The following is a 224,171-nucleotide window of genomic DNA, read 5'->3' as shown; positions in this document are numbered from 1 at the left end:
GAGCGGGTGCACGACGCCCGCCGGAACGGCGCCACGGTGCTCGCCCTGGACGGCGGCGACCGCGATCTGCACGCCCTGGCCCATGACGCGCTCGCCGCGCCCCCGGCCCCGCCCGACGAGCCGGCCGCGGCGGCGCCGGACCTCGACCTGGACACGGTCCAGCATCTGGTGAGCGCGGCCGCCGGCGAGAACAGCCTGCCCGCGCCCCGCGGCCGCCGCCGCTTCCGCGACCGGCTGGCCCGCCTCGCCGACGGACTGACGGCACCCCCGCCACCGCGCTGGTAGCCATGGCCGCCCGGACGCGGCCCCATGCCCGGCGACGGCCACGAGACCCACGGGCCACAGCCCACACGGCCCAGACGGCCCACAGCCCACAGCCCACAGCCCACAGCCCACAGCCCACAGCCCACGATCAGGGCCGCGCGGGAGGCGGCAGAACGCCGCGGCGCCCGCCCGGCCCCCGCTCCACCCCGGCTACTCGTCCTCCGCGGCGCTCTTCCCCTTGCCCGCGTCCGTGTCATGCCACTTCGGGTCGGTCTCCCACTCCACGTTCCGCTCGCGGGCGGTCTCCATGGCGTGTGCCGCCTCCTCGCGGGTGGCGTACGGGCCGAAGCGGTCGGCGGCGCGGCACTCGGGTCCCTCTTCGACCGTCCGGTGCTTGAGGCAGTAGTACCACTCGCCCGGCTTGCCGACCGTAGGCCTCTTGAACAGCGCCATTGCCGCCTCCTGTGGATGTTCTGTGCCACCATCCTGCCCGACGGCCCGCGGATACACTCGCTGACATGTCTGGCCAGTCGCTTCTTGTCCCGGGGAAGATCTCCCCCACCCGCCCCGTCCCCGCCTCGATCGCGCGCCCCGAGTACGTCGGGAAGGATGCGCCCACCCCTTACACGGGGCCCGAGGTGCAGGACGCCGACACGATCGAGCGGATGCGGATCGCCGGCCGGATCGCCGCGCAGGCGATGGCGGAGGCCGCCAAGCTGATCGCGCCGGGCGTGACGACCGACGAACTCGACCGGGTCGCCCATGAGTTCATGTGTGATCACGGCGCCTACCCGTCCACGCTCGGCTACCGCGGCTTCCCCAAGTCGCTGTGCTCCTCGCTCAACGAGGTCATCTGCCACGGCATCCCGGACTCGACCGTCCTCAAGGACGGCGACATCGTGAACCTCGACGTCACCGCGTACATCAACGGGGTGCACGGCGACAACAACGCCACGTACCTGTGCGGCGACGTGGACGAGGAGTCCACGCTGCTGGTCGAGCGGACCCGTGAGGCGCTCAACCGCGCGATCAAGGCCGTCAAGCCGGGCCGGCAGATCAACATCATCGGCCGGGTCATCGAGTCGTACGCCAAGCGCTTCGGCTACGGAGTGGTCCGTGACTTCACCGGTCACGGCATCAATTCCTCCTTCCACTCCGGCCTGATCGTTCCGCACTACGACAGCCCGCACCACACCACCGACATCAAGCCCGGTATGACCTTCACGATCGAGCCGATGCTGACGCTGGGGTCCTACGACTACGACATGTGGGACGACGGCTGGACGGTGGTGACCAAGGACCGCAAGCGGACCGCGCAGTTCGAGCACACGCTGGTGGTCACGGACACCGGGGCGGAGATCCTCACGCTGCCCTGACGGGGGCGGGAGACTCTTTACCGACAGCGCGTCGGGAACAGGGGTAGGCTCGTTACCGACAGGACGTCGGGAACGGGTTGACTTGGACTGCTGGTTAGGCAAGCCTAAGTTATGGCGGCTCGGCGGAGCCGGCCTGTTCCCGTCCGCTGCCCTCGGTCCCCGGAGGTCCGCCTTGGAAACGTCCAGCCCGACCCCGCCCACTCCGTCCGCTCCGTTCTCGACGGTCATCCGCACCGCGTCCCACGAGCAGCACACGGAGGCCGAGAACTCCTCCTTCATGAGCGACCTGCTCGGCGGCCGGCTCGGCGTCCGGGCCTACCGGCGCTACACCGAGCAGCTGTGGTTCGTCTACCGCGCGCTGGAGGGCGCCTCCGGGCCGCTCGCCGGGGATCCGGTCGCAGGCCCCTTCCTCCGTCCCGAGCTGGCCCGTACCGCCGCGCTGGAGCGCGACCTCGCCCATCTCAGCGGACCGTCCTGGCGCGACGGCCTTGCGCCCCTGCCGGCGACCGCCACCTACGCGGACCGGGTAACGGCGTGCGCCCGTGACTGGCCGGCCGGCTTTGTCGCCCACCACTACACCCGCTATCTCGGCGATCTCTCCGGCGGCCAGATCATCCGCGGCACCGCGGAGAAGACCTGGGGCTTCGCCCGCAAGGGCGACGGGGTGCGCTTCTATGTCTTCGAGGACATCGCCAACCCCGCCGCCTTCAAGCGGGAGTACCGGGCGCTGCTGGATGCACTGCCCGTGGACGAGCTGGAAAAGCAGCGGATGGTCGACGAGTGCAAGCGTGCCTTCCGGCTGAACAGCGCGGTCTTCCGGGAGCTGGGCGAGCAGTTCCCCCTGAGCGCGTAGGGGGCGGAACCCGCCGCCCGTCCCGCATCGGCCACCACTGGACGCATGCCCGTGCGGGCGGCGGCCACGGTCGCCTCACCTTCAGCGGCAGGCCGGAATTCCGGCGGTCATGGACCGTCGCGAGCGAGGACCCTTACCTTGACCTGCGCATGGCGGTTCCGTGACCGGGCGCCGGTCAATCCGTAATCGGGCCGTTGTACATGAGAGCGGGATCACTCGACAGGCCGGGCAGAAACAGGTAAGCCTCGGTTAAGTTAGGGCCGCCTTAGTGGCGACCTTGTCCGCTGTCCGTCGTTCCGTACGCCCTTTTCGTACTTCCGAGCCCGCTTGGAGCCCCGTATGCGAGCCCTTCGCCCCTCCGCCGTTGCCGCCATCGCCGCGGCCACGGCCGTCACCGCCGTCGCCGGCTGCGCCGCGAAGAACGACGGCAAAGGGGGCGGCGGCAAGGGCACCATCGAGGTGACCGCGACCGACAGCAGCTGTGAGCTCTCCGCCAAGGAGTTCCCCGCCGGACATGTCCGGTTCGCGGTGCAGAACAAGGGCTCCAAGGTCACCGAGGTGTACGTCTACGCCCCCGGCGACCGGATCGTGACCGAGCGGGAGAACATCGGCCCCGGCACCCGTACGGAGATCACCGCCGAGATCAAGGCCGGTTCGTACGAAATCGCCTGCAAGCCGGGCATGAAGGGCGACGGCATCCGCCAGAAGGTGACCGCCAGCGGCAAGGGCGCGAGCACCAAGCGCGACCCCAAGCTGGATGCCGCGGTCGCCGCGTACCGCAAGTACGTCCAGGAGCAGGCCGACCAGACCCTCCCGGCGGCGCAGAAGTTCGCCGACGCGGTCAAGGACGGCGATGTCGGGGCCGCCAAGAAGACCTATGCCCTCTCCCGGGTCGGCTGGGAGCGCACCGAGCCGGTCGCCGAGTCCTTCGGTGACATCGACCCCAAGGTCGATGTGCGCGCCGACGGCCTGGAGAAGGGCCAGAAGTGGACCGGCTGGCACAAGCTGGAGAAGTCCCTGTGGGAGGAGAAGAAGATCTCCGGGGACGACAAGAAGCTCGCCGACCAGCTGATCACCGACCTGAAGGACTGGCAGAAGCGGGTCGGCAAGGCCGAGATCACCCCGACCAGCATGGCCAACGGCGCCAAGGAGCTGCTCGACGAGGTCGCCACCGGCAAGGTCACCGGTGAGGAAGAGCGCTACAGCCACACCGACCTGCTCGACTTCCACGCCAATGTCGAGGGCGCCGAGAAGGCCTACGAGCTGCTGAAGCCGGTCGTCGGCAAGAACGACCCGGCGCTCGCCAAGGAGCTGGACAAGCAGTTCAAGGTGATCGGCGAACTGCTCGACGAGCACCGCGACAGCAAGTCCGCCGACGGCTTCGCCTCGTACGACACGGTCGGCAAGAGCGAGCGCAAGAAGCTCTCCGACGGGGTCAACGCGCTCGCCGAGCCGCTGTCCAAGCTGGCCGCCGCCGTGGCCAGCGCCAAGTAGTCCGCCGCCAGGCAAGGGGACGCGATGACGCACGACGACGGCACGCCCACCGAGAACACCGCCACCGGGGACGGCCAGGCCGCGCAGACCGCCAACGGGCGTGCGCCGTCCCGGCGTTCGCTGCTCGGCTGGGGCGGCGCCGGCCTGGCGCTCGGCGCCGTCTCGGCCGGCGGAACGGCGGCGGCGCTGCGTACCGGCGACGACGCCCGGCCGGCCGGCGCGGACGCGACCGCGGGCTCCGCGATCGCCTTCCACGGCAGACACCAGGCCGGAATCGCCTCCGCCGTCCAGGACCGGCTGCACTTCGCCTCGTTCGATGTCACCACCGACGACCGCGACGAGCTGATCGCGCTGCTCAAGGAGTGGACGAAGGCGGCGGCGCGGATGACGGCAGGGGACGCGGTCGGCGGCGGCGCGGTCGGCGGGCTGGCGGAGGCGCCACCGGACGACACCGGAGAGGCGCTCGGGCTGCCGCCGTCGCGGCTCACCCTGACCTTCGGCATCGGCCCCACGCTGTTCGAGAAGGACGGCAAGGACCGGTTCGGCATCAAGGCGCGGCGCCCCGAGGCGCTGATCGACCTGCCGCAGTTCCCCGGCGACAACCTCGACAAGGCGCGCAGCGGCGGCGATCTGTGTGTGCAGGCCTGTGCGGACGATCCGCAGGTCGCGGTGCACGCGATCCGCAACCTGGCCCGTATCGGCTTCGGCAAGGTCGCGATCCGCTGGTCGCAGCTGGGCTTCGGCAAGACGTCCTCGACGACACCGGACGCGCAGACCCCGCGCAACATGTTCGGCTTCAAGGACGGCACCCGCAATCTCGCGGGCACCGACACCGCCGCGCTCGACAAGCATGTGTGGGTCACGGACGGCGACGCGAAGGGCGCGTCCGGCTGGATGGCCGGCGGCTCCTACCTCGTCGCCCGCCGGATACGGATGCACATCGAGACCTGGGACCGCACCTCGCTCCAGGAGCAGGAGGAGATCTTCGGCCGGAACAAGGGCGAGGGCGCGCCGGTCGGCAAGAAGCACGAGCGGGACACCCCGCATCTGAAGTCGATGCTGCCGACCGCGCATGTCCGGCTGGCGCATCCGGACTCCAACGACGGGGTACGGATCCTGCGCCGCGGCTACTCCTTCACCGACGGTACGGACGGTCTGGGACGGCTGGACGCGGGGCTGTTCTTCCTGGCCTACCAGCGGGACGTGCGCCAGGGCTTCGTTCCGCTGCAGAAGCGGCTGGCGGCGACCGACGCACTCAACGAATACATCCAGCACGTGGGTTCAGCGGTCTTCGCGGTTCCGCCGGGCGTCCGGAACACGGACGACTGGTGGGGCCGGGCGCTGTTCGCCTGACACCGTCGTGCCACCGCCGGCGTGGGGAAGACCGTCGCCGGCTCCATGAAGGAAGGGAAGGAACCGACGTGTTCGGCAACTACCTGATCGGTCTGCGCGAGGGCCTGGAAGCCTGCCTCGTCGTCTGCATTCTCATCGCCTACCTGGTCAAAACCGGCAGGCGGGAGGCGCTGCGCCCGGTCTGGCTCGGCATCGCGTTCGCCGTGGTGCTGTCGTTCGCGTTCGGTGCGGCGCTGCAGTTCGGTTCGCAGACACTGACGTTCAAGGCGCAGGAGGCGCTCGGCGGTTCGCTGTCGATCATTGCGGTGGGCCTGGTGACGTGGATGGTCTTCTGGATGCGGCGCACCGCGCGGCATCTGAAGAAGGAGCTGCACGGCAAGCTGGACGCGGCGCTGCAGATGGGCACCGTGGCGCTGGTGGTCACCGCGTTCCTGTCGGTGGGCCGGGAGGGCCTGGAGACCGCGCTGTTCGTCTGGACCGCCGCCCAGTCCGCCGACGACGGGGTAAGGCCGCTGGTCGGGGCGCTGCTGGGGCTGCTGACGGCGGTGCTGCTGGGCTTTCTGTTCTACCGCGGTGCGGTGCGGATCAACCTGGCGAAGTTCTTCACCTGGACCGGCGGCATGCTGGTGGTGGTCGCGGCGGGCGTGCTGGCGTACGGCTTCCACGATCTGCAGGAGGCCGAGTTCCTGCCGGGGCTGGGCAGCAGGGCGTTCGACGTCAGCGAGCAGATCCCGGCCGACAGCTGGTACGGCACGCTGCTGAAGGGCGTCTTCAACTTCCAGCCGGACCCGACCGTTCTTCAGGTCACGGTGTGGGCTCTGTATCTGATCCCCACGCTTCTGTTCTTCCTCGCCCCGGGTAGGGTGTCGCCGAATCGTGCCACCCCGGCGGCCGCCCCGTCCGCCCCGGTCGCCCCGAAGGAGCCCGAGCCCCATGACACGCAGGTCGCCGTTCCGGGTGCCCGCAACACTGACGTCGGCAACGGCGGCGCTGGTGATACTGAGCGGGTGCATGACGGTGCACGGCGAGAGGGAGATGCTGCCGGCGGTGTCGAAGGCTGAGGGCACCAAGGCCCTCACCCGCTTCACCGACGGCTTCAACCAGGCCTACCGGCAGCTGGACCCGAAGCTGAACCCCTCCTTCGAGGCGGGTGCACTGCTCGCGATCGACCAGGCCGGGATAAAGGCGGCACACGCTCTCCGGCCGCAGGGCAATCCGGGCTTCCGTGCGCTGGCGTTCCAGGACCCGCACTTCACCGTCCCCAAGCAGGCGGGCTGGCCGAAGTACTTCATCGCGGACGCGGTCAGCAACCGCAAGGACGCCAGTGGCCGGAACACCCGCTGGTTCCTGGTGTTCAGCCGCGACGACATCGCCGAGAAGTGGCGCGCGGTGTACTTCGCGCAGTTCCCGGGCAACAAGGCGCCGGAGCTCAGGACGAAGGACGGCTACGCCGAGGCGGTGCCGCTCGGCTCCGGGTCCGGGCTGACGGTGGCCCCCGGCAAGCTGAGCCGGGCCTACGCGGACTATCTCAACACCGGCAAGGGCAGTGTGTTCGCGCCCGGTCCGCAGACCGACGGCTGGCGGGACCGGCGGGCCAAGGACGCCCGCAAGGTCGGTTCGCGTATCCAGTGGAAGGACACCGCCTCGGACCATGAGCCCGTGGCGCTGCGGACCACGGACGGCGGCGCGCTGGTGTTCTTCTCGACCGTCTACCACCAGCAGCAGACGATGTTCGCCGGAGCGACGATCAGTGTGCCGCCCGCGCTTCGGGGTCTCGTGGTGGGGCCGGAGAAGAAGACCAACCGGATGGCCTTCACCACCGTCTCCTCGCAGGCGGTCACGGTGCCGGCCAAGGGCTCCGGCGACAAGGTCACCGTCCTGAACCGGCGCGAGGGCAAGACGTCGGTGGAACCGCTGTAGTGGCGCCACGGCGCACTCGGCCGGACCGTGAAAACGGCGAAAGGGCCGTCGGGGTGATCCCGGCGGCCCTCCGGCGTGGGTACGGGGTGACCGGACGGTGCGCGGGCCCGGTCAGCGGCCGATCGGCCAGGCGTGTGCCTCGTGGTGGTGCGGCTCGCGGTCGTTGAACTCCGCGCAGGCGTCGGTGAGCGACTCCAGCAGGGTCAGCGGGTCAGGCAGCGGCAGTTCGGGGCCGCGCAGCCAGGTCACCGCGGGCTGGTCGCCGGGCAGGGTCGAGGGCGGCAGCAGCACATAGCTGCCGCGGCAGTGCCAGCGCAGTCCCGGATGCTCGTCCATGGTCTCGGGGTGGCAGTCCAGCTCGCAGGGCCACCACTCGTCCTCGTCGTCCGGGGTGCCGCGGGTGGCGGTGAAGAAGAGCATCCGGCCGTCGCCGAAGCCGGCGCCGCTGAGGGTGATCGGCCCGACGTCGATGCCCGCCCCGTCCAGCCGCCCCAGGGCGCTGCGGCCCGCCTCGACGGGGACGTCCAGCACGTCATGGGTGATGCCGGTGGCGGTGATGAAGTTGGCCTGCGGGAGGGTGCGGACCCAGGCGGCGACCTTGTCGCGGTCGGTGGTGGCGACGGTCTGCCAGCCGAAGGAGACGGGGTGCCGGCCGGGGGTGGGACAGCCGATGCGTTCACAGGAACAGCCGTAGCCGGAGGGGTGCGCCGCCGGGGCCACCGGGAATCCCGCGTCGGCCGCCGCCAGCAGCAGGTCCTCGCGGCCGCGCGCAGCCGCTGATCCCGTGTCCGTATCGCCGCCGTCCGATCCGCTCTTCGGCCGGCGCAGCCACTGGGAGAACCTGCTCTTGCGTTCCATCTATCCCCTCACTTCGAGCGGTGGTCTGGGATCAATGCTGCCACCATCCTGCTCCTCGGGTGACCGGTGTGCGGATCCGGGGTGAACGAAGGACGGATGAATACCGGCAATTCGGTTCATTGACGGCGCTTCGATGTCGCCGGCGGCCCGTCACCCGGTCCGCTCAGCCGCGCGGCCGCAGCCCCCGCAGCACCTGGTCGACCAGGGTGTCGACGAAGTCGTAGGTCAATTCGCCGGTGCGCATCAGCCAGCGCTGTGAGAAGGGACTCAGCAGCATCTCGACGGCGATCCGCGCATCGATGTCGGCGGCGACCTCTCCGGCCTCCTGGGCCGCCCGCACCCGGGCGACATAGAGGCGGGTGCCGGGCTCCATCAGCCGGGCGACGAAGGTACGGGAGAGCTCCTCGTCGTTCGCGCCGGCCGCCGCGAGGGCGCGGTAGGGGGCCTGGAACGCCGGGTCGTTGAATTCGTCGGCGGTGGCCCGCAGCACGGACTTGAGGTCCGCGGCCAGATCACCGGTGTCGGGGAGGCCCTTTTCGTCGTACTCGTCGACGCCGGCGGTGAACGCGTCGAGCAGGACGGCGGCCTTGGAGGGCCACCAGCGGTAGATCGTCTGCTTGCCGACCCCGGCCCGGGAGGCGATGCCTTCGATCGTGAGCTTGTCGTAGCCGACCTCACCGACGAGCGTCAGGGCGGCATCGAAGATCGCGCGACGGGAGCGTTCGCTGCGACGGGAGGAGTCGGGGGCTGCTTTGTTCGCCATGCCGCGGAGTCTAACGGGGAAGAGGCGAGACGTATCGTCTTGACGAGACGCCTCGTCTCGCGCATAGTGAAGGTCGAGCGAGACGATACGTCTCGCTGAAGTCGGGAGGAAGGGGATTCCCATGAGCAAGGGCAATGCGGGCGGAATGCTGGGGGTCGGCGGGACCCGGAACAAGCTCTCGCGGGGCGCGCTGCGCGGCGGTGGCGGCACCGGCCGCGGCGGCCGGGGGCGGTCCGAAGCGGACCGCCGCGACGAACTCCTGCGCAAATTCCAGGAGCGGGCCCGGAAGCAGTGACCGGGCACGGCGGGCGGGCGCCGCGCACCACTCGAACGGTGCACGGCCCGCGGCACGGGGGCTCCGCGCGGTGGACGATTTGGGGGCGCGTACGGGATTCCGTACCCGCCCCCGTGCCACCACCGTGAGGAGCCCTCCTTGCGTACCCTCCGGCGCAGCGCCACCCCCCGCCGCTATCTGATGTGCCCGCCCACGTACTTCCGGGTCAGCTACTCCATCAACCCCTGGATGGACCCCGACAAGCCCGTGGATCTCGCGCTCGCGCACGCCCAGTGGGAGGACCTGCGCGACCGCTACCGCGCACTCGGCCACACCGTCGAGGTGCTGCCGGCGCACCCCGCCTTCCCCGACATGGTCTTCGCCGCCAACGGCGCCACCGTCGTGGACGGCCGGGTGCTCGGCGCGCGGTTCGCCTTCGCCGAGCGGTACGGCGAGGCCGCGGTGCATGCCGAGTGGTACCGCGGCCACGGGTTCGACGCGGTGCGGGAGCCGCGGCACGTCAACGAGGGCGAGGGCGACTTCGCGGTCACCGCGTCCTGGCTGCTGGCCGGGCGCGGATTCCGCAGCAGTCCGCTCTCCCACTCGGAGGCGCAGGAGTACTTCGCCCGCCCGGTGATCGGCCTCGATCTCGTCGACCCGCGCTACTACCACCTCGATACGGCGCTGTGCGTGCTCGACCCCGGGGGCGGGGAGCCGGGCGGGGGCGGGGCGGAGGTCATGTACTTCCCCGGCGCGTTCTCCGCCGGGAGCCGGGCGGTGCTGGCGCGGCTGTTCCCCGACGCGCTGATCGCCGGCCCGGCCGATGCGGCCGCGTTCGGGCTGAACGCGGTGTCCGACGGGCGGCATGTGCTGTTGCCCCAGGCGGCGGTGGGGCTCTTCGCACCGCTGCGGGAGCGGGGGTACGAGCCGATCGGGATGGATCTGACGGAGTTGTTGAAGGGTGGGGGGAGTGTGAAGTGTGTGACGGGGGAGTTGCGCTTGGCTTGACTTCCCACGTTTTTGGCTTTCCCGCCGTGGTGTCTTCGCCTTCGGCGGGGTGGGTTTCCCAGGCTTTCGGCCTTCCCGCCGTGGTGGTTTTCCGCCTTCGGCGGGAGGGGGTGGTGGGCTGTGGCCCCGCGTGAGTGGGGGGTGCGGTGCCGGGGGCGGAGGGGTGTGGTGTCGGACTGCTTCGCTTTACGTCCGACACCACACCCCTCCGCCCCCGGCACCTCGTGTCCGTGTGGGGCCGCAGCCCGGTGAGAGGGAGGTCAGGGACCAGTGGGGGCAGGTCGGGGACTGGTGCGGCCGGTCAGGACCAGTCGTCGCCCCAGGAGGCGTCTCGGGCCTCGCGGTAGTGGGTGCCGTGGCGCTTGGTCACCGTGGTGCGTTGCAGGCCGTCGTCGGTGGTGCAGAGGTCCAGGAGGACCTGGCCTTTGCGGAGTTGGGGTTTGCGGACGATGCGGGCGGGAGCGGGGGTGGCGTCGAGGGTGGTGGCGGCGACGTAGCTGAACTTTTCGTCCTCGTACGGGAGGGAGCCGCCCTTGACCTGACGGTGGAGGGAGGAGCGGCTGACCCGGGCGGAGAAGTGGCACCAGTCTCCCCCAGCTACCGCTGGGGGTGCCCCCACCCGCCGGACAAGCGGGACGATCGGGCAGGTGTCGCTGTGCGGGCAGGGGGCGACGATGCGCAGACCGGCTTCGGTGAGCTGGGTGCGGGCCTCGCGGATACGGAGGTAGCCGTCGGGGGTGCCGGGTTCGATCAGGACGACGGCCTTGGCCGCGGCGGCCGCGGCGGCGACGACGGCGTGGCGGTCCTCGGGGCGGAGTTCGCCCAGGACGTAGGAGACGGTGACCAGGTCCGTGCCGGCGGGGACGGTCAGGCCCTCGCCGATGGTCTGCCGCTGCCAGGTGGTGTCGGGGAGGGTCTTGGCGGCGAGTTCCCGGCCGAGCTCCAGGGCGGGCTGTGCCCAGTCCAGGACGGTGCTGTGGTGGCCTTCCCAGGTGGCGGCGGTGGCCCAGGTGGCGGCGCCGGTGCCGCCGCCGATGTCCACATGGGTGGCCGGGGACCAGTCCGGGACCCGGGCGGCGAACGCGGTCAGCGCGGCCCGGACGGCTTCGAAGGTGGCCGGCATGCGGTAGGCGGCGTACGCGGCCACATCCGCGCGGTCGCGCAGGACCGGGGCGTCGGTGGGGGTGCGGCCCCGGTAGTTGGTGATCAGACGGTCGACTGCCTGCGCGGCCTGTTTGGGCGGCAGGCCGTCGAGCAGGCCCGCCAGCGCGGCGCGCAGTTCCTCGTGCATGGGGGAAATTCTACGGGGCTCCGCGGCGTGCCCTGCCTGGTCAGGTGGCACGGGAGACCGCGCGGGCCAGCCGGGTGGCCGCCGCGGCACGGGGGGCGCTGCCGCCGGCGCGGCGGCGGGGGTGGACGGTGTTGGCGAGCAGGACGAGGAAGGTGTCGGTGGCGCGGTCCAGGACCAGACTGGTGCCGGTGAAACCGGTGTGCCCGGCCGCGCCGCGGCCCGCCAACTCGCCCATGAAATACGGCTGGTCGACGCCGAAGCCGAGACCGGGCGGGTCGAGGAGGGCGGCGACCGCGCCGGGGCCGAGGATCCGGACGGTGCCGTACGCGCCGCCGTTGAGCAGGGCGCGGCACAGGACCGCCAGGTCCTGGGCGGTGGAGAAGAGCCCGGCGTGACCGGCGACACCACCCAGTGCCCAGGCGTTCTCATCGTGCACCTCGCCGCGGATCATGCCGCGGTCCGCCTTGGCCCAGGGCCGCCGCTGGTCCTCGGTGGCCGCGACGCCCTGCGGCGCCAGCGGCCCGTACGAGGTGCTGGACATCCTCAGCGGGCCGGTGATGCCGTCGCGGATCAGGGCGTCGAGCCGGTGCCCGGTGCGCTGCTCCAGGATCAGCTGGAGGGCGATGAGGTTGAGGTCGGAGTAGCGGTGGACGGGCGCCCGGCCGCCGGATGGGGCCGCCGCTTCCTGCCACAGCAGCGCCAGTTGGGCGGTGCGGTCCCGGTGGTCGTAGAAGGGGAGCTCGGGGGCGAGTCCCGAGGTGTGGGTGAGCAGCTGCCGGACGGTGATGCCGGGGGCGAAGGCGGGCAGATCGGCCCGGACCTCGTCGTCGAGGGCCAGCCGGCCGCGTTCGACCTGCTGGACCGCGGCGATGGCGGTGAAGAGCTTGCTGAGCGAGGCGAGGTCGAAGACGGTGCCGACCCGCATCGGCTCCCACAGGTCGCGGGGCAGATCGAGGCCGCGGTCCCGCTCGGGGTCGTAGGCCCGGTAGCGCAGCGCCCAGCCCGCGGCGGCCTCGACGGCGACGACCGGGCCCCGGCCGGCCAGCACGACGACGCCCGGGGACCAGGGCGGCCGGCCCTCGGGCAGCGCCCGGACACCGCGGACCAGCCGTTCCACCCAGCCGGGGTCCAGCCCTGCGCGGGCCGGTGTGCCGTAGGTGAGTGCCGTTGCGTTCAGAGCCTGGTCCTCTCGCCTGCCGTGCTCCCGTTGCTCTCCCCCCTACGCTGCCACGGGCGGCACATTCCCAGGAAGCACACGAGCGCCAATACGGCACAAGAGAGCTGTACGAGGGCCATCGGTACGGCCGTCCGCTCGCCCGCCATCCCCACCAGCGGGGAGGCCACCGAGCCGAGGAGGAAGGTGGAGGTGCCCAGCAGCGCGGAGGCGGAGCCGGCCGCGTGCGGGGTGCGCAGCAGGGCCAGGGTGTTGGTGCTCGGCATGACCAGGCCCATCGCGGCCATCAGGACGAACAGGCCGGCGGCCGTCGGGACCAGTCCGACGTGGCCGAAGACGCCGGCGGACATCAGGAGCAGGGCGGCCGCGGCGAGCGCGATCACCGCCAGGCCGGTGCCCAGCACCTTGTCCAGGCCGACCCGGCCGACCAGCAGCTTGCCGTTGATCTGGCCGACGGCCACCAGGCCGACGGAGTTGATGCCGAAGAGCAGGCTGAAGGTCTGCGGGGAGGCGCCGTAGATCTCCTGGACCACGAACGGCGAGGCGGAGATATAGGCGAAGAGGGCGGCGAAGGCGAAGGCGCCGACGAGGGCGTAGCCGGAGAAGACCCGGTCGGCGAGCAGATCACGCATGGTGCGCAGGGTCTGGCCGAGGCCGCCGGAGTGCCGGCGTTCGGGCGGCAGGGTCTCGTGGAGCTTGCGCCACACCAGGAGGGTGAGCGCCACGCCGACGGCGGTGAGGACGACGAAGACCCCGCGCCAGTCGGTGAGCTGGAGGATCTGGCCGCCGATGAGCGGGGCGACGACCGGCGCCACCCCGGAGATCAGCATCAGGGTGGAGAAGAACCGCGCCATCGCCACACCGTCGTACAGATCGCGGACCACCGCCCGCGCGATGACGATACCGGCCGCGCCCGCCAGGCCCTGCAACAGGCGGAAGGCGATGAGGAGTTCGGCGTTGGTGGCGACCGCGCACAGGGCGGTGGCCAGGACGTAGATCACCATGCCGGCCAGCAGCGGGCGGCGGCGCCCCCACTTGTCGCTCATCGGGCCGACGATCATCTGCCCCAGCGCCATGCCCGCCAGGCAGGTGGTGAGGGTGAGCTGGACGGTGGCGGCCGGGCTGTGCAGGGCGGCGGTGACCTGCGGCAGGGCCGGGAGGTACATGTCCATGGAGAGCGGCGGGACCGCCGTGAGGCCGCCGAGGACGAGGGTGACGAGGAGGCTGGTGCGGCGGGACGCGGCCGGTGCTGCTGCCGCGCCCCGCTCGGCTATGGAGGGAAGGTCCTGGGTCTCGGCCGCGCCGGGCTCCGTCATGCGGGTCTCCATGGTGATAGATGGCCGCACCATGGTGTCATGCATGTGACGGCTTCCGACCGGTTTCCGACCGGTCCCTTGGGCCTAGGGCGGACGTCCCCCGGACCTAGGGCGGACGTCCCGGATCAGGCGGGCTTCAGGCCCGGATCGCCCGCTTCGGAGACGAACGAGGCGGCGGTGCGCACCGGCGCCCCGGGGGTGGTGACGGCGGACACCGTACGGAAGTCGGCGCGGGCGGCGTCCTGTTCCAGGGTGACGGTGAGGTAGCCGCGCCGGCCGTTGTAGAACTTCAGGTGCGGGTTGGCGGCCAGGTAGGTGTCCCAGTTGGCGGGTTTGTCCGCGCCGTCCTTGCCGCTGGCGATCGAGGTGGTGACGAGCTCCACCCCCGCGGTGCGCGAGCCGGGGTCCTTGAAGTCCTTCTTGATGTCGAAGGCGTAGTGGACGTGCACATCGCCGGTGAGGACGACGAGGTTGTCCACGCCCGCCGACTCGGCGCCCGCCAGGACCCGGTCGCGGGAGGCCGCGTAGCCGTCCCAGGCATCCATGCTCAGCTGGTAGCCGGGGCCGGTGGCGTTGCGCCGCTCGGAGAACGTGACCTGCTGCGGCAGTACGTTCCAGCGCGCGGAGGACTGCCGCCAGCCGTCGATCAGCCAGCGCTCCTGGGCGGCGCCGGTCAGGGTGCGCGCGGGGTCCTGGGACTCGGGGCCCGGGGCGTGCCAGCCGTCGCCGTAGGCCTGGTCGGAGCGGTACTGACGGGTGTCGAGGATGTCGAACTGGGCGAGCTGCCCGTACTGGAGGCGGCGGTGGAGCCGGGCGTCGGCGCCCTGGGGCCGCTGCGGGCGGCGCAGCGGCTGGTTCTCCCAGTACGCGCGGTAGGCGGCGGCCCGGCGGACGAGGAACTCGGCGGGCGGGAGGTTGTCCTCGCTGATGTCGGAGGCGTAGTTGTTCTCCACCTCGTGGTCGTCCCAGGTGACGATGAAGGGGTGCGCGGCGTGCGCGGCCTGCAGGTCCGGGTCGGACTTGTAGAGGGCGTAGCGCAGCCGGTAGTCCTCCAGGGTGACCGTCTCGCGGTTGAAGACCGCGGGCAGCTTGCGGTCGGTGTAGTTGCGGGCGCCGCCGGCCGCGCTCACCGGGTACTCGTAGAGGTAGTCGCCGAGATGGAAGACCACGTCGAGGTCCTCCTCGGCCAGGTGCCGATGGGCCGTGAAGTAGCCGTCGTGGTAGGCCTGGCAGGAGACCGCGGCGAGCTTCAGGTCGGAGAGCCGGGCGCCCTTGGTGGGTGCGGTGCGGGTGCGGCCGACCGGGCTGATCCAGCTGCCGGCGCGGAAGCGGTAGTAGTAGACGCGGTCGGGCGCGAGACCGGTGGGCTCGATGTGCACGGAGTGGTTGAACTCCGCGTGGGCGTCGGCGCGGCCCTGGCCGGCCAGCCGCTTGAAGTGCTCGTCGTAGGCGACTTCCCAGCGGACCGTGACTCTGGCGTCCGGCATGCCGTTGCCGGGCTCGTACGGACGCGGGGCGAGGCGGGTCCACAGCACGACGGAGCCGGGCTGCGGGTCACCGGAGGCGACGCCGAGCGTGAAGGGGTTCTCGGTGATCTTCCGCGCATCGGCCTCGGCGGCGTATGCGGCGCCCGTGCCCGGGAGGTTGGTCGCGAAGGCGAGCGCGGCGGCGGCCCCGGTGGCGGTGAGGAAGCGACGGCGGCCGAAGTGTGCGGCCGCGGCCCGGATCTCCTGCTCGTGCGGTGCGTGATGAGTCATCTGGCCCTCCCCTGAAGGCGGTTGTCGCAGAGCCCGTAGGGGAGCAATTCGAGAGCCACGGGACGGCGCGGCGCTGTCCCGTGCACGACACATACATGACAGCTGGATGAGGAGTGGGCCTGCACCGGACGCGGTCGGACAATCACGGCACCGGCCGTGGCTCCGTAGGATTCATGGCATGGCTGAACTGATGGTGCGCGACGGCACCTGGAGCTTCGACGGCGACGTCGTGCGCATCGTGCCGGGGCGCGAGCGCGGGGTGCACAAACTGCGCCAGGATCTCGGTGAGTTCACGGTGCCACTGACCGCGATGGCCGGGATCGCCCACGAACCGGGCCGCAAGGGCGGCCGGCTGCGACTGCGGCTGCGGGACGGCGCGGATCCGCTGCTGCAGGTCACCGGCGGCGGTCTGCCGGACGAGGCGAACCCGTACCGGCTGACGGTGGACGCCGGAAGGGTCGACGTCGCCGAGTACTTCGTGGACGCGGTACGCCAGGCCCTGATGCTGGAACAGATACCGGACGGGCCGGCCGACCACTATCTGCTGCCCGGTCCGGCCGTCCCGCTCTCGGCCGCCGGGGTGGACGGTGTCGCCACGTTCGACGGCGAGCGGGTGCACATCGAATGGCGCTGGAACACCAGCGAGACCAAGCGGGACTGGGGCCCCCGTAACTTCGCGCTCAGCGAGCTGGAAGCGGTGGAGTGGCGGGCCGCCGCCGGTCTGGAGTCCGGACATCTCCGCTTCCGGACGCGCGGGGCGACGGAGCGGCTCAAGCCGGAGAACGACCCCAACTCCATCGAGCTGTGGGGCTTCAAGAAGGAGAGCGGCACCACGGCGCTGCTGGCGGCCGCGGTCGCGGCGCGGCTCCCGCATCCGTCGGCCGGCGCGGGGAAGCCCCTGCCGGCGGCCGCACCGCTCGCCCCGGCTGCGCCCCTCACCCCCGCCGCGCCGCCGGCCCCCGCCGCTCCCCGGGCGTCCGCCCCCGCCCCCGCCCCCGCCGAGGACCATGACGCCCTGCTGCGCCGGCTGCGCGAACTGGGCGAGCTGCGCCGCGACGGCATCCTCACCGAGGAGGAGTTCACCGCCACGAAGGCAGCGGTGCTGCGGCGGTTCCATACCTAGGGGGTGTCTTCCCGATCAGGCCGGGCTCGCGGGGCCTGGCACGCACACTCGCGGCGTTGTCGTCACTCTCCCCCACGCCTCAACGGCGCGGGGGGACCCCCATCGCTCCGCGTCGACTCCCTCCTCCGCCTTGCGATCGCACGCACCAGACCCCGCTCCCTGATCCGCCCTGATCGGGAAGACACCCCCTAGGACTGAGACGCGGCGGCGGCGCCCCGTTCGCTGCCCGTACTCCGTTTACGCTGCCGCCATGGCAGAGAACACAGAGCCGGCACGGGCAGCGCGGACGACGCCGATGGCACGGGCCGGGCAGGTGGGCGGCACGGCGACCGCGCCCCGGCCCACACTGCCGGCACCGTCCTCGCGGGGCGGGCAGAGCACACAGACGGCACCGGCGGCACAGGAGACACAGCACGACGGGGCGGCTCCCCGGCAGGTGGCCGTGGTCACCGGCGCCGGCTCCGGCATCGGGCGGGCGGTCGCCCATGCGCTGACCGCCGCCGGCTGGACGGTGGTACTGGCCGGGCGGCGCGCTGAGGCGCTGGCGGAGACCTCCCGTCTGGCCGGCCCGGTGGCCCCCGACAGCCCCGCGATCATGACGGTACCGACCGACGTCACCCACCCCGACCAGGTCGACGCCCTGTTCGCCGCCGTCCACGAACGGTTCGGACAGCTCGATCTGCTCTTCAACAACGCAGGCACGTTCGGCCGGTCCGCACCGCTGGAGGAACTGAGTTACGACGATTGGCGCGCGGTCGTCGACGTCAACCTCACCGGCTCCTTCCTCTGCGCCCAGGCCGCGTTCCGCGCCATGAAGGCCCAGGAGCCCCAGGGCGGACGGATCATCAACAACGGCTCGATCTCCGCACACACCCCGCGCCCGCACTCCGTCGCCTACACCGCCACCAAGCACGCGATGACCGGCCTGACCAAGTCGCTCTCCCTGGACGGCCGTCCGTACGGCATCGCCTGCGGCCAGATCGACATCGGCAACGCGGCGACCGAGATGACCGGCCGGATGCAGACCGGCATCCTGCAGGCGAACGGCCGGACGGCGGTCGAGCCGGTGATGGACGCGGCGGATGTCGCCCGCACGGTGGTCCACATGGCGGCGCTGCCACTGACGGCCAACGTGCAGTTCGCGACCGTGATGGCCACCAACATGCCGTATATCGGGCGTGGTTGAGGGGTAGCGGGTCGGAGAGCAACGTCCGGGCCGGTCAGAGCAACGTCCGGGCCGGTCGAAGTCGGGCCGCTCCCGGGCCGGATGGCGGCACCCGCCCTCCGAAACCGGACCGTCCACAGCCCCGGACGACGGACCGTCCACCGCCCCGGACGTCGAATCCCCGTACGACCCCTGCCCACTTTCCCCTTCCGGTGGCACCCTAAGAGCCTGCCTTCGGGCCCCGGCCGGGCTGACCGTGCCGGGGCGCAAAGACAGGCGCTTCGCTCGCATCCGCACCTCTCGTCTGCCGGGCCGCCCCGTGCGGCCCGTCCCCCCGCGGCCGCGCACGCCCGCCGTACGCGGCCCCCGCAGAAGGAGTCACGCGTGAGACGAACCGTTCGCGGCATACCGGCAGTTCACGGCATACCGGCGCCGCACCCCGCGCGCAGATCCCGGGCCGCTCTCGGCACCCTGACGGCCGCCGGTACGCTGCTCGCCCTGCTGCTCCCCACCGGCCAGGCCGGTGCCGCCCCGCAGCCCGGCCACCACTCCTCCGCCACCCCGCGGACCACCCTCGGCGCCTTCTGGACCGCGGACCGGATGCGCGCCGCCGCTCCCCTGGACCTCGCCACACCCACGAAGCGGTCCGCCGCCGCGGTCCCGCGCAGCGCCCCGCTCAAGGTGGCCCCCACCCTCCCCCGACTCCCCAAGGCCGGGCCGCTGTTGCCCGGGTCCCTCCCCCAGGCAGGCGGACCATGGACCGGCGGCGGCGCGGTCGTCAAGACCACCGGCCGGGTGTTCTTCACCTACCAGGGCCGCAACGCCTCCTGCTCCGGCGACGCGGTCACCAGCGGCAACAAGAGCACCGTGATCACGGCGGGGCACTGTGTGAAGCTGCAGGGCGCCTGGCACACCAACTGGGTCTTCGTCCCCGGCTACCAGGACGGCCAGGCCCCGTACGGCAAATGGCCGGCGTCCAAGACGCTCGCCACCCCCCAGTGGACAGCGAGCGAGGACATCAACTTCGACGTGGGTGCCGCGGTGGTCGCCCCGCTCGACGGCAAGAAGCTCACCGATGTCGTCGGCGGCCAGGGCCTGTCCTTCAACTCCGGCTACAACAAGGCGACGTACGCCTTCGGCTTCCCCGCGGCCGCCCCGTACGACGGCAGCAAGCTCATCTACTGCAGCGGCAACACCATCAAGGACCCGCTGTTCTCCAACGACCACGGCCTGTCCTGCAACATGACCGGTGGCTCCAGCGGCGGCCCCTGGTTCACCTCGTTCGACGAGAAGACCGGCACCGGTCTGCAGACCTCGGTGAACAGCTTCGGCTACCAGTTCCTGCCCAACACCATGTTCGGCCCGTACTTCGGCGACGACGCCAAGAACCTCTACAACAAGGCCCAGACCTCCTGACGCACACGGCCTGATCCAGACATGGGGGCCGTACGGGCAACGTCCGTGCGGCCCCGACTGCGCCCGGAGTGTGACGTAGAGCCCGGTCAGTCCTTTCGGCAGGCGCGGAGCGGCAGTTCGGTGGTGATACGGAAGCCTCCGGCGGGGCGCGGTCCGGCGATGAGGGTGCTGCCTGCGGCTCTGGCCCGTTCGCGCATCCCGATCATTCCGTGTCCGGTGCCGTGGACTTCGCCGGTGGGCGCAGTGGCGGGTGCGGCGCCGGTGCGGGTTTCACAGCGGCGGGGCAGCCACCTCGACCAGGGATCACACCTGGTCGAGGTCGGACCGCACGGCACGCACCCGCCTGCGTCAGCGCTTCAACCACAGGGCACAGGCGGTCCGGTGACGGTCGTCAGTTCGCTGCCACTGCCACGGTCCGGTCTTCGTGCGCCAGCAGTTGCTGCAGCTTTGTCTTCTCGGCGTGCAGGCTCTCGAAGAGCGCGGTCCGCTGTTCGTCGGTGAGCGAGCCGGTCGAATGTTTGGTGAGACGCGATGCGTTGCACCATTCGAGGAGGCCCGGGTCCGCGGAGCACCGCAGGAGCAGGTCATCGATGTGCAGGATGGTGCGCAGACAGTCCAGGACGGTGTTGGGATGAGGTGCGGCGACGCCTATTTGGTTCTTCTGGGTGTCGTCCTCGTATGTCGCCTCGACGTGGGCGGCGAAGGCGGCGCTGAACACTTGCTGGCACGGGACGATCGCCTGCAACGTGATGCGGGAACCACTGAACATCGGCACCGTCGGCCGTGCCTCGAGGCCGTCCGCGGTGCAGTCGATGTAGAGGGTTCCGGGGCGGGCGGGGACGGTCGCCCCGTCGAGTTCCACCGCGCCGGTGCCGATGCGCCGGACCCTGCCGTGGCGGACGATGTCGGGGATCCGCCGGAGCTGTTCGAGTTCGGACCGGCTGACGGTCGCGCAGCGAAAGGCCGTCGGCGTGACGTCCGACGACAGCCTCAGCAGGTGGCCACTGGCTTCCAACCGCGGCAAAAGGTCCTCGGCCGTGTCGGATTCGAGCACCGCTCGTAGGCGAGCCTTCATCGACTCGGCGTTGGCCGCGGCGAACTCCGGTCCGGGCTGGATCTGAGCACGGTCGAGCAGCCACGCGTCGCGGGGCATGATCCAGGTGATGCCGGACGGGTCGACACCGTGCTGCAGAAGCCACAGGCACGCGTCGATGCCCGTCTTTCCCGCTCCCACCACGGTGTAGTGCGACGCCGGATGGTCCAGGGCCGGCAGCTCGTTGGGAGTGATCAGCCGGACCCCGGAATCCACCTCGTACTTCGGCGGGCACATCGCGGGAACCGTGACGTTCATGTAGGTGGCGTCCACGGTCCGTCGACGCACACGTATCTCGAACTGCCCACCGGTGACGACGGAGTGACACCGCTGGACCTCCGGTCGCACCGGATCCGCGCCATCGTGATGGGACATGGGGAAGTACGAGACGCGGCCGGTGGGCAAGAAGGTTTTGCGCATCACCTGGTCGAAATAGGTGAGGATCTCATCGGCCGATGCCAGTTCGTGAAGCCCCGCGTTCCAGCCGTCCTGGTCCACCTCGCCTGTTCCCAGTTCACGGGAGTTGACGCCGTAGAACGCCGAAGGCTGATGCAGGCGCACGAACGGGTAAGCGACCGTCCAGTGACCACCGGGCCGACCGTAGCGATCGACGATGGCCACGGTGGCGTCCGTCTCGGCCAACAGCGTGTCGGCGAAGGCCATGCCCATGGCGCCGGCCCCGACGATCAGGTAGTCAACCTCTATTGTTTCCCGCTCTGACAACGTACTGCCTCACTCTGTTGTTGATGCGTAACTCACACTCGCGCCGGCGCAACGGCGCCTTCGTCACCACTCACCAGCGCGTATTCCTCCGCTGAATTCCCGTGCCCGCACGGCAGGACAGCGGCCCGTCTCGTCAGGACTCGTGCCCGAAGGCGGCCCGCAGTTCGGAGACGAAAAGGTGCGGAACTTCAAGAGAAGGGAAGTGCCCGCCACGGTCCGCGACATTCCAGTACCGCAGATCCTCGAAGCGCGCCTCGACCCAGGAACGGGGCGAACGGAACGGCTCTTTCGGGAAGACCGAAACCGCTGACGGGACAGTCACCGGACTCCAGTCCCGGGGTGGGAGGCTCTCCCAGTACAACCGCGCCGATGACGCGCCACACGCGCCGAACCAATAGATCGCGGCATTGTCCAGCAGCCGCTCACGCGACACCGCGTTCTCGGGATGCCCGTCACAGTCGGTCCAGCCCTGGAACTTCTCCACGATCCAGGCGAGTTGCCCGGCCGGGGAATCCGCCAGGCCGTACCCGAGGGTTTGGGGGCGCGTCGACTGCAGAACCAAGTACCCGCGCTCAGCCACCCGCACTTCTCTGACCGCAGCCAGTTCCGCACGCTCGAATTCGCTGAGATCGTCCTCGGTGAAACCGGATGGCGGCTGGACGGGCGGCATTGTCGTGTGCAATGCCTCCACACGGTCGGCGTGCCGGACGCCCAGCGCCGCCGTGATGAACGCACCCCAGTCGCCGCCCTGGGCGAGGAAACGCTCATAGCCGAGCCGGGCCATCAGCTCGGCCCAGGCATCGGCAATACGCTCGACCCCCCAGCCCGTCCCGGCCGGCTTGTCGGAGAAACCGAATCCCGGCAACGAAGGCGCAACCACGTGAAACGCGGGCTCACCGGCCGGCGGATCGGTCAGCTCGTCGAGGATATCGAGGAACTCCACCACCGAACCGGGCCACCCATGAGTGATCAGCAAGGGCCGCGCATCCGAACGTGGGGAACGGACATGAAGGAAATGGATTCCCAGCCCGTCGATCACCGTACGCCACTGACCGCGATCATTGAGTTCGGCTTCGAGTCGGCGCCAGTCATGCTCTTCGAGCCAGTATCGGCACAACTCCCCTACGTAGGAACGCGGAATCCCCTGTGCCCAGCCCTCGACCGTCTCGGCCTCGGGCAGCCGCACACGACGCAGCCGGTCACGCAGATCCTCCAGCGCTTCGTCGGGCACGGCGAGCACGAAGGGCACGACGGTGTCGGAATCAACCACGATGCTCTCTCCCCCACATCACAGACACAGCAGCGATGCGGTCGTTGCGTTCTTGAATTGCCAAAGGCAGCTGTTCGCTTCGCGCTTGCGGCACTGTCCACCGTGCCGTCTCGCCGCGAGGATGTCGTTGTGCGCCCGCAGACACTTGACCTGCCACATCCGCAGTACGAAGCCGGCGACACCTACTGCACACGCAGACGTCGACCGGGCGTCTCAGGGGGACTCTCCGCGGACTTTCCGCCGCCGCTGGACAGGCAGGCGGCCCGAACGACCGAAAAGGGCCTCCGACGCAGGTCAGAGGCCCTTTTCCAGGTAAAGCACGTGGCGGCGGACGAGTCGGCCTGTACGCCGGGTTCTGTCGCCCCCGGTCCTTGCGGGCCGGGGGGAGACGGCCATCCATCTAGGGCTGTCGTTGCCGGCAGCCTCGTGCGGTCTACCCGCGGACTCGGGCGGGCAGCCCTCGGTCGTCCGCGCAGGGGCATCAGCCGATGCCCCCTCTTGACCTTGCTCCGGGTGGGGTTTACCTAGCCCTCCGAGTCACCTCGGAGGCTGGTGGTCTCTTACACCACCGTTTCACCCTTACCGGAGACCGAAGCCTCCGGCGGTTTGTTTTCTGTGGCACTGTCCCGCGGGTCACCCCGGGTGGGCGTTACCCACCACCCTGCCCTGTGGAGCCCGGACGTTCCTCGGGAGGATCGTGAGATCCCCACGCGGCCGTCCGGCCGGCTCGTCCGCCGTGCCGACCATGCTACCCGCCGGGGGCTCCTGCCCCGGCCAGGCCCGTTCCCGTTCCGGTTCCCGAGCCGCGACCGCGACCGCTCCGGGCGGAACGTCCTTGACCTTGTCGCAGCGGCAACGTTTCTACTGAGCGCATGAGAATCGGTGAGCTTGCAGGTCTGATCGGTGTCAGCACCCGTGCCGTGCGCCACTACCACCATCTGGGGCTGCTGCCCGAGCCGGAACGGCGTGCCAATGGCTACCGGGACTACGGGCTGCGGGACGCGGTGGCGCTCGCGCGGGTGCGGCGGCTGACGGAGCTGGGGCTCGGGCTGGACGAGGTGCGGGACGTCCTGGCCGATGACGTGGGGCGCGAGCTGTACGAGGTGCTGGACGAGCTGGATGCGGATCTGGCACGTCAGGAGGAGGAGCTCCGGGTGCGGCGGGCCCGGCTGGCCGCGGTGCGGCGGCAGGCCGAGGAGCACGGCGGGCTGCCCGCCGAGGGTCCCGTGTCGGACGAACTGGCGGCGCTGTTCGCGGAGATGGCGCGTACCTCGGCCGCACGGCCGGGCCCGGAGCCTGCCATGGCATCCAAGGAGCGGGAGGTGCTGATGCTGCTGGAGTCGATGGGAGGGGAGGAGGGGAACAAGCGGATGGTGGAGCTGATCGGGGAGATGGCCACGGCGCCGGGGGCGATCGAGCGCACGTACGAGGTGTACGGATTGCTCGATGCGCTGGTGGAGGCCGGGACGGACGATCCTCGGGTGGAAGAGGCCGCACAGGCGCTCGCCGACTGCATCCCCGACGCGGTGATCGCGGAGGTGGACAGGGAGCACTGGGAGCGGGCGGCCGGGCCGGGCGCCGAGGTGGACGGCGGTTTCCTGGCGGCGTACTACGGGCACTTCGCGCCCGCCCAGGCCCGGGCCGTGCGCCGGGCGCTCCAGCTGGTCGCGGAGCGTACGCGATGAGCCGGGGTACCGCGCTGCGCCGGCTGGCCGCCCATGAGGGGCGATGGTGGCTGAGCCTGGGCTGGTGGGTGGCCCGGCGGCGGATCGGGGTGGCGCCGGGTGAGCGGGCCCTGGGGTATGCGGGGGCGCAGGCGGCGCTCGTCTACGGGCTGACGTTCGCGTGTGTGGTGGAGACGGTCGGGCTCGGTGTGCTGCTGGCCGGTAAGGCGGTGGTGCACGAGGTGATGCTGTTCGTCGATGTGTACACGGTGCTGACGATCCTGGGGCTCCAGGCGGCGGCGGTCACTCGCCCGCATGTGCTGGGTGCGGAGGTGCTGCGGCTGCGGGACGGCGCGCGCCGGGAGATACGGATCCCGCTGGAGCGGATCGCCTCCGTGCGCTACGACCTCCGGTTCACCAAGGAGCGGGACAAGAACGGCGATGTGACCGAGCTGGCGGTCGGGGGGCAGACCTCGGTCACCGTCGAGCTGACCGAACCGGTGGTGGCCGTCCGGCTGTTGGGGCAGCGGGAGACGGTCCGTACGGTGCGCTTCCATGCCGATGAGGCGCGGGTGGCGGTGGCGGCGGTACGGGCAGCGATGGCGGCGCGGGGCGGGACGCCGGAAGGGGATGCGGCGCCGGAAGCGGGCGGGGCCCCGGTCAGGCAGGGGTGAAGCGGACCGGGTGGTGGCCCGGTTCGGCCTCGGCGAGGCGGACCGGGATGCGGTGGCCGAGAGGCAGCGCGGGGCCTTCCGGGGCGGTTTCGACGGTGCCGATGACGGCCGGGTCGTAGAGGTGGACGGTGCCGTGGGTGGGGTCCTTCTCTTGGACGTCGACGACCAGGGCCTCGAAGATCTCGCCGACCCGGTCGCGCAGCAGCGCCGCCTCGACGAGGTCGACGCAGGCCCGCTCCACCTGGTTGGCGCGCTGGGTGCCCAGCTCCATCTCCCGGGGCAGCGCGGGCAGCGCGGTACGGACCCAGTCGGGCGGTGCGGCGCCGGCCGAGGCCGCCAGGCACAGCTCGGAGGTGTAGCGGTCGACCAGGCGCCGCAGCGGCGCGGTGACGTGCGTGTAAGGGGCGGCGACGGCCGCGTGCAGGGCCTCGGCGGCAGGGGGCGCGGTGCCGTCGAAGACGGTGTAGCCGGCGCCGCGCAGCAGGGCGGTGCACTCCTGGAGGAAGGCGGCGTGGGGGGCGCGACGCGGGTCAAGGGTGCGGATCAGCGCCGCGTACGAGGTGTGATGGGGCCAGTCGACACCGAGCGCACGGGCGGTCAGCCGGAGCCGGGCGACCGAGCCGTCCGGGGCGGTCGGCAGCGTACGGAGGAGGCCGGTGCCGGAGGCCAGCATCAGCTCGGCCGCGGCCATGCCGGTGAGCAGGGAGATCTGCGCGTTCCAGGCATAGGCCGGGAGGGGGGCGCGGTATTCGAGGGTGTAGCAGCCGTCCTGCTCGACGATCTCCTGCTCGGGGACGTTCAGGGATATCGCGCCCCGGGCGGCCTCCCGCTCCTCCCGCAGCTGTCCGATCTCGCACAGCAGGGCGAGGGGTTCCTCGGCCGTGTGGTCGTCGAGGATCCGCTGGACGCCCGCGTAGTCCAGCTTGGCGCGTGAGCGGACCAGGGCGCGGCGTACGGAGGTGCCGGTCAGGGCGCCGTCCGCGTCGAGGTCGAGCTGCCACAGGACGGCCGGGCGGTCCCGGTCGGGCAGCAGGCTGGCGGCGCCCTCGCTGAGCACGTACGGGTGCAGCGGGACCCGCTCGTCGGGGAAGTAGAGGGTCGTCACACGGTGGTGCGCCTCGGCGTCCAGGGCCCCGCCGGGGGTCACGAAGGAGGCGGCATCGGCGATGGCGTAGTGGACGCGGTAGCCGCCCTTGGCCTTCGACCCGCGCGGCGCCGGGCGGCGGGACAGGAACATCGCCTGGTCGAGGTCGAGGGAGCCGGGCGGATCGATGGTGAAGAGGGGGAGGTCGGTGGCGTCCTCCAGGGTGTGCTCGGTCGCCACGGCACCGTCGGCGGCGGGGATCCGCGGGGCGCGGGCCGCGCTCTCCGCCTCGGCCTGTGCCGTGGGCGGGAAGTGGTCCGGGATCTCCAGCCTGCCGCGCAGTTCATGCAGCGCGACACGCAGCGGGGCCTCGGCTGCGTCGGTCACATGCATATGGAGACGGGGCATGACACCGAGCGTATGGCGGGCGGCCGCTCCCGGCGCGCCGTACGGTGCCGCCCCTGGCCAGGGCCCGGCCGGGTCTCGCCCGGCCGCCGCAGGCTCTACGCTTTTCCGGGGCCGCACCCCCGCCCGTACCGCCGTGAAGGAGAAACACCGTGCTCGTGCTGTTGCCGCCGTCCGAAGGGAAGGCCTCCGCGGAGGCCGGGGCGCCGCTGGACACCGGTGCGCTGTCGCTGCCGGGGCTGACCGCGGCGCGCGAGACGGTGCTGGAGGAGCTCGTCGAGCTGTGCGCGGCGGACGAGACCAAGGCCCAGGAGGTGCTCGGGCTCAGCGAGGGCCTCAAGGGCGAGATCGCCAAGAACGCGGGGCTGCGGACGGCGGGGACCCGGCCGGCCGGGGAGATCTACACCGGGGTGCTCTACGACGCGCTCGGCCTGGCGTCCCTGGACGCGGCGGCGCGGCAGCGGGCCGAGCGGTCCCTGCTGGTGTTCTCGGGGCTGTGGGGCGCGGTACGGATCGGCGACCGGATTCCGTCGTACCGCTGCTCGATGGGGGTGAAGCTGCCGGGGCTCGGTGCGCTGGGCGCGTACTGGCGGGCGCCGATGGCCGAGGTGCTGCCGGCGGCCGCCGGGGAGGGCCTGGTGCTGGATCTGCGGTCGGCGGCGTATGCGACGGCGTGGAAGCCCAAGGGCGAGGTGGCGGGGCGGACCGCGACGGTGCGGGTGCTGCAGTCGAAGATCGTGGCCGGGGTGGAGAAGCGGTCGGTGGTCAGCCACTTCAACAAGGCGACGAAGGGGCGGCTGGTGCGGGATCTGCTGTCGGCGGGGCTCGATCCGGACGGTCCGGCGGAGCTGGTGGCGGCGCTGCGGGAGCTGGGATACGCGGTGGAGGCGCAGGCCCCCGCGAAGGGCGGCAAGGCGTGGGCGGTCGATGTGATCGTGACGGAGCTGTAGGCGGGGCCTGGGCCGCGTTCATGGAGCCATAACCACTCCATTGCAGCATGTGCAACGATCGTTGCGGAGAGTGGGCGGCCGGGCGCACTATGGGCGGCGTGACCAGCGCCGCCGACTCCCCCGCGCCCTCCCCCCTCTCGGTTCTCGGGCTCGCCCCCGTCATCCCGGTCGTCGTGCTGCACGACGCCGCCGACGCCGTACCGCTCGCCCGTGCGCTCGTCGGGGGCGGACTGCCCGCGATCGAGGTGACCCTGCGGACGCCCGCGGCACTGGACGCGATCCGGGCCGTCTCCCAGGAGGTCCCCGAAGCGGTGATCGGCGCGGGCACCCTGCTCACCCCCGGCCAGGTCGAGGCCGCCCTCGTGGCCGGCTCCCGCTTCCTGGTGAGCCCCGGCTGGTCGCCGCGGCTGCTGGGCGCGATGAAGGACTCCGGAGTGCCGTTCCTGCCGGGCGTCTCGACGGCTTCGGAGGTGGTGACCCTGCTGGACGAGGGCGTCACCGAGATGAAGTTCTTCCCGGCGGAGGCGGCGGGCGGCACCCCCTATCTCCACTCGCTGGCCTCCCCCCTCCCCCAGGCCCGCTTCTGCCCGACCGGCGGGATCGGCCTGGCGTCGGCGCCGTCCTATCTGGCGCTGCCCAACGTCGGCTGCGTCGGCGGCACCTGGATGCTGCCGGCCGACGCGCTGGCCGCGAAGGACTGGGACCGGGTGCGTCAACTCGCCCAGGAAGCGGCGGCATTGGCGGCCTGAGGCGGTACGTACGCGTAAGGGCCCGGCGCCTCGGAAGACCGAGGTGCCGGGCCCTTACGCGTACGGCGGAGACACGGCGGGCGTACGGGACGCGCCGCTACCGCAGATGTGAGGTGTCGTTCAGCAGCCGCACCGAGGCGTTGCCGTCGGAGAAGTACGCGACCGCGGAGAGCGATGCCGCGGAGAGCTCCATCCGGAACAGCGACTCCGGCGGGGCGCCCAGCGCCAGCCGGACCAGCGTCTTGACCGGTGTCACATGCGTGACCAGCAGCACCGTCCTGCCCGCGTACCGGGCGAGGAGCTTGTCGCGGGCGACGGCGACCCGGCGGGCGACCGCCGCGAAGGACTCACCGCCGCCCGTGGGCGCCACCCTGGCGGAGCCGAGCCAGGCGTCGAGGTCCTCGGGGAAGCGCTCGCGCACCTCGGCGAAGGTCAGCCCCTCCCACGCCCCGAAGTCGGTCTCGCGCAGACCCTCCTCGATACGGACCTCCAGGCCGAGCCGGGCCGCGACCGCCTCGGCCGTCTCCCGGCAGCGCCGCAGCGGGGAGCTGACGACGGCCTGGATCGTGCCCCGGGCGGCGAGCGCGGCGGCGGTCGCCTCGGCCTGGCGGCGCCCGGCGGCGGACAGCTCGGGGTCGGTGCCGCCGCTGCCGGAGAACCGCTTCTCGGGCGTCAGCGCGGTCTCGCCGTGCCGCAGCAGGACGAAGGTCGCGGGCGGACCGAGATCGGGGGCGCCCCAGCCGGCCGGCGGGGCACTCGGGGCCGCGTCCGCCGCCTCCGCCGACTCCGCGGCCTCATCGGCGGCCCGGGCGGCGGCGCTGCGGGCGGGGGCCGCGGCGGTGGCGAGCGCCGCCCTGGAGTCGCGCGGCTCCCACTGCTTGCCGATCTTCCCGGCGTCCATCGCCTCGTTGGCGAGCCGGTCGGCGTGCTTGTTCTGCGCGCGGGGGATCCACTCGTACGTCACCCGGTCGGGCGGAATGACCGACCGGGCCTCGGCGGCCAGCGGCTTCATGTCCGGGTGCTTGATCTTCCAGCGCCCGGACATCTGCTCGACGACGAGCTTGGAGTCCATCCGCACCCGGACGCACGCCTGCGGATCGAGGGCGTGCGCCGCCCGCAGACCGGCCACCAGCCCCTTGTACTCGGCGACGTTGTTGGTCGCGGTGCCGATGAACTCGGCGGCCTCGGCCAGCGCCTCGCCGGTCTCCGGGTCCAGGACGACCGCGCCGTAGCCGGCTGGCCCCGGGTTGCCCCGGGAGCCGCCGTCCGCCTCGACGATCAGCGTGCGTGCCACGGCCTACAGACCCGAGTCGGGCGTGCGGACCAGGATGCGGCTGCAGTTCTCGCAGCGCAGGACGGCGTCGGCGGCGGCCGCGCGCACGTCGTTGACCTCGGTGATGTTCAGCTCCAGCCGGCAGCCCTCGCAGCGGCGCTGGTAGAGGCGGGCCGCGCCGACGCCGCCCTCCTTGGCGCGGATCTTGTCGTAGAGCTTGAGCAGATCGGCCGGGATGTCGGCGACGGTCAGCTCACGCTCCTTGGCGACCGTCGCGCGCTCGGCCTCGATCTCGGCGTAGACGGCGTCCCGGCGCGTGATGGCGTCGTCGACCTTGGCCTGGATGGCCTCGACCCGGGCGGTGAGCTCGGTGACCCGCTCCTGGGCGGTCTCCCGGCGCTCCATGACCTCCAGGACGACATCCTCCAGGTCGGCCTGGCGCTTGGCCAGCGAGGTCAGTTCGCGCTGGAGGTTCTCCAGGTCCTTGGGGGAGGTGACGGCACCGGAGTCCAGGCGCTTCTGGTCGCGGGCGGCGCGCTGGCGCACCTGGTCCACGTCCTGTTCGGCCTTGGTCTGCTCGCGGCTGGTGTCGCTCTCCTCGGTCTGCGCGGCGACGAGCAGGTCGCGCTGCTGGATGAGGTCGGCCTCCAGGGTCTGCAGCTCGGCCAGCTCGGGGAGGTTGTTGCCCCGGTGGGCGAGCTGGGTGAGCCTCACGTCCAGGGCCTGGACGTCGAGGAGGCGGATCTGGTCGGCGGGCGCGGCGTTCAGCGTGGGGCTCCTGTGGTGTGCGTCGGGGTGACGAGTCGGGTGGACGCCGCGTGGGCGGTCCAGGGATCGGTGACCGTACGGGAGACATGCGTACGCAGTCCCCAGTCGTGCCGGTCGGAGACCGCGTCGAGCTGGGCCGCGGCCTGCTCGCACCACGGCCATTCGGTGGCCCAGTGGGCGGCGTCGAGCAGCACCAGCGGGCTCTTCTGGGTGGCCTCGGAGGCCGGGTGGTGGCGCAGGTCGGCGGTGAGGAACGCATCCACATCCGCCGCCCGTACGTCGTCGAAGAGGCTGTCGCCGGAGCCGCCGGAGACGGCGAGGGTCCGGATCTCGCGGTCCGGGTCGCCGGCCGCCCGGATGCCCTGCGCGGTGGCGGGCAGCCGCTCGGCGGCGTGGGCGGCGAGCTCGGCCGGTGTCATCGGATGCGGCAGCTCGCAGATCCGGCCCAGGCCGCGGCGGCCCGCCGGATCGCTCGGGTCCGGGACCAGGGGGCCGATGATGCGCAGGTCCAGGGCGCCGGCCAAAGCGTCGGAGACACCGGGGTCGGCGGTGTCGGCGTTGGTGTGCGCGACATGCAGGGCGATGTCGTGCTTGATGAGGGTGTGCACGACCTTGCCCTTGAAGGTCGAGGCCGCGACCGTCGTCGTACCGCGCAGATAGAGCGGATGGTGGGTGACCAGGAGGTCGGCGCCGAGCTTCACCGCTTCGTCGACGATTTCCTGGACCGGGTCGACGGCGAACAGCACACGACGGACCTCGGCGTCGGGATCTCCGCAGACCGTGCCGACGGCGTCCCACCCTTCGGCCCGCTCGGGGGGCCAGAGGGCGTCGAGCGCGGTGAGGACTTCAGACAGTACGGGCACGGATGGAAGGTTACCTCCCGGCTGTGACATGGCGTCGGGTCGAGCCTCCTTCCGGCTGCCCCTTCGGCGGAGCGCGGAAACGGACGGCGCGAGCCCGCCCGCGCCCGCCGCACCGGCCCGCCGCGGGCCTCGGAGCACAACCCCCCGGCTCGGCACCGGCGAACCGGACAACTGCCACTCTTATGCGTGAAGTGCGACAACTTGCAGCGTTCGGCCGGAAGTACGAAAACTAGCTTCGGTTGCCGACTGGAGGTGACCACTCGATGACGATCTGTGCCACTGAGGACACCATGGCGCCGGCCGGCCCGCTCGCCGGGCGCCTGACGATCGCCGCCGACGGCTCGTACGCCGCCCGGCTCGCCCGGCACGACGACGCCGCCGGAAGCTGGTTTCCGGAGCGCTGGACGCTGAGCGGCCCCGAGCCGTACGCCGTGCCGCTGCAGGGCACCCAGCCCGAGGAGCCGGACAGCGCACTGCTGCCGCTCACGGACGGACGGGTGCTGATCCTGCGCCGGGTCGCCGACCGCTTCGCCGTCTCCCTGCTCTACCCGGCGGGCCCCGGAACCGGCGAACTCCTGCTGGGCGCCGTGGCCGCCCCCCGGCTGACCCTGCTGCCGCCCGCCCCCGGCGGGACGCTCGCCTACGCCCTCGCGCCCGGGGCGGACCACACCACGCTGTGGCGGGTGCACGGCGGGGCGAGCGGGCCGGAGCGGGTCACCCGGATCCCGGGACGCTGCACGGGCGGCGTGTGGCTGGACCGCGCCGGCCGACTGCTGGCGCTGGACCGGGAGTTGGACGGCCGGACCAAGACCGTGGTGGTCGACCTGGAGCGGGGCGGCGAGACCGGCCTGCTGCTGCAGATCACCGAGGAGAGCAACGACCGGCTGCTGCTGGCCGATCCGGACAGCGGACTGCTGCTCCTGCGCTCGGACGCCCCGGGCTACGACCGGCTGGGCTGGGGCGTCCTGGGCAGCAGCCTGCCGGTGCGCTTCCCGGAGTGCCTGCGGCCCACGGGCGGGACGCTCACACCGTTCGCCGTGCAACCGGGGCAGATGCTGGCGCCGGAGAGCTGCGCGGTGGCGTTCCGGATGACCGCGGCGAGCGGCACCTGGCTGGGAGTCTGGCGGCCCTCGGAGCGGCAGTTGCGGCAGTACCCGGCGCCGGAAGGCTGGCTGCCGGGTACCGGGCTGTGGACGGCGGACGGCGAACTGCTGCTGCCGTACACGACGGAGGCGGAGCCGTGCGGGGTGGCGCGGATGGGGGTGCCGGGGGCGGTGGCGGAGCGGGTGGACCAGGTGAGGGCGGTGCTGCCTGTGCAGCCGGTGGGGGCGGTGGTGCCGGTGCGGCCCGTGGCACCGGTACAGCCTGTGGAGCTGGTGCGGCCCATGGGGCCCATGGGGCCTATGGGGCCGGTGAGGCAGGTGGAGCCGACATGGGCAGGGAGGTCGACGGGGCTGACGGGGTTGACGGGGCTGACGGGGCCGCATCGGCCGGCTGGGCCGGGGCAACCGCCCCTGGAGCCCCTGGAGGCAGTGGAGGCAGTGGAGGGGCCACCCTCCGGGGAGGCTGCCGAAAGCGGCGGGGGGATTGTCCCGGATGCGGGGGATGCCGACAACCGCTCCACAGCATCTGCACAACCTTCAGCCACGGACGCGGAACCGCAGCACATCCCCGGACATCCCCAAATGTGCAGGCCAGTTCCCTTGCAAGAGGCACCTCTGGCGGCCCGGCAGACCCGGTGGAGCGTGATTTCCGGCCCCGTTAGAATTTCGGGCGGGGGCTGCGCAGCCGGTTGACCGGCCACCGGCAGTGCCGCTCGGGAGCAGCCGTAGCGGTCGTCGGGCGAGGTCCCGACGCGTACAGCTGTAAGCGAACTGACGGAGTGACTCTTTTCATGTCCGAAGCCCGAACCGACACGACCCAGGCGCGCCCTCAGGAGGCGTCCGCCCAGGCCGCCGCGGCCGCAAGCTCCGGCAGGCACCGTGGCCCGGCCGCCTCGGAGGAGTCCGGCTCCACCCCTCATGGCCGGCACCGCCGGGACAAGCAGACGCAGGACGCGTGACGCCGGTCCGGCGCGCCCCGACCGCCGGACCGCGCGAGAGGCCGTGGCCGCCGCACCGCTGGACAGCGGGCGGCGGCCACAGCCGTTTGTGTGGGGACCTCAGCCGTTTGTGCGGGGACCTCCGGCATGCGGGGCCCGCGCCGGTTCAGCCGTGTTTGAGGCCCAGCACCTCGGCCGCCGCGAAGGTCTCCTCCGCCGGGCGCTGTGCGTAATACGGCGTCAGCAGATCATCGAGCTCGTCGAAGCTGAAGACCTCCTTCGCGGTGTCGAACTTGGCGGCGATCCGCGGGCGTTCGGCGATGGCGACCATGCCGCCGTGGACGACCAGCAGCTGTCCGTTGACCCGGGCCGCGGCCGGTGAGGCGAGGTAGCCGACGAGCGGTGCGACATGTTCGGGGGCGAGCGCGTCGAGCCGGCCGTCCGTGGGCTCCTGGAAGCCCGCGAAGACGTCCTCGGTCATACGGGTGCGGGCGCGCGGGCAGATCGCGTTGGCGGTCACCCCGTATTTGCCCAGTGCCAGCGCCGTGGAGGTCGTCAGGCCGACGATGCCGCCCTTGGCCGCGGCGTAGTTGGGCTGGCCCGCCGAGCCCGCGAGGAACGCCTCGGAGGAGGTGTTGACGATCCGCCCGTGGACCGGGGCGCCGGCCGCCTTGGAACGCTCGCGCCAGTGCGCCGCGGCGAAGTGGGTCGTGTTGAAGTGCCCCTTGAGGTGCACGCGGATGACCGAGTCCCACTCGTCCTCGGTCATCGAGAACACCATCCGGTCGCGCAGAATGCCCGCGTTGTTGACCAGGATGTCGAGCTTTCCGTAGGTCTCGACCGCCAGGTGCACCAGTGCGCGGGCCTGTGCGTGGTCGGCGACATCACCGAGGTGGGCGGCGGCGGTGCCGCCCGCGGCGCGGATCTCGGCGACGACGTCCTCGGCGGGCGCCGCGGAGGCCTCGCCCGAACCGTCGCGGCCCGGCTGCCCGTAGTCGTTGACCACGACCTGGGCGCCGAGGCGGGCGAGTTCAAGGGCCTCGGCGCGGCCCAGACCGCGCCCGGCACCGGTGACGATCGCGGTCAGGCCCTCCAGTGGCTGTGCCATTCCTGTCCTCTCCAGTGGTCGCGGCACGCGGTGCGGTGCGGTGCGCTGCGAGGGGTGAACGGTGGGCGTCAGATCTCTATGCAGGTGCGCAGCGAGGTGCCGGACCGCATCTGGTCGAGCGCGTCATTGATCTCGGCGAGCTGGACGCGATGGGTGATCAGGCCTTCGAGGTCGATCCGTCCGGCCCGCCACAGGGCGATGGCCCGCTCGTAGGAGCGCAGCGCGTCTCCGCCGCCGTACAGGGACGGCAGGATCCGCTTCTCGTCGAAGAAGAGCTCGAACATATTGACCTGGAAGCTGTCGTCCATGGCGCCCGCGCCGACCACACACAGGGTGCCGCCGCGCCGGGTCATCTCGTAGGCGGTACGGGCGGTGGCGGACTTGCCGACCACCTCGAAGACATAGTCGAAGCCCTCCCCCGCGGTGATCCGGGCCTTGACATCGGCGAACTCTTCCGGGGCGACGGCCTCGGTCGCACCGAAGCGCAGCGCGGCCTCCCGGCGGGCGGGCACCGGGTCGACGGCGATGATCTGGGCCGCGCCACAGGCCCTCGCGCCCTGGATGACGGAGATGCCGACGCCGCCGCAGCCGATGACCGCGACCGAGGAAGCGGCCGTCACCTCGGCGGTGTTGATCGCCGCGCCGAGCCCCGTGGTGACACCGCAGCCGATCAGCGCGGCGATCTCGTACGGGACGTCGTCGGGAATCGGAACCGCGCAGTGGGCGGAGACCACGACCTCCTCGGCGAAGGTGCCGGTGCCGGCGAAGCCGAAGACATCCCCGTTGGGGCGCCGGAAGTTGGGCGTGCCGGCGTTCATGAATCCGGCCAGGCACAGATGGGTCTGGCCGCGCCGGCAGGACGGACAGCTGCCGCAGGCGGGAAGCCAGCACATCAGGACGCGGTCCCCCCGGTCGAGTCCGGTGACGCCGTCACCGACGTCGAGGATCTCACCGGCCCCCTCGTGACCGGGGACGAAGGGCGCGGGCTGGGGCAGCACCCCGTTCATCGCCGAGAGGTCGGAGTGGCACAGCCCGGTCGCCCGGATCCGCATTCTGACCTTGCCGGGGCCGAACCCCACGGCCTCGACGTCGTCGAGGACTTCGAGCTTGTCCTGCCCTGTCTCGTGCTGTACGGCTGCGCGCATGTCACGGCTCCTCTCGTACGGACGACACGCCGGCCCCGCCCGAACCGGCAAGGCTGTCTATGGGATCGGCCCTAGCTGTGCTCCACCACGGTGTCCGCCAGCACCGGCGCCTCGTCGCGGTCGGCCGCGGTGACCGACACCTGGACCCTGCCGGGCTCCTGCCACTGCCGGATCCGCAGCGTCTCGCCGGGGAAGACCACACCGGCGAAACGGGTCGTGTACGACCGCACCCGTGCGACATCGCCGCCGAGCACCGTGTCGACGACGGCCTTGAGCGTGACCCCATAGGTGCACAGTCCGTGCAGGATCGGCCGGTCGAACCCGGCGAGCTTGGCGAACTCGGGGTCGGCGTGCAGCGGATTCCAGTCGCCGGAGAGGCGGTAGAGCAGCGCCTGGTCCGCGCGGATATGGCGTTCGGTGGTCAGATCGGGTGCGCGGTCGGGGAGTTCGAGGCGGGCGGAGGGGCCGCGCTCGCCGCCGAAGCCGCCCTCGCCGCGGACGAAGATCTGGGTGTCGCAGGTCCACAGGGGGCCGTCGTCGTCGGCGACCTCGGAGCGCAGCACGATGACGGCGGCCTTGCCCTTGTCGTAGACGGCGGGCACGGACGAGGTCTGGGTGGCGCGGCCGCGTACCGGGAGGGGGCGGTGCACGGTGACGGTCTGGCCGCCGTGCAGGACCGCGGCGAGGTCGACATCGATGCCGGGCGCTGAGAGCCCGCCGGCCAGCGCCATCCCCCCGCCCGCGACGGTGGCGAAGCTGGGCAGGACGTGCAGGGCGCTCTCCAGGGTGTAGCGCAGTTCGTCCGGGTCGGTGGCGGGGCGGGTCTTCTCCGGAGTGGCCGCACCGGCGCCGATGCCGAGGTGGTAGAGCTGGACGTCCTTGTGTTCCCAGGCGAGTTCGGTGGTCCGCGGCTCGGCGGAGGTGGCCTTGGCGGCGTCGATGGGCATGGGGCTGCTTGCTCCTTCACCACGAGGGGAAGACCCCGGCCCGGCCGTCCGCACCGTCGACCGTGCCGGGGTCGTATCTGGTCGGCGCGGCCGCGCTCCGACAGCGCACAGGGCACACTTCTAGAACGCGTTCTAGCCGATGGCTCTCATGTATAGCCGATCCGTCCAGCACCCGGAAGTCCTCTGACGCATTGTCAGATTCGGGTCCCGCGGGCGGCGGAGGCCCACCCCGGCCGCGCCCCCTGCCCCTGCCCCTGCCCCTGACGTGCGCCGCGCGGACCCACCGCCTTCGGCGCCCGGACCCATCACCTTCGTTGCACCCACCCACCACCTTCGTTGCGCGGACCCATGACATTTGTCAGAGGGGATCGTCGACATTCGCATCTGCCGTGGACCGGACACGCTCCGTAACGTCAATGGCATGCAGACGAGAGGCGGGGTGAGCATGGCAGGGACGACAAGGCCCGGCAGCACAGCGGAAAGGGCGAGTGGCGCCGCGGCGGTGGGATTCTCCGGGGTGACACGGAGTTACGGAGCGGTGCGGGCCGTGGAAGGGGTGGACCTGGAGATCGCGGCGGGCGAGACGGTGGCACTGCTCGGGCGCAACGGCGCGGGCAAATCCACCACCCTCAACATGCTGCTGGGGCTGCTGCCGCCCAGCTCGGGGACGGTCCAGCTGTTCGGCGGCACACCGGAGTCGGCGGTGCGGGCGGGCCGGGTGGGTGCCATGCTGCAGGACGGCAAGGCCATCCCGCGGGTCACCGTCCGCGAACTGATCACCTTCGTCGCCGCCACCTACCCCCACCCCATGGACGTCACCGAGGCACTCGAACTGGCGGGCCTCGACGGGTTCGGCGGGCGGCGGGTGGACCGGCTGTCCGGCGGGCAGGCCCAGCGGGTCCGCTTCGCGGTGGCGCTGGCCGGCAACCCCGATCTGCTGGTGCTGGACGAGCCGACCGCGGCGCTGGACGTCGAGGCGCGCCGCGCCTTCTGGCGCTCGATGCGGGCCTATGCCCGCCGCGGCCACACCATCCTGTTCTCCACCCACTATCTGGAGGAGGCGGACGAGCACGCCGACCGGATCGTGGTGATCGACCGAGGCCGGGTGGTCGCCGACGGCAGCGGCGAGGCGATCAAGCGGCGGGCCGGCGGCTCGCGGGTCTCCTTCGACCTCGCGGGCGCGGCCACCGGTCCGCTGTCCGGGCTTCCCGGCGTGAGCGCCGTGGAGATACGCGGCGACCGCGCACTGCTGCGGACGGCGGACTCCGACGCGACGGTCCTGGCCCTGGCCGAACTCGGCCTCGTCCGCGGACTGCAGGTCACCCCCGCCAGCCTGGAGGACGCGTTCCTCGCGCTCACCTCCGCCGAAGCCGCCCCCGCCGCCCCGGCACTCACCGCCGGCGCCCGGTCCGCGAAGGAGAGCGTGTGATGCTCGACTACGTCCGTCTCGAAGTCCGCCGCACCCTCCGCGACCGGGGCTTTGTCATCTTCGGTATCGGGATGCCGGTGCTGATGTATCTGCTGATGACCAACATCGGCGTCGGGCCGGGTGGCGCCGCCCCGGAGTGGAAGATCGCCTCGATGGTCGGCATGGCCGCGTACGGCGCGCTGGGCGCGGCGGTCGGCACGGGCACCGGTGTCGCCGAGGACAAGCAGCTGGGCTGGCTGCGCCAGCTGCGCATCACCCCGCTCAGCCCCCTGCGGGTGGTGGTGGGCCGCGGGCTGACCGGCTCGGTGACGGTGCTGCCGGCCCTGGCCTCCGTACTACTGGTGGGTGCCCTGGTCAACGGCGTCCGGATGCCGGCCTGGCAGTGGGGCGCGCTGGCCGGGCTGCTGTGGATCGGCTCCGCCCCGTTCACCCTGCTCGGCCTCGGCAACGGCTACCGCCTGTCCGCGCAGTCCACCAGCGTGGTCAACACGGGCTGTGTGCTGCTGCTGTCGATCATCGGCGGTCTGTGGTTCCCGACCGAGCTGTTCCCCGGCTGGCTGCGCTCTCTGTCCCTGTGGACACCCGGCAACCGCTTCGCCGAGCTCGGCCGGAGCATCACCCACGACAGCGCACCGGGCCTGGGCTCAGTAGCGGTGCTGGCCGTCTGGCTGGCACTCTTCGGCGGACACGCGGTGTACGCGTACCGTCGGGCCGCACGAACGGTGTGACCGGCGATGGCGCAGACCTGGGAAGCAACAGTGCAGCACACGGAACGACGGAGCGCGGGCGAGAAGGACCCCGGCGGCGCGGACGGCACCGAGGACTCCTGCCGGCCCGCGCGGCCGGCCGGGAAGACGGACGACGGGAAGACGGACAACAGGAAGCCGGACAACGCGCCGGGCAAGTACGCCTTCCTGCCCTGGCTGCTGATGGGCATGGGCGCCTTCTCCAACATCATCCAGGGCAAGACGGGCAACCCCTGGCTGGCCGGTCTCGGTCTGCTCGCCTTCAACTCCGTCTACATCAGCGTGGTCTGGGCCTCCTTCAACCCGCGGCTGCGTGACTCCCATCGCCCCCTGTACGCCCTGGGGATACTGACCGCCATCACCTTCGCCATCGCGATCGGGTTCGGCGGCAACTGGTTCCTGTTCTTCCCGCTGCTGTCGCTCGCCTCCGGCACGGTCCGTGCGCTGCGCGGCAAGAAGCTCGCCCTCTGGCTGATCGCGCTCAGCGGGGCGGCCGGATTTCTGGCCGGCTGGCACGACGACGACCCGTGGGGCTCGTTCGGCATCGGGTACGGCACCTTCCTCTCCGGCATCGTGACGGCCACGGTCCTGAGCCTGTTCGACACCATCCAGAAGCTCAACGCCACCCGCCAGGAACTGGCCCGCAGCGCCGTCGAGAAGGAGCGGCTGCGCTTCTCCCGCGATCTGCACGACCTGCTGGGGCACACCCTGTCCGTGGTGGTCGTCAAGGCCGAGGCGGTCCGCAGACTCGCACCCCGCGATCTGGACGCGGCGCTCGCCCAGGCCGCCGATATCGAGGCGGTCGGCCGACAGGCACTGACCGAGATCCGCGAGGCGGTCACCGGCTATCGCGCGGGCGGTCTGACCACCGAGCTGGACCGGGCCCGTTCCGCCCTGGAGGCGGCCGGTATCGAGCCCGTCGTACGGCAGGCCGGGCCGCCGCTGCCCCCGCAGGCAGGCGCCCTGCTGGGCTGGGTGGTCCGCGAGGGCGTCACCAACACCGTCCGGCACAGCGGCGCCACCCGCTGCGAGATCGCGGTGCACGCCGACGAGGAACGGGTACGGCTGACGATCACGGACGACGGCCGCGGCCCCCTGAGCTCCGGCACAGCCACGGGCCCCGGCCTGGCCTGGCTCCGCGACCGCGGCGGCTACGGGGACGGGGACGGCGGCCGGGAGGCGGGCGGCATACCCGCCCCGGACGGCACCGGCAGCCCGTCCGCCACGGACGACACCGGCGAGACGGGCGACGCGGGCGGTCCGGCGCCGCCCGGCCGGTCGGGGCCGGGCGGCGGCACCGGCCTGACAGGACTGGCCGAGCGCCTGGCCGCGGCGGGCGGGACACTGCACAGCGGCCCGGACGGCCGGCAAGGCTTCCGGGTCACGGCCGAACTCCCGGTCGGCACGGACGACAGGACGGACGCGGAGGAGAGCACCAGGTGATCAAGGTCCTGCTGGCGGAGGACCAGGGAATGATGCGGGGCGCGCTGGCGCTGCTGCTCGACCTGGAAGCGGATATGCAGGTCGTGGCCCAGGTCGCGGCGGGCGACCGGATCGTCGCCGCTGCCCTCGACGCCCGTCCCGATATCGCCCTCCTGGACATCGAACTCCCCGGCCGCAGCGGTCTGGACGCCGCGGCCGATCTGCGCGACCAGCTGCCGTCGTGCAAGGTGCTGATCGTGACGACCTTCGGCCGCCCCGGCTACCTGCGCCGCGCCATGGAGGCCGGAGCCTCCGGTTTCCTGGTGAAGGACGGCCCGGTGGAGGAACTGGCGGCGGCGATCCGCCGGGTGCTGGCCGGCGAGCGGGTCATCGACCCCGGCCTCGCCGCGGCGGCACTGAGCGCCGGCCCCAATCCGCTGACCCAGCGGGAGCGCGATGCCCTGACCGCCGCCGTGGACGGCGCCACGGTCGCCGATATCGCCGGCCGGCTCCACCTCTCCCAGGCCACCGTCCGCAACTACCTCTCCGCGGCCATCGGCAAGACCGGCACCCGCAACCGCATGGAAGCGGTGCGTACGGCACGGCAGAACGGCTGGCTGTAGCGGCAGTGTTCATCCGGACCGCCCGGTGAACCGCGCGTCAGGGCCCTACTCGTCCACGCCGGGCTGCTGCGGTTGTCGTCCGCGGCGTGCCGCCCCGGGCCGGAGGCGCTCCCGGCGTAAACGTGGCGTGCGCACCCGCCCGGAACGCAGGGGGGTGCCGCTCGGTCGCCGTACGGCCTGATCGGCGATTGGGCCGCCGAGACGGGCGGCGCCCTCCTCGGCGGCACCCTCCGTGCCCGTCGTGCGCCGGCGCCGCACAGTGACGATCAAGGCCAGGATCGCGGTCAGAGCACTCGCCAAGCCACCCGCGGTGGTGATCCGGTCCGTCAGCCACGTCACCCCGCCCCCCACCCAGGAATACCAGTCGGCCTCTTCGGGAGGCGCGGTCACCACGGTGCGCGCGTTGAGGGGCGTCCTCTCGAACAGCACGGTGCCGGTGTCGCGAAGGTAGGCGGTCACGGTCAGGGAGAGAGTGACGGTCCCGGTACGTTTCGCGCTCACGTCCCACATCCAGGTCGCCGCATCGCTCTTGGTCAGCACGGGCTGGCGTTCCGAGGACAGCGGGGTGCAGGTCACCCCGGAGCCGGAGCAGTGCAGCTTCACCCCGATCTGGGCACCGGCCCGTACCTGCGCACCAGGCACGGCGGTCCGGGCCCGGTTCCGCCATTCGCCCAGGACATCGGCGCGGAACCGTTGCGGCGGAGTGTCCCGGACCAGGCGGAGCTCGGTGGCGTCGGTGTACACCACGCGTCCGTCGAAGAGCTGCCGGCGGGCCGCGTCCAACTCCCTGATGTAGTCGCGCTGTGCGGGCGGCCGGCTGTTCGGCGGGCGTGAGTCGTACGCGCCGTGGAAGACGCCGGCCAGTGTCACGACGGCCAGGGCAGCGATGACCACCAGGACCGCGGCCAAGGGCAGAGAACCCCTGTCAGAGCCGGGTCGGCCGAACTCCTTGATCCCCATGGGCCCCCGATCGATGTGCGCGCTTTCGCACCCGCTCCCCATACCTGCCTTGCGCGCGCCCCGGATACCGCCCGCTCCACGGCACACCGCCCTGCCCATGGTGGCGCAACCCTCTCGCCGGGCACCGCCGATCGGCCACATTGCGTGGTGGCGTGGCGTGGCGTCCCGGAGGGTCCGGCAGGAACCGTCTACCCGTGCGCGGCGCCCGCCCGTCGCTGCGGCAGTGCGACGACCATCAGCAGGATGCTGCCGAGCAGGACCACCGAGCCGACCTGGAAGGCCAGTCCGTAGCCGTCCGCCAGGGCCTTCAGGCCGTCGCCCGCCTCGATCCGGGCCGCGGCAACGGTGGACAGGACCGACAGGCCCAGCGCGCCGCCCATTTGGCGGGAGGTGTTCATCAGGCCGGAGACAAGGCCCTGGTCGGCGGGGTCGGCCCCGGAGGTCGCGATGGAGGCGATCGGCGTCGCGGTCAGGCCCGCGCCCAGCGCCATCAGGATGCCGGGGCCGAGGATCGTGCCGAGGTAGCTGCCGTCGACGTCCATCGTGCCCTGCCAGACCATGCCGCACGCGGACATCACCGCACCGGCGATGGCCAGCGGCTTGGCGCCCAGACGGTTCATCAGCCGGGGCGCGATCTTGGAGCCCAGGACGATGGAGAGCGAGTGCGGGATGAAGGAGAGCCCGGCCTCGAGCGGCCGGTAGCCCAGCACGTTCTGCACATACAGGGACAGGAAGTACCACATGGAGAACATCGCGGCGCCGGCCAGCACCATCGCCCCGTTCGCCGAGGAGACCGACCGCAGCCGGAAGAGCCCCAGCGGCATCAGCGGGGCCTTGGCGCGCGCCTCGACGGCGAGGAAGGCCGCCACCACGACCAGCCCGGCGGCCAGCGGCAGCAGCGCGGACAGCGACGCCCAGCCGTCCGTCTCGGTCTGCACGATCCCGTAGGCCACCAGCCCGAGCCCGGCCGTCACCAGCAGCGCGCCCGGCACATCGAGCCGCCGCCCGGCGCCCTGCCGGCTCTCGGTGAGCCACAGCACCGCGCCGCCCAGCACCAGCGCCCCGACCGGCACATTGATCAGCAACACCCAGCGCCACGACAGGAATTCGGTGAGCGTCCCGCCCACCAGACCGCCCACCGCGCCACCGCCGGCGCCGACCGCCGTCCAGGTGGCGATGGCGCGGGTACGTGCCGGGCCGGCCGGGAACGACGTGGTCAGGATGGTGAGGGTGGCGGGCGAGAGCACCGCCGCGCCGATGCCCTGGACCGTACGGGCCGCGATCAGCTGCCAGGGCTCCTGCGCCAGACCGCCCCCCAGGCTCGCGACCGTGAACAGCGCCAGCCCCAGGACGAAGATCCGCTTACGGCCGAAGAGGTCGGCGGCCCGGCCACCGAGCAGCATGAAGCCCGCGAAGGTGATGACGTAGGCGTTGACGATCCACTGCAGGCCCAGCTCGCTCAGGCCCAGACCGGTCCGCATGGCGGGCAGCGCCACATTCACGACGGAGACGTCCAGGATGACCAGGAACTGCCCGGAGCAGACCAACAGCATCACCAGCCAGGCCGGCGGGGCCGCCCTCCGGCGCGCGCTCTCGGTCAGGGTGGCGGGGGTGGCTATCGGCGGCATGCCGACCATGCTCGCATTCGTCGCTTGAGTCCTGCATCGGTATATCGCTGCATGAGCCACCTGACGGGAGACCTAGGCCGAAAGTCGCAGGGGGGGCGGGGCGGCGGGGCGGGGACTTAGGGGGTGGGCGGGGCGTTCCCCTAGGGGTCGGCATGGCCCCCGATGGGCCAACTACCCATTGACGGGGGCTAGTTAACGTCGCTCGGCTCGCCCGGCGAAGGACGGCGAAGGAACGGCGGCGCCCGGCGAAGGACGGCGGCGCGAAGGACGACGGAACCGACGAAACCCGGCGGAACCCGGCTGACGCCCAGTTACCGAGCCCATCAAAGTCCCCCCGCCGGACCCCGTCACCCCACCCCCCAAACCTCACCTGCGCAGCAGCGTCACCACCGCGGCGCCGCCCAGGCCGATGTTGTGTGCCAGGCCCACCCGGGCGCCGGGGACCTGCCGCTCGCCCGCGGTGCCGCGCAGCTGCCAGACCAGCTCGGCGGTCTGCGCCAGCCCCGTCGCGCCCAGCGGATGCCCCTTGGAGATCAGGCCGCCGGACGGGTTGACCACCCAGCGGCCGCCGTAGGTCGTGGCGCCGTCGGCGACCAGCTTCCCCGACTCCCCGTCCGCGCACATACCCAACGCCTCATAGGTCAGCAGCTCATTGACCGAGAAGCAGTCGTGCAGCTCGATGACGTCCACGTCCTCGATGCCGAGACCGGCAGCCGCGTACACCTGCCGGGCGGCGGCACGGGACATCGGTTTGCCGACGACGTCGATGCACGACCCGGACGCGAAGCTCTCCTCGGTGTCCGTCGTCATGGCCTGTGCGACGATCTCCACCGCCCGGTCGGCCAGGCCGTGTTCCCGCACGAAGCGCTCGGAGGCGATCACCGCCGCGGCCGCGCCGTCGGAGGTCGGCGAGCACTGCAGCTTGGTCAGCGGCCGGTGGATGGTCTTGGCGGCGAGGACCTCCTCGACCGTGTAGACGTCCTGGAACTGGGCGTTCGGGTTGTGCGCTGAGTGGCGGTGGTTCTTGGCGCCGACGGCGGCGAGCTGTTCGGCAGTGGTGCCGTAGCGCTCCATGTGCTCGCGGGCCGCGTTGCCGAAGATCTGGGCGGTGGGCGGGGTCATCTCGAAGCCGTGGGCGGCAGCCATCACCCCGTAGTGGCGCGCCACCGGCGAGGTGCTGAAGTCCCCGGCGTCCGCGCCGCCGCCCAGCGCGCCCCGCTTCATCTTCTCGAAGCCCAGCGCCAGGACACAGTCGTTGAGGCCGGACCCGACGAACTGGCGGGCCATCATCAGCGCGGTCGAGGCGGTCGCGCAGTTGTTGTTGACGTTGTAGACGGGGATGCCGGTCAGGCCCAGTTCGTAGGCGGCGCGCTGACCGGCCGTCGAGGCCTGGTAGCAGTAGCCGACCGGCAGCTGCTCGACCGCCTCGTAGCCGATCCCGGCGTCCGCGAGCGCGGCGCCGCCCGCCTCCTTCGCCATGTCCCAGTACTGCCGGTCGCGGGTCTCGGGCTTCTCGAACCGGGTCATCCCGACACCGACGATGTACGCCTTGCCAGCCATACGTGTCCTCCTGGAGGTGGCTGAGTCCGGGGATCAGATCAGGGGGCGCGGCTCCGGGTCGCGGGGCAGGCCGAGCAGCCGCTCCGCGACGACATTGAGCTGCACCTGGGTGGTGCCGCCGGCGATGGTCAGACAGCGCGACATCAGGAAGCCGTGCAGTGCCCGTTCACCGGCCCCCTCGCGCACCGCGCCGTCCGGGCCGAGCAGCTCCAGCGCCAGCTCGGCGACCTTCTGCTGGTGCGGGGTCTGCACCAGCTTGCGGATGCTGGCACCGGCCCCCGGCTCCAGCCCCGACACCTGCTGGAGCGTGGTGCGCAGCCCGATGCAGCCCAGCGCGTGCGCCTCGGCGGCCAGCGCGCCCACCCGCGCCCGCACCGATCCGTCCAGCTCGGCGGCGCGGTCCAGCAGCGCCGTCAGACCGGTGTCGAAGGTCAACTGGTCGGCCATGTGGACGCGTTCGTTGTCCAGGGTGGTGCGGGCCACCTTCCAGCCGTTGTCGACCTCGCCGACCACCGCGTCGGCCGGCAGCAGCACATCGTCGAAGTAGACCTCGTTGAAGAGCGACTCGCCGGTGAGCTCCTTCAGCGGGCGGATGTCGATGCCCGGGGTCTTCATGTCGACGAGGAAGAAGGTCAGCCCCTTGTGTTTGGGCGCGTCCGGGTCGGTGCGGGCCAGCAGGATGCCGTGGCTCGCCCACTGGGCGGCCGAGGTCCACACCTTCTGGCCATTGATCCGCCAGCCGCCGTCCGCCGTCCGCTCGGCGCGGGTCCGCAGGGAGGCCAGGTCCGAGCCGGCCTCGGGTTCGGAGAACAGCTGGCACCACAGCAGATCGCCGCGCAGCGACGGCTGCATATAGCGCTCCTGCTGCTCCGGGGTGCCGTGGGCGATCAGTGAGGGGACGACCCAGGTGGCGATGCCCAGATCGCTGATCCGGACGTCGGCGGCCGCCAGCTCCTGCTGGATCGCGAGCTGTTGGACGGGGCCGGCGCCCAGTCCGTAGGGCGGGGGGAGGTGCGGTGCGGCGTAGCCGGTGGGGGCCAGTGTGCGGCGTACGGCCGCGGGGTCGAGGCCGCGGACGCCGTCGATGACCGTACGGGCCCTGTCCCGGAACTCCGCCGCCTCGGCGGGGAGTTCGAGGTGCAGCGGGCGCCGGGCCCCGCCGGCGGCGTACCGGGCGGCCCGCAGCCGGTGGGTGTCGCCGCTGCCGAGCAGCTGGCGGGCGACCGTCGCCCGCCGCAGATGGAGGTGGGCGTCGTGTTCCCAGGTGAAGCCGATGCCGCCGAGGATCTGGATGCAGTCCTTGGCGCAGCTGACGGCGGCGTCCAGGGCGGTCGCGGTGGCCAGCGCCGCGACCAGTCCGCGGACCGCGGGCGGCTCGTGCAGCGCGCGGGCCGCGTCCCAGACCAGGGCGGCGGCCTGTTCGTAGCGTACGAGCATGTCGGCGCAGAGGTGTTTGACCGCCTGGAACTGGCCGATGGGGCGGCCGAACTGTTCGCGGACCGCGGCGTGTTCGGCGGCGGTGTGCAGCGCCCAGGAGGCCGTGCCGCAGCTCTCGGCGGCCCACAGCACCCCGGCCAGGTCGCGGACCAGGTCACTGTCGACGCCGATCCGCCGCTCGGCGGGCACCGGAACTCCGTGCGCGCGCACTTCGGCGGTCGGTCGGGTGGGGTCGGCGCTCTCCTGGACGCGTACGGTCAGCGCCCCGGCGTCGACCGCGAGCCAGACCGTCTCCCCCGCCCGTCGCCCGTCTCCGCCGTCGGGCACCGCCCCGTCCACGGCGCCCTCCGCTCCCCCGGCGCCCTCCGCTTCCCCGGTGAGCCCTGCTTCCCCGGTGACCTCCGCGGCCAGCACGATCAGATCCGCGTCGGCGCCGGACAGGACCGGGGGCGCGGTGCCGTCCAGGACATAGCCGTCGGGGCTTTCGACGGCGGTGAGCGAGCCCGTGCCGAGTGCGACGGCGCCGATGCGTGCGCCGGTGGCGAGGGCCCGTACGAGGGCCGGGGCGGCGGCGCCGCGGTGGAGAAGTGCGGCGGCGAGGGTGGTGGGCAGACAGGGCCCGGGGAACGCGGCGCGGCCCAGTTCCTCCAGCACGACGGCGAGATCGAGCAGTTCACCGCCCCCGCCGCCGTCGGCCTCGGGGAGATGGAGCCCGAGCAGCCCCTGGGCGGCGAGCTGGTCCCAGTACGCGGGCCGCCCGGAGCGCGCGGGCGCGGTGTCGAGCAGCTTGCGCACCGCTTCGGGCGGCACCGCCCGCGCGGCCCAGCCGCCCGCCGCCTCGGCAAGGTCCCGTTGCTCTTGCGTGATTCCGATGCCCATGCGGGGCAGACTAGAACACGTTTCATTCTGGCGGAAGGTCAGTTGGGGGTCTGTTCGGGCATGCCCGCGGCACCCATGGCACCCCGGACCCGCCGCCGTACGGCGGCCGCCCCGCCGGTCCCGTAACGGGCAGGAACCGGCGGGGATTCCCGGGGAACGGTTCGGATGCGAACAGGAAACGGTCCGGTGAATTCCGTCGCGGGCGCCAATTCCTTCCCCTCCTCCCCCACCAACTCCCTACGCCCCCGAATTCACTGCTTTCGGGCATCACGGAAACCTCTGACGATAAAGCGACGGGAACAGTCGGGGAACGGTCCGGAACCCGGCAGGAACCGACAGGAACTTCCGGGTCGCCCGACACGCGGGAAATGCGCACCGCCGTTCCGATATCCGAATGCCCCGACCGGGACACCCGCACTCCACCCGCGCCGCCCCGTACGGCACGATGAGCCCCTGACCGCACCACAGGAGGAAGCCCATGCCCGCTCCCACGGCTCCGACCGCTCCGCAGCCGGAGATACTCGCCGCTTTCGAGGCGGCGAAGGGCTTCATGCCCGTGGACGAGGGCCTCGCCCTGTACGCGGCGGCGGCCGAGGCGGGAACGCTCGGGCTGCCGCTGGTGGAGGTCGGCACCTACTGCGGCCGGTCCACGATCCTGCTCGCCGACGCCGCACGCACCGCCGGGGTCCCCGCCGTCACCGTCGACCACCACCGGGGCAGCGAGGAGCAGCAGCCCGGCTGGGAGTACCACGACCCGACCGTCGTCGACCCCGAGGTCGGCCGGATGGACACCCTGCCCACCTTCCGCCGCACACTGCACGCCGCGGGCCTGGAGGAGCATGTGATCGCCCTGGTCGGCCGGTCGCCGCAGGCCGCGGCCGTCTGGCAGGCCCCGGTGGGACTGGTCTTCATCGACGGCGGGCACACCGACGAGCACGCCACCGCCGACTACGAGGGCTGGGCGCCCCACCTCGCGCCCGACGGGCTGCTGGTCATCCACGATGTCTTCGCGGACCCGGCGGACGGCGGCCAGGCCCCCTACCGCATCTACCGCAGGGCCCTGGAGTCCGGCGCCTTCACCGAGATCTCGGCCCACCGGTCGCTGCACGTACTGCGGCGCACCGGGCCGGGCATCTGAGCGGGCTACGATCGCGGACGTGTCGAACGGCAGTTCTCTCCCCCCGCACCGCCGCCTGCGCGGCACCCTCCTCGTCGTGCTGGCCGCCGTAGTGGTCGCCGGCCTGGGCGGCTGGCTGGTCTGGCACACGTCGGGCGGCGACGGCGGACCAAGAACCGGGCAGCCCGCACCGAGCGACCCGGCGGAAAGCGCCACCGGACCCGGCGGCGGCCACACCCCGGGCGGCAAGGGCTCCAAGGACCACGGCCCGCGCGCCGGTCTGAAGGGCAAGGTCGTGGTGCTCGACCCCGGCCACAACCCGCACAACCGCGAGCACGGCCGGGAGATCGCCCGGCAGGTGGACATCGGCAACGCCCGCAAGGAGTGCGACACCACCGGCACCGCCACCAACGACGGTTACGCCGAGGCGTCCTTCACCCTGGACGTCGCCCGCCGGGCCCGCACGCTCCTCCAGGAGCAGGGCGCCAAGGTCGTCCTCACCCAGGACGGCGACCGCCCCTACGGGCCGTGTGTGGACGAACGGGCCGAGATCGGCAACAAGGCGCACGCCGATGCCGCCCTGTCCCTCCACGCCGATGGTTCGGGCGCCGGCAACCGAGGCTTCCATGTCATCCTGCCCGCGCGTGTCATGGACGGCCCGGCCGACACCGGCGCGATCGTCGGACCCTCGCGCCAGTTGGGTGAGCGGCTGGCCGGCCGGTTCCGCGCGGTCACCGGAAGTGCGGCGTCCAATTACATCGGCGGCGGCACCGGACTCGACAAGCGCTCCGATCTCGGCGGCCTCAACCTCTCGACGGTGCCGAAGGTGTTCCTGGAGTGCGGCAATATGCGCGACCCGAAGGACGCCGCGCAATTGACCGACGCCGACTGGCGGCAAAAGGCGGCCCGCGGGATCACCGAGGGCATTACGGACTTCTTGACACGCTGACCCGGCCACCTGACCGGATCCGGAAGCCATCTGATACCGGATCCGTGACGACGTACCGATAGCGCGCGGAAACGAACAGGACGGGCCGCCGGATTCGGCGATAGGTTCCCCTTTACGATGGGTGGCCACCGCCGTGCCTCGCACTGCGCGCACCGCGACAGCGACGACCGGACCCACGAAACCGACAAAGGACCCTTACGTGAACATCCGCTCCCTCACTCGAGGCGACGGCGTGGTGATCGGAGCAGCGGTGTTGCTGTTCATCGCCTCGTTCCTCTCTGCCACCGGCGGCCCGGAGTGCTCCGGGCAGCTCGCCAAGTACTGCGAGGCCCAGGACTACAGCAGCATCAACGCCTGGGACTCGGTGTCCGTCCTGATGAGCGTGTACCTGGCCGGGGTGATCGGCGCGGCGATCATTGTCGTCAGCCGTGCGCTGCCGCAGCAGCAGGCGCGCAAGGTCGCCGGTCTCGACCTCGGCCAGTTCGGTGTCGCCCTCACCGTGTTCGCGGCATGGACGGCGTTCTGGACCCTCATCGGCGCCCCGAGCGCCGGCGCGGGCCTGATCATCGGCCTGATCGCCACCCTGATCCTGGCCGGTGGCGCCATCGCCACGCCGCTCCTCCCGCCCCTCAAGGTCGCCCTGATCGGCGCCCCGAAGCCGCAGGCCGCCGCCCCGTACGGGGCCGGCCCCAACCCGGGTTACGGCTACCCCGGCGCGCAGCAGCAGGCGAGCCAGGGCTACGGCTACCCGGGCGGCCAGCAGCAGCCGCAGGCCGGTCAGCCCCACGGCCAGCAGATGCCGGCGGACGGCACGGCCGGCGGTCCGGCCGGAGCCACCGCGGCGGCCGGCGCCCCGGCGGACTTCGCGCCGTTCTGGTTCGCGGTGCCCGTAGCGCGCCCGCTGTACGGCGAGGACGGCGCTCCGGCGCCGATCGCCGAACTGGCGCCCGGCACCTGGTACCTGGCGGTGGAGCAGCGCGGCCAGGCCCTGATCGCGCAGACCCAGGACGGCCGGCGCGGCGTCCTGCAGGACACCACCGGTATCCAGCGCGGCTGACACCGGACGCACAGCGGTCCTTTCGCGGCCCCTCGCCCCTGCGGGCGGGGGGCCGTTGCGCTGCCGACGGCCCGGCCGTACAGTTCGCCGGACACCCAAGCTGACGCAGCGTCAGATTTGAGAGATCTCGTCGCGGAACTCGTCAGGGAACTCGTCAGAGATCTCGTCACCGTCCGCCGGAGAGGGGCGATCGGTATGCGACTCGGTCTGGCACTGGGCTACTGGGGCCGCGGCCCGGACCCCCGGCACCTCGAACTCGCCCGCGCGGCCGAGCGGCTGGGCTATGACTCGGTGTGGACGGCGGAGGCCTGGGGGTCGGACGCCTTCACCGCGCTCACCTGGATCGCCGCCCACACCTCCCGTATCAAACTGGGCACCGGTATCGCACAGATGGCGGCCCGCACCCCCACCGCCACCGCGATGCACGCACTCACCCTCGACCATCTCTCCGGCGGCCGCGTGCTGCTGGGCCTGGGGCTGTCCGGACCTCAGGTCGTCGAGGGGTGGTACGGACGGCCGTTCCCCGAGAGCCCGCTGACCGCCACCCGCGAATATGTGGACGTGATCCGCCAAGTGCTGCGCCGGGAAGGGCCGGTGGAGGTGGACGGCGTCTTCCACCCGCACCCCTACCGCGGCGCGGACGGCACCGGCCTCGGCAAGCCCCTCAAGCCCATCACCCATCCGCTGCGCGCCGGGCTCCCCCTCCTGCTGGGTGCGGAAGGGCCCAAGAACATCGCCCAGACGACCCGGATCGCCGACGGCTGGCTGCCGCTGTACTGGTCGCCGCAGCGCACCGACGTCTACCGGGCGTCCCTGTCCCAGGCCCCGGAGGGATTTCTCATCGCCCCCATGGCACGCGCCGTGGTCTGTGACGATGTCGCCGAGGGGCTGCTTCCGGTCAAGGCGATGCTCGGCTTCTACATCGGCGGGATGGGGCACGCGGCCAGGAACTTCCATGCCGATCTGATGGCCCGGATGGGCTTCGAGGAGGAGGCCCGCCGGGTGCAGCAGCTCTTCCTCGAAGGCCGCAGACAGGAGGCGGTGCTCGCCGTGCCGGACGCGTTCGCCGATGAGATCTCGCTGGTCGGCCCGCGCGAACGGATCGCGGAGCGCCTGGAGTTGTGGCGCACCGGCCCGGTCACCGACCTCCTGGTCACCGCCCCCGACCCGGACACGCTGCGGGTACTGGCCGAGCTCAACTCCTGACGGCCGCGGGCCGCTCACTGGAACGAGGCCCACTCCAGCCACCGGTCGAGCAGTGCGCGCTCGCCCAGGACCTCGACCCGGTCGCTGTCGGCGGGCAGCCTGCGGTACATCACGCCGAGGAGGTCGGTGAGCGGGCCGCGCAGGGCGACCGCCGCCTTCTCGTGGGCGCGGCGGTGGACGGGCCGGTCGCCGGTGAGGTCGAGGAGCCACTCGGCGTTCAGCTCGGGAGGGGTGTCGGTGGCGTGGAGGTGGAGGGTGCGGCCGGGGCCGAAGAGCTGCCCGCCGCGCTCCGCATGGTGCGCCGTGACCGTCGGCAGGGCGCACAACTGCAGCCACTCCTCCAGGCAGTCGGCGGCGACCTCGGGCGGGACATCGAAGGCGGCGCCCGCGGTGAGCGCGGCGTCGGCGCGGTGGATCACCGTCTCGTGGGTCATCCGGCGGGCCCAGAAGCCCGTCCGCTGCACCGGCGACCAGGTCCACACCTCGGTGTCGGGCCCGGCCTCGCGCAGCGCCGCCACGGCCTGGTCGGCGCCGGCCGCGAGCCAGGCGTCCAGCGCCGCCGCGTCGTCCTTCTCGGGCCCGTCGATCCCGGGGATGTCGGCTTCGTCGATGTCCGTGGCGGACCGGGTGGCCACGATGGCACCGACCCAGCGGTGCGCACCGCCCACGTGCCGCGCGAGGTCGGCCAGCGTCCAGTCCGGGCAGGTGGGCACGGTCGCGGACAGATCGGCGCCGCGCACCGTCTCCCGGAACTTCGTGGTCTCTTCCAGGAGATGGGTGCAGTAGGCGTCATGGCTGAGTGAGCCGTGGAGAGTCATGCGGCGCACAGTAATGGGCGGTTCCACGGCCCGGCCTCCCCTTTTTCTGCGCGGAGCCGGGCATCGCCGGCGGCCGCTGCCCGGTGGCCCGTACGGGATGATCCGTACGGGCCGGCCCTACGGGCCACCGGGCCCGGCGCCACCCCGTACGGGCCCCGGGTCCAGGGGAAATCCCCCTACCGGCAGCAGTCCGGATCGAGGCCCGTCGGCAGGTGCTCGCCCCCGAAGACCGTGGTGGTGGCCTCGTCGCCGCCCAGGGCGGCCACCGCGAGCAGCAGCGAACCGGCCGTCCAGGAGGTCAGTTCACGTGGCCAGATCGCATCGTCGTCGAAGACATAGCCGGTCCAGTACATGCCGTCCTCGGCGCGGAGGTGCTGCATCCACTTGAGGATCTGTACGGCCCGCTCGGACTCCCCCATCACCCACAGGGCGAGCGCCAGTTCCGCGCTCTCGCCGCCGGTGACCCAGGGGTTGGGCAGCACACAGCGCACGCCCAGGCCGGGCACGACGAACTGCTCCCAGTCCGCGTCGATGCGCTCGCGGGCCTGGGAACCGCGGACCGCGCCGCCGAGGACCGGGTAGTACCAGTCCATGGAGTAGCGGGACTTGTCCAGGAACCGCTCGGGGTGGCTGCGTATCGCATGGCCGAGGCGGCCGACGGCCAGCTCCCAGTCGGGCTGCGGCTCCTCGCGCTGTTCGGCGAGCGCCAGCGCGCAGCGCAGCGCCTGGTAGATGGAGGACGAGCCGGTCAGCAGCGCGTCGTTGACGGGTGTGCCGTCGTCCTCGCGCTTCCAGCCGATCTCGCCACCGGGCTGCTGGAGCTCCAGGACGTACTCGATGGCGGCATGGACCGCGGGCCACATGCGGTCGAGGAAGGCCTCGTCGCCGGTGGACAGGAAGTGGTGCCAGGCGCCGACCGCGAGGTACGCGCAGAAGTTGGTCTCCCGGCCGCGGTCGGTGGGTGCCTCGGCGTCGCCGTCGGCGTAGGCCGCGTACCAGGACCCGTCGGGGTTCTGGTGCCGCACCAGCCAGTCGTAAGCCGCCTCGGCGCGCTCGTGTTCGCCGGCCGCGTCCAGGGCCATGGCGGCCTCGGTGTGGTCCCACGGATCGAGGTGGTGGCCCCGGAACCAGGGGATCGCGCCGTCCGGCCGCTGGGTCGCCAGGATGCCGGCCACCGTGCGGGCGGCCTGCTCGGCGGTGAGCACCCCCGGCAGGACGAGCCGTTCGGTACGCCCGGGACTTGTCACTTGGCGGCCCCGGCGGAGGGCTTGGCGGAGGCCTTGGACGCGCGCTGGGCAGGGGCCTTGGACGCGGTCTTGGCGGGGGCCTTGGCACCGGACTTGGCGCCCGGCGCGGACTTCTGGGCCTTCGCGGCGGACCCGGTCGCCGGCTCGGCGGCCGGGGTGGCGGATGCCGCGGCGGGCTCGCCCGCCTCCGTGGTGGCCGGCTCGGGGGCGGCCGCCTGGGGCAGATGCGGCTTGGTGGCGTAGACGACGAAGCTCTTGCCGATGACGGGGTTCAGCGCCCGCTCCGCGAGCCGTGTGGCCAGCGGCTTCTTCATGATGTCCCAGACCAGCAGCTTGTGGTACGCCTGCACCGGCAGCGCCTTGTCGTTGTCCACCCCGAAGGCGCACTTCAGCCACCAGTAGGGGCTGTGCAGCCCGTGCGCATGGTGCGTGCCGTACGGCTCCAGGCCGGCCTCCCGCATCTTGCCCAGTAGTTCGTCGCCGCGGTAGATACGGATATGGCCGCCCTCGACCTCGTGATAGGCGTCGCTGAGCGTCCAGCAGACCTTCTCGGGGCCGTACCGGGGGACGGTGACGGCGATCCGGCCGCCGGGGCGCAGCACCCGGACCATCTCGGCGAGCACCCCCTTGTCGTCCGGGATGTGCTCCATCACCTCGGAGATGATGACGACATCGAAGCTGTCGTCGGGGAACGGCAGGTTCAGCGCATCGCCTTCCATGGCGGTGGCGGAGGCGCCCGCCGGGGCCTCACCCGCCTCCTCCATCGCGGCGAACCACTTGGCGACCTCGCGGATCTCCTCGCCGTTCTGGTCGAGGGCGACGACCTGCGCGCCGCGCCGGTAGCACTCGAAGGCATGCCGGCCGGCGCCGCACCCCAGGTCGAGCACACGGTCGCCCGGAGCGAGCGGGAAACGGGAAAAGTCGACGGTCAGCACGGCGTTCTGCTTTCGTCCGGCGGTTGGTGGCGTTGGTGGCTGCGGGAAGGAAGGACGGGCCGGTCGGGCCACTAGACGTGTCCGGCGGCGCTCGGCGCGGGCGCGGTGCCGGCGGCCCCTGCGGACGCTGCCCGGGGCAGGGTCCGGGCGCCGGTCCGGCCTCTCTGGAGGGCGATGGCCTCGCGGTAGCGTTCGGCGGTGCCCAGGGCGGCCTGACGCCAGGTGAAGCGGGCCAGTACCCGCTCCCGGCCGGCCGCGCCGAGCCGCCGGCGCAGCGTCTCGTCGCCCAGGAGGCGGAGCAGTCCGCCCGCCAGCGCGCCGGCGTCACCCGGGGGCACGGCGAGACAGGTCTCGCCGTCCGGGCCGGCGACCTCGGGAATGGCGCCGCCGGTGGTGGCCAGCAGCGGCGTGCCGGTGGCCATCGCCTCGGCGGCGGGCAGCGAGAAGCCCTCGTATAGGGAGGGGACACAGGCGATCTGGGCGCTGCGCACCAGGTCGACGAGTTCGGGATCGCTGATGCCCTTGACGAACTCGATGGCGCCGGACAGTCCGAGCCGCTCGACGGCGGCGGCGACCGGCCCGTCGTCGGCGCGCTTGCCGACGACCACCAGATGCGCGTCGGGATTCTCGGTGCGCACCTTGGCGAGCGCCTCGACGAGGTGGATCAGTCCCTTGAGGGGGACATCCGCGCTGGAGGTGGTGACGATCCGGCCCGGCACCTCGGGCACCGAGGCATCCGGCGAGAACAGGTCGGTGTCGGCGCCGATATGCACCACATGGATGCGGCCGGCGGACACCCCCAGGTCCTCGACGATCTCCAGGCGGGAGGAGCCCGAGACGGTCAGCACGGACGGCAGCCGCCGGGCCACCCGCTTCTGCATCCGTGTGAAGCCGTACCAGCGGCGGACGGAGGCCCGGCGCTTCCAGCCGTCGGCGGCCGCCAGGTCGAGCCGCCGGTCGACGGTGATGGGGTGGTGGATGGTGGTGACCAGCGGCGCACCGAGCGCGCCGGGGCCGCCGAGCAGACCGTAGCCGAGGGTCTGGTTGTCGTGGACGACATCGAACTGGCCGCGGCGGGCGGCGAGATGGCGCCGGGCGCGCAGGGAGAAGGTCAGCGGCTCGGGGAAGCCGCCGGTCCACATCGTGCCGACCTCGAGGGCGTCGATCCAGTCGCGGTACTCGCCGCGCTTCGGCGTACGGAACGGGTCCGGCTGGCGGTAGAGGTCCAGGCTGGGCAGCTCGGTCAGGGTCACCCCGTCGTCGACGACGGGGTAGGGCTGGGCGCCGATGACCTCGACGGTGTGGCCGAGGCGGGCCAGTTCGCGCGAGAGGTGGCGTACGTAGACGCCCTGTCCGCCGCAGAACGGGTTCCCCTTATACGTGAGCATCGCGATCCGCAGGGGACGCTCGCCATTCGACGGAGCGGAGGCCGGGGAGGCCTCTGCGGGGCGAGGCGCTGCTGCCTGGACGGCCTCTGCGGTCACGCTCGGCCCCCTTCTCACTGGACTTTCGCCGGAGCGTAACCGCTGGCGGTAATCTAGAACAAGTTTCAGAACTGATTGGCTACTGATCAGTTCACCGAGCTTCGAATCTACCGGCCGAGAACGAGGCGAAAAGAGCCGCACCAGGTGATTCGCGCCACCACCCGCCCCCCTGCCATGCTGTGCCGAGCACACCACCGGCACTCGCCGCATCGCGGACGGAATGCCACGGAATGGGAAATATGACTACGGAATCCAAGGCGGCCAGACCGACCCTTCCCGCGAGTCCTCCCCTGACCGAGCGTCAGGAGGCCCGGCGCCGCCGCATCCTGCACACCAGCGCCAAGCTGGCGTCCCGTGGTGGCTTCGACGCCGTGCAGATGCGCGAGGTCGCCGAGTCCTCGGGCGTCGCGCTCGGCACCCTCTACCGCTACTTCCCCTCCAAGGTGCATCTGCTGGTCGCCACCATGCAGGACCAGCTCCAGCACATGCACGAGACGCTGCGCAAACGCCCGCCGTCGGAGCAGGACCCGGGCGCGCGGGTGGCCCAGACCCTGATGCGGGCGTTCCGTGCGCTGCAGCGCGAGCCGCATCTGGCCGATGCGATGGTGCGCGCGCTGACCTTCGCGGACCGCTCCGTCAGCCCCGAGGTGGACACCGTCTCCCGGCTGACCACCGCGATCATCCTCGACGCGATGGGGCTGGACGGCCCCGCCACCCCCGAACAGCTCTCCGCGGTCCGGGTCATCGAGCACACCTGGCACTCGGCCCTGATCACCTGGCTGTCGGGCCGGGCATCGATCGCCCAGGTGAAGATAGACATCGAAACGGTCTGCCGGCTGATCGACCTCACCTCACCGGACCGCGAGAGCGCTCAGCGTTAGGCGTTGGGCGTTGGGCGTTGGGCGTTAACCCCGGGTCTGCCATGGGTAGTTGGCCCGCAAGGGGTCCACCGACCCCCTACGGGACACCTCCCCACGCCCCGTACGGGCTCCCGCTCCCGGGGCTGCCGCCACAGAACTCCCGCTACGGGGCTCGCGCCACAGGGCTCCCGCTACGGGACTCCCGCCCCGCACCCCGGGCCGCCCACCTCCTCCGGCGCGGCCGCCACTCACTCCTCCGGCGGGAAGACCACCTCGCCGCTCCCGGACACGGTGAGGGTGATCGCCTCCACGGGGCACCCCTCGGCCGCTGCCAGGACACTCTCGGCGGCGTCCGCCTCCGGGGCCACCGGGTGCGACTGCCGGGCCGTATCCAGCCGGAAGCCGTCCGGGGCCGTGGCGACGCACATCCCCGACCCGATGCAGACGCTCCGGTCCACGACCACCTCCCAGCGGTCCCCCATCAGGCACCCGCCGGCAGATGGATCATCTTGTGCTCCAGGTATTCGCCGAAGCCCTCGGGCCCGAACTCCCGCCCGATGCCGGAGTTCTTGTAGCCGCCGAACGGGCCGAGCATGTCGATACTGAAGGTGTTCACCGAGTACGTACCGGTGCGCACCTGCCGGGCGATCTCGATGCCGTGGTCGACATCGGCCGTCCACACCGAGCCGGAGAGCCCGTAGTCGGAGTCGTTGGCGATCCGTACCGCCTCTGCCTCGTCGTCGTACGGCAGCAGACAGATGACCGGGCCGAAGATCTCCTCACGGGCGATCCGCATGGAGTTGGCGACCTCGCCGAAGAGGGTCGGCTCGACGTACCAGCCCGTGGCCTGCTCCTTGGGACGGCCGCCGCCGGTCAGCACCTTGGCGCCCTCCTTCTGCCCGAGCGCGATGTAGTCCAGCGAACGCTGCTGCTGACGGCGGGCAACCAACGGGCCGACTTCGGTGGCCGGATCCAGCGGGTCGCCGACGGTGAGCGCCGAGGCCGCCGCGGTGAACCGCTCGGCGATCTCGTCATAGCGGCTGCGCGGGGCGAGGATCCGCGTCTGGGCCACACAGGCCTGGCCGTTGATCATCCAGGCGAACGGCACGATGCCGGCCACCGCCGCGTCCAGATCCGCGTCCGGCAGGATCACCGCCGCGGACTTGCCGCCGAGCTCCAGCGTCACCCGGCTGAGGTTGCGGGCCGCGACCTCCATGACCCGCTTGCCCGCCGCCACCGAGCCGGTGAACGACACCTTGTCCACGCCCGGGTGCCCGACCAGGTACTCGCTCACCTCGCGGTCCGCCGGCAGGATCGACAACACCCCCGGCGGCAGTCCGGCCTCCGTCACGATCTCCGCGAGCAGGTACGCGTCGAGCGGGGTCTCCGGTGACACCTTCAGCACCACGGAGCAGCCGGCCAGCAGCGCCGGCGCGAGCTTGGCGGCTGCGGTGAACTGCGGGACGTTCCACGGCACCACGGCCGCGACCACTCCGGCCGGTTCCCGCCGCACCAGCAGCGGTCCCAGCACCCCGCTCCGCCGCTCCTCGAACGGGAAGTCGCGGGCCACCGTGAGCGCCGCGTCCCACACCAGCATCGCGGCCAGCGACTGCACCATGACACCGGAGGTGAAGGGAGTGCCGTTCTCCGCGCTGATGACCTTGGCGATCTCCTCGCTGCGGGCCGCGAAGGCGTCCTTGATACGGGTCACCACCGCGATCCGGTCCGCCAGCGGGGCGTTCGCCCACACCCCGGACGCGAAGGACGTACGGGCCGCGGCCACCGCACGGTCGACATCGTCCCGGGAGGCGTGCGGCACCCGGCCGATGACCTGTTCGGTGTGGGGCGAGACGACCTCGATCGTGTCGCGGCCGGCCGGATCGGCCCACTCACCACCTATGTAGAGCTTGCCGTGCTCGACGAGGTCGCTCATCGCTGCCGCCTCCTGCGGGTTGGCCGCCTGTCCGGCGGTCCCTGCCGGTTCCCTGTCGTTGCCGAGGTGCATCGCCGTTGCCAAGGCGCATCGTCGTTGCCGAGGTAATTCGTCGCTGTTGAGGCACTTCGTCGTTGCCGAGGTACTTCGTCGTTGCCGAGGTACATCGTGGTTGCCAAGGGACATCGGATGCGCTTGCCGGCGGTGTATTCAGACCCACTCACCGCATCAGGAACTGATACCAGTTCTAGTTCGAGGAGTCCACGGCACCGACCGAATCCCAACTCGCCGCAGCAGAAGGGGCACTTCAGGCCGCATTGAAACCAGTTCTAGTTATAGTGAGGGCCGGGTACCGGGTGTAGGCCACACCGAGAGGGGACCGGGATGACCACGCAGGTGACCGACCACAAGGGCGGGGTGTGGAGCATCGCCGTCCCCATCCCGGACAACCCGCTCGGCCACACCCTCGTCCACCTCCTGGAGACCGACCGCGGGCCGGTGCTCATCGACACCGGCTGGGACGATCCGGACTCCTGGGACACCCTCGTCGCCGGCGTCACCGCCTGCGGGTTCGACCTCACCGACCTGCACGGCGTCCTGATCACCCACCATCACCCCGACCACCACGGCCTGTCCGCCAAGGTCCGGGAGGCCTCCGGTGCCTGGATCGCGATGCATGCCGCCGACACCGCGGTGGTCCGCCGCACGCGCGCTGCCGAACCGGGTCAGTGGCTCGATTACCTGCTCACCAAGCTCGCGGCGGCGGGCGCACCGGACGACCATCTGGCGCCTCTGCGGAAGGCGCGTGCCACAGGGGGCGGCCGGAAGCTGCCCGGCCGGCGGGCCGCGCTGCCGGACCGCGGTATCGACCCCGGCGCACTGCTCGACCTGCCGGGGCGCCGGGTGCGCGCCATCTGGACGCCCGGTCACACCCCCGGGCATGTGTGCCTCCACCTGGAGGAGGAACACCCCTCGGCGCGGACCCCCGGCTTCGGCCGGCTGTTCTCCGGCGACCACCTCCTGCCCGGCATCACCCCGCACATCGGCCTGTACGAGGCCCCGGACGACGGTCTTGGCGCGCACGACGGGGAGGGCTTGCGGGAGGGCACCGACCCCCTGGGCGACTACCTCGACTCCCTCGAACGCGTCGGCCGGCTCGCCCCCGCCGAGGTGCTGCCCGCCCATCAGCACGCCTTCGCCGACGCCGGCAGCCGGGTGCGCGCGCTGATCGCCCACCACGAGGAACGGCTTGCCCGGCTGAGAGCGCTGCTCCAGGAACCGCGCACCGTCTGGCAGCTCGCCGAGACCATGGAGTGGAACCGCCCCTGGGAGCAGATCCCGTACGGCTCCCGCAACATCGCCGTGTCGGAGGCCGAGGCCCATCTGCGCCGTCTGGTGAAGCTGGGGCATGCGGAGGGGGTGCCGGGCTCCGATCCGGTGACCTACCGGGCGGTGGGATAGCCCGGTCGTCCCGCCGTCGCCTTCTGTGGCGAGGCGGGGGCGGGCCGCTTGACGTGTGCCCGGCGCCTGGCCTCTTCGGCGCTCCGTCCGGTTCGGCGCCCAGCAGGTTCGGCGCCCGGCAGGTTCGGCGCCCGGCAGGTTCGGCGCTCAACTCGTGCCGGGCTCCGTCCGTCCGGCTCATTCGGCCCCCATCCGCCCGGCCCGCGTCCGACTCCCGTCCGCCCGGCCCGCGTCCGGCTCCCGTCCGCCCGGCTCGTGCGCGGCTCCCTCCGGCTCGCGCCCGGTTCGGTCGGCTCGTACGTGCGAGCGAGCGCCCGGCGGGTGCCGGTTAAGGTGTGCGGGACAACTTCATCCGTACCCGATCGGGGGAAGCCGGTGGAAATCCGGCGCTGACCCGCAACCGTGAGGACGGCCCGTCCGTACCGCGCCGGCTGGCCCGGCAGGGACGGCCGTACGAGCCGGAGCACCCGAGGGGGCACGACCAAGGCTCCCGCCACCGGAAACGTCCGCCACACGGACGGCCGGTGCGCGGCACCGTCGAGGTATACGGAGCTGAGCCCGGTGCCACCGCGTCGCGATCCGAGGGGATCGGCGCGCGGGTGGCCGGCCGAGCGTGGCTGCGTACATCGCCGCGACCCGACCCGAGAGGCACCGACCCGATGGCCCCCATGGCTTCCATGGCTCACCAGGCCCCCCTGACGCACCCCGTCGCCTTCCTGGCGCGCCGCGCCGCCACGGCGCTGGCGGCCGCGGTGGTGCTGGGCGCGGCCGCTGCCCCCGCCGCGTACGCCGACTCCCCGTCCGCGTCCCCCAAGAAGCTGCCGGACGGCCTGTACGGCACCAAGGACCCGCAGTACGACGGGGTCTGGCGGCAGTCGCTGGCACTGCTGGCGCAGGACACGGTGGGGCTGCGGCCCGCGGCGTCCGCCGTGCGCTGGCTGGTCGGGCAGCAGTGCGCCGACGGCGCGTTCACCGCCTTCCGCGCCGAACCCGGCAAGCCCTGCGACGGCAAGACCATGCGGGACACCAACCAGACGGCCGCCGCCGTGCAGGCACTGGCCGCGCTCGGCGGGCACGGTGACACCGTGCAGAAGGCCGTGGACTGGCTGAAATCCGTGCAGAACGAGGACGGCGGCTGGAGCTCGATGCCCGGTTCGGCCAGCGACGCCAACTCCACGTCCGTGGTCATCGGCGCACTCGCGGCGGCGGGCGAGAAGCCGCGGTCCGTGACGTCGAAGAAGGGCGGCAAGACCCCCTACGACGGGCTGCTCACCTTCCAGCTGGGCTGCGATGCGAAGGAGGGCGAGCGCGGCGCGTTCACCTTCCAGCTCAAAGGCGCCGCCCCGAACGCCGACGCCACCGCGGCCGCCGCGACCGGAGCGCTCGGCAAGGGCTTTGTCGTCGCGCCCGCAGACCACCGCGCAAACACCCCGGTCAAGCCGCTGAACTGCAAGGGCACCGGGGGTGAGAAGGCGGGCAAGGGCGATCCGGCGCAGGCCGCGGAGGGCGGCGACGCCTACCTCGTCGCCCAGCTCGACAAGAACGGGCAGCATCTGCTCTCCGCGATGCCGGGCGCCGAGAAGCAGCCCGACGTCGGCAACACCGCCGACGCCGTGGTGGCGCTGGCCGCCGGCGGGCACGGTGCCGCCGCCGCGAAGCCGCTGAAGTGGCTGGAGAAGAACGCGGCGGACTGGGCCGAGCAGAGCGGCCCCGCCGCATACGCCCAGCTGGTGCTGGCCGCGCACGCCACCGGCACCGACCCGCGCTCCTTCGGCGGCACCGACCTGGTGGCCGCGCTCAACGCCACCGGCCCCAAGCCGGCCGCCGCTCCGCAGAAGGACGCCGGGGACTCCGACGACTCCGCGGACGGCGGCGGCATCAGCGTGTGGTGGGTCATCGGCGTCGGCCTCGCCATCGGCGCCGGCATCGGGTTCCTGCTGAGCAGCCGGAAGAAGAACCAGCTCTGATGCGGCGTACCAGGATCGCCGGCGCCGTACTGCTGGCCGGTACGGTCACCGGCCTGGCCGCCGGGCCCGCGCAGGCGCAGGAGTACCGCTACTGGTCGTTCTGGGACGGCAAGGGCGGCTCCTGGGCGTACGCCACCCAAGGGCCGGCCACCCTGCGGCCGGCCGACGGCGCGGTCGAGGGCTTCCGCTTCACCGTCGGCGCCGACTCCGCCGCGGCCGGCAAGCCGCGCGGGGCCGCCGACTTCGACGCGATCTGCCGCGACACCCCCGCCGAGGACGGCCGTAAACGGATCGGCATCGTCCTGGACTTCGGCACCGCGGCGGACGCGCCCGGCGGCGAGCGGCCGCCGAAGGCCAGGACGGCGTGTGCCCAGGTGCCCGAGGACGCCTCGGCGGGCGAGGCGCTGGCGGCGGTCGCCCGGCCGCTGCGCTATGACGCCAATGCCCTGCTGTGTGCCATCGCCGGCTATCCGAAGGCGGGGTGCGCGGAGGCGGTGAGCGGGTCGAAGGGACAGGCGCCGTCCGCCGCACCGTCCGCGGGAGCGGGGGACCGTGACGGCGCAGACGGCGAGGGCGGCGGGAGCGGGGACGGCGGGCCGTCCGCAGGGCTGCTCGGCGGGATCGCGGCCGTCGCCGTCCTGGGTGCGGCAGCGGTGTGGCAGGCACGCCGCCGACGCGGATGAGCGCCCCGCAGGCGACCCGCACCACCGCGCTGCACGCCGGCGCCTGGTGGCTGTGGGCGCTGGGACTGGCCACCGCGGCCTCCCGCACCACCGATCCTCTGCTGCTGGGGCTGCTGGTGGGCGTGGCCGGCTATGTCGTCGCGGCACGTCGTACGGACGCGCCGTGGGCCCGCTCGTACGGCGCGTTCGTCAAGCTCGGACTGGTCGTGATCGCCATCCGGCTGGTCTTCGCCTTCTTCCTGGGCTCGCCGATTCCCGGTACGCACACCCTGGTCACCCTGCCCGAAGTGCCGCTGCCGGACTGGGCGAAGGGCGTCCGGATCGGCGGCCGGGTCACCGCGGAGGGCATGGTCTTCGCCCTGTACGACGGGCTGAAACTGGCCACTCTCCTCATCTGTGTGGGCGCCGCCAATGCGCTCGCCAACCCCGCCCGGCTCCTGAAGTCCCTGCCCGGTGCGCTCTACGAGGCGGGCGTCGCGGTGGTCGTCGCGATGACCTTCGCCCCGAACCTGGTCGCCGATGTCCAGCGGCTGCGCGCCGCCCGCCGGCTGCGCGGGCGTCCCGACCGGGGGATCAAGGCGCTGCTCCAGGTCGGGCTGCCGGTGCTGGAGGGCGCGCTGGAGCGCTCGGTGGCGCTGGCCGCGGCCATGGACGCGCGCGGCTACGGCCGCAGCGCCCAAGTGCCGCCCGCCGTACGCCACACCACGTCCGTGCTCACCCTCGGCGGGCTGCTCGGCGTCTGCGCGGGAACCTATGGGCTGTTGGGCGACACCGGGGGCGGCTACGGGCTGCCGCTGCTGCTGGCCGGGCTGGCGGCGGCGCTCGCCGGGCTGTGGCTCGGTGGCCGCCGGTCGGTGCGCAGCCGCTACCGGCCCGAGCGGTGGGGCGCCCGCGCCTGGCTGGTCGCGGGCTCCGGCATTGCCGTCGCCGCCCTGATGATCTGGGCGAACGACTATGCGCCGACCGCCCTGCACCCGCCCGCCGTCCCGCTGACCGCCCCCGTCCTCCCTCTCTGGCCGGCCGTTTCCGTTCTCGTGGGGCTGCTGCCCGCGTTCGTCGCCCCGCTCCCGTCGGGCGCGGACCGTGCCGGTTCCGGTGGTGCGTCCCGCGGCGGACGCCGTGCCCCTGATGTCGTTCCCTGTACGAAGGAGCCCACCCAGTGATCCGGTTCGAGCAGGTCTCGGTCACCTACGGCGACGCCGCGGCGCCCGCCGTCCAGGGCATCGACCTGACCGTCCCCGAGGGCGAACTGTGTCTCCTGGTCGGCCCCTCGGGCGTCGGCAAATCCACCGTCCTGAACGCCGTCTGCGGCCTCGTCCCGCACTTCACCGGCGGCACTCTGCGCGGCCGGGTCACCGTCGACGGCCGGGACACCCGCACCCACAAACCGCGTGAACTGGCCGATGTCGTCGGCACCGTGGGCCAGGACCCGCCGGCCCACTTCGTCACCGACACCGTCGAGGACGAACTCGCCTACGGTATGGAGTCGCTCGGCCTCACCCCCGAGGTGATGCGCCGCCGGGTCGAGGAGACCCTCGACCTGCTGGGCCTGGCCGAGCTGCGCGACCGCGCGATCGCCACGCTCTCGGGCGGGCAGATGCAGCGGGTGGCCATCGGGTCGGTCCTCACCACCCATCCCAAGGTCCTGGTCCTCGACGAGCCGACCTCCGCGCTCGACCCCGCCGCGGCCGAGGAGGTGCTCGCCGTCCTCCAGCGGCTGGTCCATGACCTCGGTACCACGGTCCTGCTGGCCGAACACCGCCTGGAGCGTGTGGTCCAGTACGCCGACCAGGTCATCCTGCTGCCCTCTCCCGGCGCTCCCCCGGTCATGGGTACCCCCGCCGACATCATGGCCGTCTCCCCCGTCCACCCCCCGGTCGTGGCCCTCGGCCGCCTCGCCCACTGGTCTCCTCTCCCCCTCTCCGTGCGCGACGCCCGCCGCAAGGCCGCTCCGCTGCGCGAGCAGCTGACGGGGGTCCCGCCACAGGCGCCGGGAAGGAGCGCGGAGGGCACGCCGGCAGCGTCGGACGCTGCCGCGGAGATCTCCGGGCTCGGTGTGCGCCGGGGTCGGACCGAGGCACTGCACGGGGTGGATCTGAACGTGCGGGGCGGCGAGACGATCGCTCTGATGGGGCGGAACGGTGCGGGGAAGTCCACCCTGCTCACCACCCTCGTCGGTATGCATGAGCCGTCGTCCGGCACGGTGCGGGTCGGTGGCGCCGTCCCGCACCGCACCAGCCCCCGTGCCCTTCTGCGGCACGTCGGCCTGGTCCCCCAGGAACCTCGTGACCTCCTCTACGCGGACACCGTCGCCGCCGAGTGCACCGCGGCCGACCAGGACGCGGGCGCCCCCGCAGGCAGTTGCCGGGCCCTGGTCGCCCGGCTGCTGCCGGATGTCCCGGAATCCGTTCACCCCCGTGATCTGTCCGAGGGCCAACGGCTCGCCCTCGCCCTCGCGGTCGTACTGACCGCCCGTCCGCCGCTGCTCCTTCTCGACGAGCCCACCCGCGGGCTGGACTACGCCGCCAAGGCCCGTCTGATCGAGGTGCTGCGCACCCTGGCCACCGAGGGCCATGCCATCGTCCTGGCCACCCATGACGTGGAACTCGCCGCCGAACTGGCGCACCGTGTCGTCATCCTCGCCGACGGCGAGATCGTCGCCGACGGTCCCACCGACGAGGTCGTCGTCTCCTCTCCTTCCTTCGCACCGCAGGTCGCCAAGGTCCTCGCCCCGCTGCCCTGGCTGACCGTTCCTCAGGTGGCCCGCGCCCTGGAGGCCCTCGCATGACCGTGCCCCCACCCCGTCCGGAGGGCCTCGGACCCGTCTCCGGCTCCGGCCGCCCCGACGCCGGTCACCAGGCCCGTGCCGTGCGGCTCGGGCCCCGCTCCATCACCGCGCTGGCACTGATCTCGGCCATCGGCGTGATGGCTTTCGGCTGGCCGCTGCTCGCCGACTCCGCCTCCGGGCTCGCCCATTCCAAGGACGCGCCCTGGCTGTTCGCCGCGCTGTTGCCGATGCTGCTCGCCGTTGTCGTGGCGACCATCGCCGACACCGGCCTGGACGCCAAGGCCATCGCGATGCTCGGCGTACTGGCCGCGGCCGGGGCCGCGATGCGCCCCCTGGGCGCGGGGACGGCCGGCATCGAGCCGATGTTCTTCCTGATGGTGCTGTCGGGCCGGGTCCTGGGGCCCGGGTTCGGGTTCGTGCTGGGTTCCGTGGCGATGTTCGCGTCGGCGCTGCTGACCGGTGGTGTCGGCCCCTGGATGCCGTTCCAGATGCTGACGATGGGGTGGGTGTCGATGGGCGCCGGTCTGCTGCCGGGGCCCGACCGGCTGCGCGGCCGCGGTGAACTCTTGGTGCTCGCGGCGTACGGAGCTGTCTCCGCCGTGCTTTACGGCCTGGTCATGAACCTCCAGGGCTGGCCCTATATCGCCGGCCTGACCTCAGGGGTCTCCTTCGTTCCCGGCGACCCGCTCGGTCAGAATCTCGCCCGCTATCTCACCTACTGCCTTGCCACCTCCCTCGGTTGGGACCTCCCCCGGGCCCTGGTCACCGTGATCCTCACCTTCACCCTCGGGGGCACCGTGCTCAAGGCTCTGCGTCGCGCCACCCGCCGCGCGGCCTTCGATGTCCCCGCCTCCTTCGCTCCCGATCCGCCCCGGGGGGCTGCCGCCTCCCGGTGACGTGACCCGTGTCCTGGCCCTTGCCCGGCGGGTGGTCGTCTGCCGCAGCCCGGACGGCCCTGGCACCCTCCGGAGCCTTTCAGCGGGCGACGGGCAGTGTGCGGGCTATGGACGGCTGCGAGCGCAGGAAGGACGCGTAGTGGTCAGCGTCGGCCCCTTGGTCGACGACCTCGGCCCTGGCCCCGTGTCCCGCCAACTGCCGTGCGCAGCTGCGGGTGTTGGCTATGGGTACGTCCCGGTCGCCGGTGGCGGAGTAGAGGGTTATCCGCACGCCTCGGCCCGGCTTCCAGTCGCAGGTGCGGTCATTGGCGCGGAGCGCTTCCAGCAGGGCGCCGGAAGGGTGCCGGAGTTTGTGGTACCAGGTGTCCGTCAGCAGGTCTTCGAGGCGTTCGGGCAGCTTGCCGGCGATGTCTTCCGCCGGGTGCTCACTGTCGAAGAGGTCCTCGACCCGGTCGGCGTAGGGGGCTCGGAACACCTCGGCGGGGTCGTTGTAGAGCGGATGCAGGCGGTTCTGGGCGGTGAGGAAGAAGGAGAGGTAGAAGACGGCGGACCGCGGGTCGATACGGCCGTCGAACATCCCGGGGAGTTCCGCGCCGACGAGGTCGAACGGCCCGCCGACCGGAGCGAGCATCCCGAGGCGGAAGCGGGGATCGGCGCCGCGGTGCAGCTCGCGGCCCAGTGCCATGGCCACCTGTCCGCCCTGGGAGAAGCCGGTGACGGACACCGTGCGGTCAAGGGTGGCGCCGAGCTTCGGGGCGGCCGAGTGTGCTGCCCGGAGCATGTCGAGGGAGGCCGAGACGGAGGACCGGGCGTCCATGTACGGATGGCGTCCGGGGCTGGTGCCGAGGCCGAGGTAGTCGGGAGCGAGGGCGGCGCGGCCGGCCGAGGCGTACAGCACCGACACCGCCCGGTCGGGGCCGTCCGCCATCGAGGGGGCGTAGCCGCGGTAGGCGAGGGTGCCGTGGGTGTGGACGACGGGCGGGAGAGGGCGGGAGCCGCCGCCCGTCGGGAGGGCGAGCAGGCCGGAGGCGGTGGCGGGACGGCCGTCGGGGGTGATCGTGCGGTAGGTCAGGCGGTATGCGGCGACGCCGTGCCGGGCGGTGCCGGTCTCCAGTCCTTGTTTCTGTGCCTGGCCGATGACCTCGGCCCGGCTCTGCCGGCCGAGGGGCGTGAGGGAGAGGAGTGTCCCGCGCCCCTGGCCGGTTCTCGGTGCGGCGGCGGCGTGAACCGTCTCTCCGGACTCTGCCCGCTGCGTCGTGAAGGCCGACGGCGCCGCGAGGGCCGGGGCCGTGGTGAGTGCCGCCAGCACGAGGGCGGCGCCGGCCACCAGGGCGCGCGGGACGCGTCGTTGCCCGCGCGGTGTTCCCGTCTCGGCCGGCATGCCGGATGCGGCCGGACCGTCGGAGGCGGGCCTCACGCCGGCCGCTGCCGGAGGGGAAGAGGAGGAAGCGGGCGAGGAGGAAGAAGAGAAAGAAGAGGAAGAGGGGTGCTGCCGCGGTGTTCTGTTCGTCATGCCGTTGACGGTACGGAGATCGCGCGCCTCGCAGAATGCGGCTTTCCACCCAACTCAGCTGTGGTTTTCCTCAGGTTGGGGAGGTGGCCGCGCCCCCCACCCCCTCGCACGGCGTCCTCGGCGGCCGGCGGCTCTCCGCTACAGCCTCTGAATGATCGTCCCCGTCGCCAGTGCCCCGCCCGCGCACATGGTGATCAGGGCGAATTCCTTGTCCCTGCGTTCGAGTTCGTGCAGTGCGGTGGTGATCAGCCGTGCGCCGGTGGCGCCGACCGGGTGGCCGAGGGCGATGGCGCCGCCGTTCACATTCACCTTCTCCAGGTCCTGTTCGAAGACCTGCGCCCAGGAGAGCACGACGGAGGCGAAGGCCTCGTTGATCTCGACCAGGTCGATGTCCTTGAGGGACATCCCGGCCTTGCCGAGCACCGCGCGGGTGGCGTCGATGGGGCCGTCCAGATGGAAGTGCGGATCGGCGCCGACCAGCGCCTGGGCCACGATGCGGGCCCGCGGCTTGAGTCTGAGGGCGCGCGCCATGCGCTTGGAGGCCCACATCAGCGCGGCGGCGCCGTCGGATATCTGGGAGGAGTTGCCCGCCGTGTGGACTGCGGTCGGCATCACGGGCTTGAGGCCGCCCAGCGCCTCCATACTGGTGTCCCGCAGCCCCTCGTCGCGGTCGACCAGCCGCCACATGCCCTGGCCCGCGGCCTGCTCTTCCTCGGTAGTGGGGACCTGGACGGCGAAGGTCTCCCGTTTGTAGCGCTCCTCGGCCCAGGCGGCGGCCGCCCGCTCCTGTGAGATCAGGCCGAGCGAGTCGACGTTCTCCCGGGTCAGCCCCCGGTTGCGGGCGATGCGTTCGGCCGCTTCGAACTGGTTGGGCAGGTCGACGTTCCACTCGTCGGGCCAGGGCTTGCCGGGACCGTGCTTGGAGCCGCTGCCGAGCGGCACCCGGGACATCGCCTCGACGCCACAGCCGATGCCGACGTCGATGACACCGCCCGCGATCATGTTGGCGACCATATGGTTGGCCTGTTGGGAGGATCCGCATTGACAGTCCACGGTGGTCGCGGCGGTCTCGTACGGGAGGCCCATGGCCAGCCAGGCGTTACGTGCCGGGTTCATGGACTGTTCGCCGGCGTGGGTGACGGTGCCGCCGACGATCTGTTCGACGCAGTCGGGCTGGATGCCCGTACGGGCGAGGAGTTCGCGGTAGGTCTCACCCAGGAGGTAGGCGGGGTGGAGGTTGGCGAGCGCGCCTCCGCGCTTGCCGATGGGGGTGCGTACTGCTTCGACGATGACGGGTTCCGCGGCCATGACTGACTCGTCCTCTCCTCGCGTCCGCGGATGTCCCGGCACCCACGGAAGAAGAACTAGTACGCGTTCTAGTTCTACAAACAGTCTTATGAGACGCCCTCCGGGGCGCAAGGGGCGTGCAACACCCTTGTCCACAACCGGAGTCGCCAGACCCCTTGCCACTTGTAGAACTCGTTATTACCTTCACCGCACCCATACCTGATGAACCGTCAGACGTCTCGGATGGACCAGGAGTCGCCGATGCCATGTCCCGCGCTGCCCGACGGGTTCGACTTCACCGACCCCGACGTCTACCAGTCCCGCGTTCCGCTCCCCGAGTTCGCGCAGCTGCGGCGGACCGCGCCCGTGTGGTGGAACGCCCAGCCGCACGGTGTTGCCGGCTTCGGTGACGACGGGTACTGGGTCGTCACCCGTCATCAGGACGTCAAGGAGGTGTCCACCAAGCCCGAGGTCTTCTCCGCGAACCTCAACACCTCGATCATCCGCTTCAACGCGGCCATGACCCGCGACCAGATCGACGTACAGAAACTCATCATGCTGAACATGGACCCTCCCGAGCACACCAGGGTCCGCCAGATTGTGCAGCGCGGCTTCACCCCGCGCTCGATCCGGGCCCTGGAGGACGCGCTGCGCCACCGGGCGGAGCAGATCGTCGCCGGGGCGCGCCGGAAGGGCTCGGGGGACTTCGTCACCGATGTCGCCTGCGAACTCCCCCTCCAGGCCATCGCGGAGCTCATCGGCATCCCCCAGGACGACCGGGCGCGCATCTTCGACTGGTCGAACAAGATGGTCGCGTACGACGATCCCGAACTGGCCATCACCGAAGAGGTCGGCCTCAACGCGGCCACGGAGCTGATCTCGTACGCGATGAACCTCGCCGCGGAGCGCAAGGAATGCCCGGCCAAGGACATCGTCAGCCAGCTGGTGGCGGCGGAGCACGAAGGGAATCTCGGCTCCGACGAGTTCGGCTTCTTCGTGCTGCTGCTGGCGGTGGCCGGCAACGAGACCACACGTAACGCGATCACCCACGGGATGCATGCCTTCCTCACCCACCCCGACCAGTGGGAGCTCTACAAGCGCGAGCGCCCCGGGACGGCGGCCGAGGAGATCGTCCGGTGGGCGACCCCGGTGGTCTCCTTCCAGCGCACCGCCACCCAGGACACCGAGCTGGGCGGCGCGGAGATCAAGAAGGGGCAGCGGGTGGGGATCTTCTACTCCTCCGCCAACAACGACCCGGAGGTGTTCGACCACCCCGAGGTCTTCGACATCACCCGGGACCCCAACCCCCATCTGGGCTTCGGGGGCGGCGGCCCGCACTTCTGCCTCGGCAAGTCCCTGGCGGTCCTGGAGATCAACCTGATCTTCGGCGCCATCGCGGACGCCATGCCCGGTATCTCCCTGGCGGGCGACCCGCGCCGGCTCCGCTCGGCCTGGCTCAACGGCGTCAAGGAGCTGCAGGTTCACTACGGTTGACGGAGGCGCCACGGCGCAGGAGAGCGGCGGCGGAAGCGAACGGTAAACGGGCGGGACGCTCACTCCGATCAAGGAGGGTGGGCGTCCCGCCGGCGCGTGGAGCATGGCAGGCCGCGGCGCGGCGCAACCGCCAACGGCCCGCCGCCCGGCCCGCGCGAAACCGTGCCGAGGAAAAGCCGGACCAGGGGTATGTCCGAAACCGGTTCCTCCCTCAACCTTGCCAGCTGTCATTGGCAGACTTACATTCAACTCGCCAGAAACACTCGGCAGTTAGTTCATTGCGCGCACCGCTCAGCACCGTCTGCGCCCCGAGCCGCATCTTCTCCCCCATGCGCTCACCTCCGGCTCCTCCGCGCGTTTCAGCACCACACGCAACCCTGCACTCACGCATCCCCCCACACGTTTCGACAGTGCGCTCCACCGCTCTTCGAAGGGGACATACCGCCATGAAAGACGCACACGGCAGACCTGTCACGGGACGCATCAGCTGGCGGAAGTTCGCCGTGCTGTCCGTCCCGGCGCTCGCCGGCACCGCCGCCCTGGGCATCGCCCTGGCCAACGGGGCGCTGGCGGCGTCGTTCGCCGTCTCGGGACAGCAGTTCAAGGTCTCCGCGGACAGCCTCAAGGGCGACGGATTCGCCCAGTACGGCAGTGTCGACACCAACGCCAGGGGAGATCTCCTGCCGGTCGCCGTCACCGCCATCAAGACCGCCCAGCTGCATCATCTGTGCCAGTCGGTCGTCACCCATCTGCCCGTCGTCGGCGATATCTCGCTCAACCTCAGCGCCGGTACGGGCAGCACACCCGTCGAGGCGACCAATCTCTTCGTGGACGCCACCCAGCTCTCCGGCAACGCGTCCTTCCACCAGATCGAGATCGGCCGGGACGCCTCCACCCTCGACAAGGGACCGGACAGCGCCCAGGGCATGCAGGATCTCTTCGCCCAGCAGGCCGATGACGTCAGCATCAGCAAGCTCCGGCAGACCGCCTGGGCCACCAATGCGGGCACCTTCAAGCTGTCCGGTCTGAGCATGAAGATCTCCAAGGGCAAGAAGGAATGCTTCTGACCTGGCGGCGCTGGCGGACGGGACGGCCCTTCTGGGGCGGTCTGGCGGCCGTCATCGCCGGCGCCGAGATCTGCGCCATCCCTCTGGCACCGCTGAAGATCATGCTGCAACAGGGGATCGCCGGTATCCCGTCGGTCCTGATGGGGCTGGTGATGATCGTGATGGGGCTCTCGGCGTGGTTCGCGCCGCATTACCGGGGTATCGCGGGTGTCCTCACCGTGCTGTGTGCGGCGGCCGCGCTGGTGATGTCCAACCTCGGCGGCTTTCTGATCGGCACCGTCATCGGGATCCTCGGCGGCTCGATGATCTTTGCCTGGCAGCCGGTCACACCGCCGGAACCCGAAGCCCCAGAGGCACCCGGGTCCGCTGCCGCGCCGGGCGGCGGCGCGCCCGCGCCCTGCGAGCCCTAGCCGCCTCCCGCCCGCCGTCCGCCGCGCCCGCCCGTACGCGTACCCCCACACCTTCGTCCACGTACGGGGCGGACCGCTGCCCGCACCACCCGCCGCACCGCTCCTCCGGCACCCCACCCCTCAGAAGGAGAACCACGATGACGATGACGCACCCCACCCGCCGTACGCCCCGTCAGCGCGCCTTACGCACCGCCGGAACCGGGATCGTCGCGGCCCTCGGTCTGGCCCTCGCCGTGACGAGTCCCGCGACAGCACAGCCGGCCGGGACGCCGTCCGCCGCCGCGCCGTCCACGACCGTGAGTCCCGCGGGTCACAGCTTCACCGCCACGCTCAGCGGCAAGGCCACCTTCAAGGCGGGTTCGGTGACCGTCACCTGCTCGACCTCGGTCTCCAGTGGGCAGGTGCCGGCCGCGCCCGGCAACCAGAACCCGGAAGGCCCGGTGAGCAGTTCCACCACTCCGGCGACCTACGGCTCCTGCACGACGAGCATGCCGGGTGTCAGCGCGACCGTCACCACGACCGGCACCTGGGGCGTGGCCATGCAATACGGGACGCCGGTGACCGCCGGACTGACCATCCCGGCCGGCGGGTTCGTGCTCAAGACCAGCGGGCTGGCGTCCTGCACGGTGACCGCGGCCCCCACCTCGGCGGCAACGGTGAACGGCAGCTGGACCAACGGCGCGCCGTCCACCCTCACCTTCACCAATGCGTCGGTGCCGGTGAAGGTGGTGGGCGGCTTCGGCTGTCCGACCAGCGCGACCAGCTCGGCGTTCAACGCCGCCTACACGGTCGGCGACACCACCGATCCCGCATCCCAGATCACCGTCACCGGCTGAGCACCGGATGAGCCACGGGTGGCGTCCGTTCCCCGAACGGGCGTCACCCTCTCAGCGTGCGTTCAGGCCGACGGCCGCCACGGTCACCAGCACCGTCACGGCCACCGTGCCGCTCAGGAACGCGGTGATCAGCCGTCGTCGCAGGGCCCGGTAGACGCCTTCGTACTCGGTCCGCAAAGCGGCGCTGCGGGTCGCGATGCGCTCCAGGTAGGTCCGCGACGCGTCGCGCTGGTCCTGGCAGTAGCGCAGCTCCACTTCCCGCCGCTGGGTGTCGGTGAGCCAGGGCAGACCGGCGCAGAAGGCCTGCGCGCGGGTACGGGCCCGGTCCTTCTCCGCCTCCCAGAGGAGAAATCCCTCGATCTCGTTGACGGCCTGGTCCAGCGGCATTTCCGCAGCCCTCCGCATTCCTCCGTCCCACCCCGTTCCCTCGGCTTTCTGCATTTGTCCGCCCCTCCGCCTTCCCTCGCTCATGTGCGTGCCCCGATTTCGGTGGGGGCGGCGTCCTCGGCAGCCGCCATGGCTTCGATCTCGCGTGCGATCTCCGGGTGGTGCAGGTCGAACGCCGGGGATTCGGAGCGAATACGCGGCAGCGTACGGAAGTTGTGCCGCGGCGGCGGGCAGGACGTCGCCCATTCCAGCGAACGGCCGTATCCCCAGGGGTCGTCCACCTCGATCTTCTCGCCGTACTTCGCCGTCTTCCAGACGTTGTAGAGGAACGGCAGGAGGGAGAGTCCGAGGAGGAAGGAGAAGATGCTGGAGAGGGTGTTCAGCGTGGTAAATCCATCGGCGGCGAGATAGTCGGGGATACGGCGCATCATGCCTTCCGCGCCGAGCCAGTGCTGGACGAGGAAGGTGCCGTGGAAGCCCACGAACAGCGTCCAGAAGGTGATCTTGCCGAGCCGCTCGTCCAGCATCCTGCCGGTGAACTTCGGCCACCAGAAATGGAACCCGGAGAACATCGCGAAGACGACGGTACCGAAGACCACGTAGTGGAAGTGCGCCACGACGAAGTACGAGTCGGAGATGTGGAAGTCCATCGGCGGCGAGGCCAGGATCACACCGGTCAGACCACCGAACGTGAAGGTGATCAGGAAGCCGATCGCCCACAGCATCGGCGTCTCGAAGGACAGCGAGCCCTTCCACATCGTGCCGATCCAGTTGAAGAACTTCACACCGGTGGGCACCGCGATCAGGAACGTCATGAACGAGAAGAACGGCAACAGCACGCCGCCCGTCACATACATGTGGTGCGCCCACACTGTGACCGAAAGACCGGCAATCGAAATCGTCGCCGCAATCAGACCGATGTAACCGAACATCGGCTTCCGGGAGAACACCGGAATGACCTCGGAAATGATGCCGAAGAACGGCAGCGCGATGATGTACACCTCGGGGTGGCCGAAGAACCAGAAGAGGTGCTGCCAGAGCAGTGCGCCACCATTGGCCGCGTCGAAGACATGCGCACCGAATTTACGGTCCGCCTCCAGCGCGAACAGCGCCGCCGCCAGCACCGGGAAGGCCAGCAGCACCAGCACACCGGTCAGCAGCACGTTCCAGGTGAAGATCGGCATCCGGAACATCGTCATGCCGGGCGCCCGCATGCAGATGATCGTCGTGATGAAGTTGACCGAACCGAGGATCGTGCCGAAGCCGGAGAGCGCCAGACCCATGATCCACATATCGCCGCCGATTCCGGGGGAATGCACCGAGTCGGAGAGCGGGGCATAGGCGAACCAGCCGAAATCTGCGGCTCCTTGAGGCGTCAGAAAACCACCGACCGCGATCAGTGAACCGAAGAGGTAGAGCCAGTAGGCGAACATGTTCAGCCGGGGAAAGGCGACATCGGGCGCACCGATCTGCAGCGGCATGAGCCAGTTCGCGAATCCGGCGAACAGCGGCGTCGCGAACATCAGCAGCATGATCGTGCCGTGCATCGTGAACGCCTGGTTGAACTGCTCGTTCGACATGAGCTGGTGGCCGGGACGAGCCAGCTCGGCGCGCATCACCAAGGCCATCAGACCGCCGAGGCAGAAGAACGCGAACGCGGTGACCAGGTAGAGCGTGCCGATGGTCTTGTGGTCGGTGGTCGTCAGCCACTTCACGGGAAACTTCATGCCCGGTAGGTGTCCGGAGCCCTCGCGATCCTCACTGCCCGCGGGGACAGGGCGGGGTGGGAAGTTTCACCCCGGAGGGTGTGAAGATCGGGGCCATGCCGGACACCAAGGGTTCATGAGCACGGACGACGCCTTCGCCGAGGCCTATCGCGCGCACTACTGGGCGGTCAGCCGCTTTGTGGCGCGGCGGCTGGACGGGCAGGCACTTGAGGTCGAGGAAGTGGTGGCGGAGGTCTTCTCCATAGCCTGGAGACGCCGCGCCGAGCTTCCCGACGCGCCGCTGCCCTGGCTGTACGGGGTGGCCCGGAACTGTCTGGCCAATACGGTGCGGGGGCTGGGCCGTTACCGGCGGCTGCTGCACCGGCTCGGCAATCACGAGGCGGCGCACCGCCGGCAGACCGTGGACAGCCCGGACGCCGAGCGGCCCGGTTCCTGGGTGCACGAGGCGCTGGCCCGCCTCTCCCCCGCCGACCAGGAGGTGCTGCGGCTGACGGCCTGGGAGGAACTGACCATCGAGGAGCTGGCGGTGACCCTGGGGTGCGGCCGGAGCGCGGCGGCCATGCGGCTGCACCGGGCGCGCGGCCGGCTCCGTACCCAGATCGAGCGAATGCGCCGGCGCGACACCGCCCGGCCCGAGGCGCCCCCACCACGGCCCGACGCGCCTCCCGCGCCGGCACCGGCGCCGCGCCCGGCCACTCCCCGCCCCCTCTCCCCCCACCCCGTACCGACCCGAGCGGGAGGCCGCCGCCATGACTGACGAACTGGAGCTGCTGCGGCAGGCCGACCCCGTCTCCGCCGACGAGGGACCCTGGCGCGACCGCCCCCTGACCGCGCGGGCGGAGGCCCGTCTGGCGGCGCTCACCACCGGTGCCGTGCCGCCCGTCCGCCCGCGTCCCGTGCGCCGGCGCCGTCTGCTGATGGGCCTGACCGCCGTGTCGGCGGCCGCTGTCGCCGCCCTGGTGCTCACCTTCTCCGGCGCCGGCAGCAGCCCCGCCGTCGCCGCGCCCGCCGCCCTCCCCCTGCACGCCGACGCACCGTCCGTGTCACTGGACGTGCTCGCCCGCAGGGCGGAGGCCAGGGCGCGGACGGCGGCCGCCGAGGACGGGCCGCGGCGGGGCAGCCATCTGCAGAGCTGGTACATGAGCATGGAGACAGGCCCGGACGCCGCGCCCCCCGTGACCGTGCCCGAGGAGCGCATCACCAGCTGGAACGACGACGGCAGCGGCTCGGAGCTGGTCGTGGCCACCGACCCGCGGCACCCGGGCCGTCCGGTGATCCACGACAACGACGGCGAGTGGCAGACCGTGAGCGACGGCAAGGTCCTGCACCGCAAGACCTATCCGGCGGGCTCCGAGGCCCGGCACAGCGGGCTGGCCGGCCGTACGAAGCCCCCGACGGACGCCGAGGCGCTGCGTGAACAGCTGTCGTGGCTGTACGGCGGGGCGGGCGGCACCAGCACGACGCCGCAACTGCTGTCGGCGCTCTCCTCGTTCCGCCAGGAGTGGACGCCGGGGCCGCGGGAGACGGCCGCCCTCGTCCGGATGCTGGCCGGTGCGGACGGTCTGCGGCAGGCGGGGGTGGTCACCGACCGGCTGGGCCGGCGCGGGCAGGCGTATGTGTACGACGGCCCGGACGGCGCAACGAATTCCACCCGCCAGATGGTGATCCTCGATCCGCGTACCGGCGAACTCCTGGGCCTGGAGATCACCTTCACCAAGGACGAACCGGAGTTCAGGATCAAGTCGGGAGAGGTCATGTCGTACGAGGCATGGATGCCGTGAGACGTCGGCGGCCCGGGGACGGAGCGGCGCACCGGGCCGCGCCCCCGACTGGCGGGGCGGGCGGTCATGACTGATCCTTGAGGGAACGCGACGATCCACCTCGGCGCGGCGGTGCAGTGCGTCCGCCGCGCCGTTTCCCTGCCCGGCGCACTCCGCTCCGGCGCGTGGCACACGTCACAACCAGCCGATGGTTGCAGCAGAACTTCGCGATATGGATCACAGGACGAGGGGTCGCAAACTGCTCCCCGAATGGGAGTTTCCCCTGCAAGGAGCGGGTATACGGCCGACTGCGCGGTCGTCCGCGCACTGTCCGTGATGATCCGGTCTGCCCCTATGGTCGACCTTTGCCCGTCGCGTCATGACGGGCCGCGCCCGCCTCCCCACGGCGGGCAGTGTCATGTTGTCGTCCAAGAGAGCGCAGGCGAGCGAACACGTGCCGACGCAGTCCCCCGTCGCACCCGGCCCCCGTCACCCCGCCGGCAGTCGAGCCGACGCCGCATCCGGTCTCCGGAAGGACCGCGGGGCGGATCCCGCGCAGCACTCATCGGGCGAGGTGACCGTCGTCGATCCCGCGATGGTCAAGCGTGCGGTCTCGGCCGCCGCGCTCGGCAATGCGATGGAGTGGTTCGACTTCGGCGTGTACAGCTACATCGCGGTCACCCTCGGACATGTCTTCTTCCCGTCCGGGAATCCGACCGCGCAGTTGCTGTCGACGTTCGGAGCGTTCGCGGCGGCGTTCCTGGTGCGCCCCATCGGCGGCATGGTCTTCGGGCCGCTCGGTGACCGGATCGGCCGGCAGAAGATTCTCGCCATCACCATGATCATGATGGCGGCGGGCACCTTCGCCATCGGCCTGATCCCGTCCTATGCCTCCATCGGCGTCGGCGCACCGATCCTGCTGCTCGTCGCCCGCCTGATACAGGGCTTCTCCACCGGTGGTGAATACGGTGGCGCCTCCACCTTCATCGCCGAGTACGCGCCGGACAAGACGCGCGGATTCCTCGGCAGCTGGCTGGAGTTCGGCACCCTGGCCGGCTACGTCGGCGGCGCCGGCCTGGTCACGCTGATGACCGCGCTGCTGTCCACCGAGGACCTGCACTCCTGGGGCTGGCGCATCCCGTTCCTGATCGCCGGACCGATGGGCATCATCGGCCTCTACCTGCGGATGCGGCTCGAAGAGACCCCGGCCTTCGCACAGCTGGAGAAGGAGGCGCGGACGAAGGAGAAGGCGCGCCGCGAGGTCGAGAAGCGGATCGGCATCCGCGAGATGATCTTCGGTCAGTGGCGGTCGCTGCTGCTGTGCGTCGGGCTGGTCCTGGTCTTCAACGTCACGGACTACATGCTGCTGTCGTACATGCCGAGCTATCTGACCTCGGAGCTGAAGTACGACGAGACGCACGGGCTGCTGGTCGTGCTGGCGGTGATGGTCCTGATGATGGCGGCCCAGCCGTTCGCGGGCCGGCTCACCGACCGCTTCGGCCGCCGTCCGGTCATCGCCGCGGGCTGCCTCGGCTTCCTGGTGCTGTCCGTGCCCGCCCTGCTGCTGATCCGGCAGGGGTCGCTGGCCGCCATCGCGGTGGGTATGGCCGCGCTCGGACTGCTGCTGGTCACCTTCACCGCGTCGATGCCGGCCACGCTGCCCGCGCTGTTCCCGACCAAGGTCCGCTACGGCTCCCTGTCGATCGGCTTCAACGTCTCCGTGTCGCTCTTCGGCGGTACGACGCCGCTGGTGGTCACCGCCCTGATCGGCGCGACCGGCAACAAGATGATGCCCGCCTACTACATGATGGCGGCGGCCGTGATCGGCGGCATCGCCGTCCTGCTGATGTCGGAGAGCGCCCGTAAGCCGCTGCCCGGCTCCCCGCCGGCCGTCGAGACCGAGGCGGAGGCGGAGGAGATCCGCCGCGCGGCCAAGGCCGACGCGACCGTCTGACACCCGCCAACTGCCCGCACCCATGCGCCACAGGGCCCGGCCGGACACTTCGACGCTCGTCGACACTTCCGGCCGGGCCCTCGGCGTTCCCCGGATTCCCCGGCCCTGACCTGCGCCCCTGCGGCACCGTGCGGCACGATGGTCGGCATGAGCATCGTGAAGATCAATGTACTGACCGTGCCCGCCGAGCAGCGCGAGGTCCTGGAGAAGCGCTTCGCGGCGCGCGCCGGCACCGTGGACTCCTCGGACGGCTTCGAATGGTTCGAGCTGCTGCGCCCCGTGGAGGGCACCGACCAGTACCTCGTCTACACCCGGTGGCGGGACGAGGAGTCGTTCCAGGCGTGGATGGAGGGCCCGATGAAGGCCGCGCACCAGCAGGGCGGCGGCGCCGAGGGCGGGGAGCGGCCCAAGCCCGCCGCGTCCGGTTCCACGCTGTGGTCCTTCGAGGTGGTGCAGCAGGCCGGGCCGAAGCAGGGCTGACCGCCGCCTGGCGGCGTCACCCGGAAATGCGTTGCGCGGCGCACCGGACCGGCCGCGACAATGGCGCCATGAGTGACGCCGCCACCCTCCGTCTCCCCTGGGCCGTCTCCGCCGAAGCGGCCGGTTCGCCGGACGCCGAAGCGTTGTTGCGCGAGTACTACACCGAGGTGGCCGACCGCTACTTCGCGCTGCACGAGGACCGGCATTCGACGCCGGAGGAGATCGAGGAGGGGCTGGCGGAGTACCCGACCGCCGATCTGGCACCGCCGGGCGGTGTGCTGCTGGTGGCGCGCCACGGCGAGGAGGTGGCGGGCTGTGCCGGGGTGCGGCTGCTGGACGCGCGCACCGCGGAGCTCAAGCAGATGTTCGTACGGCCCGCCCGGCGCGGGATGGGCGGTGCGGGGGCGCTGCTGCGGGCCGCCGAGACGGCCGCGGTGCGGCTGGGCGCCGAGCGGCTCCGGCTCGATACCCGGCTGGATCTGGTGGAGGCCGTCGCGCTCTACCGGCGGCACGGCTTCCTGGAGATCGATCCGTACCACGACGACCCTTATGCGGAGATCTTCTTCGAGAAGCGGCTGGACGGGGACTCGTTGACGGCCTAGTTCCAGCTACCCGCCGTCCGTGCTCACTTGGCCAGGTCCGGCGGCTGGGGCGTGGGCGGGTGGGTGCGGGGCAGCGGCGGCCGGGCGTCGCCGTTGTGCGGCTCCTCCGCGTCCGAGCCGCACAGCTCCGCCGTCAGCTCGTGGACGAGTTCGGTGAGATCGGTGGGCCGGTCCCTGGTCCACCAGTCGCCCAGCATCTCCGCGAGCGACTGCTGACGGGCCGCCGAGAGCCGCTCCGCGGTGTCCCGTCCGGGCCCGGTGAGCAGCAGCAACAGCCCCTCGCGGGTGGCGAGTCCGCGTTCCTCGATCTGGCGGACGCTCTCGGAGATCACTCCCAGCGGCACGGTGCTGCGTTCGGCGAGCAGTCCCGGTTCCACCGAGCCGTAGCGGTGGATGCGCAGGATCAGCCAGGCGGCGGCCGGTTTGAGGTCCAGTCCGGCCCGTGCGGCGATCTTCTCGTAGATGTGCTTACGGCCTTCCCGGCTGCCGAGGATGGACAGGGCGCGGGCGACCTCGTCGCGCGAGGACCGTTCGACGGGGTTGGAGGACAGCACCTCGCTGGTGTCGGGCGCCGTGACACTGCTGCGCAACGGCTCCTCCTTGAGGAACCAGGCCAGCACGAAGGCGACCAGGACGACGGGGACGGCGTAGAGGAAGACATCGGTGATGGAGACGGCGTAGGCGTCGAGGACGGCGGTGCGCCGGCCGGGCGGCAGCTGCGCGACGGTCCGCGGGTCCTCGGCGATCCTGGAGGGGTCGATGCCCGGCGGCAGTTGCTGTCCGGCGAGGGCCTCCGCGATCCGCGTGCCGAGGTTGCCGGCGAAGACCGTGCCGAAGAGGGAGACGCCGAACGCGCCGCCGATGGAGCGGAAGAACGTGGCGCCGGAGGTGGCCACGCCCAGGTCCTTGTAGGGCACGGCGTTCTGCGCGATGAGCACCAGCACCTGCATGACCAGGCCGAGCCCGAAGCCGAAGACGAAGAAGCAGGCGCTCATCTCGGCGACACCGCTGCCCGGGTCGAGCCGGTGCAACAGCAGCAGACCGAGCGCCACGACACCGGTGCCGGCGATCGGGAAGACCTTGTAGTGGCCGGTGCGGCTGACGATCTGCCCGGAGCCGGTGGAGGCCAGCAGCATGCCGAACACCATCGGCAGCATGTGCACCCCGGACAGAGTCGGGCTGACGCCCTGTACGACCTGCAGGAACGTCGGCAGATAGGTCATCGATCCGAACATCGCGAAGCCGATGACGAAGCCGATGACGGCGGTGAGCGAGAAGGTGCGCAGCCGGAACAGGCGCAGCGGCAGCACGGGTTCGGCGGCCCGGCGCTCGATGACGAGGAAGGCGCCCAGCAGGACGACGCCGAGCACGCCGCACCCCACGACCTGCCAGGAGGCCCAGGGGTAGGTGACGCCGCCGAACGAGGTCATCAGCACGAAGCAGGCGGCGACCGCGGCGATCGTCGCGGTGCCCGAATAGTCGATCCGGTGCGGGGTGCGGCGGCGCGGGATGTGCAGCACGGCGGCGATGACGGCGAGCGCGACGATGCCGACGGGGACGTTGATGTAGAACACCCAGCGCCAGCTGAGGTGGTCCACGAACAGCCCGCCGAGCAGCGGGCCGAGGACGCTCGAACTGCCGAAGACGGCACCGAACAGGCCCTGGTACTTCCCCCGTTCGCGGGGCGGCACGATATCGCCGACGATCGCCATGGACAGCACGATCAGCCCGCCACCGCCCAGCCCCTGGAGGGCCCGGAAGGCGATCAGCTCACCCATGTTCTGCGCGATACCGCACAGCACCGAACCGATCAGGAAGATCACGATGGCGGTCTGGAAGAGCTTCTTGCGGCCGTACAGGTCACCGAGCTTGCCCCAGAGGGGTGTCGCGGCCGTCGAGGCCAGGAGGTAGGCGGTGACGACCCAGGAGAGGTGGTTGAGGCCGCCGAGGTCGCTGACGATGGTGGGCAGCGCGGTGGCGACGATGGTCTGGTCGAGCGCCGCGATGAGCAGGCCGAGCAACAGCGCGCCGATCGCGGCGAGGACCGTCCGCCGGGACCGGTCCTCGACGGGGACGGCCGGAGCGCCGGTGTCCTGCGCCATGAGCGTCTCCCTCCGTTCCGGAGCGTCCCGTGCGGTGCCGGGGCCCGGAGCGTCCCGTGCGGTGCCGGCCGTCCGTCCCGTCCCGGGTCACCGCCGGCCGCCCTTCCCGTTGTTGCGTCCCTGCTTCGGACTTCTTCCATCCTGGGTGGTTCCGCCGGATATGGCCCGCCGAGTGACGGCCGGTAACGGGGGTCGCCCGGGGGGCACCTGGGTATGCCGGGCGGATGTCTTCGAGCGCCTGCGCGGACCGGTGCGGCGTCTGGATAATCGCTGCCGGTTCGATGCCTCCAGGGAGGGGAACACCCGTGACGGCACAGACCTGTCCGCACTGCTGCGCCCCCGTACGCGGCGGCGGCCGGCCGAGCTGCCTGTGTGCGGCGGTCGGGGCGGACGACTTCGATCCGCTGCGCATTCGGCCGTACGTGTCACTGCCCGACGGGGACAGGGACGGGGAGGCCGATGACGACGGCGGGGACGATCACGGCGGGGCGGGCGGCACCGGCCGGGACGACCTGCTGGACTTACCCGGGGTGGACGCGGCGGTGCACCTCGCCGACGGCCCGTCGGCCGCCACCGGGCCGCCGCCCCTCGCTCCCGCTCCCCTGGCCGCCGGACCCGCCGAACCGCTGGCGCCCCGGATGCGGCGCCGCCCCGGCCCGGCCTCCCGGACGTTCCGCGCATCGGAAAAACCGGAGAAGGAGCCGGCGGAGGAGCCCACCGGCCGCTCCCCCGCCTCCCTTCGCCGCAAGCGCGCCCTGACCGCCGTACTGCTGACCGCCGGGGCCGCGGTGGCCGCCACGGCTGTGCTGATCGGCCCCGACGCCCTCTCCGGCGACACCCGGACCCGGGCCGTGGCGCCCGGCCGCGGCACCGCCTCCCCCAGCGCCGCCCTCCCCGCCGGCGGCACATCCGCCCCCGCACCGAGCGGCCTCGCTTCCCCCACCGCGACCCGCTCCCCGTCGCCCGACGCGACCGCCCCCGAAGCCACCGCGCGGCCCTACCGGACACCGGCCCCGCGTCCCCCCTCCCCCACCCGGGCCACCGGCAGCGTCTCGGGCTCCCCCGCCACCCACGTCCCCAGCGCACCGCCCACCGGGCCGCTCGTGCTGCGTGAGGGGGCCGGCGGCCCGGAAGTGCGGGAGCTGCAGGGGCGGCTGCGGCAGCTGGCGGTGTATCCCGGCCCGGACGACGGCCGCTACGACGCGGACGTACGGGACGCCGTATCGCGCTACCAGCGGGCCTACGGGGCGGCGGGTGATCCGGACGGCGTTTACGGCGCGGGGACCCGGGCGTCACTGGAGTCCCGGACGCATGAGCCGTAACCGTCGCGGGCAGCGCGCTGACCTGCCTGGTTGTCGCCGGCCGCTCCGTTTTGTATCGTGAAGAAACAAAGTGGTTCCGCCCGCACTCCCTGACCGGCGGGCGGGACCGCTCTGTTCTTCCGCACGGGTGCGATCCGCACCGTCCGTACGCCCGTAGCGCCCAGGAGCCCGCCGATGACGGCCATCACCACGCTCACCGCCCGCGCCCTGCTGCTGGACATGGACAGCACGATCGTGAACTCCGAAGCCGTCGTCGAGCGCTGCTGGCGCCGCTGGGCGGCCGAGCAGGGGCTGGACGCGGACGAGGTACTCCAGGTCGTCCACGGCCGGCAGGGCTGGGCCACCATGGCCGCGCTGCTCCCGGACCGCCCGATGGAGCTCAACCTGGCGGACAACCGCCGGATGCTGGCGCAGGAGACCGCCGATATGGACGGTGTGGTGCCGGTTCCCGGCGCACCCGCCTTCATGGCTTCCCTCGCCGCCCTCCCGCACGCCCTGGTGACCTCCGCCGACATCCCGCTCTCCGACGCCCGGATGGGCGCGGCCGGACTGACCGTGCCGGCCGTGCGGATCACGGCGGAGAACGTGAGCGCCAGCAAGCCCGACCCGGAGGGCTTCCTCAAGGGCGCCGCCGAGCTGGGTTTCGCCCCCGAGGACTGCCTGGTGTTCGAGGACTCCGAGGCGGGCATCGAGGCGGGCCGGGCGGCCGGGATGCGGGTGGTCGGCGTCGGCGACCGTGCCGCCGCGTTCGCCCCCACCGTGCAGGTGCCCGACCTCACCCGGGTCCGCGTCGAGGCGTCGGCGGACGGCCTGATCGCGGTGCACGTCACGACCTGAGCGCGACTTCGGGGCTCCTCCGAAGGGGCGGGCCCCGACGGCGGCCCGTCCCTTCGGCCCGTCCTCAGCCCGCGATCGCCTCGTACAGGCTGAAGCCCGCCAGCAGCAGCATCACACCCGCCGCGATCTTGGTGATGAGCTTGAGCGGCACATACTTCATCAGCGTGCGGCCGCCGAGGATGCCCAGGCCCGCCACGGCCCACAGCGCCAGCACGGCGCCGACGCCGACGGAGAGCGGGTCGTCGTAACGGGCCGCGAGGTTGGCGGTCATGATCTGGGTCAGATCACCGAACTCGGCGACCAGGATCATCATGAAGCCCGCCCCGGAGACCTTCCAGAAGCTCTGGTCGGCGGGCTTCTTCACCTCTTCCTCGTCCTCGCCCTTCCTGAACAGCAGCACGGCGGCGCCCGCAAGGAAGAGGACACCGACCACGCCCTGTACCAGGCGGTGCGGGAGCAGGGTCAGCACGCTGCCCGCGGCGATCGCGAGGGCGACATGCACCAGGAAGGCGGCGGCCACACCGGCGAAGACATACGAGGCGCGGTAGCGGGTGCCGAGCATCAGACCGGCGAGGGCGGTCTTGTCGGGCAGTTCGGCAAGGAAGACCACGCCGAAGACGACGGCGGCGACGGTGAAACTGAACACGGGGTGGGATACCTCGATCGGTCGGGCCGCACCAAAGGGCCCGGGAAAGGGGTCGCTTCGGCACGGCAGCGTCAAACACTGCGGCCGAAGGTCTCGCTGGCGCGGCACTGCTGCGTACCACGCTCCGGGCGCCGGCTCGCCACTACGGGCGGGCAGTATGTCGACGGTCCGGCAGAGAGCTACTCCCCTTCTGCTGCCGTCAAGGGTACGCGGTGCAGTCTTCCGCGCGCGACCAGCTCCAGCACCACCGCACAGGCCGTCGCCTGCACCGCCAGCAGGGCCACCAGAACGAACAGCTGCACCGCACCGGCCTGTACGGGCGAGGCCCCGCCCAGCAGCATGCCGACGAATGCGCCGGGCAGTGTGACCAACCCCACGGTCCGGGTCTGATCGAGCCCCGGCAGCAGGGCGTCCGACGCGGCCGGCCGGGCGACCTCCATCCGTGCGTCGCGGTCGGGCAGCCCCAGCGCGAGACCCGCCTCGAACTCGCCGTACCGCATCTCCAGCTCGTCCAGCGCCCGGCGTCCGCCCAGGACGGTGGCGGTCAGCGCACCGCCGATCAGGATGCCGGTGACGGGGATGAGCACGAGCCCGCGCGGCGGCACCAGGCCGGTGAGCAGCAGCAGAGCGACGACCGGGACGACGCCGACGGCGATCGGTGCGGCGGCCCACCACCAGCTGCGGTTCCGGGTGATCCGGCGCCCGGCGGTCCGTACCGCCACCGCGAACATCAGCACGAGAAAACCCAGCAGCCAGGAAAGGGCGTGCACCACCCAGCCGATGAGGTAGGAGACGGCGGCCAGTTGGGCGGCGGCACGCAGTCCGGCGACGGCGATCGCCCGGCCGTGGCCGAGGCGGGCCAGTGCGGCGACGGCCACGGCGGCGATCAGCAGGACGACGAGGACGATCCCGAGAGTGATGTTGACCGGCAGCAGCACGCGCTCACTGTAGGGGTGTCATGGGGGGCGCGTACGCCGGAGCACGACAACCGGAGCGCCGTTGTGCATTTATGGCGCCCTGTCAGCCCTTGAAGTGACGTGGGCATGTCGTCACCCTGTTACCTGGTGCCCACCCCATGGAAACCCCACGCCGACACCATGGGCGACGCACCGCACGTCAACTTCCCCCCACATTTCGGGAGTTTCGATGAAAAAGGTCTACGCGCGTCGAGTTTCCCTCGCCGCGGGTTCGGCCGCGGCCCTGGTCTGCACGCTGGCGCTCAGCTGCCAGTCCGCCCAGGCGGCACCTCCCAGCCCGCCGGACGCCGGTACCGCCCGGACGTACCTCGCCGACATCAAGGAACAGGCCGAGGGCCCCCAGGACGGCTACAGCCGCGACAAGTTCCCGCACTGGATCGACCAGGACAAGAACTGCAACACCCGCGAGGTGGTGCTCAAGCGCGACGGCACGGACGTGCAGCAGGACGACAGCTGTGCGGCGAAGAGCGGCAAGTGGGTCTCGGCCTACGACGACGCGACCTGGACCGACGCGGCCGACCTCGACATCGACCATGTCATCCCGCTGTCCGAGGCCTGGAAGTCCGGCGCCGCCCAGTGGACCACCGAGCGGCGCAAGGAACTGGCCAACGATCTCACCCACTCCCAGCTGATCGCCGTCACCGACAACCTCAACCAGGAGAAGGGCGACAAGGACCCGGCGAAGTGGCTGCCGCCGAAGACCTCGTACCACTGCGAGTACGCCCGGATGTGGGTGTGGGTGAAGCATGAGTACGGCATGACCGCGGACTCCGCCGAGAAGGCCACGCTGAAGAAGATCCTGGACGGCTGCTGAGCCCCGCTCCTCAGAGGTGCCGAACCCACGCGCCCGTCGGCCGGAAAATCACCGGCCGGCGGGCGCGCCGCCGTCCCGGTCACCCGCCGCGCCCGCTGTGCTCCTATCCTCTGACCACGACGAGGGGAGGCACCCGATGGCCGGACTGCGCTTGGGACCGCTGCTGCGGTATGTCGACGCGGACAGCGCGACGGTGTGGGTGGAGACCGACGGGCCGTGCGTGGTGCACGTCCGCTGCGACGACGGGGCCGGCGGCGCGCAGCACACCTGGCAGGTCGCCGGGCACCACTACGCGCTGGTCCCGGTGACCGGTCTGACGCCCGGCAGCGAGACGCCCTACCGGGTCCTGCTGGACGACACGCAAGAAGTCTGGCCGCTGCCCGACAGCCGCTTCCCCGCGAGCACGATCCGTACGCTCCCCGCCTCCGCCCAGGAGCCCCTGCACTTCGCCTTCGGCTCCTGCCGCTGGTCCGCGACGCCCTCGAACGCGGCGCACGACCCGGTCGGCCCGGACGCCCTGGACACCCTCGCCGCCACCCTGGCCGCCGGTTCCGGGCGGCAGCGCCCCGATGTGCTGCTCCTGCTGGGCGACCAGGTCTACGCCGACCAGACCTCCGAGGCGACCGCGCAGATACTGGCCGGGCGCCGCGACCTCACCGAGCCGCCGTGGAAGCAGGTCGCCGACTACGAGGAATACACCTACCTCTACTACGAGTCCTGGCTCGACCCGGAGGTCCGCTGGCTGCTGTCCACGGTCCCCAGCTGCATGATCTTCGACGACCACGATGTGATCGACGACTGGAACACCTCGGCGTCCTGGCTGACCCGGATGCGCGCGACCCCGTGGTGGCGCGAGCGGATACTCGGCGGGCTGATGTCGTACTGGGTGCATCAGCATCTGGGCAATCTCTCGCCCGCTGAACTGGCCGCCGACGAGCTGTACGCGCAGGTGCAGTCGGTGCCGGACGCCACGGAGCTGGTGCGGGAGTTCGCGGCCGGTGCGGACGCCGATGCGGCGCACGCCCGCTGGAGCTACCGCCGCGACTTCGGCCGGGTGCGCCTGGTCATGATCGACACCCGGGCCACCCGCGTCCTGGACGAGAGCAACCGCGCGATGCTCGACAAGACCGAGGGCGAATGGCTGCGGCAGGCGGTGCTGGACGGGCGCGGCAGCTACGACCATCTGCTGCTCGGCAGTTCGCTGCCCTGGCTGCTGCCGCATCTCATCCATGCCGGGGAGGGCTGGAACGCCGCGCTGTGCGCCGGTGAACGCGGCCCCCGCTGGGCCCGCAGGAGCGAGCGGCTGCGCCAGCGCGCCGACTTGGAGCACTGGTCGGCCTTCCCCGGCTCGTTCACCGCGCTCACCGAGCTGATCGCCGAGGCCGGCTCCGGCGCCCACGCCCCGGCGACGGTCTGTGTGCTGTCCGGGGACGTCCACCATGCCTATGTGGCGGAGCCGCACTGGCGCGGTGCCGGTCCGCACCCCGCGAGCCGGGTGCTCCAGCTGACCTGCTCCCCCGTCCACAACAGCATTCCCGGCTCGCTGCAGGCCGGTTTCCGCTTCGGCTGGAGCCGGTCCGGCCGCTGGCTGGGCAAGCTGCTGGCCCGGCACGGGCGGCTGCCCCGGCCGGCGGTGAAGTGGCGGCGCACGGGCGGTCCCTGGTTCGGCAACCAGCTGATGACGCTGACGCTGGCGGGCCGTGCGGCGCGGCTCGCCCTGGACCAGACCCGCCGGGAGAAGCAGGGCGGCGTCCGGCTCGTCACGGTCTGGCGTGCTGCGTTGACCGATGCGCGAGTTGGCGGGGAATCCGGCGGTGCGGGCGGTCCGGCAGCGGGCACCGAACGGCCGAAGTCCGGATGATGCGGGCGATCCGGCGTCCGTGACCCTCCGGCCGGGCACCGGAGGCCGGGCGTCCGGCCTGCAAATCCACCACATGTTTTTGCCCACCCCGGTGCTCCGCCACCGGTTCGGGCGGTGATGATGGGGCGCACGTTTGCTCGTCGCCCGACTTCCCGGGCGTCCGTGCCCGTACGGGCCGGCCGTCCGCCGCCGCAGGGAGAGCTCCTCTTGGCCGCCGACCACCTCGCCGACCACCGCCCCCGGCCCGCCCTCGCGCTCGTCGGCGCCGGGCCGCGCGGGACGAGCGTGCTGGAGCGGATCTGCGCCTCGGCCGCCGAACTGGCCCCGGGCTCCCGGCTGACCGTCCATGTCATCGATCCCGCCCCGCCCGGCGCCGGCCAGGTGTGGCGCACCGCCCAGCCGCCCGAGCTGCTGATGAACACCGTGGCCTCGCAGGTCACCCTGTTCACCGACGACAGCGTCGAGTGCGCCGGCCCGATACGGACCGGGCCGAGCCTGTACACCTGGGAGGGGTGCGAGGTCGGCCCGGACGACTATCCGGGGCGCGCGCTGTACGGCCGCTATCTGGAGTGGGTCTTCCGCCACACGGTGCGCACCGCGCCCGAGGAGGTGACGGTCGTGACGCACCCGGCCTGCGCGGTGCGGCTGGCCGAGGCCCCCGACGGCTCGCAGTCCCTCACCCTCGACGACGGCCGGACGCTGCACGGCCTGGGGGCGGTGGTCCTCGCCCAGGGCCATCTGCCGGTCGTTGCGGACGCCGAGCAGCGGCGGCTGGCCGACTACGCCGCCGGGCACGGGCTGCGCTATCTGCCGCCCGCCAACCCCGCCGATCTCTCCGCCACCCTGGAGGCACTGCCGCCGGGCCGTCCGGTACTGCTGCGCGGTCTCGGCCTCAACTTCTTCGATCACATGGCGCTGCTGACGACGGCCCGGGGCGGCCGGTTCGTCCGCGACGCCGACGGGACGCTGACGTATCTGCCGTCCGGCCGTGAGCCCCGGCTGTACGCGGGTTCCCGGCGCGGCGTCCCGTACCACGCGCGCGGCGACAACGCGAAGGGCGCGCACGGCCGTCATCTGCCGCTGCTGCTCACCCCGGACGTGATAGCGGCCTTCCGCAAGCGCGCGGACTCCGGTGAACTGCCCGACTTCCTGGCGGAGGTCTGGCCCCTGGTGGCCAAGGAAGTGGAGGCGGTCTACTACGAGGCGCTGCTGGCGCGGCGGGCCGCGGACGATGCGGCGGGCCACCTCTTCCGGGAGCGCTTCCGGCAGCGCTTCCTGGGCAGCGCGCACCGCAGCCCCGAAGAGGCCGCCGCCCTGGAGGCGTTCGGGATCGCGCCGGGCGAGCGCTGGGACTGGGACCGGGTCTCCCGGCCGCACGCGGAGCGGTCGTTCACCGGCCGCGCCGCCTTCCGGGAGTGGCTGCTGGACCATCTGCGGGAGGACGTCGCACACGCCCGCCAGGACAATGTGTCCGGTCCTGTCAAGGCCGCCCTGGACGTACTGCGGGATCTGCGCAACGAGCTGCGGCAGATCGTCGACCACGGCGGGCTGGCCGGCGCGTCCCGCCGCGACCACCTGGACCGCTGGTACACCCCGCTCAACGCCTTTCTGTCCATCGGGCCGCCGCGGCGCCGGATCGAGGAGATGACCGCACTGATCGAGGCCGGGGTGCTGGAGGTCATCGGCCCCCGGATGACCCTCCGGCTCGGCTCCGCCGACGGCCACGAGCCCGGTTTCACGGCCCATTCGCCGGACGTGCCGGGCTCCGCGGTGACGGCGACGGCGCTGATCGAGGCGCGGCTGCCGGAACCGGATGTCCGGCGTACCGCGGATCCGCTGCTGGCCCGGCTGCTGGCCGAGGGCGGCGGCCGGCCGCACACCGTGGACGGCTACGAGACGGGCGGGCTCGATGTGACACCGAGCCCGTACCGCCTCATCGAGGCCGACGGGCGGCATCATCCGCGGCGGTTCGCGGTCGGGGTGCCGACGGAGGGGGTGCACTGGGTGACGGCGGCCGGGGCGCGTCCCGGAGTGGGGTCGGTCACCTTGGCCGATACGGATGCGGTGGCGCGGGCGGCACTGCGGGCGGCGGTTGAGGGCCCGGGCCGGGGCCGGGCCATGGGCGCGGGCATGACCTCGGCGAGCGGCACAGGGGCGGGCAGGGCCTCGGCGAGCGGCGTGGTTCCGGCGGCAGGTGTGGTTTCGGCGACTGGTGGGGCTGCTTCCGGCCAAAGATCCCATTTGGCCAGAGGTTGAACTTGCAAGTACAGATTAGGTGTCCCTAACCTGTGCCCTTCACGGTTACGTCGTCCCCAGAAACCGTAGGAGTCCCCACATGTCACCGCTCACCTCGTTCCTCCAGAGATCCACTCCGCACGCGCTCGCGCTCTTCCGCATCGTCATCGGCCTGCTCTTCGCCTGCCACGGCGCATCCTCGCTCTTCGGCGTCCTCGGCGGTGCCATGGGCCAGGGCGGCACCGTCCCCACCGGCAGCTGGCCGGGCTGGTACGCCGCGGTGATCCAGCTGGCCGGCGGCCTCCTGGTGATGCTCGGCCTGGGCACCCGCGCCGCCGCGTTCATCAGCTCCGGCTCGATGGCGTACGCCTACTTCTCCGCGCACCAGGGCTCGGCGCTGTGGCCGATACAGAACGGCGGCGAGGCCTCCGCGATGTACTGCTGGGCGTTCCTGCTGCTTCTCTTCACCGGCCCCGGCTCGTGGGCGCTCGACCGGGTCTTCTTCGGCGACCGCGACCAGGAGGCGGCCCCGTCCGCTCAGCGGGAGCCCTCCGCCGCCTGACGCACCACTTCCCGGCGCGGGGCCCGGGACATCCCGGCCCCGCCCCGCACGGCCCGTACGGCATCTCCGCCGTACGGGCCGTGCCACTTCCACGGACGACGGAGAGGCCGGACGGCGGAGAGGCCAGACGGCGGAGGCCCAACGAGGCCGGACGGCGGACGCGCCGAACGAAGACCGGCGTCGGCCATTCCCGGCTCACCCGGCATAGCGCGCATGGCGGGCGACTCGTACGCAATGCCGCTTCCCACGCATCCCACCCCCGCCCTTTCGGCCACCGCGGCCAGGCGTACGCTGTATGGCTGTAGAGCCGCCCCTGCCGCACCGAGCGACGTCGCGGCGGGGTTCGGACCGGGAGAAGGACGTTGCTGGAGAGCCTGGGGTCCCTCGGCGGCACCCCTTGGGTGTATGTGATCGTCAGCCTCTCGATCGTTCTCGATGTGTTCGTCCCGATTCTGCCCAGCGGGGTCCTGGTGATCGCCGCGGCCACGACGGCGGCCGGCACCGGCACGGCGGCGGACGCGGTCGGCGGTGTCCATGTCACCGCCCCCGTCCACACGGGTGCCCACCTGGCCGAAATCTTCTCCCTGGTGCTGTGCGCGGCCACCGCCTCCGTGCTCGGCGACATGGTCGCCTACCGGCTCGCCCGGCGCGGCGGCGAGCGCTTCGACCGCGCCATCGGCCGCTCCCGCCGGCTGAGCACGGCACAGGAACGACTCGGTACGGCGCTGACGCGAGGCGGCGGCGGCATCGTCGTCCTGGCCCGCTTCGCCCCTGCCGGACGCTCCGTGGTCAGCCTGGGCGCCGGTGTCGCGCACCGTACGGTCCGCGAGTTCCTCCCCTGGTCCGCACTGGCCGGTTTCGCCTGGGCGTCCTACAGCGTGAGCCTCGGTTACTTCGGCGGACACTGGCTCGGCACCTCCTGGATGAGTACCGCCCTCTCTGTCGTCGCCCTCTTCGCCGCCGGATCGGCCGCCGCCTTCCTGATGCGCCGCCCGGACCGCCGCACCGCGCACTGACCGGCCGCTGACGGGCGCCTGCCGACGGCCGCCCGCCGACGGTCTGTTGTCGACGGCTGTTGTTGACGGCCCGTTGTCGACGGCGGAGCGCAAAACCCTTGGCCGTTTGTCAGAGGCCGGTGCGACGATGACGGATATGAGCGGCACTCACGCATCCCACGGCTCGCACGAGACCGGCGACAGCGGATCCGGAGACCCGGCCGTGGCCTCCGGCCCCTGGCGCCCCCGCCCCGAGACCACCGCGGACACCGCGGCCGTCCGCCGGATCCACCTCGCCGCCTTCGAGACGGCCGGGGAGGCCGATCTCGTCGACGCGCTGCGCCGCGACCCGTCGTCCTGGCTGCCGGGGCTGTCCTATGTGGCCGACGCGCCGGACGGCACCCCGGCCGCCCATGCGCTACTGACCCGCTGTCATGTCGACGAGGCCCCCGCCGTGGCGCTGGCACCGTGCGCGGTGCTGCCCGGGTACCAGAAGTCCGGTGCGGGCGGTGCGGTGATCCGGGCGCTCTTGGAGGCCACGCGGGCGGCCGGTGAGCGGACCGCGATCGTGCTTGGCCATCCGCCGTATTACCCGCGCTTCGGATTCGTCCCGGCCGTCCGGTTCGGCATTCTGCCCCCGCAGCCCTGGCCGGACGAGGCCTTCATGGCGCTGTCCCTGGACGACTCCACACCCCCGCGCGGCACGGTGCGCTACGCCGAAGCCTTCGGCATCGACTGACCTCGGCCGGTCGCTGGGCGCCACGGCACGGCTGCGCCTCCTGGCTGGGCGCGCCACCGCGGGGGCCGCCCGCTCCCTCCCTCCCGCCTCGGTGCGGGCCGAGGGCGATCCCAATACGGAGTAAAGTCAACCGACACACCACTCCGCCCACCGTCTCCTGCGAGCGCTTCGTGCTCCCCCGGCGCCGGACCGGCGCCGCCCCGAGGGCGGCACCCCTGGGAGGGGCTCCCACCACACACACGAGGCACACTTCGGTGAATCACCCGCCGGTCGTCGAATGGACCGAGGGCGACCAGCCCCGCTCCGCCCGTTGGCGCTCCGAGAACGGCGCCCCGCCGCCACGCCGTATCGTCATCGCGGACGACCGGACCAAGGCCGACGACGCCTACAAGCTCGCCTGCGAGGGCACCGCGCTGTTGTGGCGCGGCGACTTCCACAACGCCCGTCAGCTGCTGACGGCGATGGCCCGCCGTATCGACCGCCGCCCCCGCAAGACGCCGCCCGCCGATGTCACCCAGGCGTTCCATGTGCACCGGGCCGCGCAGAATCACCGTGCCCGCATCCTGGGCATGCTGCTGGTCCCGCTCGACGCGACCCTCGCCGTCCCGCTGCACCGCGCCCCCGACGTCCGCGAGGCCTGCACCCGGGCATACGGCCCCGGCGAGGCCGTCGGGGAAGCGTCCGCCGCCGCGGACGGCCCGGACCCGACCACCGCCCTCGTCTCGCTGCGCGAGCTCCTCGCCCTGATCGGCGCCAACGAATGGCGCAAGAAGGGCGTCGAGATCCCGGCGCTCGGCGGCGACCGGATCCATCCGCACTACGGCGTCTTCTCCCCGGCCCGCGGCGAATACGTCGACCTGGTGGCCGAGGCGCCGCTGCCCTCCGAGGAGCTCGCGTTCGACATCGGCACCGGCACCGGCGTCCTGGCCTCGGTGCTCGCCCGGCGCGGTGTGCGCAGGGTCGTGGCCACCGACCAGGATCCGCGGGCGCTGGCCTGTGCCCGCGAGAACACCGAACGACTGGGCGTCGCCGGGCAGGTGGAGGTCATCGAGGCCGATCTGTTCCCGGCCGGCCGCGCCCCGCTGGTCGTCTGCAACCCTCCATGGGTGCCGGCGAAACCGACCTCCCCCGTGGAGCACGCGGTGTACGACCCGGGCAACCGCATGCTGTACGGCTTCCTGAACGGCCTCGCCGGCCATCTGACCCCGGACGGCGAGGGCTGGCTGATCCTCTCCGACCTGGCGGAACACCTCGGGCTGCGTCCGCACGCCGCACTCCTCGACGCCTTCGCCGGGGCCGGCCTCACGGTCCTGGGCCGGCTCGACATCACCCCGCGCCATCCGCGCGCCCGCGACACCTCGGACCCGCTCCACGTGGCCCGCGCCGCCGAGGTCACGTCCCTGTGGCGCCTGGGCCTCACCAACCGGACTGCACCCGACGCTCGTTGAGCGCCGCCCGAGCGGTCATCTGACCTGCGGTCGCGCCTTCAGGGGTGTCTTACGACCGGAACGCGGCTCCGAGCGCCGCCGCCGAGGCGACCGTCGAGGCTCGGCCCCGGCCGGGGGGGGCACATCCGGCCGGGGGGCACATCCGGCCGCCGGCGCCGCCGATCGGGCACGATGGACGCACCATGGATCCCCGGCATCTGTTCTCCCGCGCCCGCCGGCTCGCCGATTCCGCGACTCCCGCCCGGCGCCGGCTGCTCGGCATCACCGGCCCGCCCGGCGCCGGCAAGTCCACTCTCGCCGCCCACCTCGTGGCGGAACTGGCCGGGCGGGCGGCGCTCGTCCCGATGGACGGCTTCCATCTCGCCGAGGCGGAGTTGCGCCGCCTGGGCCGTACGGACCGCAAGGGCGCGCCGGACACCTTCGATCCGGCCGGATACGCGGCACTGCTGGCGCGCCTGCGCGACCCGGAGCCGGACAGCGCCGTCTACGCCCCGGCGTTCGACCGCCGTATCGAGGAACCGGTGGCCGGCAGCATCCCCGTGGCACCCCACATCCCGCTCATCGTGACCGAGGGCAATTACCTCCTCCTGGACTCCGCGCCCTGGTCGCGGGTCCGCGCACTGCTCGACGAGGTCTGGTACGTGGACCTGGACACCCCGGAGCGGATCCGGCGACTGGTCGACCGCCATGAGCACTTCGGGCGCCCGCGCGCCGACGCCGAGCGGTTCGTCCACGCCTCGGACGAGGCCAACGCCCGTGTCGTGGCGGCCACTCGCGACCGCGCCGACCTCGTCGTCACCTTCACCCCCGAAGAGGCTCTGCCGCCCGGGGGCGCCTGACCTCCTGCCGCCCGCCCGCCAGCAGCCCGGCCACCGACAGTGCGCCCCACCCGACGGACACCGCCACCGCCGCCAGCTTCCGGTCGCGGCCGGGCAGCGTCACACCGAGCAGGACCGCATCCCCGAAGTCGGCCGCGATCCGCACATACGCGGCGGTGCGCAGCGCCGGGCCGTCCGGAGCCATCGCCATGGCCAGCCCGCTCACCGCGTCCCGCCAGGCCAGCGGGCGCAGCGAGGTGCGCGTGGCCCGGCCGGTCCGCCCCTCCTCATCGACCAGCCCCGAGGGCCGTGCCAGCAGATCGGGCACCGCGGCCACCGCCGCCCCGTAGACCGCCGTGGCGACCCCGACCGCACGCAACAGAACGACCTTCATTCGCCGTCCACCTCTCCTCGCCCATTCGCCACTCGCCCACCGGTCACACGAGCCTCAGCACACTCATCCGTCTCCTCAACTCCATTCCGCGGAAGACCCCTTCCCAAACGACATCACCGATGTCATCATGACATCATGAGTGTCATTGAGGGGGATATCGAGAGGGATGCCGACGGACCCGCCGGTGGGCACGCCGGCGGTGACGGCGCCGGGGAACCGACGGCCAGCGAAGATCTGCTGTACGACGTCATCCGACGCCTGTGGCCACTGCACCGCACGGTCGTGCGCGCGGTGGAACGCGAGCTGGCCGACACGGGCATGACCGCCGGCGAACACGCACTGCTGGACGCCCTGCACACCGAAGGCCCCCGCACCGTCCCGCAGTTGGCGCGCACGTTGGGGCTCGACCGCCAGCCGGTGCAGCGCTGGGTGAATCACGCCGCGGAGCTCGGCCTGGTCGTGACGGCCCCGAATCCCGCACACCGCCGCTCCTCCCTGATCCGGCTCACCGCCGAAGGCACGGCGGCGATACGCGGGATCCAGCAGTTCGAGGCGACGGAGCTGCGGCAGCGGCTGGCCGACCTGCCCGCCGAGGACGTCCGCACCGCACTGCACGTCCTCGACCGACTCGGCGAGGAATTCCGGCACCTGGCGAACGGCTCGCGCGTTCAACCGGAGGAAACCGACAGTCGGGGCAGTCGGGACAGTCGTGGCAGTGAAGGCAGTAACGGGAGCAACGGCAAGCCTGAAGGTCACGACAGCAGACCTGCCACCACCCCTCTCATGCACAAAGGACGGTCAGGAGCATGACGCAGAGAATCACCGCCTGGTCCGAGATCGACAACGGCCTCGTGCCGGTCGACGAGGGCGAGCTGTTCTACGAGACGGCCGGCTCGGGCCCTGCGGTGGTACTCCTGCACGGCGGCATGCTCGACCAGCACATGTGGGACGAGCAGTTCACCTGGCTGGTCAACTCCGGCCTGCGCGCGATCCGTTACGACTCCCGCGGCCACGGCCTGTCCTCCACCGTGACCGGGGACTACGCCAACCACGACGATCTGTGTGCCCTGCTCGACGCGCTCGATGTCCCCAGCGCGGTCCTCGTCGGCCTTTCCCACGGCGCGCGGGTCGCGCTCGACACCGCCCTCGCCCACCCGGACCGGGTGACGGCCCTCGCGCTCGCCGCCCCCGGGATCAGTGGCCGTGCCTTCACCGACCCCTTCGTCCTGGAGCACATCAAGGAGCAGGTCGCGGCGATCGGCGCACCGGACGGCGCGGAGCGGTATGTCGAGCACTTCCTGCGGATGTGGGTGGACGGGCCCCATCGCGAGCCGTCCGCGGTGCACCCGGGATTCCGCGAACGGATGCGCGCCTCGGCCGCGGCCAATGTGGAGGTCCATGCCGACGGTATGGGTGCCGGTATGCCGCTGGAGGTCGGCGCCGCCGGCCGCCTCGGCGAGATCCGGGTGCCGACGGTCGTGTTCGACGGCGATCTCGACAGCGGTGACATCTCCGCCAACGCCCATGCGATAGCCCTGACCGTCCCGGGCGCCCGAAGAGTCCGAATACCGGGTGCGGCCCATATGGTCAACCTGGAGAACACCCCGCTCTTCGACCACGAACTGCACGCCTTCCTCTGCTCCCTGGACTACTGACCCGCTCCTGGACCACTGACCCACCGCGGGCCGCTCTCCCTCCGCACGGCGGAAACCCCCGCACATCGAGCGCCGTCCGGGCGGCGGCTAGAGTGGCCGGGCCGTGGTGTTCGGGAAGCCGGTGACGGACCCTTGTGGTCCCAGTCCGGAGCGGCCCTCGCCACTGTGATCGGGGAGTTTCCACCCCTTCCGCAGGTGCCTGGCGCGCCTGCGGCGCCACTGACCGCAGCCCGCGGCCGGGAAGGCGGGGGCGGAAGCGGGCACCTTCCCCCAAGCTCTGAAGGAGCAGGGTGGTACCCCCAAGCCAGGAGACCGGCCACGGCATCTCACGAACTGATCCACGAGGTGCTGGAGCGTGACCGCCGGATGGCCCTGTCCACCGATACCCCGAACACCCCTGCCCCGGCCGCGTTCCGCTGGCGCCGGCAGGACACCCTCCGCACCGCGGGCCTGATGGCCGTCATAGCCGGGCTGCATGTCGTCGCCTTCGGCGTGCTCTTCCTGCTCGTGGTCCCGCACCACTACTCCGTCGGCAGCCAGGTCTTCGGCGTCGGGCTCGGCGTCACCGCGTACACCCTCGGTATGCGGCATGCCTTCGACGCCGATCACATCGCCGCGATCGACAACACCACCCGCAAGCTGATGGCCGACGGCAAGCGTCCGGTCTCGGTCGGCTTCTGGTTCGCCCTCGGACACTCCAGCGTGGTCGTGGCGATGGCGGCCCTCGTGGCCGGCGGCGCCCAGCTGGCCGGCACGCTGCTCGACGACGAGTCCCGTACGCACCAGATCCTGGGCACCGTCGGCACCACGGTCTCGGGAACGTTCCTCTACCTCATCGCCGCCCTCAACCTCGTCGCGCTGGCCGGGATCTGGCGGGTCTTCCGCGGGATGCGCGAGGGCCGCTACGACGAGGCCGAACTGGAGCAGCGCCTCGATGCGCGCGGCTTCATGAACCGCTTCCTGGGGCGGTTCACCCGCTCCATCTCCCGCCCCGGCCAGATGTTCCCGCTCGGCTTCCTCTTCGGCCTCGGCTTCGACACCGCGACCGAGGTGACCCTGATGGTGATGGCGGGCAGCGGCGCCGCGGCGGGCCTGCCCTGGTACGCGCTCCTGTGCCTGCCGCTGCTGTTCGCCGCGGGCATGAGCCTGTTCGACACCCTCGACGGCACCTTCATGAACTTCGCCTACCAGTGGGCGTTCTCCAACCCGGTGCGCAAGGTCTACTACAACCTCACCATCACCGGTCTGTCGATCGCCGTCGCCTTCTTCATCGGCACCATCGAGCTGGTGACCGTGCTGCACGACAAGCTCGGCCTCAACGACGCGCTGACCGGCTGGATTTCCGGCCTCGACCTCGACAATGCCGGCTTCATCATCGTCGGCCTGTTCGTGGTGGTGTGGGCCGCGGCGCTGGCGTACTGGCGGCTGGCCGGCGTCGAGAAGCGCTGGGCGGCGCGGGCCGGGCGAGCGGAGCCGGCGGAGCAGGCCACGCCCGGTACCTGAGGAAGCTCGGGCCGCCCGGGGCCCCTCAGGTGGCCGAGCCGGCGGCGGCGCCCGTCTCCCGGTCCGGGCCCCAGCGCTCCAGCGCCGCCCCCAGATCGAGGGGCAGCAGCCGGTCCGGCAGGTCCGGGCCCGGCCAGTCCTCCCGCGGGACCCGCCACATCACCTCGAACTCGTTGCCGTCCGGGTCCTTGGCGTACAGCGACTTGGCGACGAGGTGATCGCTGGAGCCCACCAGGGCGCCTCGCTCGGTGAGCCGCGTCCGGGCCGCGACGAGTTCGCCGAGGGTGCCGACCTCCCAGGCCAGGTGGTACAGCCCGACCCGCCCGGCCTCGGGCCCCGGCGCGTCCGGTGCCACCGCGAACAGCCCCAGATCATGATCGTTGTGTGAGCCGGGAGCGCTGAGAAACGCGGCCCGCCCCGGTATCTCGACATCCACCGCCAGCCCGAGGGCCTCGGTGTAGAACGCCACCGACCGCGGCACATCGCGGACGTTGAGCACCGCGTGGTTCAGACGTCGTACGGACATGGAGCCTGTTCTCCGATCTCCCGGCCGCGACACCACCGTGGCGCCGCCCCCTGCTTCTGCTCTACCTCGCACACCCGGCCGCTGCCCAGGGCCGGCCGGTATCCGACCGGCCGGCGTCCGGACCATGGCGCACTCCCGGTACCCCCGCGGCAAGGCAGCCGCCCCCGGGACTCATCCCAAGCGTCACTTCCGGACCAGCAGCACCCCGGCGGCCATCACCACACCCAGCAGCAGCGCGAGCAGGCCATGGACCGGCCGAGCTGCACGCAGGCCGGGCAGGAGACGGTCGATGGCGTAGCGGCCGGGCCCGGTCAGCGTGAGTGCCGCCGCACCGACGGTCAGCAGCAGCTCGTACTCCACCCCCTTGGGTGCGAAGAAGCCGCCGCCCCACTTCACGGCAAGGGCATTGATCATCGTGCCGACGACCGCCGCACCGGCCAGCGGCGTGAGCAGCCCGGCCGCCAGCCCGAGCCCGCCGAGCGTCTCGGTGAGGCCGGCGACGACAGCCATCGTCCTGCCCGCCGGATATCCGCTCATCGTGAAGAACTGCCCGGTCCCGTCCAGTCCCGGTCCGCCGAACCAGCCGAAGAGCTTCTGGGCGCCGTGGGCCGCCATGGTCAGTCCGAGCGCGAGGCGCAGCAGGAGGAGCCCGGCGTCGTAGCCGCGCGGAGAGGGGGCAGATCGTGTGGGGATGGCGAGGCGCGAGGACGCGAGGGTGCCGAGGGGGGACGTCATCAGGGGCGCTCTTTCGCATGTCGGGGGCGGCCCCGCGAGGCCGCGACAGTTACTTGAAACTTCAAGTCACGCCTCCGACGATACACAGCGCCCCCACGGCGAACAACAGGGCGTGCGGCGGGGGCATGCGGCGGGTCCGAGGCCATCACCTCGCACCCGCCGCACGTCATCCCTGCTCAGGGCCCGAAGGGCGGCTCCGGTGGGACTGCCGCCGGCTGCTGCCCGAGAAACGCGGCGATCGCCTGGCCGAAGTGCGACCGCGCCACCGCCGGCCGGGGATTGACGGCGGTGGCCTGCCGCTGCGGTCCCAGCACGGCACCGACCGCCAGCTTGGCGGCGTGGATCGCCGCCGGCGGCTGCGCGGCGACCGCAGCGGTGAGCCGGCCCGTGCGGTCGGTGAGTTGCGCCTCGGGAACCTGGTGGTCGGCCAGTCCGAGCTCCACCGCCGTGCGGGCGTCGACCAACCGGCCGGTGTAGAGCAACTCCCGTGCCACGGACGGGCCGGTCAGGGCGACCATGCGGGCGGCGAACGCGGGGCTGGCGAGGATGCCGAGCCGGGCGATCGGCATCCCGATCCGGGCGGAATCCGCCATCAGCCGCAGGTCGCAGGCGAGGGCGAGCTGGCATCCCGCACCGGCGGCGACCCCGCGGATCTCGGCGACCACCGGGACGGGGCACTCCTCGATCGCGGAGAACGCCTCTTCCATGTGCGCAAAGGACTCCTCGACGTAGGCGGGGTCCGCATCCACCCAGTCGGTCATGTCGGAGCCGGCGCAGAACGTGTCGCCGTGCCCGCGGATCACCAGCACCCGCAGCGACCGGCACGCCCCCAGTTCCCTGACCTGGCGGGCCAGCCGCACCCAGGCCTCGCCGGGGAGGGCATTGCGCCGGCTGCCGTCACCGATCCGGATCTGGGCGACCGCCCCGGTCCGGAAGGTCGCGATGGTGACGTCGGGGGCGGGTACGGCGGTCACTTCGCGGCCTTTCGCGCGCGCAACTCGGCCAACTGCCCCGGGTCGACCCCCATGGCGGTCAGCACGGGCGCAGTGTGCTCCCCGTGCCGGGGCGGCGGGGTACGCACGGTCGCCGGGTGGTCGGACAGCTTGATCGGCGAGGCGATGGTGCGCAGGGTGCCGGCACCGGTGTGCTCGAGTTCGGCGACCATGCCGCGCGCGACGACCTGGGGGTGCCGCAGCGCCTCGTCGACGGTGTTGATCGGCCCGACCGGTATCTCCGCCTCGGTCAGGAGCCCGGCCCACTCCTTGGCGCCGCGGGCGCTCAGCGCGCGCTCGATCAGCGGGAGCAGCTCCGCACGGTGGCGGACCCGGTCGGGGTTGGTCGCGAACCGTGGGTCGTCGACGAGCCCGGCGAGCCCGATCGCGGTGGCGAAGCGGCGCCACAGCCCGTCGTTTCCCGCGGCGACCATGAGGTGACCGTCGGCGGTGGGGAACGCCTGGTAGGGCACGATCGTCGGATGGGCCGACCCGTAGCGCTGCGGGACGCTCCCGGAGGCGAAGTACCCGCCGGCGACATAACTCAGCCAGGCCACCTGGCCGTCCAGCAGCGAGACATCGACCCACTCGCCGGTGCCGGTGTGCTCGCGGTTGCGGAGGGCGGCGAGGACGCCGATGGCGGCCCACATTCCGGCGGCCAGATCGGCCGGGGAGACCCCGAAGCGCACCGGGGGCCCGGTGGGTTCGCCGGTCACGCTCATGACGCCGCTGACCGCCTGCGCGATCGCGTCGTAGCCCGGCTCGTTCCGGTACGGCCCGGTCTGCCCGTACCCGCTGATCGAGGCGTACACCACGGCGGGGTTGCGGTCGCGGACGTCCTGGTAGCCCAGCCCGAGGCGGGCCGCGGTACCGGGCCGGAAGTTCTCCACGATCACATCGGCGGTGGTGGCCAGCTCCTGTATCAGGCGCAGGCAGTCGGGGTCCTTGAGGTCGACCGCGATTCCGCGCTTGTTGCGGTTGACGCTGTGGAAGTACGCCGCGTCCTCGCCCTGGAAGGGGGGACCCCAGGCGCGGGTGTCATCGCCGGAGACGGTGTCCTCGACCTTGATCACATCAGCGCCCAGGTCGGCCAGCACCATGGTGCAGAACGGCCCGGACAGGATGCGGGACAGATCGAGGACCTTCAGGCCGGTGAGGGCACCGTCGTGAACGAGCCAGGGCTGGGGGTGTGGTGTGGTGCGCATTGCGGTGTCACGCCTCTGTTCCAGTGGGTTTCGCCGGGTGGCCGGACGTCAGGCGCCCAGTTCGAGCAGGAGCTCCATGCAGATGGCGGTGGCGTCGAGGAAGTAGTCGACGCGGAGGTTCTCGTTGGGCGCGTGGTTGGCCTGGTCGGCGTTGGCCAGCGGCAGGCCGATGCTGGGCACACCGAGGATCCCGGTGAAGACCCAGTCGGGAAGCGTGCCGCCATAGGCGGGGATCAGCAGCGGATCACGCCCGGTCACCCGGGAGATGGCCCGCGCCACCCTGGGCGTATGGGGGTTGTCGATCGAGGTCCGGGACGCCGGTACCCCACCGACCATGGTGACCGTCACCTCGGGGGCATGGGCCCGCAGATGTGCGGCCACCCGCTCGAAGACGGTCTGCGGGTCCTGACCCGCCGTCAGCCGGATGTCGACGCCCGCCTCCGCGCTGTCGGGAATGATGGTCCGGTCCACATCTCCCGTGGTGATCCCATTGATCGTGAGCGTGGGACGGTCGGCCAGCCGCTCATAGAAGGACAGCCCGTTGAACGCGGGGTCCATCTCGGTGAGTCCGATGTCCCCGAGGACTTCCTGCAGGTCGAGCGGGAGCGCGGCGAACGCGGCACGGTCGGCGTCGGACAGCGGTTCCCGGCCGTCCTCGAAGCCCTCGACGAGGACCCGGCCGCTGGAGTCCTTGAGACTGGCCAGCGCCTGGACCAGCTGCCATGCCGGGTTGGGCGCGACATTGCCGAAGTTGCCGGAGTGCAGCGGACGGCTCGCACCGGTCGCGCCGAGCCGGAGCTGGAGCATGCCGCGGACCCCGTGCGAGACGCACCATTCACCGGACTCATGCACCGAACGGTCGCTCCAGACCACGAGATCGCAGTCGAACAGGTCCCGGTGCGCGCGCAGGGTGTCCGCCAGTGTGGGGCTGCCGATCTCCTCCTCACCGTCGAGCAGCACCGTGACCGTGCAGGGGAGCGCGCCGACGTGCTCGTCGAAGAGGCGCAGCGCCTGCAGGTGCGCATAGTGCTGCCCCTTGTTGTCACCGGTGCCGCGCCCCCAGATCCGCCCGTCCCGCAGGACGGGGGTGAAGGGTTCGGAGTCCCACTTCTCGCGTGGCCCGGCCGGCTGGACGTCGTAGTGACCGTAGAGCAGGACGTGGGGCGCTCCCGCCGGGCCCGCGCGATGGCCGACCACCAGCGGCCGGCCCTTGCCGACGAGCACCGACGGGGTCAGGCCGGCCCGCTTGACCTCTTCGACGGCGACATCGGTCGCGGCGGGAAACCCCTCGCCGGTCGCGCTCACACTGGGATGGCTGACGTACTCCATCAGTCCGGCGATGAGTTCGTCCTGACACCCCTGCACGAGTTCGCGCGGCGTGGCGGGGAGTTGGGCGCGGATCGTGGAAGCGTCCGTCATCGTTGACCTCGTTCTTTCCTGGGCGCTGTCGGGCGTGGTGCCCGTCAGGCGGGGGGCGTCGGGCGGTGCGGAGTGCGGCCTGGGCGTCAGCGCAGGGCGAGGAAGCGGCGGCTGGCCAGCAGGGAGGCGATGCTCAGAGCGCCGGCCACCATGATGTAGAAGCTGGGCGAGAGGTGGCTGCCGGTGGCGGCGATCATCCAGGTGATGACCACGGGCGCGAAGCCGCCGAAGGACATCACGCCGATGTTGTAGCTGAGGGACAGACCGGTGCCGCGGGTCGCGGTCGGGAAGGCCTCGGACATCAAGGCGGGCAGCGCACCGAAGTAGCAGGCCTTCAAGAGGCCGAGAACGAGCATCACCACGCCCATGACCAGCAGCGACGGGCTGCCCGAGAGCAGCAGGAACAGCGGGTAGATGCTGAGGATCATGGCCGTCCCGGCAATGAGCATGATCTTGATGCGGCCTACCCGGTCCGAGAGATGACCGATCAGGGGCGTGACGGTCGTCAGTGCCACGCCGGACACCGCCGCCCCGATGAAGCCGGCGGAGGACGGCAGACCGAGGACCTCGTGTGCGTAGGTCGGCATGTAGACGATCACGTACGTCACCGCGGTGGACATCACCAGCGCACCGACCATGAGGAGCACCGGCAGCTTCTGGGTCCGGAGTACCTGGCGGACCGGGGTCGTCGCGACCTCTCCCGCTTCGGCGGTGCCGACGAATGCGGTGGTCTCCGGGACATGGCGGCGGATCAGGTACCCCACCGGGCCGATCAGCAGGCCGACGATGAACGGAATGCGCCAGCCCCAGGAATCCAGCTGCGCTCCGGAGAGGCTCAGGCTGAGTACGGTGCCGAATGTCGCGGCCAGCAGTGTCGCCAGGCCCTGCGAGGCGAACTGCCAACTCGCCATGAATCCCCGCCGGTCGTCGGACTGTTCGGCCAGAAAGGCCGTCGCGCTGCCGAACTCACCACCCGCCGAGAATCCTTGGAGCAGACGGGCCACCAGAATCAGCAGCGGTGCGGCAATGCCGATGGATTCATAGGTGGGCATCACGGCGATCAGCAAAGTGCCGATCATCATGAGCCGAATGGTGAGCAGCAGCGCGGCCTTCCGACCGGTGCGGTCCGCGTACGTTCCCAGGACCAGCGCGCCCAATGGCCTGACCAGATACGAGACCCCGAACGTGCCGAAGGCGAGCATCAGGGACACCGTCGGATCACTGGAGGGGAAGAATGCCTTGGAGATCGAAGCCGCGAAGAATCCGTACGAGGTCAGGTCGTACCATTCGAGCGTGTTCCCAGCGGTGGCCGCGAGCACGGCATTCCGTGCGCGGCGCTTGCTGACGGGCTTCTCGGCATTCATCTGACCTGTCTCTCTAGCGGTCGTCATGAGTGTTACTCCCTCGGGTCGAGCAGGCGAACTGTCGCGCAGGGTGGTACCGCCGATGGACGAGTCAGAAGCGGAAGAGACGGGCTCCGTGAACTCGTTGAGCGATGACGCTAGAGGCACCGGATCGTTCGCACAATCGCAACTTCTAGAACACCTGATTGCCCAAAAAGCAACGACCGGGTGAACAGCCTCACGCCGCGGGAAGGTCCGCCCACCGCGTGATCCCGCCGGGGTCGACACGGGTACCGTGCCGGGCAGCCAGGGCCATGACGATGGCGTTTCCACGGCCGTGTTCGGCCGGGTGCCAGCCGTCGGCAGGCCGGGGTACGGGCACGGCGGGACCCGCATCGGTGACCTCGATACGCAGCGCACGAGGCTCTTCGGCCGCCGTCCGCGACATCTGCAGCACGGCCGGAGGAAGGGCATGAGTGACCGCGTTGGTGACCAGTTCCGAGATCACCAGGACCGCGTCCTCAATGGTGGTGGCAGGCAGGTTCCAGCCGGTCAGTACGGTGTGCGCACGTCGGCGCACCAGGCCTACGGCCTCCGGGATGTGCGGCAGCGGAAAGAGGAATTCCGCGTCCCGCCGCGGCATCGCATGCGAGCCGGAGTATTCACTGCTGGGGGCTGTCGCATTCATCGTTTTTCCCCTGCCTCGGCTGCCTGCGGGGAGGATGCACACCTGAGCGGCTAAGGGGACTCTGGGCCGACCGTTGATCAACGAGTTCGCCGTGCGAGAGGCGCTATTCCGTCTTACGGTCCGCCCGGCCGGGTGAGCCCGCAGGGCATATGACGAAGGTAGGCACGGGCCGACCATTCACGCAATCGCAATTTATAGAACAAATCGTTGCCCAGAAGACAATGCCGCCATATGCTGACGGCATGCTGAACAGTCCGGCTCTTGAGTACTTCCTCGAAGTTGTCCGCACCGGCTCGGTCAACGAGGCGTCCAGGCGACTGCTGGTCGCAGGCTCGGCCATCAGCCGGCAGATCGCAAAACTCGAGCAGGAAATCGGTGTGGCGCTGTTCGAGCGCCGCCCGCGCGGAATGGTGCCGAGTGAGGCCGGCACCCTCCTGGCCGCTTATGCGCGCCGCGCCGCACTGGAAACCGATCAGGTGCTCGCGGAAATCCGCGGCCGCGGCCGGCTGGGGACCATTGTCCGGGTGGCGAGTTCACAGGGCGCCTCACAGGAATTCCTCCCGGCCGCCATGGCCTCCTTCCGCAAGGACCATCCGGGCACCACCTTCCAACTCCCCGTGGTCACCCCCTCATTGGCCACCCAAATGGTCCAGGACGGCTCGGTCGACCTGGCCGTCACCTTCAGCCTCGCGCCCGCTCCCGACGTCCGCGTCATACACGCCCAGCGGGCCCCGATCCAGGCCCTGGTCCGATCCGACCACCCCCTCGCCGAGCGCGACGAGATCCACCTGCACGAACTCCTCCCCTATCCGGTCGCGCTCAGCGAGGAAGGCACGACGAACCGGCGCCTCTTCGACCTCTGCTGCTCGATCGAGGGCATCGCCTTCGAACCCCTGCTGGTCAGCTCCAGCTCCGGCGCCCTGTCGGCCTTCGTCAAAGAGGCCAACGCCGTCTCACTGATCGGCCACATCAGCGTCCATGAACGCCTACACGTCGATGGCCTGAAGGCCATCACGATCCTCAACCCGGAAATGCACCTCCGCACCCTCCAGATCCAGGCCATGGTCGGCCGCCAGCTCCCCGCAGTGGTGAACGAGTTCGCCGACCACCTCATCCATCAACTCGGCGAAACGGAGGTGTAACGACAGCGACCAAACCGGGTCCGCCTTTCCCCCGTCACCAGACCCCTCACCCCTCCCCAAGGGCTGCCCGACCGGGGCGTAGCCGATAAGGCGCTCTTGACGGCTCACATCCCGCTGACCCGCTCACACCGGAAGCGCGAGATCAACGAGCTGATACACATGGTCAGCAGCTTCCGACCACTTGACGAGGATGTCGCGGTCGATCAAAAGGATGCCGTGCCGGGCCCCCACTCGGCGGCGTCCCGCGTAAATCTCCCGTTGGTGACGACCATGGATTCGCCGGCTTCATAGACCGCGCCGGCAGTTCCGTTGATCTTTCGCGGAGTACCTGCAGATCCATCTTCCGGTTCTCGCCCCCAAGCCTTTGGGCCTCTTCCCCGTGACGCCTTATTTGACGCCGTACGAGGCATGAGTGACGAGCTCATCCGCTTCCCGGTTCTCCGGACCCCCACGAGAGCCGCCAGAGCGGCGCCTGGTACTGCTCCGGCCGGCTGCTGAGAAGCAGTGCCCTGAGGTCTTGGCGCTGGTTGACGCCGAGGCCGCATGCCTCGGTGAGGCGGCGGAATGTGGTGTGGGTGATTCCGCGGGCCCGGGCGTCGGCCTCGAACTCGTCGAGTTGCCGGAGTACGGCTTCCGGGTCGATCTTCCGGGCGGGCCGGCCGCCGAACGCACCGGCCTTGTTGCGTTCGGCGTCGATTTCGGAGAAGCCGCAGATCTCGCGGCTGTGCTGCTCGACCTGATGCAGGTTCTCCGTGGCGAGAATGGCGCGGGCGAGCTGGTTGCGGTCGAGGGCTTCGTCGAGGTCGGCCTCGTACACGACGGGGCCTTCGTCGGTGAGCGGGACCGGCAGGCCGGTATCCCGCACTTCGCACAGGCCACGGGCGCCCCGCGCGGTGGCGGCGAGCATGGCCGTCGCCTCGGAGGGGTGCCACTCCAGTACCGAGCTGACGGGCGTGACGTGCTCGGCCGTGAGGGTCAGGGCAACGGGGCCCAGGCGGCCGTGCAGGGCGTCGGCGGGGAGTTCGCCGTCGAGGCCGGGGCCGGCGACCAGGAGCCGTACGGGGAAGTTGAGTTCGCAGCACGCCGCGAGGGTGAGGGCATCGGCGAGGGGGCTGCGGAGAGTCGGCTCGTCGCCCTGGGCGAGGATGTCGCCGCCCACATCCAGGAGGTCGACGGAGTCAGGCTCCAAGTACTGGACGAGCTCTTCGAGTTGGCGCACCATGCCCTCGGCGCCGTGGTGCGGATCGATGAGCGCGAAGGTCTGCCGGAGCTCTGCGGCCAGCCTGGGCAGTGTCGAGCCCGCGGGAGCAATCGGCGCCGCGTCGGCGGGGACCGTCGGGACGCTTCGGGTCAGGGGGCGGAGGCCGGTGAAGTTGGCCGGCCCCCGGGGGCCCGGAACGGGATCGATCAGGAGACGGTCCCACGCGTAGGTGAGAACCGTCGCCGGGGTCTCGCCGCCGTAGAGGGCGGCATCCAGCATCGCGGCGGCGACAGCATCGCCGCCGCCCCCTGCTGCCACGATCACGCGCGTCACATCTGTCAGCGTACGGGCTGCCGCACCAGCCCGCCGGGACCAGCGACGCGACGACCCGCGAAGGAGCGACGCCAAGCGCGTCGGTGCGGCCGGGCATTCCCCGACTGCGGCAGGCCGGCGGGCGGCGGCGGCGACCGCACCCTCCCCCGGCAAATACTCCGGCGAGATACCCCGCGCTTACCTCAGCGCCTTTTCGACCAGCGTCTTTTCGACCAGCGTCTATGCACCATCAACCAGCGAGGTAAGGGGATTTGGCCGACTACACCTCATCCGGGACACCGGATGCGGCTGAAGTCCATGGGCATCCACGGGGGCACCGACGGGCCACTCACACGACATTACCCTTCGTGTGCAGTTGATAACCGGCAGAAAAAGAAACGCCGCGTGATCAACATCCAGCAACATATGACGGGTCGTCCGAAACGACAGACCAAGCCGACAATTCACCCAGACACCGAACTCTCCGCATAATGCGAAGCATTCGATTCCGCGAACGCTTCCAGCCTTGCGACGCCTGGGCCTTGCCCCTACCCTTACTCCAGTTATAGGTCAGAAAACTGACCAACCGGGGATTTCACCAACGAAGCGCGAGGCTAGCGTGTCCGACGAGGTATTTGTCGACTCCGCCGCACTACGGAAGCTGGCAAAAAGTTTCGAAACGCATGCCTATGACCTGCAGAGCCATCTGAAAAGCTTCTCCCAGAAAACAGGAGAGGAAGCAATCGGCGACGGATTCGGCGTACTCACCGAATCCGAGGAGGTCACCTCTTCCTACATTGACTATTCGAAAGACGTGAGCGCGGCGATGGAGAAGGTCCATCGTCATTTGGATGAAATCGGTGCCGCACTCCAGCAGGTCACACGCAACACCGAGACCAACGATGACAACGTCTCAGCGCTCTTCGGCCACAAGGGGGGCCACTGATGAGTGACGACGAGTCGGTGGCCGAAAAGGTCTTCGAGGTCGGCATCGAGGCGATCAACCCCGGTGGCAGGCCCGATGTCCTGAGAGCGGCGGCCGCGGGCTGGCGGTCGCTGGCGAGCGAAGCGGAGGAGATGTTCTCCAAGCTCGACCGGGAGGTGAAGGGGACCGTCGGGGAGACCTGGCGCGGCCCGGCAGCCGAGGCGTTCCAGAACCACTGGAAGCAGCTCAAATCGGCGATCGACGATACGACCGGCGAGTTCGAGGAGTGCGCAAAGGGGCTGGATGAAGCCGCGAAGAGCATCGAAGAGATCAACGATGAGATCCATGGCATCTACGCGGAAATCGGCATTTCGGTAGCCGTGTCCGCCGCGACGTCCCTCTTCAGCTTCGGCCTCTCCACGGCCGCCGGCGCCGCCCGTGTCGCGCAGCTGGCATCGAGGGCGGTTGCGGCCGCCGGCCGTTTGGGCGTACTGCTCCAGCGGGTGGCCTCGATCTTCCGCACTCTCTACGCGGGCCGAAAAGGGAAGATTGTCCTCGACGCTCTCGCCAACTGGGCCGGAGGCACGGCAGGCGGTGTGGCGACCAGCGTTCTGAGCGGCAAGGGCCCCGAGTGGAGGACGAATGCCCTGGGTGGACTCGGGGGCGCCACCTTGGGAACCGGCGCCGGTAAGGTCGCGGAAAACCTGATGGGAAACCGCGTGGGCAAGACGTTCGTGACCGGCGCCGCGGGGGGCGCCGTGGGCGGCGTTACCGGTGATGCCCTGGATGCCGCCTTCGATAAAGAGAAAGAATTCGATCCCGCGTCCTCTGCAATCACTGCCGTAACCGGCGCAGCCGCCGGCGGTGGAGCCGCCGAAGGAGTCAGCTTCCAGCGCGCCTTCGATATCCGGCCGACCCATGCGGGACGCGATCTCGCGCAGGACGTCGCCATGAATTCGGCCGTACCCGTTTTCGGTGGTCCGGCGGGGAACGACGCCAAGGACGGCGTCGAAAACGTCTCCGGGTCCTCCGATGAAGCCCAGGCCGCCGCCAAGAAGCGCACGGACAGCCTGGGAACGTCCGGTACGGACCGGATCGAGGACGTCTTCGGATGACGGTGAACGAACGTACGGCGAAAGGCCCGTCGGAGGAAGGGCCGTCGGCGGAAGAGGCATCGGGAGAAGGGCCGCCGAGGGAAGGGGCGGTGCGCGCGGGGCGGACAACCCGCCGGCTGGCCGAGGTGATTGCCGTGGTGGGATCCCCGGCGCTCGTGGCCGTCCCGACGATCTGGATGTTCTGCACCGATGAACAGGCACGGCAGTGGGGCATCGTGGCAAGCCTGGCCGTGCTCCTCGGCTGTCTGGCCGCGGTGGCGCTCCGGCAGCGCGGTACCGGACACCGGAGCGGCGCGGACACCTTTGCCGAGCTGCGGCCGGTGCCCGCCCATACACCGCACGCCTCCGGTCCGCCCGCCCTCCCCGCCCGGCTCCCCACCCGGTGGCCCGCGCAACTGCGGGGCGCCGCTGCGGTGTTCTGCTGCACGACCGCTTTCCTGGGGTTCGTAGCACTCGCGGCAGGAGATGCCGAACGGCCGGCTCCGGTCGACGGGATCGCCGCGGCGGGCGGAGTCATCCAGGACGTACGGGTGACGAGCGTACGGAACAGCGAGCGGCACAACCCGAGCCGTGGAAAGGACTTCTACACCGCCACCTCCGTGGTCGCCCTCCCCGAGGCGAGGACCGGCCGCAGCTTCCCGGCCACGGTGTCCACGCATACGCCGCAACCGCTGCGTCCCGGCTCCGAGGTGACGGTCCTGTACGCACCGTCGAAGCCCGGCCTGGGCGCCGTCCAGGGAAAGCCGGGGCCGCTGCGTGCGTCACTGGAGGGCGCCCCGCTCGCTCCGGGAGCTAGGACGGCCCTGCTCCTCATCTGGCTCCTGGGCGCCGGATTCTTGGGCGGCCTGCAATTCCTGCACTCCGGCGGGTTCCGGACGCTCACGCGCTGGACGAAATACGACCGGACGGTACGCGGACGCTGCACGGCAGACGGCATTTCCCAGCTCGCTCCGGCCACGGAACAGTCCGGCCGTAAGGGAGCGTCGAGAAAGCTCGACCAACTGGTGATCGCGACGGACGGCGGGGAGGTGCGCTTCGTCCTGGACGGGGCCACCGACGGATACGCCGAGCAGCTGGGCGCGGAACCGCTGTGGCTGTGCTGGCGGGCGCGGCAAAAGGCCGGTCAGCAGCTGACGCCTGCCGTACTCGTCGGCGATTCCGGCTGGGCCCTGCACGGCCAGATGGTCCTCACGGAGGCCGAGCGACTCGCCGAGAACGAAACCGCAACTCCCGGCGGAGCCGCGGCTCCGGTCGACGCTCAGCGGGAGGTACAGGCCTGGGACCCACGCGCCGGCTGGCCGCTGCGCGCCGGGCGCGGCGCAATGATCGCCGCAGCCGTCGCCCTGGTCCTGGCAGGACTGCTGGCCACGACCTCGCTGGGCGCCGCACGTTGGTGGGCAGCGGCCGGTGGCGTCCTGTGCCTGCTCGGCGCGGTCGCGGCAGAGACACTGTCGACAGCCTGGCGGGCAACAGCACCCAACGGCACAAGCGAAGAGAGCCCGCCCTCCTCCGCGACAACGCGGTAGACGGGCGCGCACACAAGGAAACAAGCGCAAGGGGCTGCCGACCGGCTTCCCTGCCCGGTCGGCAGCTTTCCTGTGGCCAGGTACTGCGGGGCGTGGCCGCGCTGCTCCACCAGCGTCTGGTCAACCATCGTGATCAAGCAATTGCCGATCCTGTCGACGAGCAGATCAGACGGCCGAACCCAGACCGGACCAGCCCGGACGGTCCATCTGGCACGTAAGTGGCACACACCGCGCGCCGCGCCGTCCGCAGCAGAAAACGATCAAGGCCCAGGAATCCGATTCCACCTCGGATGACCTGGGCCTTTGTCGTTTCACGCAAAGAGTGGGCACAACAGGATTTGAACCTGTGACATCTGCTTTGTAAGAGCAGCGCTCTACCGCTGAGCTATGCGCCCTGGCCGAGCCGACAGACTACCTTGCCTCTGGGGCCGCACTGCAAACCAGTGCTCGAAGTGCGAACTTACCGGCCGATGTGTTCGTTCGGGTGAGTGGGAGAATGACATTCGGTCCTGGGGCGATCCGATCGGGAGAGGGAAGTGACGGCGACAGACACTCAGCCGCATGAGCAGCGAGAACGCCGTCGCGCCCGTGGGGGCCCGGTCCGGGATGTGGTGGCGCTCATGTTGCTGCCGTTGCCGTTGGTGGTGGCGTTGGCGCCGTTGTCGTTCGCGGGCGGGGGGACCCGTCGCTGGTTCGGGCGGGGGGAAGGTCAGCGGGCCGATGCGCAGGCCGCGAAGGATGCCGCGGCGGCGGCGTTCTACGAGCTGGACACCGCGCACCGGGATCTGCGGATCTCCATAGAGACGATCACCGCCGTCGACACCTCGCCGCCCGCGCGGAAGGCGGCAGAGGAGTACGAGGGCTTCGGGCGGCGGATCGACGAGGTGAGTCACGGGTACATCACCGCGGTCGACTCCCACGATCTTGACCGTGACGACCTCGACGGCGCCTCGATGGCGCGGGCGCGGGCCGATCTGACGCGTGCCAAGCAGGAGCTGGACCGCGTCAAGGGCGAGCTGGACCGGTTCGCGCAGGGGCTGGGGCCGCTGCTGCAGTCCGCCGAGACGCAGCTGGCGCGGCTGGCCCCGGCCGTGGAACGGGCACGGCAGGCGCTGCTCGCGGCGAGCAATGCGCTGGATGCGGTCCGTGCGCAGGGCCTGCAGGCCGATGATCTCGCGGCCCGGCTGGCGGCGCTCGCGCCGGAGCTGACCAAGCTCAACCAGGGCGCCGGGCAGCACGGCGTACCGGAGACGATCCGGCGCGCCGACGACGTCGTGCGCCAGGCCGAGGGCGTACGGACCGAGGCCGAGCGGCTGCCGGGCAAGGCCGCGGAGATCGACAAGCGGCTGGTGTCGCTGCGGACCCGGGCACAGGCGATCACGACGCGTGCAGGGAACGTCGACCCGGTCCTCAGCGAGCTGCGGCGGCGCTACAGCGCGGCGTGCTGGCAGGACCTGCAGCAGGTGCCGGAGCAGGCCACGCAGTCCGTCCAGCAGGCCGAGGTCAAGCTGCGGGAGGCGCAGCAGGCGCGTGACGAGCAGCGCTGGGCGGATGCCACGAGCCGGCTGGCGACCGTACGGGCGCTGCTGGACACCACCGACGAGGCGGTGTCGGCGGCGGGTGACCGGCTGCAGCGGCTCGATGCGGTGTCGTTCGACCGGCAGAAGGAGGTCGATCGGACCCGCTTCGCCGTACGGGACGCGCAGCGACTGGCGATGACCGGGCGCAGCACCCCCGATCCGCGGCATGCCGGCCCGCTGGACGATGCGGTGGCACGGCTGGACCGTGCGGTCGCGGGCCTGGAGGGGCGCCATCCGGACTGGTGGCACTTCCTGATGGAGACCGAGGCGGTACGGGAGACGGCGGCCCGGGTGGTGCAGGAGATCCGGGAGGCCAGGGGCGGGGCCGGGGCCGGCGGCTGAGGCTCCGGGGCCTCCTCGGGATGTGATCCTGCCGGGCCGGTGTGCGGCCCGGTCCCGGCCGGAAACCTGCGGGCGGTGCGGGCCGTGCCCTCCTCCCCGGCCGCCGGGCGCGATGGCGTGAAATGCCACCTGGGCTGATCCTGGAGGGAAGTACGGCCCAGTCGGCACCTGCGCGAAGGAGGCCGGACATGGCTACTGGGGCTACTGGCCAGACCCTGCACGGGCCCGCGAACCCGCTCCACCGGGCCAAGAGGCACCGCACACGGCTCGATGAGCATCTGCCCGTGGACCATCGGCTCAGCAAGGTCTACCGCATCGGCGCCGGGCTGATGGGCCTGGTACTGATCGCCTTCGGCATCCTCGGACTGACCCACCACATCGGCTACTTCGACACCGGCGGCGACACCGTTGCCGGGCTGAACACCAATGGCTCCCTGAGCGTGCTCTCGATCGTCGTCGGAGCGATCCTCTTCGTCGGCATGGTGATCGGCGGGAACTTCGCCTCGACCCTCAACATCGTGCTCGGCGCCCTCTTCCTCCTGAGCGGATTCGTGAACCTGGCGCTGCTGGACACCGGCGCGAACTTCCTCGCCTTCCAGATTCAGAACGTCCTGTTCAGCTTCGTGGTCGGGCTGATGCTGCTGGTCTTCGGGATGTACGGGCGGGTCAGCGGTGGCCTGCCCCATGACAATCCGTACTGGCGCGCACGGCACCCGGAGGAGGCGGAGCAGTTCGACCGCGGACAGCTGCGTCCCGTCTCCGGCATGACGGCCGCACGGCAGGCGGCGCGGATCAAGATGCAAGGCGCCCCGCATGCCGGGCGCGGTTCGTTCGGCGCCGGCACCAGCGGGAGCAGAAGGCGCACCACCGCCCTCGACAGCGGCACCCGCGCCGGTGGCGACAGCAAGAAGCCCTGAGCCGGGGCGAGGAGACGTCAGGGCGTACCGAGGTGGGATTGGGGTGCTCGGTACGCCCTGATGGCTGGGTGGGTGGGGTGGCGTGGGGCGAGCGGGTCGGTGTTCCGTGATTTCCGCCAGGTCGGAGTGGCCGACGTGGCTGGAGTGGCGGGGACAGCTGAGGGGGCGCGAGGGGAAGGCGTCGGGGTCAGCAGGAACGGGGAGCAGGGAGCAGCACGATGAGCCGTTCGGGGCACGCCGCCTCCTCAGGGCACGGGGCGCACCATGGGGCGGTCGAAGCGCTCGCCAAGCGGATCTTCAAGGGCACCTACGGTGAGGGCGACAGCCTGGTGATGCCGGAGGTGCTGGCGGAGCTGGACGTGAGCCAGACCGTGCTGCGGGAATCGATCAAGGTGCTGACCACCAAGGGCCTCCTCGGGACCGACAAGAAGCGTGGCACGTTCGTCCGCCCCCGGGAGGACTGGAACCTCCTGGACACGGACGTCCTGCGGTGGAAACTGGCGGCCGGTGTCTCGTCCGACTTCTTCGCCGATGTGCTCGAACTGCGTCGTTCCATCGAGCCCGCGGCGGCCGCGCTCGCCGCGGAGCGCCGTACCGACGAGGATCTGGCGGCCCTGGATGCCGCGTTGAGTGCGATGGCCGCGGCCGGCAACGACCCGGTGCTGCTCGTACGCGCCGACGCGTCCTTCCACACGGCGATGCTGATCGCGTCGAACAATCGCTTCTACGCGCAGATGCACCGGGTGATCGTGCCGGTGCTCGTCCAGCGCGACCGGGAGGTGCTCGCCGCGGACGGCGCGTTCGAGCAGCCCCATGCCCTGCATGCCGCGGTCGTCGACGCCGTACGGAACCGGGACGTCGACGGGGCCTACATGGCGATGCTCGAACTGCTCGATGTGTCCGCGCGGGAGCATCCGCAGTAGCGGGAGCATCCGCGCAGGGGGCGGATGCAGCGCGGCGCAGGCCGGAGACGGAGGGGCTGCGTGCCGGGAGCGGCGTCGGTTCACGCGGTGACGTGGGTGGGCAGGACCTCGCGCACAGGCCCGGCGCGCGGAGGGCCGGGGCCGGGGCCGGTGGGTGGCACGGCCCGACTGGAGCGCGCTGGCCATACGCCCGTATTCCGCACGTCGAAAGGACGGACCGGTCCATGAAGATCAGCCGCATCGAGACCTTCCTCGCCCCGCCGCGCTGGATGTTCGTACGGGTGGAGACCGATGAGGGCGTCGTCGGCTGGGGCGAGCCGGTGGTCGAGGGGCGGGCCGAGCCGGTCCGGGCGGCCGTGGAGGTGCTGTCCGAGTACCTCCTGGGACAGGATCCGGCGCGTATCGAGGACCACTGGCAGGTCATGACCAAGGGCGGCTTCTACCGCGGCGGGCCCGTCCTGTCGTCCGCCGTCGCCGGTCTGGACCAGGCGCTGTGGGACATCAAAGGGAAGCGGCACGGGGTCCCCGTCCACCAGCTGCTCGGCGGGCCGGTCCGCGAGAAGATCCGCGCCTACGCATGGGTGGGCGGCGATGAGCCGCATGCCATCCGCGACGCGGTCACCGCGCAGACCGAGGCGGGCTTCACCGCCGTCAAGATGAACGGCTGCGGCAGGATGACGCCGGTGGCGACCCGCGCCGAAGTACGCGAATGTCTGCTGCGCGCCGAGACCGCACGCGAAGTCCTCGGTGACGAACGGGACTTCGGCCTCGACTTCCACGGCCGGGTCTCGCCCGCCAACGCCCGCAGGCTCCTCCCCCTGCTCGCCGACTACGCGCCGATGTTCGTCGAGGAACCCGTCCTCTGCGACTTTCTGCATGCCCTCCCCGACCTCGTGAACGCCTCTCCCATCCCCCTCGCACTCGGTGAACGTCTCTTCACCCGGCGAGAGTTCCTCGCTCCGCTGCAAGCCGGCGTGGCGATCCTCCAGCCCGACATCTCGCATGCGGGCGGCATCTCCGAGCTGCGCCGGATCGCCGCGCTCGCGGAGGCGTACGGGGCGCAGCTCGCCCCGCACTGTCCCCTCGGCCCGGTCGCCCTGGCCGCCAGCCTCCAAGTCGCCTTCACTACCCCGAACTTCCTCATCCAGGAACAGTCCATCGGGATCCACTACCACCAGGGAGCCGAGCTGCTGGACTATGTCGTGGATCCGGAGCCGTTCCGCTTCCACGGCGGCTCACTGCTGCGGACCGAGCGCCCCGGGCTCGGCGTGGAGGTGGACGAGACCGCCGTGCGGGCGGCGGACCAGCGGGGCCACACCTGGCGGAACCCCGTCTGGCGTCATGAGGACGGGGCGTTCGCCGAGTGGTGACGGGGCGGGCACGCGGAGGCCGCCGATCTCTCCGGCTCCGCCCGGCGACGACGCACAGGCCACACCCGAGTCGCCCTACCCCATCACCACACCCGTCCCACGCTCCACACCCCACACGCCCGTCCACCCGGCCCGGAATAATCAGTGGTGTCACCCGTGCGCCCGAACGGCCCGGTCGCGCACCACGCACGCGGCGGGGAGCAGGAGAAAGCAGGAACGCCATGGACTTCAGCACAGCGCTCCGGACCGAGCGGCTGGTCGCCATCATCCGGGGCAGGGATGCGGAGGCGTCCTTCCGCACGGTCATGGCGCTTGCGGAGGCAGGCCTTCCGCTGATCGAGGTCTCACTCAGCGGACACGACGCCCTCACCGTCATCCGACGGGCGCGTGCCGAGCTCGGCGATGCGGCCTGGCTCGGCGCCGGCACCGTCCTGACCGCATCCGACGCCCGGCGCGCCGCCGAGGCCGGTGCCAATCTCATCGTCACGCCCGGTCTGGGGGCCGGCCTGGAGGAATCCGTACGGCAGGGGCTCTCGACGCTCGCGGGGGTGCTGACGCCGTCCGAGGTGATCGCGGCCGATGCGCTGGGCGTCTCGGCCCTGAAGCTGTTTCCGGCGTCCGTCGGCGGGCCCGGGTATCTGCAGGCGCTCCGCGCGCCCTTCCCCGAGCTGCCGTTCGTACCGGTCGGCGGGGTGGACGCGGCCGCCGCGCCGGCGTACTTCGCCGCCGGAGCGGTGGCGGTGGGCGTCGGCTCGCCGCTGGTCGGGGACGCGGCGGACGGCGGCGACCTGGACGGGCTGCGCAAGCGCGCGGCGGAGTTCAAGGCGGCATGCGCACGATGACGGGGCAGCCGGCTGCCGCGGGCAGCGAGGACCAGCGCGGCGCCGCCGCACCCCGCCCCGGGGCGGCACCCGGCCGCCCGCTGCTTCCCGCACAACCGGGCCGCCCGGACGTCTTCACCTTCGGCGAGACCATGGTCGCCCTACGGGGCAGCGGCCCGCTGAAGCTCGGCGGCACGATGAACGTCTCCATCGCCGGGGCGGAAAGCAATGTCGCGATCGGCCTGGCCCGGCTCGGGCACGACGTCCGCTGGGCGGGCGCGGTCGGCGAGGACGAGGCCGGACAACTGGTGCTGCGTACGCTGCGCGCCGAGGGCGTCGGGGTGTCCGGCGCCTCGACCGATCCCGGCGCTCCGACCGGGCTGCTCCTCTTCGAACCGCGACTGCCCGAGGTCACCCGGGTGCACTACTACCGCGCGGGGTCGGCCGGCTCCCGGATCGGCTCTGACGTGATCGAGCGCGCCTTCTCCGCCGCCCCGCCCCGCGTCCTGCATCTGACGGGCATCACCCCGTCCCTCAGCACCACGGCCCGCGCGGCGGCCCGGAGCACCCTCCAACTGGCCCGGGAATCCGGCACTTTGGTGTGCGTCGATGTCAACTTCCGCGCTCGGCTGTGGACCGCTGAAGCGGCCGCCGAGGTCCTCCGCGAGTGGATTCCCTTCGTGGATGTCCTGATCGCCTCCGATGACGAGCTGCCGCTGTGCCTGCCGGGAGGCGGGGGCGGGGAGGGCTCGTCAGGTGGGGGCGAGGGGAGCCACGGGGCCAAGGGGCCCACTGGGGCCAACGGAGGGCTTAGGGCCGAGGGGGTCGGCGCGGGCATGGGTGCCGAGGGGGACGACGGGGGCCTGGCTCGTTGGGCATCGGAGCAGGAGGAGGCCACGGCTGCCGGTGCGGGGGTGTGCGGTGATGCCGTGCCCCTCCCCCCTCAGGAGGCCGCGGGCGACCCCGCGGTCACCGTGGCAGCGCAGGCCCGTCTCCTGCTGGACCAGGGGGTCGGCGAGGTCGTGGTCAAACTCGGCGCGGAGGGGGCGACGGCCTTCACCCACGGCGGCTCCCTCCACCGGCCCGCCAAACCGGTACGGGCCGTGGACGCCGTGGGCGCCGGTGACGCCTTCGTGGCGGGCTATCTGTCGGCGCTGCTGGACGGCGAAGGGCCGGCCGGACGCCTGGAGCGGGCCGTTACCACCGGAGCGTTCGCGGTCGCGTCGCCCGGCGACTGGGAGGGCGCGCCGACCCGCGCGGAGCTGGGCATGCTGGGCGCGCCGCCCGGCTCCGTCGTGCGCTGAGCGGCGCCACGGCTAACCTGTGCCCATGCCTCGTTACGAATACCGGTGCCGCCCCTGTGGCTCCACCTTCGAGCTGAACCGGCCGATGGCCGAGTCCTCCGCCCCGGCCGTCTGCCCCGAGGGCCACGAGGACACCGTGAAGCTCCTCTCCACGGTCGCCGTCGGCGGCTCCGCAACCGCCCCCGCCCGTGCCCCGAGCGGTGGGGGCGGCGGTTGCTGCGGAGGCGGCTGCTGCGGCTAGGGCAGTGCTGGGCGGCACCAAGTCCTGGGGGCTGAGGCCTGGGGCTGAGGCCTGAGGCCGCTACCTCTTGCGCGCCAGCGTCACCCCGTCCGCCACGGTGAGGATCACCGCCTCCATACGAGGGTCCGCCAGCACATGGTCGTTGAAGGCCCTGATCGCCAGGGCGGACCCGGTGGCCGCCGGGTCGGCGACCTCCCCGTGGTACAGGACGTTGTCCGCGACGATCAGACCTCCCGGCCGCAGCCGGGGCACCAGCTCCTCCCAGTAGGCGATATAGCCGCCCTTGTCCGCGTCGAGATAGGCGAGGTCGATATGCGGCTCGGCCGGCATCGCCCGCAGCGTTTCCAGCGCGGGCGCGATCCGCAGATCGATACGGTCGGCGACGCCGGCCTTCGCCCAGGCCTCCCGGCCGTAGGCCGTCCACTCCTCGGAGACATCGCACGCGATCAGCGTGCCGTCCGCTGGCATCGCCTGCGCCATGGACAGCGCCGAGAAACCGGTGAACGTCCCTACCTCGACGACCTGCCGAGCCCCGGTCAGCCGCACCAGGAACGCAAGCAGCGGCCCTTGCTCCTCCGCCGACTGCATCCCCGCCGCCTCGGGGAACTGTTGGTGTGTGAGCTCCACGATGTCCCGCTGTGCGGCGTTCAAGGGCGGGTTGTGGGCGAGGACGTACTCGTACATCTCCGCTGTGATCGGCGTGCTCTTGGACTCAGCCACTGGCTCTCCTCTTGATCAAGGATCGCGGTCTCGGCCGGTCACCGGACGGTGCAGCCAACCGCCCCGGCGAGACTAGTCGAGCTCGTCGCCAACCGGTCGCTGATTTCCCCCTCCCTCGACGAGCCGTCACTCAGACGTTGCGTCTCATGTCCCCAAGTACCGCAACACCGCCAGGACCCGGCGTGAATATCCGGAAGTGCCGATCAGCTCGAGCTTGTCGAAGATCGCGTTGATGTGCTTCTCCACGGCGCTCTGCGAGATGTGCAGCCGGACGGCGATTGCCGCGTTGGTGTGGCCCTGCGCCATCTCCCGCAGCACCTCCTGCTCGCGTGCGGTCAGCGTGCCCAGCGGATCCGACCGGCGGCTGCGCATCAGCAGCTGCCGTACGACTTCGGGGTCGAAGGCGGCCTGTCCTCTGCTCACCCGTTCCAGCGCGTCCAGGAACTCGTCCACTTGGACCACCCGGTCCTTGAGCAGATAACCCACCCCCTCGCTGTCATCGGTCAGCAGCTCCGTCGCATAGCGGCGCTCGACATACTGCGACAGCACCAGCACGCCGATGTCGGGCCAACGCTCCCGTATCTGCACGGCGGCACGCAGCCCCTCGTCGGTGTGCGTGGGTGGCATCCGGACGTCCACGACCACCGCATCCGGCTTCTCGCCCTGCTCCGCCGCCTTCTCCAGCACGGCGATCAGCTGATCGGCGTCGCCGACCGCGGCCGCCACCTGGTGCCCCTCCTCGGCGAGGAGGCGCACCAGGCCCTCCCGCAACAGGGTCGAATCGTCGGCCAGCACTAGGCGCACGGCAACTCCGCGGTGATGGTGGTCGGTCCGCCGGCCGGGCTGTCCACCCGGAACCGGCCGTCGAGGGCGGCGACCCGGCGGGCCAGCCCGAACAGGCCGCTGCCGGAGGAATCCGCGCCGCCCGGTCCGTCGTCCTCGATACGCACGAGCACGGCGTCCTCGCCAGGGGCGACGCGGACCGCTATCCGTCCGGCGCCGGAATGCTTGACGGCGTTGGTGACGGCTTCGGAGACCACGAAGTAGGCGACCGTTGCCACGGCGGTGTCGGGTTCGATGGCAAGTTCGTAGTCGAGGCATACGGGGATGGCCGAGCGTTCGGCGACCGTTTCCAAGGCGGCGCGCAGGCCTGCTTCGTCCAGCACTGTCGGATAGACCCGCCAGGCCACCTCACGCAGCTCGGTCAGGGCCTGGCCGCTCTCTTCGTGGGCCTGGCGCAGGAGTTGTTCCGCGCGCTGCACGTCCTGGCTGCGCAGCGCGCGGCCGAGCAGCATCCCCAGGGCCACCAGCCGCTGCTGCACACCGTCGTGCAGATCGCGTTCGATACGGCGTCGCTCATCGTTGACCGCGGCGATGACGCCGGCGCGGCTGGCGGCCAGCTGCTCGATGCGGCGCTCCAGCTCCTCGTGGTGGCTGGGGCCGAGGTAATACTGCGCGAGCCTGGCCTCCAGCCCCGCGACTCCGAAGGTGCCCTGCAGGCTGAGGAAGAGGAGGAAGAGGCCGCCGATGCTCGACAGCGCGAGGTTTCCAGGATGGCGGACGTCGGTGAGCAGCAGGATGAAGATCCAGGAGATGCCGTACGCCACTCCGATCAGCGCCGCGCCCAGGACGAGAGCGCCCAGCAGGCCCAACCCCCAGCGCAGGGACAGATATTGCAGGGCGCGGTGGTCCGCGTACGCGTCCGAGGTGTCGGCCGCGACATAGACGCGGAGGCGGCGTCGATGGGTCTCGGTCAGGGCTCGTGCGGTGGCGGTCACGGGCTTCAGGACCGCGCGGCGGCCGCGCGGCCAGGCGACGACGCACAGCAGGGAGAGGCCGGAGAGCAGGACGAAGGGGAGCTCGGCCGCCGCGATCACGGCACCGAGCACCAGACCTGTCGCCAGGCGCAATCCGCGCCGCGCAATTCCCAACATGATCAAAACGCTAGCCGCACCGTGCGTCCGCGCACACTGCGGAAAACCGCAGTCTTTCGTGCGGTCTACCGCAATGTGCCGCGAGGAGAGAATTCATAACGTTGAAAACATGATCGAGAGCATCGGAAGCACCGCACCCGGCTGGATCACCGACCTCATGGACGCGCTCGGCGCGCCCGGCGCGGGTGTGGCCATCGCCGCAGAAAATCTCTTCCCGCCGCTGCCGAGCGAGGTGATCCTGCCGCTGGCGGGCTTCGCCGCCGCCCGCGGCAGCATGCATCTGGCGTCCGCGCTCGCGTGGACGACCCTCGGCTCGGTGACCGGCGCCCTGGCGCTGTACGGCGCGGGCGCGTTGCTCGGGCGCGAGCGTACGGTCGCGATCGCATCGAAGCTGCCGCTGGTCAAGGTGTCGGACATCGAGAAGACGGAGCGCTGGTTCCGGCGGCACGGGACGAAGGCGGTGTTCTTCGGCCGGATGATCCCCCTCTTCCGCAGCTTCATCTCCATACCCGCCGGAATCGAGCGCATGCGGGTGCCGGTCTTTCTCTCCCTGACCACCATCGGCAGCCTCATCTGGAACACGATCTTTGTCCTCGCCGGCTATCTGCTCGGCGACAACTGGGAGGAGGTGACGGGGTATGTGGACGTCTATTCGAAGGTGGTCCTTGTGGCAACTGCGCTGGCGGTGGCGGTCTTTGTCGTTGTCCGTGTCAGCCGGCGTGGCCTGGGGGCACGGCGCCGCGGATGAAGGCCCGCACGATCTCCTCGCCGGCGGCGACACCCCGCTCATCGAGCGCGGTGACATGGGGGGCCTGCCAGCCGGAGTCCGCCAGCTCCCCGTGTCCGGGCCGCCATCCGCGGTCCGCGGCCAGCAGCAGATCGGCGTCGAGGAGGGAATCGCCGGCCGCGAGGATCTCGGACGCCCCGGTGCGGCGCGCCACCTCCGCCACGGCTGCGCTCTTGGTCAGCGGCTTCGGCACGGCATAGATCTTGCGGCCCTGCAGGGAGACGGTCCAGCCGCGTTCGTCCGCCCAGCCGGCGAGGTCCTTCACCCAGGTGTCCGGCAGCAGCGGCCGCTCCACGACGAGATAGGCGAAGAGGTCTTCTGCGGCACGCTCCTTGAGCAGCCATGCCGGGTCGGCGGTGCGGACGAGATGCGCGCGGATCTCGTCCAGGGGCGCACAGTGCGCGGCGAGCCGCTCGGTGACAGTGCGCCGCCAGTCCGGATCCGACTCGCCGCGTACGAGCAGATGGCCGCCATTGGCGCAGATGGCGAACTCCGGTGCCGGCCCCGGGAGATGGATGCGACCGTACTGCTCCCGGGTGCGGGTGGTGGTCGGCACAAAGGTGGTCTTGCCCGCCAGTTCGGCGAGCAGCCCGGCGGCCGTCTCCGTCATGAAGGACAGCGGCTTGCGCTCATATGTCTCCACGCACAGGAGCCTGGGGGCTTCCGCGTCGGGCATGGCGAGGCCCAGCGCGGCGGCCGAATAGATCAGGGTGCGGTCGAGGTCGCTGGCGATGATGGCGCTCATCAGGAGGCCACCGCCTTGCCGTCAGCACCCGTGGCCCCGCGAGTGAAGCGGGGGTGGATCAACCCGACACAGGTATAGGGCAGTTCGTCGACCTCTTCGACGGGCACGCCCCGTTGTTCCGCCAGGAGGCGCACATGATCGAGATCAGTCCCGGCACCCCGTCGGGCCAGGATCTTCCAGGGGACCCGGCGCAGCAGTACGCGTGTGGTCTCACCGACACCGGGCTTTACGAGGTTCACGTCGTGGATGCCGTATTCCTCGCTGATCCGCTCGACGGCCGCCCAGCCTTCCCAGGTGGGTGCCCGGTCGGCGGCGACCAGTTCCTTCACCTCTTCGGCGACGTCCAGGGCGACCTCGTCGAAGCGCGCGCTGACCGCGTCCAGGAAGGCACGCGACACATCGGTCGAAGCCAGATCGCGGTAGAACTTCGCGCCGTGGAAGTCGTCCGGACCCACGAGGTCGTCTCGCAGGACGGTGCGCGATATGAGGCCGGAGACGGTGGAGTTGAGGCAGGCGGACGGGACGAGGAAGTCGTCGCGGGTGCCGTAGGTCTCGACGCAGCCGCCGGGGTCGGCAAGCACGGCGATCCGCGGGTCGAAGCCCGGGAAGTCCTCCAGGGCCTGGGCGAGTTCGCGGGTGATGGCGCCCTTGCCGGTCCAGCCGTCCACGAAGACGACATCCGCCGGATCGTGATGAGCGGCCAGCCACCGGAGCGCCGTGGTGTCGATCCCCCGGCCGCGGACGATCGAGACCGCGTAGTGCGGCAGTTCCAGACTGTGCGCGTGCCGCGCCCAGCGACGCATCAGCACCCCGACGGGTGTGCCCGCACGCGCCAGCGACACCAGCACCGGACGTGGACTGCGTTCGGCGAGCACGGTCTCGGTGACGGTCCCGACAGCCCGCGCGATCCGGCGCGCGGAGGTCTGCAGCGCGCTGTGAAACAGCGCCTGGTACTCCTCGCTCGGCTGGTATTCGACGGGCAGCGATTCGGCGTAGTGGGCGCCGCCGCGCTGAATCGCCTCCTCGCGTTCCTCGGTCGGCGCTTCCAGGGTGACGTCGGAGAGGTCCTGCAGCAGCCAGCCGACCTCGTCGGCGGTGTAGGAGGAGAAGGCGGGGCCGCGCAGCGGCTCGGGGAGGGGCATGGGTCCGGCCTGGGGTTGCGGGGCGTACGAGGGGACGACGGCGAGCAGCAGTCGGTCGGTGTGCTCGGCGAGCCGGTTCAGCAGACCGTCGGCGGCATGCAGTGCGGGGAGGTCGCCGTGCGAGTCCACGACGGCCACGATGGCGTCGAAGCGGCGTTGCGGGTCGGTGCCGGCCGCGACGTTGTAGGCGTAGCGCTCCCCCGGTCCGTCGGCGGGATCGTCGTGGGCGGGGAAGGACAGCCGGGTCCGTATCGCGTAACCGGGGTCATCGACGGCGAGCACCGGCGACCGGGTCGTGGTGGAGAAGAAGACGCCCGCGCTGCTGGTCGACGCGGACGGCTGACCGTCCCGCGGTGCGAGGGCACCATCCGTCGCCCCGGTGGCGTCACGGGCCGGCCTCACCTCGGTGCTGTCCCCTTCCCCGGCGACAAGGGTGTCCAGAGCATCGGCTATCCGCAGCGGCGCGTACATCAACTCCTCGTTGCCGAGGACGAGGATGCGGCGGGCACCGTCCAGCCGCTGTGCGATCCGGGCCGCCATGCCCGGCAGCCCGGCCTCCAGTTGTGCGCGGTGCGCCGGTGTGAAGCCGTGCCGCCCACCGTCCGGCAGTCCGGCGGGCCAGCCGAGGTCGACCCGTACAACGTCCGCACCGCGACCGTCGGTCCCCGCCGGAGCGCCTGCCGTACTCTGCCCGTCGCCCGCGGGCTCCGACGCGCTCTCCGGGGCAGCCGCCGGCCCCTGTGCCGTAACGGCCTCGTGTGCGGCAACGAGTTCCTGGCCGCGGGCCAGGACGTCCTCGGGCAGGCGTACACCGCCCGCGGCCAGCGCGACGAGGTCGACGCGGGCACCCAGTTCCGCCGCGAACTTCTCCAGATGGCTGCGGTCCGCGTCGGAGCGCATGTCGACCAGGGCGACGACCACGTACCGCTCGCGCGGGAAGCGCGCATGCAGCGCCTTGATGGTGTTCAGAACGGTCCTGCCGGTGGAGAACTCGTCATCGACGAGCACCAACGGTCCGTCCCCGGCGAGGAGTGCGCGGTTCTCGGGGAGCAGCAGATGGGAGGTGGCATGACTGTGCTCCTCCTCGAACCCACCCACCTGCGCCGCACCGGCCACCGGGCGGCGGGTGGAGTGCAGATACGGCGCGAGGGCCAGGCCGTCGGCCACCGAATGTCCCAGGCCGGTGGCGGTCTCGGCGTAGCCCAGGACGACGGAGCGGGCGGCGGCCTCGTCACCCAGCAGCTTCCGCACGCGGCGCCCCAGCCCGAAGCCGGCGCCATGGACCACGCCCGGTCGCTGTGGCACATGCTTCCCGAGCACGTTCGACACGAGCAGATGGGCCCGCTTGGGGTTGCGCCGCAGCGCGAGCCCGAGCAGTTCCGGCAGCTCGTCCCCGCCGCTCAGCGAGACCCCGAGCCGACCGGCGACCCATTCTCCTGTCCAGACCACGCGTTCCGTCTCCTCCGTCGAATCGTTCATATCGATCACCGCATGTCAGGTCTGCGGCACGCTCGCCGTCAGCAGCTCCACGAAACCGATGCCCTCCCGGGCGACCCCGAACGCCTCGGCGCGCAGCAGGGTCCGCTCGGCCCAGGCGCGATGCGGCTTCACCTCGTTCATCTTGTTCGTGTACGAGGAGCGCAGTACCCCACCGTCACCCCGTTCGGGCCGCAGGATGTCGACCGCGTCGCTGAACTCCTCATGGCTGACGACCGAGAGGGCGTGCACCGGTGCGACATGCGAGGGGTGGATGCAGGTCTTGCCCTGCAGGCCGTTCGCGCGGTCGAGTTCGATCTCGCGCAGCAGGCCGTCCATATCGTGCTCGATCAGTGCCGTCCGCAGTTCCTCGGCGCGTCCGAGGAACGGGCTGCGCCGCAGCTGCGGCTTGAACATCCGCTCATGCAGCCGGAAGTACTCCCACACCGGCCCGGTGACCGTGAAGCCCGTGCCGTCCGCCCGTCCGAACACGTTCACCACATCGGAGATCACGGAGGCGACGATCTGGACGTCGTATGCCGTCATGTCGGGCGGTCTGCGCAGACCGTAGGCGGAGCAGAAGTCCGTGACGCCGAGCCGCAGGGCAAGCACCCGGTCCCGGTATTTGTCGACGGTCCTGGCGATGCCCTGAAGGGTCTCGGCGCGGCTCTCCAGATGCAGCAGCTCGGGAGATTCCAGCACCGGCATGGCAAAGAGCCGGCGGGAGCAGATGGACTCGGCCGTGCTCAGCGCCTCGAGGAACGGGACCCCACGGTCCTCCGTGAATTTCGGAAGTACAAATCCAGACAGTCTGTGGACGGCGGCTCCCATGCGGCGCACCAAGTCCGGTATTTGGCCGGGGGTGCGGACGCGGACGAACAGCAGCGGGAGGTCGGTGCCGGCGGCGGCCGCCTCGTCGAGAAGAGCGAGCTGCCGCACGAGATTCTCCTCGCCGGCCTCGACATCCGCGTCCCCTATGGAGTCCTCGAGGCACAGCACCATGGACATCACGCCACGCCCCGCCTGTTTGAGGACGTCGGCGGCGAGGCGCGGGCGGGTGGCGGGGCTGTAGAGCGTGGCTCCCAGGGCGACCGCGAGCGTGCGGGAGGGAGAATCGGCGGTGAACTCCACCGGCTCCTGATGGAACAGCGTCTTCCGGATGTCGGGCGCAAGATGCCCAAAATGCCGCATATAACTCCCCGTCTACCTGCGGGACCCGGGCACCCCCGCTGCGTCTCGCTGTCTGGATCCAGCCGGTAATCGTACGTGCGCGGGGGTGTGGTTAGTTCCCGCGTGCATGAAAATCACGTAACCCCCACGAGGCGCCCAGGTGTCCGCAATCACGAAGCCTGCACCGCTCCGGGGCCCCCGCGTTGTCCCTGCGACCTCAGGGAAGGCAGGATTACGGCATGACGCACGCGATGCTGAAAGGGTCGAACGTACCCCTCGATGCCACGGCTGTCCGGGCCGTCCTGCGCTGGACGCCCGGCGCCGGTGTCCCCGATGTCGATGCCTCGGCCCTGCTGGTGGGACCCGAGGGATGCGTGCGCTCCGACGAGGACTTCGTCTTCTACAACCAACCGCGCCACCCCAGCGGCCTGGTGCGGCATCTGCCGAAGACCCGGCTCGCCGACAAGCTGACCGACACCATCGAGGCGGATCTGGCGACGCTGGATCCGGCGGTGGACCGGGTCGTGCTGGCCGCGTCGTCGGACGGCGGCGCCTTCGCGGGCGTCACGGATCTGCAGGTCCTGCTGTACGACGCAGCGGCGAGCGACCGTGAGCCGATCGCGGTCTTCGACGTGGTGCCCGAGACGGGCGATGAGACGGCCCTGATCTGCGGGGAGCTCTACCGGCGCGCCGAGACCTGGAAGTTCCGTGCGCTGGGGCAGGGGTACGAGACCGGGCTGGTGGGTCTGGCGACCGAGTTCGGGATCTCGGTGGACGAGAACGAAGCGGCCTCCAGACGCCCTGCTCCGCCGGCCTCGGAAGCACCGGTGTCGGCATCGCCCGGCTCGGAGCCCACGACGGCCACCGAGCCGTCCCCGGAAGCCGAGCCCGGCCCCTCCACCCCCGGCCCGTCCGACAACCCGTCCGACCTCCCGTCCGCCGGCCCGGCGAGCAGCCCCTCCGCCTCCCCCGCGACCCCGCCGCCCAGCACCTGGCCGGAAGAGGCCTCGGGCCCGCCCTCCGCGGCGGACCCCCAGACCTACCCGGCGGCGGACCCGGATGCCGTCACCCAGCATGTGGCGGATGCACTGCCGGAGCCGGCCTCGTCCGCACCGCTGCCCTCGTCCGCACCCCTGCCCTCGGCCGCCGCGACATCTGCGGCACCCCCGCCCACGAGCGGCGGCTACGGCTACCCGCAACATGTTCCGCCACCGCCGACGCAGCCTCCGGCCCAGCCCTCCTACGGCTACCCGGGGCCGCCGCCGCAGTACCAGCCCCCGCAGCAGCCCCTGTCCGCGTACGGCGCTCCGCAGCCGCAGCCGCACCCCTCGACGTACGGCTACCCGATGCAGCAGCCCTTCGTGCCGGACCCGTCCTTCGTCCTGCCGCCCCAGGGACCGCAGTTCCAGCGCCGTTAGCGGCAATCCAGCGGATCCCTCCCACCGCCACCGCCCACCCGGGCGACGCACACCCCGGCGGCGCGCGCCGCACAGGCCGCGCGCCGCTCGGGGCGGCTCACACCTTGGTCTTGTAGCCCCGCCCCCACTGGAGCCCCCAGCCGTACAGCCGGTCGAGCTCCGCCTGGAAGCCGTAGACGTACTTCACCTCGCGGCGCACGGTCAGTTCGCCCTTGACGTTCTCCAGCATGAAGACGGCGCAGGAGCGAGCCTGTGACGCCCGCTCGTCCAGCTTGACCTCCACCCGCGGTCCGCTGCTCGGATAGAGCGTCACGACCGCATGCGTGCGGTCGAAGGCGGGCGTGCCGTCGTAGATGTAGACGAAGATCAGCATGCGCTTGATCTCATCGCGGTGGTCCAGGTTGATGTAGAGCGTCTCGCCGGACCCCGAACCGAAGCGGTCATCGCCACTGAGCTTGACGAAGGGCGACCCGTTCAGGTCACCGAGAAAGTTTCCCAGCGGCTGCACCACGCCCCTGGTGCCGTCCTTGAGTTCGTACAGACAGGCCAGGTCCAGGTCGACATTGACCACGGCCGGTCCCTGCGCCTGCACGACCTCGGGCTTGAACAGTTTGCCCGGATGCCTCAGCAGACCGCCCTTGCCCCGCCCACCCCGTTCATGAAGGTCGGACGTCCGCATCTGCCAGTGCAGATTGACCCGCAGATGCCCGGTGGCGGCCCCCTGCTTGGTCAGTGAGACGACTGGATTCCGCTTCGTCAGCTCGACGACATACGACGCACCACCGCTGTCGAATTCAAACTTCTGCGCGCCACCGCGCCACAGGTTCCCCAGGAACGACACCTTGCCCACCCCATCGCTCGGCCCCAACTACCACGGGGCGGCCCGAGGTCTGCACCTCAGGGCCGCCCCGCAGAGAGCGTTCCTCAATCAGCGCCGCGTCACACTCCGGACGCGACTTCCGACTTCTCGCCCGAGGTGCCCCCGGACTTGCCCTCCCGCCGGTTCCGGATCACGGACGAGGTGAACGAGAGGGCGATCAGCACGACGCCGACCAGGCCGGTGATGACCTCGTTGACCTCGTACTTGATCGTGATGAGCAGGATGACGGCCAGCGCGCCGATCGCGTAGTGGGCGCCGTGCTCCAGGTAGACGTAGTCGTCCAGGGTCCCCTTGTGGACCAGGAAGACCGTCAGCGAACGGATGTACATCGCGCCGATGCCCAGACCCAGCGCCATCATGAAGATGTCGTTGGTGATGGCGAAGGCACTGATGACACCGTCGAAGGAGAAGGACGCGTCGATGACCTCGAGGTAGAGGAACATGAAGAACGCGGCCTTGCCGGCCAGGCCGACGGCCGAGCCGTTGCCCTTCGTGGCGGGGGCCGCCGCGACCTCGCCGGCCTCCTCGTCCTCGCCCTCGACCTCGTCCTCCAGCTTGGCTTCGAAGAAGCCGGAGATGCCGCTGACGACGAGGTACGTGACGAGGCCCGCGACGCCGGACAGCAGCACCGTGGCGCTCTTGTCACCGCCGCCGTGCGCGACGCTGGTGGCCACCGTCATCGCGCTCACCAGCAGGGCGACCAGCGCGATGATGATGGACAGGGTGTCCAGCTTGCCGATCTTGGCCATCGGCTTTTCGATCCAGGACAGCCACTTGTAATCGCGCTCCTCGAATATGAAGTCGAGGAAGATCATCAGCAGGAAGATGCCACCGAAGGACGCGATGGCCGGATGGGCGCTGGTGACCAGTTCCTGGTATTGCGCCTTGTCGTTGATGGCGAGGTTGACCGCCTCGATCGGCCCCAGTTTCGCGGTGACCGCGACAATGACGACCGGGAACACCAGTCGCATGCCGAACACGGCGATGAGGATGCCGAGCGTAAGGAAGATCTTCTGCCAGAAGGCGTTCATCTTGCGCAGGATGCCTGCGTTGATGACGGCGTTGTCGAACGAGAGCGAGATCTCCAGGATGGACAGGATCCCGACAATCGCCAGCCCCTGCCACCCCCAGAGCACGCCCGCCAAGGCGAGGCCGAGCACCGTGATGGCGAACGACCAGCCAAAGGTTTTCAGGAGCACTGCCTACCCATTCCCTCGCTGTGTGGGTCCCCCGCGCGCAACGCGCGGCGCTTTACGAAACGTTGACCCCGAAGTCTAGGGCGATGCCCCGGAGGCCTGACGCGTACCCCTGCCCCACTGCCCGGAACTTCCATTCACCCTTGTAGCGATACACCTCGCCGAAGATCATCGCGGTTTCACCGGAGGCGTCCTCACTGAGGTCGTAACGGGCGAGTTCGCTGCCGTCGGCCTGATTCACGATGCGGATAAAAGCATTGCTGACCTGGCCGAAGCTCTGGCCACGCAGATCGGCCTCATGGATCGAGACCGGAAAGACGATCTTGTCCACGTGCTCGGGCACCTGCGAAAGATCCACCAGGAGCGACTCGTCGTCGCCCTCTCCTTCGCCGGTGAGGTTGTCCCCGGTGTGCTCGACGGAGCCCTCCGGGCTCTTGAGGTTGTTGTAGAAGACGAAGTACTCGTCACCCAGCACCCGGCCCGCCTGGCACAGCAGCGCACTGGCATCCAGGTCGAACGGCGCTCCGGTCGTGGACCGCGCGTCCCAGCCGAGGCCGACCATGATCTGCGTGAGATTCGGTGCGGCCTTGGACAGGGAGACATTGCCCCCCTTGGCAAGCGTGACGCTCATCGTTCGCTTCCTCCCCGGTGTCGGTGCGGGCCCGCCCGGCGCGCGGCCCACCACCCTCGTTCAAGCGCGTCCGGCGCCGCACTCCCCGGACAGGGACGTACGGCGCCGGACGCGGTCGTTCTTGGCCCGGGCAGCCGCTTCGGCAGCGCTGCCCGGCCGGACGTCGACGATCGGACCTAGGGATCCGGCCGGTCAGACGTTGACACCGAAGTCCTGCGCGATGCCGCGCAGACCCGAGGCGTAGCCCTGGCCGATGGCCCGGAACTTCCACTCCGCGCCATTGCGGTACAGCTCGCCGAAGACCATGGCGGTCTCGGTCGAGGCGTCCTCGCTCAGGTCGTAGCGCGCCAGCTCAACGTTGTCGGCCTGGTTGACCACGCGGATGAAGGCGTTACGGACCTGGCCGAAGCTCTGCTGACGGGTCTCGGCGTCATAGATCGACACCGGGAAGACGATCTTGGCGACATCGGCCGGCACGGCGGCCAGATTCACCTTGACCTGTTCGTCGTCGCCCTCGCCCTCACCTGTGATGTTGTCACCGGTGTGCTCGACCGAACCGTCCGGGCTCTTCAGGTTGTTGAAGAACACGAAGTTCTGGTCGTTGGCCACCTTGCCCTGATCGTTCGCCAGCAGGGCGCTGGCGTCCAGGTCGAAGTCGGTACCGGTGGTGGTACGCGCGTCCCAGCCCAGACCGACGATGACGGCGGTCAGGTTGGGGGCTTCCTTCGTCAGCGAGACGTTGCCGCCCTTGCTGAGGCTGACTCCCACGAGTCCTCCCATAGATTCGAGGGGTACCTGCGCCCCCATCGTGCATGGCATCGGATCAACGAATTGATCCTAGTGACCGGTTCCCACCGATTGCAGATATCGCACCTGGATCATGCGGATGTCGGCCCGGTGGGCGCCGCCGCGCCCGGGAGAGTGCGCCGGCTCAGAGGGTGCCGAGCGCCTTGACGTAGTCGTTCAGGTCACGGGCGTCGGGCAGGCCGTTGACGACCGTCCAGCGCACCACGCCCTCCTTGTCGATGATGAACGTGCCGCGCACCGCGCAGCCCTTCTCCTCGTCGAAGACGCCGTACGCCCGCGAGGCCTCGCCGTGCGGCCAGAAGTCCGACAGCAGCGGGTACTCCAGGCCCTCCTGCTCGGCGAAGACGCGCAGCGAGAACGGGGAGTCGTTGGAGACGGCCAGCAGCTGGACGTCGTCGTTGACGAACTGCGGCAGCTCGTCACGGAGCGCGCAGAGCTCGCCGGTGCACACACCGGTGAAGGCGAAGGGGTAGAAGAGGAGGACGACGGCCTTCTCGCCGCGGAAGTCGGAGAGCTTGACCAGCTCGCCGTGCTGGTTCTTCAGCTCGAAATCCGGAGCCTTCGTGCCGACCTCGATCGCCATGGGGTGCTTCCCTTCCGCTCACTCTCAACAGGACGCGACCAACCCTACGCGCCGGGGTACACATGCGGGGAACCCGTCCTGAACGGGGCCGAGCCCCCTCCGGAACAGGCGGAGGGGGCTCGGCGGCGAACGTCGGGACGGTGCGGCTCAGCGCTTGCCGGACTTGGGTGTGACCAGGCGGCTGCCGGTCCAGTCCTTGGCCGCGTTGATGCTCTTGGTCTGGGACAGACCCGCGGTCTGCGCGGCCTCATTGATGTCGCTCGGCTCGACGTAGCCCTCACGGCCGGTCTTCGGGGTCAGCAGCCAGATCTGCCCGCCCTCGTCGATCAGGCCGATGGCGTCCACCAGCGCGTCCGTGAGGTCGCCGTCCTCGTCGCGGAACCACAGCACAACGACGTCGCAGACGTCGTCGTAGTCCTCGTCGACGAGATCCTGGCCGATCACGGTCTCAATGCCTTCGCGGAGATCCTGATCGACGTCATCGTCGTAACCGATCTCCTGGACCACCTGTCCGGGCTCGAACCCCAGCCTGGCGGCAGGGTTGGTCCGCTCCTCCGCGTGGTCCGCGGTCGCGCTCACGGATTGCCTCCTGTCATGTTTCGGAAATGCTCGGGGACCCCGCGCGTGCGCGGAGCATTGGGCGTAGTCCACACGGGCCGGGCGGATCGCGCAAGTACCCGGCGGTCCAGACCGCCGAAACGGTGACGTTTGGAGGCGTCTCGCCGCAACCGCGACCCCCGCAGGACAGGCTGAAGTGATTCACGCCACAGCTTTCTGCAGGGTTTATCGGGTACTGGCGCGAGACTGGTCCCTTCGGGGGGCGGCCGCGGCGCGCGGACCTGATTTCGGGGTCCGCACGTCCGTACGCGAAGCACTTTCGACATGGGCGTATGGTTGCGATTTGGCCGACCCGAGAAATCGGCCTTTTCAGCGCCATCTCTCTACGGATGGGTTACCCATCAGTAGAGGTGACGTATCCCTGTGGCTCGGTACACGATGGAAGACGGCGCGACACCAAGGCAGAGACAGCATTCGTCCCGTGCGCAGCATGAAAACCCTGCAGGGCACGACACGAACCGAACACGAAGGAACAGCGTGGCTTCCGGATCCGATCGAAACCCGATCATCATTGGCGGCCTTCCCAGCCAGGTCCCGGACTTCGATCCCGAAGAGACCCAGGAATGGCTCGACTCGCTCGACGCGGCCGTCGACGAGCGAGGCCGGGAACGTGCCCGCTACCTCATGCTCCGCCTGATCGAGCGTGCCCGCGAGAAGCGTGTGGCCGTGCCCGAGATGCGCAGCACGGACTACGTCAACACCATCGCGACCAAGGACGAGCCGTTCTTCCCGGGCAACGAGGAGATCGAGCGCAAGGTCCTGAACGCGACCCGGTGGAACGCCGCCGTGATGGTCTCGCGCGCCCAGCGTCCGGGCATCGGCGTCGGCGGCCACATCGCCACCTTCGCCTCCTCCGCCTCCCTCTACGACGTGGGCTTCAACCACTTCTTCCGGGGCAAGGACGAGGGCGACGGCGGCGACCAGATCTTCTTCCAGGGGCATGCCTCGCCCGGTGTCTACGCCCGTGCGTACCTCCTGGACCGGCTGACCGAGAACCAGCTCGACGCGTTCCGCCAGGAGAAGTCCAAGGCCCCCAACGGTCTGTCCAGCTACCCGCACCCGCGGCTGATGCCGGACTTCTGGGAGTTCCCGACCGTCTCGATGGGCCTCGGCCCGCTCGGCGCGATCTACCAGGCGCGGATGAACCGCTACATGGAGGCGCGCGGTATCGCCGACACCTCCAAGTCGCACGTGTGGGCCTACCTCGGCGACGGTGAGATGGACGAGCCCGAGTCGCTCGGCCAGCTGTCCATCGCCGCCCGCGAGGGCCTGGACAACCTGACCTTCGTCGTCAACTGCAACCTGCAGCGCCTCGACGGCCCGGTCCGCGGCAACGGCAAGATCATGCAGGAGCTGGAGTCGCAGTTCCGCGGCGCCGGCTGGAACGTCATCAAGCTGGTGTGGGACCGCAGCTGGGACCCGCTGCTCGCGCAGGACCGCGACGGCATCCTGGTCAACAAGCTCAACAGCACGCCCGACGGTCAGTTCCAGACGTACGCCACGGAGACCGGTGCGTACATCCGCGACCACTTCTTCGGTGACGACCACCGGCTGCGGGCGATGGTCGAGAACATGACCGACGACCAGATCCTGCACCTGGGCCGCGGCGGTCACGACCACAAGAAGATCTACGCGGCGTACGCGGCGGCCAAGGCCCACAAGGGCCAGCCGACGGTGATCCTCGCGCAGACCGTCAAGGGCTGGACGCTCGGCCCGAACTTCGAGGGCCGCAACGCGACCCACCAGATGAAGAAGCTGACGGTCGAGGACCTCAAGGGCTTCCGTGACCGGCTGCACCTGCCGATCCCGGACAAGGACCTGGAGGACGGCGCGCCGCCGTACTACCACCCGGGTCGCGACTCCGAAGAGATCCAGTACATGCACGACCGCCGCAAGGGCCTGGGCGGTTATGTGCCGACCCGTGTCGTGCGCGCCGAGCCGCTGCAGCTGCCGGACGACAAGGCCTACGCGGGCGCCAAGAAGGGCTCGGGGCAGCAGAAGATCGCCACGACCATGGCGTTCGTCCGGGTCCTGAAGGACCTCATGCGGGACAAGGAGATCGGCAAGCGCTTCGTGCCGATCGCGCCCGACGAGTACCGCACCTTCGGTATGGACGCGTTCTTCCCGTCGGCCAAGATCTACAACCCGCTGGGCCAGCAGTACGAGTCGGTCGACCGCGAACTTCTCCTGGCATACAAGGAGTCGCCGACCGGCCAGATGCTGCACGACGGCATCACCGAGGCGGGCTGCACGGCGTCGCTGATCGCGGCGGGTTCCGCCTATGCGACGCACGGCGAGCCGCTGATCCCGGTCTATGTCTTCTACTCGATGTTCGGGTTCCAGCGCACCGGTGACCAGTTCTGGCAGATGGCCGACCAGCTCTCCCGCGGCTTTGTGCTCGGCGCGACCGCCGGCCGTACGACGCTGACGGGTGAGGGTCTGCAGCACGCCGACGGCCACTCCCAGCTGCTGGCCTCGACCAACCCGGCCTGTGTCGCCTACGACCCGGCCTATGGTTACGAGATCGCGCACATCGTCAAGGACGGTCTGCGCCGGATGTACGGCGAGAACTCCGAGGACGTCTTCTACTACCTGACCGTCTACAACGAGCCGATCCTGCACCCCGCGGAGCCGGCCGATGCCGACGTCGAGGGCATCCTCAAGGGTCTGCACCGGGTCAAGCCCGGCGAGAAGGGCGAGCACACTGCCCAGATCCTCGCCTCGGGTGTGGCGGTGCCGTGGGCGGTCGAGGCCCAGCAGATCCTCGCGGACGAGTGGAACGTCAAGGCCGATGTCTGGTCGGCGACGTCCTGGAACGAGCTGCGCCGCGATGCGGTGGAGGCCGAGGAGCACAACCTTCTGCACCCCGAGGAGGAGCAGCGCGTCCCGTACGTGACGCAGAAGCTCCAGGGCGCCGAGGGCCCGAAGGTCGCGGTTTCGGACTGGATGCGTGCGGTTCCGGACCAGATCGCGCGCTGGGTTCCCGGCACGTACCAGTCGCTGGGTGCCGATGGCTTCGGCTTCGCGGACACCCGTGGTGCGGCCCGTCGCTTCTTCCACATCGACGCGCAGTCCATCGTCCTTGGCGTGCTCACCGAGCTCGCCAAGGAGGGCAAGGTCGACCGGTCGCTGCTGAAGCAGGCGATCGACCGCTACCAGCTCCTGGACGTCGCGGCCGCCGACGCGGGTGAGGCCGGCGGCGACGCCTGACCTGACCGCGGCCTGCCGCCGCACCGCTTCCGCCGCGCCCCCCGACCAGCGTCCTCCGCCGGTCGGGGGGCGCGGTGCTGTGTGGCGCGGTGCTGTGTGACGGGGACTGCGGGCGCGCGGGGGCGGGCCCGTGGGCGGCCGGTTCAGCGTTCCCACACCTTGAACGCCCTGACCCGGTACGGGGACCGGGGCACCCAGCTGCCGCCGCCCGGATAGGTGTCGAACTCGGCGGTCTCGGCGCATTCCACGCTCTGGTAGGTGGTGACCGGCCGGCCCGTGCGGTTGGCAAGGGCGGCGGCGCCGCTGCCCTCGGGCAGCGGGACACAGCTCTCGATGTCGGTGCCGGACAGTTCGTAGGTCCGCCGGGCGCCGCCGAAGTCGGCCTTCGGCCAGAGGCAGAGCTGGCCCGCGTCGCAGTCGCCGGAGGCGGCACGTCCGCCGCCGGCCGCATGGGCGGGCGGGGTGCCGAGGCCGGGCGGGGCGGCGACTGCCGCGGCCAGGGCGGCCAGGAGGCCGGTGAGGAGCGCGGTGGTCCGTGACGTGCGCAGGCGCATGGGAATCTCCCCCGTGGAGTACGAAGCTGAGGTCCGCAGCGGGCCGGTTGCCCGCGGCGGGTTCGTCATCGAGCTTCGCGAGGGCGGTGGGCGGCTGCCAAGCCCGTGGCGGCACTGCCACCCGGATCAGGTATGTGGACAGCCGACCGGGTCGGGGAAGGGCGGTCGGTGCGCGAGGTTGACGTGGGACGGGGCGGCACGGGCGGCCTGCGGAAACCGTTCCTCCCGGCCTGCGCGGGGTGCGGTGACTGCGGGCCCGTCGTCGTGCCCGTAGTGGGGGGCGGGCGGTTCCCGGACCGGCTCATCCGGATGAGGGATTCGGCCCGCCGAGGGAGCCCAACTGCCGCCGGGGGTAAGGCCGGTGGCTCCCGGCGGCGGCCCGGGGCGACCGGTTGACGGGCGGGAGCGCGGTGACGCGGTGACGCGGAGGCTCGAGGACGCCGTGACGCGATGGCGCGATGGCGCGATGGCGCGATGGCACGGGTCAGGGAGGTCGGCGGGGCGCCAGTCGTCCGGCCGTACTCGTGGTCTGCCGCCCCCTGCCGGGGACCGTCGCCCGCCGCGCATCCGACGGCGCGCGGCCGGACGAGAGGTCCTCGTACGTGCCGCGCGCCGGGGGCTGCGGGCGGGGCCTGCCGGTCGTCTCGCCCGGTGCGGGCACCGTACGACCGGGGCGCCGGTCAGATGTGGCCGACGCCGGCGCCTGCCTCGGCGTTCGCGCCGCGCTTGGTGAAGAACGCGACGACCGCCGCGACGACCGCCACACCGCAGGCGACCGTGAAGGCCTGGGCCATGCCGGAGACGAAGGTGTCATGGGCGACGGAGGTGATCTTCTGGGCGAACTCCGGCGGGGTGCCCTTCGGGATCGGCGCGATACCGGCCGAGACGGCGTCGGAGAGCTGGGACGCCTGCGCGGGCGGGACCGGCGGGAGGCCGGCCGACCGCCAGTTGTCCGGGAGGTCGCTGTCGACGCGGGAGGCCATCACCGCGCCGAGCACGGCCGTACCGAGGCTGCCGCCGACCTGCATCGCGGCCTGCTGGAGACCGCCGGCGACACCGGAGAGCTCCAGCGGGGCGTTGCCGACGATGACCTCGGTGGCGCCGACCATGACGGGCGCGAGCCCCAGACCGAGCAGCGCGAACCAGAGGGACATCAGACCGGTGCCGCTGTCGGTGTCGAGGCCGGACATCCCGTACATGGCGACGGCGGTGAGGACCATGCCGCCGACCAGGGGGATGCGCGGGCCGAACTTGGTGATCAGGGCGCCGGCGAGCGGCGAGCCGACGATCATCATGCCGGTGAGCGGCAGGAGGTGCAGTCCGCTGTCGACGGGCGTCATGCCGTGCACGTTCTGGAGGTAGAACGTCACGAAGAACAGGCCGCCCATGAAGGCGAAGGCCATCAGCACCATCAGGACCGTGCCGGCCGTCAGCGGCAGCGAGCGGAACATCCGCAGCGGGATGAGCGGTTCGCGGACCTTGCTCTCCAGGAGGGCGAACAGGGCGAAGAGGACCACGGCGGCGATCAGGAAGCCCCAGGTCTTCATGCTGTCCCAGTGCCACTCCCCCGCCTTGATCAGCGGCCAGATGAGGCAGAACATCGCGCCGGAGAGCAGCACGATGCCCGGGATGTCGAACGAGCGGGGGGCGTTCTCCGCACGGTGGTCCTTGAGGATCACCAGGCCGAGGACCAGGGCCAGCACCCCGACCGGGACGTTGATGAAGAACACGGACTGCCAGTTGACGTGCTCGACCAGCAGTCCGCCGACTATCGGGCCGCCGGCGGTGGAGGCGCCGATGACCATGCCCCAGATGCCGATCGCCATGTTGAGCTTCTCGGCCGGGAAGGTGGCGCGCAGCAGCCCCAGCGCGGCGGGCATCAGCAGCGCGCCGAACAGACCCTGGAGCACCCGGAAGGTGATGACCAGCGCGACCTCGTCGGAGAACCCGATGGCGGCGGAGGCGGCGGCGAAGCCGAGGATGCCGATGAGGAAGGTCTGGCGGTGGCCGAAGCGGTCACCGAGCTTGCCCGCCGTGATCAGCGCGATGGCCAGGGCGAGCATGTAGCCATTGGTGATCCACTGCACATCGGCGAGCGAGGCGCCGAGGTCCTGCTTGATGGCCGGGTTGGCGATCGCGACGATCGTGCCGTCCAGCGCGACCATCATGACGCCGATGGCGACGGAGAAGAGGGTCAGCCACGGATGGCCGCGCAGCCCCTTCGGGGGGTCCGGTACGGGAAGTTCCGGCGCAGCTTCGGCGACCGGGGTCTGAGAACTCATAGGACGAGGCTAATGTCAGCCACTGACAGTTGACAAAGCATTTCATGAGTCGGTAACTGTCATCTCGCTCACAGGTAACCTGAGCAGCGAGAAGGCCACGGAAAGGCGGCTCAGGATGGCGACCCCGACGCCGCATACGGCACCCGCGGGCCTGCGGGAACGCAAGAAACAGCGCACCCGCGACGCCCTGATCCGCGCGGCGCTCGAACTGTTCACGGAGCAGGGGTACGAAGCGACGACGATCGACGAGATCGCGGAGGCGGTGGATGTCTCCCAGCGGACGTACTTCCGCTACTTCGCGAACAAGGAGGACGTCGCCTTCGCCGTCCAGGAGATGGTCGAGGCCCGCTTCCTGGAGGAGCTGACCGCGCGGCCCGCGACGGAGGCGCCGCTCACCGCCCTGCGCAGCGCCGTGATGGTGGCCTGGGACGACATCGGCAGCGCCATCGAGTCGGTGATCCCGGTGGAGCTGTACATGCGCTCGTTCCGGATGATCGAGTCGACGCCCGCCCTGGTTGCCGCACATCTGCGGCGCTCCTCCGAACTGGAGGAGGAGCTGGCGCGGCTGATCGCCCGGCGCGAGGGGCTGGACGTGGACGCCGATCCCCGGCCGCGGGTGCTGGTCGCCGCCTTCGGCGGGGTGATGCGAGTGGCGGGCCGGGTGTGGGGCGAGGGCCAGGACTGCAGCGTGGCGTCGATCCGCGAGGTGACCCAGTCCTATCTGGACCACATCGGGCCGGCGATGGAGGACGGCTGGCGGGTGCGCTGAGCGCACCGGCGACGGGCCCGGCGGAAGCGCCGGGACGGCGGAACCCATTACTCCACTCGTCACCCCATCCACCACCCTCCGTGACGAATCCCCTTCGCTAAGCGATCATGGTGGACTCCTCCTGAGATCGCCACTGCGCGGCTGAGCATGGGAAATCGTCAACCCGTGTCCGTTTTGGTCGAAATGCCCACCGTGAAACGTGATATCACTCACGGTCACAGCGAGCGCCCTCTCCCGTCTCCTAGGGTGGCTCGCGGTGAATTCCTTCTCGGGCCTCGGCCCCTCCTCCGGTTTCCTGCAGTCCACGTCCTGGCGTGCCGCCCTCGCGCTGTCGGTGGTCTTCGTCATGCTCGCCATCACCGGCTGGACGGCAGTCAGAGGCACCAAGGAGGACGCCAACCCGCTGGCCACCGCCAGGACCTCCTGGCAGCACGCCACCTTCCTCGGGCGCCCGCTGCCCGACCCCCAGGGTCCGCCGGCCGCGCTCCGGGCCTTCTTCGCCACGCTCAGCCGCGCCGAGAAGCAGCAGCTCGCCGACCGCTATCCGCTGGTCGTCGGCAACCTGGGCGGCGCCCCCGTGAAGCTGCGCTACCGCGCCAACCGGACGGCGATCGACGACGCCCGTCGCATCGAGAAACGCCGGATGAACGACCACCGGCTCACCCCCGTCGGCCGCCAGGAGGCGGGCCGGCTGATGCACCGCCTCGAATCGATGATGAGCCCCGGCCGGCAGATCCTGGCCTTCGATCCGGCCGACGGCGGCCGGGCCGCCGAGGTCTTCGGCAATCTCCCGGCGGCCCACCGGGTGTCCGTCGTGGTGCCCGGCGTGGACATCAACCTGTCGACCTTCGAGCGCACAGCGCGGGCGAACACCGCCCCGGTCGGGATGGCACGCGCCCTCTACGGCGCCGAGCGGGAGGCCCGGCCCAGCGCCCGTACGGCCGTGATCGCCTGGGCCGACTACACCACGCCGTCCGGTGTCGGCGTCGAGGCCGCCACCGGGCAGCTCGCCGCGGCCGGTGCGGTCCGGCTGCGCGCCCTGGTGGACTCGCTGCCGTCCTCCGACGCCGTCTCGCTCTTCTGCCACAGCTACGGCTCCGTGGTGTGCGGGGTCGCGGCCCGGGACCTGCCGTCCAACGTCGAGGACATCGCGGTGGCCGGCAGCCCCGGTATGCGGGCCGAGAACCGCTCCAGGCTGGGCACCCAGGCCCGGGTCTGGGCCATGCGGGACTCCGACGACTGGATCCAGGACATCCCGAACCTGGAGGTCGGCGGGCTCGGCCACGGCGCCGACCCGGTCGACCCGGCCTTCGGCTCCCGGATCCTGTCGGCCGACGGCGCGGTCGGGCACGCCGGTTACTTCGCGCCAGGCACCCGCAGTCTGCGCAATTTCGCGCTCGTCGGGGTCGGCGCGGCCGACACCGTCGACTGCGCGTCCGACGACCCGCAGTGCACCACTGGTCTGGTCTGAGGACCGCGCAGCCCGGTTCCCGCAGGCACGGCCCGGCGCCCGGGGACGGGCCGTGCCTGCGGGAACCGCGTCCGGCGGCGGAGACGTCCACGAGGCGAGGGACGGCAAGGGTGAACGGAGTGACACGCACCGCTTCGGCAGGCGCCCCCGAGGTGCCCGGAAGGGGGACGGGTGGGCAACCGCCCGCATACGATGAGCCGCATGGGTGATGTGCTGGCCGGTTTTCACGCCGTCTGGGAGTTCGACACGGACTCCGTACTCATCCGCTTCGAACGGGGGATCCGCAGGCCGAAGCTGTTCCAGGCGCTCGGTGAGCGACGCATTCCGTACGAGGCGCTGAGCTCCGTCGAGGTGACCGAGGGCAGACGTGGCACGGTGGTGCTGCACGCCGTGCCCCGGCACGGCGCCGACCCCCTGATGGAAGCGGCGAACGGGCAGCTCAAAGAGGACGCCGATCCCTATCGGCTGGTGCTGCCGGCCGACCGCGAGACGCTGGCCGACTACTACGCCGATGAGCTGCGCACGGCGCTCGGCCCCGATGTGAAGGAGCCCGCCGACCGCCATCTGGTGGCCGCGCCGGAGCCCCCGCTGCACTTCAAGGCGTATGACGGCAAGGCGTCCTTCGACGGGCGGGCGGTCGCCTTCCGGTGGTTCTGGACGGGCGCGTCCTCGGCGAAGTGGAAGTGCGGCGACCAGACCTTCCCCGTCGGCGAGTTGGCCGGCGTCGAATGGCGGTCGCCGGAGATCCTCAACGGCTATCTGCGGCTGCTGGAGCGCGGGGCCCACGAGCCGGGGACGGGCGAGGCGGACCAGGATCCGGCCGCCGTGGTGTTCGGGCTGGGGTACGGCCCCGTGCACGAGTCGCTGCCGTTCGCGGCCTCGGTGCTGCAGGCCGTACGCGCCGCCGAGCCGGCGCAGGAGACAGCGGACGGCGCGCCGGTGCGCCACCGGACCGGGGAGACGCGCCGCGATCCGGCGGACATCGCGGACCGGATACGACACCTCGGCGAACTGCACGGCGCCGGACTGCTGACCGACGACGAGTTCAGCACGAAGAAGGCTGAGCTGCTGGCGGAGCTCTAGAGGATGCCTCCCCGCGGGCCCTGTCGTCGCCCGGAGTCTGCTTTGGGAACGTGGCGGGATCGGGGGCCCGTTGAGCGGGCAGGGACTCATACCCTGGTACGGGGCGACGTCCGGCCCCTGGTATGACGCCGTGGCCGCCGCGCTCCGCTTAGATGGAGGGCGCGATGACCGGACGATTTTCCACCCCTGAACCCGAGCCGGCTCACGGCCCCGTGCGTGAGCCGGCCCATCAACGGGCGCTGCGCGCCGCACGGCAGGCGCTGCGTGTCCTGGCCGTGGAGCTCGGCACCCCGACCGAGCCCGGCACCCCGCTGCTGGACAGCGTCCGGAGTCCCTGGCTGCGCCGCCTGCCCTACGTCGTCGCGTTCGGGTTCGCGGTGTCCCTGCTGCCGACGACCATCACCGTCCTCAGCCACGACTACGGCCTGGACGGCGGGATGTCCGGTGCGCTCGCCACCGCGCAGACCGTGCCGCTGCTGCTCGCGGTGACCCGGCCGCTGCAGGCGTGGTGGGTGATCTTCGCGGCGGATGTCATCGGTGCCGTGGCGCTCACCGGCGAGGACGGTGTCGTGGAACGCGCCTGGCCCTGGCCGCCCATGGAGATCGTCGGCTATCTCGCCCTGATGCTGGCGCTGTCCCTGCGCGAGCGCCGTCGCACCCTGACCGCCGTCTGGCTGACGACCGGTGTGGCGGGCCTGCTCTCCGAGGTGTTCACCCCCGACGGCAGCAACAGCACCTGGGTGCTGATGTTCGTCCTCACCGGTGTGGTGCTGATGATGGGCGCCACGCTGCGCGAACGCGGCGATGCCCAGCGCAAGTTGATCGAGCAGGAGACCATCAGCGAGGCCGAGCGCGCCCGTCGGACGCTGCTGGAGGAGCGCGCCCGGATCGCCCGTGAACTGCACGATGTCGTCGCGCACCACATGTCGGTGATCACGGTCCAGGCGGCCAGTGCCCCGTACCGCATCAGCGGGATTCCCCGGGAGGCCGAGGACGAGTTCGGCTCGATCGCGGCAACCGCCCGGGAGTCGCTGGCGGAGATGCGCCGGCTGCTCGGGGTGCTGCGCAGCGAGGAGGCGGTGCAGCACGAGGGCCCGGAGAAGACCCCGCAGCCCGGGATCGCCATGCTGCCGAAGCTGGTCGAGGGGACCGTACGGGCGGGTGTGCCGGTCGAGTTGGCGCTGCCGGAGGAGCCGGTGGCGCTCGAACCGGCGGTGGACCTGTCGGCGTACCGCATCGTTCAGGAGGCGCTGGCCAATGTGGTGCGGCATGCTCCGGGGGCGCCGACCCGGGTCTCGGTGACACCGGCCGCGGACGGCGCACGGCTGACCGTACTGGTCGTCAACTCCGCGCCGTCCGCACCGTCCGCGCCGCTGGAGACCACCGGCACCGGTCATGGCCTCATCGGGATGCGGGAGCGGGTCCGGCTGGTGGACGGTTCGCTCGATACCGGGCCGCTGCCCGACGGCGGCTTCCGGGTCGCCGCCCAGCTCCCCCTCCCACCGTCGCCTTCTGCGGCATCGCCCCTCTCCACAAAGGATTCCCACTCCGTATGACCACGCGCGTGATCATCGTCGACGACCAGGCCATGGTGCGTGCGGGCTTTGCCGCGCTGCTCGCCGCGCAGAGCGACATCGATGTGGTGGGCGATGCCCCGGACGGGGTGCAGGGCGTCGCCCTGAGCCGCCGGACGCACCCGGACGTGGTGCTGATGGATGTGCGGATGCCGGAGATGGACGGTCTGGCGGCGGCCCGTCAGCTGCTCGATCCGCCCGTCGGCGTCACTCATCGTCCGAAGGTCCTGATGCTGACCACGTTCGACGTCGACGACTATGTCTACGAGGCGCTGCGCGCCGGGGCGTCCGGCTTTCTCCTCAAGGACGCGCCGCCGGCCGATCTGATCGCCGCGGTCCGGGTCGTGGCGGCCGGTGAGGCGCTGCTCGCGCCGTCCGTGACCCGGCGGCTGATCGCCGATTTCGCCCGCTCGGGGCCGGTGACCCGGAAGGGCCGGCCCTCGCTGCGGCTGAACGGCCTCACTCCGCGCGAGACGGAGGTCCTGGAGCTGATCGCCCGCGGACTGTCGAACCAGGAGATCGCCGATGCGCTGATCGTCGCCGAGCAGACCGTGAAGACCCATGTCAGCCGGGTGCTCGCCAAGTTGGACCTTCGGGACCGCGCCCAGGCCGTGATCTTCGCGTATGAATCGGGGCTGGTCTCGCCCGGAGAGCGGTAGCGCCCGCCCCGCTTGCGCGCCTCTCCTTCCTGAGGACGAGCGCGGCCGGGGACCCCTACCCCCGTAGTACCCGGGAGTCGGCTCCGCGGTGTGACGCCGCGTCATACACCCGCTTCCTACGTTTCCCTCCGCCACACCCACGGGAGAGGGAGACACCACCATGTCCAGGCTGCTCACCACCGCCCGGCGCGGCAGACGCACGCTCATCGGCGCCGCGGCCGCCGTGGCGGACCGTACGCCCGCGGACCGTGACCGTGCGCTCGACGGTCTGCGGGCGCTGGCGCTGCTCGCCGTCCCCACCGGCCACTGGCTGATCGGCGGCTTCACCCTCGACGCCGGGGGCGCGCTGCACAACGCCAGCCTGCTGACCGCCGTCGGCGGGCTCGCACCGGCCAGTTGGGTCCTGCAGCTGCTCGGCATCTTCTTCCTGGTCGGCGGGCATGCGTCGGTGCTGTCCTTCCGGCGCGCCACCGGGCGGGGCGAGTCCACCCGGTCCTGGCTGTGCGGCCGGCTCGTCCGGCTGGGCCGTCCGGTGCTCGGGGTGACGGCCGTATGGGCGGTGCTGCTGCCCCTGCTGTACGGACTGGGCGTACCGGAGGCGACCCTGCGGACCGGGGCGACGCTGGTGATCCAGCCGCTGTGGTTCGTCGGCGTGTACGCGGTGATCACCGCGCTGACGCCCTGCTGTCTGCGCGCCGCCCGGTGGATGGGCGCCTGGGCCGCGGCACCACTGGCGGCGGCCGTCGCCGCGGTGGACTTCCTGCGCTACGGGCCGTACGCCGATGCCATGCCGCCGTGGCTGAGCCTGCTCAACCTGCTGCCCGGCTGGATGTTCGCCTATCAGCTCGGGGTGTCCTGGGGTGAGCGGCGGCTGGGCCAACGCGCCGCCTGGTCGCTGCTGCTCGGCGGCGCCGCGGTGTTCGCCGCGCTGCTGCTGTTCTTCCACTACCCGACGAGCATGGTCGGCGTTCCCGGGCAGTCCCGTACGAACTCCCACCCGCCGTCGCTGCTGGTCCTGGCGCTGGCCGCCGCCCAGTCCGGCGCCGCGGTGCTGCTCCGTGACCGGCTCGCCCGGCTGCTGCGCCGGCCTGCCCTGTGGGCGCCGGTGGCGATCGTCAACCTCTCCGCGCTGACGATCCTGTGCTGGCACCAGACGGCGATGCTCTCGCTGGCCGTGCCGGCGTCCTTCCTGGGGCAGGTCCCCGGACTGACGGTGGCGCCCGACACCCTCGGCTGGGTCCTGGCCCGGCTCGCCTGGCTGCCGGTCTTCGCCGCGGCACTGCTCCTGATCGGCCGCACCACCCACCGCTTCGAGGCGCCCTGGACGGGTGTCGACGGGGTCCGCCGGGCCGCCACGGCCCTTCTGGCCGCCGGGTTCGGGGCCTTCGCGCTGGGGCTGGCGTAGGACAGCCAGTGAAGGCGCGCGCCCCGGAAGGGGCAGGGCGCCCTCGGCCCCGCCCCTCCGGACCTGCTACTCCCGTCCCGCCGAGGTGAACGACATGTCCGCGTACCGCGCCCCCGCGACCTGCCCGGCGATCGGCTCCAGCTGTGCCAGGTCCTGTTCGGTCAGCCGGATCCGGGTCGCCCCGGTGTTCTCCTCGATCCGGCTGCGCTTACGGGTGCCGGGGATCGGGACGACGGCCAGGCCGCGTGCCGTGGCCTGCTGCTGTACCCAGGCCAGCGCGATCTGGCCGGGCGTGGCGCCATGGGCGTCGGCGACCGCGCGGACCGGCTCCAGCAGCGCGGCGTTGACGGCCGCGTTGTCGCCGGTGAAGCGGGGCTGCTGACGGCGGAAGTCGTCCGCGCCCAGCTCCTTGTCGGCATGCACGAAGGCACCGGTCAGGAAGCCCCGGCCGAGCGGTGAGTACGGCACGAGACCGACGCCGAGCTCGGCCGCCGCCTGCACCACACCCTCCTCGATGTCCCGGCTGAACAGCGACCACTCGGACTGCAGCGCGGCGATCGGGTGCACGGCCTGGGCCGCGCGCAGTTCGCTGCCGGTCACCTCGCTCAGCCCCAGGTGCTTGACCTTGCCCTCGGCGACGAGTTCGGCCATGGCGCCGACCGATTCCTCGATCGGGACGTTCACATCGCGGCGGTGCATGTAATACAGGTCGATCTCGTCCACCCCCAGGCGCCGGAGGCTGCCCTCGACGGCCTGGCGGATATAGGCCCGGTCGTTGCGGATGATGCGCTTGGCCGGGTCGTCCGGGTCGAGGGATATCGCGAACTTGGTGGCCAGCACGACCTCGTCGCGGTGGGCCCGGATGAAGGGGGCGATGAACTTCTCGTTCTCCCCCATGCCGTACATGTCGGCGGTGTCGAAGAGCGTCACGCCCAGTTCCCGTGCGCGCTCCAGCGTGGCCCGTGCCTCGTCGGCGTCCGTCGGGCCGTAGGCGAAGCTCATGCCCATACAGCCGAGGCCCTGCACCCCGACCCGCGGTCCGCCGGTGCCCAGCTCGACCGTCTCGATCTTCTCGCTACCCATGGAGACCTCAGAACCTCTCGGACGCCCGCCGGGCGTCGGCATAGATGTCGATCTTGTAGTCGAGTACGTCCAGCGTGCTCTGCAGCTCGGCTATGCGCTGCCGTACGTCCTCGCGGTGCGCGGTCAGCAGCTGCTCCCGCTCGGCGAAGGTGCACTCACCGGCCCGCACCAGCTCGGCGTAGCGGACCATGTCCGCGACCGGCATACCGGTCAGCCGCAGCTTGGTCACCAGGCTCAGCCAGTCCAGATCGCGGTTGGTGAAGCGCCGCTGCCCGGTGTGGGTGCGGTCCACGTGCGGCATCAGGCCGATGCGCTCGTACCAGCGCAGGGTGTGGGCGCTGAGCCCGGTGTGCTGCGCCACCTCGCTGATCGTGTACTGGTCGCGGCCGGCGGGCCGCGGATGCGGGGGCGCGGTGCCGCAGTCGCGCACCTTCGTCGGCAGCCTCCTGGTCGTGGTCGCGCCGCTCGCCGCCGGTCCGCTCTGCGTTACCGTCATGCACCGTCTCCCCTGTCGCGCCGGACGTCCCCCGGCGATTTCGCCGGGTGCCTCTCGACGTCTTCAACGCTAGAGACTTCGAGCGCACTCCAAGCAAGCGCCGATCACGGGCAGACTTGACCGGAATTTGGGGACGCCGGACCGGCCCCTAAGCTCGTGGGCATGCAGAGCCTGCGGATGATCGAGAACTGGCCGGTGCCCACCGCTGCGGCCGCCGTCGTACGAGCCGATGGATCGGTGGCCGGAGCGTACGGCCCCCTGGAGCATCGCTTCCCGCTGGCGTCCGTGACCAAGCCGCTGGCCGCGTACGCCGCACTGCTGGCCGTCGAGGAGGGCGCCGTCGAGCTGGACGAGCCGGCCGGGCCCGAGGGGTCCACGGTGCGTCATCTCCTCGCCCACACCTCGGGGCTGGCGTTCGACGAGCCGCGCGCCATGGCCGAGCCGGGCACCCGGAGGATCTACTCCAACGCCGGGTTCGAGGCGCTGGGCGACCACATAGCCAAGGCGACCGACATCCCCTTCCCGCAGTATCTGCACGAGGCGGTGCTCGCCCCCCTCGGGATGACCGCGACGGAGCTGCCCGGCTCGCCCGCCAAGGACGGCGTCTCCACGGTCGCCGACCTGATCCATTTCGCGGCCGAGCTGCAGGCGCCCCGGCTGCTCGCCCCCCAGACCCTCGCGGCGGCGACCCAGGTCGTCTTCCCCGGCCTGTCGGGGGTGCTGCCGGGCTACGGGCACCAGAAGCCCAACGACTGGGGCCTGGGCTTCGAGATCCGGGACGGCAAGTCGCCGCACTGGACGGGCGCGTCGTCCTCGCCCCGCACCTTCGGGCACTTCGGACAGTCCGGGACGTTCCTGTGGGTGGACCCGGACGCCCGTGTGGCCTGTGTGGCGCTGGCCGACCGGGCCTTCGGACCGTGGGCGATCGAGGCCTGGCCGCCGCTGACGGACGCGGTGCTGGCCGAGCTGGCACAGACGGCCTGACCTCGCCCGGACGACCTGACCTGGCCGGACCGGTCCGAGCGGCACCGGCCGCCCGGACCGCACCGGCTCACCCGTACGACGGCTCCGGGCCCATCTCCCACACAAGGCACTCCGCCGCCGCCAGCCCCTGCAGCTCCAGCCCCTCCCCGTCGGTGATCCGCGCCGCGTCACCGGCCTCCAGACACGCGTTGCCGAGCCGTACGGCGCCGCGCACCACCTGCACATAGGCCCGCGCGGCATCCGGGACCGCGGTGCGCTCGCCGTCGGCGAGGCGGCGCACATGCAGCAGGGCGCCGGCCCGCGGGACCGCGTACGGGGTGCCGTCGGCGATCCCGCGCACCACCTCGTACGACGGCTCGCCGCCGGCCTCGTGCGACGCCAGCCACATCTGGACGAAGCGCAGCGGCCCGTCGCCGTCGTTGCGCTCCACATGCCGGACGCCGCCCGCCGAGCTGAGCCGCTGGAGATCACCCGGGCGTACGGTGGTTTCGTGACCGGCCGAGTCGCGGTGGGTCAGTTCCCCCTCGACCACCCAGGTCACGATCTCCGTGTCGCGGTGGGGGTGCTCGTCGAATCCGGCACCCGCCGCCAGCCGCTCCTCGTTGCAGGCGATCAGCACGCCGAAGCGCAGGTTCTCCGGGTCGAAACGGTGCCCGAAGGAGAACGCGTGCAGCGACTCGATCCCGGCCTCCGCGTCCCCGCCCGGATACCGTTCATGGCCTCTCCGCACCTGAATCATGGGCCCACGGTAGCCCCGCCCCCTCACCTCCCCGCCCCGATAGTGCAGGCTTGTCCCGTGTCTGAACCCGCATCGCGCGACGCGCACCCGCACTCCGCGACCCTCCGGCGCCTGGAGAATTCGTCCGGCAAGCTGGCGGCCGCCGCCATCGCCCGCATGGACGCCACGCTGCCGTGGTACCGCGCGATGCCCCCGGAGAATCGTTCCTGGATCGGCCTGGTCGCCCAGGCCGGTATCGCCGCTTTCACCGAATGGTTCCGGCATCCGGAGACCCCCCAGGCGATCAGCACCGATGTCTTCGGCACGGCGCCGCGCGAACTGACCCGGGCGATCACGCTGCGGCAGACCGTGGAGATGGTCCGTACGACCATCGAGGTCATGGAGTCCGCGATCGACGAGGTCGCGGCCCCGGGCGATGAGTCCGTGCTGCGCGAGGCGCTGCTGGTCTACGCCCGGGAGATCGCCTTCGCCACCGCTCAGGTCTACGCCCAGGCGGCCGAGGCCCGCGGCGCCTGGGACGCCCGGCTGGAGTCGCTGGTGGTCAACGCGGTGCTGTCGGGGGAGGCGGACGAGGGCGCGGTCTCCCGTGCGGCGGCGCTGGGCTGGAACTCCCCCGAGCATGTGTGTGTGGTGCTGGGCACCGCGCCGGACGGGGACAGCGAACTGACCGTGGAGGCGATCCGGCGCGCCGCGCGGCACGCCAAGCTCCAGGTCCTGACCGGGGTGCTGGGCTCCCGTCTGGTGGTGATCGCGGGCGGTTCGGACAACCCGCTGAAGGCCGCGAAGGCGCTGATCGGCCCGTATGCCGCCGGTCCCGTGGTGGCCGGCCCGGTCGTCTCCGATCTGCTGGCCGCGACCCGTTCGGCGCAGGCCGCCGCCGCCGGACTGCGGGCCTGTGCCGCCTGGCCGGACGCCCCGCGGCCGGTGCTCGCGGACGATCTGCTGCCGGAGCGCGCGATGGCCTCGGACCCGGTCGCGCGCGAGCAGTTGGTGGAGGAGATCTACAGACCGCTGGAGGAAGCCGGGTCGGCACTTCTGGAGACGCTGAGCGTTTACCTGGAGCAGGCGAGCAGTCTGGAGGGCGCCGCCCGGATGCTGTTCGTGCACCCCAACACCGTGCGCTATCGGCTGCGACGTGTGACCGACGTCACCGGCTGGTCACCCTCCGATGTGCGCTCGGCGTTCACCCTCCGTATCGCGCTGATTCTGGGGCGTCTGGCTGACGGTGAGGCCCAACCCTAGACTTTTGTCGGACACCAACAATTCCCCCGATGGTTCTTCGTCCTTGTCCCCACGGGCGGGCGGAACCACCCACAAGAGAGAGTGTGAGGGTGCTCGTACTCGTCGCTCCCGGCCAAGGCGCTCAGACGCCCGGCTTCCTGACTCCCTGGCTCGACCTTCCCGGTGTCGAGGACCAGCTCCGCGCGTGGTCGGCCGCCATCGACCTGGACCTGGTCCACTACGGCACGAAGGCGGACGAGGAGGAGATCCGTGACACCGCGGTGGCGCAGCCGCTGCTGGTGGCCTCCGCCCTGCTCTCCGCCCGGCAGCTGTTCGCCACGGCCGACGACGTCGCCACGCAGACCGGCGCGGTGGCCGGCCACAGCGTCGGTGAACTGGCCGCCGCCGCGCTGGCCGGCACGCTGACCGACGAGGCCGCGATGACGCTGGTACGCCGGCGCGGCCAGGCGATGGCCGAGGCCGCCGCCGTCACCGACACCGGTATGGCCGCGCTGCTGGGCGGCGACGAGGCCGTGGTCATCCCGCACCTGGAGCAACTGGGCCTGACCCCGGCGAATGTGAACGGCGCCGGACAGATCGTCGCCGCGGGCACCGCCGAGCAGATCGCCGCACTGGTCGAGAACAAGCCGGAAGGCACTCGCCGGGTCGTACCGCTGAAGGTGGCCGGCGCGTTCCATACTCACCACATGGCACCCGCCGTTTCGGCCCTGGAATCCGCTACCGCCCAGCTGGCGGTCGCCGATCCGCACACCCGTTACGTCTCCAACAAGGACGGAGCGCTGGTCTCCTCCGGCCAGGAGCTGGTGCAGCGGCTGGTGGGCCAGGTGGCCAACCCCGTGCGCTGGGACCTGTGCATGGAGACCTTCAAGGAGCTCGGGGTCACCACGCTCATCGAGGCGGCTCCCGGCGGCACGCTCACCGGCCTGGCCAAGCGCGCGCTGCCCGCCGTGCGGACCCTCGCCCTCAAGACGCCCGACGACCTCGACGCGGCCCGCACGCTGATCGCCGAGCAATCCGCACCGGCCGAATAGGAGTCCGAAGCGCATGACCTCGAAGATCAAGCCCTCGAAGGGCGCCCCGTACGCGCGGATCATGGGCGTCGGCGGCTACCGCCCGACCCGTGTGGTGCCCAACGAGGAGATCCTCAAGCACATCGACTCGTCCGACGAGTGGATCCGCTCGCGGTCCGGTATCGCGACCCGCCACTGGGCGGGCCCCGAGGAGACCGTCGCGACCATGTCGGTCGAGGCGTCCGGCAAGGCCATCGCCGACGCCGGGATCACGCCCGAGCAGATCGGCGCCGTGATCGTCTCCACCGTTTCGCACTTCAAGCAGACCCCGGCGATCGCGACCGAGATCGCGCACCGTATCGGTGCCGGCAAGCCGGCCGCGTTCGACATCTCGGCGGGCTGTGCGGGCTTCGGCTACGGCCTGACCCTGGCGAAGGGCCTGGTGACCGAGGGCTCGGCGGAGTATGTGCTGGTCCTCGGCGTGGAGCGGCTCTCGGACCTGACCGACCTGGAGGACCGCGCGACGGCCTTCCTCTTCGGTGACGGAGCCGGCGCGGTGATCGTCGGCCCGGCCAACGAGCCCGCGATCGGTCCCACGGTCTGGGGTTCGGAGGGCGACAAGGCCGAGACCATCAAGCAGACGCTGGGCTGGGACGTCTACCGTCCCACACCGGTCCCCGGGGGAGACGCTCCCGAGGGGCGTCCCGCTCCGGAGGAGATCCGCTACCCCGCCATCACCCAGGAGGGCCAGGCGGTCTTCCGGTGGGCGGTGTTCGAGATGGCGAAGGTCGCCCAGCAGGCACTGGACGCGGCCGGGGTCAGCCCGGACGACCTGGACGTCTTCATTCCGCACCAGGCCAACATGCGGATCATCGACTCGATGGTGAAGACTCTGAAGCTGCCGGAGAGCGTGACGGTCGCCCGCGATGTGGAGACCACCGGCAACACCTCGGCCGCCTCCATCCCGCTCGCCATGGAGCGGCTGTTGGCGACCGGACAGGCCAAGAGCGGCGACACCGCGCTGGTCATCGGCTTCGGGGCGGGTCTCGTCTACGCCGCGACGGTCGTTACCCTCCCCTAGGCAAGATCTGCGCAGCGCCGTACGTCTTCGGATGTTTCGGCCGTCGCAAGGATCTTCACCGCAAGTAACGCAGTTTCCCCTTAAAATGACCGAAGGAGCGCCATCATGGCCGCCACTCAGGAAGAGATCGTCGCCGGTCTCGCCGAGATCGTGAACGAGATCGCCGGGATCCCCACCGAGGACGTCCAGGTGGACAAGTCCTTCACCGACGACCTGGACGTTGACTCGCTGTCCATGGTCGAGGTCGTCGTCGCCGCCGAAGAGCGCTTCGACGTGAAGATCCCGGACGACGACGTCAAGAACCTCAAGACGGTCGGCGACGCGACCGAGTACATCCTCAAGCACCAGAGCTGATCCAGCTCCCGCGCATGTCGCCACCCCGCGGTGGCGCCGTCGATTCAGACCCCTCTACCCGTGGAGTAAGAATTCCCGTGAACGCGACCAATCGCACCGTGGTCGTCACCGGTATCGGCGCAACCACACCGCTGGGTGGCGACAGCGCTTCGACCTGGCAGGCCCTGCTCGCCGGACGCTCCGGTGTCAGCACCCTCGAACAGGACTGGGCCGCCGAGCTGCCGGTCCGTATCGCCGGCCAGATCGCCGTTGAACCGTCCGAGATCATTCCGCGTCCGCAGGCCCGCAAGCTGGACCGCTCGGCGCAGTTCGCGCTCGTCGCGGCCCAGGAGGCCTGGAAGGACGCGGGCTTCACCGCCAAGGCGGGCGAGGACACGGCGGTCAACCCCGACCGTCTGGGCGCCGTCATCGCCTCCGGCATCGGCGGTGTGACGACCCTGCTCGACCAGTACGACGTGCTCAAGGAGAAGGGCGTACGCCGCGTCTCCCCGCACACCGTGCCCATGCTGATGCCGAACTCCCCGTCCGCCAACGTCGGCATCGAGTTCAACGCCCGCGCCGGTGTGCACACACCGGTCTCGGCGTGCGCGTCGGGCGCCGAGGCCATCGGCTACGCGATCGAGATGATCCGCTCCGGCCGCGCCGACGTCGTCGTCGCGGGTGGCACGGAGGCCGCCATCCACCCGCTGCCGATCGTGGCGTTCGGCAACATGATGGCGATGTCCAAGAACAACGACGACCCGCAGGGCGCCTCCCGCCCCTGGGACGTCGACCGCAACGGCTTCGTGCTCGGCGAGGGCGCGGGCGTGATCATCCTGGAGTCCGAGGAGCACGCCAGGGCCCGCGGTGCCACGATCTACGCGGAGGCCGTCGGCCAGGGCATCTCGGCCGACGCCCACCACATCACACAGCCCGAGCCGTCCGGCAACGGCATCGCGGCGGCGCTGCAGAACCTGCTCGACAACACCGGTCTCGACCCCGCCGAGGTCGTGCATGTGAATGCGCATGCGACCTCGACGCCGGCCGGTGACGTCGGTGAGCTCAGGGCACTGCGCAAGGCGTTCGGCGACGACGTCGACCACATGGCCATCACCAGCACGAAGTCGATGACCGGCCACCTCCTGGGCGGCGCGGGCGGCATCGAGACGGTGGCCACGGTCCTCGCGCTCAAGAACCGCACCGCCCCGCCGACGATCAACATCGACCAGCTCGACCCGGAGGTCGACGCCGACATCGTCCGCGGCGAGCCCCGCGCGCTGCCGGCCGAGGGCCGGATCGCGGCCCTGAACGACTCGTTCGGCTTCGGCGGCCACAACGTGGTCCTCGCCTTCCGTACGGTCTGAGGCCCGCTCAGCACCCCCTGAGGGCCCGTCCGGTGACCACCGGGCGGGCCCTCAGGCGTGTCAGCCGTCGAAGCTCGCGAAGTACGCCGCCACGGCGTCCTTTTGGCCGTGGCCCTGCTCCTCGGCCCGGCGGAAGCGTTCCGCGTCCGCCGCCACCAGATCCATCCGCACCCCGGCCCCCTGGGCGGCCTCCGTGATGAGCCGGGCGTCCTTGCGCGCGGCGGACACCGTGAAGCTCGCCGGGTAGTTATCGGCCAGGATCAGCGCGGATTTCAGCCGCAGATAGGGCAGGTCCAGCGAGCCGCCGGCGACCGCGGAGAGGAAGTCGCGCGGGTCCACGCCGAGCCCCTCGGCGAGCGCGAGCGCCTCGCCGGTGCCGTTGATGACCGTCAGCACCCAGCTGTTGATGACGAGCTTGAGGCGGCTGGCGTCCCCACTCGCACCGTCCTCGCCGACCCACCGGGTGGTGCCGCCGACGACGTCGAAGACCCGCCCGGCGCGCTCCCGTACGTCCTGCGGCCCGGCCGCCAGGACCGTCAACTCGCCCTTCTCCGCGGGCGCCTTGGTGCCCAGTACGGGGGCGTCCACGAACCGCAGGCGGTGTTCGTCGGCGAACCGGGCGAGCGGGGCGAGCCCATCGGTCCCGACCGTGCTCATCTGGAGCCAGAGGGCGCCGGGCGTCAGCGCGGCGGCGGCCTGTCGCAGCGCGTCGAGGGCGGCCGGGCCGTCGAGCAGCATCGTGAGGACCACCTCGGCGCCGTCCACCGCCTCGGCCGGCGTGCCGGTGACGCGGACGCCGTCGGCAGCCAGGGGCTCGGCCCTGGCGCGGGTCCGGTTCCAGGCGCGGACGTCCAGACCGGCCCGGGCGAGATTGCGGGCCATCGCCGCGCCCATGATTCCGGTGCCGAGCACCGCTACGGACAGAGCCTCGGATGACGTGTTGTCGGCCATGACGGCACGCTAGGGGGTGTCTTCCCGATCAGGCCGGGCTCGAAGGCAACCGCCGCCGCGTGTCGGAGGGCGCCGCTGTCCAGACGATCTGGTGGAGGCAGCGGACCGGCGCCTCACTCCTCATACGACTTGGTGCAGCCAGCGCACCGGGGCGCCCTCGCCCGCGTACCGGAAGGGCTCCAGTTCGTCGTCCCAGGGTTTACCGAGGAGCTTGGCGACCTCGGCGGCCAGCTCGGTCTCGCCGCGAGCCGAGCGGGCGACCGCGGCGCGCAGCCGGTCCTCGGGGATGAGGATGTCGCCGTGGATGCCCGTGACGGCGTGAAAGATCCCCAGATCGGGGGTGGAGCTGTAGCGCTCGCCCTCCGCGGTGGAGCAGGGTTCCGCGGTCACCTCGAAGCGCAGCAGATGCCAGCCGCGCAGCGCGGAGGCCAGCTTGGAGGCCGTGCCGGCCTCGCCCTGCCAGGAGAACTCGGCTCTCCAGGTGCCCGGGGACGCCGGCTGGCGGATCCAGTCGAGGTTGACGCGCACACCGAGGACGCCCGCGACGGCCCATTCGACGTGCGGGCACAGCGCGCGCGGAGCGGAGTGGACGTACAGAACTCCACGTGTCGTCACCGGGACCTCCAGTGCGGTTCGAGGTTCGCCTTCCCCAGCGGCCTCGTGCCCGTTCCGGTTGCGGCCGGGACAGTCGTCATTCTGCCCCAGTGGTCACTTCGGCACCAGCATGCTGGTGACCTACAGTAAACACCATTGGGCGGAATTTGCCGCAAAAGGGACAGGAAATGACGTGATGTAATTTGTCTGTGCCGACTGCACTTGCCACTTTGGGTCACCGCCCGGCAAGCACGGGGCAAAGCTATCGCGCGGTGCCGGTCGAGGGGGTGACGTACCGTCGGTACCCGAAGAGATATCACTCGCACGCCGGAGGGGGACAGGGGATGACGCGGATCGATCGGCCCTTTCGTCCCCGGTGCCGCCGCTTCCGCCTCCGTTCCTCACGCACCGTCGCCATCGGTTCCGCACTGGTGATCGCCCTCACCGGCTGTAGCAGTGACGGCTCCGCTCCGGAGTCCGGCGCCGGGGGCAAACGGAAGGCCGCGAAGGCGCCCGTCTGGCGCACCGCCCCCCGCTCGATCGCCGCTCTCGGCGACTCCATCACCGTCGGCTTCGACGCCTGCACGGTGCTCTCCGACTGCCCGCAGGTCTCCTGGGCCACCGGCACCGACCCCAAGGTCGACAGCCTCGCCCGACGGCTGGTCAAACGCCCCGCCACACACAGCTGGAACCTCGCCAGGACCGGTGCGCTGATGCGCGACCTGCCGGACCAGGTCACCGCGGCCGCCGACCGGAGGCCCGAGCTGGTCACGGTCCTGATCGGCGCCAACGACGCCTGTCGGCGGGACGTCCGGACGATGACCCCGACGGACGCCTTCCGCACCGACTTCGCGCGGTCCATGAAGTATCTGCGGCGCGCCCTGCCGCACACCCAGGTGTATGTCGCGGCGGTGCCCGACCTGCTGCGGCTGTGGTCGGAAGGGCGCAAGAACCCGCTCGGCAAACAGGTGTGGAAGCTGGGCATCTGCGGGTCCATGCTGCGCGATCCGGACGATCTGACGCAGGCGGCGCACGACCGGCGGGCGAAGGTCCGGGACCGGGTGATGGCGTACAACACGGCGCTGGCGGAGGTGTGCGGCAAGGACCCGCTGTGCCGGTTCGACAAGGCGGTCTTCGACTACCGCTTCACGGGGCGGCAGTTGAGCACCTGGGACTGGTTCCACCCCGGCACCGGCGGCCAGAAGGAGCTGGCGGAGCTGGCGTTCCGCACGATCACCCGGCCCGGCCGCAGTACCTGAGCGCGCTCCCCGGGCACCGCGCGGGGAGCGGCGGGCATAGGCTCGCAGCCATGAGGACGCAGGTCAGCCGGGAACCCTTCGGCGCGCTGGAGGACGGTACGCGGATCGACCGCTGGACCCTGGAGTCGGGACCGGGCGGGGTGCGGGTCCGGGTGCTGACCTACGGCGGGATCATCCAGACGGTGGAGGCACCGGACCGGGACGGGACGCGGGGGCAACTGGCGCTGGGCTTCGCGGACCTCGGCTCGTATGTCGCGCACGGCGGGTCGCACTTCGGCGCGGTGGTCGGGCGGTATGCGAACCGGATCGCCGGGGCGTCGTTCCGGCTCGACGGCAGGACCTGGGCGCTGACGCCGAACGACGGGCGCAACAGCCTGCACGGCGGGCCGCGGAACTTCTCCCGGGTGGTGTGGGACGCCCGGGAGGTCGACGGCGGTGTGCAGCTGCGCCGGGTCAGCCCGGACGGCGAGGAGGGCTTCCCCGGCGCGCTGGACGTACGCGTGACGTACACCCTCTCCCCCGGCGGCGCGCTGCGCATCGTCTCCTGGGCGCGGACCGACGCACCGACCGTCGTCAATCTCACCAACCACACGTACCTCAACCTGGGCGGTGACGGCAGCGGCAGCGCCGCCGGGCACGAGCTGCGGCTGGCGGCGTCCCGGTACACGCCGTGCGACGACAGCGGCATTCCGGTGCCCGGCGCGCCCGCCGAGGTCACCGGCACCCGCTTCGACTTCCGGACGGCGCGCGCGACAGGCGGTGCCTTCGACCACAACTTCGCGCTGGACGGCGGAGTGAGTCAGGCGCCGCGCACCGTCGCGGAGTTGTACGACCCGCGCTCCGGGCGCGCGCTGGAACTGGCGACCACCGAGCCCGGTCTGCAGCTCTACACCGCCGGTCATCTCGACGGCACCCTGACCGGTACGTCGGGCGTCCCCTACGGTCCGGCGGCCGGACTCGCCCTGGAAACACAGCACTTCCCGGACTCCCCCAACCGCCCGGACTTCCCCAGCACGGTGCTGCGGCCGGGCAGGACCTACCGCTCGGAGACCGTGTACGGCTTCTCGGTGCGGCCGCGGAGTGCGGGAAACCCTTAAGGGCACGGCGGGGCGAAGGTCATCCTGTGCGGCGACGCCACGGGGCGGGGCGGGGCGGAACGATGGCAGTGACCGGTTGTCCGGTCCGCTTCGTTCGCGTTTCCGTTCCCGTTTCCGTTCGTTGTCTGCCCCGGGAGACCTCTCGCCATGGCCCGCCTGCGTACCCCTCATCTCGTGCTGTCCTGTGCGGCGTTGGCCGTCTTCACGACCGGCTGCTCGCTGGTGGGCTCCGGCCCGACGAAGGAGGCGGAGCGTACGTACAGCGTGCAGGGCACGGTCACCGCACTGTCGGCGACCACGCACGGCGGGGACATCGAGGTCGTCCCGGTCGACGGCGGCGGTCCGGTCAAGGTGACGGAGAAGTACGTCTACAACGAGCAGAAGCCGAGCCCCGAGCACGGGGTCAAGGACGGCCGGCTGACGCTGGAGGCCGAGGACTGCGGTATGGGACGCCGGTGCGAGGTGAGCTACCGGGTGCTGCTGCCGCGCAACGCCTCGGTCGATCTGAAGACCAGCGGCGGGGACATCACCGTCCGCGGCGCCACGGGCGGCATCGACGCGGAGACCAGCGGCGGCGACATCACCGTCAAGGACTCCACGGCCCGCACGGCGACGGCGCGGACCAGCGGCGGCAATGTGGATCTCGCGCTGTCCACGGCACCCGACGAGGTGTCGGGCCGCACCAGCGGAGGCGATGTCACCATCCGGCTGCCGAAGGGCTCCTACGACGTCGAAGCCACGACGAGCGGGGGCAACAGAAAGGTCTCCGTCCCGAAGGACGAGAGCTCCGCGCACAAGGTCACGGCACGCACGAGCGGCGGTGATGTGTCGGTGGTGCCCTCATGAGGGGCCGACGGGACCGGCGGGGGCGTCCCTGGGGAGGAGCGCCCCCGCCTCCGGCCCCGTCAGCCGACGGTGACCTCCGCGGTCAGCCTGCGGTCGTCGACGCTGTGCGCCGCCTCGACGAGATAGACGCCCTTGACCCGGTGCCAGCCGCCGTCCTCCGCGTCCCAGACCGCGAACGCGCGGTCCGGCAGCGGGATCTCGGCCTCGGCGCTCTCACCGGGACCGGCCTCGACGACGGCGAAGCCGGCCAGCCAGCGCGCCGGGCGCTCCGGGGCATCGGGGGCGGCGTCCGCGGTGGGTGCCAGATAGATCTGGACGACCTCGCGGCCGGGCCGGTCACCGGCGTTGCGGATCCGCACCCGCACCGAGTCCGGGGTGGTGTCCAGCGACTCGTACTCCCAGTCGGTGTAGCCGAGGCCGTGTCCGAAGGGGTAGGCCGGCGCGGCAGCGGACCGCTGCCAGGCGCGGTAGCCGATGAACACCCCCTCGGCGTAGTCGAGTTGGCCGTCGGACGGGGTGACGGCGGTGACCGGGGCGTCGTCGAGGCGGGCCGGCCAGGTGGTGGGCAGCCGGCCGCCCGGCTCCTCGGCGCCGAGCAGGACGTCCGCCAGCGCCGCCCCCGCCTCCTGGCCGGGGAACCAGCTCAGCAGCACGGCGGGGACCTCCTCGCGCCACGGAAGCTCCACCGGGGAGCCGGAGTTGACGACCACCACGGTGTGCGGGTTGGCGGCGGCGACCCGGCGGACCAGCTCGTCCTGGCGGCCGGGCAGCCGCAGATCACCGCGGTCGAAGCCCTCGGACTCGGTCTCTTCGGTGGTGGCGACGACGACGATCGCCACATCGGCGGCGGCCGCGGCGCGGACCGCCTCGGCGAGCTCCGCATCCGCATCGGCCTGCGGCGCCCGGTGGCCGAGGGCGAACGTCAGCGCGGCCGGCCCCTCACCACGTTCCGTTCCGTCCGGCACGAACCGCAGGGTGACCTCGACGCGCTCGCCCGCCGTCAGCTGCGCCGTCACCCGCCGTTCGGCGGGGTTCAGGAACGCCTCGAAGGGGTCGCCGCCCGCCGACGCGCACCGGCCGTCGAAGAGCGCCGCGCCGGCGACGGTCAGCCGCAGCTCACCGGTGCCGGAGACGGCAAGGGTGTGGTGGCCGGTGTCCCGTGGGGTGAAGCTGCCGGTCAGTTCGACGGCGCCCAGGTTCCGCCGGGTGACGCCCTCGGGGAAGCGGCCCATCGCCTGCACCTTGCCGTCGGATTGCGCGGTCTCGGCGAGCAGCCGGCCGTCCGTGGCCAGGTAGCGGGCGCGCAGGGTGAAGCCCTCACGGGCGTGCGGGACCCGGGAGCACGGATCGGCGCCGGCCGCGAAGGTGACCTCGACGTCTTCGGGGAGTGCGGCGCGCAGCCCCTCCAGCGGGGAGACGACCGCGTCGGGAAAGACGGTCGCGGACCCGCCGCCGAGCACCCGTGCCTCGCGTGCGGCCGTCCCGATGACGGCGACCCTGCGGACCGTGGCGGCATCCAGCGGCAGCGCCCGCCGCGCGCCCACCGGCTCGTTGCGCAACAGGACACAGGCCCGCCGGGCGAGCTCACGGGCCACCGCCCGGCCGTCGGTCCCACGCGGGACCTCGGCCGGGCCGACCGCGGCCGGCACCCCGTCCAGACACCCCGTGCGGGCGGCGAGCAGCAGTACCCGGCGCACCGCGGCGTCGACCTCCGCCTCGGTGACCTCACCTGTACGGACGACCTCGGCGAGCGGCGCGCCGTAGACCGTACGGGGCCCCGGCATCGCCACGTCCAGGCCGCCGCGCAGTGCGCGCACGGTGTTGCGGGCGGCCGTCCAGTCGGAGACGTTGCAGCCGTCGAAGCCCCATTCGCCGCGGAGGACGTCCTGGACGAGAGCGCGGTGTTCGGTCATCGTCAAGCCGTTGACCTGGTTGTAGGCGGTCATCACCGCCCAGGGGCGGGCGTTTTCGACGATGTGCTCGAAGGGCGCGAGATAGAGCTCGCGCAGCGGGCGGGGGGCGATGCGGTTGTCGACGGTGAGCCGGTCGGTCTCGGCGTCATTGCCCACGAAGTGCTTGACGGTCGCCGCCACGCCGCCCTCCTGCACCCCGCGGACATATCCGGCGCCGATCACGCCGGTGAGCAGCGGGTCTTCCGCGTAGCACTCGAAGTGCCGGCCGCCCAGCGGTGAGCGGTGCAGATTGACGGTCGGCGCCAGCAGGACGTGCACGCCCTTGCGGCGGGCCTCCTGGGCGAGGAGGTGACCGGCCCGGCGGGCCAGCTCGGGGTCCCAGGTGGCGGCCAGTGCCGTGGGGCTGGGCAGCGCGACCGAGGGGTCCCCGGCGTTCCATTCCCGGCCCCGCACCCCGACCGGACCGTCCGACATCACCAGTGACCGCAGCCCGATCGCGGGCACGGCCGGCAGGGTCCACATGTCCTGGCCGGACAGCAGCCGGACCTTGGTGTCGAGGTCGAGCGCGGCAAGTGCCCGCTCGACGGCCGCGGTGTGCTCGTGCGCGCGGTCACCGGCATGATGGTGGGCGGCGTCAGCGGCGGGGCCGTGAGGATGGTGGTCGGTCATGCGGCTCTCCGGTGTTCCCTGAATGGACGTGCGGACCCCCTGTCCGGATTCTTACCGTCCCACCTGCCAATCGGTAGGAGTCGTTACTTTTCCGTTACATCAGTCGTACGGGATCTCCACGGGAGGGTTACGCTCGGCCGGTGACTGCACGAGACCAGGACGGACCCCGCGGCGGCGGACCCGGCGCGCGGCGGACCGGCGGCGGGCGTGAGACCCAGCGGGCGGAGCGGCGCGCGGCCATCCTGGAGGCCGCCATGGAGCTGATCGCCGAGCGCGGCTACCGCCGTACCTCGCTCGCCGCCGTCGCCGAACGCGCCGGACTGACGCAGCAGGGGCTGCTGCACCACTTCCCCACCAAGGAGCTGCTGCTGGTGGGAGTGCTGGAGACACGCGACCGCTGGGATCTGGCCTCGGCCGCCGCGGCGGCCGGCGCCCGGCACACCGACACCCTCGCCCAGCTCGTCGACTACAACGCCACCCGCCCCGGCCTCGTCCAGACCTACACGGTGCTGTCCGCCGACAGCGTCACCGAGGACCATCCGGCCCGCGCCTTCTTCGAATCCCGCTTCCGTGCCGTACGCGCCGCGATGGCCGAGGTGCTGCGGGCGGAACGCGGTGACACCCTGCCCTGCGGGCTGACCCCGGAGCAGGCGGCGCCCCTGATGGTCGCCGTGATGGACGGGCTGCAACTGCAGTGGCTGCTGGACCCGGAGGACGTGGAGATGCCGGCGGCCTTCCGGGACTTCCTGACGCTGCTCGGGTGCGGGGAGGGGCGGGCCGACGGGCCCGGAGAAGTACCCGGCGAAGGGCCGGGTGACATATCCGGCGAGGAGCCCGGCAAGGGCTGACCGCCTGTGCCCCGGCCCCCGTGGACCCGGTGGCCCCGTGCCGCTACCGGGCGGGAGCGAGGCAGGAGATCGTCATCCTGTCCGGGCTGTACTCGGTGTCGGCGAGCATCTCACCGCCGACGCACGCGTCCTTTGAGGTGTTGAGCCTGCGGGTCACCTTGTACTCCGCGTCGGCCGCACCGCAGTCCACGATCTCCAGGTCCTGGTCCTGCCAGTCGCCCTCGTTGCGTACGCAGTCCCCGATGGCGAGGGTGGGCGCCTTCCCGACGCCGGCCCCTTCGACGAACGCGCCGAGCACGAACAAGGTGGGAACCGCCAGGACCACCAGCGCCATCGGCACCAGGAACAGCAGCGCCGCCGGCCGGCGCAGCAGTGACCTGCCCGGGTCGAGCGAGGGCCCGAAACCGCCTGCGGGGGCGGCCAGTCTGCGGAAGCGGCCACGGGGGCCGAGGTTCATCAGCAGGGTGATCGGGGTGACGGCCACGGACAGCGGGCTCCACCAGCCCTGCCACAGCGTCTTCGCGGACATCTCCCGGTAGGTGGCCAGTCCGCAGGAACGGCAGAACATTCCGCGGCGGCTGAGGAACCGCATCAGGACGAGGATGCCCTGGTGCCCGCGGACGGTGGCCTGCACGGCGGGCCGGGCACCGCAGAACTGGCAGCCCGGGTCGGCGGCGTACGGCTGCGGGTGCGGGTACGGGTGCGGGTCGTACGGCGGCGGGGCCGGCTGCCCCGGCTGCGGGTCGTACGGGCCGACGGGCGGCTGCGGGGAGGCGCCCGCGGGCCGGTGCGGGGAGGGCCCCGGGGGCTGTTGCCCGTACGGCGGGGCGTACGGGTACGGGCCGTGCGGTGGTGGCGGGTTGGCCACGGAGGTCCCCCTGAGTCTCGTGGAAAGCGCCGGACGCGGCGGCGGACCGGGCCGGATCAGGCACCCTATCCGCGGTGACCCGGCGCCCAACGGACCGGGTCGAGGGCCGGGCCAAGAGGCCTTAACAGGACAGCGGTGAGGCCGGCACCTCTACCGCCCCCACGCACACACCGCTTTACTCGCCCCATGAGACGCATACGTACCAGGACAATCGCGCTCGGTGTCGCGCTGATGGCCGTTGTCCCGCTGTCCCTGACGGCTCCGGCCACCGCGGCCCCCGCGGCGGACACCACGGTGGAGGAGGGGCGGCTGACGCAGACGGCGCCGCGGGAGATTCTGCGGCGCAGTGGATTCGACGAGTGGGAGCGGGAGTTCGCGCGCGGGCTGGCGCGAGTGACGAGCTATCCGCAGGCCCGGCGCTATGTCGCGGACGAGGGGCGGGCGCTGTGGCGGCGGGCCGTGGACCGGGCGCAGGGCCGCGGGCCCGACGGGGGCGGGCTGAGCCGGGACGACGACCGGCCGCTGTACTGGGCGCGGCTCGGGATGACGAAGGAACTGCGGCAGTGGCGGCCGGAGTTCGGGCTGTCCGAGGCCCGGCGCGATGCCCTGCTCGGGTCGCTGGAGCGGGGTTCGCGCGGGCAGGACTCGATCGCGCTGCCCGCCGGGAAGGAGGTCCTGCGGATCGTGGTGACCGGCTTCGACCCGTTCCAGCTGGACGCCGATGCCCGGCGGAGCAACCCTTCGGGCGCGGCGGCGCTCGCGCTGGACGGGACGACGGTGCGTACCGCCTCCGGGAAGCAGGCCCGGATCGAGACCGCGGTCTTCCCCGTACGGTGGGCCGACTTCGCGGCGGGCACGGTGGAGCGCACCCTGCTGCCGCACTTCCGGAGCGGGCCGCGGCAGGCCGATCTGTTCACGACGGTCAGCCAGGGGCGGCCCGGACGGTTCGATGTCGAGCGGACCAACGGGGCCTGGCGGGGCGGTTATCCGGACAATGCGCGGGCCTCGCGGACGGAGCTGGTGCCGATTCCCGCGGGGGTGCCGACCGTGCGGCCGCAGCCGCAGTGGACGACCACCAGCCTGCCGTACGCGCGGATCGTGGCGGCCGGCACCGGGCCGTATCCGGTGGTCGACCACACCGCCGTCACCGAGATTCCGGCGGGCGGCGGCGCACCGGTCGACCGGCCGGACGGCCCGACCCCGGGCTCCACGGCCCGTGCCGGGGGCGGCGGGGACTATCTGTCCAACGAGATCGCCTACCGGGCGACGCTGCTGCGGGACGCGGTGCGGCCGGCGATCCCGGGCGGGCATCTGCACACTCCGGTGCTGGAGTTCGGCCCTGACAACACGGACCCGGCGAACGGGCAGGTCACCGACCCGGTCTTCGTACGGAACCGGATCGCGATCACCGGGCAGGTGCGGGCGGTCGTGACGGTGGCGGCGTCGGAGGCGGCGGCGCGGACGGCGGCCCGGTAGCCAACCGGGGTCAGCCTCCGCGGGCGGATACCGGTGGCGGGAAGGGCCGCCGTCCCGACCGTGCCGCCCGTGCCGCCCGTGCCGCCCGGCATCATGGGCGAATGATCATTGCTGCCGCACAATTCCTCCCGGTACCGGGCGACATCGAGGCCAATGCCGCCCGGATGGCCGGGCTCGTCACCGAGGCCGCCGAGCGCGGCGCGGGGCTGGTGGCCTTCCCCGAACTCGCGCTGACGACTTACGACCTGGACCTGATAGCCGCCGATCCCCTGGGCATGACGGTCACCGAGGACGACGCCCGGCTGGCCCCCGTACGGGAGGCCTGCCGGGCGGCCGGGGCCGCGGCGGTCGTGAACGCGGCGGGCCGCGCCTCCGGTGCCGGTTCCCGCCCGGCCATCTCGTCCTTCGTCATCGGCCCGGACGGCGCCCTGGTCACCCGCTACGACAAGGTCCACCTGTTCGGGGACGAGAAGGCGCTCTTCGCGCCGGGTACCACCGAGGGCCGCTTCACCCTGGGCGGCATCCGGTTCGCGCTCGCCACCTGCTTCGACAACAGCTTCCCCGAGGTGCCGGCGCGGGCCGCGACGGACGGCTGCCGGGTGTATCTCGCCAGCTCCTTCCACGGCACGGCGGAGCGGGTGGCGCGGTATGCGCAGCAGGCGCGGGACCACGGGCTGCATGTGCTGCTCGCCAATGGCCTGGGCACCGGGACCGCCCCTGCCGGGTGCGGCCTCAGCGGCGCCTGGCTGCCGTCCGGCGAGCGGGTGGCGGCGGCCGCCGAGTGGACCAGGACGGGGCCGGGGGACGGTGCGGAGCTGGTGCTCACCGATGTCCGCGACCGGATCACGCTGATGGCGGACCCGGCGGTCGCCGCGATCCCCGTCAAGGAGTGCGGTGAGCCGCTGGTGGACGTACGGACCGCGGCGCCCGCGCTGCTGGTGGCCGAGGACCAGAACGACGCGCTGGGCGCCTTCGCCCTTCTGCGGGAGGGCGTGCTCCGACGGCTGCTGGCGGCGCAGGAGTCACTGCCGGACGGGCTGCGGCTGCAGTTCGTCGAGGGCTACCGGCCGCCGGGGCTGCAGCGCCGCTACTTCGAGGGGTACACGGACGAACTGCGCGCCGCCCACCCCGACTGGGACACCGCACGCCTCCACCAGGCCGCCAGCCGCTATGTGTCGCCGCCCGAGATCGCCCCGCACAGCGCCGGCGGTGCGGTGGACCTCACCCTCGTCACCGCCGAGGGGGACGAGGTCGACATGGGGACACCGATCGATGCCTCCCCCGAGGAGAGCGACGGTGCCTGCTACACGGCTGCCCCGGATCTGACGCCCGCCGCCCGCACCCACCGCCGGGTGCTGAACGCCGCGCTGACCGCTGCCGGTCTGGTCAACTACCCGACGGAGTGGTGGCACTGGTCCTACGGCGACCGCTACTGGGCGCTGGCGACCGGTGCGGAGCACGCGCTGTACGGGCCGAAGGAGCGGGACGGGCAGTGATGCCGGCTGCCCGGCCTGCGCGGCCCGGCCGGACGCGCAGGCCGCGGTGGCGGCGCCGGTCCGGCCGGGCGGCGCCGGTCCGGCCTCAGCCCTCCGGCTGCTCCGGTGCCAGCACCTCCAGCTCCGCCCGGGTCGGGTAGGACGGCTGGGCGCCCGGCTTGGTGACGGCGGCCGCGCCGACCCGTACGGCGAAGCGCGCCGCCTCCGGCAGTGCGTCGCCGCGGGCCAGGCGGGTGGCGAGGGCGCCGGTGAAGGCGTCACCGGCGCCGGTGGTGTCCACGGCCTTGACGCGGACGCCCGGGACGTTCTCGGCTCCGGAGGCGTCCAGGACCAGCGCGCCGTCGCCGCCGAGGGTGACCACGACGGAGCGGGCGCCCCGGTCGCGCAGTGCCTGCGCCCACTCGGCGGGGGTGCCGTCGGCCAGCCCGGAGAGCTGCCGCGCCTCGTGCTCGTTGACCACCAACGGGTCGGCCACCGAGAGGAGTTCGGGGGCCAGATCCGCCGTGGGGGCCGGGGAGGGGTTGAGGACGACGCGGGTACCGGCCTGCTCGGCGGCCGCGGCGGCGGCCCGTACGGACTCCATGGGGATCTCCAGCTGGAGGGAGACCACGGCGGAGGCGGCGATGGTGTCCTTCGCGGCGGCCACGTCCTGCGGGGTGAGCGCGGCGTTGGCGCCGGGCGAGACCACGATGCTGTTGTCACCGTCCGGGTCGACGATGATCATCGCGGTGCCGGTGCGGGCCGTCCCGTCCACGATGACCGGGGTGACATCGGTGCCCGCCGCGCGCTGGGCGCCGAGCAGCAGCTCGCCGTACGCGTCGCCGCCGACCCGCGCCAGCAGCGCGGTGCGCCCGCCGATCCGGGCCGCGGCGGCCGCCTGGTTGGCGCCCTTGCCGCCGGCCGATTCGACCAGGTCCGTGCCGAGCACGGTCTCGCCCGCGCCGGGGCGCCGGTCGACCCGTACCGTCAGATCCGCGTTGGCCGAGCCGACCACCAGGACGTCATACATGCACCGCTCTCCCACTTCTTCTCACCTGTCTTTGCCCGGCGGCCCGCCGGACGTGCCGGGCCGCGCTCTCAGCCATCGAATTTCGCGGCGTTCTCGGCGGTCACCAGCACCACCGGCACCCTGACCGACCGCGGCAGCTTCTCACCGCGGGAGGCCTTCATCGCCCAGTCCACGGCCTGCTTGCCGAGGAGTTCGGGCTGCTGGGCAACCGTGGCGGTCAGGGTGCCGCCGCGGACCGCCTTGACCCCGTCCGGGGTGCCGTCGAACGCCACCACCTTCACGTCCTTGCCGGAGCGGCCGCCCAGCGCCTTCGACGCGCCCAGCGCCATCTCGTCGTTGGCGGCGAACACCCCGCCGATATCGCGGTGCGCCTGCAGCATATTGGTCATCACGTCCATGCCCTTGGCGCGGTCGAAGTCCGCGGGCTGCCGGGCGACGACCTCGATGCCGGGGTACTTCTTGATGCCCTCTTCGAAGCCCTTGCCGCGTTCGCGGGCGGCGGAGGTGCCGGGCTGGCCCTCCAGGAAGGCCACCTTGCCCTTGCCGCCGAGCGATTCGGCCAGGGTCTTCGCGGCGAGCCGGCCACCCGCGGCATTGTCGGAGGCGATGGTCGAGCCGACCGTGCCGCCGTTGACGCCCCGGTCGATGGAGATGACCGGCACTTTCGCCCGGTTGGCGACACCGACGGCCGGGACCGCGGCGTCCGAATCGACCGGGTTGATGATGGCCGCCCTGACGTTCTGGCTGGTGAACGTCTCCATCTGATTGATCTGCTGGGTGGGGTCGTTCTGCGCGTCGGTGATGTTGAGGTGCAGTCCGCGGGCGTCCGCCTCGGCCTGGGCGCCTTCCTTGATGCCGACGAAGAACGGGTTGTTCATCGTGGACAGCGCGAGCCCCAGGTCGGTGTTGCCGCCGCGGTCGCAGCCGGCCAGGCCCAGGGACAGGGTCGCGGCCAGCCCGGCCGCCAGCGACGCCTTGATCCGGGTGTTCCGCCGGGCGCTCATCGCGCGCTCCGGCGGCGCAGCGTGTCCAGGAGCACCGCCAGCGCGATGACCAGTCCGGTGGCGACCTGCTGCCAGAACGCCGAGACGCTCAGCAGGTTGAGGCCGTTGCGCAGGACCGCGAGGATCAGCGCGCCGATGAGGGTGCCGGAGGCCTTGCCGGAGCCGCCGGAGAGGCTGGCCCCGCCGATGACGACGGCGGCGATGGCGTCCAGCTCGTAGCCGGTGGCGGCCTGCGGCTGGGCGGAGGTGAGCCGGGCGGCGAGCACGATGCCGGCGACCGCGGCGAACAGACCGGACAGTGCGTAGATCGCGAGCTTGCGGCGCTTGACGTTGATGCCGGAGAGCCGGGCCGCCTCCTCGTTGCCGCCGATCGCGAACATCGCCCGGCCGGCGTACGTACGGGCCAGCACCAGCGCGGCGATCAGCCCCATCGCGATCATGACGAGGACGGGTACCGGCAGCCAGCCGCCGAGGGTGTCACCGAGCGCGCTGACCGGGCCGGGGAAGGGGATCGGGGCGCCGCCGGAGATCACCAGGGCCAGGCCGCGGCCGACCGAGAGCATCGCCAGCGTGGCGATGAAGGCGGGCAGTTTGCCGTAGGCGACCAGCGCGCCGGAGACCAGACCGGCCCCCGCGCCGACCGCCAGGCCGAGCAGCACCGCCATCCAGACGGGCAGGCCGTCACCGCTGGCCGCCCAGGCCACGACGGTGGCGGAGAGCGCGGCGACCGAGCCGACCGACAGATCGATTCCGGCCGAGACGATCACGAAGGTGACGCCGAAGGCGAGGATCGCGGTGACCGACGCCTGGACGCCGACGTTGAGGAGGTTCTGCCCGTTGAGGAAGTCCCCGGACAGCACCGCCATCACCACGACCAGGGCGATCAGCCCGCCGAGCGGGCCGTTCCTGAGGACCGCCCGGGAGAACCACGGCCCGAAGCCGTCCCGGTCCGGTGCCCGTCCCACCGCCTCGGCGGCGGCTCCTGTCTTCACCTCAGTGGACATCGGAGCCCTCCATCGCGCTCTCGTCGTGCTTCGTGTTCTCGGGGGTGCCGCCGGGGGACTGGAGCGCCAGCTCCATCACGGCGTCCTGGGTGGCCTCTTCGGCCGGCAGCTCACCGGCCAGCCGGCCCTGCGACATCACCAGCACCCGGTCGCTCATTCCGAGGACCTCGGGCAGATCGCTGGAGATCATCAGGACCGCGCGGCCGGACGCCGTCAGCTCGTTGATCAGCTGGTAGATCTCGACCTTGGCGCCGACGTCGATACCGCGCGTCGGCTCGTCGAGGATCAGCAGTCTGGTGTCCGTCAGCAGCCACTTGCCGATGACGATCTTCTGCTGGTTGCCGCCGGAGAGGGTGCGGGCGCTCTGGCCCAGACCGCTCATCCGGACCTTCAACTGCGCGGCGACGGTGGCCGCTTCGCGCCGCTGCGCGCCCCGGTCCACCAGCCCGCCGCGGGTGTCGCGGTCGAGCCGGGCGAGGGTGAGGTTGTCCTGGAGGGAGGCGTCCAGCACCAGGCCCTGGCCCTTGCGGTCCTCCGGTACGAGGCCGAGCCCGGCGCGCATCGCGGCCCGGACATCGCCGCGGGCCAGCTCCTTGCCGTCGATCTCGACCGTGCCGGCGTCATAGCGGTCGACGCCGAAGATCGCCCGGACCACCTCGGTACGGCCCGCGCCGACCAGTCCGGCGAGGCCCACTACCTCACCGGCCCGCACCTCGAAGTCGATGCTTTCGAAGACCGGCCCGGCCGCGGTGCCGTTGCGGGTCAGCCCGCGGACGCGCAGCAGGGGCGCGCCCGGCGCGTCGGGGCGCCGGCGCGGGTACTGCTCGGCGATGTCCCGGCCCACCATGAGGCGGATCAGCTCGTCCTCGTCCGTCGAGGCCGGCACCTGAGCGACGGAGCGGCCGTCCCGCAGGACGGTGACCCGGTCGCCGAGCGCGCCGATCTCCTCCAGGTGGTGGGTGATGAAGATGATGCCGACGCCGGTGTCGCGCAGTTCGCGGACGATCTCGAAGAGGGTCTCGACCTCCTCGGAGGTCAGCACCGCGGTCGGCTCGTCCATGATCAGGACCCGGGCGTCCAGGCTGAGCGCCTTGGCGATCTCGACCATCTGGAGGCGGGCGATGCCCAGTTCGGCGACCGGGGTGTTCGGGGACACATCGAGCCGTACGCGCCGCAGCAGCTCGGCGGCCCTGGAGCGCATCGCCTTCCTGTCGACCAGACCGAGCTTGGTGCGCGGCTGCCGGCCCAGGAAGATGTTCTCGGCGACGGTCAGCCCGGGGACGAGGTTGGACTCCTGGTAGATGGTGGCGATGCCGTGCCGTTCGGCGTCCTGCGCCGAACGGATGGTGGCCTCGTCGCCGTCCACGAGGAGCCGGCCCCCGTCGGGGCGGTGGGCGCCGGAGAGCATCTTGATGAGGGTGCTCTTGCCCGCACCGTTCTCGCCGAGCAGGACATGCACCTCACCGGTGCGCAGGGTCAGGTCCACGCCGTCGAGCGCACGGACGCCCGGGAACGACTTCGTCACCCCCTCCACGCGCAGCAGTTCGCGGCCGCCCGGTTCGTCGTCGTTGACGCCGGTCATGCGCTGCCCCTCTCTTCCTCGGGTGGCTTGTGTGGGGACTGACTCGGGTGGCCGGTGAAGGCCGGTTCGGGTGGCCGGTGAAGGCCGGTTCGGGTGGCCGGTGAAGGCCGGTTCGGGTGGCCCGCCCGGCCGGGGGAGCCGGGGCCGAAGTGCCTCCGGGCGCCGGGCGGGCCTGTTCAGGGGGTGGGCAGCTCGCCGCAGGAACGGCGGGTGACCAGCCGGGCCGGCAGCAGCACCGAGCCGGCGGGCCGGTCCTCGATCCGCGCCAGCAGGGTGTGGACGGCGGCCCGGCCCAGTTCGCGGGTGGGCTGGGCGATGGCGGTCAGCGGCGGATCGGTGTGGGCGAACCACGGCACGTCGTCATAGACCACCAGCGCCACATCGTCGGGGACCCGCAGCCCGCGGGCGCGGAGTTCGTCCATCGCGCCCAGCGCCATCAGGTTGTCGGTTGCCAGCACCGCGTCCGGCGGCTCGGCGAGGTCGAGGAAGTCACTCATCACCTGCCGGCCGCCGGTGTGCTGGAGATCGGGGGTGGCACCGACCCGCTCGTCGGGCAAGGTGAGGCCGTATCCGCCCAGCGCCGTACGGAAGAGGCGGAGGCGCTCGTCGCCGGTGGGGGTGCCGGCCGGGGCGACGATGATCGCGGGGCGGCGGCGGCCGAGGGCGGCGAGATGGGCGGCGAGCTCGGTGAGCGCGGTGCGGCCGTCGGCGCGAACGCAGGGGGCGTCGACGCCGGGCACGGTGCGGTCCAGCAGCACCAGCGGGGTGCCGGAGGCCACCACCTCGCTGAGCATCGCCGAACCGGTGCCCGCCGAGCTGACCAGCAGACCGTCGATCCGGCGGTCGAGCAGCGTGCGGATGTAGTCGTCCTGCTGGTCGGGGCGCTCGCCTGCATTGCCGATGACCAGGCTGTAGCCGAGGCTGCGGGCCTCGTCCTCCACGGCGTCGGCCAGCTCGGTGAAGAAGGGGTTGGTGAGATCGCTGATGATCAGGCCGAGCGCGCCGGTCCGTGCGGTGCGCAGCGCGCGGGCGACGTTGTTGGGGCGGTAGCCCAGCTCCCGTACCGCGGCGAGCACCCGCTCACGGGTCTCGGCTACCGGACTGTGGCCGTTGAGGACCCGGGAGACGGTGGCGACGGAGACCCCTGCCCGCTCTGCCACATCTTTGATGTTCGCCATGGCGCCGTTGCCGTTCCGTTTGCCGTTCCGTCTGTCCGTGCGTCGCTTCCCGTGCGTCGCTTCCCGTGCGGGGGCTGCTTCGCTTGGCGCGATCGCCGTGTAATCGATTCCGTGGGGAATGCGTGGGGGCTACGAAATCGATTACACGGGGGGCGCGTCAAGACGGGGGGAATGTTGTCTGCGTCACATGGGGTGGGGGCGCGGGGGGGGCGTGGGGTGTGGGAAGGGTGCGGGGTCGAGGGAAGGCGCGCGGGCTTCGGGTGCGGCGCGAAGGGCGCGGGGCGCGGAGGGCGCGGGGCGCGGAGGGCGCGGGGCGCGGAGGAAAGGCGCAAGGGCCGCGGGCGCGGCGCGAAGGGTGCCGCGCGGTGCGTGGCGAGCCCGGGCACTCCCCCGTTGACCGTCCCGCCGCGAAGACGGGCCCCGGCCGTGTCCGGACCCAGCGGGGCCGGTCCCGGTGCTTACCGGACGAACTGCCCCACACAAGCGACGATCGCCACCAGCAGGCCCAGCACCCCGATGACGACCTGCCATCTGTCAGACGGCGCCCATCGGTCGCTCTCCTGCTCCGTGTCCTGATCGTCCATCGCTCCTCCTCGCTCCTCCGGACAGGCCCCGGAAGCCAGGGCCCCCGCCGGCACACCGCCGACGGAGCTGTGGGGAGGAACGTGGTGAAGCCCCGCAAGAATAGCGCGAGTTGAGCCCGCACAGGCGCGGAAACCGGGCCGGAGAGCGAATCCGGAGCACGGCCCCGCTTCCTGCCTGCGACACGGGCGCCGCCCCCGTCACAGACCCCAGAAGGCCGCACCCCGGCGCGGGATGCGGCCCTGTGGAAGAGCGCCGTTGGGCGCCGTGTGTCAGGCGACGGTCAGCTTGACCTCGATGTTGCCGCGGGTGGCGTGGGAGTACGGGCACACCTGGTGCGCCTTCTCCACGAGGTCCTGGGCGGTGGCCGAGTCGACCCGCGGAATCGAGACGGCGATCTCGACCGTGAGGCCGAAGCCCCCGTCCGGGGTCTTGCCGATGCCGACCTTGGCGGTCACCCGGGAGCCGGAGACATCGGCGTTCTCCCGGCGGGCGACGACGCTGAGCGCGCCCTGGAAGCAGGCGCTGTAACCGGCCGCGAAGAGCTGCTCGGGGTTGGTGCCGGCGCCGCTGCCGCCCTGCTCCTTGGGCGGGTTGACGACCACGTCGAGCTTGCCGTCGTCGCTGGCGACGCGGCCGTCACGGCCGTTCTCAGCGGTGGCGACGGCGGTGTAGACGACGTCGACGGTCTGGATGGACATACCGAATCCTCCTGTGGTTCGCCGCGACTCGCGCCCACGGATCACGACGGCGTGCCGCCGAGCCTAACGGGCGGGGCAAGGGGGTGGGGTGGGGGAGGCACACGGTCCTCCGGCTTCCCCTCCCCCACCCCACCCCTCCCTCGGTTGTGGTTCGGGACTGCGGTCAGCCCTCCAGGCTCACGATCATCTTTCCGGTGTTCTCGCCGCGCAGCAGGCCCAGGAAGGCCTCGACGCCGTTTTCGATGCCGGAGATCTTGGTCTCGCTGTACTTCAGTTCGCCGGAGCGGATCCAGGCGGAGACCTCCTCGACGAACTGCGGCTGCAGGGCGGAGTGGTCGCTGACCAGCAGGCCCTGGAGGCGCAGGCGCTTGCCGATCACCATCGCGAGGTTGCGGGGGGCGGGGCTCGGCTCCGTGGCGTTGTACATCGAGATCATGCCGCAAATGGCGGCACGGCCATGGACGTTGAGGGAGCTGATGGCCGCTTCGAGGTGGTCGCCGCCGACGTTGTCGAAGTAGACGTCGATACCGTCGGGGGCGGCCTCCTTGAGCTGCTGGTTGACGTCGCCGTTCTTGTAGTTGAAGGCGGCGTCGAAGCCGTACTCCTCCACCAGGAGCTTGACCTTCGCGTCGGAGCCGGCCGAGCCGATGACCCGGGAGGCGCCCTTGAGCTTGGCGATCTGGCCGACCTCGCTGCCCACCGCACCGGCCGCGCCGGACACGAAGACGGCGTCGCCCTCCTTGAAGGACGCCACCTCCAGCAGGCCCGCGTACGCGGTCAGGCCGGGCATGCCCAGCACACCGAGGTAGGCGGTGAGCGGAGCCAGCGACGGGTCCACCTTGGCGGCGCGCTTGGCGTCCAGAACCGCGTACTCACGCCAGCCGAGGCCGTGCAGGACATGGTCACCGACGGCGATGGAGTCGGCGCGCGAGGCGATGACCTCGCCGACCGCGCCGCCCTCCATCGGCTGGTCGAGCTGGAAGGGCGGGACGTAGGACTTCACATCGTTCATCCGGCCGCGCATGTACGGGTCGACGGAGAAGTGCTGCGTACGGACGAGGATCTGGCCCTCGCCGACCTCGGGCACCGCGGCCTCGCGCAGCGCGAAGTCCTCCGGGGTGGGCCAGCCGTGGGGGCGGGCGACGAGGTGCCATTCGCGGCTGGTCGTGGGCAGTGCGGACATAAGCGCGATCCTCCTAATGCTTCAGGTGCTGAAACAACCATGCTCCTCGATATTTCATGTTGTCAAGTAAATGGGTATCCTCGTGTGCATGACCCCCCGCGCAGACTCCCTGACCGTCGAGGTCGTCGACCTCATCGGCACCGTCGTCGCCCGCTACTACGAGGAGTACGAGCAGGCCGCGGCCGAGCACTCCCTCACCGGCGCGCAGGCCAGGGTGCTCAGCCTGCTCTCGCTGGAGCCGCTGCCCATGCGGAAGGTCGCCCAGCGCCTGAAGTGCGAGCCGTCGAACATCACCGGCATCGTGGACCGCCTGGAGTCCCGCGGTCTGGTCGAGCGCCGCCCCGATCCGGCCGACCGCCGCGTCAAGCTCGCCGCCCCGACCGAGGAGGGCGCACACACGGCCGCGGCGCTGCGGACGTCCCTGGACTTCGCGCGCGAACCTCTCGGCCGGCTGACGGTCGCCGAGCGGACGCTGCTGAAGGAGCTGCTGCAGCGGATGCTGGGCGTCGCCCCCGAGTGAGCCGGGCGGGCGCGTCGGCAGCCGCCGGCAGGTGGTGACACCGGCGGGCCTTCCCAGGACGCCGCCGTACCGGCCGCCTCGATCAACCATCAACCTCACAGGGCAATACACCTGGGACGCCGTCGCACCGGCCCGTCCCCAGGACGTCGCCGCACTGGCCGGCCCCCTAGGACGTCGCCGTACCGGCCGTCTTCACCCCCGTAGGTTCGGCGGCAGGCTGCCGTGTACCGGCCGTCCCGGCGGCGTCCGGCTCCCCCTCGGATTCCGGTGTCCGCAGCCCGCGCAGCAGTGCCAGGGCCAGTACCGCGGCGCAGGCCATCACGCTCGCGGCGCCCAGGACGGCCGTCTGGAGTCCGTCGGTGAAGGCGGACCGGGCCGCGGTCAGCAGCGCCTCGCCCGCCCGGCCCGGGAGTCCGGCGGCCACCGCGGCGGCGCCGGCCAGCGTTTCCCTGGCCGCGTCGGCCGCGCCCGCCGGGAGGCCTGCGGGCAGGGCGTCGGCCATGTCCGCGCGGTAGACCGCGCTCCCGACGCTGCCCAGGATGGCCATGCCCAGCGCGCCGCCCAGTTCGGTGCCGGACTCCAGCAGCGCCGAGGCGGAACCGGCACGCTCGGGCGGGGCGAGGCCGATGGCCAGTTCGTTGCCGAGTGACATCACCATCACCAGGCCCGAGGCGTAGACCGAGGAGGCCACCAGGACGAACCACAGGGCCGAGCCCGGTTCCAGCCAGGACAGCCAGACGAAACCGCCGGCCGCGATGACGAATCCCAGGGCGATGACGTAGGCCCGGTCCATCCGCTGGGCGAGTCCGGCGGCCGCCGGCGCCATCCCGCCCACCGCGAGGGTCGGCAGCAGATTCCACAGCGCCGCCTCCATGGGGCTCATCCCCCGTACGGTCTGCAGGTACTGGGTGAAGAAGACCGCGCAGCCGACCACCGCGAACATCGCCAGCAGGTTCATCAGCACCGAGACGCTGAACCCGCGGTGGCGGAACAGCTCCAGGTCGAGCATCGGGTGGCGGGCGGTGCGCTGGCGGTACACGAAGGCCGCGGCGGCCAGCAGACCGGCGGCGAGGGCGAGGACGGGCCGCGGCGCCAGGCCGTCGCGGGCGATCTCCTTGATGCCGTAGACCATCGGCAGCATCGCGAGCAGCGACAGCAGCGAGCCGGGCAGATCGAAGCGCCCGGCCGCCGGGTTCTTGAACTCCGGCAGCAGCAGCGGCCCGCAGACCAGCAGCAGCACCATCGCCGGGGCGTTGATCAGGAACACCGCACCCCACCAGAAGTGCTCCAGCAGCACCCCGCTGAGCACCGGGCCGACCGCGATGCCGCCCATCATCGCCGACGACCAGATCGCGACGGCCCTGCCGCGCTGCTTGGCGTCATGGAAGAGGTTGCGGATGAGCGCGAGCGTGGACGGCATCAGGGTGGCGCCGCCGATGCCGAGCAACGCCCGTGCGGCGATGAGCATTTCTGCGCTCTGTGCATAGGCGGCGACCCCGGAGGCGAGACCGAAGAGGAGGGCGCCGGACAGCAGCAGCTTGCGGCGGCCGATGCGGTCGCCCAGCGCGCCCATGGTGATCAGCAGGCCGGCCAGGACGAAGCCGTAGACGTCCAGGATCCACAGTTGCTGGACGCTGCTGGGCTCCAGTTCCGCGGTCAGGAACGGCACCGCGAAGTAGAGCACCGAGACGTCCATGGAGACGAGAAGGCAGGGCAGCAGGAGGACGGCCAGGGCGGTCCACTCCCGGCGGCCGGCCGGCGGCGGGGATGTGTACGGAGTAAACGACATGGATGACACGGTAAGCAGGGTGGGCTTACGGTGCAAACAGCAGGACTGGCAAGGGAATTGGAGGTGCATCACACTAGTGCACTTGGCTAGTGCAATGCCCTGGTGAGACCGGCGCTGCTACCCTCGCGGCCACCGAAATCCCCCTGGTGCACTAGTACGGAGGCCACCCCGTGGAGCAGTCAGCGCCGCCCTACCGCCGGATCGTCGACGAGATCCGGCGCCGCATCGGCACCGGTGAACTCACGCCGGGCGACCGGGTGCCCTCGACCCGGCGGATCACCCAGGAGTGGGGGGTGGCGATGGCGACCGCCACCAAGGTGCTCACCACGCTGCGGCAGGAGGGCCTGGTCCGCGCCGTACCGGGCGTGGGCACGGTCGTCGCCGAGCCGCAGCCGCAGCCACAGCCACAGCGGGCCGCGCACTCCGGGCTCCCGCGGGAGCGACGGCCGCGTGAGACGGACAGCGGGCTGAGCCGCGAGAGCGTCGTACGGGCCGGTCTCAAGGTCGCCGACGCCGAGGGGCTGCGGGCGCTGTCGATGCGCCGGGTCGCCGCCGAGTTCGGGGTGTCCTCGATGGCGCTCTACCGCCATGTGGCCAACAAGGACGAGCTGGTGGTGCTGATGGCGGACGCCGCGTTCCGCGACGTCGAGCTTCCCGACCCGGCGCCGGACGGCTGGCGTGCGCGGATGGAGGCGGGCGCACGGCTGCAATGGGAGCTCTACCAGCGGCATCCGTGGCTGGCGCACTACCTGTCGATCACCCGGCCGCAGCCGATGCCGCGGGCGATGGCGCTCATCGAGTGGACCATGGCGCGGGTAACGGGCCCGGACCCGGTGACGCTGATCCATATGGCCATCACGCTGCTCAACTATGTGCGCGCCACCGCCGCCGGCTTCGAGGACGATCTGGAGGCCGAGCAGGAGACCGGGATGGACCAGAACCAGTGGATGGCGTCCATGGAGCCGGTGTTCGAGGGCATCCTCGCCTCGGGCTCCTACCCCATGTACGGGGGGATCGCGGCGCACGACGAGGATGTGGTGACGCTGACGTCGCTGTTCGAGTTCGGGCTGGCGCGGCTCCTGGACGGGATGGCGGTGCTGGTGGAGCCCCGGGCCGCGGACTCCGGCGGGTCAGCTGAGCTCCCCGCGCAGCCGCCGGGCCCGTAACACCAGCTCAAGTTCGAAGCGGCGGTCCGGGTCGTCGATCTCCGCGCCCCATAACTCCCGTATCTGGCGCAGCCGGTAGCGCACGGTCTGCGGATGGACGCCGAGCCGGGCGGCGACCTCGGGGGCGCCGCCGCGGGTCTCCAGCCAGGCGAGCAGGGTCTCCGCGAGCCGCCGGCCATGGGCCGGGCCGCAGCTGTCCAGCGGGGCGAGGCGGCGGCGGGTGAGGTCCTCGATCAGCTCCTCGGGCGGCAGCAGGACCAGCGCCTCAGTGTGCTCGGTGCACTGCAGCAGCTCCCCCGCGGGCAGCAGTCCGCGCTCCGTCAGATCGACCGCGGACCCGGCCCAGCGCAGCGATTTCGCGGCGTCCAGCAGCGGTACCGCGGGGCCGATCGCGCCCGACCAGCCGGCCGCCGCACGGGCCAGCAGCTCGCGCCGACCGGGGGCGTCCGGCTCGGGCACCACCATCCGCGGCCGTTCGCTCTCCATGTCCAGCAGGACGTCCGGGGCGACGGCGGGCGCGACCGCCTCCCGGGCCGGCCGCAGCAGGACCGCGACCGCGACCCGCTCGGGCAGCGGCCAGCCGATCCGGGCGGCGCGCTCGGCGAGGGCCGGCGGCACCCCGTCCGCCGCGCCCGCGCCGCGCCGCCGTCTGCCGGGGCCCGTGAACAGCTGCTCCATCAGGCGCCGTTGCAGCCGCAGCCGCTCACCGGCCTGGCGGGCGGCGGCCTCGGCGTAGCCGCGTACGGATTCGGCGACCAGCCCGTCCAGATACTCGTAGCCGGACTCGGCGAGCTCGTACATCGCGGGCGCCGGGATCGCGACCTGCTGGCCGATCTCGGCGAGCCGCCGCCAGGCCAGCCGGACGCCGAGCCGGTAGACGGCCTGCAGGACGTCCAGGCTGCGGCCCTGTATGCCCTCGCCGCGGCCGAACTCCTGGAAGACCCGCGGGTGCACATGCGGCCGGTCCGGACCGGCCGTCAGATGCGCGACGAAGTGCTCCAGTGACTGGCGGATTCCCACCAGCGCGCGGGGCTCCCCGAACTCATCGGGAATCAGCTGTAGTTGAGGATACTCGCGGCGGATCTCCCGGAGGATGTCCTGGGCCAGGGTGGGCACCTCCTCCAGTGCCAGGGCGGCGAACTGCCGTACCTGGTAGGGCGGTACCTCCCGCCAGGCCGAGCGGACGGCTGTCACCATGACCCGGACCTCCTCAGCACGCCCCGCCTCCTCGGCCCCCCGCTACTCACCGCTCCGGTCGAAGGTCACCAGCGGCACATTCGGCTGCTCGGGGGTGGCGTCCAGGGCGGCGACGATGCCGAGCGCGACGCCGATGGCGAGGAGGGCGGCGGTCAGCGTGGTCAGTGCGGCGGCGAGCGTTCGGTGCATGGCGCGGCGAGCCCTTCGTCGATGCCGGAGCCCGTCGGGCGGTCTCCGTCGAGGTTGGCGCGGCACACGGCGCGGCCTCCGGTCCCTGACGACAGGACCTGGGCGGCCGGCCCGGTGCCGCGTCCCACAGCGCGGCACCACTGGAGTCGTGGTGCCTGCCGAGTGTGGAAGGGCATTGACGCCCTGTCAAGAGTTCGCTTACGTTCCCGGCCCATGGCGCCCCGCGGCGCCGCACGTGCACCAGAGCGTGACTCCCCCACCGCTTCCAGGAGTGCCCGTATGCCCGTATCCGGCAAGCCCGCCACCTCCCCCACCGCGGTCACCGCCGCCCGCACCGCCTCGCCCCTGTCGCTGGCCGTCCTCGGTCTCGGCGTCTTTCTGCTGGTCCTGGCACCCCTGCTGGCCTGGTACGTCGCACCACGGGCCAAGGTCACGCCGGTCGACGTCGATGTCACCACCGTCTTCACCGGCAACGGCAGTTACTTCGACACCGCGGCGCTGAAGACCAGGGACCGCCGGCGGATCACCATCACCCGGCACGTACTGGGCGATGTCGCGGCGAGCGAGAAGAGCGGGCGGGCCGTGTGGGACGTCTCCACGACGGTCGACACCCCGCAGACGCTGCCCCTGAAGGACCCGCGCAGGGCGTTCCAGTGGACCACCGAACGCTGGGTCACCGACCGGCGCAGCAACGCCCCGGTGCACTGCTGCGAGGAGGCCCCGACCCGTTTCGACGGCGATGCCTACCTCAAGTTCCCCTTCGATGTGCAGAAGACGGGCTACCGCTGGTGGGACAACACCCTGGGCGCCGCCGTCCCGCTCCGCTTCGCCGGTACACAGCGGGTCCAGGGCTACCCGGGCTACCGCTTCACCGGGACCGTGCCGCCCACCAGGACCGGCAGCCGGCAGGTCCCCGGCCGGCTCGTCGGACGGCCGGGCCAGGGCCAGATCCAGGCCGAGGAGTGGTACGCCAACTCCGGTATCGAGCTGGTCGTCGAGCCGCGCACCGGCCGGATCATGCAGGCCGTGCTCTCGCCGCTCAAGACACTGCGGGCACCCGGTGCCCGGCGTACCGCGGTGACACTGCTGCGCGGCGAGCGGTTGCAGTTCACGCCCGCGACGCAGCGGGCGCAGGTGCGGCTGGCGAAGGCGGACAGCGACAAGCTGGCGCTGGTCGGCGGAACGCTGCCGGTCACGGCCGCGGCGGCGGGCGGGCTGCTCGCGCCGGCCGGGGTGGTGTGGGTGGTGCGCGGGCGGCGGGCGACCGGCCGGTCCTGAGCGAAGTGATGAACCGTCAGCTCAAATGGGCGCGGATTTTGTCACCCCGGTGAGTAGCCGCGATGAACGGCGCGGGCGAAAACTGTCCACCCCACACGCAGCCGGCCGGCCCTCCGGTCGGCGCACGTCCGCTTCACCGCAGCACAGTGCCGCGAGCACCGCTCCACCCCACCGCACGGCAGGACCGCGGCACCGCATGATGCAGCACGGCCCGCACGACTCAGTACGCAGTACGTCCCCCACCGCCGGTACCGCACCCTGAGACGAGTTGGATGCACATGCCCCAGCACCTGCGCCCGTCCCCGCCCCTCACGGCGCCCGCCCCCGCCCCCTCGGCGTCCGGACCACCCGGCGCGGGGCCGCCGTTCCCCCGCCGGATCGTCTTCCTCGCCCGCCGCGATCTGGGCAACCCCGCCGCCGGCGGCTCCGAGCTGCTGGTGGACCGGATCGCCGAAGGGCTCGCCGCCCACGGCCACCAGGTCACCCTGCTGTGCGGCGGGCCGCGGGGAGGTGCCCCCGCCCGCGGCTACCGGGTGGTGTCCGCGGGCGGCGACGCCGGTCATTTCCTGCGGGTGCCACGCCAGTTGGCGCGCCGGGTCGGCGACTGCGACCTGCTGGTCGAGGTCTGCAACGGCATGCCGTACCTGGCGCCGCTGTGGCACCGCGGTCCCACGCTGTGCCTGGTCAACCATGTCCATACGGACCTGTGGCGGCTGCGCTGTCCGGGGCCCGCCGCCCGGCTCGGCCGCCGTCTGGAGCACTGGGCGCTGGCCGGGGCGCACCGCCGCGATCTGATGGTGGCGGTCTCCGGCTCGACCGCGTCCGCGCTGCACGGCCTCGGTGTCGACCCGGACCGCATCCGGCTGGTGTACAACGGCGTGGCGGAGCCCGGACCGCTGGCCCCCAAGGCGCCGGAGCCGCTGTTCCTGGCCATGGGGCGGCTCGTCGAGTACAAGCGCATCGATCTGCTGCTGCGGCTGTGGGAGCGGGTCCGGCCGGTGACCGGCGGCCGGCTGGTGATCGTCGGCGACGGCCCGGAGCGCGCCCGGCTGGCCGCGGCGGCCGGGCCCGGTGTCACCTTCACCGGCCATGTCTCCGAAGAACGCAAACACCAACTGCTGTGTTCCGCCTGGCTGTTGCTGCACCCCTCGCTCGTCGAGGGCTGGGGGCTGGTGGTGATGGAGGCCGCCGCCCGCCGCACCCCCGCCGTCGGCTTCGACATCCCGGGCCTGCGGGACTCCGTCGAGGACGGCACCACGGGGCTGCTGGCCCGCGGCGAGAGCGCGTTCGCCGCGCACTGGTGCACCCTCGCCCTCAGCGCCCGGCGCCGCGACACCCTGGGCCGCGCCGCCGAACGGCGGGCCGCCCGCTTCCGGTGGAGCCATACGGTCCAGAGCTTCCGGGCGGTCGCCGCTGAGGCCGTCCTCGACCCGCTCTCCGGGCGGTGAAGGCCCGGTGCGCGACCCCTCGCTGCGCAGGTCCTACACCCTGTTCCGCGCCTTCCTGCGGGAGCGGACCGACCCGGGGCACTGCTACCGGCTGCTCGCCCGGGACGCCGCCGACCAGGTCGAACGGTATGCCCCACTGAGCGGCGCGGTGGTCGCCGATGTCGGCGGCGGCAGCGGCTACTTCACCGCGGAGTTCCGCCGCCGCGGCGCCCTGGGCCGGCTCTTCGAACCCGATACGGCGGAGCTGACCGCGCACGGCCCGCCCCCCGAGGGCGCGGTGGTCGCCGACGGCTATCTGCTGCCGCTCGCCGACGGCGCCGTCGACATCTGCTTCTCCTCCAACGTCCTGGAGCATGTCGCCGACCCGCAGACCTTCCTGAGCGAGATGATCCGGGTCACCCGCCCCGGCGGTCTGATCTACGTCGCCTTCACCAACTGGTTCTCCCCCTGGGGCGGCCATGAGACCGCGCCCTGGCACTACTTGGGCGCAGAGCGGGCCCGCGCCCGCTACCGGCGGCGCACCGGGAGAGCGGCCAAACACACCCTGGGCGTCAACCTCTTCGCCGTGCACGTCGGCCGCACCCTGCGCCAGGTCCGGGCCCGCGACGACATCGCCGTGGTCACCGCCCGCTCCCGCTACGCGCCGTTCCTCGCCGAGGCCATCCCCCGCCTCCCGGGCGTCCGGGAGGTCGCCACCTGGAACCTCCTCCTCATCCTCCGGCGGTTGCCATGACCCAGACCCTGAGGCCGTTCCCCTCCCCCGGATCGCCCGACGCCGGGGGACGGCCGACGCCCGCCCCCGCCCCGCCGCCCGGCCACCGCCGGCGCAGACACTGGCTGTTCGCGTTCTGGGCGCTCGCCCTGGCCGGCTTCCTCGCGCCGTCGCCGGGGAAGATGACGTTCGAGACCAAGCTGGGTGTGACCACCGACCCGTGGCGGTTCCTCGCCGACCTCGGGCAGCTGTGGCACGACCGGGCGGGCTTCGGCGGCATCGCCGACCAGTACATCGGCTATGCCTTCCCCACCCTCCCCTACTACGGCCTGGCCGATCTCGCCCATGTCCCGGTGTGGCTGGCCGAGCGGCTGTGGATGTCGCTGATCGTCACGGCCGCGTTCTGGGGTGCCCTGCGGCTGGCCGAACGGCTCCGCGTCGGCACCCCGCCGGCCCGGCTCCTGGCCGCCGCCTGCTACGCCCTGTGGCCGGCCTTCACCCTCGTCATCGGCTCCACCTCCGCCGCCGCGCTGCCCGGCGCACTGCTGCCGTGGGTGCTGCTGCCGCTGACCAACGCGCAGGTCAGCGCGCGTATCGCGGCCACCCGCTCGGCGCTGCTGATCCCCTTCATGGGCGGGGTCAACGCGGCCTCGACACTGGCCTCGCTGCTGCCCGTCGGCCTGTATCTGCTCTCCCGTACGGGGCCGCGCCGGGCGAAGCTGCTCGCCTGGTGGCTGCCCGGTGTCGTCCTGGCCGCCGCCTGGTGGGTGGTGCCGCTGCTGCTGCTCGGTCTGCACGGCGAGAACTTCATGCCGTTCATCGAGCAGGCCGACACCACCACCGGCACCATGTCGGCCACCGAACTGCTGCGCGGCGCCGGCAACTGGGTCGGCTACCTCAACTTCGGCGACCCCTGGCTGCCGGCCGGCTGGACCATGACGGCCCGGCCGTTCGCGATCCTCGGCTCGGCGCTGGCCGCGGCGCTCGGCCTGGCCGGGCTGGCCCGCCGTGATCTGCCCGAGCGCCGCTGGCTGCTGCTGACCGTGCTGGCCGTGGCGCTGATCGCGCTGGCCGGCTACGGCGGTGCGCTGGGCGGGCCGCTGCACGGCCTGTGGCAGGACTGGCTCAACGGCTGGCTGCGCCCGTTCCGCAACATCTACAAATTCACCCCCGGCCTGGCCCTGGCGCTCGTCCTGGGCCTGGCGCATCTGCTCGCGGTCGCCACCGAACGCCGCGGCACCCGCCGGATCCCCGCCCGCCGCCGCCTCCCGCTGGTGACGGCGCTCCTCGTGCTGCCCGCCCTCGCCCTGCCCTTCCTCACCGGCACCGTCCTCCAGCCCGGCGCCTTCACCCGGCTGCCCGCCTCCTGGGAACGGGCCGCGGCCTGGCTCCAGAAGCACTCCCCGCACAGCCGCGCGCTGGTCGTCCCCGCGACCGCGCACGGCCTCTACACCTGGGGCTCCCCCATCGACGAACCGCTCGACGTCCTCGCCACCTCCCCCTGGGCGCAGCGCGACTTCGTCCCGTTCGGCACCCCGGGCGCCCGCCGCGCCCTGGACGCCGTCGAACAGGCGCTGCTGACCGGCGCCCAAGTACCCGGACTGCGCGACTACTTGGGCCGGGCCGGCCTGCACGACGTGGTCGTACGCAACGATCTCGACCCGGACCAGATCGGCTACGTCCCGCCGCAGACCGTCAAGCGCACCCTGCAGGCGTCCGGCTACCGCAAGGCGGCCGCCTTCGGTCCGCTGACCACCGGCGGCCGGATCCCCTCCGGGGCGCCCCTCCAGGTCCAGGGCCTCTACCCGCGGCAGCGCGCCGTCGAGATCTACCGGCCCGAGGACACCCCCGAGCCCGGTCCGGTCACCACCCGGGCCGTCGCGGACACCGCACGGCTCAGCGGCGGCCCCGAAGCCCTCCTCCAGCTGTCCGCCGACCCCGCCCTGCGCCACCGCCCCACCGTACTGACCGGCGACGCCCACCCCGGCCTCGGCACCCCGCCGCTCCAGCTGACCGCCGACGGCCTGCGCCGGGCCGACACCCGCTTCGGGCTGGTCAACAGCAACACCTCGTACACCTACACCGCCGGCGAGCGGAACCACCCCGACAGCGTCCAGGACCCTGGCCGCCCGCCCCGGCAGATCCTGCCGACCGCCGGGCCCGGCCACCAGACCACCGCCGCCCTCCGTGGCGCGTCCTCGGTCACCGCCTCCAGCAGCGGCAACTGGCTCTTCCACCTGCCGCAGTACGACCCGGTCAACGCCTTCGACGGCAACCCGGACACCGCCTGGGCGGAAGGCAGCGCCGGGGAGCCCGTCGGCCAGTGGGTCCGGATCGCCTTCACCCGGCCCACCACCCTTCCGTCCACGCTGTCCCTCACCCCGCTGCCCGGGGACGGGCTGCGCGCCGCCCCGACCTCCGTACGCGTGCAGACCGACCGCGGCAGCACACAGGACACTCTGCGCCCCGACGGAACGCCGCAGCGGGTCAAGGCCCCGGCCGGCCGGGCGACCTGGCTGAAGGTGACGATCCTCGGCTCGCAGACCCCACGCGCCGGGCTCTCCGGCGCCGGCTTCCGGGAGATCTCCGTCCCCGGCGTCCAGGTCACCCGGCTGCTGCAACTCCCCACCGACGCTGAGCGGTCCGACGCGCCCGCCGAGATCCTCTCGCTGCACCGCGGCAGCGACCCGGGCGGCCTCTCCCCGGTCTCCGCGGAGGCCGGGCTGCACCGCCAGTTCCGCACCGGCGCCGCCGCTCCGTACCGGATTTCCGGTCAGGCGCTGGCGGTTCCCGGCCCCGAACTCGACCGCCTCCTGGACCGCATCGCACCCGAACAGCGGGACCGGATCACCGCCACCGCCGACTCCACGAGCTTCGGCTCCGGCCGGTCGCTCAGCCCCCGCAACCTCGTCGACGGCGATCTGACCACCGCCTGGATCGCCGGTGACCGGCCGACCCTGCATCTGCGCTGGCCCGGCCGGAAGAAGATCGACCAGATCGTGCTGGCCGCGGCCGGCGGTATCTCCACCCGGCCGGAGCAGATCCTGGTCAACTCGCCGGACGGGGCGGCCACCGCGGGCGTCGACGAGAACGGCCAGGCCCGCTTCGACCCGATCACCACCGACCGCCTCGACATCACCATCAGCAAGGTCGCACCGCTGACCCTCCACAACCCGGTCGCCGGCCAGGCGCTCCAACTCCCGGTCGGACTCAGCGAGATCCACATCCCCGCGCTCGACTCGTACCGCACCCCGCGGCCCGCCGCCGGTGCCCGCTTCTCGGTCGGCTGCGGCCAGGGCCCGATGCTCGCCGTCGACGGTGTCCTGCACGCCACCCAGGCCGCCGGGTACGTCCGTGACCTCACCGAACGCCGCCCGGTCGAGGTGCGGTTGTGCGCCGGTCCGGCCCGTGACGGACGCCTGGAACTGCCGTCCGGACGCCACCGGGTGGAGGCGGGCGACCAGGGGCCGCTGGCGCTGACGGAGGTGACGCTGCGGCGGGGCACCACCGCGCACACGGGTGCCACGGACGCCGGACCGGCACGGGAGTCCGCCGCCCCGGTGCGGAAGGTCACCGCCGAGGACTGGTCGGGGGACCGCCGCGGCGTCGCGGTCGGCGCCGGCCGGGCCGTTTACCTCCAGATGTACGAGAACGCCAACGACGGCTGGCAGGCCACGCTCAACGGCCGGCGGCTGACCCCGCTCCGGATCGACGGCTGGCAGCAGGCCTTCCTCGTCCCGGCCGGGGCGGGCGGGACCGTCGAGCTCTCCTACGCCCCGGCCGTCACCTACGACCTGGGACTGGCCGGCGGTGCCCTCGGGGTCGCGCTCCTGATCGTCTCCGCCCTCGTCCGCCGCACACCCCGCACCCCGCCGCCCGCGGCACTGCCCCCACCCGCCCCGTCCTGGGTCCTGGGCACCCTGGCGCTGACCGCGGTGCTGGCCGTGGCCGCCGGGCCCTACGCCCTGATCGTGCCGGCCCTGGCGCTGGTGGCACGCTTCCGGCCGCACCTCCTCGTCCCGCTGGCCCTGCTGGCGATGGTGAGCGCCGGAGTCGTCGCGGCCCTCGGGGCGGGCGAGCACCATGCCGCCGGAGAGGGCGCGTTCAGCGGCACCGCGCAGGCCCTGGCGCTGCTGGCGCTGGCGGCGGCGGTGGTCACCGTGCGGGGTGGCCGGGCGTCGCAGGAGCCGGTGTCCGGGGAGGGGCCGGGGGCGGATACGGACGGGGCGGGGAGGGGGGCTTCCGGGCCGTCCAGCCCGGTTGACCCGCCCGGCCCGCACGCCCCACCGCCGCTTCCGCGCCGGGTGCGGGACCGGGACGACGGTCCGGCCGTTGCCGGGCGTCCGATCGTGGCCCGGGGACGGACACCGGGCGCCGGCCCGAACTGGGCCGAACGGCACCGGTCCCGGCCGAGCAGGCCCGTACGGCCGACCGACAGCGGTCCCGACCGGCCCACCGGCAGCGGACCCGTACGGCCGACCGACGGCGGGCCCGTAACGTCGACCGACACCAGCGGGGAGGGCACCACCCGATGACCGCACTGCAACCGGCCCGGCCCGAACCGCCCGACGGGCAGCACGAACCGCCCGACGGGCGGGGCGAACCGCCCGACGGACCGGCCGAGCGCTCCCCCGCCCCCTCCCCCTCTCCCCCTTCGGGGGAGGGGGCGGGGGGTGGGTTCGGGGGTGGGGGGAGGCAGAGCCGCGGCATCGTCGTCGCCCGCGTCCCCTTCCCCGTCGTGGACGAGATCTCCCGGCACTGTCCGGACGAAAGCCAGCCGGAGACCGTACACATCGAGGTGCACCTCCCCGGCCGGGTCGATCCCGGGCGGCTGCGCACCGCGTTCCACCGGGCGCTCGCCCGCCATCCGCGCATCCTGATGCGCCAGGCGCCGGTCCGCTGGTGGCACCGCCGCTACCTCTGGCAGCTCACCGCCGCCCCGGACGTGGACCCCGTCGACTTCCCGCCGCCCGGCCCCGATGCGCTGGCCCGCGCCCGGCGACGCGCGCTCGACGCCTGTCCGCCGCTGGACGCCTCACCTCCCGTACGGCTGGAGGCGATCGAGGACACGGGCGGCGGCACCGTGCTGGTCCTCACCATCCACCACACCGCACTGGACGGGCCGTCCTGTCTGCGGGTGCTGGCCACCGCCGCCGAGCTGTACGGCGGCGCCGGCAACCCTCCTGGCCCGGCCCCCGTACGCGCCACCGGGCCCGGTACGGAGCGTCCGAAGGCCGACGCCCCGCCGGGAGCCGGGCGGCGCTTCTCCCGGCCGGCCCGTATCGCCGCCGATCCCGGCCGCGCTCCACAAGGCGGCCGGTCCGGCAACAGCATGCTGCTGGCCGAGCTGCCGATCCCGGCCCGTCCGCCGCGCACCCCCGGCGGGGCCGCGCCGTACACCGTCAATGACCAACTCCTGGTCGCCACCTGGCTGATGGTCGCCCGCTGGAACCGGCTGCACGCCCCGGCCGGCCCGCACCGCACGGCCGCCGCCCCGTCCACCGCCCCCGTCGTCATCACCATGCCCGTCGACGACCGGCCGCGCGGCGCCGAGATGCCCCTCGGCAACGGCACCCGGCTGGTGTCGGTCGGCTTCGGCCCCGAGGAGCGGCTGGACGCCGGGCCGCTCACCGCCGATCCGCCCGACCCGGACGCGGTGGCCCGGCTGCTGCGGCGCACCGCCGCCCGCACCCGCGCCCTCAAGGCCGCACCTCCCGGCCGTCAACTCGGGCTTGCCGCAACGGTGTTGACGGCACCCGTCGTTCCGGTCCGGCTGCGCGCCGCGATGACCCGCGCGCTGCGCACCGCCGCCGCGCCCTGGACCTCCACCACCCTCCTCTCCAACATCGGCCGGATTCCTAACCCGCTGGACTTCGGGGACGCCGGCCGGCCGACCGCGGTGTGGTTCTCCGCCCCGGCCCGGATGCCGCGCGGGCTCACCGTCACCACCGTCTCCGTGGCCGGGCGGATCCAGCTGGCGCTGCGCTGGTCCCCGGCCCTCCTGGACGACGCGGCCGGCGCCCGGCTCGGCACCCTGTTCCGCTCCTCCCTCGCCGCCACCGCCTGGACCGCGCCCCCGGCGGCCGGAGCGTCCCGGTGACCGGGCCCCCCGCCGCGCTGCGGGACTTCTACGAGAACCCCGCCGTCCCGGTCGCCTCCGGCGCCGCCCGCAGCCGGCGGCAGGCCCGGCTGCTGGCCCGCGCCCTGGGGCCCGTACGCGACGGTGCCCCGGCCGCCACCGTCCTGGACATCGGCTGCGGCGACGGCTCGGCGGCGGCCACCGCGGCCCAGGTGCTCGCCGGTCACCGTCTGGTCGGCGTCGACTGGTCACAGGACGCCCTGCGCCGCGCCCGGACCCGGCTCCCCTGTGCGGTACGCGGCGAACTCACCGACGGGGGCCTGCCGTTCGCGTCCGGCTCCGCGGATGCCGTCCTCTTCAGCGAGGTCATCGAGCATCTCGTCGACCCCGATGCCGCCCTGGACGAGCTGCGCCGGGTCCTGCGCCCCGGCGGCCATCTGATGCTCTCCACCCCCAACCTCGCCGCCTGGTACAACCGCGGGCTGCTGCTCGCCGGGGTCCAGCCCGTCTTCTCGGAGGTGAGCATGCGCCGTATCCACGGCCGGCCAGGCACCCAGGTCGTCGGCCATCTGCGGCTGTACACGGCCCGTGCCCTGCGCGGCTTCCTCACGGCATCCGGTTTCGAGGACGTACGGATCGCCGGTGCGCCGTATCACGATGTGCCGCGGCCGCTGCGTCCTTTGGACCGCGCCGCATGCCATGTCCCGTCGCTGGCCTCCATCCTGCTCGCCCATGCCCGCCGGGGAAGGGAGTAGCGCGGTGCCGTGGTGGGGCGTGGCGTCCGCGCTGCTCGCCAACGTCCTGTACAGCACCGGCTTCGTGCTGGAGAAACGCGCCCTGGCCGGGCTGCCCGCGCTGAGCACCCGGCAGCCCGGCCGGGTCGTCGGCCATCTGCTGTCCAGCCCGCTGTGGCTGGCCGGCTCGCTCGCCCTGGCCGCCGGTTTCGCCGCCCAGCTCGCCGTCTACCGCACCCTGCCGCTCGCCGCCGCCCAGGGCCTGTTCGTCTCGGGTCTGGTGCTCTTGCTGCTGCTGTCCTCGGTGGTGCTGGGCGAGCGGACCAGCGGCCGGGAGCGGCAGAGCATCGTGGCGATCCTGGTGGCGCTGGCGCTGGTCATCGCCTCCCTCCAGGGCGAGGACGCACGGGCCGTCGCCCGTACCGCGCCGCCCGGCACCCTGCTGCTGATCGCGGTGCCGTCGCTCGCCGCCGGGCTGCTGCTGTACGGCTCGGCGGAGCGGCGCGCCCGGCGCCGCCACCGGCTGCCGACGGCGGGTGTCCCCTACGGGGTGGCCGTCGGCCTGCTCTACGGCGTCAGCTCGCTGGCCATCAAGGGCGTCGCCGGTCTGCTGACCACCCATGACATCCCGGCTGCCGCCGGGCGGCTGCTCCGCTCGCCCTACCCGTACCTCCTGCTCGTCACCGGAGCCGCCGGTCTGGTGCTGTCCCAGACCGCCCTGCAGCGCTGCCGGGCCTCCGTGATCGTCCCCGTCTGCACCACCGTCACCTGTGTGTTCACCGTCGTCTGCGGCACCGTGGCGTTCGGTGAGCCGCTGCCCGCCGATCCGCTGCGCCGCGCACTGCGGCTGGGCGGCACCGCCGTCGCCGTGGCCGTCCTGCTCGCCCTGCCCCGCCATGACCCGCCCGTCCCCGAACCCCCGGAGTTGAGCCTTGACCCCCGATGACCCGCTGCTGAAGATCCTGGTCTGCCCGCTCGACAAGGGCCCGCTGTCGCTGCTCGTCCCCGAGGACGCCCTCTACAACCCCCGGCTGCGCCGCCGCTATCCGATCGTCGACGGCATCCCCCAGCTCCTGCCCTCCTCCGGCGAACCGCTCACCGACGCCGAGCATCTGCGCGCGCTGCGCCACCTCGCGGACCGGGAACCGGGGTCGTGACGCTCGCCGCGCGGCTGGGGCCCCGGCTGCCCGCCCGGCTGGTGTCGGCGCTGGCGGCCGGGCTCTATCCGCGGTTCGAACCGGAGCTGCGGCGGCTGGCCGACTTCTGTCCGCCCGGCGGCACGGCCGTCGACGTCGGCGGGTGGTACGGCCCGTGGACCCGGCGGCTGGCCCGGCGCGCCGACCGGGTCGTCACCCTCGAACCGGTCCCCCACCTGGCCCGGCTGCTCGCCTCGGTCACTCCCCCGCAGGTTCGAGGTGGTGGCCGCCGCGGCCACCGACCACACGGGCTGCGCCACCCTCTGGCTGCCCCCGGGCGGCCGCGGCGACCGCGGGGTGTCCTCGCTCGTACGCCGTGAGCTGCACACCGCCGCCCTTGAGGTGCCCTGCCTCCCGCTGGACGCCCTGGAGCTGGCGGCCGTCACCCTCATCAAGATCGACGCGGAGGGCGCGGAGCTGGCGGTGCTGCGCGGCGCCGCACACACCGTGGAGCATCAACTCCCGGCACTGTTCGTCGAGTTGGAGACCCGCATCCAGCCGCTCGCCCCCGTCCTGGACTGGACGGCCGGGTACGGCTACCGCGGCTGGGTCCTGCCGCACGACCGCTGGCTGCCGCTGGACGGTTTCGATCTGTCCGCCCACCAGTCCCGCACCTGCCATGTCGCCGAGCACGGGCTGCTGCGCCGCTCCCTCGCCCCGCACCGCCGCTACGTCAACTCCGTGCTCTTCCTCCCCGACGGTGAGCGCCCCGGACGCCCCGCGGCCCGCACCGTCCACCACCATGTCCCCCATGGACCACTCCACGGACAATGACCCGCCCGGCGGCCCCGGCGCCCCCTCCGCCCTGTCCGGCCCGGTCGCCTTCCAGCTCGTCCTGCTGCGCCGGATGGCCGACCACCACCCCGGCCTGGTCGAGGACGCGCTGCGCACCCTGGGCGTCTCCCGCGCCGGGATGCGCGAGGCCAACCGCCGCTGGCAGGCACGGATGCACGCCCCGCGAGCGCCCGGCGGACTCCAGCCGTATCGTGCGCTGCTCGGCACCCCCGAGACCGTCACCGCCCGCCGCATCGGCGATCTGAGCTGCGAGGCACTGACCTGGCCGGTTCCGCTCTGGCCCGATCTGCGGTTCGAGGTCCTCGCCGGCGCGCGGGGCGCCGTCTGGAACGCCTGGCTCGTCCGGGCACCCGGCGCCACCGCCCCTGACCTGCGCACCACCGCGGATCTGCGGCCCTGGTCCCATACCGTCGACGAGGTCGCCCGCGCCTTCGCCCCGGCCCGCCCCATGGAGGGCAGCGCCCCCACCCGCTGGCGGCTGGCCTGCACCGCGCCCGGACCCGACGGCACCCCGCAGCGGATCGTCCCCGAATTCACCTGGGGGCTGTACCAGCGGCTGACCGGCTGAGGGCCCGCCGCACCGGCATCCGCCCACCGCATCACCCCTTCGCCGCAACCGCCCCGCCCCCGTCCCCCTAGCGGACCTTTCCAGCAGGCGGCGGCCCCCGCGCGACCGGAGGATGGCGCACGAGCGGTCCCTGCGAACCGGCCGCACGAGCGCTCCGTCCATACCGGCCCATCGGGGAGGAATCACCCATGACCATCAGCCTCGCCCAATTGCGGCGCTGTTCGGCCGCCATCGACATCGGCGCGGCCCGGACCAGGGTGTATGTGAAGCACCAGGGGCTGGTCGTGGACGAACCGACCGTCGCCGCCATCAACACCCGCAGCGGGGCACTGCTGGCCGTCGGCGCCCGGGCCGAGGTGATGGACGGCCGTACCCCCGACTACATCCGTGTGGTGCGCCCGGTCTCCAACGGCACCATCGTCGATATCGACATGGCCCAGCGGCTGCTGCGGACCCTGGTCGGCGACAAGCTGCGCAGGACCTGGCGGCGCCGGCCCTCGATGCGGGCCGCGGTCTGTCTTCCGTACGGCAGTGAGCCGCTGGCCCAGCGGGCGGCGGTGGAGACGCTGACCGGGCTGGGGGCGCGGCGGGTGGAGCTGGTCGACACCCTGGTCGCGGCGGCGGTGGGTTCCGGGCTCCCGGTGGAGCAGCCCGAGGCCACCATGATCGTGGTGTGTGGCGCCGGCACCACACAGGTCGCGGTGCTCTCCCTCGGCTCGATCGTGTCCGCGGAGACCGTGCCGGTGGGCGGCAACGCCATCGACCACGCGGTCATCCAGCATCTGCGGCTGCACCACGAGCTGATGCTGGCGGGGCAGGCGGTACGCCCGCTGCAGATGATCCTCTCCGGCGGCGACGGGGTCACCCCGGGCTCCACCGAGGTGCACGGCCGGGACGTGGTCAGCGGAATGGCGCGCTCCGTGCATGTCGACACCGAGCGGGTACGGGACGCCATCACCACCCCGCTGACCTCGATCCTCGACGGCATCGGTGCCGTTCTGCGCCGCTGCCCGCCCGATCTGGTGGCCGACCTCGGGGAGCGCGGCATCGTGCTCGCGGGCGGCAGCGCACTGATTCCCGGTCTGGAGCCGATGATCCACCAGGCCACGAACATGCCGGTGCACACCGCGGACCGCCCCGACACCTGTGCCGTCATGGGGCTCGGCGCCATGATTGAGGGCAAGGTCCAGCCCCTGCACCTCGATCCGATGGACCCGTAGCGCTCCGGCGGCCGCGTCCGGCCGGACTCCGGGCTCAGCGGCTCCGGGTCACAGGCTCCGGGCGTTCCAGGCGATCACCGCGGGCCGGTCGTGTTCGGTCCCCAGGACGCCGACCGCACCGGTCTCGAAGGTGAAGAGTCCCCCGGCGGCGGGCGGCAGCCCGAGCCGGCGGGCGGCCAGCACCCGCAGGAAGTGCGCATGCGCCACCAGCGCCACATCGCCCTCATCGGCGGCGAGCTGCGGCGCGATCCGTTCCAGCACCCGGTCGGCACGCGCCCCGACCTGCTCGGGCGACTCGCCCGGATGCTCCTCGGGCCCCGCGGCGACACCGTCGGAGAACAGATACCAGCCGGGCCGGCTGCGGTGGATCTCGGCGGTGGCGATGCCCTCATAGCCGCCGTAGTCCCATTCCCGCAGGTCGGCGTCGATCTGCGGGCGGGCGAGGCCCGCCAGCTCGGCGGTGCGCAGCGCCCGCTCCATCGGGCTGGCGTAGACCTGCCCGATCTTCCGGTCCGACAGCAGCGGCCGCAGTGCGCGGGCCTGCTCCTCACCGGTGGCGGTCAGCGGCAGATCGGTCCAGCTGGTGTGCCGGCCGTCCCTGCTCCACTCGGTCTCACCGTGCCGGACCAGAAGGAGGTCGCTCACGAGCCCTGCGCCTGCTGTCCCTGCTCGGCCTGGGCCTGCTCACCCTGCTGGGCCTCGGCGACCGACGCACGGACCTCGTCCATGTCCAGCGCACGGGCCTGGCCGATGACGTCCTCCAGGGCCTCCGCGGGCAGCGCGCCCGGCTGGGCGAAGACCGCGATGTTCTCGCGGACGATCATCACGGTCGGGATGGACTGGATCTGGAGGGCCTGCGCCAGCTCGGGCTGCGCCTCCGTGTCGACCTTGGCGAAGACCAGGTCGTCGTGCGTCTCGGAGGACTTCTCGAAGACCGGGCCGAACTGCTTGCACGGCCCGCACCACTCGGCCCAGAAGTCGATCAGAACGAAATCGTTGCCGGAGACGATTTCGTCGAAGTTTTCCTTGGTGAGCTCAATGGTGCTCATGCGTGCTTCCCTGCTTCCGGTCTGTCGACGATTGTCAGTCGGTCTCCGGCTGCGGTAACGGGATCAACCCGTGACGTATTCCGCACGCCGGACCGTCGTGCACCCCTGCCCAACGATCGCGTTCCTAGACATCCGGATCCGGGTGGGAAATTACACGCCACCCGGCCGGCCGACGCGGCAACCGGCAGCCGCGCCCCGGCCTCACTCGGTGCGTCACTTCCCAGGGGGACTTCCCCTGGCTTCAGAGGGTCTTCCCCCAGGGCGTGTCCTAGCTCTTCGCCTTCCCGTACTCCTTCGCCATCCCGCCCGCGAAGTCGTACACGACGCACTGTTCGTCCCCGACGACCCAGGCGTCATGACCGGGCGGGCAGACGAAGACATCGCCGGGTCCCACTTCGGACTCCGCCCCGTCGTTCATCCTGATGCGCATCCGGCCCTGGACCACGAAGCAGTTGTGGTGGACCTCGCAGCTGTCGGTCCCGGCTATCGGGCGCACCGACTCCGACCAGCGCCAGCCGGGCTCGAAGGTGGCCACGGCAAAGTCCAGTCCGGTGAGGTGCAGGGCTTCGAGGTGACCTTGGGGAAAGTCGCGCCGTTCATCCGGCTTGTCGACCGTCTTGACTTCCATCATGAGGGCTTCCTCCATCCACCCCCCTGGTCATCCGTGCATACCCCCCGGTCCTTCCATGGTGCGCCGCGACCGGACGCCCGGCCACCGCGTACCGGCCGCCCCGCCGGAAGACGTTCCCCAGCGTTCAGCGGCCGGATGTCGCCGGGGAGGCGCGGTGGCACGCAGTCGCCGCACCCGGCGGTTAGCATCCCGACAAGACCGCCAAGAACGGAGCAAACTTCTGTGCGTCATCTGCGCGTAGGCGTCGCCATCTTGACCATGGGAAACCGTCCCGCCGAACTGCGGGCGCTGCTGGACTCGGTCGCCAAGCAGGACCTCCGGCCGGCCCACATCGTGGTCATCGGGAACGGTTCACCGCTCCCGCCGCTGCCGCACGGCGCCATCGGTGTCGAGCTGAGCGACAACCTGGGAGTCTCCGGTGGCCGCAATGTCGCCCTGGACGAGCTGCGCAAGCTCGGGGACCTCGACGTGGTGGTCGACCTGGACGACGACGGCCTGCTGATCAGCCCGGACGTGTTCAGCCGGCTGGCGGAACTGCACGCGCGCGACCCGGAGTTGGGCATCGTGAGCTTCCGCATCGCCGACGAGCGGGGCCGCACCCAGCGCCGCCATGTCCCCCGCCTGCGGGCCGGCGACCCGGCGCGCGGCGGTCCGGTCACCACGTTCCTCGGCGGCGGGCACTCCCTGTCCGTACCGATGCTGGAGCGGATCGGCGGCTGGCCCGACGACTTCTTCTACGCCCATGAGGAAACCGACCTGGCCTGGCGGGCCTTGGACGACGGCTGGCACATCCGCTACGTCCCGGAGCTCGTGCTCCAGCACCCGTACACCTCACCGACCCGGCACGCGGTCTACCACCGCATGGTCGCCAGAAACCGCGTCTGGCTCGCCAAGCGGCATCTGCCCGCGCTCCTGGTGCCTGCCTATCTGGGCGTATGGGCGGCGCTGACGGCCGTCCGCAGCCCCTCGGCGGCGGGCCTGCGGGCCTGGGCCGCCGGTTTCGCCGAAGGGGTACGCACCCCCTGCGGACGACGCCGGCCGATGCGCTGGCGCACGGTATGGCGCATGACGAAGCTGGGGCGCCCGCCGGTCATCTGACCGGCCGTCCAGCGGGCTTCCCGTCACCGATCCGGGGCCGCGCCGGGCCGCATCGGGCCGCATCGGTACGCGACCACACCAAGCAGCGCGCCCCCTACCGCCAAGCCGTGCCCGGGACAGCGGCGCGGAGGGTAAGCCCCAGCCGCCTCGATGACGCATCACCGGAGGCGACATCTCCTACCAAAGTCAAACAATTCGACAACCCCTCCCGGGCGGAGCAACATGAATTTGTGGGAGGTGCACAGATGGTTGCGAACCTGAGGCGACGGCAGCGCGCCCGGTGGGGTGTACGCCGAGCAGACGGACCTCTCCGCGATCAACGGACATGAGCCCAGATGAGCCCGTGATCTCCAGACCGCATGTGAACCACTGGCCGGCCGTACGGATCGCCCTTCTCGGCGGTTTCGACCTCGTGGTCGGCGATGTGCCGGTGGTGGTCCCCGTCGGCTCGAAGCGACTCCTGGCGTTCATCGCGCTCAATGGCCTTACTGCTGCCCCTCGGTCCCTGATCGCCGGAAGACTGTGGCCCGAAGCCTGTGAGCAGAGCGCGCACGCGAACCTGCGGTCGGCGTTGTCGCGGCTGCACAGCATCGGCAGGAGAGCCCTGGAGATCAGCCCCACCGACGTGCGCCTCGGGCGGGACGTCAGCGTGGATCTGCACCACGCACGATCGCTGGCCCAGCGCATACTCGACCCCGGTGTCCCGGCCGGAGAGCTCCAGCTCAGTGCGGCGACCGTCGACCAGCTCTCCGGCGACCTGCTGCCCGGCTGGTACGACGACTGGGCACTGCAGGAGGCGGAACGATGGCAGCAGCTCCGACTCCACGCACTTGAGTCACTGGCGGGAGAGTTCATCGACACGAAGCAGTTCGCCGGGGCGGTGGCGGCCGCCCACGCGGCCGTACAGGCGAATCCGCTGCGGGAGAGCAGCCAGGCCTCACTGATCCGCGCCCACCTGGCGGAAGGCAATCTGTCCGAGGCGCTGGACGACTTCGAACGCTACGAGCACCGCCTCCGCGACGAGCTCGGACTTCGCCCCACACCGCGGCTGCGTCACCTGATGGACGGGCTGCTGCGGCCGCACCCCGGCCGGTGACGGCGCCCCGGCGGCGCCGGGCTTCGAGGTACTCAGCCCCCTCGCACCGGACTGCCCCCTCAACCGTTCGGCCCAACAGCACGTTTGCATCGGAATGAGTCTATTTATTCTGATGTGGCAGCGGTGACGTGAATGACCTGGTGATCCGTCGGCGTATTCGTTGACGGTTCGGGACCCGTGATCGGGGGAGCATGGTGGAGCCACGCGGGTCCTCGGACCAGACCGGCACGGACGGCGCCGACGAAGGCGAAACGCCCGGACGGTCCGCCGTCGTCCGCGGGCTGCCGCCGGCGCCGAACGGGTCCTGGTCGCTGCCGTCGCGGATCGTGATCATGGCGGCCATCGGGGTGCTGACGATCGGTGTCACGCTCCACCTGCTTCTGGTGTTCCTGTTCGTCGCGCCGCCGAACGCCATCAGCAAGAAGTACGACCGGCTGGTCAAGGGCTACGTCTATCCGGAGTTCGATCAGAACTGGCAGCTGTTCGCACCGAACCCGCTCCAGGACAACATCGCCGTGCACGCGCGCGCCGAGGTCGCGTTCCCCGACGGCTCCCGGCGCACGACGAACTGGTTGGCACTGACCGCCCAGGACATCCGCGAGATCAAGCGCAATCCCGTGCCCAGTCACGCGCACCAGAACCTGCTGCGTCAGGCCTGGGACTTCTACAACAGGACGCACGACGCCACGGGGCGGGCGATCGGCCTGCGCGGTGAACTCTCCGAGGCCTTCGTACGCCGGATCGCGGCTCACCGGCTCGGGCCGCGGATCGACGGCGGTCAGGTGGTCAAGGTGCAGATCTACGCATCGAACACCCCGATCATCCCGCCCAAGTGGAGCGGCGACCGCGGGAGCACCAAGAAGACCTACCAGGTGCTCCCATGGTGGCCGGTCTCCCAGAAGGAGTTCCCGTGAGCGTCGAGAAGGACCTTGCCCGGACGCCTTCCCCCTTCAAGGGCATGGGCACCAAGCTCGACGCGGCGATCGCCAAGCTCCTGCACAGGATCACGAGTGCGGCACTCGCGCCGTACCAGGCCGCGGTCGTCCGGATCGGCTTCGCCCTGACCTTCGCGCTCTACCTCCTGCGCGAGTGGCCGCACCGGCTGGACCTGTACGGCACCACCAACCCGTGGGGATTCGATCTGGCCCAGCGCCTCATCGCCTCGAACAACGCGTTCACGGTCCTGCTGTGGTCGAACCACCGGCTGTGGTTCGAACTGGTCTACCACGGAGTGCTCGTCGCGAGCCTGCTGCTGCTCCTGGGGTGGCACACCCGCACGATGTCGATTCTGTTCATGGTCGGGGTGCTGTCACTGATGAACCGCAGCGTCCTCCTGGGCGACGGCGGCGACACCCTCATCCACCTGATGGCGAGCTATCTGGTGCTCACCCGGTGCGGGCAGGTGTGGTCGCTGGACGCCCGGCGGCGCGAGCGCAAGGAGGCACCGCCCCGGGACGGCTGCAACCGGGTGAGCGTGACACTGTGGATCCTCGCCGGCGCGGGCCTCGCCCTCGCACAGTTGACGGGATTCGCCGAAATCCCCACGGGCTGGGTACTGATCCTCTGGGGGCTGTGGCTGATCCAGGCCCTGTGGTTCTGGGCAGGGCGGCGTCGTTCCCCGGACGCGGGGGCGCTGTTGGACGTCGTCGCCAACCTCGTCCACAACGCGGCGATGCTGGTGATCGCCGCCCAGGTATGCCTGCTCTATGCCACCGCCGGCTGGTACAAGGTCCAGGGCTCCCGCTGGCAGGACGGCAGCGCCCTGCACTTCCCGCTCCATCTGGACTACTTCAGCCCGTGGACCGGTCTGGCCCAGGTGCTCGACAGCCGCTCCATCGTGGTCACGCTGATCACCTACGGCACCGTGGTCGCGCAGGTCGCCTTTCCCTTCACCCTTCTCAACCGACGGGTGAAGAACGTGATGCTTGCGATCTTGATCACCGAACACGCGACCATCGCGGTGATCTGCGGCCTGCCGTTCTTCTCGCTGGCGATGATCGTCTCTGACATGGTCTTTCTGCCGACGAACTTCCTGCGCTGGGGCGGGTCGAGAATTGCGGCCGCGCGGGACCGCATCACCGCACCACTACGCCGGAGCAAGGGTCCGGACGACCGCAACGAGAGCCGAAGCATGACCGTCTGACGCGCCATGCAACCTCACACGTACGCCTACGCCTACGCCTACGCTGCCCGGCGCGCACCGCCCCCTGGCGGAATCGGCCCGCGATGGGCACCAACCGCCAGAGGGATTGCGGGATTGTGCCCGCCCCTCAGCGTGAGCCGGCAGCTCTGCCGAGCGCGCGGTCTGCCTCGGGTGTTGTTGGCTTGACAGCCTGTGATGACGGTGTTCGCTCAGCCACCGGCGCCCGTGGTGCCGCCTGTGGCCCCGGTCGCGCCGGTCGAACCGGTCGCACCGGTGGTGCCTCCACCGATGGTGGTGGCGCCCGTGGTGGTTGCGCCGGTTGTCGTGGCACCGGTGCTGGTGGTGGCACCAGTGGTAGTGCTGGCACCCGTAGTGGTCTGGGCACCGGTCGTCGTGCCACCGGTGGTGGTCTGGGCACCGGTCGTCGTGGCGCCTGTGGTGGTCTGGGCGGCGGTCGTCGTGGTGGCGCCGGTTGTGGTGGTGCTGGCGCCGGTCGTCGTGCTTGCGCCGGTCGTCGTGGTGCTGGCGCCGGTTACGGTCCGTCCGCCGATGCCGCCACCCCCGCCGCCGCCTCCGCCGCCACCCCCGCCGCCGGACCTGCACAGCTGCCTGACCGAGCCCGGAGCGACATCGATGACCTTGCCGGTGACCTTGCTGATGCACAGGACCGCTGGTGCTGCCGGCGCCGACTGTGTCGACTGGACCGGAGCTTTCGCGGCCGCTGGTTCAGCGCCCGTCACCCCGATCGCCCCCATCGTTCCGGTGAGTGCCGCCGCTATGAAGGACGCGCCGACCACGTGGGAAAGGCGCCTCCGGATGGTTGTCATCACTGTGCCTCCTCTTCTCTGGAGAGCTCATAGATGCCTCAAGAGTGGGAGCGCGGCCATGACCGCAACGTTGAACCGGCGTGACCCTCGCGTGACACCGCCCGGTGTGCGTGGCGGGGGTAGCCGGCCGAACAGACCGGCCCTGCCCTGGCCCGAAGCCAGGCTCGCCCCCTCTGGCTGCGCAAGCTTTCGCCTGGATGGTGATCGAGACGGCGGAGCGGGGCCAGCTGCCGCTGAACCTGCCCCGCCCGATAGCCGAAGCGCGCGGCCCTACCTGTCGTCGTCACGGTCCGGTCGCCAGAGGCCCGCCGCTGACTGGGCGTAGGCGATGCGGTGGTCGAGGTGTTTGCCGTAGACGCGGTAACCGGGCGAGCCAATTCTCTGCGTGAGTGCGGTGCGGTTCCACATTCTTCCCGTGGTTTTCCAGGCAGTGCGGGTCGGAGGGTCAATGACGATGTCACCGTCGGTCAAGTAGAGGAGGAACTCGATAATGATGAAGGGAAGGTAGAGCACCGACTTGATGATCGACCTGACGGTGGCTCCGCGGGCCCGCAGAAGGGGCTGCTTCGGCCGCACGATCTCATGGACGCGGCGCCACTTCTGCTCAGGTGGTGGCATGCGGAGCTCGGCCAGGACCTGATGGTCGGGCGTCAGGACCGTGAACAGTTCTCCCTGTCCCACGAGGACGACTATGGGCTCTGAGGTGTCTTTGGTGCGGTACAGGGTGTAGCGAGGTTCGGTGCCCGGAGGCAGTGCCCAGTTCGGGGGCGTGCCCGCGGCCACGTAGGCGAATGCTTCGCCCCGGAAGGGCCTGACGACCCATTTGAGGGGAAAGGTGCATTCGCCGGGCTCACTCTTCGAGGGGTACGTAGTGTGGAACGAAACCTTCGTGGAGCTTTTCATGGTCTTCTCCTAGCCGAACACCGAGCGGACGTCGGTGGGTGTGGGGGACCCTCTTCGGCCTGCGCTGCGAGGCGGAAGGTGAGGGTTTCACCGATCTTCCGCAACCAACCGACGTAGCAAGGGAGTTCGGCGAAGCTGGGCGTGGAGAGGGACCAGCCCGGTGATCTCGCGCTGGAACTCGGTGCCCGCGGGCCAGATCTTCTCGGCCAGTTCCCACAGAGCGGCAACAAGGACTTCGGCAGGGAGGTGCAGCGGGAGTTCGCGACTGAGATCGTCGGCTTCGACCTTGAAGTACCCGCCCATATGACCCCCCGGACCCCGTTTACAGTTCGTCAAATTGTAAGCAGCGAACGGGGGATGGAGGTCACAGGGCCCAGGTCCCGGAGCTGGCGGGCATCGCGGGAGATGCCGCGGCAGAGGGGCGAACAACCTGGCTCGCACGTGATCACACCACCGCCCGATCCCGGCCCTGTTCGACAAGCCGGTGGCACACCCGCCGGACAGGCCCTGCCGCCTACCCCGCCGCCCCGGAAACCATCGGTGTCGCCCAGCGCGGCGGCAGCGGGAGCCGCGCTTCACGCACCGCTGTGGGCCACAGGCAGCCCCCTCGTCGGCCTCCGGGGCCCACCGGGGATCCAGCTCCAGCAGCGTCCGGTCCGCGACGCCCCGCCGTCGCGCACCCGAAGATCAACAGCCCCCGTATCGCGATCACCCCAGTCACGGGCGCACTGCACCTTTCGGGCATGACTCACGTTTCGCCCACTGGGTGTCCACCTGGCTGGATCTTGGTCTGAACGCATGAACGGGGGCCGCCGCCCTGGAGCGGTGACCCCCGTTCCTGCGTTTCCACAGGTAGAAAAGGTTCTCCTGGGAGAACCGTGTGTGGGGCGGGTGGGACTCGAACCCACGGCCGACGGATTATGAGTCCGCTGCTCTAACCGGCTGAGCTACCGCCCCCCACGGCGCGTCGCGCACATTTGTGCGCGCCGTCTGCCGCAGCATAGCCGCTCATACGATCTGCTGCCCGTGAGGGCTGCCGTCGCGCGACCACGCACGCCCAAGAGGACTTCGATCACGGGCCGTTCGGTTCCATGGCACAAGAAAAAGGACCCCGTGTGGGGTCCTCTTCTCTCTGCTCCCCCGACTGGACTCGAACCAGTAACCCTCCGGTTAACAGCCGAATGCTCTGCCAATTGAGCTACAGGGGACCGCGCTCCCCCGACTGGACTCGAACCAGTAACCTGCCGGTTAACAGCCGGCTGCTCTGCCAATTGAGCTACAGGGGATTGCTCTGTGTGCCTCGAATGCACCGCTGCCCGGTCTTCCGGACGGCGCGCGCTCGCTGCGACACATACATTAGCGCAAGCAGGGGGGTGCTCCGCCAATCGGTATCGCCTCAGGTCACCTCGGGTGATCCGCGGCCCCGGAGGGTAGGCGCGTGACACAGCCCGGCACTCCGGTGCGTACCGGCACCGGACGGGACGACGAGAGGAAAGGTGGAGCAATGCGCTACCGGCTCACGTTCATCGCGGGACTGGCCACCGGGTATGTGCTCGGCGCACGGGCCGGCCGGGAACGGTACGAGCAGCTCCGCAAGGCCGCCCAGCGGGTCTCCCAGAATCCCGCGGTCCGGAACACCGCCGAGTCGGCCGCGCTGACCGGGCGCGAGGCGGCGTCGAAGGCCTTCGGGACGGTCTCCGCCAAGGTCGGGGACCGGCTTCCCGCCTCCGTCACCGACCGGGTCCGCTCGCTGCGCGAGCAGCGCGGCTCCGACGAGGACGACTGGGGCACGAGCAATACCTGAGCCGTGGCGCTCCCGGGCAAACCCTGACTCTCTCCCTATGCGTCGTATGGGGCATCATCTGAGGCCATGGGGATAGTCGCCGGATTGGACAGTTCGTCCGAGAGCACACGGATCGTCGTCTGCGATGCGGACACGGGTGCCGTCATCAGGCGTGGATACGCGCCGCACCCCGTCGAGAAGGGGCCTGAGGTCGATCCACAGGCGTGGCTGGTCTCGCTCGGCGAGGCGGCCGGCGGCGGGCTGCTCGAAGGGGTGCAGGCGATCGGTGTCGCCGCGCAGCCGCACGGCATGCTGCCGCTGGACGTCGAGGGCAATCTCGTACGGCCCGCGCTGGTCGGCAATGACAAGCGGGCACAGAGCGCGGCGGCTGATCTGATCGACTCGCTCGGCGGGCGTACCGCGTGGGCGCAGGCCGTCGGAGCGGTGCCGCAGGCGACCCATGCGGTGACGAAGCTGCGCTGGCTGGCGCGTACGGAGCCGGCGCATGCGGCCCGGATCGCGGAGGTCATGCAGCCGCACGACTGGCTGGCGTGGCAGCTGCTGGGGCGGCCCGCGCGGCGTACGACGGACCGCGGCGGGGCCTCGGCGACCGGTTTCTGGTCGGCGGCGACCGGGTCGTACCGGCCGGATCTGGTGGAGCTGGCGCTGGGCCATCAGGTGCGGCTGCCTGAGCTGCTGAGCCCGTCGGGGACGGCGGGGTTCACCCCGGAGGGGCTGCTGATCTCCGCCGGTACGGGCGAGACGATGGCCGCCGCTTTCGGGCTCGGCGTCGGGGAGGGCGACGCGGTGGTGTCGCTGGGCGCCTCGGGGTCGGTGTTCGGGATCCATCACGAGGCACTGGTGGACCCGAGCGGCACGATCACCTCGTTCGCGGACGCCACCGGCCGGCATCTGCCGGTGGTGCACACCAGCAACGCGGTACGGGTGCTGCGCGGTGCCGCGGAGATGCTGGGCACGGATCTGGAGGGCCTGTCCGAGCTGGCGATGAACTCGTCGCCCGGTGCGTACGGGATGGTGCTGCTGCCGTATCTGGAGGGCGAGAAGACGCCCCACCTGCCGCACACCGCCGGGTCGTTGCACGGGATGCGGCGGGACAGCATGAAGCCGGAGCATCTGGCGCGGGCGGCCGTGGAGGGCATGCTCTGCGGGCTCGCGGACGCGCTGGATGTGCTGCGGGGGCGGGGCATGGCGGTGCGCCGGGTGTTCCTGCTGGGCGCGGCCGCGGAGCTGTTCGCGGTGCAGGCGGTGGCGCCGGCGCTGTTCGGGGTGCCGGTCGTGGTGCCGCAGCCTGCGGAGTACGCGGCGCTGGGCGCGGCCCGGCAGGCGGCCTGGGCGTGGGGGGTGGCGCACGGCACGCTCACCCCGGCCGGCGGCGCGGAGTCCGGGCCGGGCGGTGGACCCGTCTGGGTCGATCCTCCGCAGTGGCCGGCCGCCACGAGCCAGGTCTTCGAGCCGGGTGAGGAGCTGGCGGTCGGCCAGGCCGTGCGCCAGCAGTACGCGGCGGTGCGCGACGAGGCCTATCCGGGGGCGTTCCAGCGGGAGGCGTGAGCGGGCCGGGTGGACCGGGCGTGCGGGGCCGGGCGTGCGGGGCCGGGACCGGCGGTCTCAGTCGAGGTAGCCGCGGAGCTGGTCGGCGAAGGCGTGGTCACGGAGCTTGTTGAGGGTCTTGGACTCGATCTGCCGTATCCGTTCGCGGGTGACGCCGAAGATCCGGCCGATCTCCTCCAGCGTGCGGGCGCGGCCGTCGGCGAGGCCGTAGCGGAGCTGGACGACCTTGCGTTCGCGTTCGCCGAGGGTCGACAGCACCGCGTCGAGGTGCTCGCGGAGCAGCAGGAACGCGGCGGATTCGGCGGGTGAGGCGGCGTCGCCGTCCTCGATGAGATCGCCGAGGGCGACGTCCTCCTCCTCGCCGACGGGGGCGTGCAGCGAGACCGGCTCCTGGGCCAGCCGCAGCACCTCGCTGACGCGTTCCCCGGTCAGGTCGAGGTGGGCGGCGACCTCCTCGGGCGTCGGTTCGCAGCCGCGCTCCTGGAGCATCCTGCGCTGGACCCGCACCACGCGGTTGATCAGCTCGACGACATGGACCGGGACCCGGATGGTGCGGGCCTGGTCGGCGAGGGCGCGGGACATCGCCTGGCGGATCCACCAGGTGGCGTAGGTGGAGAACTTGTAGCCGCGGGCGTAGTCGAACTTCTCGACGGCGCGGATCAGTCCGAGGTTCCCCTCCTGGACGAGGTCGAGCATGGTCAGCCCGCGGCCGACGTAGCGCTTGGCGACGGAGACCACCAGACGCAGGTTGGCCTCGATGAGGCGGCGCTTGGCCATCCGGCCCAGGACCACCAACTTGTCGAGGTCGAAGGCGAGTTGGGAGGAGAGGTCGGTGGCGTGGGTGAGCTTTTCCTCGGCGAAGAGACCGGCCTCGACGCGGCGGGCGAGCTCGACTTCCTCGGCGGCGGTGAGCAGCGGGATCCGGCCGATCTCGCGGAGGTACTGGCGGAAGAGGTCGGAGGACGGGCTGCCCGTCTCGGGGCGCGGCACCGGCTCCGGGATGATCTCCTCGACGATCATCTCGGCGGCGGGTGGTTCGGCCTGCTGCGGCACGGTGAGCGGCTCCGCGGCCGCCTCCACGTCCGGCTCCGTGTCCGGTTCCGTGGCGGCCGGCGCATCGGCGAGGGTCTGGGTCTGCACGGGGGCGACCTCCAGGGTGATCGCTGCTGAAGCGGCAGAAAGGTCGGGCACGGTGGCGGCCGAGCCGCCGTCCGTCCCGTACGTCACGAGTGGTTCCGCGGGGGATTCCGGTGCGGTACGACCGGACCCGCCGCGCACCGGGGACTCAGGCAACGCTCCTCAGTGTGGAGTACGACACACGCCTGCCACGAGGGGCGTGCGGCCACTTTTTGAGTCCGGTCCGTGACCGGACGGCTACCGCGGGGTGTTGCCGGGCGGCTACCGCGGGGGCTCCCCGAGCCTCCCCGGGGCCTACAGGGCCGCGTATCCCCGTTCGCGCAGCGACTGGCCGTACTGCTGGAGCACCCACAGTTCGTTCTGCACGGCCGCGAGGTGTTCGGGGTCGGCGCGGGGGCCGAGGCGCTGGAGAGTGCCGCGGATCTCGGTGACGCGCTGATTGACGGCCGCGAGGCGGACGGCGACCAACTGGACACCGGCGTAGGCCTCGTCGGGGTCCCGGCGGGTGTGCAGCGGTTCGACGGCGAGCTCGGTGACCATGGCGCGGACGGTGTCGTCGGGGGCGGCCTCCCGCACCCGGGGGACGAAGCCCTGGTCGGCGGCGCCGGCCGAGGTACCGCCGGCGTCCTCGATGCACTGGCGGACCACGGCGTAGGGCGGGGCGGTGAACTCGTCGGCCCCGTAGGCGTCGAAGGCCGGGGAGACCAGGTCGGGGCGCTGCAGCGCCAGCTTGAGGAGCTCCCGCTCGACGCGGTGGGCGGGGCTGCGGAGGTTGAGCGCCGGGCCGCGCGGGCCGGGCGCGGGGCGGGCCTGCTCGGCGGCCGGGGGCTGACCGTGCCGCTGCTGCTGACGGCCCTGGGCGGGGCCGCCGTCACGGCCGCGCTCGCGGGCCCAGCGGGCGAGCTGGGCGACGCGCTTGACCACGAACTGGGTGTCCAGGATGCCGAGCATGCCGGCGAGCTGGACGGCGGACTCATGCTGGATGGAGCTGTTCTTGATGTGGGCGACGATGGGGGCGGCCTCGTCGAGGGCGGCGGCGCGGCCGACGGTGGTGTCGAGGTTGTGCCGGGAGACGACATGGCGCAGCGCGAACTCGAAGAGCGGGGTGCGGGCCTCGACGAGATCGGCGACGGCCTGATCGCCCTTGGCGAGCCGCAGATCGCACGGGTCCATACCGCCCGGGGTGATGGCGATGGAGGTCTCGGCGGCGAACTTCTGGTCGTCCTCGAAGGCGCGCAGGGCGGCCTTCTGGCCCGCGGCGTCGCCGTCGAAGGTGAAGACGACCTCGGAGCCGGAGTTGTCCATCAGCAGCCGGCGGAGGATCTTGATGTGGCCCTCGCCGAAGGCCGTACCGGAGGTGGCGATGGCGGTGGTGACCCCGGCCAGATGGCAGGCCATCACGTCGGTGTAGCCCTCGACCACGACCGCGCGGTTGGTCTTGGCGATCTCCTTCTTGGCGAGGTCGATGCCGTAGAGGACCTGGGACTTGCGGTAGATGGGGGTTTCGGGGGTGTTGAGGTACTTCGGGCCGTTGTCGTCGTCGCGGAGCTTGCGGGCGCCGAAGCCGACGACCTCGCCGGCGATATCGCGGATCGGCCACATCAGCCGGCCGCGGAAGCGGTCGATGGGGCCGCGGCGGCCCTCCTGGGAGAGGCCGGAGAGGACCAGCTCCTGGTCGCTGAAGCGGCGGCCGCGCAGAAAGCGGGTGAGGTGGTCCCAGCCGGCCGGGCTGTAGCCGACGCCGAAATGCTGGGCGGCGGACTGGTCGAAGCCGCGCTCGGCGAGGAACTTGCGGGCGATCTCGGCCTCGGGGCTGTCGAGCTGCTCGACGTAGAACTGGGCGGCGGCCTTGTGGGCCTCCACCAGGCGGGTGCGCTCGCCCTGCTGGCGGCCGGGGGTGTAGCCGCCTTCCTCGTAGCGCAGGGTGATACCGGCCTGGGAGGCGAGGCGCTCGATGGTCTCGGCGAAGGAGAGGTGGTCGATCTTCATGACGAAGTCGACGGTGTCGCCGCCCTCCTGGCAGCCGAAGCAGTGGTAGAGCCCCTTGGCCGGGCTGACGTGGAAGGACGGGGACTTCTCGTCGTGGAAGGGGCACAGGCCCTTGAGGTTGCCGCCGCCGGCGTTGCGGAGCTGGAGGTACTCGGACACAACGGCGTCGATCGGGACCGCGTCCCGTACCGCCTTCACATCGTCATCGTTGATCCTGCCAGCCACGCGTGAATTCTACGGCCGGGGTCGGACAGCCCCGGCCGCGCATCGGCGCGAGCGCCGCGGGTTCCCTCTCACCCCAGCAGTTCCAGGAAGCGCTCCAGCCCCACGTTGCCGCCCGAGATGATCACGCCGATGCGGGGCGGCAGGGGGGTGACGCGGCCGGTGAGCAGGGCGGCCAGGGCGCTGGCGCCGCTGGGCTCGGTGACGATCTTGAGGCGTTCGAAGGCGAACTTCATGGCCGCGCGGATCTCGTCGTCGCTGACCAGGACGACCGAGTCGAGCAGGCGCCGGTTGATCGCGAAGGTCAGCTCGCCGGGGGTGGCGATGGCCTGGCCGTCGGCGATGGTGTGCGGGACGGGGATGGTGACGGGGTGGCCGGCGGCCAGGGAGCGCAGAGTGTCGTCGCCGGCCTCCGGCTCCACGCCGATCATGCGGATACCGGGGACCAGGGCGGTGGCGGCGGTGGCCGAGCCGGCCATCAGCCCGCCGCCGCCGACCGGTGTCAGCAGCGCGTCGAGCGGGCCGGTCTCCTCGATCAGCTCCAGGGCGGCGGTGCCCTGGCCGGCGATGATGTGCGGATGCTCGTACGGCGGGATCAGCGCGAGCCCGCGGTCCTCGGCGAGCTGCCGGCCGAGGGCGACACGGTCGCCGGTGTAGCGGTCGTAGCGGACGATCTCGGCGCCGTATCCGGCGGTGGCGTCCGTCTTGGACTTCGGGGAGTCCTCGGGCATCACGATGACGGCGTGGCTGCCCAGCTCCCGGGCGGCCAGCGCGACCGCCTGGGCGTGGTTGCCGGAGGAGTAGGCGACGACTCCACGGGCCAGCTGCTGCGGGGACAGCCGGGAGAGGGCGTTGTAGGCGCCGCGGAACTTGAAGGCGCCGACCCGCTGGAAGTTCTCGCACTTGAGGTGGACCTCGGCGCCGGCCAGGGCGTCGAGGGTGCGGGAGCGCAGTACGGGCGTGCGGTGTGCCACACCCGCCAGCCGCCGGGCGGCGTCCCGGACGTCGTCGAAGGTGACGACGTCCGGGACGTCGGTGCTGCCGGGGCCGGTGGGACCGGTGGGGCTCTGCGTCATACGGGCACGCTACGGGAGCAGCGAGGCCAGCGGAACCTCCGGATCGGCCAGCGTCTCGGGCGCCAACGACGCCCCGGAGCGGATGAGTTGCTGGATGGACTCGGCGACGTCCCAGACGTTGACGTTCATCCCCGCGAGCAGCCGGCCGTCCGCCCCGAGCCAGAAGGCGATGAACTCCCGCTTGGCGACATCGCCGCGGCAGACGACCTGCGCGTACGAGCCGGGCGGGGCGTAGCCGGAGTACTCCATGCCGACGTTGTACTGGTCGGAGAAGAAGTACGGGATGCGGTCGTAGCTGACGTCCTGGCCGAGCATGGCGCGCGCGGCGGCCGGGCCGCCGTTGAGGGCGTTGGCCCAGTGTTCGACGCGCAGGCGGCTGTCCAGGAGAGGGTGGTCGGCGGCGGCGACGTCGCCGGCGGCGTAGATGTACGGGTCGGAGGTGCGCAGCGCCGCGTCGACCGCGATACCGCCGCCGGCCTCCCGGTCGACGAGGTCCAGCCCGGCCTGTTCGGCGAGTGCGGTGCGCGGGGCGGCGCCGATCGCGGCGAGCACGTCATGGGCGGGGTGTTCCTCGCCGTCGTCGGTGCGCACCGCGAGCACCATGCCGTCCTGGCCGACGATCTCGGTGAAGCGGGCGCCGAAGTGGAAGCGGACGCCGTGTTCGCGGTGCAGATCGGTGAACAGGCCGCCGAGTTCGGGGCCCAGGATGCCGTGCAGCGGCGTGGGGGCGGCCTCGACGACGGTGACCTCGGCGCCGTAGGAGCGGGCCGCGGCGGCGACCTCCAGGCCGATCCAGCCTGCGCCGGCGATCACCAGATGACCGTTGTCGCGGCCGAGGGAGGCCAGGACGCCGCGCAGTCGTTCGGCGTGGGCGAGGCGGCGCAGGTGGTGCACACCGGCCAGGCCGGTGCCGGGGATGTCCAGGCGGCGCGGCTCGGCGCCGGTGGCCAGCAGCAGCTTGTCGTAGACGATCAGGGTGCCGTCGCCGAGGCGGACGGTCCTGGCGCCGGGGTCCAGGTGGACGGCGGGCTGGCCCAGGTGCAGCTCGATGTGTGCCTGGGCGTACCAGGCGGGTTCATGGACGAAGACACTGTCGCGCTCTTCCTTGCCGAGCAGGTACCCCTTGGAGAGCGGGGGGCGCTCGTACGGGTGGTCGCGCTCGTCACAGATGAGGATCACCCGGCCGGTGAAGCCTTCCGCGCGGAGCGTCTCCGCGGCCTTTGCGCCGGCCAGGCCACCCCCGACGATGACGAACGTCTGGTGTGCGTCGACCACTTGCTTCCTCCTCGTTGCGGTGCCGTACGTCCGCGTGCGCGTCCGTGAACGCCCCCATGTCCCCCCGGTGTGCTCTCCCCCGTTGATGTCGTCGGCGGCGGCGGGGTTCCCGATCGCGGTCGGCCGGGGTTCCCGTTCGCTGTCGGCCGACCGGGGTTTCCCGTGCGCTGTCGTCAGGGCTCGCTGTTCGCTGTTGTCAGGGTGCTCCGTTCGAAAACGGTCGGGTCCGAGCGTCCCGCACGGAGCGTGAGGGGGGAAGAGGGGCTTTCCCCCAGGGTCACCCCTGGTTTGCCTCGCGGTGACCGGGGCGCCGGGTGAGACGGGCGTGCAGCGAGCGGGCCGAGGTGTCGGTCAGGGCCGCGATCTGGTCGATGACGGCGCGCATCCGTGCGGTGTCGTCGGGTGCCGTGTCGAACAGTGAACGGAACTGCGGATCAAGGCCGTCGGGGGCGCGGGCGAGCAACGCCTCGGCCAGTTCGGCGATGACGACACGCTGGTCGGCGCGGAGTGCTTCCTGGTCGGGTCGCTGCATGACGTAGCGGTCGGCGACGGCTTTCAAAACGGCGCATTCCAGCCGGGTTTCGGCCGGAACCACCAGCTCCGCTCCGTAGCGGGTGAGCCGTCCGGTCCCCCAGCGGGCCCGGGTCGCGCCCTCGGCCGCGAGACAGAAGCGGCCGATCAGCTGGCTGGTGGCGTCCTTGAGGCGGGCCTGGGCGAGCGCGGAGCCGTCGTAGCCGTGCGGCCACCACTCCTGCTCCAGGAGGCGGTCCAGCGCCGCGGCCAGCTCCTCGGGGCCGGCGCCGGGCGCATAGCGCTCACCGGCGACCGCGAAGATCTCGGCGCGTTCGGCGTCGGCGAGCAGGAGGTTGGGGTCGAGGTGTCCGGCGTGCAGCCCGTCCTCGACGTCGTGCACCGAGTACGCGACATCGTCGGACCAGTCCATGACCTGCGCCTCGAAGCTCTGGGCCCCGTCGGGGGCGCCCTGCCGGAACCATGCGTAGACCGGCGCGTCGTCCTCGTAGACCCCGAACTTCGGGGACGCGGGGTCGGTGGGGTGTCCGCCGCGCGGCCACGGGTACTTGGTGGCCGCGTCGAGGGCGGCGCGGCTGAGGTTGAGCCCGACGCTGACCGTCGAGCCGTCTTCGGCGGGCACGAACCGCTTGGGCTCCAGACGGGCCAGCAGCCGCAGCGACTGGGCGTTGCCCTCGAAGCCGCCGCAGGGCGCGGCGACTTCGTTGAGCGTCTGCTCGCCGTTGTGCCCGAAGGGCGGGTGGCCCAGATCGTGCGCCAGACAGGCGGTCTCGACCAGGTCCGGGTCACAGCCGAGGGCCGCGCCCAGCTCCCGGCCGACCTGGGCGCACTCCAGGGAGTGGGTCAGGCGGGTGCGCGGGCTGGCGTCCCAGGCGGGGGTGTGCGCGCCCGGGGTGACGACCTGGGTCTTGCCGGCCAGCCGGCGCAGCGCGGCGGAGTGCAGCACCCTGGCGCGGTCGCGCTGGAAGGCGGTGCGTCCCGGCCGTTTGTCGGGCTCGGGAACCCAGCGCTCGAGGTCGGCCGCGGAGTAACCGGGGATGGTCGGTGAGGTGCCCGTCATACCGCGACGGTAGCCGCCCGGACGCTCGCGGGGTCGGATCCGGTCCGTGCGAGGAGCGCCTGGTCGTAGCGGTGCAGTACGAGACGGGCCAGTGCGGGGTGGTCGCCCAGGGGCGCGGCGGCGGTCCCGGGGGCGGCGTCGGCGCACTGGGTGGCGAAGCGGCCGGGTGCGGTGAAGCAGCTCGCGACGGCGATCCGGTCGTGGCCGCGGGCGGTCAGCGTACGGACCGCGTCGGCGACGGTGGGGGCGGCGGCGGAGGCGTAGGCGGGCAGGACGGGGGTGCCGCCGAGCCGGGCTGAGAGCAGCTGTGCGGTGCGCTCGGTGTCCCGGGCGGACCGCGGGGCCCGGGAGCCGGCGGCGGCCAGGACCACGGCGGTGCGCGGGGACGGGGCCCCGGGGAAACCGGCCTCCAGCAGGCGGCCGTGCAGCGCCTCGGCGAGGAGCGGGTGCGGCCCGAGGGGGCCGGCGACGCGGCCGGTCAGCTGCGGTGCGGCCACCAGCGCGGCGGGCAGGTCGTGGGTGACGTGGTAGCCGTGGCCGAACAGCAGCGGTACGAGGACGGCTTCGCCGCGCAGCCCGGCGAGGGTGTCGGCGAGCAGCGGCCGGTTCAGCTCGATGTGCCCGAGCCTGACGGCCAGGCCGGGGCGCAGCGCACGGACCCGGTCGAGCAGCGCCCGGACGGTGGGCAGCGCGCGGGGGTCGCGGCTGCCGTGGGCGACGGCGACGAGGGTGGGGCCCGGCGTTTCCGGAGGCTGGAAGCCCCGCAGCCGGACGCGGCAGAGCTGGGTGCTGAGCTGTGCGGTGATCTCGGCGGCGAGGTCTTCCGTGCCGAGGGGGGCGGAGGGCAGGTGCGGTATCGGCGCCGTCATGGCCTGAGCGTGGCAGCCGGGCGTTGCCGCTTCGTTTCCCCGCGGGGAACTCCGTGTTCCGTCCGGCTGCCATCCGCTCCGCCCCGGGAACAGGCCGGGCGGCAGCGGACATCTCACGCGCCGCTGCCGCCCGGGGGCTACGCCTGGTGTGCGTCCACTTCCCTGAGGTACCGCTCGCGGGTCGACTCGTCGAGGAAGGAGGCGCGGAAGGAGTTCCGGGCGAGGGTGCGCAGAGTGTCCTGGCCGAGGCCGAGGGCGTCGCGTACGGCGGTGAAGTTGTCGTCCGCGTAGCCGCCGAAGTAGGCCGGGTCGTCGGAGTTGACGGTCACCAGCAGTCCGGCGTCCAGCATCGCGGGCAGCGGGTGGTCGGCGAGGTCGTCGATGACCCGCAGCCGGACGTTGGACAGCGGGCAGACGGTGAGCGGCACCTGGTCCGCCACCAGGCGGGCCACCAGCCGCTCGTCCTCCAGGGAGCGCACCCCGTGGTCGATCCGGTCCACGCCGAGGACGTCCAGGGCCTCCCACACGTAGGCGGCGGGCCCCTCCTCCCCCGCGTGCGCCACACACTTGAGCCCGGCCTCCCGCGCCAGCGCGAAGACCTCCTTGAACTTCGACGGCGGGTGCCCGACCTCGGCCGAGTCCAGGCCGACGGCGGTGATCCGGTCGAAGTAGGGGCGGGCCGCCTCGAAGGTCGTCAGGGCGGACTCGGCGCTCTCGTCGCGCAGGAAGCACATGATCAGGCGGGTGCTGATGCCATAGGTCTCCGGGGCGCTGTCCAGGGCGCGGGCCAGACCGTTGATGACGGTGCCGATCGGGACGCCGCGCGCGGTGTGCGCCTGCGGGTCGAAGAAGATCTCGGCGTGCCGTACGCCCTGCTCCCTGGCGCGGGCGAGATAGGCGTGGGCGAGGTCGGCGAAGTCGTCCTCGGTGCGCAGCACGGCCATCAGCGCGTAATAGAGGTTCAGGAAGGACTGCAGATCGGCGAACGAGTAGGCGCGGCGCAGCTCGTCCTCGGTGGCGTACGGCAGCTCGACACCGTTGCGCGCGGCGAGCGCGAAGGCCAGCTCGGGCTCCAGAGTGCCCTCGATGTGCAGATGCAGCTCCGCCTTGGGCAGCGGCTCGTGGGCGGTTGCGGCGGAGGGGGAGGACGGGGAGGAAGCCACGCGGTCACACCTGTTCTGCGGTACGGAAAGGATCCCCGGTACGGGAGGGAGCCCCGGTACGGCTGGGAGCCCCGGTACGCGAGGAGTCGTCCAGGTTAGCCGGGGCGGGGTCGGCTGCCGCGGCGGCGCCCGGGGCGGACGGGTGCCGTTCGCGGTCCGCGGAGGAGCCGGTCAGCCGGCCGCCGCCCGCGAGGCCGGCCAGTCGCCGCCCTCGATGGGGGTGCCGGTGGCGCGCAGCCGGGCGGCGAGCGGTGCGGCCGCCAGGTAGACCCAGGCGCGTACGGTCCTGCCGTCCGGGCACACGGCCTCGGTGGCCACCCGCTCGTAGAGGTTGTGCGGGTCGCCGGGCGTGTAGCCCTCCAGCCGGTCCAGGAGCGTGCACACCTCGTCGTAGTCGGGGTCGCGGGGCCGGACCAGGGCGCCGTGCACCACCGCGTCGGCGGGTCCGGCCGTCGCGTACGGGTATCCGGGGCCGTCGTACAGCAGCGCGCCGCCGATGTGGGCCGGTTCCTCGGCCGCGGTCCGGCCGCGCAGGGTCCGGTCGTAGTTGGCCTCGCCGGGCCGCAGCGTCCCGTAGACGAAGAAGGGCAGCCGCTCGGGCTCGCGGGTCATGGTGGTGCGTTCCTCTCCGGATAGCGGGTGCTCCCTCTGTCACGATGCCAGGCCGCCGCTGCAACCATCCCGGTGCACCCGGCGTCGCAGCCTGCGAGATCGACCGCGAGCCGACGCGGTCGGGGACGGGGGCAGAGGATGCGAGGGCCGGTACCGGGGCTGGTGCGGCGGATACGGAGCGGGGTGCGCCGCGTACGGCTGCCGCGGACCCGGCGTGGCCGGCGCCGTGCGTTCCAGGCCGTGGTGGCGGTGACGGTGCTGGCGCTGGCGCCCGCGACCTGGATGAACGCGACCGCCGGCCCCCGGGTGCACGACGTCGCGGACGCGCCCTCCGCGCCGGTCGCCATCGTCTTCGGCGCGGGCCTGTGGAACGGGGCGCCGTCGCCGTACCTCGCCCACCGGCTGGACGCGGCCGCCGCGCTGTACGAACGGGGCACCGTCCGGGCGGTCCTGGTCACCGGCGACAACAGCCGGCACGACTACGACGAGCCGGACGCCATGCGCAGCTATCTGCTGCGGCACGGCGTCCCCGGGCACAAGATCGTCAGTGACTATGCGGGCTTCGACACCTGGGACTCCTGCAGCCGTGCCCACCGGATCTTCGGTGTGAACCGGGCCGTGCTGGTCAGCCAGGGTTTCCACATCCGGCGCGCGCTGGCGCTGTGCAGCGCGGCCGGTGTCGACTCCGACGGCGTCGCGGTGGCGGCGAAGCGCGATGTGACCTGGGCGTACGGCGGTGTGCGGGAGATCTTCGCGGCCGGGAAGGCGGCGGCCGACGCACTGCTGCGGCCCGATCCGCAGTTCCTCGGGCCGCACGAGAAGGGGGTGACGGAGGCGCTGGCGGCGGACCGCCGGTAGGGCCTGTCGTCGAACTCCCGTCGTGGGACGGGCGGGAGGGGGACGACCGACCTGGCGCCTCCGTCACCCCGCGGTCACTTCTGGGCCGCGCGGGCGTAGAGGTTGAGGACCTTCGACCCGAAGTACGGGCTGTAGGAGATCCGGTCGGCGTCCGGGCCCTTGGGACCGCCGCCGTTGAGGCCGCCGATCACCCCGATGACCCGGCCGGTCCGGCTCTCCTCGTCGAAGTCGCTCAGCCAGGGGCTACCGGAGGTGCCACCGTAGAACCCGCCGCACTCCATGCGCAGTTCGCGGGTGCCGGTCAGCCGGCTGGTGCGGGTCGCGCAGCGCACGGCCCGGTCCTCGGGGTCGTTCCGGACGTTCGGGTAGCCGATGACGGTGACGTCGTTGGTGTAACCGGGCGTCGGGGAGAGGGTGTTGCCGCCGGTGACCTCCTCGATGGTGTCGCCGTCCTCGCCGGGGGCGACGGTGGCGAAGGCGAAGTCGAGGTCTGCCCCGGCGCCGGTGGTGCCGCGGCCGGGGTAGGCGAAGGTCCGCTCGATCGCCCACACCCCGTACGGCTGGGTGGCCGCGCCGGAACGATACTGCGGGACAAAAGCGGCACGGGTTCCCGGATTGCAGTGCCCGGCGGTGAGGATCAGATTGCCGTGCGGGCTGTGCACCACGCTCGCGGTGCAGTGGTGTGCCTTGGCGTCCCCGTCGACGGAGAACAGCACACCGACGGACGGAACGCCGTTGAAGTGCCGGGCGGTACGGCCGGCGCGGGCCGCGGCGGTGGTTCCCTTCGGTGCGGCGGACCGGGTCGTGGCGGTGGGTGGGGTGGGGGCCGTGGGCCGGGCCGGGGTGTCACTGCCCGCCGGTGCGGCGGCCGCCATCCGGTCGGCCGTCCAGTAGGCGGCGGCGTCCCGGCTGGTCCAGGGGTCGTCGGGGGCGGGGCTGGGTTTGCCGGTGCTCGGTGCCGCGCTCCGGGCCTCGTTGACGGCGTGGCCGACGGTTGCGGTGGCCAGGCACACCGTTACTCCGGCCACGGCCGTCGCGGCCCTGATCCAGCGCTTCCGGGTGGGCCGCGCCCGGCGAACTCGCGGCGTGGCGCCGGGTTCCGTGGTGTCGCGCTCCATGTTCAGCTCGTCTCCTCTGCGACCCAGGACAGATAGCCGGCGCCACCGCGGGTGATGGGGGTGGCGATGATCTCGGGGGTGTCGTAGTCGTGCGCGTCGAGGAGGTAGGCCTCCAGCGCCTCGTAGCGCGCCTGGGCCGTCTTGAACAGCACCTGCCATTCCTGGCTGGCCTCGACCGCGTCGTCCCAGCGGAACACCGAGGTCACCGGCGCGCTGATCTGCGCACAGGCGGCGAGCCGGCCCTCGATCGCCCCGCGCGCCAGCTTCCGGGCCTTGGTCTCGCTGTCGATGGTCGTCATGACGGTCAGAAATCCGGCCTGCCGCCCGGTGGGGTCGGGCGGGTCGTTCAGGGCAGTCGGGTCGGCCACGGGTGCGCATCCTTCGCGGTGGGGGACGGGAGGGTACGGACGGGACGGTGGGACCGCGCCGGACGAGCAGGCTCGGCCGACGGCACGGGACCGCCTCGCATCGTACGGACCGTGATGATCATCCCGTAAGAGCCGGGCCCGCCCCGCTGCGGTATGCACCCGGACGCCGTCCCGCCCCGTCCGCCGGGCCCCGCGGCCCTTGGGCGGGCTCCCCCGGTTGCGTCCCCCCGTGCACCGGCAACGATGGAAAGGGCAGCCCAGCCGCCGGTCCGTACCCGCGAAAGGCCAGCATCATGGACGATCTCGATGCGCTCGCCCGCCAGCAGCTCGACGAAGCCAGGGCCTCCGCGCACGGCCGCAGCGCCCGTCTCTTCCTGCATGACGACCGGCTGCGGCAGACCGTGATCGCACTGGTCGCGGGCGCCGCGCTGGACGAACACAACGCGCCCCCGGCGGCGAGCCTGCAGGTCCTGCGGGGGCGGGTCCGGCTGACCGGGGCGGGCGGCGGCGAGGAACTGACGGCGGGTCAGGTCACCATGACACCGCGCGAGCGGCACGGCCTGCTGGCCGTGGAGGACTCGGCGGTACTGCTGACGGCCGTCACGGAGATCCCGGCCGGGGCACGCCCCTCGGCGCTCGCGGGGACGGACCCGAGATAGAGCCGCCCCTACCGCCCCCACCTCCCCCGCCGTCCAGAATTCTGAGTCTTCACATTTTTCTGAATCTTAAGTAGTCTCTACTCCATGATCAGTCCGCGTACCAACCCGCGTACCGACCCGCGTCCCAAGGTGCATCTGACCGAGGAGAAGGAGACCCTCCTCGCCACGCTCTACGGCCGCGCGCTCGACAGCCGCGCCAAGCGGCCGATCCTCGGCGACACCCTGGCCGCCGAAACCGTGCAGCGGCTCGACTACGACTTCAGCAGGATGCGGCTGAGCCGCGGCAATGCCGCCGGAGTGGCGCTGCGCGCCCGGCAGTTGGACGTCTGGACCGCGGGTTTCCTCGCCCGGCACGAGGAAGCGACGGTGGTGCATCTGGGCTGCGGCCTCGACAGCCGTGCCCACCGCCTGGACCCGGGCCCGGGGGTGCGGTGGTTCGACGTCGACTACCCCGAGGTCATCGCCCTGCGGCGGCAGCTCTACCCGGAGCGCGCGGGCTACACGACCATCCCGTCGTCCGTGACCGACCCGGCGTGGGTGGCACGGATTCCCCCGGACCGGCCGACGGTGATCGTGGCCGAGGGGCTGCTGATGTATCTGACCGAGGAGGACGGTACGGCGCTGCTGCGGCGGCTGATGGACCGGGTGCCGAGCGGGGAGCTGGCCTTCGACGCCTTCAGCAGGTTCGCGATCCGCGTCCAGTGGCTCAACCGCCCCGTGGTGAAGGCCGGTGCGCGGCTCCACTGGGGCACGGACACCGCGGGGATCGCGGCGCTGAGGCCGGAGCTGGAGATCGTCGAGAACATCAGCGCCATGGAGATCCCGGGAATCGAAGAACTGTCGGCGGGCAGCCGGCTGGCGGCCCGGATGTCGGCGAAGCTGCCCGCGGTGCGGGACATGGCACGGATGTACCGCTGCCGGTTCTGAGCGGGGGTGGGGAGGACGGGGCGGACGGGCCGGCCGGGCCGACGGGGCCGACCTGGCAGAGGGCGCCCCACGGGGGTGGGCCCCCGAACCGGGCCGGGCGACCGGCCACTGCCGGCCCGTCCGCCACCGTCGGCGCCCGTCGGCCCGCCCACCACCGTCAAACCGCCAGCCACTGGTCGTAACCCAGCTTGCACAGCAGCGCGACGACCACGACCACCAGCACCCCGCGGACGAATCCGGCACCCCGCTTGAGGGCCATCCGGGCGCCCACCATGCCGCCGGCGAAGTTGAACAGCGCGAGCAGAGCGCCGAGTTGCCACAGCACGGTGCCCTGGATCGCGAACATCGTCAGCGATCCGAGGTTGGTGCAGACATTGACGACCTTGGAGGTGGCGGAGGCGGTGACCAGGTCCATGTGCAGCACCGCGGCGAGCGCGACGATCAGGAACGCACCGGTCCCGGGCCCGATCAGCCCGTCGTAGAAGCCGATGCCCAGGCCGGCGACGAGGATCGCCGCCGCGATGCGCATGCGGGAGACCGGCCCGGAGGGAACGGCGGCGGTCCCGAAGGCCGGCCGCACCAGGACGAACACCAGCACCGCCAGCAGGACGGCCATGATCAGCGGTCGCAGCACCGCGCTGTTGATACCCGCCGCGAAGAACGCCCCGGCCAGTGAACCGGCGACCGCGGCGAGGCCGATGCGCAGCGCGGTGCGCACATCGATCGGGGCCTTGCGGACGTAGGTGACCGCGGCCGCGGTGGTGCCCACGATGGCGGTGGACTTGTTGGTCCCCAGGACGTACGCGACCGGGGTGTGCGGCAGGCCGACGAGCAGGGCGGGGAGCAGCAGCAGTCCGCCACCGCCCACCACGGCGTCGATCCAGCCCGCCGCGAGCGCGGCCAGGCAGAGCAGAGTCAGAGTGAACAGCGATATGTCAGGAGGCACCGGTTGATCTTATGAACCATCCGTCGTCCTGGACTCCGAACGCATGGATGCCGCAACGGTGTTGGCCGGGAGGGCGGGGCCCGGTCTCACTCGCCGTCCGCACCGATCACTTCGGGGTCGTGGTCGGACGCGGGCAGGCGTGCGCCCCGGCTCTCCGCGACCCGGTGCACATCGGCGAGCGCATCGATCAACTCGACGGCCAGCAGGTGAAGTTCCCCTGGCGTCCAGGCACGGCCGGCAAGGACACGTCGCGCCTCCTTGACGAGTCCGGCTGCCAGTTCAAGCTGCGCCACCTCGATGTTGTCGGCGACGCGGGACACGTACCCGGTCCCGTCGCTCACCAGAAAGCACGGCTTACCCCCGGGGCCCGTCCACGGCAGAAGCCGCGCGACAGCGTCGGTCATGTCGTCCACTCCGTCTGTGCGTGTCGTTGACGGTCACACCCGGATGGATACCGGGTGTAGGCAATTGGTCACCCGGACAACGCAACGGGCAATAGAATCGGGGTGCTTGAAGCGGCCGTGCGCAAGTCTGCGACCTGCCGCGATACCGGCACGCACCCATATGCCGAGAGGTCATGGCCGGACAGCTTGAGTATCTGCTGACGGCAGCCGCGTCGCCGCAGGTCAGACTTCAGGTCATGCCGTTCTCGGCGGGTGCTCCGGCCGCGCACGCGAAGCCGTTCATCGTGCTCCGCTTCACAGACGCCCGCCCGGTGCTCTACACGGAGACGCGGGTAGGAGGCAGGATGCACGACTCCGCACAAACGGTCGACGCCGCCCTGGATGACTACGATCTGCTCAGGGCGCACGCGTGGTCCCCCGATCGATCAGTGGCCCTGATCAAGACTCTGTTGAAGGAGTACCGCGCATGAGTGCCGACCTGGATCTCGCCGGAGCCAAGTGGCTCAAGTCGTCCCACAGCGACGCCAACGGCGGGGACTGCGTCGAGTTCACGCGCGACTTCACGTGGGTCAAGTCGTCCCACAGCGACGCCAACGGCGGGGAGTGCCTCGAATTCTCCCGCGCCCTCACCGAACCCCACGGCCTCGTCCCCGTCCGTGACAGCAAGGACCCGGACGGTCCGGCGCTCATATTCGCGGCAGGCAACTGGTCCTCGTTCGTCTCAGCCGTGAAGCTCGGGCAGTTCTCCGCCTGAGAGGCGTCCCGGGCCAAAAATAAATTCTGCCGGCGATGTCGAGATCCCGTGGCCGGCTCCGTCCCCGGGGTGAACGCGACCACAATGGCTCGCACCAGCACCGAGGAGAACCATCATGGCCAAGTACTTGCTGCTCAAGCACTACCGCGGCGCCCCGGCAGCGGTGAACGACGTACCCATGGACCAGTGGAAGCCGGAGGAGATCTCGGCCCACGTGCAGTACATGCAGGACTTCGCGACCCGGCTGGAGGGGACCGGCGAGTTCGTCGACGGTCAGGCGCTCGCCGCCGAGGGGACATGGGTCCGGTACGACGGCGAGGGGCGCCCGCCGGTCACCGACGGTCCGTTCGCCGAGACCAAGGACCTCATCGCCGGCTGGATGGTGATCGACGTCGACAGCTACGAGCGCGCCGTCGAACTGGCCGGGGAGTTGTCGGCCGCCCCCGGAGCGGGCGGGAAGCCGATCCACGAGTGGCTTGAGCTGCGCCCGTTCCTGACCGCGCCGCCCACCATCACGGAGTGACCTCCTCGATGGACGAGGTCCTGCTCCGGAGCCTCACGCCGAGCGTGCTCGCCATCCTCGTCCGCCGCGGAGCCGACTTCGCGGCGGCCGAGGACGCCGTGCAGGACGCACTGGTCGAGGCGGTCCGCGGCTGGCCGGCCGACCAGCCGCGGGACCCGAAGGGCTGGCTGGTCACCGTGGCCTGGCGCAAGTTCCTCGACGCGACCCGGGCGGAAAGCGCCCGCCGCCGGCGTGAGGACCTCGTCTACGAGGAGCCGGCGCGCGGACCCGCGCCCGCGGTGGACGACACGCTCCAGCTCTACTTCCTGTGCGCCCACCCGTCGCTGACGCCGTCGTCCGCGGTCGCGCTCACGCTGCGTGCCGTCGGCGGGCTGACCACCCGCCAGATCGCCCAGGCCTACCTGGTGCCCGAGGCGACCATGGCGCAGCGCATCAGCCGGGCCAAGCGCACCGTCTCCGGCGTGCGGTTCGACCAGCCCGGCGACGTCGCCACCGTGCTGCGCGTCCTCTATCTGGTCTTCAACGAGGGCTACTCCGGCGACGTCGACCTCGCCGCCGAGGCCATCCGGCTCACCCGGCAGCTCGCGGCCACCATCGACCACCCCGAGGTGGCGGGGCTGCTCGCCCTCATGCTGCTCCACCACGCCCGGCGCGCCGCCAGGACCGCGCCGGACGGCAGCCTGGTGCCGCTCGCCGAGCAGGACCGCGGCCGGTGGGACACCGAGGCGATCGCCGAGGGGGTCGAGATCCTCCAAGCGGCCCTCGCCCGCGACCGGCTGGGCGAGTTCCAGGCCCAGGCCGCCATCGCGGCGCTCCACGCCGACGCACCCACCGCCGAGGAGACCGACTGGGTGCAGATCGTCGAGTGGTACGACGAGCTCGCGCGCCTGACCGACAGCCCGGTCGTCCGGCTCAACCGCGCGGTGGCCGTCGGCGAGGCCGACGGACCGCGCGCCGGCCTGGCGGCGCTCGCGGCGCTGGACGACGCACTGCCCCGCCACACCGCGGTGGCGGCGTACCTCCACGAGCGCGACGGCGACCTGGCGACGGCGGCACGGCTGTACGCCGAGGCGGCCCGGAAGGCACCCAACCTCGCCGAGCGCGACCACCTGACGCGCCAGGCCGCCCGGCTCAACGCCCGCCGGAGTCGCTGACGGTCGCGTTCGGACTCTCCCGCGCGCCGTACGTGGCACGGCCCCGTCGCCAGGGCGGTCGACCCATCGCCTCCACGAAGAGCCGGAAAAACCCGTTCCCTCTCTATTCAACTTTGACTAGAGTCGCGGCATGGCTGAGAAAACCATTCCGCTCCTGCCGTGCCCGACGATCCAGCCCGTTCTCGACTTCTACACAGCCCTCGGGTTCGAGGTGACCTTCCAGCAGAAGAGCCCCAACCCGTTCGCCGTGGTGCAGCGGGGCGGCGTTGAGCTCCAGTTCTTCGGGGTGAAGCAGTACGATCCGGCCGACTCGTTGAGCACCTGCTATGTCGTGACCGATGACGTCGACGGACTGCACGATGCCTTCCGGGCTGGGCTCAAGGCGGCGTACGGGAAGATCCCGACCCGTGGGCTTCCCCGGATCGGGACGCTGAAGGACACGTCGTACGGTATGCGGCAGTTCCTCATGACCGATCCGGGCGGCAACTGCCTCCGCATCGGGCAGCGGACGAGCGCGGACCTGCACCACCGGCCCGCCCCCAAGGAAACCTTCGCGCGCGCCCTGCATCACGCGTCGCTCCAGGCAGACTCGAAGGAGGACCTGGCCGCGGCCGTCAAGATCATCGACCGGGCACTGAGCCTCGATGAGCGGCCCACGCCCGTACAGCTCCTCGGCCTCCTCGTGCTGCGTGCGGATGTCGCCGGACGCCTGGGCGACGCCGCCACCGCGGCGACGGCGCTCGCCGAGGCCGCCGCGATCCCGCTCACCGCCGAGGAACGGGAGTCGGCCCGCGACAGCCTCACCCGCCTGGAGGAGCTGCGGGACAGCGATGCGCCGGCTACGCCGGAGGCCGGTTCTTAGCGTCTTAGCTCCCTCTCGCACCCCGCACGGTCCCCGCCGCGGCCGCTCCGCCTGGCGAGCCGCTGTACACCGGCTGAGAATGGTGGGCGGCGGCGGACGGCCGCCGGGAGCGGCGGATGTGCGCCGGTAGTGGTCCAGGAGGCAGCGATGCGGCACACCCGTCTCAGTGGGGAGTCGGCCGAGTACGGCGACGCCCGCGAGGAGCTGCGGCAGGCCGAGATCGAGCTGATGCGCCAACGCGAACGGGTCGCCGCCATGCGCCGGGGGCTGCCGCCGGGACCCGCCGTCGACGACTACGTCTTCGAGGAAGGTCCCGCGGATCTGAGCGCCGGGGACCATCCGGCGCGGTCCGTGCGGCTCGGTGAGCTGTTCAGCGAGCCCGGACGTGACCTGATCGTCTACCACTTCATGTTCGGCAAGCAGCAGAAGCAGGCCTGCCCCATGTGCACGATGTGGCTCGACGGCTTCAACGGGATCGTCGACCACGTCACGCAGAACGTCGACTTCGCCGTCGTCGCCGCGGCCGAGCTGCCGGTGCTGCGTGCGCACGCCCGCGACCGGCAGTGGACGAACCTGCGCCTGCTCAGCGCCGGGGCGAGCACCTTCAAGTACGACCTGGGCAGCGAGGACGCGGATGGCAGCCAGGACTCGACGGTGTCGGTGTTCACC

Annotated in this window: 203 protein-coding genes, 4 tRNA genes, 1 other RNA gene, 4 pseudogenes and 2 riboswitches (2 of these 214 only partly in view); of the genes and pseudogenes, 115 read left to right on the top strand and 97 right to left on the bottom strand. The window is 71.7% G+C overall.

Annotation, left to right across the window (positions count from 1 at the left end; all coding sequences use genetic code 11):
- Positions 1 to 285, top strand: partial view of a hypothetical protein gene (locus SLV14N_RS28420; RefSeq protein WP_208684692.1) — the 3' portion only. Its footprint begins 345 nt before the window's first position; 285 of the gene's 630 nt are visible here — the last part of the coding sequence; its start codon lies beyond the left edge, outside the window; the stop codon is at positions 283 to 285.
- A 189-nt stretch (positions 286 to 474) separates the two neighbouring features.
- Here the strand turns inward: SLV14N_RS28420 and SLV14N_RS28415 are convergent, their stop codons facing one another.
- Positions 475 to 717 (bottom strand): hypothetical protein, encoded by a 243-nt coding sequence (locus tag SLV14N_RS28415; RefSeq protein ID WP_263271641.1) that lies wholly within the window; start codon positions 715 to 717, stop codon positions 475 to 477.
- Between the two features lie 65 nt (positions 718 to 782).
- On the opposite strand from SLV14N_RS28415, the gene map reads away from it, so the two are divergent.
- From map to SLV14N_RS28385, 6 genes are all read left to right on the top strand, one after another.
- On the top strand, positions 783 to 1,640 hold the full coding sequence (gene map, locus SLV14N_RS28410; protein WP_026169728.1) for a type I methionyl aminopeptidase: 858 nt from the start codon (positions 783 to 785) through the stop codon (positions 1,638 to 1,640).
- 172 nt (positions 1,641 to 1,812) lie between these two features.
- Positions 1,813 to 2,493, top strand: coding sequence for a heme oxygenase (biliverdin-producing) (locus SLV14N_RS28405; protein WP_263271640.1), 681 nt, complete (start codon positions 1,813 to 1,815; stop codon positions 2,491 to 2,493).
- Positions 2,494 to 2,832: 339 nt separating this feature from the next.
- Positions 2,833 to 3,987, top strand: a complete 1,155-nt coding sequence (efeO, locus tag SLV14N_RS28400) for an iron uptake system protein EfeO (RefSeq protein WP_263271639.1) — start codon at positions 2,833 to 2,835, stop codon at positions 3,985 to 3,987.
- Between the two features lie 24 nt (positions 3,988 to 4,011).
- Positions 4,012 to 5,340, top strand: a complete 1,329-nt coding sequence (gene efeB / locus SLV14N_RS28395) for an iron uptake transporter deferrochelatase/peroxidase subunit (RefSeq protein WP_263271638.1) — start codon at positions 4,012 to 4,014, stop codon at positions 5,338 to 5,340.
- A gap of 68 nt (positions 5,341 to 5,408) precedes the next feature.
- The gene (gene efeU / locus SLV14N_RS28390) at positions 5,409 to 6,401 is read left to right on the top strand and encodes an iron uptake transporter permease EfeU (RefSeq protein ID WP_263271637.1); all 993 of its coding nucleotides are present in this window, start codon (positions 5,409 to 5,411) and stop codon (positions 6,399 to 6,401) included.
- A complete protein-coding gene (locus tag SLV14N_RS28385; RefSeq protein WP_259670551.1) occupies positions 6,388 to 7,260 on the top strand; it encodes a hypothetical protein in 873 nt (290 codons plus the stop codon). Before efeU ends, SLV14N_RS28385 begins: the two co-directional genes overlap by 14 nt.
- A gap of 111 nt (positions 7,261 to 7,371) precedes the next feature.
- On the opposite strand, the gene SLV14N_RS28380 is transcribed toward SLV14N_RS28385, so the two are convergent.
- Together SLV14N_RS28380 and SLV14N_RS28375 are read right to left on the bottom strand one after the other, a co-directional pair.
- Positions 7,372 to 8,118 (bottom strand): bifunctional DNA primase/polymerase, encoded by a 747-nt coding sequence (locus SLV14N_RS28380; RefSeq protein WP_018090172.1) that lies wholly within the window; start codon positions 8,116 to 8,118, stop codon positions 7,372 to 7,374.
- Positions 8,119 to 8,281: 163 nt separating this feature from the next.
- Entirely contained in the window at positions 8,282 to 8,881 is a 600-nt protein-coding gene (locus SLV14N_RS28375) for a TetR/AcrR family transcriptional regulator (RefSeq protein ID WP_263271636.1), read from the bottom strand.
- Between the two features lie 121 nt (positions 8,882 to 9,002).
- Between SLV14N_RS28375 and SLV14N_RS28370 the strand changes: the two genes are divergently transcribed.
- Both SLV14N_RS28370 and ddaH read left to right on the top strand, forming a co-directional pair.
- Positions 9,003 to 9,176 carry a DUF6243 family protein gene (locus SLV14N_RS28370; RefSeq protein ID WP_018090170.1) on the top strand — a complete coding sequence of 58 codons (174 nt, stop codon included), beginning with the start codon at positions 9,003 to 9,005 and terminating at the stop codon, positions 9,174 to 9,176.
- Between the two features lie 138 nt (positions 9,177 to 9,314).
- Positions 9,315 to 10,163: a dimethylargininase gene (gene ddaH / locus SLV14N_RS28365; protein WP_336298240.1), complete on the top strand. Its 849-nt coding sequence runs from the start codon at positions 9,315 to 9,317 to the stop codon at positions 10,161 to 10,163.
- A gap of 301 nt (positions 10,164 to 10,464) precedes the next feature.
- Here the strand turns inward: ddaH and SLV14N_RS28360 are convergent, their stop codons facing one another.
- The 4 genes from SLV14N_RS28360 to SLV14N_RS28345 all read right to left on the bottom strand — a co-directional run bounded on the left by SLV14N_RS28360 (position 10,465) and on the right by SLV14N_RS28345 (position 15,701).
- A complete protein-coding gene (locus SLV14N_RS28360; protein ID WP_208684681.1) occupies positions 10,465 to 11,454 on the bottom strand; it encodes a small ribosomal subunit Rsm22 family protein in 990 nt (329 codons plus the stop codon).
- Between the two features lie 40 nt (positions 11,455 to 11,494).
- Positions 11,495 to 12,571: a serine hydrolase domain-containing protein gene (locus SLV14N_RS28355; protein ID WP_317633722.1), complete on the bottom strand. Its 1,077-nt coding sequence runs from the start codon at positions 12,569 to 12,571 to the stop codon at positions 11,495 to 11,497.
- Between the two features lie 56 nt (positions 12,572 to 12,627).
- The gene (locus tag SLV14N_RS28350; RefSeq protein WP_263271635.1) at positions 12,628 to 13,944 is read right to left on the bottom strand and encodes a multidrug effflux MFS transporter; all 1,317 of its coding nucleotides are present in this window, start codon (positions 13,942 to 13,944) and stop codon (positions 12,628 to 12,630) included.
- 125 nt (positions 13,945 to 14,069) lie between these two features.
- Positions 14,070 to 15,701: an alkaline phosphatase gene (locus SLV14N_RS28345; protein WP_263271634.1), complete on the bottom strand. Its 1,632-nt coding sequence runs from the start codon at positions 15,699 to 15,701 to the stop codon at positions 14,070 to 14,072.
- Positions 15,702 to 15,879: 178 nt separating this feature from the next.
- Here SLV14N_RS28345 and SLV14N_RS28340 point away from each other — a divergent pair, with 178 nt between their 5' ends.
- From SLV14N_RS28340 to SLV14N_RS28330, 3 genes are all read left to right on the top strand, one after another.
- A complete protein-coding gene (locus SLV14N_RS28340; RefSeq protein WP_263271633.1) occupies positions 15,880 to 16,824 on the top strand; it encodes a DUF4429 domain-containing protein in 945 nt (314 codons plus the stop codon).
- A 295-nt stretch (positions 16,825 to 17,119) separates the two neighbouring features.
- Positions 17,120 to 18,010 carry an SDR family oxidoreductase gene (locus tag SLV14N_RS28335; RefSeq protein WP_263273305.1) on the top strand — a complete coding sequence of 297 codons (891 nt, stop codon included), beginning with the start codon at positions 17,120 to 17,122 and terminating at the stop codon, positions 18,008 to 18,010.
- Between the two features lie 363 nt (positions 18,011 to 18,373).
- The gene (locus SLV14N_RS28330; protein WP_263271632.1) at positions 18,374 to 19,405 is read left to right on the top strand and encodes a serine protease; all 1,032 of its coding nucleotides are present in this window, start codon (positions 18,374 to 18,376) and stop codon (positions 19,403 to 19,405) included.
- An 86-nt stretch (positions 19,406 to 19,491) separates the two neighbouring features.
- On the opposite strand, the pseudogene SLV14N_RS28325 reads toward SLV14N_RS28330, so the two are convergent.
- From SLV14N_RS28325 to rnpB, 4 genes and pseudogenes are all read right to left on the bottom strand, one after another.
- Positions 19,492 to 19,626: pseudogene (locus tag SLV14N_RS28325) on the bottom strand (sensor histidine kinase); the annotation flags it as partial.
- Positions 19,627 to 19,796: 170 nt separating this feature from the next.
- Positions 19,797 to 21,221 carry an NAD(P)-binding protein gene (locus SLV14N_RS28320; RefSeq protein ID WP_259670549.1) on the bottom strand — a complete coding sequence of 475 codons (1,425 nt, stop codon included), beginning with the start codon at positions 21,219 to 21,221 and terminating at the stop codon, positions 19,797 to 19,799.
- A gap of 133 nt (positions 21,222 to 21,354) precedes the next feature.
- Positions 21,355 to 22,491, bottom strand: coding sequence for an epoxide hydrolase family protein (locus SLV14N_RS28315; RefSeq protein WP_263271631.1), 1,137 nt, complete (start codon positions 22,489 to 22,491; stop codon positions 21,355 to 21,357).
- 328 nt (positions 22,492 to 22,819) lie between these two features.
- An RNA gene (gene rnpB / locus SLV14N_RS28310) (RNase P RNA component class A) lies at positions 22,820 to 23,221 on the bottom strand.
- Between the two features lie 142 nt (positions 23,222 to 23,363).
- Here rnpB and SLV14N_RS28305 point away from each other — a divergent pair.
- A complete protein-coding gene (locus tag SLV14N_RS28305; protein ID WP_263271630.1) occupies positions 23,364 to 24,176 on the top strand; it encodes a MerR family transcriptional regulator in 813 nt (270 codons plus the stop codon).
- Complete coding sequence (locus SLV14N_RS28300) at positions 24,173 to 24,829, top strand: hypothetical protein (protein WP_263271629.1); 657 nt, start codon at positions 24,173 to 24,175, stop codon at positions 24,827 to 24,829. Before SLV14N_RS28305 ends, SLV14N_RS28300 begins: the two co-directional genes overlap by 4 nt.
- Here SLV14N_RS28300 and SLV14N_RS28295 read toward each other — a convergent pair.
- Positions 24,816 to 26,321, bottom strand: a complete 1,506-nt coding sequence (locus SLV14N_RS28295; protein ID WP_208684671.1) for an RNB domain-containing ribonuclease — start codon at positions 26,319 to 26,321, stop codon at positions 24,816 to 24,818. The two genes, SLV14N_RS28300 and SLV14N_RS28295, sit on opposite strands and share 14 nt — an antisense overlap.
- A gap of 149 nt (positions 26,322 to 26,470) precedes the next feature.
- Here SLV14N_RS28295 and yaaA point away from each other — a divergent pair, with 149 nt between their 5' ends.
- Positions 26,471 to 27,268, top strand: coding sequence for a peroxide stress protein YaaA (gene yaaA, locus SLV14N_RS28290; RefSeq protein WP_018093303.1), 798 nt, complete (start codon positions 26,471 to 26,473; stop codon positions 27,266 to 27,268).
- Between the two features lie 89 nt (positions 27,269 to 27,357).
- Positions 27,358 to 28,017 (top strand): bifunctional 4-hydroxy-2-oxoglutarate aldolase/2-dehydro-3-deoxy-phosphogluconate aldolase, encoded by a 660-nt coding sequence (gene eda, locus SLV14N_RS28285; RefSeq protein ID WP_208688143.1) that lies wholly within the window; start codon positions 27,358 to 27,360, stop codon positions 28,015 to 28,017.
- A gap of 97 nt (positions 28,018 to 28,114) precedes the next feature.
- Here eda and SLV14N_RS28280 read toward each other — a convergent pair whose 3' ends face one another.
- Genes SLV14N_RS28280 through SLV14N_RS28270 form a run of 3 tightly spaced genes read right to left on the bottom strand, consistent with a single transcriptional unit; the run spans position 28,115 to position 30,921 of the window.
- Entirely contained in the window at positions 28,115 to 29,311 is a 1,197-nt protein-coding gene (locus SLV14N_RS28280; RefSeq protein ID WP_208684670.1) for a bifunctional RNase H/acid phosphatase, read from the bottom strand.
- A gap of 3 nt (positions 29,312 to 29,314) precedes the next feature.
- On the bottom strand, positions 29,315 to 30,058 hold the full coding sequence (locus tag SLV14N_RS28275; protein ID WP_263273303.1) for a zinc ribbon domain-containing protein: 744 nt from the start codon (positions 30,056 to 30,058) through the stop codon (positions 29,315 to 29,317).
- On the bottom strand, positions 30,055 to 30,921 hold the full coding sequence (locus SLV14N_RS28270; protein ID WP_208684669.1) for a Nif3-like dinuclear metal center hexameric protein: 867 nt from the start codon (positions 30,919 to 30,921) through the stop codon (positions 30,055 to 30,057). Before SLV14N_RS28270 ends, SLV14N_RS28275 begins: the two co-directional genes overlap by 4 nt.
- A 263-nt stretch (positions 30,922 to 31,184) precedes the next feature.
- On the opposite strand from SLV14N_RS28270, the gene SLV14N_RS28265 reads away from it, so the two are divergent.
- Together SLV14N_RS28265 and SLV14N_RS28260 are read left to right on the top strand one after the other, a co-directional pair.
- On the top strand, positions 31,185 to 32,717 hold the full coding sequence (locus tag SLV14N_RS28265; protein ID WP_263271627.1) for a hypothetical protein: 1,533 nt from the start codon (positions 31,185 to 31,187) through the stop codon (positions 32,715 to 32,717).
- A gap of 98 nt (positions 32,718 to 32,815) precedes the next feature.
- Complete coding sequence (locus tag SLV14N_RS28260; RefSeq protein WP_018093309.1) at positions 32,816 to 32,983, top strand: hypothetical protein; 168 nt, start codon at positions 32,816 to 32,818, stop codon at positions 32,981 to 32,983.
- A 145-nt stretch (positions 32,984 to 33,128) separates the two neighbouring features.
- On the opposite strand, the gene SLV14N_RS28255 is transcribed toward SLV14N_RS28260, so the two are convergent.
- The 3 genes from SLV14N_RS28255 to SLV14N_RS28245 form a co-directional block, all read right to left on the bottom strand.
- Complete coding sequence (locus SLV14N_RS28255; protein ID WP_208684667.1) at positions 33,129 to 34,070, bottom strand: 3-oxoacyl-ACP reductase; 942 nt, start codon at positions 34,068 to 34,070, stop codon at positions 33,129 to 33,131.
- Positions 34,071 to 34,138: 68 nt separating this feature from the next.
- On the bottom strand, positions 34,139 to 35,215 hold the full coding sequence (locus tag SLV14N_RS28250) for a Zn-dependent alcohol dehydrogenase (RefSeq protein ID WP_263271625.1): 1,077 nt from the start codon (positions 35,213 to 35,215) through the stop codon (positions 34,139 to 34,141).
- A 71-nt stretch (positions 35,216 to 35,286) separates the two neighbouring features.
- Positions 35,287 to 36,162, bottom strand: a complete 876-nt coding sequence (locus tag SLV14N_RS28245; RefSeq protein WP_263271623.1) for a MaoC/PaaZ C-terminal domain-containing protein — start codon at positions 36,160 to 36,162, stop codon at positions 35,287 to 35,289.
- 502 nt (positions 36,163 to 36,664) lie between these two features.
- Between SLV14N_RS28245 and SLV14N_RS28240 the strand changes: the two genes are divergently transcribed.
- Genes SLV14N_RS28240 through SLV14N_RS28225 form a run of 4 tightly spaced genes read left to right on the top strand, consistent with a single transcriptional unit; the run spans position 36,665 to position 40,382 of the window.
- A complete protein-coding gene (locus tag SLV14N_RS28240) occupies positions 36,665 to 37,591 on the top strand; it encodes an ABC transporter ATP-binding protein (RefSeq protein ID WP_208684662.1) in 927 nt (308 codons plus the stop codon).
- A complete protein-coding gene (locus SLV14N_RS28235) occupies positions 37,591 to 38,319 on the top strand; it encodes an ABC transporter permease (RefSeq protein ID WP_263271621.1) in 729 nt (242 codons plus the stop codon). Before SLV14N_RS28240 ends, SLV14N_RS28235 begins: the two co-directional genes overlap by 1 nt.
- A 6-nt stretch (positions 38,320 to 38,325) precedes the next feature.
- Positions 38,326 to 39,780: a sensor histidine kinase gene (locus tag SLV14N_RS28230; protein WP_208684658.1), complete on the top strand. Its 1,455-nt coding sequence runs from the start codon at positions 38,326 to 38,328 to the stop codon at positions 39,778 to 39,780.
- Positions 39,777 to 40,382 (top strand): response regulator transcription factor, encoded by a 606-nt coding sequence (locus SLV14N_RS28225; RefSeq protein ID WP_263271619.1) that lies wholly within the window; start codon positions 39,777 to 39,779, stop codon positions 40,380 to 40,382. Before SLV14N_RS28230 ends, SLV14N_RS28225 begins: the two co-directional genes overlap by 4 nt.
- Before the next feature lie 45 nt (positions 40,383 to 40,427).
- Here the strand turns inward: SLV14N_RS28225 and SLV14N_RS28220 are convergent, their stop codons facing one another.
- The 4 genes from SLV14N_RS28220 to SLV14N_RS28205 all read right to left on the bottom strand — a co-directional run bounded on the left by SLV14N_RS28220 (position 40,428) and on the right by SLV14N_RS28205 (position 46,846).
- Positions 40,428 to 41,291 carry a hypothetical protein gene (locus SLV14N_RS28220; protein ID WP_208684654.1) on the bottom strand — a complete coding sequence of 288 codons (864 nt, stop codon included), beginning with the start codon at positions 41,289 to 41,291 and terminating at the stop codon, positions 40,428 to 40,430.
- 239 nt (positions 41,292 to 41,530) lie between these two features.
- The gene (locus SLV14N_RS28215) at positions 41,531 to 42,979 is read right to left on the bottom strand and encodes an MFS transporter (protein ID WP_208684652.1); all 1,449 of its coding nucleotides are present in this window, start codon (positions 42,977 to 42,979) and stop codon (positions 41,531 to 41,533) included.
- A 357-nt stretch (positions 42,980 to 43,336) separates the two neighbouring features.
- Positions 43,337 to 44,530, bottom strand: coding sequence for a beta-ketoacyl synthase N-terminal-like domain-containing protein (locus SLV14N_RS28210; protein WP_208684650.1), 1,194 nt, complete (start codon positions 44,528 to 44,530; stop codon positions 43,337 to 43,339).
- A gap of 33 nt (positions 44,531 to 44,563) precedes the next feature.
- Positions 44,564 to 46,846 carry an acyl-CoA dehydrogenase gene (locus tag SLV14N_RS28205; RefSeq protein WP_263271617.1) on the bottom strand — a complete coding sequence of 761 codons (2,283 nt, stop codon included), beginning with the start codon at positions 46,844 to 46,846 and terminating at the stop codon, positions 44,564 to 44,566.
- Between the two features lie 478 nt (positions 46,847 to 47,324).
- On the opposite strand from SLV14N_RS28205, the gene SLV14N_RS28200 reads away from it, so the two are divergent.
- From SLV14N_RS28200 to SLV14N_RS28185, 4 genes are all read left to right on the top strand, one after another.
- On the top strand, positions 47,325 to 47,984 hold the full coding sequence (locus tag SLV14N_RS28200; protein WP_208684646.1) for a class I SAM-dependent methyltransferase: 660 nt from the start codon (positions 47,325 to 47,327) through the stop codon (positions 47,982 to 47,984).
- 19 nt (positions 47,985 to 48,003) lie between these two features.
- Positions 48,004 to 48,912, top strand: a complete 909-nt coding sequence (locus SLV14N_RS28195; protein WP_263271615.1) for an N-acetylmuramoyl-L-alanine amidase — start codon at positions 48,004 to 48,006, stop codon at positions 48,910 to 48,912.
- Positions 48,913 to 49,111: 199 nt separating this feature from the next.
- Positions 49,112 to 49,969 (top strand): DUF5336 domain-containing protein, encoded by an 858-nt coding sequence (locus tag SLV14N_RS28190; RefSeq protein ID WP_263271614.1) that lies wholly within the window; start codon positions 49,112 to 49,114, stop codon positions 49,967 to 49,969.
- Between the two features lie 195 nt (positions 49,970 to 50,164).
- On the top strand, positions 50,165 to 51,175 hold the full coding sequence (locus SLV14N_RS28185; protein WP_263271612.1) for an LLM class F420-dependent oxidoreductase: 1,011 nt from the start codon (positions 50,165 to 50,167) through the stop codon (positions 51,173 to 51,175).
- A gap of 14 nt (positions 51,176 to 51,189) precedes the next feature.
- On the opposite strand, the gene SLV14N_RS28180 is transcribed toward SLV14N_RS28185, so the two are convergent.
- The 4 genes from SLV14N_RS28180 to SLV14N_RS28165 all read right to left on the bottom strand — a co-directional run bounded on the left by SLV14N_RS28180 (position 51,190) and on the right by SLV14N_RS28165 (position 55,563).
- Complete coding sequence (locus tag SLV14N_RS28180; RefSeq protein ID WP_263271610.1) at positions 51,190 to 51,993, bottom strand: maleylpyruvate isomerase family mycothiol-dependent enzyme; 804 nt, start codon at positions 51,991 to 51,993, stop codon at positions 51,190 to 51,192.
- A gap of 176 nt (positions 51,994 to 52,169) precedes the next feature.
- Positions 52,170 to 53,240: a prenyltransferase/squalene oxidase repeat-containing protein gene (locus SLV14N_RS28175; protein WP_263271608.1), complete on the bottom strand. Its 1,071-nt coding sequence runs from the start codon at positions 53,238 to 53,240 to the stop codon at positions 52,170 to 52,172.
- Positions 53,237 to 54,175 (bottom strand): class I SAM-dependent methyltransferase, encoded by a 939-nt coding sequence (locus SLV14N_RS28170; RefSeq protein WP_336298239.1) that lies wholly within the window; start codon positions 54,173 to 54,175, stop codon positions 53,237 to 53,239. Before SLV14N_RS28170 ends, SLV14N_RS28175 begins: the two co-directional genes overlap by 4 nt.
- Positions 54,176 to 54,246: 71 nt before the next feature.
- Complete coding sequence (locus tag SLV14N_RS28165) at positions 54,247 to 55,563, bottom strand: glycosyltransferase family 4 protein (protein ID WP_263273302.1); 1,317 nt, start codon at positions 55,561 to 55,563, stop codon at positions 54,247 to 54,249.
- A gap of 335 nt (positions 55,564 to 55,898) precedes the next feature.
- Here SLV14N_RS28165 and SLV14N_RS28160 point away from each other — a divergent pair, with 335 nt between their 5' ends.
- The gene (locus SLV14N_RS28160; RefSeq protein ID WP_208684632.1) at positions 55,899 to 56,540 is read left to right on the top strand and encodes a TetR family transcriptional regulator; all 642 of its coding nucleotides are present in this window, start codon (positions 55,899 to 55,901) and stop codon (positions 56,538 to 56,540) included.
- A 227-nt stretch (positions 56,541 to 56,767) separates the two neighbouring features.
- Here SLV14N_RS28160 and SLV14N_RS28155 read toward each other — a convergent pair whose 3' ends face one another.
- Together SLV14N_RS28155 and SLV14N_RS28150 are read right to left on the bottom strand one after the other, a co-directional pair.
- Entirely contained in the window at positions 56,768 to 57,001 is a 234-nt protein-coding gene (locus SLV14N_RS28155; protein ID WP_263271604.1) for a ferredoxin, read from the bottom strand.
- The gene (locus tag SLV14N_RS28150) at positions 57,001 to 58,452 is read right to left on the bottom strand and encodes an aldehyde dehydrogenase (RefSeq protein ID WP_263271603.1); all 1,452 of its coding nucleotides are present in this window, start codon (positions 58,450 to 58,452) and stop codon (positions 57,001 to 57,003) included. Before SLV14N_RS28150 ends, SLV14N_RS28155 begins: the two co-directional genes overlap by 1 nt.
- 384 nt (positions 58,453 to 58,836) lie before the next feature.
- On the opposite strand from SLV14N_RS28150, the gene SLV14N_RS28145 reads away from it, so the two are divergent.
- The 6 genes from SLV14N_RS28145 to SLV14N_RS28120 all read left to right on the top strand — a co-directional run bounded on the left by SLV14N_RS28145 (position 58,837) and on the right by SLV14N_RS28120 (position 66,247).
- Entirely contained in the window at positions 58,837 to 59,913 is a 1,077-nt protein-coding gene (locus SLV14N_RS28145; protein WP_263271602.1) for an MBL fold metallo-hydrolase, read from the top strand.
- A 328-nt stretch (positions 59,914 to 60,241) separates the two neighbouring features.
- Positions 60,242 to 60,403, top strand: a riboswitch (cobalamin riboswitch).
- A gap of 169 nt (positions 60,404 to 60,572) precedes the next feature.
- On the top strand, positions 60,573 to 61,880 hold the full coding sequence (locus SLV14N_RS28140; protein WP_263271600.1) for a prenyltransferase/squalene oxidase repeat-containing protein: 1,308 nt from the start codon (positions 60,573 to 60,575) through the stop codon (positions 61,878 to 61,880).
- Complete coding sequence (locus tag SLV14N_RS28135; RefSeq protein WP_263271599.1) at positions 61,880 to 62,563, top strand: SCO2322 family protein; 684 nt, start codon at positions 61,880 to 61,882, stop codon at positions 62,561 to 62,563. The genes SLV14N_RS28140 and SLV14N_RS28135 overlap by 1 nt, the downstream gene beginning before the upstream one ends.
- Positions 62,560 to 63,726 (top strand): CbiQ family ECF transporter T component, encoded by a 1,167-nt coding sequence (locus SLV14N_RS28130; protein WP_263271598.1) that lies wholly within the window; start codon positions 62,560 to 62,562, stop codon positions 63,724 to 63,726. Before SLV14N_RS28135 ends, SLV14N_RS28130 begins: the two co-directional genes overlap by 4 nt.
- Complete coding sequence (locus SLV14N_RS28125; protein WP_263271596.1) at positions 63,723 to 65,351, top strand: ABC transporter ATP-binding protein; 1,629 nt, start codon at positions 63,723 to 63,725, stop codon at positions 65,349 to 65,351. The genes SLV14N_RS28130 and SLV14N_RS28125 overlap by 4 nt, the downstream gene beginning before the upstream one ends.
- Positions 65,348 to 66,247 carry an ECF transporter S component gene (locus tag SLV14N_RS28120; protein WP_263271593.1) on the top strand — a complete coding sequence of 300 codons (900 nt, stop codon included), beginning with the start codon at positions 65,348 to 65,350 and terminating at the stop codon, positions 66,245 to 66,247. Before SLV14N_RS28125 ends, SLV14N_RS28120 begins: the two co-directional genes overlap by 4 nt.
- Before the next feature lie 79 nt (positions 66,248 to 66,326).
- Here SLV14N_RS28120 and SLV14N_RS28115 read toward each other — a convergent pair whose 3' ends face one another.
- Both SLV14N_RS28115 and SLV14N_RS28110 read right to left on the bottom strand, forming a co-directional pair.
- A complete protein-coding gene (locus SLV14N_RS28115) occupies positions 66,327 to 67,628 on the bottom strand; it encodes a S9 family peptidase (RefSeq protein ID WP_263271592.1) in 1,302 nt (433 codons plus the stop codon).
- A gap of 270 nt (positions 67,629 to 67,898) precedes the next feature.
- Entirely contained in the window at positions 67,899 to 69,068 is a 1,170-nt protein-coding gene (locus SLV14N_RS28110) for a steroid 3-ketoacyl-CoA thiolase (RefSeq protein WP_208684614.1), read from the bottom strand.
- 240 nt (positions 69,069 to 69,308) lie between these two features.
- Here SLV14N_RS28110 and SLV14N_RS28105 point away from each other — a divergent pair, with 240 nt between their 5' ends.
- The 4 genes from SLV14N_RS28105 to SLV14N_RS28090 all read left to right on the top strand — a co-directional run bounded on the left by SLV14N_RS28105 (position 69,309) and on the right by SLV14N_RS28090 (position 72,854).
- Positions 69,309 to 70,541, top strand: a complete 1,233-nt coding sequence (locus SLV14N_RS28105; RefSeq protein ID WP_208684612.1) for a cytochrome P450 — start codon at positions 69,309 to 69,311, stop codon at positions 70,539 to 70,541.
- Positions 70,542 to 70,987: 446 nt separating this feature from the next.
- Entirely contained in the window at positions 70,988 to 71,608 is a 621-nt protein-coding gene (locus SLV14N_RS28100) for a DUF6230 family protein (RefSeq protein WP_208684611.1), read from the top strand.
- Complete coding sequence (locus SLV14N_RS28095; RefSeq protein ID WP_208684609.1) at positions 71,599 to 72,018, top strand: DUF6114 domain-containing protein; 420 nt, start codon at positions 71,599 to 71,601, stop codon at positions 72,016 to 72,018. The genes SLV14N_RS28100 and SLV14N_RS28095 overlap by 10 nt, the downstream gene beginning before the upstream one ends.
- Positions 72,019 to 72,155: 137 nt before the next feature.
- On the top strand, positions 72,156 to 72,854 hold the full coding sequence (locus tag SLV14N_RS28090; RefSeq protein ID WP_263271591.1) for a hypothetical protein: 699 nt from the start codon (positions 72,156 to 72,158) through the stop codon (positions 72,852 to 72,854).
- A gap of 51 nt (positions 72,855 to 72,905) precedes the next feature.
- Here the strand turns inward: SLV14N_RS28090 and SLV14N_RS28085 are convergent, their stop codons facing one another.
- Positions 72,906 to 73,241: a hypothetical protein gene (locus SLV14N_RS28085; RefSeq protein WP_208684604.1), complete on the bottom strand. Its 336-nt coding sequence runs from the start codon at positions 73,239 to 73,241 to the stop codon at positions 72,906 to 72,908.
- A 149-nt stretch (positions 73,242 to 73,390) separates the two neighbouring features.
- A pseudogene (ctaD, locus tag SLV14N_RS28080) lies at positions 73,391 to 74,956 on the bottom strand (cytochrome c oxidase subunit I); the annotation flags it as partial.
- A 127-nt stretch (positions 74,957 to 75,083) separates the two neighbouring features.
- Between ctaD and SLV14N_RS28075 the strand changes: the two are divergent.
- From SLV14N_RS28075 to SLV14N_RS28055, 5 genes are all read left to right on the top strand, one after another.
- Complete coding sequence (locus SLV14N_RS28075) at positions 75,084 to 75,725, top strand: RNA polymerase sigma factor (RefSeq protein ID WP_262041544.1); 642 nt, start codon at positions 75,084 to 75,086, stop codon at positions 75,723 to 75,725.
- On the top strand, positions 75,718 to 76,749 hold the full coding sequence (locus tag SLV14N_RS28070; RefSeq protein WP_208684597.1) for a CU044_5270 family protein: 1,032 nt from the start codon (positions 75,718 to 75,720) through the stop codon (positions 76,747 to 76,749). The genes SLV14N_RS28075 and SLV14N_RS28070 overlap by 8 nt, the downstream gene beginning before the upstream one ends.
- Before the next feature lie 397 nt (positions 76,750 to 77,146).
- Positions 77,147 to 78,682, top strand: coding sequence for a glycine betaine/L-proline transporter ProP (gene proP / locus SLV14N_RS28065; RefSeq protein ID WP_263271588.1), 1,536 nt, complete (start codon positions 77,147 to 77,149; stop codon positions 78,680 to 78,682).
- A 147-nt stretch (positions 78,683 to 78,829) separates the two neighbouring features.
- Complete coding sequence (locus SLV14N_RS28060) at positions 78,830 to 79,162, top strand: antibiotic biosynthesis monooxygenase (RefSeq protein ID WP_018087982.1); 333 nt, start codon at positions 78,830 to 78,832, stop codon at positions 79,160 to 79,162.
- 68 nt (positions 79,163 to 79,230) lie between these two features.
- On the top strand, positions 79,231 to 79,764 hold the full coding sequence (locus SLV14N_RS28055; RefSeq protein ID WP_263271586.1) for a GNAT family N-acetyltransferase: 534 nt from the start codon (positions 79,231 to 79,233) through the stop codon (positions 79,762 to 79,764).
- Between the two features lie 23 nt (positions 79,765 to 79,787).
- On the opposite strand, the gene SLV14N_RS28050 is transcribed toward SLV14N_RS28055, so the two are convergent.
- Positions 79,788 to 81,866, bottom strand: a complete 2,079-nt coding sequence (locus SLV14N_RS28050; protein ID WP_263271585.1) for an MFS transporter — start codon at positions 81,864 to 81,866, stop codon at positions 79,788 to 79,790.
- A gap of 305 nt (positions 81,867 to 82,171) precedes the next feature.
- Between SLV14N_RS28050 and SLV14N_RS28045 the strand changes: the two genes are divergently transcribed.
- Complete coding sequence (locus SLV14N_RS28045) at positions 82,172 to 83,188, top strand: peptidoglycan-binding protein (protein ID WP_263271583.1); 1,017 nt, start codon at positions 82,172 to 82,174, stop codon at positions 83,186 to 83,188.
- A 174-nt stretch (positions 83,189 to 83,362) separates the two neighbouring features.
- On the top strand, positions 83,363 to 84,025 hold the full coding sequence (locus tag SLV14N_RS28040; RefSeq protein WP_263271581.1) for an HAD-IA family hydrolase: 663 nt from the start codon (positions 83,363 to 83,365) through the stop codon (positions 84,023 to 84,025).
- A 64-nt stretch (positions 84,026 to 84,089) separates the two neighbouring features.
- Here SLV14N_RS28040 and SLV14N_RS28035 read toward each other — a convergent pair whose 3' ends face one another.
- Both SLV14N_RS28035 and SLV14N_RS28030 read right to left on the bottom strand, forming a co-directional pair.
- Positions 84,090 to 84,671, bottom strand: a complete 582-nt coding sequence (locus SLV14N_RS28035) for a TMEM165/GDT1 family protein (protein WP_208684585.1) — start codon at positions 84,669 to 84,671, stop codon at positions 84,090 to 84,092.
- A 179-nt stretch (positions 84,672 to 84,850) separates the two neighbouring features.
- On the bottom strand, positions 84,851 to 85,609 hold the full coding sequence (locus SLV14N_RS28030) for an ABC transporter permease (protein WP_263271579.1): 759 nt from the start codon (positions 85,607 to 85,609) through the stop codon (positions 84,851 to 84,853).
- A 208-nt stretch (positions 85,610 to 85,817) separates the two neighbouring features.
- Here SLV14N_RS28030 and SLV14N_RS28025 point away from each other — a divergent pair, with 208 nt between their 5' ends.
- The 8 genes from SLV14N_RS28025 (at position 85,818) to SLV14N_RS27990 (ending at position 95,141) form a co-directional block, all read left to right on the top strand.
- Positions 85,818 to 86,462: an HNH endonuclease family protein gene (locus tag SLV14N_RS28025; protein WP_263271577.1), complete on the top strand. Its 645-nt coding sequence runs from the start codon at positions 85,818 to 85,820 to the stop codon at positions 86,460 to 86,462.
- Positions 86,463 to 86,598: 136 nt separating this feature from the next.
- Positions 86,599 to 88,323 (top strand): alkaline phosphatase D family protein, encoded by a 1,725-nt coding sequence (locus SLV14N_RS28020; RefSeq protein ID WP_208684581.1) that lies wholly within the window; start codon positions 86,599 to 86,601, stop codon positions 88,321 to 88,323.
- Positions 88,324 to 88,530: 207 nt separating this feature from the next.
- A complete protein-coding gene (locus tag SLV14N_RS28015) occupies positions 88,531 to 90,579 on the top strand; it encodes an FAD/NAD(P)-binding domain-containing protein (protein ID WP_263271576.1) in 2,049 nt (682 codons plus the stop codon).
- Positions 90,580 to 90,658: 79 nt separating this feature from the next.
- Positions 90,659 to 91,120 (top strand): DoxX family protein, encoded by a 462-nt coding sequence (locus SLV14N_RS28010; RefSeq protein WP_263271575.1) that lies wholly within the window; start codon positions 90,659 to 90,661, stop codon positions 91,118 to 91,120.
- A 362-nt stretch (positions 91,121 to 91,482) separates the two neighbouring features.
- Entirely contained in the window at positions 91,483 to 92,136 is a 654-nt protein-coding gene (locus SLV14N_RS28005) for a DedA family protein (RefSeq protein ID WP_263271573.1), read from the top strand.
- Between the two features lie 136 nt (positions 92,137 to 92,272).
- A complete protein-coding gene (locus SLV14N_RS28000) occupies positions 92,273 to 92,854 on the top strand; it encodes a GNAT family N-acetyltransferase (RefSeq protein ID WP_263271572.1) in 582 nt (193 codons plus the stop codon).
- Positions 92,855 to 93,108: 254 nt separating this feature from the next.
- Complete coding sequence (locus SLV14N_RS27995) at positions 93,109 to 94,302, top strand: class I SAM-dependent methyltransferase (RefSeq protein ID WP_263271570.1); 1,194 nt, start codon at positions 93,109 to 93,111, stop codon at positions 94,300 to 94,302.
- A 182-nt stretch (positions 94,303 to 94,484) separates the two neighbouring features.
- Positions 94,485 to 95,141, top strand: coding sequence for a nucleoside/nucleotide kinase family protein (locus tag SLV14N_RS27990; RefSeq protein WP_208684569.1), 657 nt, complete (start codon positions 94,485 to 94,487; stop codon positions 95,139 to 95,141).
- Here the strand turns inward: SLV14N_RS27990 and SLV14N_RS27985 are convergent.
- Positions 95,104 to 95,514 (bottom strand): hypothetical protein, encoded by a 411-nt coding sequence (locus SLV14N_RS27985; RefSeq protein ID WP_208684567.1) that lies wholly within the window; start codon positions 95,512 to 95,514, stop codon positions 95,104 to 95,106. The genes SLV14N_RS27990 and SLV14N_RS27985 overlap by 38 nt on opposite strands.
- A gap of 135 nt (positions 95,515 to 95,649) precedes the next feature.
- On the opposite strand from SLV14N_RS27985, the gene SLV14N_RS27980 reads away from it, so the two are divergent.
- The 3 genes from SLV14N_RS27980 to SLV14N_RS27970 all read left to right on the top strand — a co-directional run bounded on the left by SLV14N_RS27980 (position 95,650) and on the right by SLV14N_RS27970 (position 98,672).
- Complete coding sequence (locus SLV14N_RS27980; RefSeq protein ID WP_263271567.1) at positions 95,650 to 96,324, top strand: MarR family winged helix-turn-helix transcriptional regulator; 675 nt, start codon at positions 95,650 to 95,652, stop codon at positions 96,322 to 96,324.
- Positions 96,321 to 97,169: an alpha/beta fold hydrolase gene (locus SLV14N_RS27975; RefSeq protein ID WP_208684565.1), complete on the top strand. Its 849-nt coding sequence runs from the start codon at positions 96,321 to 96,323 to the stop codon at positions 97,167 to 97,169. The genes SLV14N_RS27980 and SLV14N_RS27975 overlap by 4 nt, the downstream gene beginning before the upstream one ends.
- Positions 97,170 to 97,256: 87 nt before the next feature.
- Positions 97,257 to 97,505, top strand: a riboswitch (cobalamin riboswitch).
- A gap of 30 nt (positions 97,506 to 97,535) precedes the next feature.
- Positions 97,536 to 98,672, top strand: a complete 1,137-nt coding sequence (locus SLV14N_RS27970) for a HoxN/HupN/NixA family nickel/cobalt transporter (protein ID WP_263273301.1) — start codon at positions 97,536 to 97,538, stop codon at positions 98,670 to 98,672.
- A 25-nt stretch (positions 98,673 to 98,697) separates the two neighbouring features.
- Here the strand turns inward: SLV14N_RS27970 and SLV14N_RS27965 are convergent, their stop codons facing one another.
- The 7 genes from SLV14N_RS27965 to SLV14N_RS27935 all read right to left on the bottom strand — a co-directional run bounded on the left by SLV14N_RS27965 (position 98,698) and on the right by SLV14N_RS27935 (position 105,580).
- Positions 98,698 to 99,198 carry a VOC family protein gene (locus SLV14N_RS27965; protein WP_263271565.1) on the bottom strand — a complete coding sequence of 167 codons (501 nt, stop codon included), beginning with the start codon at positions 99,196 to 99,198 and terminating at the stop codon, positions 98,698 to 98,700.
- 183 nt (positions 99,199 to 99,381) lie between these two features.
- Complete coding sequence (locus SLV14N_RS27960) at positions 99,382 to 99,933, bottom strand: DoxX family protein (RefSeq protein ID WP_208684561.1); 552 nt, start codon at positions 99,931 to 99,933, stop codon at positions 99,382 to 99,384.
- 176 nt (positions 99,934 to 100,109) lie between these two features.
- A complete protein-coding gene (locus SLV14N_RS27955; protein WP_208684559.1) occupies positions 100,110 to 100,907 on the bottom strand; it encodes an enoyl-CoA hydratase/isomerase family protein in 798 nt (265 codons plus the stop codon).
- Entirely contained in the window at positions 100,904 to 102,130 is a 1,227-nt protein-coding gene (locus SLV14N_RS27950; RefSeq protein WP_263271563.1) for a CaiB/BaiF CoA-transferase family protein, read from the bottom strand. The genes SLV14N_RS27955 and SLV14N_RS27950 overlap by 4 nt, the downstream gene beginning before the upstream one ends.
- A 48-nt stretch (positions 102,131 to 102,178) precedes the next feature.
- Positions 102,179 to 103,549 (bottom strand): M20/M25/M40 family metallo-hydrolase, encoded by a 1,371-nt coding sequence (locus SLV14N_RS27945; RefSeq protein WP_263271561.1) that lies wholly within the window; start codon positions 103,547 to 103,549, stop codon positions 102,179 to 102,181.
- An 86-nt stretch (positions 103,550 to 103,635) separates the two neighbouring features.
- Positions 103,636 to 104,940: an MFS transporter gene (locus tag SLV14N_RS27940; protein ID WP_208684553.1), complete on the bottom strand. Its 1,305-nt coding sequence runs from the start codon at positions 104,938 to 104,940 to the stop codon at positions 103,636 to 103,638.
- A 190-nt stretch (positions 104,941 to 105,130) separates the two neighbouring features.
- The gene (locus SLV14N_RS27935; RefSeq protein WP_317633721.1) at positions 105,131 to 105,580 is read right to left on the bottom strand and encodes an ATP-binding protein; all 450 of its coding nucleotides are present in this window, start codon (positions 105,578 to 105,580) and stop codon (positions 105,131 to 105,133) included.
- A 242-nt stretch (positions 105,581 to 105,822) separates the two neighbouring features.
- Here SLV14N_RS27935 and SLV14N_RS27930 point away from each other — a divergent pair, with 242 nt between their 5' ends.
- Positions 105,823 to 106,722: a LysR family transcriptional regulator gene (locus SLV14N_RS27930; protein ID WP_208684551.1), complete on the top strand. Its 900-nt coding sequence runs from the start codon at positions 105,823 to 105,825 to the stop codon at positions 106,720 to 106,722.
- A 421-nt stretch (positions 106,723 to 107,143) separates the two neighbouring features.
- On the opposite strand, the gene SLV14N_RS27925 is transcribed toward SLV14N_RS27930, so the two are convergent.
- Entirely contained in the window at positions 107,144 to 108,202 is a 1,059-nt protein-coding gene (locus SLV14N_RS27925; protein WP_259670793.1) for a DUF1152 domain-containing protein, read from the bottom strand.
- Between the two features lie 652 nt (positions 108,203 to 108,854).
- Between SLV14N_RS27925 and SLV14N_RS27920 the strand changes: the two genes are divergently transcribed.
- The 3 genes from SLV14N_RS27920 to SLV14N_RS27910 are packed head-to-tail and all read left to right on the top strand — an operon-like array spanning position 108,855 to position 111,801.
- A complete protein-coding gene (locus SLV14N_RS27920) occupies positions 108,855 to 109,181 on the top strand; it encodes a WXG100 family type VII secretion target (RefSeq protein ID WP_208684549.1) in 327 nt (108 codons plus the stop codon).
- Complete coding sequence (locus SLV14N_RS27915) at positions 109,181 to 110,275, top strand: WXG100 family type VII secretion target (protein WP_127150659.1); 1,095 nt, start codon at positions 109,181 to 109,183, stop codon at positions 110,273 to 110,275. Before SLV14N_RS27920 ends, SLV14N_RS27915 begins: the two co-directional genes overlap by 1 nt.
- Positions 110,272 to 111,801 carry a DUF3592 domain-containing protein gene (locus tag SLV14N_RS27910; protein ID WP_263271557.1) on the top strand — a complete coding sequence of 510 codons (1,530 nt, stop codon included), beginning with the start codon at positions 110,272 to 110,274 and terminating at the stop codon, positions 111,799 to 111,801. Before SLV14N_RS27915 ends, SLV14N_RS27910 begins: the two co-directional genes overlap by 4 nt.
- Before the next feature lie 323 nt (positions 111,802 to 112,124).
- On the opposite strand, the gene SLV14N_RS27905 is transcribed toward SLV14N_RS27910, so the two are convergent.
- A tRNA-Val gene (locus tag SLV14N_RS27905) sits at positions 112,125 to 112,196 on the bottom strand.
- Positions 112,197 to 112,337: 141 nt separating this feature from the next.
- On the opposite strand from SLV14N_RS27905, the gene SLV14N_RS27900 reads away from it, so the two are divergent.
- The 7 genes from SLV14N_RS27900 (at position 112,338) to SLV14N_RS27870 (ending at position 119,299) form a co-directional block, all read left to right on the top strand.
- Positions 112,338 to 113,723, top strand: coding sequence for a hypothetical protein (locus tag SLV14N_RS27900; protein ID WP_263271556.1), 1,386 nt, complete (start codon positions 112,338 to 112,340; stop codon positions 113,721 to 113,723).
- 284 nt (positions 113,724 to 114,007) lie between these two features.
- Positions 114,008 to 114,640: a DUF4383 domain-containing protein gene (locus SLV14N_RS27895; protein WP_208688136.1), complete on the top strand. Its 633-nt coding sequence runs from the start codon at positions 114,008 to 114,010 to the stop codon at positions 114,638 to 114,640.
- A 218-nt stretch (positions 114,641 to 114,858) separates the two neighbouring features.
- Positions 114,859 to 115,563 (top strand): FadR/GntR family transcriptional regulator, encoded by a 705-nt coding sequence (locus tag SLV14N_RS27890; protein WP_263271555.1) that lies wholly within the window; start codon positions 114,859 to 114,861, stop codon positions 115,561 to 115,563.
- A 224-nt stretch (positions 115,564 to 115,787) separates the two neighbouring features.
- Positions 115,788 to 116,933, top strand: a complete 1,146-nt coding sequence (dgoD, locus tag SLV14N_RS27885) for a galactonate dehydratase (RefSeq protein ID WP_263271553.1) — start codon at positions 115,788 to 115,790, stop codon at positions 116,931 to 116,933.
- Between the two features lie 221 nt (positions 116,934 to 117,154).
- Complete coding sequence (locus SLV14N_RS27880) at positions 117,155 to 117,775, top strand: bifunctional 4-hydroxy-2-oxoglutarate aldolase/2-dehydro-3-deoxy-phosphogluconate aldolase (protein WP_018088024.1); 621 nt, start codon at positions 117,155 to 117,157, stop codon at positions 117,773 to 117,775.
- Positions 117,763 to 119,058 carry a sugar kinase gene (locus SLV14N_RS27875; protein WP_263271550.1) on the top strand — a complete coding sequence of 432 codons (1,296 nt, stop codon included), beginning with the start codon at positions 117,763 to 117,765 and terminating at the stop codon, positions 119,056 to 119,058. The genes SLV14N_RS27880 and SLV14N_RS27875 overlap by 13 nt, the downstream gene beginning before the upstream one ends.
- Before the next feature lie 25 nt (positions 119,059 to 119,083).
- The gene (locus SLV14N_RS27870; RefSeq protein ID WP_026169346.1) at positions 119,084 to 119,299 is read left to right on the top strand and encodes a zinc ribbon domain-containing protein; all 216 of its coding nucleotides are present in this window, start codon (positions 119,084 to 119,086) and stop codon (positions 119,297 to 119,299) included.
- A 60-nt stretch (positions 119,300 to 119,359) separates the two neighbouring features.
- Here the strand turns inward: SLV14N_RS27870 and SLV14N_RS27865 are convergent, their stop codons facing one another.
- The 3 genes from SLV14N_RS27865 to SLV14N_RS27855 form a co-directional block, all read right to left on the bottom strand.
- Positions 119,360 to 119,983 carry an O-methyltransferase gene (locus tag SLV14N_RS27865; protein WP_174857791.1) on the bottom strand — a complete coding sequence of 208 codons (624 nt, stop codon included), beginning with the start codon at positions 119,981 to 119,983 and terminating at the stop codon, positions 119,360 to 119,362.
- A 180-nt stretch (positions 119,984 to 120,163) separates the two neighbouring features.
- Positions 120,164 to 120,823 (bottom strand): response regulator transcription factor, encoded by a 660-nt coding sequence (locus SLV14N_RS27860; protein WP_263271549.1) that lies wholly within the window; start codon positions 120,821 to 120,823, stop codon positions 120,164 to 120,166.
- Positions 120,814 to 121,953, bottom strand: coding sequence for a sensor histidine kinase (locus SLV14N_RS27855; protein ID WP_263271548.1), 1,140 nt, complete (start codon positions 121,951 to 121,953; stop codon positions 120,814 to 120,816). Before SLV14N_RS27855 ends, SLV14N_RS27860 begins: the two co-directional genes overlap by 10 nt.
- A 109-nt stretch (positions 121,954 to 122,062) precedes the next feature.
- Here SLV14N_RS27855 and SLV14N_RS27850 point away from each other — a divergent pair, with 109 nt between their 5' ends.
- Positions 122,063 to 122,701 (top strand): DedA family protein, encoded by a 639-nt coding sequence (locus SLV14N_RS27850; protein ID WP_263271547.1) that lies wholly within the window; start codon positions 122,063 to 122,065, stop codon positions 122,699 to 122,701.
- On the opposite strand, the gene SLV14N_RS27845 is transcribed toward SLV14N_RS27850, so the two are convergent.
- From SLV14N_RS27845 to SLV14N_RS27835, 3 genes are read right to left on the bottom strand one after another with little or no spacing between them, the layout of a single operon-like run.
- Positions 122,664 to 123,485, bottom strand: coding sequence for an HAD family hydrolase (locus SLV14N_RS27845; protein ID WP_263271546.1), 822 nt, complete (start codon positions 123,483 to 123,485; stop codon positions 122,664 to 122,666). The genes SLV14N_RS27850 and SLV14N_RS27845 overlap by 38 nt on opposite strands.
- Complete coding sequence (locus SLV14N_RS27840) at positions 123,485 to 126,106, bottom strand: phosphoribosyltransferase (protein ID WP_263271545.1); 2,622 nt, start codon at positions 126,104 to 126,106, stop codon at positions 123,485 to 123,487. The genes SLV14N_RS27845 and SLV14N_RS27840 overlap by 1 nt, the downstream gene beginning before the upstream one ends.
- Positions 126,107 to 126,121: 15 nt before the next feature.
- On the bottom strand, positions 126,122 to 127,294 hold the full coding sequence (locus tag SLV14N_RS27835) for an HpcH/HpaI aldolase/citrate lyase family protein (protein WP_263271544.1): 1,173 nt from the start codon (positions 127,292 to 127,294) through the stop codon (positions 126,122 to 126,124).
- Positions 127,295 to 127,512: 218 nt separating this feature from the next.
- Between SLV14N_RS27835 and SLV14N_RS27830 the strand changes: the two genes are divergently transcribed.
- Positions 127,513 to 128,691, top strand: a complete 1,179-nt coding sequence (locus SLV14N_RS27830; protein WP_263271543.1) for a TerD family protein — start codon at positions 127,513 to 127,515, stop codon at positions 128,689 to 128,691.
- Positions 128,692 to 128,788: 97 nt separating this feature from the next.
- Here the strand turns inward: SLV14N_RS27830 and SLV14N_RS27825 are convergent, their stop codons facing one another.
- From SLV14N_RS27825 to SLV14N_RS27800, 6 genes are all read right to left on the bottom strand, one after another.
- Positions 128,789 to 129,541, bottom strand: a complete 753-nt coding sequence (locus SLV14N_RS27825; protein WP_208684522.1) for a Tellurium resistance — start codon at positions 129,539 to 129,541, stop codon at positions 128,789 to 128,791.
- Positions 129,542 to 129,630: 89 nt separating this feature from the next.
- On the bottom strand, positions 129,631 to 130,770 hold the full coding sequence (locus SLV14N_RS27820; RefSeq protein ID WP_208684520.1) for a DUF475 domain-containing protein: 1,140 nt from the start codon (positions 130,768 to 130,770) through the stop codon (positions 129,631 to 129,633).
- 52 nt (positions 130,771 to 130,822) lie between these two features.
- The gene (locus SLV14N_RS27815; RefSeq protein WP_208684518.1) at positions 130,823 to 131,398 is read right to left on the bottom strand and encodes a TerD family protein; all 576 of its coding nucleotides are present in this window, start codon (positions 131,396 to 131,398) and stop codon (positions 130,823 to 130,825) included.
- 192 nt (positions 131,399 to 131,590) lie between these two features.
- On the bottom strand, positions 131,591 to 132,166 hold the full coding sequence (locus SLV14N_RS27810) for a TerD family protein (protein ID WP_018088038.1): 576 nt from the start codon (positions 132,164 to 132,166) through the stop codon (positions 131,591 to 131,593).
- A 163-nt stretch (positions 132,167 to 132,329) separates the two neighbouring features.
- Positions 132,330 to 132,788 (bottom strand): peroxiredoxin, encoded by a 459-nt coding sequence (locus tag SLV14N_RS27805; RefSeq protein ID WP_018088039.1) that lies wholly within the window; start codon positions 132,786 to 132,788, stop codon positions 132,330 to 132,332.
- A gap of 147 nt (positions 132,789 to 132,935) precedes the next feature.
- A complete protein-coding gene (locus tag SLV14N_RS27800) occupies positions 132,936 to 133,367 on the bottom strand; it encodes a DUF3052 domain-containing protein (RefSeq protein ID WP_006605843.1) in 432 nt (143 codons plus the stop codon).
- 516 nt (positions 133,368 to 133,883) lie between these two features.
- Here SLV14N_RS27800 and aceE point away from each other — a divergent pair.
- The gene (aceE, locus tag SLV14N_RS27795) at positions 133,884 to 136,616 is read left to right on the top strand and encodes a pyruvate dehydrogenase (acetyl-transferring), homodimeric type (RefSeq protein ID WP_208684516.1); all 2,733 of its coding nucleotides are present in this window, start codon (positions 133,884 to 133,886) and stop codon (positions 136,614 to 136,616) included.
- Positions 136,617 to 136,759: 143 nt separating this feature from the next.
- Here aceE and SLV14N_RS27790 read toward each other — a convergent pair whose 3' ends face one another.
- On the bottom strand, positions 136,760 to 137,170 hold the full coding sequence (locus SLV14N_RS27790; RefSeq protein ID WP_208684514.1) for a peptidase inhibitor family I36 protein: 411 nt from the start codon (positions 137,168 to 137,170) through the stop codon (positions 136,760 to 136,762).
- A 680-nt stretch (positions 137,171 to 137,850) separates the two neighbouring features.
- Positions 137,851 to 139,452 carry an MFS transporter gene (locus tag SLV14N_RS27785; protein ID WP_263271542.1) on the bottom strand — a complete coding sequence of 534 codons (1,602 nt, stop codon included), beginning with the start codon at positions 139,450 to 139,452 and terminating at the stop codon, positions 137,851 to 137,853.
- A 115-nt stretch (positions 139,453 to 139,567) separates the two neighbouring features.
- On the opposite strand from SLV14N_RS27785, the gene SLV14N_RS27780 reads away from it, so the two are divergent.
- From SLV14N_RS27780 to SLV14N_RS27755, 6 genes are all read left to right on the top strand, one after another.
- Positions 139,568 to 140,221, top strand: a complete 654-nt coding sequence (locus SLV14N_RS27780; RefSeq protein ID WP_208684512.1) for a TetR/AcrR family transcriptional regulator — start codon at positions 139,568 to 139,570, stop codon at positions 140,219 to 140,221.
- Between the two features lie 256 nt (positions 140,222 to 140,477).
- Positions 140,478 to 141,692 (top strand): alpha/beta hydrolase family protein, encoded by a 1,215-nt coding sequence (locus tag SLV14N_RS27775; RefSeq protein WP_263271541.1) that lies wholly within the window; start codon positions 140,478 to 140,480, stop codon positions 141,690 to 141,692.
- A 201-nt stretch (positions 141,693 to 141,893) separates the two neighbouring features.
- Positions 141,894 to 142,775 carry a DUF4429 domain-containing protein gene (locus SLV14N_RS27770; RefSeq protein WP_263271540.1) on the top strand — a complete coding sequence of 294 codons (882 nt, stop codon included), beginning with the start codon at positions 141,894 to 141,896 and terminating at the stop codon, positions 142,773 to 142,775.
- Positions 142,776 to 142,939: 164 nt separating this feature from the next.
- Positions 142,940 to 144,331, top strand: a complete 1,392-nt coding sequence (locus tag SLV14N_RS27765; protein ID WP_263271539.1) for a sensor histidine kinase — start codon at positions 142,940 to 142,942, stop codon at positions 144,329 to 144,331.
- The gene (locus SLV14N_RS27760) at positions 144,328 to 145,008 is read left to right on the top strand and encodes a response regulator transcription factor (protein ID WP_208684503.1); all 681 of its coding nucleotides are present in this window, start codon (positions 144,328 to 144,330) and stop codon (positions 145,006 to 145,008) included. The genes SLV14N_RS27765 and SLV14N_RS27760 overlap by 4 nt, the downstream gene beginning before the upstream one ends.
- 160 nt (positions 145,009 to 145,168) lie before the next feature.
- Positions 145,169 to 146,413, top strand: a complete 1,245-nt coding sequence (locus SLV14N_RS27755; protein ID WP_263271538.1) for an acyltransferase — start codon at positions 145,169 to 145,171, stop codon at positions 146,411 to 146,413.
- Positions 146,414 to 146,479: 66 nt separating this feature from the next.
- Here SLV14N_RS27755 and SLV14N_RS27750 read toward each other — a convergent pair whose 3' ends face one another.
- Together SLV14N_RS27750 and SLV14N_RS27745 are read right to left on the bottom strand one after the other, a co-directional pair.
- Positions 146,480 to 147,496, bottom strand: coding sequence for an aldo/keto reductase (locus tag SLV14N_RS27750; protein ID WP_208684499.1), 1,017 nt, complete (start codon positions 147,494 to 147,496; stop codon positions 146,480 to 146,482).
- Between the two features lie 7 nt (positions 147,497 to 147,503).
- Positions 147,504 to 147,992 carry a MerR family transcriptional regulator gene (locus tag SLV14N_RS27745; RefSeq protein ID WP_208684497.1) on the bottom strand — a complete coding sequence of 163 codons (489 nt, stop codon included), beginning with the start codon at positions 147,990 to 147,992 and terminating at the stop codon, positions 147,504 to 147,506.
- A 162-nt stretch (positions 147,993 to 148,154) separates the two neighbouring features.
- Here SLV14N_RS27745 and SLV14N_RS27740 point away from each other — a divergent pair, with 162 nt between their 5' ends.
- Entirely contained in the window at positions 148,155 to 148,976 is an 822-nt protein-coding gene (locus SLV14N_RS27740; protein ID WP_208684495.1) for a serine hydrolase, read from the top strand.
- Between the two features lie 67 nt (positions 148,977 to 149,043).
- Here the strand turns inward: SLV14N_RS27740 and SLV14N_RS27735 are convergent, their stop codons facing one another.
- Positions 149,044 to 149,715, bottom strand: coding sequence for a pirin family protein (locus SLV14N_RS27735; RefSeq protein WP_263271537.1), 672 nt, complete (start codon positions 149,713 to 149,715; stop codon positions 149,044 to 149,046).
- Between the two features lie 57 nt (positions 149,716 to 149,772).
- On the opposite strand from SLV14N_RS27735, the gene SLV14N_RS27730 reads away from it, so the two are divergent.
- From SLV14N_RS27730 to fabF, 5 genes are all read left to right on the top strand, one after another.
- Complete coding sequence (locus tag SLV14N_RS27730) at positions 149,773 to 150,957, top strand: CdaR family transcriptional regulator (RefSeq protein WP_018088053.1); 1,185 nt, start codon at positions 149,773 to 149,775, stop codon at positions 150,955 to 150,957.
- Between the two features lie 89 nt (positions 150,958 to 151,046).
- On the top strand, positions 151,047 to 151,988 hold the full coding sequence (locus tag SLV14N_RS27725) for an ACP S-malonyltransferase (protein ID WP_263271536.1): 942 nt from the start codon (positions 151,047 to 151,049) through the stop codon (positions 151,986 to 151,988).
- A gap of 13 nt (positions 151,989 to 152,001) precedes the next feature.
- Positions 152,002 to 153,048 carry a ketoacyl-ACP synthase III gene (locus tag SLV14N_RS27720; RefSeq protein ID WP_018088055.1) on the top strand — a complete coding sequence of 349 codons (1,047 nt, stop codon included), beginning with the start codon at positions 152,002 to 152,004 and terminating at the stop codon, positions 153,046 to 153,048.
- A 105-nt stretch (positions 153,049 to 153,153) separates the two neighbouring features.
- Positions 153,154 to 153,402, top strand: a complete 249-nt coding sequence (locus SLV14N_RS27715; protein ID WP_030991425.1) for an acyl carrier protein — start codon at positions 153,154 to 153,156, stop codon at positions 153,400 to 153,402.
- A 77-nt stretch (positions 153,403 to 153,479) separates the two neighbouring features.
- Positions 153,480 to 154,745 (top strand): beta-ketoacyl-ACP synthase II, encoded by a 1,266-nt coding sequence (gene fabF / locus SLV14N_RS27710; protein WP_208684490.1) that lies wholly within the window; start codon positions 153,480 to 153,482, stop codon positions 154,743 to 154,745.
- A gap of 60 nt (positions 154,746 to 154,805) precedes the next feature.
- Here the strand turns inward: fabF and SLV14N_RS27705 are convergent, their stop codons facing one another.
- Positions 154,806 to 155,696 carry an NAD(P)-dependent oxidoreductase gene (locus SLV14N_RS27705; RefSeq protein WP_208684489.1) on the bottom strand — a complete coding sequence of 297 codons (891 nt, stop codon included), beginning with the start codon at positions 155,694 to 155,696 and terminating at the stop codon, positions 154,806 to 154,808.
- Between the two features lie 120 nt (positions 155,697 to 155,816).
- Positions 155,817 to 156,311 (bottom strand): DUF3145 domain-containing protein, encoded by a 495-nt coding sequence (locus tag SLV14N_RS27700; RefSeq protein WP_018088059.1) that lies wholly within the window; start codon positions 156,309 to 156,311, stop codon positions 155,817 to 155,819.
- A 323-nt stretch (positions 156,312 to 156,634) separates the two neighbouring features.
- Here SLV14N_RS27700 and SLV14N_RS27695 point away from each other — a divergent pair, with 323 nt between their 5' ends.
- The 3 genes from SLV14N_RS27695 to SLV14N_RS27685 all read left to right on the top strand — a co-directional run bounded on the left by SLV14N_RS27695 (position 156,635) and on the right by SLV14N_RS27685 (position 159,492).
- Positions 156,635 to 157,549 carry an SGNH/GDSL hydrolase family protein gene (locus tag SLV14N_RS27695; RefSeq protein ID WP_208684488.1) on the top strand — a complete coding sequence of 305 codons (915 nt, stop codon included), beginning with the start codon at positions 156,635 to 156,637 and terminating at the stop codon, positions 157,547 to 157,549.
- Between the two features lie 50 nt (positions 157,550 to 157,599).
- Positions 157,600 to 158,646: an aldose epimerase family protein gene (locus SLV14N_RS27690; protein WP_263271535.1), complete on the top strand. Its 1,047-nt coding sequence runs from the start codon at positions 157,600 to 157,602 to the stop codon at positions 158,644 to 158,646.
- 147 nt (positions 158,647 to 158,793) lie between these two features.
- Positions 158,794 to 159,492 (top strand): DUF4097 domain-containing protein, encoded by a 699-nt coding sequence (locus tag SLV14N_RS27685; RefSeq protein WP_263271534.1) that lies wholly within the window; start codon positions 158,794 to 158,796, stop codon positions 159,490 to 159,492.
- A gap of 59 nt (positions 159,493 to 159,551) precedes the next feature.
- Here the strand turns inward: SLV14N_RS27685 and SLV14N_RS27680 are convergent, their stop codons facing one another.
- A complete protein-coding gene (locus SLV14N_RS27680) occupies positions 159,552 to 162,074 on the bottom strand; it encodes a beta-glucosidase (RefSeq protein WP_263271532.1) in 2,523 nt (840 codons plus the stop codon).
- A gap of 140 nt (positions 162,075 to 162,214) precedes the next feature.
- On the opposite strand from SLV14N_RS27680, the gene SLV14N_RS27675 reads away from it, so the two are divergent.
- Positions 162,215 to 162,922 (top strand): TetR/AcrR family transcriptional regulator, encoded by a 708-nt coding sequence (locus tag SLV14N_RS27675; RefSeq protein ID WP_263271529.1) that lies wholly within the window; start codon positions 162,215 to 162,217, stop codon positions 162,920 to 162,922.
- 43 nt (positions 162,923 to 162,965) lie between these two features.
- Here the strand turns inward: SLV14N_RS27675 and SLV14N_RS27670 are convergent, their stop codons facing one another.
- Positions 162,966 to 163,790 carry a hypothetical protein gene (locus SLV14N_RS27670; protein ID WP_263271527.1) on the bottom strand — a complete coding sequence of 275 codons (825 nt, stop codon included), beginning with the start codon at positions 163,788 to 163,790 and terminating at the stop codon, positions 162,966 to 162,968.
- Between the two features lie 186 nt (positions 163,791 to 163,976).
- Here SLV14N_RS27670 and SLV14N_RS27665 point away from each other — a divergent pair, with 186 nt between their 5' ends.
- Together SLV14N_RS27665 and SLV14N_RS38855 are read left to right on the top strand one after the other, a co-directional pair.
- Positions 163,977 to 165,266, top strand: a complete 1,290-nt coding sequence (locus SLV14N_RS27665; protein WP_263271526.1) for a pyroglutamyl peptidase — start codon at positions 163,977 to 163,979, stop codon at positions 165,264 to 165,266.
- Between the two features lie 101 nt (positions 165,267 to 165,367).
- Positions 165,368 to 166,762, top strand: a complete 1,395-nt coding sequence (locus tag SLV14N_RS38855) for a nitrilase-related carbon-nitrogen hydrolase (protein WP_263271525.1) — start codon at positions 165,368 to 165,370, stop codon at positions 166,760 to 166,762.
- Between the two features lie 85 nt (positions 166,763 to 166,847).
- Here SLV14N_RS38855 and SLV14N_RS27655 read toward each other — a convergent pair whose 3' ends face one another.
- The 7 genes and pseudogenes from SLV14N_RS27655 to SLV14N_RS27620 all read right to left on the bottom strand — a co-directional run bounded on the left by SLV14N_RS27655 (position 166,848) and on the right by SLV14N_RS27620 (position 175,005).
- Positions 166,848 to 167,771, bottom strand: coding sequence for a ribokinase (locus SLV14N_RS27655; RefSeq protein ID WP_263271524.1), 924 nt, complete (start codon positions 167,769 to 167,771; stop codon positions 166,848 to 166,850).
- A gap of 68 nt (positions 167,772 to 167,839) precedes the next feature.
- Positions 167,840 to 169,740, bottom strand: a pseudogene (locus tag SLV14N_RS38995) (substrate-binding domain-containing protein).
- Between the two features lie 28 nt (positions 169,741 to 169,768).
- Entirely contained in the window at positions 169,769 to 171,361 is a 1,593-nt protein-coding gene (locus SLV14N_RS27640) for a sugar ABC transporter ATP-binding protein (protein WP_263271521.1), read from the bottom strand.
- A gap of 176 nt (positions 171,362 to 171,537) precedes the next feature.
- On the bottom strand, positions 171,538 to 172,539 hold the full coding sequence (locus SLV14N_RS27635; RefSeq protein ID WP_127150697.1) for a LacI family DNA-binding transcriptional regulator: 1,002 nt from the start codon (positions 172,537 to 172,539) through the stop codon (positions 171,538 to 171,540).
- A 458-nt stretch (positions 172,540 to 172,997) separates the two neighbouring features.
- On the bottom strand, positions 172,998 to 173,123 hold the full coding sequence (locus SLV14N_RS27630) for a hypothetical protein (RefSeq protein WP_259670542.1): 126 nt from the start codon (positions 173,121 to 173,123) through the stop codon (positions 172,998 to 173,000).
- Positions 173,124 to 173,393: 270 nt separating this feature from the next.
- A complete protein-coding gene (locus SLV14N_RS27625; RefSeq protein WP_208684468.1) occupies positions 173,394 to 173,822 on the bottom strand; it encodes an organic hydroperoxide resistance protein in 429 nt (142 codons plus the stop codon).
- A 163-nt stretch (positions 173,823 to 173,985) separates the two neighbouring features.
- Entirely contained in the window at positions 173,986 to 175,005 is a 1,020-nt protein-coding gene (locus tag SLV14N_RS27620; RefSeq protein ID WP_263271520.1) for an NADP-dependent oxidoreductase, read from the bottom strand.
- An 88-nt stretch (positions 175,006 to 175,093) separates the two neighbouring features.
- On the opposite strand from SLV14N_RS27620, the gene SLV14N_RS27615 reads away from it, so the two are divergent.
- Positions 175,094 to 175,525: a MarR family winged helix-turn-helix transcriptional regulator gene (locus SLV14N_RS27615; protein ID WP_093644443.1), complete on the top strand. Its 432-nt coding sequence runs from the start codon at positions 175,094 to 175,096 to the stop codon at positions 175,523 to 175,525.
- A 166-nt stretch (positions 175,526 to 175,691) separates the two neighbouring features.
- Here SLV14N_RS27615 and SLV14N_RS27610 read toward each other — a convergent pair whose 3' ends face one another.
- Complete coding sequence (locus SLV14N_RS27610; protein ID WP_263271518.1) at positions 175,692 to 177,314, bottom strand: MFS transporter; 1,623 nt, start codon at positions 177,312 to 177,314, stop codon at positions 175,692 to 175,694.
- A 170-nt stretch (positions 177,315 to 177,484) separates the two neighbouring features.
- Between SLV14N_RS27610 and SLV14N_RS27605 the strand changes: the two genes are divergently transcribed.
- Complete coding sequence (locus tag SLV14N_RS27605; RefSeq protein ID WP_263271516.1) at positions 177,485 to 178,480, top strand: GntR family transcriptional regulator; 996 nt, start codon at positions 177,485 to 177,487, stop codon at positions 178,478 to 178,480.
- Here the strand turns inward: SLV14N_RS27605 and SLV14N_RS27600 are convergent.
- Together SLV14N_RS27600 and SLV14N_RS27595 are read right to left on the bottom strand one after the other, a co-directional pair.
- Entirely contained in the window at positions 178,445 to 179,677 is a 1,233-nt protein-coding gene (locus SLV14N_RS27600) for a CdaR family transcriptional regulator (protein WP_263271514.1), read from the bottom strand. The genes SLV14N_RS27605 and SLV14N_RS27600 overlap by 36 nt on opposite strands.
- 42 nt (positions 179,678 to 179,719) lie before the next feature.
- Positions 179,720 to 179,866: a hypothetical protein gene (locus SLV14N_RS27595; RefSeq protein ID WP_263271513.1), complete on the bottom strand. Its 147-nt coding sequence runs from the start codon at positions 179,864 to 179,866 to the stop codon at positions 179,720 to 179,722.
- Positions 179,867 to 180,145: 279 nt separating this feature from the next.
- Here SLV14N_RS27595 and SLV14N_RS27590 point away from each other — a divergent pair, with 279 nt between their 5' ends.
- The 11 genes and pseudogenes from SLV14N_RS27590 (at position 180,146) to SLV14N_RS27540 (ending at position 193,896) form a co-directional block, all read left to right on the top strand.
- Entirely contained in the window at positions 180,146 to 181,144 is a 999-nt protein-coding gene (locus SLV14N_RS27590; protein WP_263271512.1) for a DUF3068 domain-containing protein, read from the top strand.
- 278 nt (positions 181,145 to 181,422) lie between these two features.
- Positions 181,423 to 182,592, top strand: a complete 1,170-nt coding sequence (locus tag SLV14N_RS27585) for a glycosyltransferase family 4 protein (RefSeq protein WP_263271511.1) — start codon at positions 181,423 to 181,425, stop codon at positions 182,590 to 182,592.
- A gap of 7 nt (positions 182,593 to 182,599) precedes the next feature.
- Positions 182,600 to 183,325 carry a class I SAM-dependent methyltransferase gene (locus SLV14N_RS27580; RefSeq protein ID WP_263271510.1) on the top strand — a complete coding sequence of 242 codons (726 nt, stop codon included), beginning with the start codon at positions 182,600 to 182,602 and terminating at the stop codon, positions 183,323 to 183,325.
- A complete protein-coding gene (locus SLV14N_RS27575) occupies positions 183,322 to 187,839 on the top strand; it encodes an alpha-(1->3)-arabinofuranosyltransferase (protein ID WP_263271509.1) in 4,518 nt (1,505 codons plus the stop codon). The genes SLV14N_RS27580 and SLV14N_RS27575 overlap by 4 nt, the downstream gene beginning before the upstream one ends.
- Positions 187,836 to 189,404, top strand: a complete 1,569-nt coding sequence (locus SLV14N_RS27570) for a condensation protein (protein WP_263271508.1) — start codon at positions 187,836 to 187,838, stop codon at positions 189,402 to 189,404. The genes SLV14N_RS27575 and SLV14N_RS27570 overlap by 4 nt, the downstream gene beginning before the upstream one ends.
- A complete protein-coding gene (locus SLV14N_RS27565; RefSeq protein WP_208684454.1) occupies positions 189,401 to 190,138 on the top strand; it encodes a class I SAM-dependent methyltransferase in 738 nt (245 codons plus the stop codon). The genes SLV14N_RS27570 and SLV14N_RS27565 overlap by 4 nt, the downstream gene beginning before the upstream one ends.
- A gap of 4 nt (positions 190,139 to 190,142) precedes the next feature.
- Positions 190,143 to 191,063, top strand: a complete 921-nt coding sequence (locus SLV14N_RS27560; protein WP_263271507.1) for a DMT family transporter — start codon at positions 190,143 to 190,145, stop codon at positions 191,061 to 191,063.
- Positions 191,050 to 191,274: a Trm112 family protein gene (locus SLV14N_RS27555; RefSeq protein ID WP_263271506.1), complete on the top strand. Its 225-nt coding sequence runs from the start codon at positions 191,050 to 191,052 to the stop codon at positions 191,272 to 191,274. Before SLV14N_RS27560 ends, SLV14N_RS27555 begins: the two co-directional genes overlap by 14 nt.
- Positions 191,271 to 192,087 (top strand): annotated as a pseudogene (locus tag SLV14N_RS27550) (FkbM family methyltransferase). Before SLV14N_RS27555 ends, SLV14N_RS27550 begins: the two are co-directional and overlap by 4 nt.
- On the top strand, positions 192,065 to 192,676 hold the full coding sequence (locus SLV14N_RS27545; protein WP_263271505.1) for a hypothetical protein: 612 nt from the start codon (positions 192,065 to 192,067) through the stop codon (positions 192,674 to 192,676). The pseudogene SLV14N_RS27550 and the gene SLV14N_RS27545 overlap by 23 nt, the downstream one beginning before the upstream one ends.
- Before the next feature lie 188 nt (positions 192,677 to 192,864).
- Positions 192,865 to 193,896 carry a rod shape-determining protein gene (locus SLV14N_RS27540; protein WP_208684445.1) on the top strand — a complete coding sequence of 344 codons (1,032 nt, stop codon included), beginning with the start codon at positions 192,865 to 192,867 and terminating at the stop codon, positions 193,894 to 193,896.
- A gap of 48 nt (positions 193,897 to 193,944) precedes the next feature.
- On the opposite strand, the gene SLV14N_RS27535 is transcribed toward SLV14N_RS27540, so the two are convergent.
- From SLV14N_RS27535 to SLV14N_RS27525, 3 genes are all read right to left on the bottom strand, one after another.
- Complete coding sequence (locus SLV14N_RS27535; RefSeq protein ID WP_263271504.1) at positions 193,945 to 194,541, bottom strand: histidine phosphatase family protein; 597 nt, start codon at positions 194,539 to 194,541, stop codon at positions 193,945 to 193,947.
- Positions 194,538 to 194,945, bottom strand: coding sequence for a thioredoxin (gene trxA / locus SLV14N_RS27530; protein ID WP_093644276.1), 408 nt, complete (start codon positions 194,943 to 194,945; stop codon positions 194,538 to 194,540). The genes SLV14N_RS27535 and trxA overlap by 4 nt, the downstream gene beginning before the upstream one ends.
- Before the next feature lie 268 nt (positions 194,946 to 195,213).
- Positions 195,214 to 195,576 carry a cupin domain-containing protein gene (locus SLV14N_RS27525; RefSeq protein ID WP_263271503.1) on the bottom strand — a complete coding sequence of 121 codons (363 nt, stop codon included), beginning with the start codon at positions 195,574 to 195,576 and terminating at the stop codon, positions 195,214 to 195,216.
- Positions 195,577 to 195,798: 222 nt separating this feature from the next.
- Between SLV14N_RS27525 and SLV14N_RS27520 the strand changes: the two genes are divergently transcribed.
- From SLV14N_RS27520 to SLV14N_RS27505, 4 genes are all read left to right on the top strand, one after another.
- Positions 195,799 to 196,674 (top strand): glycosyltransferase family 2 protein, encoded by an 876-nt coding sequence (locus tag SLV14N_RS27520; protein WP_208684439.1) that lies wholly within the window; start codon positions 195,799 to 195,801, stop codon positions 196,672 to 196,674.
- A 343-nt stretch (positions 196,675 to 197,017) separates the two neighbouring features.
- A complete protein-coding gene (locus SLV14N_RS27515; protein ID WP_259670540.1) occupies positions 197,018 to 197,770 on the top strand; it encodes a BTAD domain-containing putative transcriptional regulator in 753 nt (250 codons plus the stop codon).
- A gap of 191 nt (positions 197,771 to 197,961) precedes the next feature.
- Positions 197,962 to 198,684: a DUF5819 family protein gene (locus SLV14N_RS27510; RefSeq protein WP_208684438.1), complete on the top strand. Its 723-nt coding sequence runs from the start codon at positions 197,962 to 197,964 to the stop codon at positions 198,682 to 198,684.
- On the top strand, positions 198,681 to 199,913 hold the full coding sequence (locus SLV14N_RS27505) for an HTTM domain-containing protein (protein ID WP_263271502.1): 1,233 nt from the start codon (positions 198,681 to 198,683) through the stop codon (positions 199,911 to 199,913). Before SLV14N_RS27510 ends, SLV14N_RS27505 begins: the two co-directional genes overlap by 4 nt.
- Before the next feature lie 209 nt (positions 199,914 to 200,122).
- Here the strand turns inward: SLV14N_RS27505 and SLV14N_RS27500 are convergent, their stop codons facing one another.
- The 6 genes from SLV14N_RS27500 to SLV14N_RS27475 all read right to left on the bottom strand — a co-directional run bounded on the left by SLV14N_RS27500 (position 200,123) and on the right by SLV14N_RS27475 (position 202,929).
- A complete protein-coding gene (locus SLV14N_RS27500; protein WP_208684434.1) occupies positions 200,123 to 200,740 on the bottom strand; it encodes a hypothetical protein in 618 nt (205 codons plus the stop codon).
- 270 nt (positions 200,741 to 201,010) lie between these two features.
- On the bottom strand, positions 201,011 to 201,421 hold the full coding sequence (locus SLV14N_RS27495) for a hypothetical protein (protein WP_263271501.1): 411 nt from the start codon (positions 201,419 to 201,421) through the stop codon (positions 201,011 to 201,013).
- Positions 201,422 to 201,730: 309 nt separating this feature from the next.
- Positions 201,731 to 201,946, bottom strand: coding sequence for a hypothetical protein (locus SLV14N_RS27490; protein WP_263271500.1), 216 nt, complete (start codon positions 201,944 to 201,946; stop codon positions 201,731 to 201,733).
- 580 nt (positions 201,947 to 202,526) lie between these two features.
- A tRNA-Ile gene (locus SLV14N_RS27485) sits at positions 202,527 to 202,600 on the bottom strand.
- Between the two features lie 178 nt (positions 202,601 to 202,778).
- Positions 202,779 to 202,851, bottom strand: a tRNA-Asn gene (locus SLV14N_RS27480).
- A gap of 5 nt (positions 202,852 to 202,856) precedes the next feature.
- Positions 202,857 to 202,929, bottom strand: a tRNA-Asn gene (locus SLV14N_RS27475).
- Positions 202,930 to 203,147: 218 nt separating this feature from the next.
- On the opposite strand from SLV14N_RS27475, the gene SLV14N_RS27470 reads away from it, so the two are divergent.
- Entirely contained in the window at positions 203,148 to 203,447 is a 300-nt protein-coding gene (locus SLV14N_RS27470) for a hypothetical protein (RefSeq protein WP_018088101.1), read from the top strand.
- Positions 203,448 to 203,513: 66 nt separating this feature from the next.
- Entirely contained in the window at positions 203,514 to 204,995 is a 1,482-nt protein-coding gene (locus SLV14N_RS27465; RefSeq protein WP_208684430.1) for an FGGY family carbohydrate kinase, read from the top strand.
- Between the two features lie 57 nt (positions 204,996 to 205,052).
- Here the strand turns inward: SLV14N_RS27465 and SLV14N_RS27460 are convergent, their stop codons facing one another.
- The 8 genes from SLV14N_RS27460 to SLV14N_RS27425 all read right to left on the bottom strand — a co-directional run bounded on the left by SLV14N_RS27460 (position 205,053) and on the right by SLV14N_RS27425 (position 214,929).
- Entirely contained in the window at positions 205,053 to 206,288 is a 1,236-nt protein-coding gene (locus SLV14N_RS27460) for an RNA polymerase sigma factor (RefSeq protein ID WP_263271499.1), read from the bottom strand.
- Positions 206,289 to 206,426: 138 nt separating this feature from the next.
- Complete coding sequence (gene dnaG / locus SLV14N_RS27455) at positions 206,427 to 208,346, bottom strand: DNA primase (RefSeq protein ID WP_208684428.1); 1,920 nt, start codon at positions 208,344 to 208,346, stop codon at positions 206,427 to 206,429.
- A 68-nt stretch (positions 208,347 to 208,414) separates the two neighbouring features.
- Positions 208,415 to 209,419 (bottom strand): threo-3-hydroxy-L-aspartate ammonia-lyase, encoded by a 1,005-nt coding sequence (locus SLV14N_RS27450; protein ID WP_208684426.1) that lies wholly within the window; start codon positions 209,417 to 209,419, stop codon positions 208,415 to 208,417.
- Positions 209,420 to 209,428: 9 nt separating this feature from the next.
- Positions 209,429 to 210,694, bottom strand: a complete 1,266-nt coding sequence (locus SLV14N_RS27445; protein ID WP_263271498.1) for an NAD(P)/FAD-dependent oxidoreductase — start codon at positions 210,692 to 210,694, stop codon at positions 209,429 to 209,431.
- A gap of 277 nt (positions 210,695 to 210,971) precedes the next feature.
- Positions 210,972 to 212,285: a deoxyguanosinetriphosphate triphosphohydrolase gene (locus tag SLV14N_RS27440; RefSeq protein WP_208684422.1), complete on the bottom strand. Its 1,314-nt coding sequence runs from the start codon at positions 212,283 to 212,285 to the stop codon at positions 210,972 to 210,974.
- A complete protein-coding gene (locus SLV14N_RS27435; protein WP_263271497.1) occupies positions 212,282 to 213,154 on the bottom strand; it encodes a sirohydrochlorin chelatase in 873 nt (290 codons plus the stop codon). The genes SLV14N_RS27440 and SLV14N_RS27435 overlap by 4 nt, the downstream gene beginning before the upstream one ends.
- Positions 213,155 to 213,291: 137 nt before the next feature.
- Complete coding sequence (locus SLV14N_RS27430; RefSeq protein ID WP_263271496.1) at positions 213,292 to 214,317, bottom strand: adenosine deaminase; 1,026 nt, start codon at positions 214,315 to 214,317, stop codon at positions 213,292 to 213,294.
- A 171-nt stretch (positions 214,318 to 214,488) separates the two neighbouring features.
- Positions 214,489 to 214,929, bottom strand: a complete 441-nt coding sequence (locus SLV14N_RS27425; RefSeq protein WP_263271495.1) for a gamma-glutamylcyclotransferase family protein — start codon at positions 214,927 to 214,929, stop codon at positions 214,489 to 214,491.
- A gap of 138 nt (positions 214,930 to 215,067) precedes the next feature.
- Here SLV14N_RS27425 and SLV14N_RS27420 point away from each other — a divergent pair, with 138 nt between their 5' ends.
- The gene (locus SLV14N_RS27420) at positions 215,068 to 215,787 is read left to right on the top strand and encodes a vancomycin high temperature exclusion protein (protein ID WP_263271494.1); all 720 of its coding nucleotides are present in this window, start codon (positions 215,068 to 215,070) and stop codon (positions 215,785 to 215,787) included.
- Positions 215,788 to 215,861: 74 nt separating this feature from the next.
- Here SLV14N_RS27420 and SLV14N_RS27415 read toward each other — a convergent pair whose 3' ends face one another.
- Both SLV14N_RS27415 and cutA read right to left on the bottom strand, forming a co-directional pair.
- Positions 215,862 to 216,905, bottom strand: coding sequence for a serine protease (locus SLV14N_RS27415; protein ID WP_263271493.1), 1,044 nt, complete (start codon positions 216,903 to 216,905; stop codon positions 215,862 to 215,864).
- A 2-nt stretch (positions 216,906 to 216,907) separates the two neighbouring features.
- The gene (gene cutA, locus SLV14N_RS27410; RefSeq protein WP_263271492.1) at positions 216,908 to 217,273 is read right to left on the bottom strand and encodes a divalent-cation tolerance protein CutA; all 366 of its coding nucleotides are present in this window, start codon (positions 217,271 to 217,273) and stop codon (positions 216,908 to 216,910) included.
- Positions 217,274 to 217,566: 293 nt separating this feature from the next.
- Between cutA and SLV14N_RS27405 the strand changes: the two genes are divergently transcribed.
- Both SLV14N_RS27405 and SLV14N_RS27400 read left to right on the top strand, forming a co-directional pair.
- Positions 217,567 to 217,932: a cupin gene (locus SLV14N_RS27405; RefSeq protein WP_208684415.1), complete on the top strand. Its 366-nt coding sequence runs from the start codon at positions 217,567 to 217,569 to the stop codon at positions 217,930 to 217,932.
- Positions 217,933 to 218,016: 84 nt separating this feature from the next.
- Positions 218,017 to 218,859, top strand: a complete 843-nt coding sequence (locus SLV14N_RS27400) for a class I SAM-dependent methyltransferase (RefSeq protein ID WP_263271491.1) — start codon at positions 218,017 to 218,019, stop codon at positions 218,857 to 218,859.
- Between the two features lie 157 nt (positions 218,860 to 219,016).
- Here SLV14N_RS27400 and SLV14N_RS27395 read toward each other — a convergent pair whose 3' ends face one another.
- On the bottom strand, positions 219,017 to 219,805 hold the full coding sequence (locus SLV14N_RS27395; protein ID WP_263271490.1) for a TSUP family transporter: 789 nt from the start codon (positions 219,803 to 219,805) through the stop codon (positions 219,017 to 219,019).
- Between the two features lie 86 nt (positions 219,806 to 219,891).
- Positions 219,892 to 220,209 carry a hypothetical protein gene (locus tag SLV14N_RS27390; protein ID WP_263271489.1) on the bottom strand — a complete coding sequence of 106 codons (318 nt, stop codon included), beginning with the start codon at positions 220,207 to 220,209 and terminating at the stop codon, positions 219,892 to 219,894.
- A gap of 173 nt (positions 220,210 to 220,382) precedes the next feature.
- Here SLV14N_RS27390 and SLV14N_RS27385 point away from each other — a divergent pair, with 173 nt between their 5' ends.
- From SLV14N_RS27385 to SLV14N_RS27360, 6 genes are all read left to right on the top strand, one after another.
- Positions 220,383 to 220,679: a DUF5753 domain-containing protein gene (locus SLV14N_RS27385; RefSeq protein WP_259670538.1), complete on the top strand. Its 297-nt coding sequence runs from the start codon at positions 220,383 to 220,385 to the stop codon at positions 220,677 to 220,679.
- Positions 220,676 to 220,963: a DUF397 domain-containing protein gene (locus tag SLV14N_RS27380; RefSeq protein WP_263271488.1), complete on the top strand. Its 288-nt coding sequence runs from the start codon at positions 220,676 to 220,678 to the stop codon at positions 220,961 to 220,963. The genes SLV14N_RS27385 and SLV14N_RS27380 overlap by 4 nt, the downstream gene beginning before the upstream one ends.
- Before the next feature lie 115 nt (positions 220,964 to 221,078).
- Entirely contained in the window at positions 221,079 to 221,486 is a 408-nt protein-coding gene (locus SLV14N_RS27375) for a YciI family protein (protein ID WP_263271487.1), read from the top strand.
- 8 nt (positions 221,487 to 221,494) lie between these two features.
- Positions 221,495 to 222,640, top strand: coding sequence for an RNA polymerase sigma factor (locus SLV14N_RS27370; protein ID WP_263273297.1), 1,146 nt, complete (start codon positions 221,495 to 221,497; stop codon positions 222,638 to 222,640).
- A 130-nt stretch (positions 222,641 to 222,770) separates the two neighbouring features.
- Complete coding sequence (locus SLV14N_RS27365; protein WP_263271486.1) at positions 222,771 to 223,502, top strand: VOC family protein; 732 nt, start codon at positions 222,771 to 222,773, stop codon at positions 223,500 to 223,502.
- Between the two features lie 147 nt (positions 223,503 to 223,649).
- A protein-coding gene (locus SLV14N_RS27360) for a DUF899 family protein (protein WP_208684408.1) crosses the window boundary here: on the top strand, positions 223,650 to 224,171 show its 5' portion. Its footprint extends 159 nt past the window's final position; the window shows 522 of its 681 coding nt (coding positions 1-522); the start codon lies at positions 223,650 to 223,652; its stop codon lies beyond the right edge, outside the window.

The sequence above is a fragment of the Streptomyces sp. Je 1-4 4N24 genome, assembly GCF_026239515.1.
Taxonomy (GTDB): domain Bacteria; phylum Actinomycetota; class Actinomycetes; order Streptomycetales; family Streptomycetaceae; genus Streptomyces; species Streptomyces nigrescens.
Note: the sequence above shows the minus strand (reverse complement) of the source record. Positions and strands in the feature narration are given on the sequence as shown.

What these genes read in the sequence shown, in the direction of transcription:
- SLV14N_RS28415 (WP_263271641.1), bottom strand. Translation starts at nt 717, where the DNA reads ATGGCGCTGTTCAAGAGGCCTACGGTCGGCAAGCCGGGCGAGTGGTAC.
- map (WP_026169728.1), top strand. Translation starts at nt 783, where the DNA reads ATGTCTGGCCAGTCGCTTCTTGTCCCGGGGAAGATCTCCCCCACCCGC.
- efeO (WP_263271639.1), top strand. Translation starts at nt 2,833, where the DNA reads ATGCGAGCCCTTCGCCCCTCCGCCGTTGCCGCCATCGCCGCGGCCACG.
- efeB (WP_263271638.1), top strand. Translation starts at nt 4,012, where the DNA reads ATGACGCACGACGACGGCACGCCCACCGAGAACACCGCCACCGGGGAC.
- SLV14N_RS28380 (WP_018090172.1), bottom strand. Translation starts at nt 8,118, where the DNA reads ATGGAACGCAAGAGCAGGTTCTCCCAGTGGCTGCGCCGGCCGAAGAGC.
- SLV14N_RS28375 (WP_263271636.1), bottom strand. Translation starts at nt 8,881, where the DNA reads ATGGCGAACAAAGCAGCCCCCGACTCCTCCCGTCGCAGCGAACGCTCC.
- SLV14N_RS28370 (WP_018090170.1), top strand. Translation starts at nt 9,003, where the DNA reads ATGAGCAAGGGCAATGCGGGCGGAATGCTGGGGGTCGGCGGGACCCGG.
- SLV14N_RS28360 (WP_208684681.1), bottom strand. Translation starts at nt 11,454, where the DNA reads ATGCACGAGGAACTGCGCGCCGCGCTGGCGGGCCTGCTCGACGGCCTG.
- SLV14N_RS28350 (WP_263271635.1), bottom strand. Translation starts at nt 13,944, where the DNA reads ATGACGGAGCCCGGCGCGGCCGAGACCCAGGACCTTCCCTCCATAGCC.
- SLV14N_RS28345 (WP_263271634.1), bottom strand. Translation starts at nt 15,701, where the DNA reads ATGACTCATCACGCACCGCACGAGCAGGAGATCCGGGCCGCGGCCGCA.
- SLV14N_RS28340 (WP_263271633.1), top strand. Translation starts at nt 15,880, where the DNA reads ATGGCTGAACTGATGGTGCGCGACGGCACCTGGAGCTTCGACGGCGAC.
- SLV14N_RS28335 (WP_263273305.1), top strand. Translation starts at nt 17,120, where the DNA reads ATGGCACGGGCCGGGCAGGTGGGCGGCACGGCGACCGCGCCCCGGCCC.
- SLV14N_RS28305 (WP_263271630.1), top strand. Translation starts at nt 23,364, where the DNA reads ATGAGAATCGGTGAGCTTGCAGGTCTGATCGGTGTCAGCACCCGTGCC.
- SLV14N_RS28300 (WP_263271629.1), top strand. Translation starts at nt 24,173, where the DNA reads ATGAGCCGGGGTACCGCGCTGCGCCGGCTGGCCGCCCATGAGGGGCGA.
- SLV14N_RS28295 (WP_208684671.1), bottom strand. Translation starts at nt 26,321, where the DNA reads ATGCCCCGTCTCCATATGCATGTGACCGACGCAGCCGAGGCCCCGCTG.
- eda (WP_208688143.1), top strand. Translation starts at nt 27,358, where the DNA reads ATGGGCGGCGTGACCAGCGCCGCCGACTCCCCCGCGCCCTCCCCCCTC.
- SLV14N_RS28265 (WP_263271627.1), top strand. Translation starts at nt 31,185, where the DNA reads ATGACGATCTGTGCCACTGAGGACACCATGGCGCCGGCCGGCCCGCTC.
- SLV14N_RS28260 (WP_018093309.1), top strand. Translation starts at nt 32,816, where the DNA reads ATGTCCGAAGCCCGAACCGACACGACCCAGGCGCGCCCTCAGGAGGCG.
- SLV14N_RS28255 (WP_208684667.1), bottom strand. Translation starts at nt 34,070, where the DNA reads ATGGCACAGCCACTGGAGGGCCTGACCGCGATCGTCACCGGTGCCGGG.
- SLV14N_RS28250 (WP_263271625.1), bottom strand. Translation starts at nt 35,215, where the DNA reads ATGCGCGCAGCCGTACAGCACGAGACAGGGCAGGACAAGCTCGAAGTC.
- SLV14N_RS28245 (WP_263271623.1), bottom strand. Translation starts at nt 36,162, where the DNA reads ATGCCCATCGACGCCGCCAAGGCCACCTCCGCCGAGCCGCGGACCACC.
- SLV14N_RS28235 (WP_263271621.1), top strand. Translation starts at nt 37,591, where the DNA reads ATGCTCGACTACGTCCGTCTCGAAGTCCGCCGCACCCTCCGCGACCGG.
- SLV14N_RS28230 (WP_208684658.1), top strand. Translation starts at nt 38,326, where the DNA reads ATGGCGCAGACCTGGGAAGCAACAGTGCAGCACACGGAACGACGGAGC.
- SLV14N_RS28215 (WP_208684652.1), bottom strand. Translation starts at nt 42,979, where the DNA reads ATGGTCGGCATGCCGCCGATAGCCACCCCCGCCACCCTGACCGAGAGC.
- SLV14N_RS28210 (WP_208684650.1), bottom strand. Translation starts at nt 44,530, where the DNA reads ATGGCTGGCAAGGCGTACATCGTCGGTGTCGGGATGACCCGGTTCGAG.
- SLV14N_RS28205 (WP_263271617.1), bottom strand. Translation starts at nt 46,846, where the DNA reads ATGGGCATCGGAATCACGCAAGAGCAACGGGACCTTGCCGAGGCGGCG.
- SLV14N_RS28200 (WP_208684646.1), top strand. Translation starts at nt 47,325, where the DNA reads ATGCCCGCTCCCACGGCTCCGACCGCTCCGCAGCCGGAGATACTCGCC.
- SLV14N_RS28185 (WP_263271612.1), top strand. Translation starts at nt 50,165, where the DNA reads ATGCGACTCGGTCTGGCACTGGGCTACTGGGGCCGCGGCCCGGACCCC.
- SLV14N_RS28180 (WP_263271610.1), bottom strand. Translation starts at nt 51,993, where the DNA reads ATGACTCTCCACGGCTCACTCAGCCATGACGCCTACTGCACCCATCTC.
- SLV14N_RS28165 (WP_263273302.1), bottom strand. Translation starts at nt 55,563, where the DNA reads ATGCTCACGTATAAGGGGAACCCGTTCTGCGGCGGACAGGGCGTCTAC.
- SLV14N_RS28160 (WP_208684632.1), top strand. Translation starts at nt 55,899, where the DNA reads ATGACTACGGAATCCAAGGCGGCCAGACCGACCCTTCCCGCGAGTCCT.
- SLV14N_RS28155 (WP_263271604.1), bottom strand. Translation starts at nt 57,001, where the DNA reads ATGGGGGACCGCTGGGAGGTGGTCGTGGACCGGAGCGTCTGCATCGGG.
- SLV14N_RS28150 (WP_263271603.1), bottom strand. Translation starts at nt 58,452, where the DNA reads ATGAGCGACCTCGTCGAGCACGGCAAGCTCTACATAGGTGGTGAGTGG.
- SLV14N_RS28145 (WP_263271602.1), top strand. Translation starts at nt 58,837, where the DNA reads ATGACCACGCAGGTGACCGACCACAAGGGCGGGGTGTGGAGCATCGCC.
- SLV14N_RS28140 (WP_263271600.1), top strand. Translation starts at nt 60,573, where the DNA reads ATGGCCCCCATGGCTTCCATGGCTCACCAGGCCCCCCTGACGCACCCC.
- SLV14N_RS28135 (WP_263271599.1), top strand. Translation starts at nt 61,880, where the DNA reads ATGCGGCGTACCAGGATCGCCGGCGCCGTACTGCTGGCCGGTACGGTC.
- SLV14N_RS28130 (WP_263271598.1), top strand. Translation starts at nt 62,560, where the DNA reads ATGAGCGCCCCGCAGGCGACCCGCACCACCGCGCTGCACGCCGGCGCC.
- SLV14N_RS28120 (WP_263271593.1), top strand. Translation starts at nt 65,348, where the DNA reads ATGACCGTGCCCCCACCCCGTCCGGAGGGCCTCGGACCCGTCTCCGGC.
- SLV14N_RS28115 (WP_263271592.1), bottom strand. Translation starts at nt 67,628, where the DNA reads ATGCCGGCCGAGACGGGAACACCGCGCGGGCAACGACGCGTCCCGCGC.
- SLV14N_RS28110 (WP_208684614.1), bottom strand. Translation starts at nt 69,068, where the DNA reads ATGGCCGCGGAACCCGTCATCGTCGAAGCAGTACGCACCCCCATCGGC.
- SLV14N_RS28105 (WP_208684612.1), top strand. Translation starts at nt 69,309, where the DNA reads ATGCCATGTCCCGCGCTGCCCGACGGGTTCGACTTCACCGACCCCGAC.
- SLV14N_RS28100 (WP_208684611.1), top strand. Translation starts at nt 70,988, where the DNA reads ATGAAAGACGCACACGGCAGACCTGTCACGGGACGCATCAGCTGGCGG.
- SLV14N_RS28095 (WP_208684609.1), top strand. Translation starts at nt 71,599, where the DNA reads ATGCTTCTGACCTGGCGGCGCTGGCGGACGGGACGGCCCTTCTGGGGC.
- SLV14N_RS28090 (WP_263271591.1), top strand. Translation starts at nt 72,156, where the DNA reads ATGACGATGACGCACCCCACCCGCCGTACGCCCCGTCAGCGCGCCTTA.
- SLV14N_RS28085 (WP_208684604.1), bottom strand. Translation starts at nt 73,241, where the DNA reads ATGCCGCTGGACCAGGCCGTCAACGAGATCGAGGGATTTCTCCTCTGG.
- SLV14N_RS28075 (WP_262041544.1), top strand. Translation starts at nt 75,084, where the DNA reads ATGAGCACGGACGACGCCTTCGCCGAGGCCTATCGCGCGCACTACTGG.
- SLV14N_RS28070 (WP_208684597.1), top strand. Translation starts at nt 75,718, where the DNA reads ATGACTGACGAACTGGAGCTGCTGCGGCAGGCCGACCCCGTCTCCGCC.
- proP (WP_263271588.1), top strand. Translation starts at nt 77,147, where the DNA reads ATGTTGTCGTCCAAGAGAGCGCAGGCGAGCGAACACGTGCCGACGCAG.
- SLV14N_RS28060 (WP_018087982.1), top strand. Translation starts at nt 78,830, where the DNA reads ATGAGCATCGTGAAGATCAATGTACTGACCGTGCCCGCCGAGCAGCGC.
- SLV14N_RS28055 (WP_263271586.1), top strand. Translation starts at nt 79,231, where the DNA reads ATGAGTGACGCCGCCACCCTCCGTCTCCCCTGGGCCGTCTCCGCCGAA.
- SLV14N_RS28050 (WP_263271585.1), bottom strand. Translation starts at nt 81,866, where the DNA reads ATGGCGCAGGACACCGGCGCTCCGGCCGTCCCCGTCGAGGACCGGTCC.
- SLV14N_RS28040 (WP_263271581.1), top strand. Translation starts at nt 83,363, where the DNA reads ATGACGGCCATCACCACGCTCACCGCCCGCGCCCTGCTGCTGGACATG.
- SLV14N_RS28025 (WP_263271577.1), top strand. Translation starts at nt 85,818, where the DNA reads ATGAAAAAGGTCTACGCGCGTCGAGTTTCCCTCGCCGCGGGTTCGGCC.
- SLV14N_RS28020 (WP_208684581.1), top strand. Translation starts at nt 86,599, where the DNA reads ATGGCCGGACTGCGCTTGGGACCGCTGCTGCGGTATGTCGACGCGGAC.
- SLV14N_RS28010 (WP_263271575.1), top strand. Translation starts at nt 90,659, where the DNA reads ATGTCACCGCTCACCTCGTTCCTCCAGAGATCCACTCCGCACGCGCTC.
- SLV14N_RS28000 (WP_263271572.1), top strand. Translation starts at nt 92,273, where the DNA reads ATGAGCGGCACTCACGCATCCCACGGCTCGCACGAGACCGGCGACAGC.
- SLV14N_RS27990 (WP_208684569.1), top strand. Translation starts at nt 94,485, where the DNA reads ATGGATCCCCGGCATCTGTTCTCCCGCGCCCGCCGGCTCGCCGATTCC.
- SLV14N_RS27985 (WP_208684567.1), bottom strand. Translation starts at nt 95,514, where the DNA reads ATGAAGGTCGTTCTGTTGCGTGCGGTCGGGGTCGCCACGGCGGTCTAC.
- SLV14N_RS27980 (WP_263271567.1), top strand. Translation starts at nt 95,650, where the DNA reads ATGAGTGTCATTGAGGGGGATATCGAGAGGGATGCCGACGGACCCGCC.
- SLV14N_RS27975 (WP_208684565.1), top strand. Translation starts at nt 96,321, where the DNA reads ATGACGCAGAGAATCACCGCCTGGTCCGAGATCGACAACGGCCTCGTG.
- SLV14N_RS27970 (WP_263273301.1), top strand. Translation starts at nt 97,536, where the DNA reads ATGGCCCTGTCCACCGATACCCCGAACACCCCTGCCCCGGCCGCGTTC.
- SLV14N_RS27965 (WP_263271565.1), bottom strand. Translation starts at nt 99,198, where the DNA reads ATGTCCGTACGACGTCTGAACCACGCGGTGCTCAACGTCCGCGATGTG.
- SLV14N_RS27960 (WP_208684561.1), bottom strand. Translation starts at nt 99,933, where the DNA reads ATGACGTCCCCCCTCGGCACCCTCGCGTCCTCGCGCCTCGCCATCCCC.
- SLV14N_RS27950 (WP_263271563.1), bottom strand. Translation starts at nt 102,130, where the DNA reads ATGCGCACCACACCACACCCCCAGCCCTGGCTCGTTCACGACGGTGCC.
- SLV14N_RS27945 (WP_263271561.1), bottom strand. Translation starts at nt 103,549, where the DNA reads ATGACGGACGCTTCCACGATCCGCGCCCAACTCCCCGCCACGCCGCGC.
- SLV14N_RS27940 (WP_208684553.1), bottom strand. Translation starts at nt 104,940, where the DNA reads ATGACGACCGCTAGAGAGACAGGTCAGATGAATGCCGAGAAGCCCGTC.
- SLV14N_RS27935 (WP_317633721.1), bottom strand. Translation starts at nt 105,580, where the DNA reads ATGAATGCGACAGCCCCCAGCAGTGAATACTCCGGCTCGCATGCGATG.
- SLV14N_RS27930 (WP_208684551.1), top strand. Translation starts at nt 105,823, where the DNA reads ATGCTGAACAGTCCGGCTCTTGAGTACTTCCTCGAAGTTGTCCGCACC.
- SLV14N_RS27925 (WP_259670793.1), bottom strand. Translation starts at nt 108,202, where the DNA reads ATGCTGGATGCCGCCCTCTACGGCGGCGAGACCCCGGCGACGGTTCTC.
- SLV14N_RS27915 (WP_127150659.1), top strand. Translation starts at nt 109,181, where the DNA reads ATGAGTGACGACGAGTCGGTGGCCGAAAAGGTCTTCGAGGTCGGCATC.
- SLV14N_RS27910 (WP_263271557.1), top strand. Translation starts at nt 110,272, where the DNA reads ATGACGGTGAACGAACGTACGGCGAAAGGCCCGTCGGAGGAAGGGCCG.
- SLV14N_RS27890 (WP_263271555.1), top strand. Translation starts at nt 114,859, where the DNA reads ATGAGCCGTTCGGGGCACGCCGCCTCCTCAGGGCACGGGGCGCACCAT.
- dgoD (WP_263271553.1), top strand. Translation starts at nt 115,788, where the DNA reads ATGAAGATCAGCCGCATCGAGACCTTCCTCGCCCCGCCGCGCTGGATG.
- SLV14N_RS27880 (WP_018088024.1), top strand. Translation starts at nt 117,155, where the DNA reads ATGGACTTCAGCACAGCGCTCCGGACCGAGCGGCTGGTCGCCATCATC.
- SLV14N_RS27875 (WP_263271550.1), top strand. Translation starts at nt 117,763, where the DNA reads ATGCGCACGATGACGGGGCAGCCGGCTGCCGCGGGCAGCGAGGACCAG.
- SLV14N_RS27870 (WP_026169346.1), top strand. Translation starts at nt 119,084, where the DNA reads ATGCCTCGTTACGAATACCGGTGCCGCCCCTGTGGCTCCACCTTCGAG.
- SLV14N_RS27865 (WP_174857791.1), bottom strand. Translation starts at nt 119,983, where the DNA reads ATGTACGAGTACGTCCTCGCCCACAACCCGCCCTTGAACGCCGCACAG.
- SLV14N_RS27855 (WP_263271548.1), bottom strand. Translation starts at nt 121,953, where the DNA reads ATGTTGGGAATTGCGCGGCGCGGATTGCGCCTGGCGACAGGTCTGGTG.
- SLV14N_RS27850 (WP_263271547.1), top strand. Translation starts at nt 122,063, where the DNA reads ATGATCGAGAGCATCGGAAGCACCGCACCCGGCTGGATCACCGACCTC.
- SLV14N_RS27845 (WP_263271546.1), bottom strand. Translation starts at nt 123,485, where the DNA reads ATGAGCGCCATCATCGCCAGCGACCTCGACCGCACCCTGATCTATTCG.
- SLV14N_RS27840 (WP_263271545.1), bottom strand. Translation starts at nt 126,106, where the DNA reads ATGAACGATTCGACGGAGGAGACGGAACGCGTGGTCTGGACAGGAGAA.
- SLV14N_RS27835 (WP_263271544.1), bottom strand. Translation starts at nt 127,294, where the DNA reads ATGCGGCATTTTGGGCATCTTGCGCCCGACATCCGGAAGACGCTGTTC.
- SLV14N_RS27830 (WP_263271543.1), top strand. Translation starts at nt 127,513, where the DNA reads ATGACGCACGCGATGCTGAAAGGGTCGAACGTACCCCTCGATGCCACG.
- SLV14N_RS27815 (WP_208684518.1), bottom strand. Translation starts at nt 131,398, where the DNA reads ATGAGCGTCACGCTTGCCAAGGGGGGCAATGTCTCCCTGTCCAAGGCC.
- SLV14N_RS27805 (WP_018088039.1), bottom strand. Translation starts at nt 132,788, where the DNA reads ATGGCGATCGAGGTCGGCACGAAGGCTCCGGATTTCGAGCTGAAGAAC.
- SLV14N_RS27790 (WP_208684514.1), bottom strand. Translation starts at nt 137,170, where the DNA reads ATGCGCCTGCGCACGTCACGGACCACCGCGCTCCTCACCGGCCTCCTG.
- SLV14N_RS27785 (WP_263271542.1), bottom strand. Translation starts at nt 139,452, where the DNA reads ATGAGTTCTCAGACCCCGGTCGCCGAAGCTGCGCCGGAACTTCCCGTA.
- SLV14N_RS27780 (WP_208684512.1), top strand. Translation starts at nt 139,568, where the DNA reads ATGGCGACCCCGACGCCGCATACGGCACCCGCGGGCCTGCGGGAACGC.
- SLV14N_RS27770 (WP_263271540.1), top strand. Translation starts at nt 141,894, where the DNA reads ATGGGTGATGTGCTGGCCGGTTTTCACGCCGTCTGGGAGTTCGACACG.
- SLV14N_RS27765 (WP_263271539.1), top strand. Translation starts at nt 142,940, where the DNA reads ATGACCGGACGATTTTCCACCCCTGAACCCGAGCCGGCTCACGGCCCC.
- SLV14N_RS27760 (WP_208684503.1), top strand. Translation starts at nt 144,328, where the DNA reads ATGACCACGCGCGTGATCATCGTCGACGACCAGGCCATGGTGCGTGCG.
- SLV14N_RS27755 (WP_263271538.1), top strand. Translation starts at nt 145,169, where the DNA reads ATGTCCAGGCTGCTCACCACCGCCCGGCGCGGCAGACGCACGCTCATC.
- SLV14N_RS27750 (WP_208684499.1), bottom strand. Translation starts at nt 147,496, where the DNA reads ATGGGTAGCGAGAAGATCGAGACGGTCGAGCTGGGCACCGGCGGACCG.
- SLV14N_RS27745 (WP_208684497.1), bottom strand. Translation starts at nt 147,992, where the DNA reads ATGACGGTAACGCAGAGCGGACCGGCGGCGAGCGGCGCGACCACGACC.
- SLV14N_RS27740 (WP_208684495.1), top strand. Translation starts at nt 148,155, where the DNA reads ATGCAGAGCCTGCGGATGATCGAGAACTGGCCGGTGCCCACCGCTGCG.
- SLV14N_RS27735 (WP_263271537.1), bottom strand. Translation starts at nt 149,715, where the DNA reads ATGATTCAGGTGCGGAGAGGCCATGAACGGTATCCGGGCGGGGACGCG.
- SLV14N_RS27720 (WP_018088055.1), top strand. Translation starts at nt 152,002, where the DNA reads ATGACCTCGAAGATCAAGCCCTCGAAGGGCGCCCCGTACGCGCGGATC.
- SLV14N_RS27715 (WP_030991425.1), top strand. Translation starts at nt 153,154, where the DNA reads ATGGCCGCCACTCAGGAAGAGATCGTCGCCGGTCTCGCCGAGATCGTG.
- SLV14N_RS27705 (WP_208684489.1), bottom strand. Translation starts at nt 155,696, where the DNA reads ATGGCCGACAACACGTCATCCGAGGCTCTGTCCGTAGCGGTGCTCGGC.
- SLV14N_RS27695 (WP_208684488.1), top strand. Translation starts at nt 156,635, where the DNA reads ATGACGCGGATCGATCGGCCCTTTCGTCCCCGGTGCCGCCGCTTCCGC.
- SLV14N_RS27690 (WP_263271535.1), top strand. Translation starts at nt 157,600, where the DNA reads ATGAGGACGCAGGTCAGCCGGGAACCCTTCGGCGCGCTGGAGGACGGT.
- SLV14N_RS27685 (WP_263271534.1), top strand. Translation starts at nt 158,794, where the DNA reads ATGGCCCGCCTGCGTACCCCTCATCTCGTGCTGTCCTGTGCGGCGTTG.
- SLV14N_RS27680 (WP_263271532.1), bottom strand. Translation starts at nt 162,074, where the DNA reads ATGACCGACCACCATCCTCACGGCCCCGCCGCTGACGCCGCCCACCAT.
- SLV14N_RS27665 (WP_263271526.1), top strand. Translation starts at nt 163,977, where the DNA reads ATGAGACGCATACGTACCAGGACAATCGCGCTCGGTGTCGCGCTGATG.
- SLV14N_RS38855 (WP_263271525.1), top strand. Translation starts at nt 165,368, where the DNA reads ATGATCATTGCTGCCGCACAATTCCTCCCGGTACCGGGCGACATCGAG.
- SLV14N_RS27655 (WP_263271524.1), bottom strand. Translation starts at nt 167,771, where the DNA reads ATGTATGACGTCCTGGTGGTCGGCTCGGCCAACGCGGATCTGACGGTA.
- SLV14N_RS27640 (WP_263271521.1), bottom strand. Translation starts at nt 171,361, where the DNA reads ATGACCGGCGTCAACGACGACGAACCGGGCGGCCGCGAACTGCTGCGC.
- SLV14N_RS27635 (WP_127150697.1), bottom strand. Translation starts at nt 172,539, where the DNA reads ATGGCGAACATCAAAGATGTGGCAGAGCGGGCAGGGGTCTCCGTCGCC.
- SLV14N_RS27630 (WP_259670542.1), bottom strand. Translation starts at nt 173,123, where the DNA reads ATGGACGATCAGGACACGGAGCAGGAGAGCGACCGATGGGCGCCGTCT.
- SLV14N_RS27625 (WP_208684468.1), bottom strand. Translation starts at nt 173,822, where the DNA reads ATGTCCATCCAGACCGTCGACGTCGTCTACACCGCCGTCGCCACCGCT.
- SLV14N_RS27620 (WP_263271520.1), bottom strand. Translation starts at nt 175,005, where the DNA reads ATGTCCGCACTGCCCACGACCAGCCGCGAATGGCACCTCGTCGCCCGC.
- SLV14N_RS27615 (WP_093644443.1), top strand. Translation starts at nt 175,094, where the DNA reads ATGACCCCCCGCGCAGACTCCCTGACCGTCGAGGTCGTCGACCTCATC.
- SLV14N_RS27610 (WP_263271518.1), bottom strand. Translation starts at nt 177,314, where the DNA reads ATGTCGTTTACTCCGTACACATCCCCGCCGCCGGCCGGCCGCCGGGAG.
- SLV14N_RS27600 (WP_263271514.1), bottom strand. Translation starts at nt 179,677, where the DNA reads ATGGTGACAGCCGTCCGCTCGGCCTGGCGGGAGGTACCGCCCTACCAG.
- SLV14N_RS27595 (WP_263271513.1), bottom strand. Translation starts at nt 179,866, where the DNA reads ATGCACCGAACGCTCGCCGCCGCACTGACCACGCTGACCGCCGCCCTC.
- SLV14N_RS27590 (WP_263271512.1), top strand. Translation starts at nt 180,146, where the DNA reads ATGCCCGTATCCGGCAAGCCCGCCACCTCCCCCACCGCGGTCACCGCC.
- SLV14N_RS27585 (WP_263271511.1), top strand. Translation starts at nt 181,423, where the DNA reads ATGCCCCAGCACCTGCGCCCGTCCCCGCCCCTCACGGCGCCCGCCCCC.
- SLV14N_RS27575 (WP_263271509.1), top strand. Translation starts at nt 183,322, where the DNA reads ATGACCCAGACCCTGAGGCCGTTCCCCTCCCCCGGATCGCCCGACGCC.
- SLV14N_RS27570 (WP_263271508.1), top strand. Translation starts at nt 187,836, where the DNA reads ATGACCGCACTGCAACCGGCCCGGCCCGAACCGCCCGACGGGCAGCAC.
- SLV14N_RS27545 (WP_263271505.1), top strand. Translation starts at nt 192,065, where the DNA reads ATGGACCACTCCACGGACAATGACCCGCCCGGCGGCCCCGGCGCCCCC.
- SLV14N_RS27540 (WP_208684445.1), top strand. Translation starts at nt 192,865, where the DNA reads ATGACCATCAGCCTCGCCCAATTGCGGCGCTGTTCGGCCGCCATCGAC.
- trxA (WP_093644276.1), bottom strand. Translation starts at nt 194,945, where the DNA reads ATGAGCACCATTGAGCTCACCAAGGAAAACTTCGACGAAATCGTCTCC.
- SLV14N_RS27525 (WP_263271503.1), bottom strand. Translation starts at nt 195,576, where the DNA reads ATGATGGAAGTCAAGACGGTCGACAAGCCGGATGAACGGCGCGACTTT.
- SLV14N_RS27510 (WP_208684438.1), top strand. Translation starts at nt 197,962, where the DNA reads ATGGTGGAGCCACGCGGGTCCTCGGACCAGACCGGCACGGACGGCGCC.
- SLV14N_RS27500 (WP_208684434.1), bottom strand. Translation starts at nt 200,740, where the DNA reads ATGACAACCATCCGGAGGCGCCTTTCCCACGTGGTCGGCGCGTCCTTC.
- SLV14N_RS27490 (WP_263271500.1), bottom strand. Translation starts at nt 201,946, where the DNA reads ATGGGCGGGTACTTCAAGGTCGAAGCCGACGATCTCAGTCGCGAACTC.
- SLV14N_RS27470 (WP_018088101.1), top strand. Translation starts at nt 203,148, where the DNA reads ATGCGCTACCGGCTCACGTTCATCGCGGGACTGGCCACCGGGTATGTG.
- SLV14N_RS27465 (WP_208684430.1), top strand. Translation starts at nt 203,514, where the DNA reads ATGGGGATAGTCGCCGGATTGGACAGTTCGTCCGAGAGCACACGGATC.
- SLV14N_RS27450 (WP_208684426.1), bottom strand. Translation starts at nt 209,419, where the DNA reads ATGACGCAGAGCCCCACCGGTCCCACCGGCCCCGGCAGCACCGACGTC.
- SLV14N_RS27440 (WP_208684422.1), bottom strand. Translation starts at nt 212,285, where the DNA reads ATGACGGGCACCTCACCGACCATCCCCGGTTACTCCGCGGCCGACCTC.
- SLV14N_RS27435 (WP_263271497.1), bottom strand. Translation starts at nt 213,154, where the DNA reads ATGACGGCGCCGATACCGCACCTGCCCTCCGCCCCCCTCGGCACGGAA.
- SLV14N_RS27425 (WP_263271495.1), bottom strand. Translation starts at nt 214,929, where the DNA reads ATGACCCGCGAGCCCGAGCGGCTGCCCTTCTTCGTCTACGGGACGCTG.
- SLV14N_RS27420 (WP_263271494.1), top strand. Translation starts at nt 215,068, where the DNA reads ATGCGAGGGCCGGTACCGGGGCTGGTGCGGCGGATACGGAGCGGGGTG.
- SLV14N_RS27415 (WP_263271493.1), bottom strand. Translation starts at nt 216,905, where the DNA reads ATGGAGCGCGACACCACGGAACCCGGCGCCACGCCGCGAGTTCGCCGG.
- SLV14N_RS27405 (WP_208684415.1), top strand. Translation starts at nt 217,567, where the DNA reads ATGGACGATCTCGATGCGCTCGCCCGCCAGCAGCTCGACGAAGCCAGG.
- SLV14N_RS27400 (WP_263271491.1), top strand. Translation starts at nt 218,017, where the DNA reads ATGATCAGTCCGCGTACCAACCCGCGTACCGACCCGCGTCCCAAGGTG.
- SLV14N_RS27390 (WP_263271489.1), bottom strand. Translation starts at nt 220,209, where the DNA reads ATGACCGACGCTGTCGCGCGGCTTCTGCCGTGGACGGGCCCCGGGGGT.
- SLV14N_RS27385 (WP_259670538.1), top strand. Translation starts at nt 220,383, where the DNA reads ATGGCCGGACAGCTTGAGTATCTGCTGACGGCAGCCGCGTCGCCGCAG.
- SLV14N_RS27380 (WP_263271488.1), top strand. Translation starts at nt 220,676, where the DNA reads ATGAGTGCCGACCTGGATCTCGCCGGAGCCAAGTGGCTCAAGTCGTCC.
- SLV14N_RS27375 (WP_263271487.1), top strand. Translation starts at nt 221,079, where the DNA reads ATGGCCAAGTACTTGCTGCTCAAGCACTACCGCGGCGCCCCGGCAGCG.
- SLV14N_RS27370 (WP_263273297.1), top strand. Translation starts at nt 221,495, where the DNA reads ATGGACGAGGTCCTGCTCCGGAGCCTCACGCCGAGCGTGCTCGCCATC.
- SLV14N_RS27365 (WP_263271486.1), top strand. Translation starts at nt 222,771, where the DNA reads ATGGCTGAGAAAACCATTCCGCTCCTGCCGTGCCCGACGATCCAGCCC.